Consider the following 230,686-nt stretch of genomic DNA (forward strand, 5'->3'; position numbering starts at 1 on the left):
ACCTTCTTAGCGGAAATAGATCAAGACATGAAGCAGATCTTGGCAAGAGCTGCTTAAACCTATGGGGGTGCTCTCTCCTCCCAGCACCCCCACCCTTTCCTAACAACTTTTAAGTAATGCATGATTCACGCTGCGGGTGGATTGTGCGCAAATCAAGGAAATAAACCATGGAAAAGAAATATGAACTTACTGATGAGACAGATGATTTTTTCGGAAAAACTCTTTACCGCATTCGCGCATTACGAGACTTTAGAAATATTAAAAAAGGTGACCTAGGCGGCTTTATAGCAAAAGAAGATAACTTAAGTCATGAGGGCAACTGTTGGGTTTGGCATGATGCCAAGGTTTGTGATGATGCTAGAGTTTACGGAAATGCACAAATATTTGAAAGCGCAATAATTAGAGATAATGCACAGGTTTTCGAGAATGCGAAGGTTTGTGGAGATGCTCATGTTGATCATAATGCGCAAATCTTCGGCAATGCACAAATTTATGACGATGCATATGTTTATGGTCTTGTTTATGACAATGCTCGTGTTTATGGAAAAGCCGTTATATGTGGAAATGCGCACATTTCCGGAGATATTAGAATTCAAGATAAAGTATATGTTTTCGATAATATAGATATTTCTGGTAATTTTGAAATTCGTGGAGAAACTTCAATCATCTCCAAAAGTGAATATTCAACAATCTATCCAAGCTACATAAGCCGTTTTTAACCACACAAACAACTTTTAAACACAAGCGTGATTCACGCCACGAGGGAATTACATCTAAAATGAAGGGGAATAAACATGCCACACCGCCCACCTACTATCACACAACCAGCTATTGCTCGTGCTTTAAGAGAAGCTAAAAAACAAGGATGCGAACTCATAGAAATCAAACCTACAGGGGAATTATTAATTCATATCAATAAAACCACAGCATCAACAACAAGTAATGTTTATAGCATCAACGATTTTCCACCGCTTGAAAACGAGCAAGAAGAATACAGCACCAATAAATCTTGCCCTTCTGTCGATGATATAAAGTTTTAGCCATGCCAAAGCGTCGTCCACCACATCTTGTTCGTGAACGTACACGCCATGGTAAAGTTATATGGTATGTACGTATTGGTCATGGATCACGGTTTCGGATTGAAGGAACCTATGGAACGCAAGAGTTCGTCGATAATTATACGCTTGCCATTAAACAAGCACAAAATGGCATCTCCAAGAAAATAAGACACACCAGACTTACAGAAGGGTCTTTCGATTGGTTATTGCATCAGTATTTACAAAGCATGCAATGGCATAATCAATCAGAATCCACTAAAAAAGTTAAATATCGAATTCTGAATAATATTTCTAAACATATTGGTGATCGTGCATATAAAAGCATAGAAAGACACCATATCCTTGACGCCGTAGACAGAAGGCGGGATACCCCCGCAGCAGCAAAACATTTTTTGACCTCTTTAAACGGTCTCTTTAATTGGGCGGTTGATAATGCCCTTTTAAATAGAAATCCTGCCTTTAATATAAAAGCACCAAAATCTTTGAACAGTGAGGGATTACTGCCATGGCTAGAAGAGGACATAGATAAATATTATCACCGTTGGTCACATGGTACACATGAACGCGTATGGATTGATGTTCTTCTTTATACAGGCTTGCGCCGTGGTGATGCCGTTCGTATCGGCTGGAAAGATGTCAAAGATAATATCATTTATCTCAAAACAGAAAAGAGCCAATTTAAAACAGATGTTTTTCTTCCAATTTTGCCTGAACTAGCAGAAACCCTTAAAATTGGTCCCATAGGTAATGAAACATTCATTTGTGGTAAAGGTGGAAATAAGCTTGTCAAAGAAAGCTTTGGCAACCTTTTTCGTGAAGCGTGTAATACGGCGGGTATTAAAAAATCAGCGCACGGATTGCGAAAATTAGCAGCAACACGTGCGGCCAATGCTGGTGCTACGGTTTCACAAATGAAAGCGCTTTTTGGCTGGACAGAAGATAAAATGGCATCCCTTTATACCAAAACAGCTGATAGAAAACGACTTGCAATAGAAGCAATCAAAAAGCTACAAAAAGGTTCGGGATAGACATAAAATAAGTTAAAAGAATCAACGGAATCAAAACTCCCGAACTTTTATATAACTTATTGATTTTATATAAATATAACGCTCCCACCCCCTCCGCCACAGCACTTTTGTCGTGCTATAACTTATTGATTTTATGTCTGTATGTAGCTTGTCATCGGGTTTTGTATATTTTGACACTAGGTTTTGTACCAATTTATTTTTTTTCAAAGGATTTTTAAGGGGTTCTCAAAGGGTCTTCAAAGACCTTTCAAAAGGTATTTAAAAACTCTTCCATGAATCTTTTTTTCTTCCTCTAAAAGTCGCAATTTGAGATGATGAGTTCTTGAGCCAGAGTCGGATTATTTGAGATGCGGCATTTATAAGATGCAGTGACCTCTTTCTACATAAATTGACTGATAATTTTTCTGTATCCTAAGCACATTATTAAAGAGAGAAATGTTTAAGCAATTCGGTCAACTTAACCGAATTGCTTTTCAGTATGCAATTGTGCAATGTTTGCACCATTGCTCCTTTGAGGAATTGGGTAAACATTACCCTATTGCTGTACTCATGCAGTAGGATCAACTTGATTCTATTGCTCTTTGAGAAATTGGTGCAAGTTGCACCTATTCCTCATCACGATCGATCAAATGGTTAACTTGATCCTTTGATTTTCTGTCACTCAGAAGTTTCCTTTTCTCCTGTTTTGTTTCCCTTGTTTGGTGCTTCGAGTGTAATTTCTGTGGTATAACTGCTTTATTTTTCATAGCAGTGGGTCACGGTGGCGGCTTTCCATGGTTTTTCCTGTCTATTGTCATTACTGATTATGAAGATTCAGTGAAATGATCTCTTTCTATATCTAGATATCACAGTTATCATATTTGAAGGAACATGTTGCTCTATTGGAGAATAGAGGAATTTTTTAATTAATCTCATACAACTGAATTTATTGAATAAACAACGTATTTCACATAGCAATGTGATTAGAGTTAAGGAAATTATAAAACATATGTCATTTTCGTCATCTACACTTATTAACAAAGCTTTACTGTTTTATGGTGTAAGCTACTCAAATACAAATTTTATTAATATATACGTATCGATAGGCCTTTAAAAATAAACCACTTCTAGGTCAAGTAATTGAATCTGTTTCAATCATTAATTTACCTTAATATTTTACAATATATTATTAATATTTAATAAGCTAATATTAATAATAGTATTTTAAAATATCACTAAGTAAGATTAATCAATAATTTTATTAAAGTAAAAAATTATAAAAATATAATTTTTTTCATAAAGAATCTGTTTTCTTAAATTAAAAACACTTTTCATAAAGAAAATACATCCTATATAATTTGTGAAATAGCTGCGGAGATATTTTTATGTTAAATGTACAAACTTCAATGAGACTTACTTATCCTATGAATAAAATGTTAAGACGATTTTCAATAGCTGTTTTTTTTGTATTTTTAATGCCATTTTTAAGTGGTTGTGGATTTAATACTATACCAACAAATGAAGAAAAAGCACATGCAGCATGGAGTGAAGTACTAAACCAATATCAACGCCGAACAGATCTTATTCCTAATCTTGTAGAAACTGTCAAAGCATATGCATTTCATGAGCAAGCTGTTTTTACGAATGTTATTGAAGCTCGTGCCAAAGCAACGCAAGTAAACATTAATGCCGATATGTTGAATAACCCAGAAATAATGCAACAATATATCAACAATCAAGCAAATTTATCAAGCGCGCTTTCGCGTCTTATGGCTGTTGTTGAAAACTACCCTGATCTCAAAGCAAATCAGAACTTTTTAGCTCTCCAATCACAATTAGAAGGAACTGAGAACCGTATTTCTGTTGCTCGCCGTGATTATATAGAATCAGTGCGTATATACAACACTGCCCTTAAAACAATACCAACAATGATTTGGGCAAAACTATGGTTTCGTGATGCTAAACCTATGCCAACATTTACTATTGATACCGATAACCAAAAAACACCAAAAGTTAATTTTAATTAAATGAAATTATTTAGACATTCCATACGACACAGTGTTTTTCTATATTTATGGGCTCTTATGGGGATTTTGTGTTTGTTTTTTGCACTGAAAAGTGTTGCTTGTTCACAAACAAAATTTCCTCCTTTAACTGGTTATGTTAACGATATGGCTCATTTGCTTGATCATATAACAAAAGAGAATCTAGCAAAAAAACTGGCTACACTTGAAGAAAAAACAGGAGATCAAATTGTTATTATAACTCTCCCTAGCCTTTCAGGAATTGATATAGAGACATATAGTAACTCCCTTTTTCGCATATGGAAATTAGGTCAAAAACAGATCAATAACGGTGTATTACTCGTCATTGCACCAAATGAACGCGAAATACGTATTGAAGTAGGCTATGGTTTGGAAGGAGAGTTAACAGACGCTGTTTCCTCAGTCATAATTAATACCTTCATTCTTCCAAATTTCCGTGAAGGAAATTATCAAAAAGGAATTGTCGAAGCCGTTCATGCAATTATCAAAATTATTACAGAAAATGATTCTGATTTTTCTTTTCGAATCAAAGAAAAAGTAAAAGCTGTTGAAGCACAACGTAAACAAGCTGAAAAAGAAGAAATGGTCATCAATACAATTATGTTTTTAGCACTTTTTATAATTGTTGGTTTACCAATTTTAGCAATGATTTTTGGTAAAAAAGTAGGCCCACAAAAATATCTCTGGATGGGTATCATCTTCACACCTTGGTTTTTGAATTTAAATGCTCGCGGTAGATATTCTGGTGGAATATTTGGAAACCATTCAGGAGGAGGAGGTTTCAAAGGTGGTGGTGGATCATCAGGTGGTGGCGGAGCAACAGGGAGATGGTAAAATAAACGCAAATTTAAAGCGTAATGAATAAAATATTGTATTTTCTCTCACTTTAATAAATAATTCCGCATCTTAGTTTATAATTTCTTATATTGATTACAATAAAAACTCTAACGCTAACATAAATATTGCTGATGACATTTAAATCAAAATATATTAGCCGCGATTGCCTACCGCATCATTTTAAAGCATTCCATGGGAGTCCACCGGTAGAATGGAAAATTAGTGATAATTTAGTCGAGTATCCTGAAGCTTTGCGCTATATGCAAAAACATGTAGAAAATATTTTGACGCAAACCGCACATGAACAAGTTTGGCTTTTGGAACACCCTTCTCTTTACACAGCTGGAACAAGTGCCAAAAAAAAAGACCTTTTAGCACCTTATTTGTTCCCTGTGTATGAAGCAGGTCGGGGTGGTGAATTTACATATCATGGACCAGGACAGCGTATTGCTTATATCATGCTTGATCTTAAACGCCGAAAACAAGACATCCGTGCTTTTATTGGTGCACTAGAAGAGTGGATCATACAGATGCTTGCAAAATTTAATATTAGAGGAGAACGTCGAGAAGATCGTGTTGGCGTTTGGGTTAAACGACCCAATTACCCATCAATGCCAAACGATTTCTTTCCCGAAGATAAAATCGCTGCTATTGGCATTCGTGTACGTAGATGGGTAAGCTTTCATGGCATTTCCATTAATGTTGATCCTAATTTAGCACATTATTCAGGGATTGTTCCCTGTGGAATCACAAAACACGGTGTTACCAGCTTTCTTGATCTAGGTTTTCCTGTAACAATGCACGATATTGACATTGCTCTGAAACAAGCATTTGAACAAATTTTTGGCCCAACAATTGATGTTGCCTAAGTGAATTGATTTTTAAATAAAAAACAGGCATAAAGTTTATTTTGATTAAGAATTTATTTTAATGAGGTAAATAATCAAACGCCATGAGCGATAGCAAAAAGGATCTTTTTAGTATTTTAAATAATGCGCAGTCTCGAATAAATACAAACGAAAAGAAACTACGTCCTCTAGTAAATTCAGAAGAGATGGCTTCAAAACAGAATACACAGGAAGATAATTATAATGCCCTTTCTATTCGGGTACTTGAGGGGTTAGAACCCGTACGTTTGCGTCCTGGAATGTATATCGGGGGAACAGATAGCAAAGCGCTACATCATCTATTTGCTGAGATTATTGATAATGCGATGGATGAAGCCGTTGCGGGTTATGCAGACTTGATTGATGTCTCATTAGATAAAAACGGTTATTTAACTGTCACAGATAATGGACGTGGCATTCCTATCGAAAATCATCCGCAAATGCCTAATAAATCTACTCTTGAAGTCATTATGACGCAACTCCATTCAGGTGGAAAATTTGATGGAAAAGCTTATCAAACTGCTGGTGGGTTACACGGAGTAGGAATTTCTGTCGTCAATGCTCTTTCCGACGATATGGAAGTTGAAGTAGCACGAGAACGCAAACTTTACCGCCAACGCTTTTCACGCGGTATTCCTCAGTCTGGATTAGAAGACCTCGGTGATGTTTATAATCGTCGTGGCACACGCGTTCGTTTCCATCCTGATAGTAAAATTTTTGGCGAAAAAGCAGCCTTTGATCCAGAGAAAATTTATAAAATTGCACGCTCTAAAGCCTATCTTTTTGGCGGCGTAAAAATTCGCTGGAATTGTGATCCTATCATGCTTGAAGGAAAACAAAATATTCCTGCAAAAGCTATTTTTCACTTTCCAAATGGACTAAAAGATTATTTGCTCTCATCACTGGAAAAAGAATATCGAGTAACATCAGAAATTTTTTCTGGAAAAATAAAACAACGTAATGGCCATGGTTCCGTTGAATGGGCTATTGCTTGGCATGGTGGTGATGCTTGTATACAATCCTACTGCAATACTATTCCTACCGGAGAAGGAGGAACACATGAAATAGGACTGCGTCAAGCTCTTTTGCGCGGATTAAAATCCTATGCTGAGTTAATAGGAAATAAGCGTGCTGCTATTATTACATCCGATGATGTTATGATTTCAGCAGTTGCAATCCTTTCAATCTTCATAAGAGATCCTGAATTTGTTGGACAAACTAAAGACCGATTAGCAACAATCGAAGCACAGCGTATTGTTGAAAATGCTATACGTGATCCTTTCGATCATTGGTTAACAAATTCTCCACAGGAATCAACAAAACTTCTTGATTGGGTTGTTGAACGTGCTGAAGAACGTGTTAAACGACGCCAAGATAGAGAGATAAATCGAAAAACAGCTGTCCGTAAATTACGTTTGCCTGGCAAACTTGCAGATTGTAGTCAAAACTCTGCAGCTGGCGCTGAATTATTTATTGTGGAAGGTGATTCCGCTGGTGGTTCTGCAAAACAGGCACGAAATAGAGCAAATCAAGCCATTTTACCTCTTCGTGGCAAAATCTTAAATGTAGCCAGTGCCGCACGGGAAAAAATGAGTTCAAGCCAGACAATTTGTGATCTTATACTTGCGCTTGGATGTGGAACGCGCTCCAAATATCGTGAGGAAGATCTCCGATATGAACGTATTATCATTATGACGGATGCGGATGTTGACGGTGCTCATATTGCTTCTCTTCTCATTACCTTCTTCTTTCAAGAAATGCCGGATCTCATTCGTCAAGGACATTTATACCTTGCTGTACCTCCCCTTTATAGAATATCGCAAGGAGGAAAAATTGCTTATGCACGTGATGATACTCATAAAGATGAATTACTAAAAACCGAATTTACTGGAAAAACTAAAATTGAAATTGGACGTTTCAAAGGGCTTGGCGAAATGCGTGCTGAACAGCTTAAAGAAACAACAATGCATCCTCAAAAACGTACATTGCTACGCATTTCTATTGATATGATGGAAATGCAAGAAACTAAAAATATCGTAGAAAGTCTTATGGGAACTAAACCAGAAGCAAGATTCCGATTTATACAAGAAAATTCTACTTTTTCTTCTCATCTAGACATCTAAGCTTTTCTGAACATTCCTTTCAAACCACTGCAGCAGCATCAATAACGCGTAGCTGTGGATTAATCATTCCATTCCAATAATTCAAACTAAGAGTACCAGCCATATGAATCATTTCACCAATATTTTCAGAAAGAAAAGAACCAAGTGGTGTTCCTACAGCACGGAATGCTATTCCTTGTAGCTTTTTTCCTTCAATATTAGAAATGACAAGGCGAAAATGCCCTTTTCCAATTTCACACAAATTAATTAATCGATGAGAGGGAAGAACAAAAATAGGCGTACTATTCCCTGAACCAAATGGACCTGCTTTTTCAATCATCTCAAACAGATCTTTATTAGCACCAGAAGCAGAAAGACAACCATCTATACGCAGAGATCTTTGAGTACGCAACTCAGAAACCATTAAAGAAACTTTTCCTTCTAGCCATTCTCGGAAAGTTTCAATTTTTGCTGATTGGATAGTGACTCCAGCAGCCATACTATGCCCTCCACCTTTTTCGATTAAATTTAATGCTAATGCTTCACGAACAAGTGTTCCTAAATCTATCCCACTAATTGAGCGCCCAGATCCTACGCCACTTCCATCTGCTTTCAAAGCAATTGCAAAAACAGGACAAAAAAAGCGCTCTTTTAAGCGAGATGCAAGAATACCAACAATTCCCGGATGCCATTCTTGATGAGCAATCACAAGTGACAATGGCGTTTCTTTATTTTGGTAAAGGGAATTAATATAAGCTTCTGCTTGTGCTAATTGAATACCCTCCATTTCTTGGCGTTCTTGATTAAGTTCATCTAATTGCTCTGCTATTTTATCAGCTTCAGTTTTATCATCGCAACTAAGCAAACGCGCCCCTAAAGCCTGATCTCCAATACGACCTCCTGCATTAATTCTCGGGCCTAACAAAAAACCTAAATGAAAACTATTTAACGGCTCTCCTATACGCGCAACTTTGGTTAAAGCTGCTATCCCGAGGTTATACATAGAACGAGCAACTTGAAGCCCTTTAACTACAAAAGCGCGATTAACACCTTGTAACGGAACGACATCACATATGGTCGCCAATGCAACAAGATCAAGCATACTTAAAAGGTCAGGAAGCTTTTCTGCAAAGTTTTTCTTCCGCAACAAATGATGAACCCATGCTAATGTAACAAAGACAACACCAGCAGCACATAAATGCCCCTGTCCAGAAAAATCATCAGGGCGATTAGGGTTGACAAGAGCAACAGCTTCCTGATGAACCTCTGACATTTGATGATGATCTAAAACTATAACATCAGCGCCTGCAAGCCTTGCTGCTTTTATTGCATCTGGGCTGTTTGCACCACAGTCAACGGTGATAATCAAATGGGCCCCTTCTTGTACGAGCATTCTCATTGCTTGTTCATTTGGACCATATCCTTCAACAATACGATCAGGTATATAAATTTTTATTTCCATATCAAAATAACGGAAAAAGCGCGCTACGAGTGCTGATGAACAAGCGCCATCAACATCATAATCACCAAAAACAGCAACCTTTTCTTGATTCAAAATAGCTTTAACAATGCGCTCTGCTGCGCATTGCATATCCGTAAAGCTTTTTGGATCAGGCATTAAATCACGCAACGTTGGATTGATAAAAACAACAGCTTCAGATTCATCCACATTTCTTGCAGAAAGAACGCGCGCTAACGCATCTGGAAAACCAAATTTTTGAGAAATAGCGCGCGCATTGTTTATTCCTCGAATATCAAGGGCATCTAACCAAGCCTGACCGCAAGCAGAAGATTCAACATTGAGAAAATAACGGGGGTGCTGCATCGTCGCTCATTTTACAATGAAAGCAAATAAAATACAATCAACAGTTAGAAATAAAGCACTCTTTTGAAATATCCGTTCTAGTTTAAAATATGCATAAATAATACAAAATTGTAGTATTATAATACCTCAACCATAAGGCTCTGTTTTATAAGTTTTTATTTTCTCTTGACGTACATCAAAAGACATTATATCAGAGCAAATAATATGCGTTAAATATCGCTATGGTAACAATTTTCAACGCAAAGCAACAAAAAATGCCCTTAATATGAAAGGGTTTTAATAAAGGATACTTCTATGGCAACTTTTTCACAAAAGCCAACTGAAGTGGTGAAAAAATGGGTTATTATTGACGCAGAGAACCTCATTTTAGGTCGTCTTGCCACATTCGTTGCTAACCGCTTACGGGGCAAACATAAAGCTACATTTACTCCACATGTTGATGATGGTGACAACGTTATTGTCATTAATGCAGATAAAATAGCTCTCACTGGCAAAAAATATACGGATAAAAAATATTATTGGCATACCGGATATATTGGTGGAATCAAAGAGCGCACAGCACGCCAAATTCTTGAAGGACGTTTTCCTGAACGCGTTGTTGAAAAAGCCGTTGAGCGTATGATTCCTCGTGGACCACTTGGTCGTCGCCAATTGAAGAATTTACGTGTTTATGCTGGAAGCCAACACCCGCATGCGGCACAACAGCCCGAAGCTCTTGACGTTGGTGCTTTAAACCGCAAAAACAAAAGGATTGCTTGATTATGGCTGAAATTAATTCTCTTTCTGAGCTTGGTGCAGTAACAAATATTGTAGAAGCCAATGAAAATGTCGCTCCTGTCCATGTGCAAAAGCTTGATTCACAAGGACGTGCCTATGCAACAGGGAAACGTAAAGATGCTGTTGCTCGCGTTTGGATTAAACCAGGCTCTGGCAAAATAATCATCAATAATAAAGAATTTGACAAATATTTTGCGCGTCCTGTTCTTAGAATGATTCTTCGCCAACCAATTGTTGCAACAAATAGGGATACCCAATTTGATATTGTTGCAACCGTTGCAGGTGGTGGACTTTCTGGACAAGCTGGTGCTGTACGTCATGGCATTTCTAAAGCTTTAACATATTATGAACCAGAACTTCGTAAAATTTTGAAGAAAGGTGGTTTTCTTACTCGTGATAGCCGTGTTGTCGAGCGTAAAAAATATGGTAAAGCAAAAGCGCGTCGTTCTTTCCAATTTTCAAAGCGTTAATTTTATGCAATATACAGAGCCTCGTTTTCAACGGGGCTTTTTTGGCAATATAGTCGCAAATGCTTCGTTAACGTTTTAAGTGTTTTTCTACTATTATTATGCCAAAGTCTAATCCAAAAAGCGCTTTATCATTGTCATAAAATGAGGAACGGAAATGGGCTTGGACATATATTCTTCACATCCACTTGCACGAATGCGCTCCTCATCTCCTTTCATAGCAAAGGCGGTTACAGCTACAATAGGAATGAACTTAAGATCCTCATCATCTTTTAGCTTTTTAATTACATCAATTCCTGATACCTCTGGCAATTGAATATCCACAAGGATCAGAGAGGGTGTTGATGAACGAGCCAAATCTAGTGCAAGAAGACCATTACGTGTTTCAACAGTTTCATAGCCACAGGCTTCTACAAGATCACGGAATAATTTCATATTAAGTTCATTATCTTCCACGATCATGACTTTTTTTGACATTAGTATAACTCCACCTTTTCAGATAAAATGAACAAATAGCAATGAATACGCATTACCTCTTAAATAAGATAAAATGATAAAAAAAATTGTAAACTACAAAGAAATTAAATAGCCTGCAATAAAAGTATTTTTTATAATTACAATGATTTCTAACTATTTACCTTCATCAGTTCACAAGAATGGAATCTAATATAATAATAAGATTATATTGCTGTATGTTTTTAGTGGAACGGTATACTCAGTTTATAAATATTTCAAATAAATCTTACATCTTAAGTCATAGAATAGAAATCATGAAAATTTCATCAAACATGGAATCTTTAATAAAAAATAACAAGTTCTTCTTTAAATATGACTTATCATTTCATTATCATAAGCCATCTCTAAATAATCTGCACTCATCTTTTTTTCAAAAATCTCTAGTTCTTTAATTTTTAAGTTAGATTGTAAATCCGAATTTAGTTTTGACAGAATCAAGCATCTTACAAGTAGCAAAAAGAATGGCTTGTACTAATTGAAGCTGGTATAGTTAATTATCGACTACCTTCCAATCATTTTAAAGAAATTGCACTTCACGAACAGAAAATTGATAAGTTTCCAAATGATTACTTCTTCAACCAGCCAGTCAAAGTTTTCAAAAAATGCAGCAATGCTTCCTTATAGTTAGGATACTCTCCTTTCCCTCATTAAAATTTCAAAAGAAAAACAAATTTTGGAAAACCAGATTGGACAGTGCTATACAAGAATAAAAATTTACTATATTGTCTATAATATTTATTTTTTCTTGTCTCACTATTTTTTTAAGCCAAAAATAGCTTTATTAACATACCCTGCTTTAAAAGTTTTTTATTTCTCATCTTCGCTTTAAGATTCTTTTTCAAAGAGATGTGGACTCTCAACAATAAGTTTCTCTCGTGCTTTTTGTAACAGCTTAATAGCTTCATCAATTTTTGACGGAGAATATAAAGATTCTTTCCCACTCAATAAATGTTGCTTCTCCCTACCTTTATGAAAACACTGCATCTGAGATTGAAGGATTCTCATTTCTTGAAAAAAAAGACGTCCAGTTTCTTTAAAACCATTATTAAGTGAGAAAAGTTGATCGAAAATTGATATCAAAATTTGTTTTAAAAAACGTTCATTTTCTTGACGTTTACGATATTCCAAAATAAGCGCATGACTTATCTCATCTAATTGTTTTTGAGTAGAATCAATTTGACGCAATAGGTTCGGCTCTCCCCTTACATTGTCTTTTTTTGCCTTCAAAAGCATTGCATGAATATCTAATAATTTCATTGCGAAATGAGATAAATAATCAACTAATGTAGGCGTATTGGTATAGCGTTTTTGTGCAACCATCATGAACTCACTTAATGACTGGCTTTTACATTTATCCCGCTATTCATTTTTGATTTTACAAAATCATTCTAAAGAAAGTGCTAAAAATATCATTCTTTTACTTATTTATATTTGATAAATAATCTTTACTCTTTTCGCATTTAATATCGAGTTAATGGGGACAAAAGACGTATAGGTGTATAGAGAATAAGATGTGTTGTTTTTTCCAATACACTACTACTATCAGCAAGAATTGCTTGGCTTGGTGATAATTCTGTACCCTGCATAATTGTTGAAGCTAAAGAACCTTCTCGAGAAAGAGCCATCAATGTTGGCGAAGATGCAAAGACACTATGTGTCCCACCATCAACATTGGAAAAATCAAGCACAGCTATACCATTTTTACGGAGCATTTCAATATCGGAACCATCTCCTACACGATGATGTCCCCCCGTAAGACGTCCTGAAAAAGCGAGTGCTGTATCTGAACGAGATACCAAAATAGCAGTCGGTTGAGGTAATTTTTTAATATCATTCAGTTGACGCTCAAATACATCAACATCAATATCTGGCGCAGCCATTAAAAAACTTGTAATACGATGAATTGGTTTATATTTCCCTCTTAATGCTAAAGTTCTAAATGCTTCCATTATGATAAAATTACCCATAGAATGCGCAATAACTGAAATCTGATCAGCATTAGTTTCGCTGAGAAGCGTCAAGAGTTCTATTAATCCATCACGTGCAAAATTTGCGCTATCACGATCATAAATATAAAGGGGAACTGATCCAGCAGATGGCCATGAATAATGTACAGCAACAACATTTAAAGAATAATCGTAAGTAAACTGAGCTGTACGAAATGTACTATCTGCAAAGTTATTATTATAACCATGAATAAAAAGAAAAATTTCCCTTTTTCCTTTTGGCTTTTCTGCTAAATCATTATTCAATTTCCGCTTAAACTGTTCTTTATTCTCGTATTTTTGTAATGCCACTGCTGCAAAATATTTATCGTGAGTAGGTTTATATGCATTTGTTTCCACCATCCCCTTTACATGTTGTTGAGGAATACCTACATCAACGCGATTATAATGTACTTTATTTGACCGCTCTACCCCATAAGGCTGAGAATAGTTATTTTGCATCATACGACTTGTTGCAACATATACTGGAATGATGGCTTTCGGAGGAATTGGTTCACCTGCAACCTCTCTCTGTACTGCGAGCATAGATGGTGTTGCATGTATCCCATGCCAAAGAACTGCGCGCGTTTTACTACATGCTGATAGTAAAGAAAAACAAATAAAGAGTGTCAAATATTTTAATATTGTACTTTTCACCGCAACACCACCAGATCTTATTGAAAAGATTCAAGACTTCACCTCTGCATACCCCAAAAACTCTCAAAACTATTACTAGGAATGCAATAGTAAATAGTACGCAAAAAAAAATCCTCAACAACACGTACTATATTCTCTAGAGTTCACTTTTGTTACAAAGAGCTCAAATGGTGCGGTCGAGAAGACTCGAACTTCCACGGGTTGCCCCACAGCGACCTCAACGCTGCGCGTCTACCAATTCCGCCACGACCGCACGTGGTGAAACCAAATATGTTGGTTTTTTGGCTTTAACAAATCACAAAGAAAGGTACAAGCCTATTTTCACTTTCCCGTAATTTATTTTATCCAAACACCTTATAAACTGATATAAATCGTCAAGACATGAATTTACTATGACCTATGAACCATCATCATAAAATGATCTTGCGCAACTTGATCTTTCTCATAATAACCGTGAAAACTCGTTGTTATCGTTGTTGCGCCATGCTTTTGAATTCCTCTCATAGCCATGCACATATGTTCCGCTTCAATTAGCACCGCAACACCACGAGGCTTCAAATACATTTCTAGAGTATGAGCTATTTGAGCTGTCATCGTTTCTTGTGTCTGTAAGCGACGAGAAAAAACATCTACAATACGTGCAATTTTCGAAAGACCAACAATTTTTGCATCAGGAAGATACGCAATATACGCTTTACCAATAATTGGGATCATATGATGTTCACAATGTGAATAAAAAGGGATATTTTTTACTATTACTGGCTCCTTGTAATCTGAAACCTCTTCAAAAGCTGTACCTAAGATTTCTTCAACCGATTCGCTATAACCGGCAAAAAGTTCATTATATGCTTTGGCAACACGCTTCGGAGTGTCTAAAAGCCCTTCCCGATCCGGATTTTCTCCCACCCATAAGAGCAAAGTACGAACCGCTGCTTCCACTTCTTCAAAACAAGGACGCCTTTTCTCAGATAAATCTGTAGCACCTCCTTTTTTAACGATATTATGCATTTAAAAACTCCACGCCTAATCCTCTACAAAGAATTTGCCATATATCCATTCTATTTTGTATAATCTCTATATAAGCGAATTAAAAGCTTAAACAATTACAACTCTAGAAATTTTGGGTAGGAGCGCATGATTGACAATATCTATAGTGATAAAATCTTTGAATATGCTGCGCATATAAGCAGAATTGGACGTCTCCATAATCCAGATGCAACGTCAAAAAAGCATGCGCACCTTTGCGGCTCAACCATCACGGTAGACCTGAAAGTCAAAAATTGCATTGTTACAGATTTTGCACACGAAGTGCATGCATGTCTTCTAGGGCAAGCATCTGCTTCACTTTTAGCATCCCATGTCATCGGTCAAACAACAGAAGATCTTACTGCGTTACGCGAAATTATTTATTACATGCTCACGGAAAATGGACCTCCTCCTCAAGCTCCATTTGAAGCATTTTCTTGCTTGCAGCACATAAAAGACTATAAAACACGTCATGCATCAACAATGCTCGCCTTCGATGCCACTATAGATTGTATTGAACAGATTGAAAAAAATAAATGCTTAAACTAGACTATAGACAAAGAAAAAAGCAAACCAGAAATTATACAGGCCTTTGGCGCAAAACACCTGGACGATTACTTGGTATTTTTTTGATACGTTTCTATCAAATAACACTTTCCGGTTTTATAGGAAACCAGTGTCGCCATGCACCAACCTGTTCAGAATACACTTATGAAGCAATTGCACGCCATGGATTGTGGGCTGGTGCATGGATGGGGATTTTTCGTATCATGCGTTGTGGTCCATTTGGAACCTATGGCTTTGATCCAGTACCACCTACCCTTAAAAACTCCTGCTGTTTTTATAAGCCTTGGCGCTACTGGAACATTTCTGCCAAACAAAAGAAATAATCCTTTTCTTTTTTCATGCATATTGATAAAAATGAGCATATTAACCTTTATTGATTATCATTAAATTTTTACAAAACCATCCGCAATCGTTGGCGGAACTGGATTAAAGGGGTATTTTATGTCTTGCTCTGTTTCTCTTTCTTTCCCCGATGGCTCAAAACGTAATTACCCCTCTGAAATGACTGGTTTGGAATTGGCTGAATCGCTTTCCAAATCACTCGCAAAAAAAGCTGTTGCCTATAACTTGAATGGAATCACTCGAGATCTATCGGACTCATTAGAGCAATCTGGTCAGATAGAAATTATTACTCGCGAAGATCCACGTGCCCTTGAACTTATACGCCATGATTGTGCACATGTCCTTGCTGAAGCAGTGCAAGAACTCTTTCCTGGAACACAAGTCACAATTGGCCCCGTCATTGAAAACGGTTTTTACTATGATTTTGCCCGTCAACAACCTTTTACATTAGATGATCTCGCCATCATTGAAAAGAAAATGCGTGAAATTATTCAACGTAATAAACCTTTCAGAAAAGAAATTTGGTCTCGTGAAAAAGCTAAAGAAATTTTTTCTGAAAAAAATGAATTTTATAAAGTTGAACTTATTGATAGCATCCCTGAAAATCAAGATTTGAAAATCTATTATCAAGGAGATTGGTTTGATCTTTGCCGCGGACCACACATGCAATCTACAGGTCAAATTGGTAATGCCTTTAAACTGATGAAAGTTGCGGGTGCTTATTGGCGTGGCGATGCCAACAATCCAATGCTAACAAGGATTTATGGCACAGCATTTGCTAATGAAAATGACTTAAAAGCCTATCTACACATATTAGAAGAAGCTGAAAAACGCGATCACCGTCGTTTGGGACGTGAAATGGACTTATTTCACTTTCAAGAAGAAGGACCAGGAATGGTTTTTTGGCATAAAAAAGGCTGGAAAATGTTCCAAAATTTGCTCAATTATATGCGTAGACGTCTTGATGATCACCAATATGCTGAAGTTAATGCTCCACAAGTTCTCGATAGATCACTTTGGGAAATATCTGGTCATTGGGGTTGGTATAAAGAGAATATGTTTAAGGCAATTCCTGCAACGAATGATTGGGATGATGAAACTGTTTACGCTTTAAAACCCATGAATTGTCCTGGTCACGTTCAGATTTTTAAACATGGCTTAAAATCTTATCGTGATTTACCTATGAGACTTGCAGAATTTGGCATCGTTCATCGTTACGAACCTTCAGGTTCACTACATGGTCTTATGCGTGTACGTGGCTTTACACAAGATGATGCACACATTTTTTGTACCGATGAGCAATTAGCTGATGAATGCCTTGATATAAATAATCTAATTTTATCAACTTATGCTGATTTTGGCTTCAAAGAAATTAGTCTTAAGCTTTCAACACGCCCAGAAAAACGCGTTGGATCTGACATGTTATGGGATCATGCAGAAAATATTATGACATCTGTTCTTAAAACTATTGAAACAAAATTTGCAGGGCAAATAAAAACAAGTATTCTTTCAGGAGAAGGTGCATTTTACGGACCAAAATTTGAATATACATTGAAAGATGCTATCGGTCGTGAGTGGCAGTGCGGAACAACACAAATAGACTTTAATCTCCCTGAGCGTTTTGGTGCATTCTATATCGATAAAGATTCAGAAAAACGTCAGCCTGTTATGATACACCGCGCTATTTTTGGATCAATGGAGCGTTTCCTTGCTATATTAATTGAAAATTTTGCTGGACATATGCCACTTTGGCTTGCCCCTGAACAAGTCGTTGTTGCTTCAATTACATCTGAAGCAAATGAATATACAAAAAAAATAACGGCAAAGCTTAAAGCAGTTGGTCTTTCTGCAACATCAGATCTTCGCAATGAAAAAATTAACTATAAAATACGAGAACATTCTTTACAAAAAGTTCCTGTTATTCTGGTATGTGGTAAACGAGAAGCAGAAACAGATAGCGTAAACATGCGCCGCTTAGGAAGTACGGATCAAGTCTCTTTATCAATAGAAGAAGTCATTAAACAACTTACGAATGAAGCAACCCCTCCAGATTTGCGTCGTCTCATAAATAGTTAATGTTGCAGTACAAAATAAAGAATTTATAATAAAGGCAGATGTTTATTGCCGTACTCTATCAAGAACACGTTTACATTCAATTAATTCAAACAGGGTTTCCTGTAACAGTGTTTTATCTGTCTTATCTTTGTAAGCATTAACAGCACCAACAGATTCTTCCTCTTCACTCCGCATAAAACTTAAAAGTCCAAAAGAAGACTTTTTATTAGGTTTGTCACTGGTAGTTTTAGTTGTTTGCCCCACCAGTTTCTTGTCCATTACAACATTCATAGCATTAAGATCACCATTTCCAAATGCAGTAACAAAAGCAATACCATTTTCTTTTAAAAGACGCTGTACACCTTTTATAGTATATCCCTGATCATACAATAACCGTTTAATACCGTTGAGTAAATCGACATCAACTGGACGATAATAACGTCTTCCACCCCCACGCTTCATTGGTTTTATCTGTGTAAAACGTGTTTCCCAGAACCTTAATACATGCTGCGGAAGCCCCAGCAATTCAGCTACTTCGCTAATTGTGCGAAAAGCATCGGAGCTCTTATCCATTCTGTAACACCTTATTTAAAATCCAACAATGATTCTATAATGCTTCATCAAGTTTTTAAGTTCTCAACAAGATTGGTCAAAAATATGATCATATTTAACTCCATTTAAACTAAAAAGTGTTTGCTTAAAACAGAGTTTACAATTCTCTATTATACAAGTTTCTTCAACAAAGATTAAAGATTATAATAGAATTGACTTATGTGATATTACTGTTTTGTCTGGTACGATGTGCATCTAAAATTCTTTGCTTCAATACATTAGCAGCCTTAAATGTTACAACACGTCGCGGTGGAATAGGTGCTTCAATACCAGTTTTTGGATTTCGTCCAACGCGTTCACTTTTACTACGGACTTGAAAAGTTGCAAAAGAAGATAACTTAACGGCCTCACCTCTTATCAATGAATTACAAATTTCATCTAAAACCAATTCAACCAATGCAGCTGATTCAGTATGTGACAAGCCCACTTTTCTACAAACTACGCTCGCTAAATCTGCACGCGTTACTGTCTTACTTGTCATTATAACCACCTATTCAAATATTAAAAATTACAAAATATTTTATACGTTTTATTCAAATATGGTCAAGCAACTACTAATCTACCAACGAATAAGAATTGCTCCCCATGTAAATCCACCTCCCATAGCTTCTAACATAACAAGATCCCCTTTTTTAATTCTTCCATCATGAACAGCTGTTGTCAAAGCCAATGGTACCGATGCTGCAGACGTATTACCATGTTGATCAACGGTAATCACGACTTTATCGATAGAAATTCCAAGTTTTTTAGCTGATGCTTCAATAATACGTTTATTAGCCTGATGAGGTACAAACCAATCTAACTGTGAAACATTCATACCAATTGCTGAAAAACAATTATCCACCACATCCGTTATCATGCCAACGGCATATTTAAAAACTTCTCGCCCTTCCATACGCAAATAGCCTGTCGTTTGAGTTGTTGACGGACCACCATCAACATACAGCTTATCCATATATGCACCGTTAGAGCGCACTTTTGCAGATAATATGCCACGATCAAAAGAAACACCACCCTCAATTTTCTGTGCTTCCAAAACTACAGCACCCGCACCATCACCAAACAAAACACATGTAGTGCGATCTTTCCAATCTAAAATTCGAGAAAACGTATCAGATCCAATAACCAAAATCCTTTTAGCTGCTCCACAGCGTAAATAAGCATCTCCTGTTGTTAAAGCAAAAATAAAACCAGAACAAACAGCTTGAAGATCAAAAGCAAATCCATGACTCATTCCCAAAGCGCTCTGAATCTCAACTGCAGAAGCAGGAAAAGTACGGTTTGGTGTTGAAGTTGCTAAAATAATACAATCAATATCTTTTATTGTAAGACCAGCATTTACAAGCGCAGTTTGTGCAGCTTCTACTCCTAGAGAAACCGTTGTCTCATTTTCATTGGCAATATAACGTTGACGTATGCCTGTCCGTTGAACAATCCATGAATCAGATGTCTCAACAAATTTTGCAATCTCATCATTCGATAAGCTTTTTTTGGGCAAAGCACTACCCACACCGCACACAACTGATCGAATCATTAGAGATTAACCTTTTCCTGAGATTTTTTTACTACTATTATAAATACTTATCATGTGGTCTCTCTATCAATTATAGTTTCATCTTCTTTATCCAAAAATGTTGCTTTATGTTCATGAAAACTCCGTAAATCCGTGGTTATTTTTTGCAAAAGTCCATTTTTAACCATCTCATAACCAACACGGATAGCAGAAGCAAAACCACCAGCATTTGCACTACCATGACTTTTTATGACAACACCATTCAAACCTAAAAGGACTCCACCATTAACTCTATCGGGATCCATTTTATTTTTCAGTGTACGAAAAGCACGCCGCGACAAAAAGTAACCAAGAGATGAAAAAAAAGAACTACGCATAGCAGAGTTTAAGATTTCCCCTATCTGCCGCGCAGTTCCTTCTGCTGTTTTTAGAGCAATATTACCAGAAAATCCTTCCGTTACAACAACATCTACGGTTCCTTTTCCAATGTCATTACCTTCAACAAATCCCTTATACTCTAACCCTTCTAATTGCACTTTACGCAATATCATCCCAGCTTTTTTGATTTCATAAAGACCTTTAACCTCTTCAACACCTACATTTAAAAGCCCAACACTTGGTTTTTCGGTATGATATAAGGCGCGAAACATCCCCGCCCCCATAACCGCCAAATCAACGAGCTGACTAGCAGATGCACCAATCGTTGCCCCAATATCCAGAACAATACTCTCACTTCGAAGTGTTGGCCAAATACCCGCAATCCCAGGACGCTCAGCTTCCGCCATCATTTTTAAACAAAAATAAGACATTGCCATAAGCGCACCAGTATTGCCAGAAGAAATGCAAGCATCAGCTTCACCATTTTTTACTGCCTCAATAGCATGCCACATTGATGATTTACCACGCCCATTGCGAAGTGCTTGACTTGGCTTTTCATCCATACGTGTATAACTTTCTGTAGAATAAAAGCGCGAAATAGAAGCTAAACAAGGATATTTTTCCAAAATTGGCTTAACAGCATCATCCACTCCGTAAAACAAAAAATAAATATTTGGCAAATATTGTTGTACAATAGCTGCTCCCGCAATAGTCACTTCCGGACCATAATCACCGCCCATTACATCCACAGAAATTTTAATCACGCTCGCATATCCCACATCTTTTTTATTAACGCTTTTAAAGCATTTCACAACTTTTGCTACTGAAATCCCCTTGAAGCTATAGGGCAATACAGCTTTGCAGAAAATACTGTTTTTATGACAGTATACAACAGATATTTTTTATGTCTTTATAATCACTTCCAATTTTTTAAAACAGAAAATGGCGATGATTTTTGTTCAACCTCTTCTGAATTTTCTGGCACATCCATATTTATTCCCTCTTTACGCGGATAATGGTTAATTGCCAATTCAAAAAATTCTTCCATGATTGCGCCAACATCAATTTTATCACCATAAAAGATTTCTGGTGTATCTGCTCCCTCTGCATCTAGAAACAATTCGCCTGTGTCCTCTGATGTTTTTGGTTTCATTAATTTTGAATCTTCAGGAACAAAAACAACCTCTATATTTTCACGTAGAATATTCTCTAATGGTTCTAATGTAACAACACATAATTGTACTATACGTGCTTGCAGTAATCCTTTGACACGTACCCCTTGCTTTTTCCACGGTAAAATATGGAATTTACCCTCACAACATTTCACCTCAATCAAATCATGATTCTGAGCTAAATGTGCACATTCTCGTTGATCTGCACAAATGTGCACCCTGATACCTTTAGTTGGTAATGAACGTACTGATATTGGATAAGCCAAAGCAAATGTCATTTGAGAAACATGTTCAATATTCATTGACAACCCCCAGATATAAAGAAAGTATAATACACTGCATTTTGTTGACCTAAAGTAAATTTAATTATTTTTTTCTTTTCTAAAGAAAATCTCTATGGCATACTTTAATTTTATAATAGGGAAGCTCAGTGTAAGCTATGGCAGATTAAGCTATAATTTTAAAAGCTTGGCCGCCTTCTTGCCGTGCGTCTAAATATCATACGTCTAAATTTAAAATGGAGATATCATTGTTTCAGGTGCCCCTCACAGAGGCTTCAATTAAAAAAAAATTATTGGCTGGTCTATTAATAGCAAGCATGCTAACAATTTCCGGTTGTAGTCTTGTTAATTCTTCAGGTTCAAGCCAGATATATAAAGAAGGCTATATCCTTGATAAAAGTGCCCTTGATTCTATTTCTGTAGGATCAAGTCAGGAGCAGGTTATTTTAACTTTAGGAACACCTTCGCTAAAAACAAAATATGATAATGAAGTTTTCTATTACATCTCACAAACTCGATACCGTGGCATGCAATTCATGAAAACAAAAATTATTGATCGCAAAGTTTTAGCCATTTACTTCGACAAAAACAAACAAGTAACTAAGGTTGCCCATTATGGTCTACAAGATGGTCAGATGTTTGATTTCATCACACGAACAACACCAACTCCTACCAAGGAACGACCTTTCTTGCTTAAAATTATTAAAGGCTTATAGGGGCTTTATAAACCTACATTAGAGATTCTTTTTGTCTGCATACAATCCCGATATAATCGGGATTGTATGTTGCCTTTAAGAACGGATTTTTTTTGCCATACTATCAAGCACCGCATTAACAAGTTTTGGCTCATCACCTTCAAAAAATGCTTTTGCAATATCAACATATTCATTCATAACAACCGCGACGGGAACATCTTGACGGTTGATTAATTCCCATGAACCTGCACGTAAAATAGCACGAAGTATAGAGTCTATACGCGAAAGTGACCACTCCGCAGAAAGCTGTTGATGGAGCATAGGATCAAGTTGTTTTTGATCTTTAACAACACCCGTTATAATAGCTAAAAACCACTGAAAATCAGCATCAAGATACTGCTCTCCATCAATTTCTTTTCCTAATCGATAAGCCTCATACTCGGCAGCCGTTTCCATAACACCAGAACCAACCATATCCATTTGATAAAGTGCTTGGACTGCCGCTAGTCTTGCTACTCCACGTTTATTCGCTGGACGAGGAGAAAAATTGCCTTTTCTATCAGCCATATTTAATGATTATCTCCAAATCTCTTTTTTAGAGCGATCATACATAAAGCAGCTTCAGCAGCAAAACCACCTTTATTTTTTTCATTTTGTTCGGCACGCGCCCATGCTTGTCTTTCATCTTCAACAGTTAAAATGCCATTTCCAATAGCCAAGTGCTTATGAACAGTTAAATCCATCAATGCGCGACAAGAATTATTCGCGACAATTTCAAAATGATATGTTTCACCCCGAATAACACAACCAAGTGCAACATAACCATCATAAAATACTGTACGACTTTTTTCGGCAAAAACGATTGCTGCTGGTATTTCTAATGCTCCTGGAACTGTCACAATATCATAGCTTACTTCAGCCTTTTGTAGAGCTCTCATTGCACCTGCAAGAAGTGCATCAGAAATCCCATCATAAAAACGCGCTTCAACAATCAAGAGACGCAAATTCTTATCTATCTCTTTTGTCATAATGAGATCCTATCAGAAAAATTAATAAAAAACCTAGATGTATAGGCATAAATTCTAAATACTATAGTAAAGTTTTAGCCCTATTCATTTTTCACTTTTAAAGTTGGAAAGTTTAGCAACATAACGCGCAAGCTGATCAATTTCTACATTGATCAGATCTCCAACTCTTGCTTGTCCCCAAGTTGTCATTTCAAGTGTATGGCGAATAATAAGAACATCAAAAATACGATCTTCAATACAATTAATGGTCAGAGAAGTTCCATTAAGTGCTATAGAACCTTTGTTTACGATGAAGGATGTCAATCGTGCTGGAGCTTGTAAATGAAAACGCACCGCATCACCTTCATTTTTTTTCTCAATAATCTCAGCCAAACCATCAATATGACCAAAAACTAAATGCCCACCTAATTCATCCCCCAATCTCAATGAACGTTCCAAATTAACAAAAGTTCCTTTCGTCCATTGTGCAAGATTTGTCAAACGTAATGCTTCTTCCCATGCTTCCACTGTAAACCAATTGGTCATCTCCTGCTTTAATCCTCGCTCAACAACCGTCAGACAAATCCCTGAACATGCAATTGACGCACCAATCTCTAAACTCTCTATATCATAGTGCGTAGAAATCTTTAAACGTACCCCTTTTTTTAAGGGTTGGACATCTTCAACACAACCGATATCCGTTATAATTCCTGTGAACATAATGTCTTACGCCTCCATTTATAAAAACAGTCGTTTCCAAACATTCTTCTTTCAACCTCATAAAATTGCGAGAGATAATTTCCAAAATGAGGAGCCTCAATACGGTCTTCACCTAAAATAACGGGCGCATAAAAGCATATTAAATGATCCACGCAACCTGCATTTAAGAACTTTTCCCCTGTCTTCACACCTCCCTCAAGTAAAACGCTCGTGATTCCACGTTGATAAAGTAGCTGTAAAATAGTAAAGGGCTGCATATAACCATTTCTTATTTCTACCGAATATACAGATACACCATATTGTTCCAGTGCATTTTTTTTGCTTTCCTTTGAGAGATTCATATCACAAACGATCCATGTAGGAGTTGTTTTTGCCGTTTGAACAACCTTTGCATTAAGGGGTATAGATAAATCTGTATCTAAAATAATCCGTATAGGAGAACGCATCTCTAGACCTGGCAAACGACAATTTAATTGTGGATCATCTGCCAATATCGTGCCAATACCAACAAGAATAGCATTATTTTGTGCACGTAAAATATGTGTATGAGTACGAGACATCATTCCACTAATTTTTATTCCACCCTTCCCTTTTTTTCCCACTCCATTATCAGCAGAAATTGCCATTTTTAAAGTAACAGTACAACGTTGCAATTTTCTTATACACCAATGTGTGCACAACGTTCCAAAAGCTTCTTCTGCCAAAACTCCCTCAATAACTTCAATGCCAGCCGCACGCAAAAGAGTAATACCACGCCCATTAACCCGTTTATCTAAATCAGCAAGAGCAACAACAACCCGTGAAATACCCGAATTGATGAGCGCATTGACACATGGAGATGTTTTTCCATAATGCGAACATGGCTCTAAAGTCACATATGCAGTAGAACCACGCGCCAAAGGGCCCGCCATCTGTAAAGCCTGTATCTCAGCATGAGGCCTCCCATACACAGCTGTTACACCATAGCCAACAATAGATGTTCCTATACCGTCATCGTTTCGCGCAATTAATGCACCAACAGAAGGATTATCACCTGTAAGACCGACATGACGTTCTGCTAAACGGATAGCTGCAGCCATAAACCGCTCATCTTGTGGTTTTTTATTCATCAAAACAAGATTCTGTATCCGTTATATCTTTTGATAACTCATCTATAACATCGTGAAAATCACTTGCATTACGAAAGTCTCGATAGACAGAAGCAAAGCGGATATAAGCAATATCATCAATGCTTTTCAATGCTTCCATCACAAGGTGCCCAATTTTTTCCGAAGAAATTTCTGGCTCTCCTAAACTCTCAAGCTGTCGTACAATGCCAGAAATCACGCGTTCAATATAATCAGGATCAATATTGCGTTTACGCACAGCTATATCAACTGATCTCATTAACTTATCACGATCAAACTGCTCACATCGACCACTCTTTTTAGAAACCAAAAGCTCACGCAACTGAACACGCTCAAAAGTCGTAAAACGACCACCGCAAAAAGTGCATACACGCCGACGACGAATCACAGCTCCCTCTTCAGCGGGACGTGAATCTTTAACTTGTGTATCCTCATATTGGCAGTAAGGACAGCGCATTTTTATATCCTTAACAGGTACTTAAATAAGAATAAAGAGGAAAATTATTCGTCATCTCTTCCACTTTATTCTTAACAGCCATTTCAACAGCACTATTATCCTCATCGCTTTTTGCCATCCTGAGTCCATCAAGAACTTCTGAAATCATCTGTCCAATTTGTATAAATTCATTTTTTGCAAAACCACGTGTGGTCGCAGCAGGTGATCCTAAACGAATCCCCGATGTTATAAATGGTGTTTCAGGATCAAAAGGAATGCTATTTTTGTTGCAGGTAATATTAGCACGACCCAAAGCCAATTCCGCTTGTTTTCCTGTTAAATTTTTAGAACGCAAATCAACCAATAATAAATGATTGTCTGTACCGCCAGAAACGATAGTAAAACCATTGTCTTGTAATGTCTTTGCCAAAATTTTTGCATTCGCAACAACATTGGCACTATAATCTTTGAAATCAGACTGTAAAGCCTCTTTAAAAGCAACGGCCTTAGCAGCAATCACATGCATTAAAGGACCACCTTGAAGACCAGGGAAAATTGCTGAATTAATTTTTTTTGCTAAAACTTCATCATTTGTTAAAATCAAACCTCCACGAGGACCACGCAGTGATTTATGCGTTGTCGTCGTTACAATATGCGCATATGGAACAGGAGAAGGATGAACACCACCAGCAACTAAACCTGCAATATGGGACATATCAACAATTAAATAAGCACCTATCTCATCTGCAATTTCACGAAATCGTTGCCAATCCCATAAACGAGGATAAGCAGATCCACCTGCTATGATAAGTTTTGGCTTATGTTTCTTTGCAAGACGTTCAACTTGCTCCATATCAAGAAGCTGATCTTCTTGTCTCACCCCATAAGAAACAACATCAAACCATTTTCCTGACATATTGACAGAGGAACCGTGCGTAAGATGACCACCAGAATTTAAATCCAATCCCATAAATGTATCATGAGGCTGAAGTAAAGCCAAAAATACAGCTTGATTCATTTGGCTACCAGAATTCGACTGAACATTAGCAAAAGCAGCACCAAAAAGCTGCTTTGCGCGTTCAATTGCTAATTCTTCAACAATATCAACAAAATGACATCCTCCATAGTAACGCTTTCCTGGATAACCCTCTGCATATTTATTAGTCAAAACCGATCCCTGTGCTTCAAGAACCGCTCTTGATACAATATTTTCTGACGCAATCAACTCAATTTCATGTTGTTGACGCTCAAACTCTCCTCTGATTGCATTAAAGATTGCACTATCAACAGTTTGTAAATCATCATTTAAAAAGCGTTTTTGTGTGTCGTTCATTTGTTGAGTCATAAAATACGTCCTAACATTTTAAAAACAAAGTAATGAACGATAACACAGCAAATCGTGCAAACCAAATATTTTAAACTATTTTTTTATGCAAAATACAGTAAACACTTATCTTATTCTTTTTCCTTCTAAATTATACAATTCTGACTTGGCAAAAATAATTGACGTAAAAAAGATTTTGCATTTTTTCTCACTTTACCTTTATTGTAGCATTGTATCAGAAAAAAAGTCTATAATATCAAAAAAAATCAATAATTAAGCTCATTTATAATGTGGCAACAGAAAACCGATTTAAGGCAAAGATAATGACAACAAAAGTTTTTATTGATGGTGAACATGGAACAACTGGATTACAAATACAAGAACGACTAGCAAAACGTACAGATTTAGAATTACTCTCTCTTCCTCACACAGATCGATATAACATTGATCTTCGACAAGACTGCCTTAATCAAACGGACATTGCTATCTTATGCCTTCCAGATGATGCCGCACGTGAAACTGTTAACAACCTTAGAAATAATAAAAAAATTAGAATTATTGATAGCTCGACAGCTCATCGTACTGCACCAAACTGGATCTATGGTTTTCCTGAAATGACCGCAGGCCAAAAAAAACATATTCAAGAGGCACGCTATGTAACTAATCCAGGGTGTTACCCTACCGGCGCGATCAGTTTAATCCGACCGCTCCGTGAAGTAGGTCTGCTAGACGCTTCTTATCCGATATCAATTAACGCGATCTCCGGCTATACTGGTGGTGGAAAACAATTGATTGCACAAATGGAAAACCAATCTCAACAAAATGATATTCAGGAAAATTATTTTATTTATGGTCTCAATCTTGCACACAAACATATTCCTGAAATTAAAATCCATGGGAAAATCAACCAAACACCTATTTTTTTACCAAGCGTTGGCCGTTTTCCCCAAGGAATAATTGTAAATCTTCCACTACATCGCCATTTATTTACAAAATCAGCTAATTGTTCTAACCTGCGTGAAATTCTTGAGAACCATTACGATGGGCAAAACATCATATCAGTTGCATCACAAGAAGAAACTGATGCACTCACAAAACTCAATCCAGAATACTTAGCACATAAAGATGAGATGAAATTATTCGTATTTGGCAATGAGCGTGAAGGGATTTTCAATCTATGTGCTATATTTGATAATTTAGGAAAAGGCGCATCCGCTGCTGCTGTTCAAAATCTTAATTTAATGCTTTCAAGTTGCTGATATTTTTCCTAACTGATATTCTTCCGGAAACTTTCCAACAGTATGATATGCACCTTTTGTTGCACGCCAATGTGCAACAGAAAAACACAATATTGCTAATGCAACACTTTGATGAATAAGCCCCAAACTTATTGGCACTTCATTTAACAAAGTAATAATACCCAAAAGCGCTTGGAGAACCACCATAACACATATATAAAATGCCCGACGAGTATGTGTTGAATGTGGTACACTTTTTCGTACATACAAAGCATGTATGATTGTAACAACAAACAAAAAATATGCAAAAAAACGATGAATAAATTGGACTGTCAAGGGATTTTCAAAAAAATTGATCCAAACGGGATTATGCGCCAACAATCCTTCAGGTATGATCTGACCATCCATAAGTGGCCATGTATTATAGACCTTCCCAGCATGGAGTCCCGCAACCAAAGCACCTAAATAAATCTCAATCAAAATCAGAAAAACAAGCCAACCTGCAAAATTTTGGATCTTTTTATTTGCTGGTTTTTCTGAATATTCTGCCAATCCTCGAGATAAATAAGTAACAAAAATAATAACAAAACACGCTGTTATAAGATGAAATGCTAAACGGTATTGACTTACACTTGTGAGATTACTTTGTCCAATACCTGAAGCTACCATCCACCAACCAATAGCTCCTTGAAGGGCTATAAGAATTGGTACAATAATAAGCTTGAGTAAAATATTTTTTTCAATACGTTTTGTTGCCCAAAACCAAATTAACCCCAACAAAGCCACAAGACCAACAAGACGCCCAAGAACACGATGCCACCATTCCCACCAAAAAATTACTTTAAACGCACTTAATGTCATATCACGATTAAGCACTTTATATTGTGCTATCTGTTGATACTTGGAAAACTCCTCCTGCCATTGCTCCACACCAATCGGTGGAATAACACCGTGAATTGGTTTCCATTCGGTTATTGATAATCCTGATCCTGTTAAACGTGTAGCTCCCCCCACTAAAACAATTGCCAAACAAAGCAATAAAATAGAATAAAGCCAAATTTGAATTTGTTTTCGATGCTTCTTTTGCAACGGTGTTAAAATACCATTATTCAATCTTTTCATTGCCATTTCTGTTTGCCCCACGTTTCTTTCCAACCACAACTTATTTAAAAATTTAATTATTTAATCTTGGTTATTTTAACCTATCTTGCAATTTTAGCACAAGACAAGAATTCCTGCTATAATAAGCGTTTAATCTTCCCATTAAAACATTCAGAATGTAACCACTCGGTAAACAGTCTTTGGAAACTTACTCACCATCTTTATCATCCAATCCTGTTCATTAAGAACAACACTACAAATGTAATACTCTGTGAATTCTGCAAATTGCTCAAATCCATATTTAGGTTCGCTCGCCATTTCTAAAATGACAAAATCATAATCTTTTTTAAATTCTTGTATGATATGAGAAATATCATTTGAAAATTCTTGTGCACGAACAGAACTTGTTAAGCCTTGGGGAAGAATATCAATCCCCGTGTCATAATCACGATAAATAACATCTTGCAACTGAGCATTTCCAGTTAAAATATCGCTTAATCCTCGATGTGGACCAATCACTTTTTCTATTTGTTGACCAGAAACATCCACCAATAGAATTGTTTTGCGCTCTTTTATGAGATGAAGGGATAATTTTGCAGCTGTCCGCGCAGCTTCCGATCCAATGATTGCAACAACTGTTGAAGCACGCCATTTCAAAAAGTCTGATAATCCTTCCATTGTAACAAAAGTCTCAAGATTTTTTATTTCCTCAGAGACTAAAATATTCTCCTCTTTTTTGAAGCTATTTTCCCTTGATCGACATTCTTTTTTCCCAAGGTGTTTATGAAATAACAACAATCCCCCCAAAAGAGTAACTAAGCTTGCAATTACACTCACAACAATATTTTTTCCATAAAGAGCCATAAAAGAAATTGGTGCTAATGTTGTAGGCATAACTATATGAATCTTTGTATCTTGTAAAAGAGGAATATTCTTGCTGAATTCATTGTTTTGCGCCTCTACCATTGCTGTTATTTCATTTTCTAGTTCGCTAAATATTTGATCTAAAGACTGATATTGATCTTTTGCAAAAAGGCTAATCCTTTTTTTCAGCTGTTCTTCAAAATCTCTTGCAATAACTTCATCGGAATGAATTTGATGTACAATTTGTAAAATTTTATTTTCTAATTGGCGAGAAAGTGTCTTTGATTCCGCAATCATTGCCTTAATTTGAGGATGAGACCAACCTAGTTGTGCAGCCATATGCGCTTTTTGCGTTTCCAAAAGATCACGCTTGGATTCTAACTCAGCAATTGCAGAATTACCTGCAATAAATGACAAAGATAGCAGAGACTGCCCATTTTTACGCATCATCTGAATAGTTGAATTCAGACTCGTTAAACGAATACGCTTTAGCGTTGCTTCCGTTAATTGCATATAAAGATCATTAAGTTCAGTTTGCTTGAAATCATAATGTATGAAGGAATTAACAGCAGAGCGAAATCCCTGTACTATATTGAGTACAGCAGTATTATCATATTGTTGGTTCGCTTGTTGTTTCGTGAAGAATAATTTTTGTTTCTGTTTTATGACTGCTTCTGAAAATGCAGAAAACCAAGTTTCTAGCCCATGTTTAGCTGCTTCCATCGTTTCCGCTTCAAAAATAAGATTAATGAGATTACCATTGCGGGATAAATGGATATTTTCATGTAAACCTTTCTTATGAAAATCATCTGAAATCATGGGTAACGAAAATAAAAACGCAACAACATCATTTTGTTTATCAATTGATAACGATTTCCCTACAGAATCAGACAGTGTAAATGTTAAAGTTGCTCGATAGCCCCGTGGCTGAACAGAATAATATAACCAATTCAAAAATACACATAGTACTACTGACAACAAAACGACTAAAACGCTTTGCGATACTGTATGTACCGATAATTTTTTGTAGCGCTTAAGATTCATTTTTATTTCAACCAGCAAAATACTTCATATTTTTCTATTAAGAGAAAGTAGTAACTATCCTCTTAACTTGATATGATATTATTATGAGAGAGAAAAAACTTAAAATTTCAAAAATATTTAAGCGGTATCTCAAAAAAATTTTAACGCATATTTTGTTTAAGCTGATCTAATTGTTTTCTTGCTTCTAAAGTAAGCACAGCTTTAATAGTAACAGAACCATCATCATGTCCTTCCTGCACGATCTCACCAGCATTTTCATAAAACCAATCGATAAGCGGCATTTCATGAGGACTTAATAAACATGCAATGCTTTGCATTTCTCCAAAGATTCGCTTTTCAATGACTGTTAACAATTGTGACAATCCCTCACCGGTAAGTGCTGATACCATTACGGTAGAATTTAACCGTGTTTTTGCGTTTATCTGCAAAGCGTTTAATACATGCTCATCCAATAAATCAATCTTATTCCAAACTTCTATGATATGCTCCGCATCATCAATATCAATACCAAGACTTGAGAGTACTTCTAAAACATCTTGGCCATGTGCGCGATGATCAAAATCTGACATATCTCTTACATGAAGAATAAGATCAGCTTCGATCACTTCTTCAAGGGTTGCTCTAAAAGCTGCAATCAAATTTGTTGGTAAATTAGAAATGAAACCTACAGTATCAGATAAAAGAATAGCTTTTCCATGGGGAAGAACAACTTTACGCAAAGTTGGATCAAGTGTTGCAAACAACATATCCTTTGCTAATCCATCTGCACCACTTAAACGATTAAAAAGCGTTGATTTCCCTGCGTTAGTATACCCTACTAAAGCAACAACAGGATAAGATGATTTTTTTCTTTTAGCTCTATGAAGAGCACGTGTTTTAACAACTGTTGCCAATTCGCGGCGAATCCGAACGATTTTCTCTTGCAAAAGTCGTCTGTCTGCTTCAATCTGAGTTTCACCAGGTCCCCCTAAAAAACCACGGCCACCGCGTTGTCTTTCTAAGTGTGTCCAACTGCGGACAAGTCTACTTTTTTGATAAGACAAATGCGCCAATTCAACTTGTAAAACTCCTTCTTTGGTTCGCGCACGATCCCCAAAAATTTCAAGAATTAAAGCCGTTCTATCAATAACTTTGCAATTCCATAATTTTTCTAAATTACGTTGTTGTACTGGTGTTAAAAAATGATCTACAATTGCAAGCTCGATATGATACTCATTGATATAATTGGCAAGCGCATCTACTTTACCCTTCCCAAATAAAGTGGCAGGGCGCGGCGCAGAAATATTGATCGCTTCATAATGGACAACGTTTAACCCTATAGCATGCGCCAACCCTAATGCTTCTTTTACCCGAGAAGACACTGAACATTCACGCAAAACATTTTCATTTGTATTTTTTTGGAAAATGGGCACTAAAACAACAGCGTGCACCTGTTTTTCAACCTGCGAAAAAAGCCCCTCTAATCTCTCATTTTCATTTATCATGGCAGTGTAAAACTTTTAAATGGAATAAGAGGTCTATAAAAAACTGACTCGTTTATTCAGAACTTTCACCTTCAAACATCTGTACAGGCTGTCCAGGCATAATTGTGGAAATAGCATGCTTATAAACCAATTGCGCATGTCCATCACGGCGCAAAAGGACACAGAAATTATCAAATGATGTTACAATACCTGTCAATTTAACACCATTTACAAGAAAAATTGTAAGAGAAATTTTTTGCTTGCGAACTGTATTTAAAAATACATCCTGCAGGTGTTGTGATCGTTCTGCCATTATTCTTACGCCTTCATCTCGAATTGCATAAAATATTCGTGCACGCATAACGACTGAAAAATATCCAATTGTCAACGTAGCCACTTCAAAATTTAGCAAAATACTTCCTTATATCGAAAAAAATGTCTCTTTAAGACAATGACCTCCAAAATTCGGAAGTATTTTATCAATTATAGCACTTTTTTTGCCAACTTGAGAAGCGACCATAAAAACACGAAATTCTCTAACATTTTGTTTCCACACATTCTTATTAAAATCTGACTTTTATCTCATACTGATACTGAAAATGCTGCTTGTACATTCATTTCTAATCATGTGCATTTTAAGAAAATATAAGAACCAATTTCTCTTATTAAAAATTAAAAGAAATTGACAAACAATATAATGCATTATCAATTTGTTATGAATAAGAAATTTGAAGCGATACATGCACAAATCTATCCATACATAGTAGAGATTTCTTAAAAACACTGGGCATAACTGCCATTAAATTACCTTTAATATTAATTAATAAAGCGCATAATTTTACAGATACGTTAAAGTTATGAACAGTCTTTTCATTCTTAAAAAAATCAAATATTGCATTGTTTTTATTTTATTTTTTATCATTTTTAATTACGAAACAAATGCTGCGTTAACTTTATTTTGCAAGTTTTCAAAATTTTATCCTGAGCATATTCCTTTCTAAATAATTAACAGCTAGTATATGTAAATATCTGGAGGAGGACGTATCCCTTTTCTATCTGTAGAGTACGAGGTGAGTATGGCACGCAGAACCAAGTTACAAACATTTGAAGTTGAAGTTGAAGAAGCTCTCACAAAAGCTATGAACTTTGATTTTGATAATATGGCAATTGAAACGATATCACCCGATAATTCCGAGAATGTCGTTAATGTGGATGATTTAATTCAGAAGATTGCAAAAGCAGAAGAAGAAATTTTCGCTGAAAATGGAACTTCAACTCTTACCTCGGATATTCACGAGAGCGCTGTTGTTGATGAATCCGTTGTTGAACAGCTCTTTGCCTCTAAACCTGCACATGACCTTTCGGGAGGAACTGTTCATAGTACATTGTTATCTACGCAACTTCTTCCTGCTAATGATGACACAACAATTCCTTCAAATTTTGAAGTTTTAAAACAAAACTCTATCTCTCGAATCTATTGGAGCACAACAGCACTCAGCGCTCTGTGGGCGACAGGAGGTGTTTTTATTGCACATAAGTTAGCTCCTGCTGGGTTAAGTTCTTTATCGAATATTACCGCCTTCATTACATCCCCAACAGGACTTGCTGTAGCGGCAGGAACAGCAATCCCTATCTTAATGTCTTGGGGATTTGCTCAATTAACAAAACGTTCAAATGAATTGCGCAATATTGCTGTTCTTATGACAAATGCTGCACACCGCCTCAATGAGCCACAGCAAATATCTGAAAAACAAGCTATCGCTATAGGACAAACTATTCGTGAAGAAGTAGCTGCAATGAATGAGGGAATTGAACGTACCCTTGGACGCGCGGTTGAACTCGAAGCTATCATACAAGGCGAAGTGCACAATCTAGAACAAGCCTATGCTGAAAATGAATCGCGCATTCATACATTAATCAAAGAATTGAGCAATGAACGTATTGCTATTTTGAATCATGCTGATCGCGTACAATCAACAATTAAAGGAACACAGGAACAACTTAATGATGAATTTGGCTTAGTAACATCTAAAATTGTCACAAACGTTGAAAAACTGGTGCAAACTCTTTCTCAAACCTTACAAAAACAAGGAGAAGATCTTGTTGCAAAACTTTCCTATGCAGGCGATGGCGTAACAAATCAGCTTGTTGAAAAATTTAATGAAACGACAACACAGATTCAGCAAAAAAATACGGAATTCTTTCAAGAATTAGAACAAAGTTTTGATGGTTTCTCAGAACGTTTTGACAATAATGAAAAGCAAATAGAAAAAATATTTAATGAAACAGCTGCTAAAGCTGAAATGCATATTGCTAATATTGTAACGAATATACAAACGGCAACAGACCAGACTTTATACAGTGTTGACAAGAAATTCAAAACACTGAATGAATCCATTATTGATCACAATAACCAATCTCTACAAAATTTTGATGAAAAAATCATGCTCCTCGATGAGCAAGCATACAAACTCTCTTCCAAATTTGATAACATCACTTCAGAAGCGATTGGAGCCTTTGAAAATCGTTTAGAAACGGTTAATTCTTCTCTTAAAAAACAGAGTGATTCTATTATTGAATCCTTTATTGCACGCAACCAAACCCTAGAAGATAATGCTGAAAGACTTGGTGTTTTTTTAGAGTCCCATGTTGCGCAAATCAATGCAAATCTCCAAGAAAGAACAAATGATATTACTGATGTATTCACAAATGGACATGACACTATTCTCTCTGCAATTGACAAAAGCAAAGAAAAGCTGAGGGAAGAAATTCAACATGTTGATAATGCGATTGTTGATATCATACAAGAACGTTCACAAGATTTTAAACTACAGCTTTCTGACCAAACAGCTATAATAGCAGATATGCTCGATAGCGAAAAAAATAAAATCGTTGATACATTAAAAGATCAGATTGATATCTTAGCTGAAAATACTTCAAATATTGAAAAAGTTTTAATTGATAATGTTCAAATTATTGATCAACATACTGAAAATCATCTTGCAAATATTGTTCAATGCACAGAAAAACTACAAGAAGTTATCGTAGATAGCTGCAATACAACGAAAGATGCTTTGGAAGCGCAAGCTAGAAATATTGATATACGTGCTGATGCTTTACGTGACTCTTTGGCTATTAATAGTTTTTCTCTTAATGAAGTTCTTGCAGATCAAGCACGCACTCTCGAACAACGGATGGAAATACTCCATAATCTTATCGCAGAAAGTGATATACGCGTTGATGTAGCTTTGAAACAACAGATAGACTTAGTTGAGAATGCAATTGTTGCCAATAACAAAAACATTACCGAAACCGTTCAAGGGCACATCAAAAACCTCGAAGGTCATACCGAAATTTTAAAGAATACCCTCTCTCAATCTAGCGGTACATTGTTTGAAGCTATTGAAACACGCATAGAATCGTTCGATGAAAATTTGCAGATTCGTACACATAAGATTTTTGAACGCGCGACTACATTAGAGGAAACATTGTCTGAAAAGTTTGGTCAAGTATGTGAAACTATAGAGAAGAAAACATCTACCCTTGAAGAACATTCTGATACTTTAAAAACATCTCTAATCCTCAATAATGAACAAAGTAAAGCGGTTCAAGAAGCGCTGGAAACAAGTGTTGGTAATATACGCATAACATTAGAGGATTCCGTTAACACAGTCACAGAAAACTTGCATAATAAAATTACAAAAGCCTCTGATATCCTTTCTTCTACGAGTGAACAAATACTCTCCTCTGTTGCTAATGTTACCGTAAAAGCAGAAAATATTCTCTTGGAATCTGGTAATCGTATTATATCAAACGTCAAACAAACAGTTTATGATACCAGTGAAAAAGTTCTCTCTGCTTTATCTGAGCAAACAGCACATACTATGGAAGCTTTTACAACAGCTACTCATAATGCACAAGAATTGATGACTGAGACACTTCAGACTTCAACAACAGCCATTGAGCAAGTTCTTAGCGAGCGCTGTAATGTCCTTCATCACTCCATGCAGAATCTTAAAAATAATCTAGGATATCAACTGTCTGATGTCGCTAGTCGTTTAGAGGAAGCAAAAAATCAAACAGCCACTCAAATTTCAGGACATGTTGGAAAAATCACAGAGTTAACAAATCATTTAAATCAAGCAGCGCAAAATACAACTGAGTCAATTGGTTGTTTAACGCAGCATATTAGTGAGCAACTCTCTCTTTCAACACAAGATGCTGAACAAAGAATTTATGCTCACAGTGAATCTTTAGTCAATAGCTTAGCGCAAACCAATTCTGAAACTCTTCAAACAGTGACAGCTATAAAGGAAGATCTTGTCAATAATATCTCATATGTCCTTAAAGAGTTGAATCAATCTGTTTATAATATCCAAGAAAATAGTACTGTATTATTATCAGCAGTCCAAAATATTGACGATCAGTTTAATGAAACTGCAAATAATTTCTTTCGCAATACGCATCAAGTAACAGAGCAATTATCAGCCTCAAATCAAGTATTCAATAACAATGTGGAAGTCTTGCAAGGAATTTCACAAAATACATTTGAGCAAATGAATCATATAACAAACAGTTTCAGTGCACATGCTGAAACGCTTTCTAAAACCATTCGTGTTATTGAACAATCTGAAAATTCACTTACGACAACACTTGAGGAAAAACACAACACACTCTCTACATTAAGCAATGCTCTCATTTCAAAATCTCATGAAATCAATCAATTAATTGAACATTATGAAAATGTTCTCAGTTCAGCATTTGAACGCACTGATGAAAATACACGGACTTCCACACATACACTCCAACAATCTCTTAATCAGCTTGTTAATGAAGCTTCAACACGTTTTTCAGGAGCAGCAGAAAATATACGCCGCTCTGCTGATGAAATTCGTTCAGAACTGTTAAAAATTGATAATGATATTAATGAAAGTGTTCAAAAACTGCCAGAAAAGACAAAAGAAACAACGCAAACAATCCGGGCTGCTTTGAATGAACAAATTACAGCATTAAAAGATTTAGCAAATGTTATACAAAACAGTGATCAAAGGAATAAAAAAGAGCAGTTAATACCTAAAACTTCTATGTCAACGACATTATCAGCACTTGATAAAAAAACTAATATTTTCCCTGAAGTCATTAAGAAGATAGTACCGCCTAAACCTATTTTGCAACAAGATCAAAGTAAAAAAAGGCAAGATAAATGGGTATCAAATCTTTTAGAAAGAGCTTCTCGTGAAGAGGACTTTTATGAAGAAACGGCTGACGATGCTATTTTTTCACCAATACAAACGAAAACACGTCCTGAAAATGGATCACTTCATTCGTTAGCCACTGGTATACTCCGTGCCATCAACCATAATGCTGTTGTTGAGCTATGGGATCATTATCGACGTGGACAAAAAAACATCGTAACAGAGCGCCTTTATACATCAAATGGAAAAATAATATTTGAAACAATAAAGAAAAAATACATGAATGATATTGATTTTAAACGTTCAGTTAATCAGTATATTTTGGATTTTGAAAAACTATTACGTGATGTATCTCGTAGTGCTGGTACTTCTAACTCCGTTCGGAAATATTTAATATCAGATACTGGAAAAGTCTATACCATGCTTGCTCATGCAAGTGGGCGTATTCAATAAGCAATAAAAGTGGAAAATTAATTTTTCCACTTTTTCTTTTTTAGGTGCGTTCATTGTTCATTATCATATAATCTGTTGGCTTAAACTGTAAGCATTGTGCATAAAAATTTAAACAAATAATAAGCTTTGAAAACTTTATGATATTTTAGCAAAAATTATATTTTAATATTATTATCACTTACAAAGAAATGTAGCATCCCCCTATTAGAATAAGCTCCATTACCTTCTGCTTACTCCGCTTTATTTCTTTTATACAAGATATTAAAATAGCCAACTCTCATTTACAAAAAGCTCAATCATAGATTGTCCAACATTCAAATCCTCGTTTATTAAAACATACATTAAATTTTTCTATATATGCTCACTGCTCATTTTCTTCTGCATTAAAGATTTTTTATTCATATATTTTACAAAATTGAATAAACTTCTAATTTTAAAAAAAATCATTTTTATCTCTTGCATTATACTTATAACAAAGAGGCCAAATGAGTAAAAAACTGTTCTTTTCCTATCCTGTTTCTCAAGCATTGCAAAAAAAATAACTGCTTGGTAATGTGATAGCCGGTAATTATTATGAGATTTTTTTAATCTGATTAATTTCCGCAGTTTTTACTAAAGAGAAAAAAATAATTGTGCTAATGTCAATAAACTTATTAATGAGAAAAATGAAGGTCTCTTAGTGTACAAGATCTTATCGTAGATACTCACCCCTATCAATATACACTAACCTGGAAATCGCAAAAATGTCTACAGAACAAAATAGTGATCTCAGTTCACAAAAAGCTGAACTTGATAGCGCTGCACTTTTTTATCACAAACACCCAAAACCTGGAAAATTAGAAATCCAAGCGACAACACCTCTAGACAACCAGCGTGATCTAGCTCTTGCTTATTCTCCAGGGGTTGCTGCTCCATGTCTTGCAATTCATAAAGATCCAAATCTTGCAGCTCAATATACTTCCCGCGCTAATTTAGTTGCGGTTATATCAAATGGAACTGCTGTTCTTGGATTAGGAAATATCGGTCCACTCGCTTCAAAACCGGTTATGGAAGGAAAAGCTGTTTTATTTAAGAAATTTGCGAATATTGATGTCTTTGACATTGAAATTAATGCACAAAATATTGACCAAATGGTGCAAACAATTTCTTCTTTAGAACCTACATTTGGTGGTATTAATCTCGAAGATATTAAGGCTCCTGAATGTTTTGAAATTGAGGAAAAGCTTCGTGCAAAAATGAATATTCCAGTTTTCCATGATGACCAACATGGAACTGCCATTATTGTTTCTGCTGCTGTATTAAATGCTTTAAATCTTGCTGGAAAAAAAATTGAAACTGTAAAAATTGTCACTTCAGGTGCAGGTGCTGCAGCTCTAGCTTGTATTAACCTTTTGATTTGCCTTGGAGCAAAAGTTGAAAATATTTGGCTTAGCGACTTAGAAGGAGTCGTTTATGAAGGTCGCAAAACACTTATGGATCGTTGGAAAGTCAAGTATGCACAAAAAACTGATGCTCGGACTTTATCTGAAATTATTAACGGTGCTGATATTTTTTTAGGAGTTTCAGCAGCTGGTGTTTTAAAACCTGAGTATTTAAAAAGAATGGCTCCAAATCCATTAATTTTAGCACTCGCTAATCCAACACCAGAAATTATGCCAGAAGAAGCACGTTCCGTGCGAACAGATGCAATGATATGTACAGGGCGCTCAGATTACCCCAATCAGGTTAATAATGTGCTTTGTTTTCCTTATATTTTTCGAGGAGCTTTAGACGTCAGCGCGACTGCAATCAATGAAGAAATGAAAATGGCTGCGGTCCATGCTATTGCAACCCTCGCCCGTGAAGAATCTTCCGATATTGCAGCACGGGCATACTCAAAGATTCCTCCTAGTTTTGGACCAGACTATTTAATTCCCTCTCCATTTGATCCGCGCTTAATACTGCGTATTGCTCCTGCCGTTGCTAAAGCAGCAATGGAAACAGGCGTAGCAATTCGACCAATTGAAGATATGGAAGCTTATCGTGACACCCTTAATCGCTTTGTATTCCGTTCTGGCTTAACAATGAAACCTGTTTTTGCAGAAGCAAAGGCAGCAAGACGCAAAAGGGTAATTTATGCTAATGGTGAAGATGAACGAATTCTTCGTGCTGCTCAAGTTGTTATTGAAGAACAAACTGCAATTCCTCTCCTCATCGGTCGCCCGCATGTGGTGAAAATGAGATTAGAACGTTTCGGTTTAAAAATTCGTCCCGGCGTAGATTTTGAACTTACGAATCCAGAAAATGATCCACGTTTTCGTGATTATGTTAATTTATTTTTCCATTATACAGGAAGACGTGGTGTTTCACCCGAAGCCGCGAAAACTATTGTGAGAACATCAACAACAGCTATTGCTGCTCTTGCCGTAATGCGCGGAGAAGCAGATGCAATGATTTGTGGTTTGGAAGGGCGTTTTGCGCGCCATCTTGAATTGATTGAACAAATTATAGGACTTGATCCAAATATTAGTCGTTTTTCCGCTATAAGTTTGCTTATCTCTCAAAATAGAACTCTTTTTCTAACAGATACTTATGTCAATGAAGATCCTTCTGCAGAAGAAATAGCAGAAATGACAGTACTGGCTGCTCAAGAAATTGAAGCATTCGGAATAACACCAAAAGCAGCATTATTATCACACTCAAACTTTGGCTCAAAAAATACAGAAAGTGCGCGTAAGATGCGACGTGCAACAGAAATTCTTTCTCAGTTATATCCTGATTTAGAAGCTGATGGCGAAATGCATGGTGATGCTGCGCTTTCTAAAGTTTTTCGTGATCGTGTTTTTCCTGATTCCCGTCTTAAAAGCGAAGCTAATTTGCTTGTTTTTCCAACACTTGATGCTGCTAATATAACGCTTAATACCGTTAAAAGTCTAACAAATGCTCTTCATGTCGGCCCTATTTTGATCGGCGCTGCACGTCCCGCACATATATTAACGCCCTCAGTCACTTCACGAGGCATCGTTAATATGACAGCTCTTGCGGTCCTTGAGGCAAATAGAACAAAACTTACGAACAAGATAACAAAAAAAAATGAGCTTACAGCTATATAATTGGTGCAGAGTGTTTTTTATAAGAGCAAGGTATAAGAACATATATATTAATAGAAAGAGCTTATCATGTATAAAATGAGGATAAATTTGTTTTAGCCATTTCAGTTACTTTCATTCATTTAAAAAGCAAAAAATAAAATTTCTGTCTTATTGGTTAAAAGTTTTATTGGAACATTTGTTCGGCAATGGTGATTGTGTCATTCATCCTGCATACTTGTAACTTGTATTTATTTGCCTATAGGGCAGCATTTCTTAAAATTATATGAACATATAAAGTTTCAACATAACGAAAAACTAAATCAACATAGTGATTCCCTTTAAAAAGATCCGCAGATATTGTTGAAATTTTTGTATGATAAGACCTTGGATAACAAATAATGATTACATCAATGTCAGAATAGCTAATCTAGCCATATGATTTATAAAGGAAATCACAAGTGTTTGCATCAAAAGATATCAATAATCTTCTTACAATTATTGTAGCATTACGAAATCGTGATAGCGGTTGTGCTTGGCATATAAAGCAAACATCTGAATCCATCATACCTTATATACTCGAAGAGGTTTATGAGGTTATCGATGCTCTTGAGCGAAAAAATCAAATGGATCTTTGTAATGAACTCGGTGATCTTCTTTTACAAATAGCCTACCATGCTACGATTGCTGAAGAAAAAGGCAGCTTTACTTTTGAAGATATTGTTTATGCTATTACTGATAAAATGATTCGTCGCCATCCTCACATATTTGGAAATACAAAGCAAAAAAAGCTTGGTTCTGTGGAAGAAGAATGGGAACGCATAAAAAAAACAGAACAGGATGAACAAAAAGAACTGTGCAAAGAAGTAAGATTATCCACCCCTCCTATAACAAGCATCCTTGCAAAAGTGAAACAAATCCAACCAGCAGATCAAGAGGCACTCGCTTTACAAAAAACAGCTGCTAAAGTAGGTTTTGATTGGGATGAAAGCCATAAAGTTTTAGCAAAAATAGAAGAAGAGCTCGATGAACTTAAAGACGCAATCAAAAATAACAAAACTTCAGAAATAGAAGAAGAATTCGGCGATCTTTATTTTATCCTACTTAATCTTGCTCGTCACTTGAACATCGATTCACAAAAAGCATTAAAAAAAACAAATAAAAAATTTCGAAATCGTTTTACCTATATTGAAGAAAACCTATCCACTCACTCTAAAACATTCGCTGATACTTCCCTGAACGAAATGGAAAATCTTTGGAATAAAGCTAAAAATAGAGAACAAAAAACGTAAGCTCTCATCACCAAAAATTAAAGAACTTTCGATATACTCAATATAATTTTATCATGCTTAATTAGCTTTATGTATTTCATCTAACTGATTTTGCAAAGCAGGACGAAGTTCTACTGATTCACCACATCCACAAGCTGAAACTTGATTAGGATTTTTAAATACAAAACCGGAACGAAGTGTTGTCACTTCATAATCCACCTGCGTTCCTAATAAAAATAAAACCGCATCATGTGCTATAAAAACGCGAGCACCATTTACTTCAACAACATCCGCATTCGGCATCTCCTCTTTTACTAGAGTAATTGTATATTCCATCCCTGCGCAACCACCTTTTTTGATACCAATAAGAATACCACACGCGTCTTTTGCGTTCATAATAGCTTTAACACGATCCACAGCAGCTTCTGTCAAATTTATTACCGAAAAACGGCTCATTTTTTACTCTTTTCCTACTAAACAAACACTCTGAAACAGTCTCATCCACGATGATTTCATTTATCTGATATATTAAAAATAAAACAACAAAATATAAATTGAATTTTTTTTATCTTCTCTTCCCATGATAAAATCTTATATTTAACATATCGGATTTGTGATTGTGTAATCCTAGACTTTTCTTTTTGCGGTTTTTATCCTGTACAAAGACAAAATTTCTATTTCTAAAAAATCAAAAAAGAAAACATCTCAACGCCGCTCTCCCATTCTTATACTTAGAAAACCGCCTGCTTTTTCCAGATTCCAATGGATAAAATGCTGGAAAATTATCCACAATTTAGAAATATACAGAAAGCCTTATCTTATTATCTTCACAATCTACTTAAAATAACGGAATATATATAATAATTGTACACCCGCTATTATTAAGAGGCTATTGTTTAATTTCTTTATCTCAAATTAATAAGATAGAATAATGTGAAAAGCTTCATATTATTCTCGTAAACTCTCTTTAAAATGGAAAGAAAATTTTATATTTCATTTTTTCTCTTGCCTTTAAAGAGACAGTCGTTTAGTCGTTTTGCACAGTTCGGAGCGTAGCGCAGCTTGGTAGCGCACTTGACTGGGGGTCAAGGGGTCGTGGGTTCGAATCCCGCCGCTCCGACCATTCTACCCAAATTACCCAGTGTAGCTTTTTATAGTTTTTACTTGGCATGATAATATTAATAATTGTTTTAGATGAGAGTTTTGTGTTTATCGCCAGTATTTGGCAAACTATATGATATGTCCCCTCTCTTTCTTAGCCCGCTCACAAAATTACTATATACGCTTTACACCTTAATTCTCAATATCATTTTATCACTTTTCTGCTCTTGTATTAAGACGGCTGGTTCATAAGAGAATATATTATTAAGTTATCTCTTACATCAATTCTCTATACAACATCCCTCTGTGAAACTCAGATTAATATTTTGAACATCATCATTAAAAAGAATAACAAAAAAACACAAAACGCGAGAATTTTTCTCGCGTTACTTTGTTTTTTAAGAAATTTACATCGATTCTCTTCTCTCAGAATCTAAACTTATTTTTCATAACTGTTACCATTTTTTACAGTAGGCGGTGATGCCTGCACAACAATTTTTTTCGGTTTTAATTCAGCTGGTGTTTCCCTTTTGAGTTGAATATGAAGAAGCCCATCACCTAGCTCTGCTCCAATAACCTTAACATGATCAGCCAAATGAAAACGCCGTTCAAAAGCACGCGATGCAATTCCCCGGTAAAGAAACTCTCTTTCTTCATCATCTTTTTCAATTCTTCTTTCCCCTTTAACAATCAGCTGATTACAATGGGTTTCGATATCAATTTCACTTCGAGAAAAACCAGCGACAGCCATAGAAATCCTGTAGGAATCCTCAGTTAAACGCTCAATATTGTATGGTGGATAAGAAGAAACATCATCTGGTTGTGTTCTAGAATCAAACCAATTAAAAAGATGATCAAAACCTACTGTTGAACGATAAAATGGTGAAAAATCTACTTGACGCATAATATTGCCCTCCTTTAGAGCGACTAAAATTGACTCACAAAGTTCCCAAATAGCAAACTTGTTCATAAGCCAGCAGTCCCATCATGGCGACTACACTATTCATTTGGTAATAGTTCTTTCCTATTTCAACTCTTTTTTATTTTAATTATTAAACAAATACAGAAGCAATATAACTGTTTCTTAACTCTTCAGCATCATTACATGATTATATGAATATAAAATGCAAGTTCTTTGCTTTATCTTAGCTTGCGTCAAATTGTAAAAATACACCATAAAGGCTGTAAATTGGAAACACCTCTTTATCCCACAAATCGGGATTTTCCTCCTCCTAATATTCATAATGGCTATCTTAAAATAGCTACTGATCGCAAAATTCGTTTTGCAATAACACATCCTGAAATAGAAAAAGCTGAGGGAACAATCGTTATCCTTGAAAGCTATGCAAATGCTCTAGAAGAATATTTTTCATCAATGAATGAAATTTCTAACCGCGGTTTTTCCACAGCAATATTTGACTGGTTTGATCGAAAAGACTCTCAACCCAATAAACACAAACAGAGTCGACATAATTATTTTGATATTAACAATGATCTTCATGACTTAGATAAATTTCTTAAAAATGTTGTGTATCCTAATTGTCCACCACCTTACTATATGCTCACCTATGGTATAGGTGGGATTATTGCGCTTAGTGGATTGGATATCATTAACCACAACTTTAATAGACTCCTCTGCATTTCTCCTCCTTTTGCTCCATTCGGAAATAAAACAAATGGCTTTCAACATAAATTTACACAACTCCTTTCTGATATAGGTTTTGGTTTTTTACCAGCTAAAGGTGGAAAAAAATTAAAACAACAAAAACAAAAAAATATGCAACTTTTACGTACACATAAAGCACTCCTACCTTCTGGTTTTACCATAAAAACTCCTACATCTCGATGGATGGCATCAACACTCAACGCAATCGATAACATGAAAAGAAACTTACTTAATGGACAATTGCAAATTCCAATACTGTTTATTCTGGCCAATCAAGATAATATTGCAAACAATATAGAAGTGCGGCAATTATGCCAACAAACGCACCTGACAAACAGTATTACAATCACGGGTGCTGAACTCGATACAATCATGTATGAAGAAAACTACCGAAAACAATTTTGGGCTGCATTTGATGCGTTTATTTCCAATGCTATTGTCCATAAAGTAAATATCTTATAAACGAAACCATAATTCATAAAAGACCTAACACATTCCAAAATAAAGTACACATATAATATTTATTTAATGCTAATCCCTTATATATAAAAAGTTGTTTGAAGAAACTTCATTCATAGCATTGAGAATTTCTGGGAACACTCACTTTATTTCTCAAATCAACCTATTATTTACAGCGTAAATTCAATTTAATAAATGTAGTGGAATTAGCCTCAATACAACATAACGTAACCATCTCAAGAAAATAAATAAACCATATCTATCCATGATAGATTACTTTAATTTTTAACATTATAGTACTGAAATATAATATTTTATTTAAAAAAATTCTCTAAACAAACTCATCACGCTTATAACACACATCTTATAAAACTACAAAAAAAACAGCTATAAAACTCTCCTCTTCCATATTGCTTTTCAAAAAAAGAAAATCAACATAAAAAAATTCTGATGTCCCATCATTGACAATCGAACATCTCCATAAATTATGCAACTAAGCTATAACCAAAATAAAGGAATTAAAAAAAGAATCGGAAATTAATTATGCTCAAAATAATTCACACATTTCTTCCTTATTTTAAGAACACATACATTATTTCAAATTTAACTAACTTACAACTAATATCCTGTATTCTTGACAAATGTGTAAGAATTAACCATTTTACCATTCATTCTAATTATAAGCGTTTTATCACTTTTTTATAAGTACTCTATATTGTAATAAATTAATGTGGCTAAAAAACTCTGACTAATGGGCAATTGGAACATAATCATGAAACGAATCCTGCTCGCAGAAGATGATAACGATATGCGTCGCTTTCTAGCAAAAGCTTTAGAACGTGCAGGCTATGAAGTCACCGATTTTGATAATGGTGCTAGCGCATATGAACGTTTACAAGAAGAACCATTTTCTCTTCTACTTACTGATATTGTGATGCCAGAAATGGATGGAATTGAATTAGCACGACGTGCTACTGAAATCGATCCTGATTTACGAGTAATGTTCATTACAGGCTTTGCAGCAGTTGCGCTCCATTCGAATAGCGATGCTCCTCCTGATGCAAAAGTGCTTTCCAAACCGTTTCACTTACGTGAATTAGTTAATGAAGTTGAAAAAATACTTATAGCTGCTTAGAAGGAGTATTTTTTTCAAGTTATTTATATCTTATTAAATAGAAAATTAAATTAAGCATTGACGTTTATCATTTTATATGGTGTATGCAGCGTCATTGAGTGGGCGTGTAGCTCAGCGGGAGAGCACTACGTTGACATCGTAGGGGTCACAGGTTCAATCCCTGTCACGCCCACCAGGTATTTTTTACTTATCCTATAACTTGCTGTATTTATACATATTTTTTACAATGAGGGATGCATGAATAAAGTTAAGGGAATAGGATTTTTTAACATTCCTCTACAACGGTAACATTTTTCTCTTTTTTTGCTTCGTCAATTATTTCTAATACTTGTTTGAATACTCTCAAATCCTCTTGTGAAAAAAGAGGAAAGTCTAACGAACATGTCAACAGCTTCACGACTCCATGAATTAGAAAGCTTGATTGTAAAACTCATGCGAGAAGTAGATGCTTCTCTTCTCGAAAGTCAGACTACTCGTTTATTTAAGACATATAGCTCAACAATTTTTTTCTATTCTACATGGAAGAATTTTTTTACAATCACAGAAGATAAAAATGCTATAAAGAGACTTTATTTTTAGCCATATATTATAAAAGACATTCAAAGTGATTAATACAGAATTTGTGTCGGATTATACCAAATGGTGTAAATATATAAGTAGACCTCCTGCATAATCTAAAGAATACAATTAAACTGCTAATGTAGTAAAATACTATTAAAAAACATGAGAATCCTACCATCACACAGACTATAAGCAACCCGTTCTTTATACTAACCTAGCCTAGTAAGAAAAAAATTAAAAAGTTTCAAAAGTAAGAGAGAGCTTTATTATTTTTGACAGTTTTTTCAACCGCCCCAAAGGACGTTCTCCTATTAAATCAGCATAACAGCTCGGAATCTGCAATGCTATATAATCCGTTTTTTTATGCCATGATAAATGAGGCAAAATTCCTGCAGTGGAAGCGCTAAAAAGGTTAGCAATACGCATAGTGCCACCAAGAATACGTGCTTTTTCAATTATGTCTCTGGTTGCTAACTGAAAAATGGGAGAAGTTTTCTCATCAATGAGCAAACCCTCATTGCGAAAAAAAACAGCCAGCGCAGCATAAATGCGCCCATTATGAGAAATTCCTGGATAAGATCCTAACGCTATCTGATTAGCTGCCTCATTCCCTCGATAATCTGGGTGTATACGCCAACCAATATCTGCAAGAAGACAAGCTGCTTTTCGATAACGACATTCATTTTCAGTTTCTAAAATTCCAAAAACTTCAAAAGCATTGGTGGTAAAATCAATAAGTTCTTCAGCTTGCTTTGGTGAACGTGCTCGTAAAACAGCCATTTCCATGCATGCAGCAATTAAAGGATCTGAGTTACGAACTTCTTGTGATAATAGTGAATAAAGAAAACCTTCACGGACTCCAGCACCAGAAAAAATTATTTTTTCAAACCGCAAAGACTGAATAAGTTCAATAAGAATAATCGCACCATAAGATAAAAGCTGACGACGGTTTTTTGAAATAGCTGAAATCCCTTTTATATTGTCAATACTACCACAGGCCACAAGATGTAAGAAATCCTTCATTTCAACTGCATCAACTTCATAACCATGCATAACAGGTAGCTGATAGTTTTTTGTTGCCATATGGAGTTTTGCCAGATTACGCCACGTCCCTCCCACAGCATAAAAACAACGCGCCATATCTTTACGAACAAACTCAGATTTACAAAGTTGTTCATGTACAATCTTTGCAGCAACAGAAATATTATTATTTGACATATATTGTAATCGTAAACCGCCTAAGGGCAGAGTTATCCCCTCACCGACGTCAGAATTAACAATATCAATAAGCTCAAGACTTCCACCACCAAGGTCACCAGAAATGCCCTTTGGCTGATAAAAAGTAGAAATAACTCCATATGCCGAATAAACAGCTTCTTCATTTCCCGAAAGAAGGTATATTTTATTTTGTAAGATGTTTTCAGCATCTTGAATAAATGCTAACCCGTTTTTTGCTTCTCGCGCTGCCGCTGTTGCTAAAGTATAAACCTCATCTGCTCCAATCTGTCGACAAAGCGCACAAAATCGTTTTAGCGTTTGCAGCGCCATTTTAATCGACTTTTCTTCTAAAAACCCAGTTTTTGCAACACCCTGACCAAGACCACAAAGGATTTTTTCATTAAATAAAACTGTTGGGGAACGAACAAGGCCTTCATAAATAACAAGCCTAACAGAATTTGAGCCAATATCTATAACAGCGACAGGTTTATGCCCTTTTAATCGACCCTGAGCATCAATATACGTCATTGGATTTCAGTCTTTATACATTTCAGCTTGCTGCCGATATAATGCAATTAAATGTGAAACAGAAGAATCAAAAGATTTTTCCAACCCTGAAAAACCTGCGTTATCCATAAAATACTCCTGCGCATTAAACGAACTTTCACTTCTTTGCGGCGTTATACGTTTTGATGTTCCATTATCGAGTATAATGAAGCTTTGTTGATTATCAATGATATTAGCCAACATTATTTGTAAAAGAATTTGTTGACGAACTGTTTTACTCAAAACTGGAACCAATATTTCAATACGATGATCAAGATTACGCGGCATCATATCAGCGGATCCCACATAAACAACAGCGTTTTCATTCGGCAAATTTCCACCATTACCAAAACAAAAAATGCGGCTATGTTCAAGAAAACGTCCAACTATTGATTTTGCACGAATATTATCTGAAATCCCTGGAATACCAGGACGCAAACAACATATGCCACGCACAACCAAATCGATCTGCACACCCGCTTGACTGGCGCGATATAAAGCATCAATAATTTCAGGATCAACTAATGCATTCATTTTCATCCAAATAGCAGCAAGATGCCCCTGTTGTGCATGAGCAATTTCTTCTTCAATATGTTTAAGAATACGCCTACGCAATGTTAATGGCGAAAATGCAATCTTCATTGTTTCATTTGGACGCGCATATTGAGCAATGTAATTGAACAGTAATGCAACATCATGCCCAATAGTATCATCAGCTGTAAAAAAAGAAAGATCGGTATAAACTTTAGCATTAACGGGATGATAATTTCCCGTTCCAAGATGAACATAAGAACGACAGCGTTCCCCTTCACGCCTTATAACAAGTGACATTTTAGCATGTGTTTTTAACGTAATAAAACCAAAAAAAACTTGAACACCCGCACGCTCAAGATCACGTGCCCAACGAATATTCGCCTCCTCATCAAAACGCGCTTTAAGTTCTACCAAAGCAGCCACCGACTTTCCTTGTTCAGCAGCATCAATTAAAGCGCGAACAATTGGACTATCATTTGATGTACGATAAAGAGTTTGTTTAATTTCAATAACATCAGGATCGCTAGCAGCCTGACGTAAAAATTGTACAACAACATCAAATGATTCATAAGGATGGTGAATAACAATATCATTTTCACGCATAGCCGCAAAACAATCTCCCTTATATTCACGAATACATCCAGGTAAACGTGGATGATATGGAATAAACTTTAGATCATCACGTGGAACAGAAAAGATTTCCGATACCATATTGAGCGCCAAAAAACCATCGAGAATACTTATACAATCACTAGGAACGGCAAGACGATTCGTTATGAATTGACGTAATTTTTTAGGAATTTTTGTGTCAAATTCAATACGAATAACGTGCCCACGACGACGTCTTTTAAGCGCAGTTTCAAAAAAGTGAACAAGATCTTCAGCTTCTTCTTCTACTTCAATATCACTATCACGAATGACCCTAAATGTCCCAATTTCCTCAACCTCATAACCAGGAAAAATATGATTTATAAAAAGATTAACCACATCTTCAGACGCAATAAAACGAAAACTATTTTCTTCTTGAGGAAGGAGAATAAAACGTCTCAAAGCTGAAGGAATCGGCAATAACACTGTGAGAGAGTGTTGATCAACACAACGTGACAATTGAAGGGCAAGAGAAAGTCCTAAATTAGGAATAAATGGAAAGGACTGAGTAGAATCAAAAGGTAAAGGTGTTAAAGTAGGAAAAACTGTCTCAAGAAAATATTTTTCTAACCATGATTTTTCAGCATCTGAAAGCTTATCGGAAGAAATAATTTCAATATTATTCCGTTTTAATTCGTGACATAAAACGTGCAATTCACGCAGTTGATTATTCTGCAAACGTGAAATTTCAGCTAAAACACAATCAAGTTGCTCCTGCGGTGTACGCCCATCCGCACTACGTACCGTAATACCAGAACGAATTTGAGCCGCAAGACCAGCAACACGAACCATAAAAAATTCATCAAGATTTGTTGCTGAAATGGAAAGAAATTGTAGCCGTTCCAATAAAGGATGTTTCGGATTAGCTGCTTCCATCAACACACGATTATTAAATTGTAGCCATGAAAATTCTCGGTTAATAAATCTTGCCGGATTTTTCATAGTTATATCTGATACAGAAATCTGATTTTCTACCGTCTGTTCCATATATTCTAGCTAATCTTCTTTTATATTTTCTCTCATATAGGTAAATATTGCATATAACGCTTTACGATATCTTACCAATAACTATAAATATCAATGAACAATCTTTCTCATAAGATTTACATTTGATATTTTAAAACCATTTCCATGAGCAAATTATCTTTAAAAGCACCTTGCATTATCATAAGCTTTATTACAAACTAACTCATACAAAAGAGACGATCTTAATCATGCTTTATTAGGCAATTGATTCCGGAGTTTATACGTCATGACTGATCACAATATTCCCCATTTCCAAAATGACCTTGGATATAAAACAATCGAAATTGGTGTAAAAGAATTCATGTGTGTCGGTGCCACACAACCTTTTGATCATCCTCATATTTTTATTGACATGGGAGCAGCTGATGAAAAAATTTGCCCTTATTGCTCAACACTTTATCGCTATCTTCCCTCACTATCATATAATCAAACAAATCCAGCAGGATGTCTCTATTACCCAAGCAATTCACTCTAATGCGTGCTCTGTTTTTTCCATATAGAAGTAATTCATGAACCAGTCACCAATCATTGTTGGAGGAGGTATTGCTGGCTTAAGCTGTGCTTTAGCACTTGCCCATAAAGGAATTGCAAGTACCGTTATCGAAAAGTGTGAAAAACTTGAGAGTGCGGGCGCAGGTATTCAACTTACTCCAAATGCTACATGTCTTCTTGCGCGCTGGGGAATTCTTAATAAACTCATAGAAGTCAGTATGATACCGCATTTTCTTGATTTAAGAGATGGGATATCTTTAAAAACACATCTACACACTAATCTTATCAATCTATCTAAAAAATATTGGAGATCTCCTTATATAACAATTCACCGCGCTAACTTACAAAAAATTTTATACGATGCTGTTATTCAAAATCCTTTTATCAAATATAAAGCAGGTGAAGCTGTTGTATCATCTCCTCAAATAACAACCAACAGCATAAAGATAAAGACAACGAAAACAGAACAGCAGCAATTTTATTCAACATCTCTCCTTATTGGATGCGATGGAGTTTGGTCAACATTACGGAAACGATCACCATTTTATGAAAACGCAGAATTTACTGGCTTTATTGCTTGGCGTGCAACAGCAGAATTTGAAAATCTTCCTAAAAAATTTCGTCCTTTATTACAAAACATGAAGACAATTACAGCTTGGATGGGACCCCAAAATCATCTCGTTGCCTACCCTATTCAATCATCAGCAAAAGTTTTTAACTTTGTAGCCATTACACACGGAGAAAATTCAAAAGAAGGGTGGGCTCATAAAGGCGAGCGAGAAAAGCTTAAATTCCTTTTTAAAGAATGGCATTCTCAAATTTCAGAAATTTTTGACCATATTGATGAATGGTGCTATTGGCCACTCTTTCAAATGAAACAAAATCGTTTTTTAGGTTTAGAAAGACAAGTGTTTGTTGGTGATTGTGCACACGCAGCTTTACCCTTTGCAGCACAAGGAGCTGCTATGGCAATAGAAGACGCTGCCACATTAGCAGAAGCACTCTCTTTTAAAAATCTTTCATTAACTGAATCGCTTTTACTTTACGAAAAAATACGAGCTCCCCGCATTACAGAAGTAAAAAAACGAGGAGATTTCAACAGAGTAGCATATCATGCAACAGGTCCTATAGCAATTGCACGTAATCTTATCATGAAAATCTGCACACCAGAGATAATCATGTCTCGTCTTAATTGGCTTTATATGTACGATGCAATGAAGCTGACAAAAAATGATAGAAAAGAAATTTGTAATAAAAATTTATAAAATGCAAACCCTAAAATATCTCTCGATACGCTCAGCAAAAAGAAGTCTGTTTTTTGATCTTGCTTAAAAAATATTAGCATCTATTTTGAACAAAAATAGGTGGGGCAGAATCTATAATTTCATTCAAAATCCAAACTTTAAACTCAGACAAAAACAAAAAACACCATAGGATCTGAGATTAGACCAACTCCACATCAATAACACCATGAATTGCTTTCATAGCACTTGCTATACGTGGGTTTACCTTATATCGCTTTGGAAGCACAATTTCGACCTCTCGTAATCCATCTTCTTGAATGAGAATAATTCCTACCTCTCCATTTCCGCTAGGATTTAAATTTCCCTCAATTTGTGCAAGTATATCAACTGTTTTTATAAAAAGGCGCATCGTTTTATAATGCTGTGCAGCTTCCTTTTCCAAAGATTGAACTGTCTCAAGACGCAAACTAATACCTTCAGAACGATTTTCTGCACTCACAGTAATGATAACAGATTGTCCAGGCTCTAACATATCCTCATAAAGAGAAAGTCCTTCGGAAAAGACAACAGTCTCATATTGTCCACTTGTATCAGAAAACTGAACAACTCCCATTTTCTTACCAGATTTCGTTTTGCGAATCTGTTTTGCCACAACAGTTCCAGCAAGCCGCGCAGCAGTTGCTCCTCCTTTAACGACATTGACAAAATCACTCCAAGTCTGAATGCGTTTTCTAGTAAGAACTGTCTGGTACTCATCTAAAGGATGAGCAGAAAAATAAAAACCTATTGTTTGAAATTCTCGATGAAGTTTTTCAGCAGGAGACCAAGGAGATACTTGCGATAGAATCAAAGGCTCTTTTAATCCCCCTGTCATCCCAAAGATATCAATCTGCCCACTACAATTGTTATCAAGTATACGAAATGCACGTGCATGAAGAGTTCCAAGGCTCGCCAATAAAACCTCACGTGCAATGTGAAAACAATCAAAAGCACCAGCACAAACCAAGCTTTCCATCGCACGCTTATTAACAATACGAGGATCAATACGCTCACAAAAATCTTCTAGATCTTTAAAAGGCTTATTTCCACGACAAGCTACGATATGATCAACCACCGTATCTCCCACCCCTTTAATGGCAGCAAGAGAATAATAAATGCAATTTTCACCAACCTCAAAAACACGATGAGATGTCTGCACACAAGGCGCAATAATTTTGATACCTAATCTTAATGCCTCACGCCGGAAATCATTTAACTTATCCGTATTTGTCATATCATACGTCATTGAAGCGGCTAAAAACTCAACTTTGTGATGTGCTTTCATATAAGCTGTTTGATAAGAAACAATTGCATAAGCAGCGGCATGGGATTTATTAAAACCATAATCTGCGAATTTTGCCAAAAGATCAAAGATAATATCAGCCTGATCTTTATCAACACCATTATCTACAGCACCACTCACAAAGCGTGTACGCTGTTTCTGCATTTCTTTATGGATCTTTTTACCCATAGCACGGCGCAATAAATCTGCTTCTCCAAGCGAATAACCAGAAAGCACCTGAGCAATTTGCATGACCTGTTCTTGATATACAATCACACCTTGTGTTTCTTTAACCAGATAATCTATTTTAGGATGAATTGAAGCAATTTCTTCTTCTCCATGTTTACGTGCGTTATACGTTGGAATATTCTCCATTGGACCAGGACGATAAAGCGCAACGAGTGCAATAATATCTTCAATGCGATCTGGTTTCATCCCAATTAGTGCTTTACGCATACCAGCACTTTCCACTTGAAATACACCAACTGTTTCTCCCCGTGCCATCATGGCATAAGTCGCTTCATCATTCAGAGGAATATGCGACAAATCTATTTTAATACCTTTCCGTGCAACAAAATCGACCGCCATTTTTAAAACAGTAAGCGTTTTCAAACCAAGAAAATCAAACTTAACCAATCCAGCTTGTTCAACATATTTCATGTTAAATTGCGTCACAGGCATATCAGAACGAGGATCGCGATACATCGGAACAAGTTCTAAGAGGGGGCGATCACCAATAACAATTCCAGCAGCATGGGTTGATGCATGACGATAAAGCCCCTCCAACTGAAGTGCTATATCTAATGTGTGCCCAATAACAGGATCTTTTTTCTTTTCTTCCTCAAATTTTGGTTCATCCTTGATAGCATCAGCCAATTCAACTTGGCTTCCAGGTGTTGCAGGAACTAATTTTGTAAGATAATCGACCTGACGATAAGGTACTTCTAAAACACGGCCAACATCACGTAACACCGCACGTGCCTGCAGTTTACCAAATGTAATAATTTGAGCAACTTGATCACGACCATATTTTTTTTGAACATACTGAATAACTTCTTCGCGTCGCTCCTGACAAAAATCGATATCAAAATCCGGCATAGAAACACGATCTGGATTAAGAAAACGTTCAAAGAGAAGAGAAAAACGCAATGGATCAACATCGGTGATAGTTAATGCATAAGCAACAAGTGAACCAGCACCAGAGCCACGCCCTGGCCCAACAGGGATATCATGAATCTTCGCCCATTTTATAAAATCTGAAACGATAAGAAAGTAACCAGAAAATTGCATACGCGTAATAACTGAAATTTCATAGTCAAGCCGTTTCTCATAATCCGTAATCGTATATCCTTCAGCCAATCCAATTGTTTCAATCCGCATTTTTAAACCAATTTTAGCCTGATTTAACAATTCACTATCTTCTGCTTCTAAAGCAAAATTTGAATCTATAGATTGCTCTATAAAACGCGGCAAAATCGGTTTCCGAACTGGTGTAGCAACATGACAACGTAATGCAATTTCAACACTATTTTCCAGAGCTTCTGGAAGATCAGAAAACAACGCCACCATTTCATTTTGCGACTTTAAATAATGATCTGGCGTCACACGTTTGCGATCAGGATTAGAGACAATTTGTCCTTCTGCAACAGCCATCAATGCATCATGTGCTTCATAGCCTTCCCTATTCAGAAAAAAAGCCTCATTAGTTGCAACAAGAGGAATTTTATAAGCATAAGCTAACTCAAGAAGCGCTGCCTCGACTTTACGATCATAAGAGCCATGCCGTTGTAATTCCACATAAAGACGATCACCAAAAATCTTTTTCAAATAAGTTAAGCGTTCAACAGCTCGTTCTTTCTTATCTTCTGCTAAAAGCAAATTAATAGGCCCTTTATTACCACCAGTCAAAGCGATGATTCCTTCACTGTGTGATAATAGCCATTCAGCTTTAATATGAGGAGAATCTGTATCGCGCTTATCAAGATAAGCACGACTGACGAGACGAACTAAATGAGCGTAACCACTCTCACTAGCAGCCAAAAGAACAAGAGAGCAAAAATCAGAAGCACAGCGCCCTTTTACTAAACGCGAATTATCACTTTCATCATTAAAATCAATTGCAAGCTGACAACCTATAATAGGTTGAATACCGTGAGAAAAACAAGATTGCGAGAACTCTAAAGCACCAAATAAATTATTCGTATCTGTAATAGCAACCGCAGGAGTATGATCAGAAATTGCATGTTGAATAATTTGTGGAATTTTTAAAGCCCCTTCGAGCAAAGAATAAGCAGAATGTACTCTTAAATGAATAAAACGAGGAAGCGTATTCTTATCATCTTGCATTTTATTTTTATCTTCTGACACTCTCACAATTTCCCACAAAAAATAAATGCCACCTTGTAAATATCATCCATTTCGTAACAGAAGAACATTTTAACCTATCATGTACAATTTACCAATTCAGTACCTCATATATCCAAAAGATAATTCAATTTTATTAAGGATAGCATAGTCTTTTCTATTTCTATAATATTGAACTCTATTTTATCTCCCAGTTTTAAGATGAAGAATGCTTAAATAAAGCGAATAAAATAAATTCTATCACTAAAGTAAAAATTAAAATTCCCATAAAAGAAGAATTTTTTATAGTGAAAGCAGAGAGTTATAAATCTCTTAAAAGAGGAGTATCTATAAAAAAAGAGATTAAATTTCAAAGTGTTGTTTTGCAAGGTATAAAAACACAAATCTCTCAAACAACCATACTGCAATAAAAAAACATTTAAATAATAAACTCTTATAAAGTATTAATTATTAAATATTTTTATTTAAATTATATTCTTTAATGATAAAAATATAAAATTTAAAATACACAATATAAGCAAATAAATTGCTTCTCACACGCTTAGTGATTTATCCCCAAAAAGCTTTTTAAATACACTAGAAAAAACAAAAAGAGCGCGTTACATTCTCTTATATGCTTCCAAGCCTGATTACTCCTCTTTTTAACTCTATTCGTACACTTTCTGGGATTACCCCTAAAACTTACAGCTTACTAGCCAAAGTTTTAAACATTAATCCTATACAACGTGATCCTACTCTTATTGACCTTCTTCAATTAATGCCCAATTCTGTCATAGATCGCAGAATGCGACCCGGTATCGCTTTTGCACAAGAAGGAATCACCGTTACTCTTGAAATTTTTATTGACCAACATCAGCCCCCTCCAACTGGACGTAATCGATTGCCCTATCGTATTAGAGCACATGATCAAACAGGTATCATAAATTTAGTTTTTTTTCACGCTCAAAGCTCTTGGCTTAAAAAGCAATTACCAGAAGGAAAAAAAGTCATTGTATCAGGAAAAGTTGAGCGATTTAATGGACAACTTTCAATGGTGCATCCTGACCATATCGCACCAAGTGAGAAATTAAATCAGATTCCCCTGATCGAACCTATCTATCCTTCTACCGCTGGATTGTCCACAAAGACACTAAGGCGTGCTATACAAAATGCTCTAGAGCATATTCCTCTCTTGCCAGAATGGATAGATGAAAACATTAAAAAACAACAAAACTTTTCTTCTTTTTCTATTGCTTTACGGCGAATTCATAGCCCCATAGATCCTGATGATTTAACCTTAGAAAGTGCAGCACGTAGACGTCTTGCCTATGATGAGCTTCTTGCTAGCCAATTAGCTCTTGGGCTTATACGCCTGAAAACCAAATCTCTTTCAGGAATTTCTCGATCACCAACAGGAACATATACAGAAAAATTACTGAAAGCATTACCCTTCCAACTTACAGATGGACAAAAAGCAGCGATCAAAGATATTGCAAAGGATCTCGCTTCACCAGAACCGATGTTAAGACTTCTACAAGGTGACGTAGGAGCAGGAAAAACCGCCGTTGCACTGATGGCAATGGCGCAAATTGCTGAAAATGCAGGGCAATCAGCATTAATGGCACCAACAGAAGTTCTTGCCCGACAACATTTTGCTACAATTGCACCTCTTGCCCAAAAAATCGGCTTACAAACAACTCTTTTAACAGGACGAGAAAAAGGGAAAGTACGCGTAAATATCTTGGATGATATCTTATCAGGACACGCTTCTATTATCATCGGAACCCATGCTCTCATACAAGATAACGTAACTTATAATAATCTTGCTTTAGCCATCATCGATGAACAACATCGCTTTGGCGTACATCAACGCCTTTCTCTAACATCCAAAGGTCAGACACCTGATATGTTGGTGATGACCGCCACCCCTATTCCACGCACATTAGTTTTAACAGCTTTTGGTGATATGGACGTATCACAAATTACAGAAAAACCAATGGGGCGGCAATCAATCACAACAGCAACGCTTTCATTGAAGCGCATTCATGAACTTTTAGAACGAATTGAAATTGCATTAGAAAAAGGAGAAAAACTTTATTGGATCTGTCCTTTAGTGGAAGAATCGACAAATCTTGAACTCACTTCCATTGAAAACCGCTTTACTCTTCTCTCTGAGCGATTTGGCACACGCGTTGGTATGATACATGGAAAAATGTCTACGGATGAAAAAGAAGCAGCTATGGCATCTTTTAAATGTGGAGATATCCGTATTTTAGTGGCAACAACTGTTATTGAGGTAGGAGTAGATATTCCGGATGCTTCAATCATCGTCATTGAACATGCAGAACATTTTGGTCTTTCACAACTGCATCAATTGCGTGGGCGTGTTGGACGAGGAGAAAAAAAATCCTCCTGTATTTTGCTCTATAAAGATCCGCTCACAAAAACAGCAGCAACACGCTTGAATATTATACGCAATACAGAAGATGGTTTCAAAATTGCTGAAGAAGACTGGCGCTTACGTGGAGAAGGTGAGCTTTTAGGAACACGGCAATCTGGTGCACCTGAGTTTCATATAGCCAACCTTGCCGTCCACAGTGCTCTTTTATCAATGGCAAGAAGGGATGCGCGTTTGTTTTTACAACAGGATCCTTACCTTTCTTCAGAACGAGGACAAGCCTTACGTTTACTTCTTTACCTTTTTGGGCGAGAAGATGCGACACGTCTTTTACGAGCCGGTTAACCCTCTCAAAAACAATACAAACAGAACACTTTGCATGGCTATACCTTATCTATTTTCCTGCATTTTTATAAATTTGCACCCCTCTTCTTTCCTATAGCGCCTTAAAAAACAAATTTTTACTCAACAGTGACAGATTTTGCCAAATTACGAGGCTGATCAATGTCCGTCCCCAATAAAACAGCTGTATAATAAGCAATGAGCTGAATAGGTAAAGCATAAATAATTGGTGCAATAAATTCAGGAGTATCTGGCAAAACAATAGTCGATAAAACATCTAGGTTTATTGCTTTTATACCTCTTTTATCCGTAATCAAAATAATACGACCATTGCGTGCTGCCACTTCTTGCATATTAGAAAAAGTTTTTTCAAACCACCGATCATAAGGAGCAACAACAATAATCGGCATTGTCTCATCTACCAGTGCAATCGGCCCATGTTTTAACTCGCCCGCAGCATACCCCTCAGCATGAATATAAGAAAGCTCTTTCAATTTGAGAGCTCCTTCCAAAGCAATTGGATAAGAAGTACCGCGGCCAAGATAAAGTACACCTTTCGCATTCACTAAATCACGACAAATCGTTTCAATCTTGTTCTCTAGCTTTAAAACTTCATTTAAAATCCGTGGAACTTCTGCCAACTGTTGGACCAACTGTTGTTCCATCTTGGCAGAAAGATAACCACGTTGTTTAGCAGCATCAAGAGCTACTGAAGCAAGCGTTGCCAATTGACAAGTAAAAGCTTTTGTTGAGGCAACACCAATCTCTGGACCAGCAAGTGTTGGTAAAACAAAATCAGCTTCTCGTGCCATCGTTGATTGCTCAACATTCACAATTGTTGCGGTTTTTACACCACGCTCCCGGCAATAACGGAGAGATGCCAAAGTATCCGCCGTTTCACCAGATTGAGAAACAAACATTGACAATACATCAGGTGTCATAGGTAGTTCGCGATAACGAAATTCCGAAGCAACATCATTATCAACACTTAAAGCAGCAAAATTTTCAAACCAATAGCGTGCAACTAAAGTTGAATAATAAGCCGTTCCACAGCTTGCAAAAAGTAATCGGTCAATATTTTTCCAATCAATAAAATTTTTAAAGGAACGAACCTTATAAGTTCCAAGATCAAGATAACGCGCTAAATTATGAGAGATAACTTCAGGTTGTTCAAACATTTCCTTATGCATAAAATGGCGGTGATTGCCTTTAGAAACCAATAAAGTTCCATCAAACAATGTTACAATAGAGCGTTTTACTGGTTGGTTATCTGCATCATAAATTGTTACACCCTCTCGTGTCAAAACAGCCCAATCTCCATCTTCCATATAGCTAATATGATCAACAAATGGTGCTAAAGCAATTGCGTCTGATCCAACAAAAAACTCGTCTTTTCCATAGCCAATCGCGAGTGGAGGACCAGAACGAGCAGCAATCATAAGATTGTCTTCACCTTTAAAAATAAGAACAATAGCGAAAGCACCCTGCAATCTTTTCCAACTTGTGCGTACTGCTTCCTGCGGAGAAAGACCACTTTTTAATGCTCGTGTAATTAAATGTGCAATCACTTCTGTATCCGTTTCTGTTTCAAAATTACAACCATCCTCAATCAATTCTTTTTGCAATTCTATAAAGTTTTCAATAATACCATTATGAACAATTGCAAGCTGTTCAGTCACATGAGGATGAGCATTTCTTTCCACAGCGGCTCCATGCGTAGCCCAACGCGTATGACCAATCCCTAGATTTCCTTTCAGAGGTGTTTTTTTTAATTTTTCTTCTAAATGAACGAGTTTTCCCTCAGCACGCATACAATAAATATGCCCCTGATTCACTGTTGCAACTCCAGATGAATCATAGCCTCTATACTCAAGACGCCTCAAACCATCAACCAAAGAGGATGTAACATTTCTATTTCCTAAAATTCCAATAATTCCACACATTTTAAAGCTCCAACTCACATCCCCAATTTATATAACGCCATAAAAAATTCTAACTACCCTCATCTAAAACTTTAAAAAACAAAGTAATAAAAGAAAACACGAAAATATTTTAAGAATAAGCCTACTACACAATTGCCAGACCACCATAAAACCAAGTAATAAATAGAAAATAATTACTTCTTTTGTTTATTGGCCAACAAACGCGCACGCAATTTTGTTGCATAGCCTTCTTTAGTTACTTGTCTTGCTCGCCCTAAAGCTACACTATTCATAGGAACATTTTCAGTGATAACACTACCTGAAGCAATATAAGAACTGTTCTCTATAACCAGTGGAGAAACAAGTGATGAATTAGATCCTATAAAAGCGTTATCACCGATTGTAATTTTATATTTTTGAAACCCATCATAATTACAAGTAATAGTACCAGCACCAATATTAGTATAAGCGCCAATTTCTGCATCACCAATATAACTCAAATGATTAATTTTAGAGGCTTTCCCTATCTTAGCTTCTTTGACTTCACAAAAATTTCCTATCTTTACGGATTGAGCTAATTCTGTTCCAGGACGCAAGCGTGCATAGGGTCCAATCTGCGCATCTTTACCAATCACTGAACCTTCTAGATAACTAAATGCATGAATAACTGCACCAGAGTATACTTTTACCCCCAAACCAAAATAAACATTAGGCTCAATAACTACCCCTGGTTCAATCTCTGTATCATAAGAAAAATAAACACTTTCTGGTTTCAGAATTGTCACACCAGACAACATTAAATCGTGTGCTTTACGTTTTTGCCACAAAGAATCAGCTTCAAAAAGTTCAAGACAGCTATTAATTCCAACAACATTGTCAAAAGGGACTTCAACAACGCGAACATCTAATCCTTCCTGTGCAGCAATAGAAACAACATCTGTTAAGTAATATTCCTGCTTTATATTGCGATTATTAACCTGATCTAAGAGAGAAAGTGCATACTTTCCACGCATAGCAAACATTCCACCATTACAAAAAGGAATTTTTTTTTCTTCTTCATTCGCATCTTTTTCTTCTACAATTGCGACAACTTTGCCATTTTTCTCAAGAAGACGTCCATAACCTGTTGGATCTGGAGGATAAAAACCAGCGATAACAATATCTGCTCCAGCAGTAAGTTGAGCACGAAGCTGTACCAATGAATCTTGTGTAATCAAAGGAGTATCCCCAAAAACAATAAGAATATCATCCACCCCTTTTTGCAAAGCTACACGAGCAGATAAAACAGCATGAGCCGTTCCTAAACGTTCTTTTTGTTCAAAAATCATCGCCTTTTTTACAAATGATTGAACGGCATGCGTAACATCTTTGGCTCCAGCCCCGACAACAACTGCCAATTGTGAAGTACCGGCTAATTCTATTTGTTTTATGACGTGACAGATTAGTGGCAATCCAGCAATTTTATGAAGCACTTTAGGAAGAGGGGACTTCATGCGCGTCCCCTCACCAGCTGCAAGAACAATAGAAAGACAACTTCTAACCATAAAAACACATAAGACTAACGAGAAATCCCAAAAAAAATCATAATATCATGCCAACGAATAACTTCAACATTACTTAGCAAAGGATAATGTTCCAAAAGCCAAAATGAAAGATCCTGCATAGAGCCTGTTAAAAACAAAACACCAGTAACAATCAGAAAAATACCAATAATCTTTTCAACTTTTCCTAGGTGAATACGAAAAACTTTTAAAAATCTCATAAAACTGCTTGAAAATAAAGCCGCCAAGATAAAAGGAACTGCAAGACCTAACGCATACACCCCTAAAAGAACAGCTCCCTCACCCACAGTTTCTTTTGTACCAGCAAGTGTTATGATAGGACCTAAAATTGGGCCTATACACGGTGTCCAACCAAATGCAAAAGCTAAACCAATAACATAAGCCCCTAACGGTCCAGTCGCTGTTTTGTGCGTTCGAAAACGAACTTCACGAAATAAAAAGGCTATTTTAAAAAAACCTAAAAAATTTAGACCAAAAATGATAATGATAATTCCAGCAGCAAATGCAAACCAATCACGATAATAGCCAATGAATTTGCCAATTGTACTTGCACTAGCACCTAAAGCAACAAAAACAGTCGTAAAACCAAGCACAAATGCAATAACAGAAGATAAAAGTGCCCACCGTATAAACCGTTTTCCATCATGTTTTTCTAAACAAAAATCATCAATACCAATCCCCGCCATATAGCATAAATAAGGAGGAACCAATGGCAAAACACACGGTGATAAAAATGATAATGCCCCGGCCAAAAACACACTTACTGTTGAAATTTCTAAAATCAAAACCCTTTATCCATTTTTAATAACGCTTCTGCTTATAAACAACTATCAATTCATTCCTTCATCAATTTGTAACATATTTCGTGCATTTGCCACCACACTTATATCTTCGTCATGACCAGAGATAACCGAAAAAACTTTTTGATAAATTTGATCCTTATTTTTGGCAATCGCAATATACTCACCTTCCGCTAAAATAAGCGAAACATAAGCACCAACTGTTTCATAAATAATATCACCAGAATCATTAGTAATGGACCAGCTTGTATCTGCAAGTGCTTCTCCTCCTTCTTGCCGTACCAACTTTAGAACGATTTGAGCCGCCTGATGTTCAAGAGTTACTTCAGTAATTTTCCCTGAATCTACCTGAATATTCGAGCGAACAATAGCATTAATGGAACCATAATGGGACGCAATATGATAGTGACCAGTTTTCAAACGAACAATTGACTGCGGTTTAACATTTGACAAAATCACACCAGTATCATCGTTTTCTCTCTCATCTTCATATATAGTGAAACGCAATTCCTTTTCATTGACCATACCATTCAGCAACGTACCATTTAAAATAATCCCACCAGCATCAAGATTAAAATTTTTGACAAGCCTCTGCCCACTTTCTAAATTTATATGGTGCATTGCACTTGCATGACCAAATGAGACGTGAACAATATAACCTCCTGGTTCTAAATCAAAATGCGCACTACCACCTTCATAAGTTGCAATCAATGGTAATTTATTATCAACTCCCAAGATTGGTGCATACACCCGCCATATGAGTCCTTTCACAATATCTTCATTGCTGTTTGTTAATCGAGCCCGCAATATGAGTTGGGTTCGAGAAACTAAGTTCTCTTTTTCACGATCTTGAGATTTTAGAATAAAATTTGTTGGTTGTTGTTGATGATAATTCCACTCTCCCATTTTTTGAGAAAATGCACACGTATTCCAGACTGATAAAACCAGCACCAAACATAACCACAAACATCGACGCAATATTTTTGTTAAAATGCCCATTCTCACATTGTTGACCAAAGTAATAATCTTTTCAAGAAGCAAATCACACAATCACCATCCTAAATTGAAAAACTTACACCGCAACCGCAAGATGAAACAGCATTGGGATTATAAATTTGAAAAGACTGCCCTACAAGATCATCAACAAAGTCAATCTCAGCTCCTTCCATAAAGGGATATGAGACTGTATCAATAAAAACAACTGCTCCATCTTTCTTAAAAACAAAATCATCATCTCTACTTTCAGAAACCAAATTATATTTATAAGAAAAACCAGAACATCCGCCACCTTCAACAGAAATACGTAATCCTATTTTATCTGGTTCACCCAAAAGTATCTGTGCAATCCGCTTAGCAGCAGCATCTGAAATATTCACACCCATTTTATATATCCTTGCGTTAAACTATCAAGAAAGAGTATCCCCAGCTAAAGAGAAATTTATAAATTAATATAAAAACCAATCTTAATTTAGGATGAGAATGGAGAACTTGCAATGGATATAAGCAATACTAACTACCAATCTCGAGCAATCTATAGTGCCAATCCGCAAAAAAGCCGTGGTAGATTATTCCATGAAACTATGAATACTATGCGAACACCTTTTCAACGAGACAGAGACCGTATTATCCATTCTAATGCATTTCGACGCCTTAAACACAAAACTCAAGTATTCATTGCTGATGAAAGTGATCACTATCGTACAAGACTTACGCATTCAATAGAAGTTTCTCAGATTGCACGAACATTAGCCCGTGCACTGTATCTTGATGAAGATCTTGCCGAAGCGATTGCCCTTGCTCACGACTTTGGACATACACCTTTCGGACATGCGGGAGAGGATGCTCTTAATGAAGCAATGGTAGATTATGGTGGTTTTGATCACAATGCACAGGCATTACGCATTGTCACAAAACTAGAACAACGTTATGCAAATTTTGATGGTCTTAACCTTACTTGGGAAACACTCGAAGGACTTGTGAAACATAATGGCCCTCTTTTAGGTCCATATGCAAAGAATAAAGAAATTCCTATCGATATTCTACAGTACAATGCAAAGCAGGATCTTGAACTTGATTGCTTTGCTGGACTAGAAGCACAATGTGCTGCTATTGCAGATGATATTGCCTATAATGCACATGATATTGATGATGGTTTACGTTCGCAATTTTTAACGATTGATCAATTCGAAAATGTTTCTCTCACTGAATCATTGTTAAAAGACATAAAAAAAGAACATCCACAACTTGATCAAACTCGCTGTGGTTACGAACTGGTGCGTCGTCAGATAACAATTATGGTCAAAGATGTTATCAAACAATCACGAGAAAATTTAATGCACATCAAACCGACAAGCATAAGCGATATTCACCAAGCAGAACAAACTATTGTTACCTTTTCACCCATGATGACCACTCAAGAAAAAGAATTGAAAAATTTTCTTTTTAAAAATCTTTATTATCACGAACAAGTCCTCAGTCGCCGCAATGCAGCAAAACGCATTGTACAAAAACTATTCGACTGTTATTATAACAATCCGAATGTAATGCCTGAAAACTGGCATATCAAAACAACTCACTTAACAAATCAAGAGTTAGCACGTCTCATTGCTGACTTTCTATCAGGTATGACCGATCACTATGCCCTACGTGAATATCGTCGTTTATTTGACCGTAAAGATAATTTCGTTTAATTGCTTTTGCAATACATAATGGAAGTTAAATATGAATGTCTTTAAAAATTTCGAGAAAAAAATTAAAAAATCACTCGAATCATCTGATATAAAAGGAAAAAATGTCGAGGATTTAGATTTATCAAAAATTACCGTTGATCCCCCACGCGATTCCTCACATGGACATTTATCCACCAATGCCGCTATGGTGCTTTCAAAGTCTATAGGACTTAACCCACGTGCACTTGCAGAGAAAATCGCAGAACTTTTCAAAAATGACTCTTCTATCGACTCCATTGATGTCGCCGGCCCTGGATTTATCAATATCAAACTTACAAAATCATTTTGGCAAGATACAATAAAATCCATACTTGAAGCAGGCATATCTTATGGCCGCATTCCCATGGGGCATGGGAAACGAATCAATGTTGAATATGTATCAGCAAACCCAACAGGTCCTATGCATGTTGGACATTGCCGCGGTGCTGTTGTTGGAGATGTCCTTTCCAATTTGCTGCAATTTGTTGGTTATGACATTACGAAAGAATATTACATAAATGATGCTGGTCAACAAATCGAAGTACTCGCCCATTCTGTGCTGTTGCGCTATCGTGAAGCCCTTGGGCAGAAAATTAATGAAATTCCAGAAGGGCTCTATCCTGGTGAATACCTAGTACCATTGGGGCAGTCACTTGCTGAAGAGTTTGGTGATCAATTACTCACCATGGATAAAGATGAGGCTTTATCTATCGTGAAAGAGCGTGCGATTAATGCAATGATGTCGATGATTCGCAAGGATTTAGCTGCTCTTAATATTCATCATGATATCTTTTTTTCTGAACGCATGCTTTATGCAGACAATGCACGTGCCATTCGCAATACAATTAATAATCTTACTTTAAATGGTTATATCTACAAAGGAAAGCTTCCACCTCCAAAAGGTCAAGATACTGAAGACTGGGAACCCAGCGAACAAACTTTGTTTCGTTCAACTGATGTTGGAGATGATCAAGATCGTGTTTTGGTTAAATCTAACGGTTCTTACACTTATTTTGCTGCTGATGTTGCTTATTTTCATGACAAATTCAATCGTTGTTTTGATGAAATGATTTATATTCTAGGTGCAGATCATGCTGGCTATGTCAAGCGACTAGAAGCGATGGCAAAAGCGGTTTCTGGCGATAAAGCAAAATTGAGTGTTTTTTTGTGTCAATTGGTAAAACTTTTTCGTAATGGTCAACCTGTACGTATGTCGAAAAGAGCAGGATCATTTATCACTCTCCGCGAGGTTGTAGAAGAAGTTGGTCGTGATCCAGTACGTTTTATGATGTTGTATCGTAAGTGTGAAGCTCCTCTCGATTTTGATTTTGCAAAAGTAACAGAGCAATCAAAAGATAATCCTATTTTTTACGTACAATATGCAAGTGCACGTTGTCACTCAATCTTTCGTCAAGCGCAAGATACTTTTGATATTGAAAATTTTTCCAATGATACAATGATCACACAACTTAACCGATTAACTGACGACAATGAAATATTCTTGATACGCAAACTTTCCGAATATCCACGCATCATTGAGCAAGCTGTAATTCATAAAGAACCGCATCGATTAGCCTTTTATCTTTATGATCTTGCTTCGAATTTTCATGCCCATTGGAATAAGGGCAATGATAATCCTAAGTTACGCTTTATTCAACCTGCTGATAAAGAACTATCATTTGCTAGACTTGGGTTGATACAAGCTGTCATTCATATTCTATCATCAGGGCTTAAAATAATAGGAGTAGAAGCTCCGGCAGAAATGCGTTGAAAAAGTTCTATAAATACATAAAATGAGGGCTTTATTGATAAACTTTTTCGTGTATTCTTGATAAGAGGAGAGAATTTATAATTTCAAGAATATTCAAAATATAATAAATCAAAATTAACCATTATTTATTGCATGCAAATGCAGGTCATTATATGAGAGAAACTATGAGCGATAACGATCGCAAAGATCCATGCGAAATAAAACAGGGCCATGAATACCATGATCCCTTAGAGAGACTTGAGCAAGGCTTAAATTCAAATGAAAAAAGCGATAAACAAAACACTCAATCTTCATTACAGCCTGATCAATCAATATCCCAATCGCCTCCAACTCCATTCCATGGTGATGATTTTGATCTATCCTTTCTAGAAGCAGAACTTGAGAATAATTTAACCAGTAATTTTCCTTTTGGTAAGCAAGAGAAGCAAGAGGATTTGCACAAAACAAGCAATGAATCAACTTTCGTAGATGTTGAAAAAAGCGTTCACTTTAACCATTCAGAGCAAAAAAAAATTTTATCTGAGAACATATATTCTTCGCCTATCTGTCATGACGAAGAGCAAATTTTGGATGCACTTTCTCCATTACCTATCCAAAAGAATCAATCATCTCAAAAGAAAACAACACCAATCAATGCAGATCCGTTTTTTAAAAAAGATGATTTGAGCGAACAATCACAAAATGCCTTTTCAGAGGAATCTAATAGAGGAAATAACAGTACAATTACACCAACATCCTGTGAACAAGTCAACCGCTTCTCTCAAACGACTTCCCAATACTCAAATGTACAACAAAATTATGATGACAACCAAAGTTCCTATAATACTTTCACAAGTAATCCATATGAATATCCAACGGATCAAGAATATCATACTACTATTTCAAATTCCTCTACCAATGCAAACACGTCTCCTTCATCTTCTTTGGATTCAACACAAACTAATAAACAATCTGATTTAAAAGATTTTCCGCAAAAAGGTTATACGACTAATTATCCCCAATTATACGAAGATAAATTCTCAGAGCAAGAATTTGATGCCGTAAAGATTCCAGAATATAATGATACACATGATCAATATATTAATGTTAATAATGCTGGAAATATTTCTGATCAAAACAATGAAAAAAAGGTTTTATATAACCAAAATCCATTAACTAAAGTACACCCCTCATCAGAAAACTTAAGCAGTATGCGAGCGGATAATTTTTTTGCGCAAAATTATGCGCATAGGGACACACCAGCCCCAAATGTTGACACTTATAAATTTGCAGAGGGAATCGTAGAAAAAACGGGACCAATTATGGTTCCAGAAGTTCCCTATGAAGCACCAGAATATGATGTGCCTACTGATGATCTGAAAAAAGAATTTGCTGATGTCTTCAATGTAGGAAATGTTCCAGAAGAGGATTTTTCTAGGCAACAACAAAATGAAGCCTTCAATGAAATCTTTCATAAAACGATACAAAATTTAGGAGAAGATACATATATAAAAAAGCAAAATACCAACGATTTCCCTACAGACAATACAGAATATTATTCTTCTTTTAGCAAGAATTCGGCATACAAAGATATTAATGAAGTTCCTTCTCATACATCACTAACCTCAGCCTTTAAAAGTTTGATTATTAGTAAAATCTCTACCAGAAGCATTGTCCTTCTGACTTTAATAGTGCTTGGTTATGTTGGTTATTTTCATTTTTTTGTACCATCACAAACAAATGAAAACATACCCATCATCTACGCTGATAATGTGCCTTTTAAAATTAAGCAAGAATCCACAAAAACAGAAAGCGATATTGCGCATAATTTAGATGTTTATAAACAAACAACAGGACAAAATGAAAAACCAGAAAGTACGCAGCAATTTCTTATTGATAATTCTGAAGCAGCTGAAGATTTAATATCATTAAATCAACAAGAATCCACAAGTAATTCATCTTCTTCTTTTGATGGATCTGATGTTGACGACGCCGTTACAGAAGCCATCAATCACACTATTCCAGCGCGAGAAGTACAGACTGTTATTGTAAAACCAGATGGTACAATTACACTATCTCCAGCGCATTACACAGATAAAAAACCTGCTGATAAAACTGAAGAAACAATTGACCAAGCTTCTGTAGAGCAACCTCAAGACACTTCTCAGGCTTCTTCGCACTTTTCTGACACAAAGAGCCAAGATACAGAGCACAATCTTAAATCTGATATTGATCAAATAATAGCAGAAAATACTTTTCCATCTCGTGCTAAGGAAAAAAACAAAAATACATTTATACCTATTCCTTCGCATGCGAAAATTAATTCAGCAACACAAACACATATCGCTTCTAATCTCCCCTTGCCAAACAGAGAAACCATACAAAACTCGGAAAATTATTATGTACAACTCGCATCCCAACCAACGCATGCATTGGCTAAAGATTCTCTAAAAAGAGCCAAATCTAAATTTGGATATCTTATCGGCACGCATCCTTTAAATATTCAATCTGCTCTCATTCCAGGAAAAGGAACCTATTATCGCGTTCGTGTTCAAACGCGAAACCGTAATGAAGCCATAAATCTTTGTGAAGACATAAAAAATTCCGGTGGAAATTGTTTTATTACCCGTTAAAAAGTAGTGCAATGGCTTTACAACTATTGCACTACTCGTTTTGCTAAATAACTGGTTGATTTATTGATTAACTTCAGGAATTAAAATCATATTAGATTTTTCTTGTTCATGCGCTTGAGTTGGCTGTGCTTCTTGGCTTATGCTTTTTTGCGCCTTTTCACCTGAAGGGATTTGTTCATAGAGTGATGAGGTCGTATCTTTATTGCTATTAGGCACTGGAAATGTCGTATTTAAATCGCTCTTCGGAAGAGTTATTGTCTGGCTTGATTCTGTAGCATTATAGTGGGATATGTGTTTGGAGGATTTTTCAAAAAAAGATCCGAAAAAACCAAAAATAAACCACAGAATAAGAAGCGCAAGAATAATAGCAAAGATACCTTTACCAATCAAATTACGCTGTTCACGTTCTATTTTTTTTGCGGCTCTATATTCCTCATATGTTGGGTACTTTCTATCAATCATAGTGAATTCCTTTTCTCAATTCCCTTATTTAGTTATCTAAATGATAAGCGTATATGAAATTATTTTAAGCACTTATTTCAAAAAACACTAAAGATCGATAAAAGTTCCAAAATCCCTGATAAAGCCTAGAAAAAAAATACGCAAATAATGTCAAACAGATACCTCTAGATCTCATTACTTTGAGTTTCATAATAAAACATTGACATGAAGAATTTGCTTATCATAATGCTACAATGAAAATGCTTTACTATTTCTTTAGTCAAGAATACATAGAAATAAAACATTACCCCAGAAGGTTTTACGTATGCAGTCTCCGATATCTTCAGTTCCGTTTAAAATAGAAAAACATCCGTCACCTCTATCAGATGAGGAACGTGAAAAGATTCTTAAAAATCCTGGTTTTGGTCAATTTTTTACAGATCACATGGGGATCGTTAAATGGACTAAAGATAAAGGTTGGCATAATGCTGTCATCTCTCAATATAAATCTTTAGAGATTAATCCAGCAAGTACCGTTCTGCATTATGCGCAAGAGATTTTTGAAGGTCTAAAAGCATATCGTGCAAAAGATGGGCGTATTTTGTTGTTCCGCCCCGATTCTAATGCACAGCGTTTTATGGAATCAGCACAACGACTTGCTATGCCTGAATTGCCAAAGGACATTTTTTTAGATGCTGTTCACCAATTGGTAAGAATTGATCAGAAATGGGTTTCTGATAATCCCAATGCTAGCCTTTACATACGTCCATTCATGTTTGGTAATGAAAACTTTTTGGGAGTTCGTCCTTCTAAAGAATATCTTTTCTGTATCATAGCATCTCCTGTTGAATTGTACTTCAAAGGAGAAGAAAAACCTGTCAGCGTATGGCTTGAAACAGATTATAGCCGTGCTGGTCCAGGCGGAACAGGTGCTGCAAAATGTGGCGGTAACTATGCAGCAAGCTTACTCGCACAAAAAAGTGCAACTGAAAACAATTGTACCCAAGTACTCTTCCTTGATATGGTTGAACATAAATGGATTGAAGAACTTGGTGGTATGAATGTTTGCTTTATTATGGCAGATAATACACTTGTAACACCTGCACTTAGTGGCACTATTCTTCCAGGTATTACGCGTGATTCAATTTTAAAGCTAGCAAAAAAAATGGGTTTAACGATAGAAGAACGTCCTTATTCTTTTGAGTCACTCAAAAAAGATGCACAAAGTGGTTATCTAAAAGAAGTTTTTGCTTGTGGTACCGCTGCTGTTATCACATCAATCGGACGTTTTAAATATAAAAGTGGGGAGTTCACTGTTGGGAATGAAATAATCGGCAAAGTTACAGAACAACTTCGCACACAACTAGTCGGCCTTCAAAAAGGAAATATAGAAGATAAAAACAACTGGGTGCATTCCGTCCAACTTTCATAACAATAAAGGCATATTCAAATATATCTCCTAAAAAAACCATGAAAGCTTTATGGGAGCCTTCATGGTTTTTTGCAGAATACATTCTTATTCATTAATAAATAACAGAGAAAAACTATTCGTCAAACTTTGAATAATCTCTATGCTGCGCTTTTATATTCCGAACCGTACCAGTGTGTGAACGCATCACAAGAGTTTCAGTCTGAATATAGCGTGAGGTGAATTTGACACCAGAAAGCATATTGCCATCAGTAACACCTGTTGCGGAAAACAAAACATCTCCCTTTGCCATTTCTTCCATTGTATAAATTCTATCAGGATTATCGATCCCCATTTTAGCGGCACGTACTATCTTTTCTTCCGTATCAAGCTGTAAACGCCCTTGCATCTGCCCACCAATACAACGCAATGCTGCAGAAGCTAACACACCCTCTGGAGCTCCGCCAATGCCCATATAAATATCAATACCCGTTTCATCTGGATCAGTTGTATCAATAACAGCAGCAACATCACCATCACCAATTAAGCGAATTGACGCTCCTGTTGCACGAACTTCATCAATGAGCTTTGCGTGACGAGGCCGATCCATAATACAAACAGTAATCTGATTAACTGCAACTCCCTTAGCCTTTGCAAGCGAATGTATATTGTCAGCAGGATGAGCATCTATATCAACCACCCCTTTTGGATAACCAGGACCGATAGCAATTTTTTCCATATAAACATCAGGAGCGTAAAGTAAATTACCCTTTTCTGCAATAGCAACTACTGCGAGGGAATTAGCAAGATTTTTTGCACAAATTGTAGTTCCTTCAAGGGGGTCAAGTGCAATATCAACTGCCAACCCATTTTGGAGACCAACTTTCTCTCCGATATAAAGCATAGGAGCTTCATCACGCTCACCTTCACCAATTACCACTGTACCATCAATAGGCAAACGATTAAGTTCCTTACGCATTGCATCTACAGCAGCTTGATCAGCAGCCTTTTCATCACCACGTCCGCGCCAGCCCGCAGCTGCAACAGCAGCACGTTCCGTTACACGTACCAATTCGAGCGTTAGAATACGATCAAGTCCATTTAAAATTTTTTGAGTTGTGGGCATATAAAAAATCCTACTGCATGAGTACTAGAAAAAACATTAACACTCATTATCAAGTATTACGAATAAAGCTTTTTGCAAAGACAAGAGCTTTCCACAAGAGAAAAAATATTCAGATTTCCATTTGTTGTTATAAAATAAATGATCAACTCTATGCCATAGATTCGATACGAATGAACTGAGGCTTTGCGATAAGATAACCATCTTTTTCAATTGCTGCCAGCGCTTGTCGTATATTCACTTCCGTTGTTTCATGCGTTATTAAAATGATTGTTTTTGTTTTTACAGCCTGACCTTCTACAAAAGGCCTTTGAACGATCGATTCTAATGAGATATAGTTATCAGCCATATGCCTTGCAACCGTTGCAAAAACACCAGCACGATCATGAACACTCAAACGAATAAAATAATCACCTGCATGATGAGAGATCTGCGCTTTTTTATGAGGAGTAAGCTCTAATGCTGGACGTCCTAAAACAGGTGCATATAGAAAACCAATACGCGCTTTTGCTATATCAGCTAAATCAGCAACCACCGCTGATGCAGTTGCTTCTCCTCCAGCCCCAAGACCAGAAAGCACCAATTCACCTAATAAGTCGCTTTGAATAGAAAGGGCATTTGTCACACCATGAATCTGCGCAATCATCGATGAGGTTGGCACCATTGTTGGATGAACACGTTGTGCTATTCCAGTATCGGTTTTTAATGCAACCCCTAAAAGCTTAATCCGATATCCCAATTCATCAGCTGCACGGATATCAATTTGCGAAATATTGCTAATCCCCTCAACATATACATCATCTAAAGAGATCTCAGTACCAAATGCCAAACTTGTCAATAAAGCTAATTTATGTGCAGTATCATTGCCACCAATATCAAAAGTCGGATCAGCTTCAGCATAACCAAGCCTTTGCGCATCAGCCAAACAATCTTCAAATGAAAGCCCTTCAGTAAACATCCGTGTTAAAATGTAGTTACAGGTTCCATTAAGAATGCCATAAATCCGCGACACATGATTAGCGGAAAGTGATTCTCTCATTGCTTTAACAACAGGAATTCCTCCTGCAACGGCAGCCTCAAAATTAAAAAAAATGCCTTTTTTTTCTGCATTAATAGCAAACTCCACCCCATGTCGAGCAAGAAGCGCTTTATTAGCAGTAACAACATGATGTCCCGATTCAATCGCTTTCTGAACAGCAGCACGCACAACATCAATTTCACCACCAATTAACTCAACAAAAACATTAATTTCATTAGAAGCAGCCATTTCCACAGGTGAATCGAACCATTTTACACTGCTTAAATCAATTCCACGATCACGGCCCTTATCACGTGCACTAACAGCAACAATTTCGATTGAGCGCCCGCATTGACACGCCAAACTATCAGCTTTTTCGCGTAAAATCCGAACAACTGAAGCACCAACAGTGCCAAGACCAGCAATGCCAACTTTCAAAGATTCTATCATTATCTAACTGCTTCCCCTTAACTTTACTAAAAAATATTTAAATTATGCGTAACACTACGTAAATGATGCTGATAACCAACAGCCATTCTTCTATGCATCCCAATTTCTCTCCTAGTGCAATAGCAACATCTACGCATTTAATAAAAATTTAAGAACGCAAATATGCATATTTTAAAGCATAAGAACCCCTATAAAACTATTAATTCAAATATTGAAATTGTCCCATAAATACATGATAAACTTTCAATTATAAATACGGCATCTTTTTATACATCTTGCCAGCGATAGCAACATAAAGAAGAATTATTTTTTATAGATTTGAGTAACTATAACTATATGAAAATACATTTTATAAGCTCAAAAGAATTTTATAGACATCAGAAACGATAACCTATTCCTGCAAAAAGGAAAGTCTATCCTACCATCTTAGCTACGTATACATTTCACAGCAAACAGAAAATAACACAAAGAATACCCCGCTTTCCAAAACTGCTAATTTATCATTTTCATTTATTAGACGAACTGAAAAAATATCATTCGATTATGAAGCTTCCATAAAAAAATTCCCTATCAACCGTTATTATTATATTTTTCACGAAAAACTTTAAAAAATAAAATAATCTGGTGAAAATAATGTAGGCATATTCAAAGATGATTTTAATAAGATACGTTTTTTTCAAAAAAATGACAAAGGGGGCTTGCGAAGTAAAAAGATCCTCTCTATAAGCCTCATCATTGGTATGCGCCCATCGTCTAGCGGTTAGGACGCCGCCCTTTCACGGCGGAAACAGGGGTTCGATTCCCCTTGGGCGTACCATGTTGTTTTTATCACAAATAACCTATTGATTTTCCATATGTTTTTAAGTGAGAGAATAGGATTTTTAAATAAGGCCAAAATAAAATACTGCATAGGGAGCTATTTTTCATAAAGGCAAAAGCTACTAGTTTATACTGAAAAAGCGAATTCTAAAGAGAGTATCTTAGCAAGCAACTTCAAAATTATAATTCTTTTAATCACATAGAATTTTGATCTCGATTAGCAGTCCATAATCCAAGGACCCAAATGACACTCTCTTCGCAATCTTATAAACAATGTATTTACCTCATATAACTGTAATGAAAATAATAAATTTATCAAATATTTAAGTTTTTTAATAAAAATAAATAAATTCGTATTATGGATAAGTATCTACTTGTCCTCCCGTTAAATAAATTTCTTTATATTAAAAATGATCATGCATTAACAAAACATTACGTAAAAGATATTATTTTCTTTTCAAGATATGCGTTCTTCAACAAAATTTTATATTCTATGGAATAGATATTCTAACAGAATTACGTTTGAGGGCTCCTCTACCATTCCTTGTTTTTACTTTTAATTACAAAACTGAAAGTGCTATAGAATAATATTACTTAAATGAAAAAGGATTTCTAATGGCAAAGATCAAAGTGGAAAAACCTGTTGTTGAACTCGATGGGGATGAAATGACCCGTATCATTTGGAAATATATCAAAGACAAGCTGATCTATCCCTATCTCGATATCGATCTCAAATATTACGATCTTTCCGTCGGGAATCGAGATGCAACCAACGATCAAGTAACGATCGACTCTGCTAATGCTATCAAAAAATATGGGGTCGGCATAAAATGTGCAACTATCACACCTGATGAATCACGTGTCAAAGAATTTAATCTCAAAAAAATGTGGAAATCACCCAATGGCACAATCCGCAATATCTTAGGAGGAGTTATTTTCCGTGAACCTATTATTTGCAAAAATGTACCACGCTTGGTTTCTAACTGGACAAAACCAATTATTATCGGACGCCACGCTTTTGGTGATCAGTATAAAGCAACTGATTTCAAATTCCCTAGCAAAGGCAAACTAAGTATCAAATTTATTGGCGATGACAATCAAGTTATCGAACATGAAGTTTTTGATGCCCCAAGTGCAGGGGTTGCCATGGCTATGTATAATCTCGATGAATCAATTCGTGATTTTGCTCGCGCATCTTTTAATTATGGACTACAACGGAATGTTCCAGTCTATCTTTCAACAAAAAATACCATTCTAAAGGCTTATGATGGGCGTTTTAAAGACATCTTTCAAGAAATATTTGACGCAGAATTTAAAGCTGAATTCGAAAATTGTAAATTATATTACGAGCATCGTCTGATTGATGACATGGTTGCTTCTGCACTGAAATGGTCAGGTGGCTACGTGTGGGCATGTAAAAACTATGATGGTGATGTTCAATCAGATATCGTTGCTCAGGGCTTCGGTTCCCTTGGTCTTATGACTTCTGTTCTCATGACACCAGACGGTAAAATTGTCGAAGCAGAAGCCGCACATGGTACAGTAACACGACATTATCGTCAGCATCAAAGAGGTGAAGAGACATCAACAAATTCTATTGCTTCTATCTTTGCATGGACACGGGGATTAGCACACCGCGCAAAACTTGATAACAATGAGAAATTAAAAAACTTTGCCACAACATTGGAAAAAGTTTGTATTAAAACTGTTGAAGAAGGTTTTATGACCAAAGATCTCGCACTTTTGATTGGACCTAAACAAAAATGGCTTTCTACAACAGGTTTTCTCGATAAAATTGATGAAAATTTCAAAAAAGCTATAAGCAATGAGAAAATTAGTGATAAAGAAAGTTATATTTAATTAGATTTAAAGCTCTGTGAAAGCAGAGCTTTGAATCTTTACTTGGCAAATTCAAATAACTGCCGTATAAAGTGAGAAAAGGCGATTATTATTAAATAGAAAAAACAGTGGAAAAACAAAGCTGGTCTACATTTTTATGGGGTAAAAATGGTATTTGCTTTCTGACGTTTACAGGCGGTGTTATTTTACATGCAACCAACGTTTATATTGTTATTACTATTTTACCCTCTCTGATTAATGATCTCGGCGGTGAATCGTATTATTCTTGGGTAGCGACTGTTTTTATTACAGCTTCACTGCTTGGTACTTCGCTTGCAACAAAGACACTAGGAAAAATAGGTCCTCGCAAAGCCTATGTTATCTCTGGGATTATTTTTACTGTTGGCACTTTTATATGCAGCGTGTCTTCAACTATGCCATTATTTTTGTTCGGACGCTTTATTCAAGGATTCGGAAGTGGTTCCTTGCTGTCCTTATCCTATTCCATGGTACGTATTGTTTTTAATCCATCTTTATGGTCCCATGCACTAAGTATTATCTCTGGTATGTGGGGAATATCAACCTTGTTAGGACCAGCTATTGGCGGCATTTCTATACAATATGGTGTATGGAGAGTATCCTTTTGGATAATCGGCACATTGGCAATAATCTTCTCACTCATAGCTCTTAAAGTTTTGCCAAAAGAAAATGAAAACTCTGTTCCAGCAACTCCTCTCCCCCTCCTACAACTTCTCATACTCGTCTTATTGATTTTCATCATTTCTGCTGGGGGAGCTATGGATACAACAATTATGCAAATCTGCGGATTAATGATCGGATTCAGCCTTCTCTTTGTTCTAGCAAAGATCGAATCATCTACCGTTTATCCCATGCTGCCCCAGAAATCCTTTTCTTTTTCTTCTGAACTTTTTTCTGTTTACACATTAATACTCATTATGACGACAGTTGTGTACAGTATAGAGCTTTATTTCCCCCTTTTCCTTCAAGAGCTTCACGGGCAAAATCCGCTTATTGCCGGTTATATAGCAGCACTCATGAGCTTTGGTTGGACGTGTGGTTCTCTATACAGTGTTGGTGTATCTGCGAAAAAAATTCATAGAATCATTATATATTCTCCCATATTCAGCCTTTTAGGCATAACAATTCTTTTATGGTTTGTTCCAGTAGAAGTTTCTACACCTTTATATATTTTTATTATTTGCTTAGCATTATTCGCAATTGGGATTAGTGCTGGCACAGCGTGGCCACATCTATTAACGCGAATCTTACAATGTGCAAACGATAAAGATGCTCTGCGTGCTAGCGAATCTCTAACATCTGTACAGTTATTTTCAGCTGCTTTAAGTGCAACGTTAGCAGGGATAATCACCAATCTTGCTGGAATTTTGAATCCTGGAGGAATAACAGGGATGATTTTAGCAGCAAAAGCGCTTCTTGTCGTCCTCATCAGTCTTTTATTTTGTCTTGGTATTCCATTTGCCCTCCGCGTTTCTTACAGCATATTGAAAAATCCGACAGGACAAATTAAAAAATGAGCAAATGTCTTTTCCCCCGAAAAAACATTCATAACTGTGACATATATTGATTATTGATCTCGCTTTTCCACATACCATGAAAAACAAAAAATCAATAATCCACATAAAGTTAAGATCCCCCCAAGAATAGCAGTATATTCATAACTATAACCCAACCTTAAAACCCACGCTCCAGATTCCGCTCCAAGAGCGTTAGCAATATTAAAAGCCGATTGCATAAGTGCTCCTGCTAAAATTTGTCCATGTATAGAAACATCCATAATTTTTGTTTGTATAGGGGGCATAGCTGCAAAAGAAGATCCCACAAGAAAACATCCCAACGCTGCAGTAAATGGAGTATAGGATAAAAAGAAAAAAAGAAAAAAAACGAATGCACTCCACAACAGAGCAAAGAATATCATCGGTGAAACACCAATTTTAACAGCCAATTTAGGTCCCAAAAGATTGCCTACAACCATCCCTAATCCAACTAACGGCATAATAAACGGTACCCAATTAAGAGAAACATGAGAAATATACATTAATGTCGACTTAATATAAGTGAAAACAGAAAATAAGCCTGATGCCCCAACCGAAACCATTACTAAAAGAAACCATACCTGCTTTTGCTTTAACGAACTCAGTTCGCGTAAAGGACTTGTTTTGGAAACATCACAAAAAGAAGGCAAAAATACCCCAATAAGCGCACAACATAATAAAGCAATCGCACCCACAAAAATAAAAGCAACCTGCCAACCAATAAGCTGACCAATCCAAGTAGCACTCGGTGCTCCAAAAACTGTCGCAATTGTCAAACCAAGCATAACATATCCAACAGCTTTAGAACGTTCTTTCATTTTTACCATCGAAGATGCAACCATAGTTGCAAGCCCAAAATAAATACCATGTGGAAGCCCACTGATGAACCGCAGTGCCACTAATATGCTAAAATCAGAAAAGAAAGCACTCGCAATATTTGCTAATGCATAAAAAAACATCAAACCTATCAAAACAATCTTGCGTGGCAACCGAGCTGTGGCAACAGCTAAAAGAGGTGCCCCAACTACAACGCCAAATGCATAAGCGGAAACATATTGACCAGCTGTAGGAATATCAACATATGAGCTCTGAGCCATCTCTGGCTGTAGTCCCATCGCAACAAATTCCGCAGTACCAATAGCAAAACTTCCCACTGCAAGAGCTAAAATTGCCAAACGCCGTGTTCTCGAATCAGTCTCAAAAGATGAAAAAGCATATTTTTCACGAGAATTCTTCATTATCACCATTTCTGTACAGCAACATTTTTATCTTGGACACCTATAGAGAACAAATAGACAGAAAATGTTTTTTACCGTCTATACCTCATAGACACCAATAAAGCCTTAGGAAAGTCTCTCATAACAAAGAGAACTGATCTATAATCGTTCTTGTAGCATAGACATAACAGGAATTTATTGTCTCAAACTGCCCTTGCAATAATAACACCCCATAGCCCATTAGTTACTAATATTCCTACCCAAAAAACAATTCCGACACTTTTTACTATTAACCGCTTTGTATTTTCTAAACCAAACTCTAAAGCAGAATATTTTCATATCAATTATATGACGAAACATTTTTGATCACGACATAAAATTCTGCAAAACCTTCAATGAACCGTCCATTTTTTTATACATGCATAAACTGTGTCAATACCTTTTTCTAAAATTTCATCACTAAGAAAAAAATAAAAATATCTTTAAAAATGCAATTTTCATACTTCCTTAAGGGTTCAATAACTCCTCATTAACATTGTTGATTTAAACAGTCATTAGAAACAGAAAAAACTGTTTTCCTCCGGATCAGGTAGCGCGTACCGGAGTTACTGTTTCTTGTATAGTATCATAATTGCAAGAGAAATATATACTGATAAAACTGCGCATTCACATTGAAAGTTCGTGCAGTTTTATGCCTTTTGCGAAATTTTTTATAGCAAGAATAAATAACCACACACACACAAAGAAACGTATAGCATTCCATTACCCTCAGTGTTCCACAAACACTCTTGTATATGGCTTTATTGCCAGTTATTATCGCCCTTGCATCCACAAAGCACAAGTCTCAGAACAAAAATCAGAATAGCACCCTGCTTCAATAGAATCACGAATCCCCTGCATAAGTTGTTGATAATAAAAGAGGTTATTCCAAGTCAACAACATTCCACCAAGAGATTCTCTAGATTTAATCAAATGATGCAAATAAGCACAACTATAATCACTTGCGGCTGGACAAAGCGATTGTGGATCAAGGGGATAAGGATCTTCCGCATAGCGCGCATTACGCAAATTAATCTTACCAAAACGTGTAAAAGCTAAACCATGGCGTCCTGCACGTGTTGGCATAACACAATCAAACATATCGATCCCACGTGCAACGCTTTTTAAAATATCATCAGGCGTCCCAACCCCCATAAGATATCGTGGTTTATCCTCTGGCAAAATCGGACAAGTCGCATCCAGTACGGCTGTCATAACACTCTGCGGTTCACCAACAGCAAGCCCTCCAATAGCATAACCTTTTAAATCCATTTCTTTTAATGCCTGAGCAGAACGCTCACGCAGTTTCATGTTATCACCGCCTTGAACAATACCAAACAGAGCTTTCTCTGGCTGATCACCAAAAGCTTTTTTACAACGCTCTGCCCACCGTAATGAAAGTTCCATAGCAGCTTCTGTTTCTTTTTCGCTTGCAGGTAGTGCAATGCATTGATCCAATTGCATCTGGATATCAGAATTAAGAAGTCCTTGAATTTCGATAGAACGCTCAGGACTCATGTCATAATACGCTCCATTAATATAAGAGCGGAAAATTACACCTTTTTCTGTAATTTTACGGATTCCTGCAAGTGACATAACTTGAAATCCACCAGAATCAGTTAAAATAGGTCGAGACCAACGTATAAATTCATGTAAGCCTCCTAAACGCGCAACACGCTCTGCTCCTGGACGCAACATTAAATGGTAAGTATTTCCCAAAATGATATCAGCCCCAAGATCACGTAGCTGATCCATATACATGGCCTTAACTGTTCCTGCCGTTCCAACTGGCATAAACGCGGGTGTACGAATAGACCCACGTCCCGTTATAATTTCACCCCGACGAGCATATTTATCTTGAGCAATTTTTTTATAATGAAATGTTTTTATCATCACTTTTATCTTTTTGATTACATAAACTCATAACTACCATAAAAAGAAAAGATAAACTTTTCTTCATAACGTCATCATAAGCTTTACAAATTGATTTTCGATTCGCTAAATGCTGTAAACAGCATAAAAGTGAAAAGAGATAAATGAAATTTTATTATCAAATGATCACAACAATAAAAGTAACAATCCGAGCTCCTCAAAAAACTCTTCTGAAATAAAAAAGAATTAATAAGCACAATTCTCTTAAAACACTTAATTCTGATAAACTGGTCAATCGCAATCGATCAACAAATGAGCAATTTTCGAAAGAAAAGCTGAATAAAACTAAGCTTAAGCATAATGTCTTCTTAGCATATAATATTGCAACAATGAGAAATAACGCCCATAAACTTATTACATCTAAAAACGACAAAGTTTAATGCAAAAAATGAACAGAAAAAATCAACCTCTCCCTATCAAAGTAGTGACAATGAATTTATGTTGTACTCATAACAAGATCAGACGCAAGTATTTCTATTGAACAATCTTACAATAAAAACTAAATAGAATTTATACTATTTCGTATCTGCCGCAACTGTAGCTTTGAGAATTATATCGGGATCTATAACAGGTTCACCACGCTTAATTTTATCGACATTTTCCATACCCTCAACAACTTGACCCCACACCGAATATTGGCGATCAAGCCAAGGAGCATCCGCAAAGCAGATAAAAAACTGCGAATTAGCAGAATTTGGATTCTGGCTACGTGCCATAGAAACTGTACCGCGCTTATGAGAAAGATTTGAAAACTCTGCTGTCAAATCAGGTTTATCTGAACCACCCATACCAGCACACGATAAATCAAATTTTTCACCATCCTTTTTCCCAAATTTTACATCACCAGTTTGTGCCATAAATCCTTCAATAACACGATGAAACACAACATTATCATAAGCACCTTCACGCACGAGCTCCTTAACACGTGCAACGTGACCAGGGGCTAAATCAGCAAAAAGCTCAATAACGACTCTCCCTTTCGTCGTTTCAAAAACTATGATATTTTCTAGATCTTTACTCTCATCCATACAATAAACTCCTTTTATTCATTTATCAGCTTGTAAAGTAGCGGAATTAATCACATCAGGATCAGCAACAGATCCATTATTATTTACACTGCCTTTTGTAATTTTATCAACAACATCCATTCCCTTTATAACCTCGCCAATAACCGTATATTGACCATTCAGAAAAGCCGCATCATCAAAACAAATGAAAAACTGAGAATTTGCCGAATGAGGATCTTGCGAACGTGCCATTCCAACAGTGCCGCGTTTAAATGGCTGCTTTGAAAATTCTGCTGGGATATTGGGATAATCTGAACCACCCATACCAACACGTTTAAGATCAAAATTTGCACTCCCCTTTTTTCCAAATTTTACATCACCCGTTTGCGCCATAAAACCTGGAATAACACGGTGAAATACAACATTATTGTAAGCACCTTCTTTTGTTAATTTCTTGATTTGCGCAACATGTTTTGGTGCCAGATCAGAACGTAACCGAATAACCACATCACCATTTTTGAGAGATAAAACAAGCACGTCTGAATCATTTGCTACTACACTCAAGGAAAAAAAACAAAGAACACATGCCAAAATGGCAAAAATTTTAAGATACACAACCATTCTTCCCTAAAGATTGAAACTTCAAGTGCAAAGCACGTGCAACATTTTGAGGAACGAAGGATGCCACATCACCTCCCATAGAAGCAATCTGGCGCACCAATGTAGACGTTATAGCACGTCCAGAAACGCTTGCTGGCAAAAAAATTGTTTGTAATTCAGGTGCCATGATACCATTCATTCCTGCCATTTGCATTTCGTAATCAAGGTCAGTGCCATCACGTAAGCCGCGAATAAGAAATGAAGCACCTATTTCACGCGCCTTATCAACCAAAAGAGTATCAAATGAAATAACCTGTAATCGGTCAGATCCAACGCTTAACAAATCTTTTCCCACTTGCGTAATTAACTCTATACGCTCCTCAAAGCTAAAAAGTGCCTTTTTTTGGGCCTGTATACCTATAGCCACAACGACCTTATCTGCCAAAACAAGACTACCCCGTAAAACATCGAGATGACCGTTGGTAAGAGGATCAAAGGAACCTGCGTAAAGAGCAATTTTCACCATTTTACTCCGTTCCCTTTAAAATTATTTCTCTTCACTAAAATCAATCGTACCAGAATTCTCTGCTTCATCACCTAATTGGCCAGTATCTTCTTCAGATTCAGAAATACGCTCAACCGATACAACTTTTTCCCCTTCAGCCGTATTGAAGATCGTCACCCCTTTGGTTGAACGTCCCGCTATACGAATACCATCAACAGGAACGCGAATGAGCTGCCCACCATCCGATACCAACATAATTTGATCTTGCATCTTTACCGGAAAAGCAGCCACTAATTTACCAATTTCAACTGTTTTAGAGGGATCTGTTGCACGAATTCCTTTTCCACCACGCCCGGAAATGCGAAATTCATAGGAGGAAGATCGTTTTCCATAACCAAATTCACTCACTGTTAAAAGCATTTGTTCGCGTGCATTAAGCTCTGCGTAGCGCTCATCTGTCAATTCCGCTTCGGATCCTCCATCATCTTCATCAAGAGTTAAAATATCTTCAGCATCTGCTCCAGCAGCACGACGTTCACCAACCACACGCTTGATATAAGCAGAACGTTCAACCGAAGTTGCCTCAACATGCTCTAAGATAGTCATCGAAATGACTTTATCACCGTTTGCTAAATTGATACCACGGACGCCAACCGAATTACGACCTGCAAAAACACGAACATCAACAACTGGAAAACGTATACATTGTCCATTCGCCGTTGTGAGTACCACATCATCATGTTCTGTGCACGTTTCGACAGAAAGAATCTCATCTCCTTCCTCATCCAATTTCATTGCAATTTTACCATTACGATTAACTTGAACGAAATCTGATAATTTATTACGACGTACAGTTCCGCGCGTCGTTGCGAACATCACATCCAATTCACTCCAACTTGCTTCATCTTCTGGCAAAGGCATAATTGTTGTTATACGCTCACCTTGCTGTAAGGGAAGCATATTGATCAGAGCCCGCCCGCGCGATTGCGGCGTACCAAGTGGCAAACGCCAAACTTTTTCCTTGTAAACAATCCCACGTGACGAAAAGAAAAGGACTGGTGTGTGCGTATTAACAACAAACAAACGCGTTACAAAGTCCTCATCTTTCGTAGACATACCAGAACGCCCTTTACCACCGCGGCGCTGTGCACGATATGTATTAAGGGGTACACGCTTAATATAACCGCTATGACTTACTGTAACTACCATATCTTCTGACGCAATGAGATCTTCATTATCCATCTCAGCACTGCCAAAACCAAATACAGTGCGCCGCGGAGTTGCAAATTCCTCACGAAGAGAGCTAAGCTCATCCTTAACGATATTCATAATCTGAGAACGCGATGCCAAAATATGAAGATAATCGGCGATATCCACTCCAATTTTATTCAATTCATCAGCAATTTCATCACGCCCAAGTGCTGTCAACCTTTGCAAGCGCAACTCCAGAATAGCGCGCGCCTGTTCTTCAGACAAATTATAAGTATTATCTTCATGAATAACATGACGTGGATCATCAATGAGTTTAATTAAAGGAGCTACATCAACAGCTGGCCAGCGCCGTTCCATTAATTGTGTACGCGCTGTCTGTGGATCAGGCGCTTTGCGAATAAGTGCTATAATTTCATCGATATTGGCAACAGCAATGGCGAGACCAACCAAAACATGTGCACGTTCACGTGCTTTACGCAAAAGATATTTTGTTCGCCGACTAACAACCTCTTCTCGGAAAGAAACAAATGCACGAAGCATATCAAGCAACGCCATCTGTTCAGGCTTTCCCCCATTCAACGCAACCATATTGCAACCAAAAGAAGTTTGCAGTGGCGTATAACGATACAGTTGATTTAAAACAACTTCCGCAACAACATCTTTCTTCAACTCAATAACAACGCGATATCCATCCCGATCAGATTCATCACGCAAATCAGAAATTCCTTCGATGCGTTTATCACGCACCAACTCGGCCATTTTCTCAATCATCGTTGCTTTATTCACTTGATAAGGTATTTCGCTTACAATAATTGCTTGGCGACCATTGCGAATTTCTTCAATATCAACCTTCGCACGCATAATAACTGATCCGCGTCCCGTTTCATAAGCTGAACGGATACCAGAATGACCAAGAATAATACCACCAGTAGGAAAATCAGGACCAGGAATAATTTCAATAATTTCATCAAGTGTTATGCTAGGATTATCAATCAAGGCAATACAACCATCAATGACTTCACCAAGATTATGAGGGGGAATATTGGTTGCCATCCCTACGGCAATACCACCTGATCCATTAACCAAAAGATTCGGGAAACGCGCTGGCAAGACCACCGGTTCACGCTCACGCCCATCATAATTATCCTGAAAATCAACCGTATCTTTATCGATATCGGCTAAGAGCTCTTCGGAAACTTTTTCTAAACGACATTCTGTATAGCGCATTGCAGCAGGTGGATCACCATCAACAGAACCAAAATTTCCTTGACCATCAATCAATGGATTTCGCAAAGAAAAGTCCTGCGCCATACGCACTAACGCATCATAAATTGAAGCATCTCCATGGGGGTGGAATTTTCCCATAACCTCCCCTACAACACCCGCAGATTTACGATATGATTTATTAAAAGAAAGCCCCATCTCATTCATAGCATGAAGAATACGCCGATGAACTGGCTTAAGACCATCACGTACATCAGGAAGCGCACGCGAAACGATCACGCTCATTGCATAATCGAGATAGGAGCGCTGCATTTCATCAATAATACTGATCGGTTCAATACCGATCAGTGCATCACGTTCTGGTGGTGGAATAAGATCGCTCACAGTTTTAGAACTTTCAAAAAAGAATCATTTCATTTTATTTATAGCGAAAAAAACACCAAAATGCTAATTTCTCTCTCACAACAGGGACGAAATTTAACTCTCCTTTTCAACATGTTATTTATTTTAAATTGGGCTGAAAATAAACAGGACTTACTTTCATGAACTATAAAAAACGGAAAATAAAAAACAACAGAGAATAAAAAAATGATAAGCGGACTTTATAAACGTATCAAAAAGGAACATCATCATCTAATTTGTGTGAGAAGTCTTCTCTTGATTGATTATTATTTTGACCAAAAACATCCCTCTGATTTAAGCTATTGTCACTAAAACCACCGCTACCATAACCACTGCTCGACTGGTTTATACCTTGCATTTGCTCTCCTCCACTTACTCCACGTCCATCAAGCATTTGTAATTCGCCTCGGTATTTTTGTAAAACAATCTCTGTTGTATAACGGTCATTCCCATTTTGATCTTGCCATTTTCGTGTCTGCAATTGACCTTCAATGTAGATCTTGCTACCTTTTTTCAAATATTGTTCTGCAACTTTAACAAGGTTTTCATTAAAAATAACGATATTATGCCATTCTGTACGTTCCTTACGCTCGTTCGTATTACGATCGCGCCAACTCTCTGAAGTAGCAATACGAAGATTTGCCACTTGATCACCAGAATTCAAACGGCGAACTTCAGGATCCGCACCAAGATTACCAATTAAAATAACTTTATTAAGGCTACCAGCCATCACATAAACTCCAAAATCTTAATTTGCAAAACTAACGTAAACAGGGTTATTCCCATTTTGATCTTGCCATTTGCGTGTCTACACAATTGACCATCACTGTAAATCTTGCTAACCTTAAAAAAACATAATGCGTTATTATAGCAAAAGATGATAACAACGCATAGTTTATTCCATCACTTTGAATAAAAAGCCGTTTCTTTACCTCTCTTTCCACAGAACTTGCACTTTTTTCCGCTTTAAAACAGTAAAACACGTTGTCATTCTAAAGAAACAACTTTATTTATCTTTAGAAGCTCTCATTTTTGTCACATATGCTTTTTTACATATGCCAAGGATAAAACATGGCTTATCAAAAATACATCTCTATTCGCGGCGCGCGTGAGCACAATCTCAAAAATATTGATCTAGATCTCCCTCGCGACAAACTGATCGTCATAACAGGACTTTCTGGATCAGGTAAATCATCCTTGGCTTTTGATACAATTTACGCCGAAGGTCAACGCCGCTATGTTGAAAGCCTTTCGGCTTATGCTCGACAATTTCTGGAAATGATGCAAAAACCAGACGTCGATCGAATAGACGGACTTTCTCCAGCTATCTCCATTGAACAAAAAACCACCAGTCGTAATCCGCGTTCAACAGTGGGTACCGTCACTGAAATCCATGATTACATGCGCCTTCTCTTTGCACGTATCGGAGTTCCTCATTCCCCCACTACGGGACTTCCTATTGAAAGCCAAACGGTAAGCCAAATGGTTGATCAAATTATGTCCTTACCGGAAGGTACGCGAACTTTTATTATGGCACCTCTCGTTCGAGGACGAAAAGGAGAATATAAAAAAGAACTAACAGAGCTTTTAAAAAAAGGATTCCAGCGCGCTAAAGTTGATGGAAAGTTCTATGAAATCCCCGATATTCCTCCTCTTGATAAAAAGTATAAACATGACATAGATGTCGTGGTAGATCGTATTATTGTAAGCAATGATATTTCCTCTCGCTTAGCAGACAGTATAGAAACCTGTTTACAGTTAGCAAATGGTCTTGCTGTTGCAGAAATGGCAGATCACCCCTTGTCACAAAAAGAAACCACAAAAGAATCCGCTTATAAATCGAAGAATGAAACACACAAACGATTGATCTTTTCAGAAAATTTTTCTTGCCCAGTCTCTGGATTTTCTATCCCTGAAATTGAACCACGCCTCTTTTCCTTTAATAATCCTTTTGGCGCTTGCCCACTTTGCGACGGACTTGGCACTAAAAAAGTAATTGACCCAACAAAAATCGTACCAAATGAAAACCTTACCTTAGAATCTGGAGCGATTGTCCCTTGGTCTAAATCATCTTCCCTTTATTATAGCCAAACCTTGCAAGCATTAGGAAAAATTTACGGATTTAAACTCACAGATAAATGGTGCTCACTCTCCAAGGAAGCACAACATGCCATTCTCTATGGCACAAAAAGAAAAGAAATTACTTTTGTTTGTAAAAATGATCCAGGAAAGCACAAAACAACTCAATATTTTGAAGGAATCATCCCAAATATGGAAAAGCGGTGGAAAGAAACTGACTCTGCGTGGTCACGTGAAGAGATTGAACATTATATGTCTTCTTCACCTTGTCCAGCCTGTCACGGTTATCGTTTAAAACCAGAAGCGCTGGCGGTTAAAATTCAAGGAATGCATATTGGACAAATATCCGAACTTTCTATTTTAAAAGCAAATGATTGGTTTACCGATATTCAACAATATCTGACTAAAAAACAACGTAATATTGCTGCACGAATTTTAAAAGAAATTCGTGAACGCTTGGCTTTTTTAAATCATGTAGGACTTGAATATCTGACTTTATCTCGCAGTTCAGGCACACTATCAGGTGGAGAAAGTCAACGCATTCGATTAGCATCTCAAATTGGTTCCGGTCTTACAGGTGTACTTTATATTTTAGATGAACCATCTATAGGTTTACACCAACGTGATAATGAACGCCTTCTAAAGATGTTACATCACCTGCGTAATCTTGGCAATACAGTTATAGTCGTTGAACATGATGAAGATGCCATTTTAACTGCAGACCATGTAATTGACATGGGCCCTGCCGCAGGTGTTCATGGTGGAGAAATCATAGCGCAAGGAACACCACAAGAAATTATAGAAAATCCATCCTCTCTTACAGGCCAATATCTTGCAGGAAAAATAGCTATTACAGTACCTAGCCAACGACGCAAAATATCAAAATCGAAAACACTTAAAATCATTGGTGCTAGGGGCAATAACCTAAAAAATATCAGTACGCACATCCCTCTTGGAACCTTCACATGCATAACCGGCGTTTCAGGCGGAGGAAAATCAACTTTTCTCATTGAAACTCTTTTCAAAGCTGCATCACGTCATATCATGGGAAGTCATCATAATCCCGAAAGGTACGACAAAATTGAAGGATTAGAATTTCTCGATAAGGTAATCGATATCGACCAATCTCCCATTGGGCGTACTCCGCGCTCCAATCCAGCAACCTATACAGGCGCATTTACCCCAATCCGTGAGTGGTTTTCCGAACTTCCAGAATCAAAGGCCCGCGGATATCAAGCAGGACGTTTTTCATTTAATGTTAAAGGAGGACGCTGCGAGGCGTGTCAAGGTGATGGTGTTATAAAAATTGAAATGCATTTTTTGCCCGATATTTATGTTACTTGCGATGTCTGCCAAGGAAAACGCTATAATAGAGAAACACTGGAAGTAAAATTTAAGGGAAACTCTATAGCGGATATTCTTGACATGACAATTGAAAAAGCAGAAGAATTTTTTCAAGCGATTCCTGCTATTCATAATAAAATGAAAACCCTGATGAGAGTTGGCCTTGGCTATATTAAAGTAGGACAGCAAGCTACAACGCTTTCTGGAGGTGAAGCGCAGCGTGTAAAACTTGCAAAAGAACTTTCACGTAAAACAACGGGACGTACCCTTTATATTTTGGATGAACCAACAACAGGTCTGCATTTTCATGATATTTCTAAACTTCTTGAAGTGCTGCATGAACTTGTCGAACAAGGTAATACTGTTATCGTCATTGAACATAATCTTGACGTCATAAAAACTGCTGATTGGATTATTGACTTAGGACCTGAAGGAGGAGATGGCGGCGGTGAGATCGTTGCGTCAGGACGTCCTGAAGATATTATTAAAGTTCCTACATCCTACACAGGAAAATTTCTAAAAGAAGTTTTGTTACGCACGACAAACAAAAAATAATATGCCTTTTTATACTGCAAGAAAATCTTTTCCAAAAAATATATTCTTTGCCATATTTTTTGACTTTTTGTGCAGAAAGTAATCTGTTGGCACATCTCGCTGTTGCCAATATAATGTAATGCAGTCTAAGAAGACAAAATAACGTTGGAGAAAATTTCAGCATGAAAAAAATTGAAGCCATTATAAAACCTTTCAAACTTGATGAAGTGAAAGAAGCGCTTCAAAAAATTGGATTACACGGTATTACAGTAACAGAAGCAAAGGGTTTTGGTCGTCAAAAAGGACATACAGAACTTTATCGCGGAGCTAAATATGTTGTTGATTTTCTACCCCAAGTAAAAATTGAAATTGTCGTTGCCGATGAAAAACTGCAACAAACCGTTAATGCAATACAAAAGGCAGCTCAAACAAAACATGTTGGAGATGGAAAAATATTCATTTCTTCCATCGATGATGCTATTTGTATCAGCACAAATGAAGCCGGAAACGATGCTCTTTAACAGCTACAAAATTCTTCACCTTTTTTGTCCCCCTCAGTCCCATAAGGAAAATTGAATATGACAACCGCATCAGATATTCTCAAACAGATTACAGACAATGATATACGTTTTGTTGATTTACGCTTTACTGATCCTCGAGGAAAATTGCATCACATCACAATGGACATTGCAGAAATCAGTGAGGACACATTTAGCGATGGCGTTATGTTTGACGGTTCTTCAATTTGCGGATGGAAAACAATCAATGAATCTGACATGGTTTTGATGCCCGTTCCAGAAACAGCACATATTGATCCTTTTTTTGCGCAATCTACTTTGGTCATATTTTGTGATGTACTTGATCCTGTTTCTGGAGAGTTTTATCGCAGAGATCCTCGTTCTATCGCTAAAAGAGCCGAAGTTTATATGAAATCTTTAGGAATTGGAGATACTATCAATATAGGTCCAGAAGCGGAGTTTTTTATCTTTGATGATGTGCGCTATAAAACAGATCCTTACAACACAGGTTTTAAACTCGATTCTAGTGAACTTCCATCTAACGATGACACGGAATATGAGATGGGAAATCTCGGTCATCGCCCAAGAATGAAAGGAGGCTACCTTCCAGTCCCTCCTGTAGATTCCTGCCAAGATATGCGCTCTGAAATGCTTACAGCACTAAAAGATATGGGTATCCGCGTTGAAAAGCATCATCACGAAGTCGCAGCAGGTCAACATGAATTAGGTATTCGCTTTGACACTCTCGTTCGCGAAGCTGATAAGATGCAAATTTTTAAATATGTCGTACATCAAATAGCAAACAGCTATGGGAAAACAGCAACTTTTATGCCAAAACCGGTTTTTGGAGATAATGGTTCAGGCATGCATGTTCATATGTCCATTTGGAAAGATGGAAAACCAATTTTTGCGGGAAATGAATATGCTGGATTATCAGAAACCTGCTTATTCTTCATTGGTGGCATTATTAAACATGCAAAAGCAGTCAATGCCTTCACTAATCCATCCACAAACTCTTATAAACGTTTAGTCCCTGGTTATGAAGCTCCTGTCCTTCTTGCTTATTCTGCACGCAATCGTTCTGCATCTTGCCGCATCCCAATGAGCTCTTCGCCAAATTCAAAGCGTGTAGAAGTTCGTTTCCCAGATCCAACAGCAAATCCATATTTAGCATTTGCAGCACTATTAATGGCTGGACTTGATGGCATCAAAAACAAAATCCATCCTGGACACGCTATGGATAAAGATCTTTATGATCTTCCTCAAAAAGAGCTAACAGAAATTCCTACAGTCTCAGGAAGTTTGCGTGAAGCTCTCGAATCGCTTGATAAAGATCGTAGCTTTCTTAAAGCTGGTGATGTCTTTGATGATGATCAGATCAATTCTTTCATTCAATTAAAAATGCAAGAAGTTTTGCGTTATGAAACCACGCCACATCCTGTCGAATTTGATATGTATTATTCTTCTTAGAAAATAAGAAGTCTCCCTTTTCAATTTAGAAATGGAGGTTAAAATCTCCATTTTTGTGGATATTTTTCTTATTAAAGAACACAAGGTACTTTTTGCTTTTGTGCTTTTCCTTTATAAGGTTATTTGAATCTCTTCAAATCAATTATCAAGGTTTCAAATGCCGCGAATTCGTCTTCTCTTTTTTATTCTTTCATGCATTACTTTTATTATATCAACAGTTTATGCTTATACAATTACAAGTAAAGAACTTACAACTTTTGAAAAAGCAGTATTTGCTTACAGTAAAGCGATTCAAAATTCCGATGCAGAAGCCATCTTAAATGCTATCCCTCCTCAGATTATTGATAGCCTCATTGCCAAAAAAAGTCTTAGCAAATCCCAGTTTCAACAAATCATGAAAAGCCAAATAGAACAGTTGGCGGAAAATTATAAGATTGAAAGTATTACAATCAACCAAAAGAAAAAACGAGAAGGCAAACTCGATAATGATATTCCTTATTTTGTAGTACCTATAGAGTTTGTAACCATAACGAATTCCGGAAAAAAATCCTCTATTCAAACTGAAATTATTGCTCTTCTTTGCAATGAGCAATGGTATTTTATCCGTGGTAATGACGAGGCAATCTTAAACATAACCAATCAAGCATTTCCTGGACTTGAAAAGATACAAATCAATCCCCAGAAAATCATTAAAATACTATGATTTTGAAAAATAAACGTGCGAACATAAACTGAAAAGAATTTGACTTTAAAAGCAAGTAGTAACAATTTTAGCAGCAGTATTAAACTCAACTTTTCTATGGGCTCTGCGCGCCATTGCTTCCTCATCAATGCCCCATTGTTCCATCGTCCAATTTTCATCTAAATGGGCAATATCCCAAGCATGATCTGCATTAATTCTTCTCGCAGCAACAGCAAGAGCAATAAGAGCTGATCCTGTTAAGGTTGTCATTGTATGAAGTGCAGCAAGCATATAAGGAGATTCAACTCGACGTAAATAATTACTTACTGCTTGAATGGCGCCCCGTGATTGTTCAACATGCATAAGCCCTTCTGTCAAATAAAACCGTGCACCAAGTTTTTCTTCTGCCCAATCCAATAAAGGATCCCACAATTCACACTGTCGCTGCACCAACTCTTTTGGTGTTTGCGCACGATAAAAAATCATATCGCATGCAACAAAACGCAATAAATCTTCAAAAACAACCTGCATATCATCAACTATGCCATCAATAACAGTGTTAACAAGACGCGTCATTGGCATTTTTGCTGGATCAATAACCTCTTTTTGACTTTCAAATTCCTCCGCTACCAATGCAGCAAACACTTCTGTTGGTACAAGAAAATGGCGCTTAGCTGGTGTTTTAACTGGACATTCATCCAATAATATAGAAAATCCCCCCTCCTCACAAAAAATTTTTACTTCCCTATAAAATCGTTTTGCTAACATCTGGCATGAAAGCTTTTGAGTTTTATGAACAGTATTATTTTTATCCAATGGCATATCAAAATGATCCAAAATTTCATGCATATTGGTTTTACCTTTGATATTTTCAACAAATCTACCGATTTTCCTAACTTCTACACATCTCAATAAAACTAAAATTAAAAAGTAGAGCGATAGTAATGTTCCTTTGTAAAGAACAAACATAACCAAGGGGAAAGAATCTTACATTAATAAGCAAAATTAACAAAGAGTTTTTTATTTATTGATGGAAATTTGTACGAGGAATTGAAAACCCTTCTCGTCATTTTATGGAAGCAGTTCTTTTTATTTCAAAAACAGGGATGTAATGGTAAGAGTTTTTCTTATATTATGGCAATGTTTTACGACATAATAAGATAAAAAACTATAGAAAGAAAATTTATAAATGATATCCGCAAATTCATAACTAAAAAACATAATTCCTTAATAACAGCCCCCCTTACGAAGAGCTCTATTCGTAACAACTTATACCATGTAAACACCTTATAAAATCTCTATGCAAAACTTGCATCTATCAAAAAGAACAAGCTACAAAAAAATTCTATTATTATCCTGTCTCACCATCATTCTCATTAAAAGCCAAAAGATTAAAGCTTTGTAGCATATGAGGAGGTAAAGGTGCGATAACATCCAATAACCCTCCTGAAGGATGAGGAATACGAATACGACGTGCATGAAGGTGAAGTCGGTTTTGAATTCCCCCTGGTAATTCCCAATTACTATCAGAAAAAAAATATTTTGAGTCACCAATGATAGGGTGATCTATATGGGCGGCATGTACACGGAGTTGATGTGTTCTCCCCGTATAAGGTTCCATTTCAAGCCACGAAAGAGTTCTTCCTCTAGTATCTAAAACGCGATAGTAGGAAACTGCATGGTTAGAATCTGGCTCCCCATGTTCACAAACACGCATTTTATCACCCTGCTCAGTTACTTCCTTGACCATCCATGTTGAAATTTTATCCTGTTTTTTTCTAGGAACGCCTCGTACCAATGCCCAATAAGTTTTTTTTGTTTCCCGCTCTCTAAAAGCAGCCGTCAAAGCCTGCGCAGCACTCCTAGACCGCGCAACAATGAGCACACCAGATGTTTCACGATCAAGGCGGTGAACCAAACGTGGTTTTTCACCTTTTTTATTGCGCCATGCCTCAAGCATACTATCCACGTGGCGCGTCAAACCAGAGCCACCTTGTACAGCTAACCCCGCAGGCTTATTAAAAACAAAAACCTTTGGATCTTCATAGAGGAGCATTTTTTTCAAAACAGTTCCATCATCCTGTCCACGAAGTGTTTTATCCGTTATAGGGAAGCTTTCCTTATCATCAACAGGGAAAGGTGGAACACGCACAACTTGCCCCATGAGAAGACGTGTATCAGCTTTAACACGCCCACCATCAACCCGTATCTGGCCAGAACGGAGCAACTTTTGTAAATATCCAAATCCAACTCTTGGATAATGCACTTTAAACCAGCGATCCAAGCGCATTCCGTTTTCATCTACCTCAACCTGTTTTATTTCGACGCCTACCATAACACTTCCCTTACCAGATAATTCTCTTGACCTGTTTTATGTCTTAAACACAAAAATCCATATCCTATAGAACTGGCTTTATCACACCATATTACAGTCAGTATCTAAAATTGCATTTTCTTACTGATAAAATTTTATTAACTCACAACCTAATGATTATCAGAACTATAACTTTTATACTTGTGATAACTATTGGAGATAATGCCCTGTGTCCTTATTCAAAACCTATGCACGTATTCTTACCTACCTAAACAGAGAAAAAAATACATCTCTTTTAATCTGTTCCGCTAATGTTATATTGGCTGTTATCACTATTGCAGAACCTATTTTATTTGGACGCGTCATTGATTCCATTGCTGAAAAGTCAGATATTGTTCTAACCCTCACGATTTGGGTATGTTTTGGACTCTCACATATTATTGCTTATGTCCTTGTAGCTCGCGAGGCTGATCGTTTAGCACATAGACGTCACTTAGCTGTTTTAACGGAATCCTTTGAACGTATCATTGCCATGCCTTTAATGTGGCATAAACAACGAGGAACTTCTAACGCTCTCCATACACTCTTGCGCGCCGTAGATTCTATGTCAACCATATGGCTTGATTTTATGCGTCAGCATCTCTCAACGCTTGTCGCCTTATTTGTTCTCATCCCCATAGCTTTTCACATGAAATTGGCGTCTTTCAACAGTCTTGGTTGTACTCGCCATCATTTTGTACTGATTGCACGTTTAGTGATGCGAAAAACAAAAGACGGACAAGCCGCTGTAGAATGCTATCATCATAATGTGTGTAAACATGTCAGTGATTCAATCTCTAACGTTTCCATTGTATAAAGCTATAACCGAATAAAGGAAGAAGCTTTAGCACTGAAAAAACATACAAACGATCTTCTTCAAGCACAAAACCCTGTTCTTAACTGGTGGGCGCTGGCAAGTGGCTTAACCCGAATGGCTTCAACCGTTTCAATAGTATGTGTCTTTTTGCTTGGAGCGTTTTTTGTGGCAAAAGGTCAATTACGTGTGGGTGAAGTTGTTGCTTTTGTCGGATTTGCACAATTAATGATTAGTCGTTTGGATCAAATGAGCAATTTTATTAATTTAGCAGCGTCTTCACAAGCAAAACTACAAGAATTCTTTAAAATGGAAGACTTAACCTTTCATATTAACGAACCTGAAAGCTTACCTTCCCTCCAAAATGTTAAGGGTGCAATACAATTTCATCACGTTACCTATAAATTCCCAAATTCTTCTCAAGGTATTTTTGATATTTCATTTAAAATTAAAGCAGGGCAAACCGTTGCAATTGTAGGACCAACAGGTGCAGGCAAAACTAACATTAATCAACTTGTTGCAGCGCGTGTACGACCCCACATTTGGACATATCTCCATTGATGGAATAAATATACGCTCTGTTAATCGCGAATCTTTACGCAAATCTTTAGCAACAGTGTTTCAAGACGCCGACCTTTTCAATCGAACTATTCACAACAACATTTCGATAGGAAGAGCAACTGTAACCGATGAGGAACTTTATGAAGCAGCAAAAATAGCAGCAGCCCATGATTTTATTCTGAAAAAAAACAATCGTTATGACACAATAGTCGGCGAGCGAGGTTCTCAATTGTCAGGTGGAGAAAAACAACGCTTAGCAATTGCGCGCGCTGTTTAAAAAAATGCACCCATCCTTATTCTAGATGAAGCAACCAGTGCTCTTGATGCCGAAACAGAGGCACGCGTTAAAGATGCCCTTGAAAGTATCAGTCATAACCGCACTACTTTTATTATAGCACATCATCTTTCAACAGTACGCAATGCTGATCTTGTGCTCTTTCTAGAACATGGTCACTTAATTGAAAAAGGAAGCTTTCAAGAACTGATCAACAAAGGCGGACGCTTCTACAAACTCTTAAAAGCTAGCGGTTTAACAATCGAGCAACCAGCAATAGGAGAAGATGAAAACGTGTTTCCATTACATGAAGCCATGGCATCATAAAATAACCTCCAACTTTGAAGAAAAAGCTGTAAATCCCCCCTCTTTAAAAAATCTCGAAGCTAAGAAACTAAGTAATAAATCAGAAATTATCCTTCAAGAAAAGCTTTTAACGCCGCAAGTGCTTCATCAGCCTTATTCCCTTCAGGTCCACCAGCCTGCGCCATATCAGGACGCCCACCACCACCTTGACCACCAAGAACACCTGAAACAATACGCACCAAATCAACAGCATTCAACTTATCCGTCAAATCATCAGTAACACCAACAGCAGCACTCCCCTTGCCATCCTCTGAAATACAGATGAAAACGACTACCCCAGATCCAATCTGCTTCTTTCCAGAATCCACGAATGCTTTCAAATCCCTTGGTGAAATATTTCTCACAACACGCCCCATAAAAGAAGTACCGTTGATGACGGTAATATCTTCTTGACCATTTTTCATATCCCCACCATTCAAGGCAATTTTCTTGCGTGCATCATTCAATTCTTTGTCAAGTTTACGACGATCATCAAGCAGAATCCGAACACGTTCTTCTACATCAGCAGAAGAAATTTTTAAAAGGTCAGCAATTTCGTGGATTCGCTCATCTTGGCGACTTAGATGGAGGCGTGCAGTTGTCCCTGTTAAAGCTTCGATACGACGAACTCCAGCCGACACAGAACTTTCAGAAACAATATGAATTAAACCAATATCCCCTGTTCTCTTCACATGTGTACCGCCACAAAGCTCAATTGACCAATTCTTCTTTAATTCCCCTGGTTCAAGCTCATTTCCCATAGAAACAACGCGGACTTCATCACCATATTTTTCACCGAATAACGCCATTGCCCCTTTAGAAATGGCATCATCCACGAGCATAAGTTGTGTTGTTACCGCGCTATTTTGCAAAACAATATCATTTGCTAAATCTTCTATTTTTTTCAATTCTTCTGGTGAAACGGATTTTGGATGAGAAAAATCGAAACGTAACCGATCTGGCGATACCAAAGAACCTTTTTGTGTAACATGAGATCCCAAAACTTGACGCAAAGCTTCATGTAATAAATGGGTAGCAGAATGATTCGCACAGATTTTCTTACGACGAACAGCATCAACTGTTAATTCTACACAATCAGACCTCGATGCCTGACCAGATTTCACCTCCCCAATGTGGATAAAAACACCATCACCCTTTCTTTGGGTATCACGCACCTCAAAAATAAAATTTTTACCAGAAATGATACCGCTATCACCAATTTGCCCACCAGATTCACCATAAAAAGGTGTCTGATTGACAACAAGCATAGCTTTCTGACCTGAAGAAATATGATCAACGAGTTTACCATCACACACAAGAGCTGTAAGAATGCCTTTAGCCGTTTCTGTTCCATAACCCAAAAATTCTGTGGCCCCCACTTTATCACGAACAGAAAACCAGATCTTTTCTGTTACAGCTTCCCCAGAACCAGACCAATTGGCACGCGCTTCCTCTTTTTGACGCTCCATCGCTTTATCAAAGGTATCAACATCAACAGATATTCCACGACGCCGCAAAACATCCTGCGTTAAATCAAGCGGAAAACCATAGGTATCATAAAGCTTAAAGGCAACTTCACCATTAAAATGATCCCCTTCTTGAAGATTGCTACTTGCTTCATTCAACAAACCGAGTCCTCGTTCAAGAGTTTTACGAAACCGTGTTTCTTCTAACCTTAAAGTTTCTGAAATCAAAGATTCAGCACGCACCAATTCAGGATAAGCTTGTCCCATTTCGCGAATTAAAGCAGGCAAAAGTCGCCACATCAATGGCTCTTTAGCACCAAGAAGATGCGCATGACGCATAGCACGACGCATAATACGACGTAAAACATATCCTCGACCTTCATTAGAAGGAAGAACACCATCAGCAATCAAAAATGCACATGAGCGGAGATGATCAGCAATCACGCGATGGCTCGCAACAAAATCACCCGTTGCTTCAACCCCTGTTATCTCTTGTGATGCACTGATTAATGCACGAAAAAGATCAATATCATAATTATCATGAACACCCTGTAAAACAGCAGCAATACGCTCTAATCCCATACCTGTATCAATAGAAGGATGAGGCAATTCAACACGCTCTGCCTTACTCACCTGCTCATATTGCATGAAGACCAGATTCCAAATTTCAACAAAGCGATCACCATCCTCATTAGCACTTCCAGGTGGTCCTCCCCAGATTTTATCTCCATGATCATAAAAAATCTCCGAACAAGGACCGCAAGGACCAACATCCCCCATCGCCCAAAAATTATCATTCGTCGCAATACGGACAATTTTTTCATCAGGAAGACCTGAAATTCTATGCCAAAGTTCAGCAGCGACATCATCACTATGATAAACTGTCACCAACAATTTCTCTTTTGGAAGACAAAATTCTTTTGTTAAAAGATTCCACGCAAGAAAAATTGCTTCTTCTTTGAAATAATCACCAAAAGAAAAATTACCTAACATTTCAAAAAATGTATGATGGCGCGCCGTATAGCCAACATTATCAAGATCATTATGCTTTCCACCGGCACGGACACATTTTTGTGCCGTTGCGGCCTGCTTATAAGGAGGCTGTTCAAGTCCAGTAAAAACATTTTTAAACTGCACCATTCCAGCATTTGTAAACATGAGTGTAGGATCATTACGTGGAACAAGAGGGCTAGAAGAAAGAACTTTATGTCCGTTAAGATGAAAAAAATCCAGAAAAGTTGACCGTATACTATTAACACTATCCATATCGTCACCTGTAAAGTACAGCGCAAAACTATAAAAGCAAAATCCGCCTCATTAAATATCCTCTTTGCTACACTCGTAGAGTCAATTTAATCAAAAAGTGGAATGCTTTTTCAATAAAATCGAAAAGTAAATGGTCTCAATACTTTAAATTTTTAAATAAAAATAGAAAGATTTCAAATAAATGAATGGCCGTTAAACAAGCAATTCATCACATCGTTTCATCGCTTTCTGTATTTTCTGACCCTGCATTTTCTAGCAGTTCAATTGCAATCAAACCAGCATTTTGGCGCAAAGCTGCTTCAATCTCAGCGGCTATTTCCGCATGTTCACGCAAAAACTGCTTTGCATTCTCACGCCCCTGTCCTAAACGCTGAGAATTATAAGAAAACCATGCACCAGATTTTTCCACAATGCCAACTTTGACACCCAAATCAATCAATTCGCCTACTTTGGAAATACCTTCACCATAAATAATATCAAACTCAACCTGTTTGAATGGAGGTGCCAATTTATTCTTCACTACTTTAACGCGCGTCTGATTACCAACGATTGCATCCCTATCTTTAATGGATCCAATGCGGCGAATATCTAAACGAACAGAAGCATAAAACTTTAAAGCGTTTCCGCCTGTTGTCGTTTCAGGAGAACCAAACATCACACCGATTTTCATGCGAATTTGATTAATAAAGATAACCATACAGTTAGAGCGAAAAATCGCTGCTGTTAATTTTCGTAACGCTTTACTCATTAATCGGGCCTGCAATCCGGGTAAAGCATCCCCCATTTCTCCATCAATTTCCGCCCGTGGCGTCAAAGCTGCTACGGAATCAACAACCAGCACATCAACTGCACCAGAGCGCACAAGTGTTTCAGTAATTTCCAACGCTTGTTCACCAGTATCGGGCTGAGAAATGAACAAATTTTCTAAATCAACACCAAGTTTACGTGCATAAATAGGATCAAGAGCATGCTCTGCATCAATAAAAGCACAAATTCCACCAATTTTCTGTGCCTCAGCAATGGCATGAAGAGCTAGTGTTGTCTTTCCAGAACTTTCTGGTCCATAAATCTCAACAATACGCCCTTTCGGTAATCCACCAACACCTAAAGCAATATCCAAGGACAACGAACCTGTTGGAATTGTTTCAATTTCAACAACCTGCTCTTTTTGCCCAAGACGCATAATTGAGCCTTTACCGAAAGAACGTTCAATTTGTGAGAGAGCAGCATCGAGTGCTTTTGTTTTATCCACGATTATATCCCTGACCGATTCATAACAACCTAATATCCAGTGTACACTGTTCTTTTAACTTAACCAAAGCCCTGAGTTGAGATTCTCACAGACTATTTCCATTTCTATCATGATATGATGTCCACAAGATCTCATAAATATGCGTAAAAATTTCCTTTTTATCTTACAATACAAATACACTTCAATAAAATACCTTCCTATAAAGGAGAAAAGCTTAGTATATTTATATCTCTCCTGCAGAAAAGAAACAATTTAAATTTCAATACAATGCTTTATACACAAAACCTTCTGATCCTTCTCTAAGCATCTAAGAGATTATAGCTCTTAGTGAATCCTCTGCTCTTAGAACCAAAAACTTGCTATCAATCAAAATGACAGGACATCCTACAATTAAAACCATAATTACAAAGCAGCCTATGAAGCATAATTAAACCAACATTTCTTAAAATTGAATTTTAAGCATATTTGGAATCTTTGCTTAGATAAAAAAGAAAAAATTTTACTCTAAAAATAATAAGATTTTAAAGCGTTGCGTCCAAATTATTTATAAAATTATAACCCTATAACTGATGTAAAAGCAGTTCAAGAATAATAAAAAATCTCATTTCAATTAAAATTTTATGTTTGATTGCCTCGTTTTTTGCGCAATTGCTTCCACCACTCAAGACGCTTCGCAATTTCCCGCTCAAAACCACGTTCTCGTGGTTGATAATAGCTCTGACGCCCAAGTTTTTCAGGAAAATATTCCTGTCCAGAAAAAGCATCTGGTTCATCATGATCATAACGATAACCATATCCATATCCTTCTTCTTTCATAAATTTTGTAGGTGCATTCAAAATATGCCGAGGAGGAGGTAAAGAACCATTTTTGCGTGCACAACGCAGTGCTGCCTTATATGCAAGATATGTTGCATTAGATTTTGGCGCCGTTGCAACATAAAGACATGCTTGAGCCAAAGCCAACTCTCCTTCAGGTGACCCTAAATAATCATAAGCATCTTTTGCCGCATTACAAATGACAAGAGCTTGCGGATCTGCCAAGCCGATATCTTCAACAGCCATACGGACCAATCTTCGCCCAATATAGAGAGGATCTTCCCCCGCATCTAACATACGTGCCAAATAATAAAGCGCAGCATCAGGATCAGATCCACGAACTGATTTATGTAACGCTGAAATGAGATTATAGTGGCCCTCTCGTCCTTTATCATAAATTGGAGCACGACGCTGAATAATCTTTTGCAAAGCAACAGCATCAAATATCTCTCCCTGTCGTGCAGCACACCAAACTTCCTCTGCCAACGTTAATGCTGCCCGCGCATCACCATCAGACATTCTAATCAAAATATCTCTAGCATCACCATCTAGAGGAAGAAGCTTTCCTTCCACTTCTTCTGCACATTTCAAAAGCTTGCTCAAACTTTCATTGTCATGAGGAAGAAACGTCAAAACACGTGCACGAGAAAGAAGAGCAGCATTAAGTTCAAATGAAGGATTTTCTGTTGTTGCACCTATAAGAATGACCGTACCATCTTCCATGACAGGAAGAAAACTATCCTGCTGAGCACGATTAAATCTATGAATTTCATCAACAAATAAAACTGTTCGTCCCCCAGACATAAAGCGAATCCGCGCACTTTCAAAAATCTTTTTAAGTTCAGCAACTCCAGTAAAAATAGCAGACACTTGTTCAAAAATAAAATTTGTTTCAACTGCTAACAAACGCGCCACCGTTGTTTTTCCTGTTCCCGGAGCTCCCCAAAAAATCATTGAACCAATTGAGCCAGACGCAAGCATACGAGAAAGCAAACCATCTTCTCCAAGAAGGTGATCTTGTCCTATTACATCCTTGAGAGAACGAGGACGCATTCTCTCTGCAAGCGGTTTATTTTTATTAACATGAAGATCAAAAGGTGAAGTAAAAAAATCTTTATTCAAAAAAAACCTCAACGAATAAATTGGCGAATGTATATCCCATTACGTTCATATTCTAATTGCCAAACACTCGGACGATCTTGCATAAGAATCTTTTTTAACTGACTGACTGTTTGGATTTTATAGCCATTCAGAACACGTAAAATATCTCCGGGACGAAAAATCCCAGCAGCATTACTCATTTCATCAAGATTGCTAATAACAACACCTTTTGCAGATGCAGGAAGATGAAAACGTCGACTGTTTTGCGGTGTTAAATCCAATATTTCTGCACCAGAAAGAGGACCTTCACCACTAATTTTTTCAGACTTTAAAAATGCAGCCTCAGGAACTGATGTAATAGTTATTTCTGTCTTAAACATTTTGCCATTCCGTAAATATTCTAAAGCAATACTATGTCCAATATCAGCTGTCATCAAACGATACCCAAGGCTATCCGGGCTATCAACACGCATCCCTTCTACACGTAAAATAACATCGCCTACTTGCAAGCCAGATTTGGCAGCAGGCCCCTCTTTATTAACCTCAATGACAAGAGCACCATAAGGACGCTCTAAACCCAGACCACCAGCAATATCAGGAGTGACTCTTTGGAAAGATGCGCCAATATAAGGTGGTACAAAATATTTTCCACCACGCTTTACAGTATCAAGCATCACTTTCACAAGATTTGCTGGAATAGCAAAACCAATCCCAACAGAACCACCTGAACGTGAATAAATAGCCGTATTAATCCCTATTAATTGTCCTTTCATATCAATTAAAGCCCCACCAGAATTCCCTGGATTAATCGCAGCATCTGTTTGAATAAAAAAATCAAAATCAGAAATACCAACACGTGTACGCGCTTGCGCAGAAACAATACCACTTGTAACCGTTTGGCCAACACCAAAAGGATTACCAATTGCTAAGACAAGATCACCAACTTCAACAGCATCAGAATTTCCCAAAGAAAGAATAGGAAACTGAGCACCATTTGAATTAATTTCAAGAATAGCGATATCCGTTGCTTCATCTCTTAACAGCACTTTGCTTTCAAACTCCCGACCATCAGAAAGAGCAACTTTAATTTCATCTGCATCCTTAATGACATGATAATTGGTAACGATCAAACCACGCACATCAACGATAACCCCTGATCCTAAAGATGATTGTGTACGTAAAGGACGGCTATTTTGAAAACGACCAAAAAATTGCTCAAAAAATGGATCACCTTCAAAAGGCGAACGCGCTCTAATTTGTCGAGCTGCATAAATATTTACAACAGACGGAATAGTTTTTTTAACTAAAGGAGCAAATGAAAGAGTAAGTTCTTGCCGTGTTTGTGGAATTTGAGCATATGCACAATGAAACGACATCTGTGTCATCATCACCCAAAAAAAACATAGCAAAAAAGAATGCCTCATAACACGCTCCTTAATAAAATAAACAACTCTTAATACAAGAAGAAGCTCCTCTCATACTCCATAAGCTCATCATTTCTCATTCATATTTATTATTGAAAATAAAAACAACCTATCTGGAAACAAAAATATTATAAAAATCAAATAATTCAATATTTTGTAATCTTTTTTCTGTATTTATCCTGAAAACAAAAAAACTCTGAAATATTCATAAAAAAAACCGCTCTAAAAAGCGGTTTTTAAAATCCTACAGGAAAAGACACTTTATCAGAAAACTTCTTTCTCATTTGCAGCACTCCCCGTGCGCACACGATCTACAGCACCCTTTGCATCAACATCACGATCAACAAATTCTATAACAGCCATGGGTGCATTATCACCGGTACGAAATCCGGCCTTCATAATACGCAAATATCCACCATTGCGCATTGCATAACGCGGAGCAAGTGTATCAAATAACTTGGCAACTTTCCCTGCATCACGAAGTGCTGCAATTGCTTGTCGACGCGCATGCAAACCTCCACGTTTACCAAGCGTAACCAACTTTTCCACAATAGGACGAATTTCCTTAGCTTTTGGAAGTGTAGTCATAATCTGCTCATGCTCGATCAGCGAAACCGCCATATTTGCAAACATAGCTTTACGATGACTAGCAGTCCGGTTCAATTTGCGACCTGAATTACTATGGCGCATGAGCCTTCTCCTTACATTTTAATTTTAATACTGATCTTCATAACGCTTGGCAAGATCATCAATATTTTCAGGTGGCCAAGCAGGAATTTCCATACCAAGATGCAATCCCATACATGCCAAAACTTCCTTAATTTCATTTAATGACTTCCGTCCAAAATTCGGTGTTCTAAGCATTTCAGCTTCTGTTTTCTGAATAAGATCACCAATATAGACAATATTATCATTTTTAAGACAATTTGCAGAACGAACTGAAAGCTCTAATTCATCCACTTTTTTGAGAAGCGCAGGATTAAAAGCAAGCTCTGAAGCGGATTCTTCAACAATCTCCTTCTGTGGTTCTTCAAAATTAACAAATAAAGATAACTGATCTTGAAGAATACGTGCAGCAAAAGCAACAGCATCTTCACCATTCACAGCACCATTCGTTTCAATCGTTAACGTCAATTTATCATAGTCCAGAACCTGCCCTTCACGCGTATTCTCTACCTTGTAAGATACTTTACGAATTGGTGAATAAAGACTATCAACTGGAATAAGACCAATTGGCGCATCATCAATAAAATTACGATCAGAAGGAACATAACCCTTTCCTGTATTGACAATAAACTCCATACGGATTTCAGCATCTTCATCGAGAGTGCAAATAACATGCTCTGGATTCAGAATTTCCATATCCCCAACAGTACTAATATCTCCCGCCTTTACGATACCGGGACCTTCTTTACAAACAACAATACGTTTAGGTCCCTCCTCTTCCATACGAATTGCGATTTCTTTAATATTCAGAATAATATCTGTAACATCCTCACGAACACCCGGAATTGATGAAAATTCATGTAAAACACCATCAATCTGCACAGCAGTAACCGCAGCACCACGAAGCGATGATAATAATACACGACGAAGCGCATTTCCTAATGTTAATCCAAATCCCCGCTCTAAAGGCTCTGCAATTACGCTCAGAACGTTTGGATTATCATGCGCAGAAAATTCAACCTTATTTGGTTTAATCAATTCTTGCCAGTTTTTCTGGATCATATTTTTATTCCCGTTCTTTAGTTCTGCCACCATTCAACCGTAACAGACAATGTGAACATCAGAGAAATCTCCGATAATGAAAAACAACACCCGATTAAACACGCCGCCTTTTCCGCGGACGACATCCATTATGAGGAATTGGTGTTACATCACGAATGGAAGTAATTATAAAACCAACAGATTGCAATGCACGCAGAGCAGATTCACGGCCAGATCCCGGACCACAAACTTCAACTTCCAATGAACGCATACCGTGTTCTTGTGCTTTTCTAGCACAATCTTCCGCGGCAACCTGAGCAGCAAAAGGTGTAGATTTACGAGAACCTTTAAAACCCTGAGCTCCAGCAGACGACCAAGCAACTGCATTTCCTTGAGCATCTGTAATAGTAATCATTGTATTGTTAAATGTTGAATTAATATGCACAACACCTGATGAAATATTCTTTCGCTCGCGACGACGAACACGTTTGGCTTCCTTGGCCATAGTTTTCCTTTCAACGATCTCCTCACTGCCGTAACACCAGCAGCTCCACCTTCTTCGTTCCTGTTAAAAAACTTTAACAAGTAACAAAATACATAAAAAATAAGGTTATTTTTCTAAAAAAAATACTCTTATTTTTTCTTACCAGCAATTGCCTTAGCTGGCCCCTTACGCGTGCGTGCATTTGTATGCGTACGCTGTCCACGAACAGGTAAAGAACGACGATGACGCAATCCACGATAGCAACCAAGATCCATCAAACGCTTAATATTCATCGCGACTTCACGACGAAGATCTCCTTCAACTTGATATCCCTGATCTATTGCTTCACGAATCTGCAACACCTCTGCATCCGAAAGCTCATGAACTCGACGCTCTGCAGGAATGCCAACTTTTTCAGTAATTTCTTGAGCAAATTTTGGTCCAATCCCGTGAATATATTGAAGCGCAATAATCACACGCTTATTTGTCGGGATATTGACGCCAGCAATACGAGCCACGTCTACTCTCCTTGATTATGTTTACAACTACTATAAAACACCTGATGTATTTTACAGACAAAACCGATCCGGTATAAATAATGATCCGAATCCCTTTAGTTTACTGAAATAAATTAAAGCTGCTTTTATAGATTTTACCTAAAAAGTCAATACTTTTCATTTATTTCTAAAAAATTCATTATTTAAGAAACTCTTTAATCACGCATGATACCTCAGTAACATCAATCATTCCATTAACCATCTTCAACAATCCCCGCTCTGAATAAAATTTTGATAATGGGGCTGTTTTCTCATGATATTCAATCAAGCGCTTTTCAAAAGCAACAACATTATCATCTGAACGAACCTGCCCACCAGCAGCTATTGTGTCTTGAACACGTTTTTTCATTCGCTCAATCAACACCTCTCCATCAACAACCAACTCAATAACAGCATCAAGCTGCATCCCTTTTGATTGCAAAATCTGCTCTAAAACTTCTGCCTGTCCTACAGTACGCGGATACCCATCTAATACAAAACCGTTTACACAATCACTTTTATCAATACGATCCGACACAATTTGATTAACGATGCTATCAGGCACCAAAGCACCAGAATCTATAAGAGCTTTAGCTTTTTTACCAATTTCTGTTTCTCTTGCAACAACTTCACGTAGCATATCACCCGTTGACAACTGAGGGATATCATACTCCTTAGTCAACATCTTAGCCTGCGTACCCTTTCCAGCACCAGGAGGACCTAAAAGAATAATTCTCATCTATTCCTTCTACCTCCACGAAGTTTTGACTTTTTAATCAACCCTTCATATTGGTGCGCAACGAGATGTCCCTGAACTTGAGCAACAGTATCAATCGTAACAGTAACAACAATCAACAAAGATGTTCCTCCAAGATAAAAAGGAACCTGCAATGCAGATATCATAAATTCAGGCAACAAACAAACCAAGACGATATAAATTGCACCCACAACAGTGATACGTGTCAAAACATAATCAATATACTCAGCCGTACGCTCACCAGGACGAATTCCTGGAATAAAACCAGAATGCTTTTTCAATTGATCCGCTGTATCACTTGGATTAAAGACAATGGCCGTATAAAAAAAACAAAAAAACGCCATCAAAATCGCATAGACAATCATATAAAGTGGCTGTCCATGCCCCAGAGAATAAGAAATACTCTGCAGCCATTGCGGCATTTTATCAGAAAAATTGTTAATAGTTGCAGGCAACAACAACAAAGATGAAGCAAAAATCGGCGGAATAACACCAGCAGTATTCAACTTCAAAGGAAGATGAGACATATCTCCCTGAAACATCTGATTACCAACCTGACGTTTCGGGTACTGAATAAGGATTCTTCGCTGTGCACGTTCTACAAAAACAATAATTCCAATCACTGAAATAGCAATAAGAAAGATCCCTATTAACAAAAAAGTTGATAAATCAGCTTGACTATGCGCAGTCAAAAGTTGAGCAAAAGTAGAAGGAAGATTAGCCACAATACCAGTAAAAATAATAAGAGAAACCCCATTACCAACACCGCGTGACGTAATTTGTTCACCAAGCCACATCAAAAACATTGTCCCACCAACAAGTGTAACAACAGAAGAAATACGGAACATAACACCGGGCTCTATAACAATTTGAAGCCCTGTTCCTATACCACTTTCAAGAGCAACTGCAATACCAAATGCTTGTAAAATGGCTAGAACGACTGTCACATAACGAGTGTACTGGTTAATGATCTTACGACCTAATTCACCCTCCTTCTTTAGTGTTTCTAACGAAGGAATAATTGAAGTAAGCAATTGTACAATAATTGATGCGGATATGTAAGGCATAATCCCTAATGCAAAAATTGCCATACGTCCAACAGCTCCTCCAGCAAACATGTTAAATAGCCCTAAAACACCAGATGAATGGTGCTCAAATGTTTGTCGTAAAGCATCTATATTAATACCTGGAAGAGAAATATAAGTACCAAAACGATACACAACAAGCGCAGCTAAAGTAAACCAAATACGTTTTTTTAATTCGGTTGCACGCGAAAAGGTACCAAAATTTATATTGGAAGCAAACTGCTCTGCTGCTGATGCCATAAAACGTCTCCAGTCATACTTCAATTTTAAAATTACAAAAGTATAACTCTAAAATTTATATCGTCATACATAAATAAACACAAAATTTAAATATTTCTCCATAAAAAAGCCCATGAATGAAGCATATATGAATTGCCTTCAGACTACCATTCATACCAAAATAAACTTATCCAATAATTTCAGGAAAAATAACCTGACCACCGGCCTTTTCAACTTTAAGACGAGCTAACTTAGAAGCACCGGAAACATTGAATGTAATCTTTGCTTTCAATTCACCATCAGAAAGAAGACGCACACCATTCTTTATACGGCGAATAATACCAGCTTCTTTCAGTGCGATAATATCAACAGGCTTTTCAATATCCAATTTCCCCGTATCAACCGCCAACTGAATACGACCTAACGAAACTTCGTTATAATCCTTGGAAAAGAAATTTTTAAATCCACGTTTTGGCAAACGACGATAGATAGGCATTTGCCCACCCTCAAAACCATTAAGTGAAACACCAGAACGTGATTTTTGCCCTTTTACACCACGGCCTCCAGTTTTACCAATCCCCGAACCAATACCACGCCCAACACGCTTACGGTTTTTTGTTGCACCTTCGCGATTACTCAGCTCATTGAGTTTCATATTCTATACTCCCGCAACCATCAACCTTCATCTATAACGCGAACAAGATGCCGAACTTTAGCAATCATACCCCGCACACAAAGCGTATCTTCTAAAACACGCCGCCGCCGCATCTTATTTAACCCAAGTCCCTTCAAAGTCGCACGCTGAATCTGTGAATTTCGAATTGGACTTCCAATCTGCTCTATCGTCACAGTTTTTCCATTCTGAGATTTTTTCTGAACCATTTTCTAAATTCCTTTTCTGATAATCTCAGAAACTACCCTTCCGCATCAATTAAATTCTGACGACGCGCCTGTAAAGTAGAATATTTTATACCACGTTGTGCTGCAATATCTCTAGGATGCATTTGATGCTTCAATGCATCAAATGTTGCACGCACCATGTTATAAGGATTTGATGATCCTAAAGACTTCGCTACAACATCCTGCATACCAAGAGTTTCAAAAATTGCACGCATTGGCCCTCCAGCAATAATACCGGTACCCGCAGAAGCTGAACGTAACAAAACACGACCAGCACCATGACGACCTTCCAAATCATGATGCAATGTACGCCCAGAACGAAGCGGAACATAAATCATCCCACGCTTTGCAGCTTCTGTAGCTTTACGAACTGCTTCTGGTACTTCACGGGCCTTACCATGACCAAAACCAACACGTCCCTTTTGATCTCCAACAACAACAAGAGCAGCGAAACCAAAACGCCGGCCACCCTTCACAACTTTAGCAACACGATTGATATGAACAAGTCTATCGACAAATTCATTATCACGTTCATCTCTATCATTACGTTCTTTTTGTGCCATTCCTCATTCCTTCTTCTTTTCCGGAAGCACGTCAACAAAGTTCCAAACACAAAACGAAAGGAACCTACGCGAAACATCTAAAACCCTCGAAAAAACATTTTAAAAGTGCAAACCACCTTCACGCGCAGCCTCAGCCAAAGCTTTTACCCTACCATGGTAAACATACGCTCCACGATCAAAAACAACTTCACGAACACCAGCTTCTTTTGCTCGTTCAGCAATTAGCTTACCAACAGCAAAGGCAGCCTCTTTATCAGAACCACTTTTTAAAGATTTCTTTAAATCACCTTCAAGGGTAGACGCAGAAACAAGTGTACATCCCCGCAAATCATCGATGATTTGTGCATAAATATTTTGATTCGAACGATAGACACTAAGCCGTGGCCGACCATTAGAAACCATTTTAATTCTACGACGAATTCGCTGCGCACGACGCTGAATAATATCCTTAGATGCAACCATGATGCAAAATCCTTACTTTTTCTTACCTTCTTTACGAAAGATACGCTCATCTGCATGCTTCACACCCTTGCCTTTATAAGGCTCAGGCCTACGATACTCGCGAATTTCTGCTGCGACTTGCCCAACTTGCTGTTTATCAATTCCAGAAATAATAATTTCTGTCGGCTTAGGAACTGTTACAGTAACCCCAGACGGAACCTTGTAAATGACATCATGTGAAAAACCTAAAGACAGCTGAATATCTTTTCCCTGCAAAGCAGCACGATAACCAACACCATTGATTTCTAGCTTCTTTTCAAAACCATCCTTCACTCCACAAAAAATATTCTCAATCATTGAACGAGACATACCCCATTTAGAGCGCGCATCTTTTGATTTATCACGTGGAGAAACTAATATAACGCTCTCCTCAAATTTAACTAGAACTTCATCATTAACGACATAGCTTAGTTCACCTTTCGGACCTTTTGCTTTAACCAACTGACCTTCAACAGTTGCGGTAACTCCAGAAGGAACTACAATGGGTTTTTTTCCAATACGAGACATTGTTCTAACCTATTCTTCTTCTGTTTTCTTGATATAACTTAGAAAACACGACAAAGGAGTTCTCCACCAACATTCTGTTCACGCGCCTCATGATCCGCCATAACACCTTTAGGAGTCGATAAGATTGAAATACCAAGACCATTTGCCACTTGCGGAAGTGACTTAGCAGAAACATAGACACGACGACCAGGCTTTGAAACACGTGAAACTTCACGAATAGCAGCTAATCCTTCAAAATATTTCAACTCGATTTCAATTTCAGACTTTCCATCGCCTAAATCAATATGGTTATATCCACGAATATAACCTTCTGATTGAAGAACATCAAGAACACGTGCACGAAGCTTCGAAGAAGGCGTAACAACTTTGCCTTTTTTACGAGCAAGCGCATTACGAATACGCGTTAACATATCACCAAGAGGATCTGTCATAGACATTACGTAATCTCCTCTTACCAACTAGATTTAACAATGCCGGGAATATGGCCCACAGAGCCAAGTTCACGCAATGCAATTCGCGACATTTTTAATTTACGATAATAAGCACGTGGACGTCCGGAAACTTCACAGCGATTACGAACACGAACTTTAGCAGAATTACGCGGCAACTCTGCTAGTTGAACAGAAGCCCTAAAACGCTCTTCAAGAGAAACTTTTTGATCCATAACAATCGCTTTCAAACGCGCACGACGTACAGCATAACGCTTCACCATCATTTCACGATGCTTATTTTTCTCAACGGCACTTACTTTGGCCATAACTTTACCTCGCTACATTTGCCGTTACGAACGAAACGGAAAATTAAAAGCACGCAAAAGCTCACGCGCCTCATCATCCGTCTTTGCTGTCGTACAAACGATAATATCCATACCCCAAATTTGATCAACTTTATCATAGTTAATTTCTGGAAACACAATATGCTCTTTAATACCCATAGCAAAATTGCCACGACCATCAAAGCTTTTTGGATTCAGACCACGAAAGTCTCGAACCCGCGGAAGCGCAATCGTAATAAGACGATCTAAAAATTCGAACATACGATCTTTGCGCAATGTAACCTTAGCCCCAAGCGGCATTCCTTCACGAACTTTAAAAGTTGCAATCGAATTACGCGCACGAGTCACAACGGCCTTTTGCCCCGTTATCAATGCCAAATCTTCTGCTGCAAAAGAGGGTTTTTTAGAATCAGCCGTAGCCTCACCAATCCCCATATTAATTACAATCTTATCAACCCGTGGAATTTGCATCTCATTTTTATAATGAAACTTCTCTTGAAGCGTTTTACGAACCACCTCAAAATAATGCATCTTCATACGTGGTGTTAGTTTTTCCTCAGCCATTAATCAACTCTCCCGAACGCTTGGCAAAACGAACTTTATTACCATCTGCATTCACACGAAACCCAACACGCGTAGGTTTACCATCTTTAGGATCAGCAATCGCCAAATTAGATAAATGAATTGAAGCTTCCTTAGAAACAATCCCAGCTTCCTGCTTCTGCGTCTGACGTTGATGACGTTTAATCATATTAACACCACGCACAAAAGCACGATTTTCCTTCGGATTCACTTTTATTACTTCACCACTACATCCTTTATCTTTACCAGATAAAACAACTACTTTATCACCTTTTCGAATCTTTTTCATAATACGTACTCCTTATAACACTTCAGGAGCAAGCGAGATGATCTTCATATGATTCCTACCACGAAGTTCGCGCGGAACTGGCCCAAAGATACGCGTACCGATCGGCTCTTTTTTATTATCCACTAAAACAGCAGCATTGCTATCAAAACGAATAACACTACCATCCGCGCGACGAATATCTTTAGCAGTACGAACCACCACAGCTTTCATCACATCACCTTTTTTTACACGTCCACGAGGAATAGCATCCTTGACGGAAACAACAATAATGTCACCGACCGAAGCATACTTCCGCTTTGACCCCCCCAACACCTTGATGCACATAACACGACGCGCACCAGAATTATCAGCAACGTCGAGGTTCGTTTGCATCTGAATCATAACTGGCTACCTTCTCTTAACACTGATATCCGATTATGCTTTTAACACATCCGGATTTTACTGCCAAATAATGATGAAGCTATTGTTTTCAAATTCATTAATGGAAAACCATTATTAAATTTTAAAAACAATAAACCTAGCTAACTACGCTACACTGTCTTTAACAACAATCCAACGTTTATCTCTCGAAATTGGCTTAGATTCCTGAATAGAAACCTGATCCCCAATCTTGAATTGATTATTCTCATCATGCGCCTTATATTTTTTAGACTGCCTGACGGTCTTTTTGAGAAGTGGATGAGAATAACGACGCTCCACTTTGACAACAACAGTCTTATCACTCTTGTCGCTGACGACAACACCCTGCAAAACGCGTTTAGGCATCTCTTATTTCCTTAAACCTTACTTTCATTTATCTTCTGACGAAGAAAAGTTTTAACACGCGCAATATCACGACGAATCTGCCTAACACGTGCAGTCTTTTCCAATTGGCCTGTTGCTTTTTGAAAGCGCAAATTAAACTGCTCTTTCTTTAACTTAACCAACTCATCTTTTATTTGGTCGAGCGTTTGCGCCCGTAATTTTGTGGCTGTCATCGCTTAACCTCTTTATTCAGCAATACGCTGGATGAAACGTGTCTTAATAGGTAACTTTGCCGCACCTAACCGCAAAGCTTCACGCGCAACATCTTCAGAAACACCATCAAGCTCAAACATAACACGCCCAGGTGCAACACGAGCTGCCCAATAATCCACACTTCCCTTACCTTTACCCATACGAACTTCGGTCGGTTTAGATGTAACCGGAAGATCCGGAAAAATACGAATCCACACACGACCAGAACGCTTCATATAACGCGTAATCGCACGACGTGCCGCTTCAATTTGGCGTGCAGTAATTCGTTCCGGCTCAACAGCCTTCAAACCATATGCACCGAAATTCAAATCAGTACCACCTTTCGAAACACCGTGAATACGGCCTTTGAACTGTTTACGGAACCTTGTCCGCTTTGGCTGCAACATTGCTCTCTACTCCAAATTTTAGCTCAATCATAAAAACTAAGCATTTTCTCGGCGACGACTCGGTGAAGAACCAGAATGATCAACTTCCGTAGCGCGACGCTCTGATGCCATTGGATCGTGTTCAAGAATCTCACCCTTAAAAACCCAAACTTTCACGCCACAAATGCCATAAGCAGTTTTTGCTTCTGCTGTACCGTAATCTACATCAGCACGCAAGGTATGAAGCGGAACACGACCTTCACGATACCACTCCATACGAGCAATTTCAGCACCACCAAGACGACCAGAACAGTTGATACGAATACCTTCCGCCCCAAGACGCATAGCCGACTGAACTGCACGTTTCATTGCTCGCCGAAAAGCAACACGGCGCTCTAACTGTTGAGCAATTGACTGTGCAATAATCGTAGCGTCAATTTCCGGCTTACGAATTTCCACAATATTCAAAGAAGTCTCAGCACTTGTCATTTCCGAAAGCTTACGACGAAGCTTTTCAATATCAGCGCCCTTTTTACCAATAATCAAACCGGGACGTGCCGAATAAATCGTCACACGACACTTCTTATGGGGCCGTTCAATAACAACCTTAGAAATAGCAGCTTGCTTCAATTCCTCAAGCACATATAAACGAATCTTCAAATCCTCATGAAGAAGACGTCCATATTCACCACTATTAGCATACCAACGAGAATCCCAGGTTCGATTAACTCCAAGACGAAGCCCTATTGGATTGATCTTCTGACCCATTACGCGGCCTCCACTTTTTCGGTAACTTCACGAACAATAATAGTAAGATGTGAAAATGGACGCTCAATCCGACTAGCACGTCCACGACCACGAACATGAAAACGTTTCATTACTATTGACTTGCCAACATAAGCCTCTGCAACAACAAGCGAATCAATATCAAGATCGTGGTTATTCTCTGCATTTGCGATTGCAGATTCAAGTGTTTTTTTCACCGTTCCAGCAATACGTTTACGTGAAAATGTTAAATCAGCCAATGCCACATTCACTCTCTTACCACGAATCATTGCAGCAACTAAATTAAGCTTCTGCGGACTAACACGAATCGTCCTAGCAACAGCCTTCGCTTCATTATCTTTAAGCTGGCGCGGAAACTTAGCTTTTCCCATTACTACTTCCTCTTCGCTTTCTTGTCTGCACCATGCCCATAATAAGTCCGAGTTGGAGCAAACTCACCAAACTTATGTCCAACCATCTCTTCGGAAACAGAAACAGGAATATGCTTATTACCGTTGTAAACACCAAAAGTTAAACCAACAAATTGTGGTAAAATAGTAGAGCGACGACTCCATATTTTAATAACTTCATTACGTCCACTTGCACGTACCTTCTCTGCTTTTCCAAGAAGATAGCCGTCAACAAACGGACCTTTCCAAACTGAACGAACCACTTCAGACTACCTTTCTTATTTCTTGCGCTGATGACGCGTACGCATAATAAACTTATCAGTGGCTTTATTTGAGCGCGTACGCTTACCTTTCGTAGGCTTACCCCAAGGAGACACTGGATGACGCCCCCCAGATGTACGACCTTCACCACCGCCATGTGGATGATCAACCGGGTTCATAGCAACACCACGAACATGTGGACGCTTACCACGCCAACGCGATCTTCCCGCCTTACCATCATTAATATTCCCATGATCAGGATTAGAAACAGCACCAACAGTTGCAAAACAACCACTAGATACTAAACGCTGTTCACCAGAGCTAAGACGAAGAATAGCCATACCCTGATCGCGCCCAACTAACTGTGCATAAGCACCAGCTGAACGCGCAATCTGACCTCCCTTTCCAGGTTTTAATTCAACATTATGAATAATTGTACCCACCGGCATACTACCAAGCGGCATCGCATTCCCTGGCTTAACATCAACATTTGAACCAGCAACAACAGAATCACCAACATCAAGACGCTGTGGAGCAAGGATATAAGCCAACTGCCCGTCTTCATAGCGAATTAATGCAATAAAAGCAGTACGATTTGGATCATACTCCAAACGCTCAACTTTCGCAAGCATACCACGTTTAAGGCGTTTAAAATCAACAAAACGATAACTGCGTTTATGCCCACCACCCTGAAAACGAGCAGTAACACGACCACGATTATTACGTCCACCTTTCGATGACAACCCCTCTGTCAGAGTTTTTACAGACTTACCCTTATAAAGACCAGAACGATCTACAATAACAAGCTGACGTTGCCCTGGTGTAGTCGGATTAAAATGCTTAAGTGCCATTATTTTTATCTCCGAACCTCTTAAAGACCTGTCGAAACATCAATAGACTGACCTTTAGTCAGCGTCACGATCGCTTTTTTGACATCACTCTGCCGAGCAACAATACCTTTGAAACGTTTTACCTTGCCCTTACGGACTATAGTATTAACTGCTTTAACCTTAACGCTAAAAAGCGCTTCAACAGCAGCCTTAATCTCAGGTTTTGTCGCTTTCGGCGCAACATTAAAAGCAACTTGATTATACTCAGAAATCATAGTCGATTTTTCAGTAATAACCGGACTAATAATTATATCATAATGGCGAAGGTCTGTCATTTAAAACGCTCCTCAAGAGCCTCAACAGCTGCTTTTGATAAAACAAGTTTACTGCGACGCAAAATATCATAAACATTAATTCCTTGAATCGGCAAAATATCAACATTAGGAATATTAGATGCTGCACGAAAAAAATTAACATCAATTTCTTTGCCATCAATAAAAAGAGCATTATTGAATCCAAGTTTAGAAAAACTAGAAACAAGAGTTTTAGTTTTAGCATCCTTAACACTCAGCTCATCAATAACAATTAAATCATTTGCTTTTAATTTTACTGATAAAGCAAGACATAATCCCAGTGCACGAACTTTTTTAGGAAGATCATGAGCATGACTACGTACCACTGGGCCATGAGCCTTACCACCACCTCGAAACTGCGGCGCACGAGCAGATGAGTGTCGAGCACGTCCTGTCCCTTTTTGTTTAAACATCTTAGCCCCGGTTCGCGATACATCAGATCGACCTTGAGATTGATGTGTCCCTTGTTGACGACGCGCAAGCTGCCAGAGAACAACACGCTGCAAAATATCCTCACGCGGAACAAGACCAAAAATCCCCCTAGAAACTGTTAACTTACCAGCCTCATTGCCATCAAGGGTTTTAATTATAAGATCCATTATTCGGCTCCCTCAGTTTCAGAGGTTTTTGTTACCGGAGCAACCACTTCTGTTTCTTCTTTTGCAAGACGAACACCAGCAGGCTTAGGAACATTATCAGGAAGACGCTTCTTTACAGCATCCTTCACTAAAATCCAAGCACCTTTAGCACCAGAAACCGCACCACGCACTAAAATTAAGCCACGTTCAACATCCGTAGAAACAACTTCAATATTTTGTGTCGTCACGCGCACTTGTCCCATATGGCCAGCCATCTTCTTGCCTTTAAACACTTTACCAGGATCTTGACATTGCCCTGTCGAACCATGAGCACGATGCGTAATTGAATTACCATGTGAAGCACGATGTCCACCAAAATTATGCCGTTTCATAACACCAGCAAAACCTTTACCTATACTCGTACCCGTCACATCAACCCTTTGCCCCGGAACAAAATGCTCCGCTGTAATTTCTGTACCAACATCAAGAAGATTATCGGGGCTCACACGAAATTCCGCTATCTTAGCTTTTGGCTCAACAGAAGCTTTAGCAAAATGCCCACGAAGAGCTTGAGAGGTATTTTTAACCTTAGCAAAGCCTACACCTAACTGAACAGCAGTATAACCATTCTTTTCAACTGTACGCTGAGCAATGACTTGACAATTCTCCAAACGAAGTACTGTCACTGGCACATGTTCACCAGCATCATTATAAATACGGGTCATGCCCAACTTCTGTGCTATTACACCTGAACGCATCGGGTCTGTTCCTTCTATCCTCAAACCTCAGAGCTTAATTTCAACATCCACGCCAGCAGAAAGATCAAGCTTCATCAGCGCATCTACTGTTTGTGGCGTTGGGTCAACGATATCAAGAAGACGTTTATGTGTACGCATTTCAAACTGCTCACGGCTCTTCTTATCGATGTGTGGTCCACGATTGACTGTAAACTTCTCAATCCGCGTTGGAAGCGGAATAGGACCACGGACATTGGCACCCGTACGCTTAGCAGTTGACACAATCTCACGCGTCGACGCATCAAGAATCCTGTGATCAAACGCTTTCAACCGAATGCGGATATTTTGACTGTTCATGCTCTTTATTCCCTGTCACGCAAAACACCTTTACAACAAAGACGTTTTTCAACAATTACTCTGGCTACTCAATAATCTTAGAAACGATACCTGCCCCAACAGTACGACCACCTTCACGAATAGCAAAACGAAGTTTTTCTTCCATTGCAATTGGAACAATCAAAGAAACATCCATAGCAACATTGTCACCTGGCATAACCATCTCTGTTCCTTCAGGAAGAGTAACAATCCCTGTCACATCTGTCGTACGGAAATAAAATTGAGGTCGATAATTCGTAAAAAATGGAGTATGGCGACCTCCTTCATCTTTCGTGAGTATGTAAGCCTCTGCTCTAAATTTTGTATGAGGTGTAACAGAACCAGGCTTTGCCAAAACTTGACCACGCTCAATCCCTTCTCTATCAACTCCACGAAGCAGTGCTCCAATATTATCCCCAGCCTGACCTTGATCTAAAAGCTTACGGAACATTTCAACGCCTGTAACTGTTGTCTTAGAAGTAGGACGAATACCTATAATCTCTATTTCTTCACCAACTTTAATCACACCACGCTCAACACGACCGGTAACAACTGTACCACGACCCGAAATCGAAAAAACATCTTCTATCGGCATCAAAAAAGGTTGATCAATTGGACGATCAGGAGTTGGTATATAATTATCAACTTCACTCATTAAAAGACGAACAGCATCTTCACCAATACTTTTATCTTTATCTTCAAGCGCAGCTAACGCTGAACCCTTAACAATCGGAATTTCAGAACCTGGGAAATCATATTGCAACAAAAGATCACGAACCTCTTCTTCAACAAGTTCCAAAATGTCAGAATCATCAACCTGATCAACTTTATTAAGAAAAACAACTATCGCCGGAACACCAACTTGGCGCGCAAGGAGAATATGCTCACGCGTCTGAGGCATTGGACCGTCAGCCGCGGAAACTACCAAAATCGCACCATCCATCTGCGCTGCCCCTGTGATCATGTTCTTAACATAATCTGCGTGACCAGGACAATCAACATGCGCATAGTGACGCTTCTCTGTCTCATACTCAACATGCGCTGTAGAAATAGTAATTCCGCGTGCACGCTCCTCTGGGGCTGCATCAATTTGGTCATACGCTTTAAATTCACCAAAATATTTCGTAATAGCTGCCGTCAATGAGGTCTTCCCATGGTCAACGTGACCAATCGTACCGATATTAACATGCGGCTTCGTACGTTCAAATTTGCTCTTTGCCATTTGAGCTCTCCATTTTCTGTCCAAACAAAGGACCAAGTTAAAAATTAATCACGTAACCTTAAATCACGCATATTTCTTCTGAATCTCCAAAGCAACAGCCGAAGGAACAGGTTCGTAATGATCAAACTGCATTGTATACTGAGCACGCCCTTGGCTCATCGAGCGAAGAGTATTCACATAACCAAACATATTCGCCAAAGGAACCATCGCATTTACAACCGTAGCGATACCACGCGCTTCAGTTCCTGAAATTTGACCTCGACGAGAATTTAAATCGCCAATAACATCACCAACATAATCTTCTGGCGTCACAACTTCCACCTTCATAATAGGCTCAAGAAGCTGCGCACCTGCTTTTTTTGCACCATCTCGAAAAGCTGCACGAGCAGCAATTTCAAAAGCCAAAACGGAAGAATCAACATCGTGATAACCACCGTCAATCAAAGTCGCTTTTACACCAAGCATAGGGAAACCTGCAAGAGGGCCTGAACCCATAACGCTCTCAATACCCTTTTGAACTCCAGGAATATATTCTTTTGGAACAGCTCCACCAACGACCTTTGATTCAAAGATAAAGTCATCTCCATCATGAGGTTCAAAAATAATTTTCACACGAGCAAACTGTCCCGCACCACCAGATTGCTTTTTATGCGTGTAATCAATTTCCGCAGCTTTTGTAATAGACTCACGATAAGCAACCTGAGGCTGTCCGATATTAGCCTCAACCTTAAACTCACGACGCATACGATCAACAATAATATCAAGATGAAGCTCTCCCATCCCCGCTATAATGGTCTGACCAGACTCTTCATCCGATTTAACACGAAAGGAAGGATCTTCTGCTGCCAAACGACTAAGAGCAACACCCATTTTTTCTTGATCAGCTTTCGTTTTCGGCTCAATAGCAATCTCAATAACAGGCTCAGGAAACTCCATTCGCTCCAAAATAACAGGCTTCAAGGGATCACAAAGTGTATCACCTGTTGTCGTCTCCTTAAGCCCTGCAAGAGCAACAATATCACCAGCGAAAGCTTCCTCGATATCTTCACGAGAATTCGAATGCATTTGAAGCATACGCCCTAAACGCTCCCTTTTCCCCTTCACAGTATTTTCAAGAGAAATACCTTTCTGCACCTTACCAGAGTAAATACGACAAAAAGTCAAAGATCCAACAAATGGATCATTCATAATCTTAAAAGCAAGCATAGAAAGCGGAGCATCATCTGAAGACTCACGCACCGTTTCCCGCTCCGTCTTTACATCAATACCGCTAATTGCAGGAACATCAACCGGCGAAGGAAGGTAAGAAACAATAGCATCCAAAAGCGGCTGAATTCCCTTATTTTTAAAGGCTGTACCACAAAAAACTGGATGGAACTGAACCTCTACGGTTCCTTTACGGATAAGAGCCACAAGCTGCTCATTTGTCGGCATAACACCTTCTAAATAAGCCTCCATTGCAACTTCATCAACTTCAACAGCCAATTCAACCAACTTTTCGCGATATTTCTCTGCCTTTTCCTGCAATTCAGAGGGAATTTCACCTACAGTCGCCACAGCACCAATAGAACCATCCCACCTTAACGCCTTCATTTCAACAAGATCAACAACACCTTCAAACTCATTTTCAGCACCAATTGGCAACTGCAAAACAAGTGCCTTAGCCCCCAATCGCGAACCAACCATTTCTACACTACGATAGAAATCAGCACCTATTTTATCCATTTTATTCACAAAAACCATGCGCGGCACATGATATTTTTCAGCCTGCCGCCAAACAGTTTCTGTCTGAGGCTCAACACCAGCATTTGCATCCAGCAACGCTATAGCTCCATCAAGAACACGCAAAGAACGCTCAACTTCAATCGTAAAATCAACGTGACCTGGCGTATCAATGATATTAAAACGCCGTTTCCGACCATCACGACCTTCCCAAAAAGTTGTCGTCGCAGCAGACGTAATTGTAATACCACGCTCTTGCTCTTGCTCCATCCAGTCCATCGTAGAAGCGCCATCATGGGTTTCACCGATTTTATGATTTTTACCAGTATAGAACAAAATACGCTCAGTCATAGTGGTCTTACCAGCATCAATATGCGCCATAATCCCAAAATTACGATAATCTTCAATTTTATATTCGCGAGCCATTGTACTTGCCTTAAGTTTTAAACAGAGCTACCAGCGATAGTGAGAAAACGCACGGTTTGCCTCAGCCATACGATGCACATCTTCACGCTTTTTAACTGCAGAACCACGATTATGCGCGGCATCCACCAATTCACCAGAAAGACGATCAATCATTGTCGTTTCGCTACGCCCACGTGCAGCAGCAATCAACCAACGAATAGCAAGAGCCTGGCGACGATCAGGACGAACATCGATTGGAACCTGATAGGTAGCACCACCAACACGACGCGAACGCACCTCGATATGAGGAGCAACATTCTCCAACGCCTGATGAAACAAAGCTACAGGATCAGACTTTACCTTGCTCTTTACGACATCAAGCGCACCATAAACAATACGCTCAGCAACGGATTTTTTACCATCAAACATAATGGCATTCATAAATTTCGTAATCACCAAATCATTAAATTTTGGATCTGGGTTAATTTCACGCTTTTCTGCTCTACGGCGACGGGACATTGGCTCTGTCTCTCAATATTGTTTCAGAATTACTTTGGACGCTTCGCGCCATACTTTGAACGACGCTGCTTACGATTCTTGACACCCTGCGTATCAAGCAATCCACGGATAATGTGATAACGAACCCCTGGCAAATCTTTCACACGACCACCACGAATCATCACAACTGAGTGCTCCTGCAAATTATGTCCCTCCCCGGGAATATAACCAATTACCTCAAATCCATTTGTCAAACGAACCTTAGCAACTTTACGAAGAGCAGAATTAGGTTTCTTTGGCGTTGTTGTATAAACACGTGTACAAACACCACGCTTCTGCGGGTTTGCCTGAAGAGCAGGAACCTTATTACGTTTAACCGGCACTACACGCGGCTTACGAATCAACTGATTTACGGTAGGCATGCAACCTTCCTCTTTTTGATCTACGTTTGTCTCACCCACTTGGGTGTTTTCTGTTTTATCTCTTCCGATATCACTCGAAATAACATTAAGCTAACACACAAAATCGGGCACGACTGTCACAAACAGCTTACCCGATAACAAGCAGAGAAGGCAACAGCCTCTTGCACTGGCACTTGCTTTTAATCTTTAAAACAACCCCTGTTTGGATGAATTTTGGAAAATACCCAAAACACACATCTCTTTTCATCGGTTGTGATAGCATCTAATAACGAGAACACATACATTCGTCAAGAACTAAACAACAGAAATTTTGTAAAAATGAAAAGAAATTTACTTTGAAAATTTTTATATTTAGCATTCATAGAACTTCTTGATAAATCAAACTACCGTAGTAATATCCCCTAATATAGTGAAAAGAACTGCAATACCGGGAGTATTTCCATTTATAAAACACCTCAACACTGTAATTTAAAGATTGAACGAATTGCATACGTAATACTTTAAGTAAGATAGACCTCATGAAAATAGTAACGTGGAATATTGCCGGAATAAAAGCACGGCATGAAACATTACACAAATGGCTACAACAAAATCAGCCTGATGTAGTTTGTCTACAAGAAATTAAAAGCACTGATGAGAATTTTCCCCGCGATATAATCGAAGGACTAGGTTATCATGTAGAAACACACGGACAAAAAAGTTTTAATGGCGTTGCGATTCTCTCTAAAAAAACACCCGATGAAGTTATACGTCGATTACCAGGAAATAACAATGATGAACAAGCTCGTTACATAGAAGCTGTTTATTCAACAAACAAAGGCGTTATTCGTATTGTATCCCTCTATCTCCCGAATGGAAATCCTGCCAATAGTGAAAAATATCTCTATAAAATGGAATGGATGAATCGGTTGTACATCCATGCAAAATCATTACTTGCGTATGAAGAACCCCTTGTCTTAGCAGGTGATTATAACGTCATCCCTACTCTATTAGATGCAAAAAATCCTCAAGAATGGCGGAATGATGCTTTATTCCTTCCACAAACAAGAGAAGCATTCCAGCGTATTATGCATTTAGGTTTTTACGATGCGATCCGAAACGTAATAGATCCACCCCCATATAGCTTTTGGAATTTTCAAGCTGGTGCATGGCCAAAAAATAATGGGATTCGCATTGATCACTTACTGCTATCACCAGAAGCTGTTGATCAGCTTATCTGTGCTTATAGCCAAACAGAAGTAAGAGGATATCAAAAACCTTCAGATCATACACCAGTTTGGATCAACCTTAATTGTTGCCTAAAAGACACGGAATCCGTTTCGCTGGGATAACAAAAAAAATATCTCCCCTAAAATAATAAAGTTATGTTACACAGCACACAACAATATAAAGTAAACAACAAACCTAAAAGTGAGAAATCATAATAAAATACAATGGAGGAAATGATGAAAAAATTACTGTTAATGCTTATTACAGCAACCACTATTGGGCTAACAAGTGTTGCCTATGCTGGAAGTGATACACTTGAAAAAATTAAAAAAACAGGAGAGATCACTCTAGGCGTTCGTGAATCATCGGGTCTAGCCTATGCCCTTGGAGATGGCAAATATGCAGGATTTCACACAGAAATGGCAGAGCATATCATTGCCGACATTGCAAAAAAAATTGGTAAACCAATTAAAATCCATTATCTCCCCATCACATCACAAAACAGAATCCCTCTACTGAAAAACAAAACTTACGACTTTGAATGTGGCTCAACAACAAATGATGTTTCCCGCAGTAAAGAAGCAGCGTTTGCTTATACTACCTACGTTGAGGAAGTACGTATTGCTGTAAAGAAAAATTCTAACATTAAATCTCTTGACGATCTAAACGGAAAAACAGTCGCAACAACCACCGGTACAACTTCTGTTCAGCTTATTCGTAAAAATAAACGTGCAAAAAATATTGCCTTTAAGGTCTTGAAGGGAAAGGATCATGGAGACAGCTTCTTATTACTAGAATCTGGCCGTGCAGACGCATTTGTTATGGATGCCTCAATTCTTGCTGGCCATATTGCTAAATCAAAAAATCCATCGGATTATATTATTCTTGATACTGTACTTTCAGTTGAACCCATCGCCTGTATGCTCCGATTAAATGACAAAAACCTCGAACAAGCAATCAACGAAAGCATTGTGCGTCAAATTAAGGACGAATCACTTGAAAAACTTTATGATAAGTGGTTTATGAAACCAACCCCACCTGCAAATACTATTGTCAATCTTCCTTTGTCCAAATCCACGAAATATGCTTGGGAGCACCCAAATAATAGACCTCGGGAAAAATACACAGACAGTAATTTGTAGAATCAAAAAAATAACCACATTCTTTGAAAATTGAGTGTGGTTAATTTTAGTTCATTAAATTCACCCTATGTAAATAGGGCTGGATTTATTGCCTTGTTCGAAATGACTAAATTTAGGAAATAGCAATTAATGGACTTTTCTTTCCTCTGTACAGATGACCTTACCCAAACACTAGTAGCAGGATGTCTTGGAACCCCTGGCATAAGCCATACCTACTTAGATACACTGCTTGATGGCTTAAAAAACACAATTTTCCTATCCATCACCTCACTGATTTTAGCCATATTTTTTGGTGTTATAATAGGAACAATGCGCACTTTACCGAATACTTCCATAATAAATCGTATATTGCGTGCTATCGGCGCTATCTGGGTGGAGATTATGCGTAATATCCCTCTCCTTGTGCAGGTATTTTTATGGTATTTTGTTGTACCTAAAATTTATCCACCAGCGATAAAATTTTCACCTATTCTTTTAATAACATGTGCCTTGGGATTTTTTACGTCTGCGCGCATCGCAGAACAAGTACGCTCAGGTATTGAATCTATCCCTTCTGGACAACGTTATGCGGGAATGGCAATGGGGTTTAGCACCTATCAAATTTATCGCTATATCATATTACCGCGTGCTATACGTACAATCATGCCTCCACTTACTTCAGAAGCAATGGGTATTGTAAAAAACTCTTCTATAGCATTCGCTGTTTCAATAAATGAACTGATGCAATTTCAATATCAAACGATCGAAGAAGTAAGCCATGTTTATGAAAACTATCTCATTGTCACAATTCTTTATATTTTGATCTCCTTATTCATATTCATCATTATGACAATCATTGAGCAAATGCTCAAAATTCCTAATTTTCAAACCGCAGAGCAATAAATATGATAGATTTCATAACCTCCCAGTTTGGATTTTCTTTTCCTTTCAATTTTTCAAACTTCGATTTTTCATTTTTTACTTTTGAAGTGTTCTGTTCTTATATTCTTTCAGGATTGCTTTTTAGTATTTTTCTTACTCTTTTTGCAACAGTATTTGGCCTTATCTTCGGCACACTCTTGGCAATGATGCGGCTTTCCTCCATTAAACTGCTCTCTTGGCTTGCAATAATTTATATAACAGCCATGCGTTCGATACCTCTTGTTATGGTTATCTTATGGTTTTTTGTGCTTTTGCCTTTCCTGACTGGAACATCAATTGGCGCAAATAAATCAGCACTTATTACCTTTACTGCATTTGAAACTGCTTATTTTGCCGAAATTATGCGTGCAGGCATAATTTCAGTCTCGCAAGGACAAAAACACGCAGGACAAGCTCTTGGAATGACATATTGGCAAAACATGTATATTGTCGTTCTTCCTCAAGCCATTAGAGATATGCTGCCAGTCTTTTTGACGCAGGTCATTATTCTTTTTCAAGATACAACTCTTGTTTACGCAATTAGTGGCAATAGCCTTTTGAATGGTTTTGATATTGTTGCTAATAATTTTGGTGTGAAGCAAGAAGCTTATGTCTTGGCAGCTATTTCTTATTTTGTTATCTGTTTTACACTATCGCAGATAGTTTTGTATCTACAGAAAAAGATATCCATTATTCGCTAACAGGAAAAAAAATGTCTACTCATATGATCGAAATAAAAAATGTTTCCAACTGGTATGGCGAAATTAATATTCTTAAAAACTGTACAACCAGCATCAACAAAGGAGAAGTTGTTGTCGTTTGCGGACCGTCAGGCTCTGGTAAATCAACACTAATTAAAACTATTAATGCTTTAGTTCCTTTCCAAAAAGGTGAAATTTGGATTGATGGAGTCCCTGTTCATTCAAAAAAGACAAATCTGTCTAAGTTGCGTAGCCATGTAGGAATGGTATTTCAACACTTCGAACTTTTTCCACATTTATCTGTTGCAGAAAATTTAACAATTGCACAAATCAAAGTTCTAAAACGCAGCAAAAAAGAAGCGCTTGAACGCGGTTTATTATATCTTGAACGTGTTGGACTCATTGAGCATAGACATAAATACCCCGGTCAACTTTCTGGAGGGCAACAACAACGGGTTGCTATTGCGCGTGCCTTAACCATGGATCCACTGGTTATGCTTTTTGATGAACCTACATCCGCTCTAGATCCTGAAATGGTAGGAGAAGTGTTAGATGTCATGATTGGCTTAGCGGAAGAAGGCATGACGATGATGTGTGTAACCCATGAAATGGGATTTGCCCAAAAAGTATCGGAACGTGTTATTTTTATGGATCAAGGAAAAATTCTTGAAGATTGTTCATCAAAAGAGTTTTTTTCTTCCCCACAAGCAAGAACACCGCGTGCACAAGAATTTTTGTCTAAAATTCTCAACCATTGATCATTGCACGATAATCAAAAGAGCTATTTTTGTTACGGAATTACACATAAAAACCCAAACTTTAATATTAGGAGACGAAGAGGCATTGTAATTAAAATATTTAAAAACTATTGTTTTTTAGAATATCTATAACCAGTGACATTGCACTGCGTCTTTCAGATTCGTCACAAATAGCAAAAGCGCGCTCTTGTAGAAGACGAATCCAATCTCGATCTTTTTCATTAGCTTTTTCATAGGCAGCAGTTAACATCGCTACACCACGAACTGTTTTTCCTGCTTGAAACAGCATATTTCCAAGCATTGCTTGAGCAGAAGGATTACCTTTCTTCGCTGAAAGCTGAAACCATCGCGCAGCCTGTACAAGATTCTTTTTTCTTCCTTCTCCTTTTAAAAACATTTCTCCCAAGTAGTACTGAGCTTTAGGATTGCCGTAATTCATAGCAGCTTGCATATAGAGACGAGCAGCATAAGAAGGATTAGATTTTATAGGGGTGTGAGGAATACCCTTTTTTATATAACCCGCAAGTTCAACCAATGCATCAGAAATATAGCTTTCATTTTCTGAACCAATAACAGCGCCTTTTTCAACGATATATGCGAAGAAATGATATGCCTTATAATTATCTTCAGGAACACCATCACCCTCTGCATAAATATGGCCAAGTTTCCAATTGGCACCAATATGCCCCATATTGGCTGCACAACGTAACGCTGAAATAGCTTGATTTATTTGTCCATTTTTATAGGCTAACATACCACGCTTCAAAAAATAAAATGAATTATCGAGAGTTTTATGCGCACTATTGACACCTCTTCCATAAACGATAGAAAGAGCTCCCCCAAAAGCAATAATCATTATGGCTTTTTTCCACACTTTCAATTTATTTATCATTTAGAGTTTCTCCCCCCATCACATTTTTAATTGTTAGATCTACCAAAAATTTTTATACACATACAAAATTTCTTCTTTAAGATAAACACGACATTTTACATAGCATTATTCTAACAAAAAAGGCTAATAAATAAAAACTATCTAAAATGTCAAACTAAAGTAATATTTCTCTTTTCTGTACAATACTTTTTAAGATAAATAATCATTTTGCAATTAAATCTCTTATTACTGTAGTAATGTGATTATTTAATTACTCTGATTTATAAAGCAATAAAATGCACCAATGACAGATAAAAAGAAAAATTTATGTATAGCTTGAAGATATTCTTAACGTGGATAAAAGATATAGTGAAGAAACTGTTAAATATAAAAATAACAAAAATATGAAAAGTACATAAATATGATGACGATATCTTGACTTCATAACCGTAAAAACAACGACAATATCAATTGATATCTCATTATACCGTTTGTGGATGAAAATAAAGAAAGCAAGCAGAAAAACGCCCTTTTAAAGCAAATTTCCAATAGTGTGAGGTTATTTATAAGAAACGCGAGAAAAAATCATAACTATATCAACCGCTCTAAAGCAACGGCTATTTTTTCCTTTGCAGTACGCAACTCTACAAGCCTACTACGTTCAACTTCGACAATTTCTGATTTTGCATTTTCTATAAATTTGGGATTACTTAATTTAACCAATATTTTTTCAATATCTTGCTCAACTTTACTAATGTCTTTCATCAAACGAGCACGCTCAGCTTTCAAATCAATCAGCTGTCCTAAAGGCAAACAAAAAATATCCTCTCCTAAAATCATTTGTGCCGATATAGCTGGAACCTTATCAGAGAAATCAATTGTTTCAATACGTGCTAACTTTTTAAGAAGAACATCATAACGTTGCACACGCTCTCGCGTTACTTTCCCTCCCTCAACAATAACAAGAGGTGCCAGAGTTCCCGCTGGAATATTCATTTCAAAACGCACAGACCTAATTTCACTAACAATATCAATAAGCCAATTAATATCAGAAGCAGCTTCTTCATCTGCAAATGTTACCTCTGGCCATTGTATCAGTGCCAACATATCTGCACGCTTCATAACTGGAGATTCTGTAAGAGACCATAACTCCTCTGTTATATGAGGCATAAAAGGATGGAGAAGTTTATAAACTTCATCTAAAACCCAAGCTGTACATGCTTGTGCTTCACTTTTAGCATCTTCATTTGAACCTTGAAATACAGGTTTGAGAAGTTCCAGATACCAATCACAGAGTGTATTCCAAATAAAACGATAAAGCACAGCTGCAGACTCATTAAACTTATAGTTCTCAATACCAATTGTTACTGCTGTAACAGTCTTAGATAACTCTGTTAAAATCCAACGATTAAGCGCAATCTTTGCTTTTTCTGGTTTAAAATCTGGATCATGTCTAACACCATTCATCTGCGCAAAACGGGTAGCATTCCACAATTTTGTAGCAAAGTTACGATAGCCTGCAATACGAGAGGGATCAAGTTTTACATCCCGTCCCTGTGCCGCCATAATGGCCAAAGTAAAACGGAGCGAATCTGCACTATACTGATCAACAAGTTCCAAAGGATCAATAATATTCCCCTTCGACTTTGACATCTTCGCACCCTTCTGATCTCGGACGAGAGCGTGCACATAAACCGTCGGGAAAGGAACCTCACCCATAAAGTGAAGCCCCATCATCATCATACGTGCAACCCAGAAGAAAATAATATCAAATCCTGTAACCGATAGCGATGTCGGATAAAAAGTAGCTAATTCTGTTGTTTTATTGGGCCAACCTAGCGTTGAAAAAGGCCAAAGAGCTGAAGAAAACCAAGTATCTAAAACATCCTGATCACGAATTAATTGAACCATTTCACCATAATGAGAAAAAGCTGCTGCAAAAGCCTCTTCCTCATTTCTTTCAACAAAAACCGTACCGTCAGGTCCATACCAAGCTGGTATCTGGTGCCCCCACCATAATTGGCGTGAAATACACCAAGGTTGAATATTTTGCATCCAATTAAAATAGGTTTTTTTCCAATTCTCTGGAATAAATTGCGTTTTTCCTTGCTGAACAGCCTCTATCGCTGGCTTTGCTAATTCTACAGCACGAACATACCATTGATCTGTTAAGAATGGTTCAATAGCTACTCCACTGCGATCCCCATGAGGAACAATGTGTGGATGATCATCCACAGCTGCTAAATATCCCCCCTCTTCCATCAAAGAAACAATCCGATCACGTGCAACAAAACGATCAGCTTTATCTAAATGATCTACCAATATTTGTAATTCATCCGACAAGACCAGACCATCAAAAAATGCATCATTTCCATGCAGAAAAATCTCAGCTTTTTGCGTAAAAATATTAATCAAATGTAGATTATTGCGCTGCCCCACTTCAAAATCATTAAAGTCATGTGCTGGTGTAATTTTTACAGCACCACTTCCCTCCTCAGGATCAGCATAAGCATCACCAACAATCAATAATTTACGGCCAATAAGAGGTAAAAGAGCATTTTGACCTATAAGACTTTTATAACGATCATCTTCGGGATTAACCGCAATTCCGGTATCACCAAGCATTGTTTCTGGCCGTGTTGTTGCGACTGTTATAAAAGTCGTAGCATCAAAGGGATCAAACACTTTACCTTCAAGTGGATACCTAAAATGCCACAAATGCCCTTTAACTTCTTTTTGTTCAACTTCAAGATCTGAAATAGCGGTTAACAATTTAGGATCCCAATTAACCAGACGCTTATCCCTATATATCAACCCTTGCTTATAAAGCGTAACAAAAACTTCACGAACAGCCTGAGACAAACCTTCATCCATTGTAAACCGCTCACGCGACCAATCACACGAAACGCCAAGGCGGCGTAACTGATTCGCAATAACGCCTCCAGCTTCATGACGCCATTCCCAAATACGCTCAACAAACTTTTCTCTACCCATTTCTTGACGCGTTGGCTCTTTGCGCTCTGCAAGTTGTCGCTCTACAACCATTTGGGTAGCAATCCCTGCATGATCCATACCAGGTTGCCACAATACATTCTTACCACGCATCCGCTGAAATCGAACTACAATATCCTGAATTGTTGTATTAAGTGCATGCCCCATATGCAATGAGCCTGTAACATTTGGTGGTGGAAGCATAACACAAAAAGATTCTGCACCACTTTCGGAACCCATTCCTGCTTTAAAAGCCTCACGTTCCTCCCACCTTTTTGCAACCCGTCGCTCTATGGAAGCAGCATCATAGTTCTTCTCTAACATTTTCTACTCACCCATAACACCACTGAAAAACGCAACCTATAATCTTAAAAACTGGCCATAGACACCGCAATCCCATTTTCCACAATGGGCTTGCAAAATGTAAATGAAATTCTCATAAAAAACGATAAAACAATCTGTTAGAACTATTTTTTAATTGCTTTAACGATCTCTTCACGCAGAATATCTTCAAGCAAAATAGGCAATTTACTTTGCAACCACTCTGCTATAGCCGGACGTAAAACATCTTTTGCAATCTTTTCTGCAGAAGAAATACAATGAGCAGACAGCTCCACACGACCTGCAGCTATACTTTCTGGACGTGATACAAACATCTCATCATTACGTTCTTTTGTTTTATGAACAAAATGCTGTTCTTCAGAAGAATGTTTCATCTTTTGCATATCGGTACTAACCGCATTTTCTGCTTCTGTATTTTCTTTTTCTTGTGTTAAAGAAAAATCATGATTTTCAGAAGAAAGACCAATACGATCAGCCAAAGCTTTCATTGCATCATCAACTGATAAGGCCGTATCATAAACACCTTCCGATGGTACTGCCGAACGGTCTACTGAAGCATTCACAACAGCGTCTTCATTTGAAAAATGCTCAGACTGAACCGCATTTTCCTCAATTATTTCACGAATAGATGTCAAAATTTCATCCATACTTGGCTCACGTAACACGCTTGAACTCTGTACCATACTTTAAAACCTCTCAAAGACGCAACAACAAACAGAATCACACTCTTTAGTGTAAGAAAAAGAATCACAAGATCAACATACCTACCTGACATTTTCAAATATGATTGTTATAAAGAATGAGCTACGCACAACTTTCTTCATTAAAGAAACAAATAAAATCTCATTGTTCTATTTTTCAACATACCCATCGCTTGATTTTACGATCTTTTAAAGCACAATTCTTGAACAGATTCATGAGTTATTATCATGCTTGTACCTGTTTTAATGGATCGGTTTCACACCCAAATAACTTGCAGTTAATTTACCAATGGAAGATTGAACACCATAACTTGCAATAATAGCATTACGCTCTGCCGTCGCAAGAGCAATTTGCGCATTAATCAACTGAGTTCGAGAATTTAAAACATCCAACGTAGTCGCTTCCCCTACACGGTTTTCTTGGAGGCGACCTTTAAGGGCTATTTCAGCAGCACGTACACTTTCACGATAAGCAACAACAGACGCGCGCGCACCTTCCAACTGAAACCAAGCAGAAGTAAGAGCTTGTCTTATATTACTATATGCCAAATCAAGCTGAAGACGCGCTTGCCCAAGCTGCTCTTTAGACTGACGAATCTGCGCAGATGTACGCCCACCTTCAAAAATTGGAACACTAACAGACAGTCCTACGGATTTAGAAACTCCATCTGCATCATGATCGCTATAAATCTTATTGTAGGAAGCTGTTGCAGAAAAATCAATTTTAGGCAACAAAGCCCCTTCCTTTGCTTTTACATTATAAGAGCTGGCATCAACTAAATATTTTGCATAAAGAATTACTGGATGCGTAGCAACACTAATTTGATAAGCCACATCAAGATTGACTGGTAAATTTTTTGCCGTCATTGGAGGTCTTAATTTTTCAGGATCAGAACCAATAACTTGTCGATAAATTGCCTCTGCTGACTTTACCTCAGCACGCGCTAAACTAAGTTCTGAAACAGCCACAGAACGTGCAGCTTGAGCCTGAGCAAGATCAACACGTGCTCCCTCTCCTACATCGATTCTTGCTTTATTTGAACGAACTTGCTCTTCAAGAGCAGCCAAATTTTCTCTACGCAGATCGGCAATACGACGCGCTTGATAGACATTAGCATACGCTGTAACAGTATCCAGAAACATATTTTGTTCAGCATTACGAAGATATTCACGCTGCGCTTGTAACTTAATCTGAGCAGATAAAAACATATTTTGCGTGATAAAACCGTCAAATAACCTTTGACTCAATCTTACTCCTATAGATCCAGCAGTACTCTGAGAGCCTGCCATAGGCTTACTCCAACCATAACTTCCAATCCCTTCAATTTGCGGCAAGAATCCCGAACGGACAATAACTACATCATCACTTGAAATACGTACAGCTGCACGTTCACTATTCAACTTATAATTGTGTGTATAAGCTTTAGCAAAAGCATCCATCAATGTCTCAGCATACACTGACTTCAATACAAAAATATTCAACGCCAGCAACAAACATACCTGAAGTTTTTTGTTTTTGAATACAATACACACAACCTATAACCCCCAAATTCACTGCACAACTATATTCTATTCATAAGAAAAATAAATGCTAAAATACAAAGTCTGGTGCTTTTAAAAAATTAGGAAGGCTTTTTACAGCAAGATTAAAAGCACGACGAGCTGAAATAATCCCATCTTCTTTTACATAAATCCGTGCAATACCAGCATTACCGTGTCCTTCAACTACAACAAGACGTCCTCCGTCTTTCATTTGATCAAAGAGAGCCTCTGGAATAAAGTCAACAGCACCCTCTATGAAAATCACATCATAAAGCCCCTTGATTGCATATCCTTGCTCCAATGCCCCATGGATTACAACTACATTATCACATTGATGATGCTCTAAAATCTTAGCTGCTCGTTCCGAAAGAGCTTTATTACCTTCCAATGCAACCACAGATCCTGCAAGTTTTGAAAGCAATGCAGCACAATAACCACTATTCGCTCCCACATCTAAAACAAAATCCGACGATTTCACAGCCGCAAGCTGTAGTAATTTTGCTAAAGATGCAGGCCTCATCAAATAGCACGCAGGCATCCCATTTTGGGCTGGAAATACAATAACATCGGTATCAAGATAACTCAAAGCTTTCATATCTTCTGGTACAAAATCTTCACGCGATACCTTTAAAAATGCTTCAAGAACCGATAAATCCGTTACATCTACTGTACGAATTTGATTGTCAACCATTTTGCGGCGAAGATCTGCAAAATCTGCAACCATAATAAACCTTTTCTCCTACGCATAAAGAACCATAAAAAAACGACAATAATGAGGATTTAAAATCTTTCACTGAGGTGTTACAAAAAAGTAAGCTACAGTCAACAATTAGATTCTAACCGTACTCTTTTTTATGGTAAAGCCTTTTCACTAAGGAAGAAAAACTCGCACGTATCATCCCCTCAAAATCACTTTGACTTAAATAAACTGGAGGCCTCGCCCGGGATCGAACCGGGATACAAGGATTTGCAGTCCTCTGCGTAACCATTCCGCCACGAGGCCTCATCAACAAACGTAGAAGTGTCAAATAAGGGAAGGCAACGCATCCGTCAAGGTGTAGAAATATTCTCTACTCTTTTTTCTTCTTTTTATATAATTTCTAATATTTTTTAAAAAAAAGCAATTTTACTCTTTGCAAATCAGTATTGCTTTGCTATAGCCCTTGCAGTTGCAATAATTGGGCACTGTTCCCCGGTAGCTCAGCGGTAGAGCAACCGGCTGTTAACCGGTTGGTCGCTGGTTCGAATCCGGCCCGGGGAGCCATTTTAATTTTCATTGCACGTAATTCGTTGTTTTTACTCAAATTTTTAAGATGAGGGATGCGTCTAAATCTTCTTGTGAACAAGTATCTAAAACTCTAACAAACATGCGTCAATAGCTTCGCGATTCAACAGGTAAGAAGGCTTGATCGTAAAACTGTTGCGGCAAGCATCTGATTCTCTTCTTAGGAGAGAAGCAGTATCCTCATCTGAATCGTATAATCCTATGATTTTTTCTTACATGCCAACTGATACATCTAATTTCCTAGCCATATCTGAAAAGTACTCTGAATGATCAGAGCGAAGTTTGCGTAAAAGTTTTAGCAAATGATATTAACATCTAAAAAAATCTTTAGAAAGAATAATTATTTCATTCTGTTTCTAATAAAAATCCTCAGATTTTTTCGCGCCACATCACAATCACTTCAGACTCAAGACAAATTTGCCTTTGATATCCTTGAGAGGAGGCGAGCCATTTTTACAAAACCCTTTTCCTCAAAACTCCCAGAGCTATAACACTTTTTCTTTACAAGACAGAATGGCTCTAAGTAGAATAAGCTGTCTTGAGCATCAAAGAAATCAACAACTTGCTCTCAAGAAAAGTCTAATACAGTTGTATCAATATGGTATAGTATTTTTAGCGAAAATATTGTTCTCTTGCTTGAATTCAAACTAAGAAGCAACCAAAAAGAAAAATATTCCTAAGGCATAGTTTATTCACGCTGCTCTCTTCACTGACTTGCGAAAACGAAAAGATTTTGCACGCTTTGCTGCTATTTTTGCCTTCACATGCCTTTTGTTTTCCAATGAAGAATTCTTACCCTGTGTTTGTTCAGCACTCTCTTTGCGATTCACCAAGCGCTTCTGTTCTTTAGTTTTTTTTAAACGAATTTCCTTGCCTTTTTCCTTTTCTCTACCTTCTCGCATAAATGGCTTTTCCGGAAATTTTGCAAATTGTTCTGGAACTTCTTCACGCGTTAATCGCATACAAATCAAGCGCTCCACAGTATGCAAACGCGCCTGTTCCACACCTCCATCAAAAAGCGTTATTGCATCGCCAGATGCACCATTGCGCCCTGTACGACCAATACGATGCACATAACTTTCAGCTTCATCTGGTAAATCGTAGTTAATAACATGACTTACACCTGGTATATCAATACCACGCGCAGCAATATCTGTTGCAACAAGAATCTGCACTGATCTTTCACGAAAAGCTTTTAATGCATACTGCCTAGCATTTTGTGATTTATTTCCATGAATTGTCGCAACAGAATATCCTATCCTTGCTAAATGACGTGTAACAGCATCAGCACCATGCTTAGTCCTTGTAAATACAATAACAGAAGAAAAATCTGGATTTGTCAAAAGTTTAGCTAAAATATTCTTTTTTTCACGCGTAGGCACACAATATAATTTTTGAGTAATTCCCGCAACTGTCGTTCCTTGAGGAACAACCTCTATTCTCACAGGATCACTGAGCAAGCACTTTGCAAGCTCAGAAATTTCCTTTGGCATTGTTGCAGAAAAAAGTGCTGTCTGACGCTCCTTATGCAAAAGCTTTGTAATTTGCCGCACATCATGAATAAAGCCCATATCTAACATGCGATCTGCCTCATCTAAAACTAAAAAACGAGTCTGAGAAAGATCAACATACTTTTCGCGAACAAGATCCATTAAACGCCCTGGAGTTGCTACCAAAATATCCACACCTGCTTCCATACGTTTAATTTGTTTTAAACGTGATACCCCACCAAAAATAAGACATGTTGAAAGATGCGTTCCTTTGGCAAAAAAACGCATTGTTTCTTCAATCTGAACAGCAAGTTCACGCGTAGGAGCTAAGATTAAAGCTCGCGCAGTTTTAGGACGGCGCTTATCTCCTAAAGCCAAAATCTGGCTCAAAACAGGTAAACCAAATGCCAAAGTTTTTCCAGAACCTGTTTGCGCAATTCCTAAAATATCACGCCCTTTCAACATCATTGGAATAGCTTGTTCTTGAATAAGTTTAGGCTTACTCATACCAGCCATGAGCAAATTTTTAATCAAAAGAGCAGGTAAACCTAATTCTGTGAAAACATTTTCTCTATTTAAAGTCAAAATAAAATCTTTCCTCAGTCCAACAACCATAAACAGAAAGCAGACTAAATTCTATCACTCAGAAATCCGCGCAAAAGGAACAAGAGAGATCTTGATATTTTAATTTGTGAAGCAACGCTTGAAACAGCGATTTGCGCACTCCATGAGTATACCTTGAACAAGATAAAGGCGCATAAACCCCGTTTTACAAAGAGTTAAATAACCAAGCCTAAACAGCCTTTTTCATATTATCGTTGGATTATGATAAAAAAGCAAGCACTTTGCTAAATATATTTATCATAAACAAGAATAACACTGCTCTCATCATTTATTTCTTTATAATCATCTCCTTCGGTAAATGCACCTCATTAAATTCAGGATAAATCTCAAGGAAGACGGGATTCTGTACAGTTTTTTGACCACCATAAATTAAATACCATCGCATTTTATCAAAAATTGCCAAAGTTTTATATTGAATAATACGATCTTTTGTCTCCAATTTTGTCGGAATTAAAGCATAGAAAGTACCACTATTAGTCTGTAAATAGTCTATTTTTGTTTCATCTAAATGGTAAGCATCCGCAGGCAAATTCTCAAATTGAATACGCAGCTTTTCAAGTAAATTTTTCCGTAAATCATCCTCTGTTGTATTTAATCGATGCGCCATTTCTTTGTAAAGCCGATCAGGCATATAAGCAGAAATATGCGCAAAATCTCCATTTTTGACAGAATTATTCACATCAACAACTAATCTCGAAAGCTCAGTTTTTTGTACCCTCGTTGGCTCAGATGCGGAACTTTGTTGAACAACACTTAAAAGTAAACCAAGAACAAAATAAATAACAAGCTTCATTCATATATCTCTCATTACGACAAAAATTTTAGTTTTTTAGATAACAAAATCAAATAATGTTTGATCGTCAGTAATATCACGATAACGCCAACCTAATGTTTGAAACTTTTTCTCTAATAGACAAAAATTATCATATTTGTTTGTTTCAATTGCAATCAACACAGAACCAAAACTCCTCGCTGATTTCTTGAGATATTCAAAACGCACAATATCATCCTCTGGAGACAATTGAGCAAGAAAACTACGCAAAGCACCAGGATGTTGCGGAAAACTAAAAATAAAATATTTTCTTAATCCCTGAAACCGCAGAGATCGTTCTTTAATATCTGGTAAACGCTCAAAATCAAAATTACCACCGGAAATAACGAGAAGAATTTTTTTTCCTTTTAATTCCTGAGAAGAAAGGCTGTTAAGTGCATCAATTGATAAAGCACCTGCTGGTTCAAGAACTACACCCTCAACATTGAGCATTTCAACCATTGTAGAACAAACACGATTTTCAGGAACAGTAATAACAGAATCTGGCGCAAAATGTTTCAGCATTGTATAATTTAAAGCACCAATTTCAGCCACAGCAGCACCATCTACAAATGTATCAATCTTTTCAAGTTTAACACGTTTTCCTTCTTTCAAACAAGCAAGCAAACTTGCAGCACCTCGCGGTTCAACAAAATGAATCTTCGTTTTCCAACCACATTCATGTACAAACTTGCTCACACCACTCGCTAAACCACCTCCACCGACAGGTACAATGATCAAGTCTGGCTCACTCTCTCCATTGAGTTTTTTCCATTGCAAAACAGACTCACAAAGGACTGTTGCTTGCCCTGTAATAATGCGGATATCGTCAAAAGGTGGTGCCATTACCCCCCCACTCTCAGTAGCAAAAGTCTGTGCAGCCGCATAACATTGATCGAACGTCTCACCAACTAAACGGATATCAATAAATTCTTTACCAAAAATGCGTGTCTTTTCGATCTTTTGTTGTGGAGTCGTTACAGGCATAAAAATCACACCCTTACGCTTAAAATAGCGACAAACAAAAGAAACCCCTTGCGCGTGATTCCCTGCTGATGCACAAATAAATGCAGCATCTTGAGATATCTGATCAAGCATTTCTGAAACAAAATTGAAAGCACCGCGAATTTTATAAGACCGTACCGGTGTTAAATCTTCGCGTTTTAAATAAATTTCCGCATCGTATTTTTGACTCAGAAAGTCATTTCTTTGAAGTGGTGTTTCAGCAAATACACTATGTAAAGCTGTCATAGCTTTGGTTACATCTTGAATAAATTTACTCATTACACCAATCATTTCATACTTTTTGAATATTATGATGTCTTCTAACGACAAAGTCAGCTATTGTCAGTCAAAAATTTATCAAAAATGAAAAGTTTTCTTTTTATCATTAATTCTTGATTCAATAAAAGATATAGCTTATGAGAGAGCTCTCATCGCGGACGTGATGAAATTGGTAAACATAGCAGACTTAAAATCTGCCGGTCGAAGACCTTGCGGGTTCAAGTCCCGCCGTCCGCACCATTATATGATCAGTTGTGTATATATCTTCCCTTATCTTACAATAGTTTTCCAAATTGTGAAAGACTAAGCGCTTTAAAGCGCATCCCCATAAAGTTTTTATAGTGCTATTAGATAGTACCCTACTAACAGCTACTCCAATTGCGAATCATAGATTCTTTGTGAATAATTTTTTGATTATCGCAATAAAAAGTCTTCACAACTCTTCCTTAACTCATAATAATCATTCAAATTAATAACCGTTTCTCTCCATAAAACAATCATTTATAGAGCAATAATAAAAAAACAAAGATCACACCAAAACAAAACTTTCTAATATTTTATCTTACAAAAGTCATAATTTATAAGCTACACCAAAGCGAAAATCATTTGTCTTATAATCAATTTTAATCTCATCTTTAAATTTCTTTTCACCAAAATTTGAATAGCGATATTCTACACGCATGATAACATTATCTGTCACAGCAAAATCAATACCACTACCAAGAGTATAACCAATCATTGTCTTTGTATCATCCGATATAGCAAAAAACTTCTCTAATCCTGTAACTGTTGTAGAAAAAATATCTTGAAACTGCCCATAAACAATCCCTGCAGAGATATAAGGCATAATTTTCCCCTCAGGAAAACTAAAACGCACTCGTGTAGCGCCGGTCCATTTCTGTTTTAACGTATGAATAACAATTAAACGATTTTCTTCTATCTCTTCTTGATTGCTTATAACCGGGTAAAAAACTCTCTCACCTGTTACTACCTCTTCCTCAACGTGTGTGTTTTCTACAAATTCACTGTCATTGAGTTCATCAAAAATAATACTCGTTTTAGTATTGTTTCGTTCAGAAAAAAATATATCCGCTTCAATCCCAAAGATAAAGCCATCGCCAAGATGAATATTACTACCACCGTAAAAACTCCCTATGGAACCAGAAAGTTTAGGCAAATACTTTTTATCAAGCGAAAACCATTTATTCTTACTATCCTCATTAGGATAGAGAGGAATATCAACATTATGGGTCATTGTAGAAATTTCACTCGAAAAACCACCAATTTGACCTCCAAAATAAAAACCTTCCCAAGAGAAAATAGAAGGAGAAAAAGTAAGGGGAAAATCAACATTCTCTGAGTGTTTCAAAAGCATTACATTTGCTGCTTGAGTCATAGACACTGAAACGAGAGAAAAAACAAACACTGTTATAAAACGTTTTGTATCCATAAACTTATACTCCATCAATATTGTTCAAATATAATAAAAATTATATTTAAAAAATAAAATGCTGTAAAACTTTACGCTGCAAATTATGTATAATATAATAAATATCAATCTTAGAAAATAATAACATTATTATTTGTTTTTATATAAACTTTATCATTAACTTTTATAAAAAATAATATTTGAAAATATCTATTTGTAGAAAAGAATATCTGAACAGTACAGAGCATTATTGATGAAATATAATGATGAATTATTCTAAAAGATATAAGCCACTCAACGAGTATCAACATATATATACATACTTTTCATAAAACATGTATGACACTCATATGTTTCTTACACAGTTAACTTAAATCTTAATAAATAACATTTAAAAAATTAAATAGCTGACTGAAAATAATAATTTATTATTTTTAATGATAGAAAGAATCTAAAATTAAAAACAAAACCTGATTTTATTCTAGACAGTTACTTTCAATATAAAAATACGCAAGATCTTATAGAGACAATAAATGTTTCAAATCCTGCTTATTCTTTTCTCCCAATACCCAATCTCATAGCGATAGCATATCTTTTTACCAACCATTTTCAAATTATGATAAAAACAACGAAGGTAAAAATGAGTTTCTTGCTCTTCTCAATCTATCCGAGAACAAAAATCTTAAACTATTTTATTTAAAAAATGCTCTACCATCACTGATTTCTATATTATCTTCTGGCTTCACTGCAAAACGATCTTTATTGGGAAAAGTAATAAAACAACCCTTTACACAAACTGTAATTGTTTGATTTGCCTTCAACGAAATATTTAAAGGCACACTCCCTTCCACAATGATCAGTGGTTGTAACTTCAAATCAGTATTCCTCACAGTCGCTGCAAAAACTGTCATGGTGAAAATATCCAACAGCATAATCGCAATAAAAATGTGAATACATCTTAGCATTCTAGGATTCCTTCCTCAACAAAACGTTTGTATAATAAAAAACGAAGAGCATTCGTCACCTTAGAAGGTGAAGTGATGTTGGGCACATAAATAGCTAAAGTAAATGAAAGTTTTTTACTATCAAATGCAGTAAAACTTACCTGCGGCGCAGGATTTTTTAAAATTTCCTCTGTTGTAGAAGCAATCTCTAGCAAAATTTCAGCAACATGCTCTGGAACAGCATGAGATGAAACTACGACAGGAATATCAATCCGTCCTACTTTGCTCCGCCTTGTCCAATTACTGACACTGTTATTAATAAGACTTGAATTAGGAATAATAATCGTTTTCCGCTGAGGTGTTTCAAGTTCCGTTGCACGTACACTGATACGTTTGACAATACCACCTACGGATCCAGATTCTACATAATCCCCTATTTTAAAGGGTCTCCCAACTAAAATAATAAGTCCAGATACAAAATTTTGAACAATATTTTGCAATCCAAAACCTATACCAAGTGAAAGCCCTCCCGCAATAAGCGCAAAATTCTTAAGATCCAAGCCTGCCATTGATAATCCTATCAAGGCAGACACAACAATACCACCATAACTTATAATCGTTTTGATAGAATTCCGCACACCAGAATCAAATCCTCCATGCATTAGCACCGTACCATCCAACCAATCTATAAATCGGCGAATGAAGAACCTACAGGCTAAGAAAGCGACAATTCCAGTTATGATAGAGATTAAAGAAATAAATACGTTTCCAATTTGAAAACCAGTAACCAATCGCCATAGTATTGTGCTCAAATCAGCATAGGAAAAACCAAATTGCACAGCAATTGGCATTGTGCAAAATACGATAACAACCAAATTAAGGAAAATACTAATAAAGCCCCCCAACTGATCCATCGTTTTATCTTCTAAATGCAACCCTTTCTGTAAAGCATGCCCAATACTTGTTTTCATAAATTGGCTTTGAGTTCCAAGTGCTTGAGCACTTTGTATCCCTAAATACATTAAAACCAAAAATGCTCCATCAATCACAATTTGCTGCATAATAAAACGTGCTAAACCAACATAGCCTAAACAATCCATCACTATGAGCAATAATCCCAATAAAATAAGAGGAATACGGATATAAAGTGGCAAAAAGGTTAGATTCCCTTCTCCACTATAAGAAGATCTATGCCTAAATTGTAAAGGTACAAATGCGATAATAAATAGCAGAATTGCAACAAGAAAAACAGCAATAAAACTTTTTGCAATTGTTAAGGAAAGAGAAGCAAAAACAACTTGATAAATGCTATCAAGAACCGCATCAAATGCCAAGACTCCACCTAAAAAAGTGATCAAAATTACCAATTGATATGTCGCTGGTGGTGTAATCTTGAGAAGACGCGTACCTCCCATATTCAATGATAAAAGAACAACTGCTAAACGATTTATCAAAAATACCAAAATAATTTGATGCCCAATTGTATAAAATACCGTTGTGAGTTTCCCTAGATCAAAACCAAAACTGTTAAATAAAAAAAACACCAAATAAATGCAAATACCGCACATAAACGAAGGTAGGACAACAGAAATAAAAGCGACTAACAAGCGCTGTAAATAAGATGTTTCCTCATTACTCCTGGCGATCCTGCAAGAGACATGCGTAAGAGCTTTACGAGAAAAATAGAAAAATCCCAAAGCAACCAAAAATGGAATAAAAAAGGAAAAAAATAATTGTAAAGGCTTGAAATAATATACAAATCCCCACCAAGAACTGAACAATAAAACAAAATCAGATGAAGTCTCTTTAGTTTTTTCAACAAGGTGTTTAACCATTGGTACCGAAAACTCAATCCTATGCATGAGCGTTCGTTTAAAAAGTTCTCGAGACTTTAAAATAGCAAGTTCGGCTATTTTATTTGTAACCAAAAAAATTTCTTCAAATCGAAGTACTATATCATTAATTTTTGCTCTTTGTTCTATCAGATGAGAACGCTCATCACTTTGATTTTTCAAACTTTTTTGGTCATCATGAAGTTCTGCCAATTGATCAAGAAGTACAAGAATATCATTGAGAGGAGCACGTAAAATAAATGCTGATTCTAGTGTACGTTTACTAATACCTCTTGCTCGAAACCGGAGCTCAGCTAAAACACGTTCATCTTCTGATTCGTTTTCAAAATCTTTTTCTAAAGTTTTCACATCTTGTTCAAGAGTCATAACAATTGACTGTTGTTGTTGAATAATTTCATCAATTGAGTGAGCTGTTATTGCATTTTGTGATTCTAAATGCCCCCATGCATAAGAACTAAAGACAAAGACAGTCCCCAAAATGAAAAAAAGAATGTGTAATTTTTTTTTAAAAAATGAATACATATCTACCTTATGTATAAAGATCAGGAGCACCCCTCTTTAAAATATGGCATAAGAAAAATATTTTCAACTTTTACAGAATAATCCTATTAAAGCTTCCCCTTATCTTATAATACTGATAAGAAAGGACAGAGTGAGCTGAGATTAACTAAGACAAAGAAGGCACTTCAGTATGTTTTTTTTGCGCCTCTATTGTAAAAAAGAAAAATTTCTCCCTTTAACGACCTGGCTTCTTTTGTCCAGCTTTGGCATGTTACTGGTAAGCAACCTAGGGACCTCTATCCATCTAACGGCGCAATCACATGGCAATAATGTGAATACACCACATACACTTGATTCAGAAAATAAATATACTCAATTGAATATTACAACGACTATAAACAAGGAATTTACAATACTCCGTATAGATCCTCTTGTATTTTTTGATTTTTTTCAAAGCATCTTAATATTGAACATATTATTAATGATCGCCATTGTTATAAACACACGGCTTCATAATCCTCAAACGCAATATTTTGCAAACAAACGTGCCCCCCCTATATTGCTTGAACTATGAAACCATCATCCTATTTTACTCTTGCGTTTCACTTTTAATAACCATTTAATAATCATTAGATTGCCTCTTAGCGGAATATATCATGCGCACACCTAGTTGGTTAACTACTCTTTATTGCTTTATCCTTTTAAGTAGCATTTACGTTGCTTTACCCAATTTATTTTCGCAAGAACAAGTTAAAAACTCAAAGTTTTTAACTGATACTCGTGTAACACTGGGGCTTGACCTTCAAGGAGGTTCTTCCCTCTTACTTGAAGTCGACACCAAAACATTAAAGCGTGATCAGTTACACATGGTTTTAGGTAGTGTACGCAATACACTCCGCGAAAAACAAATCCGTACCTCAAGTGTTCGTATTCTTGAGGATGGCATAGTCGTATCTATTTCCGATCCAACACAAAATGAAAAAACTCTCTCCGCTTTAAAAACATTAATTACACCAATACATAATAGCTTCGGCACGGTAACCAATGACATCGCAATCAGTGCACAAGATGGAACTATTCGTGTGATGTTAACAGAAGCTGGTATAAAGGATCGTATTAACAACGCTATTGAGCAAAGCTTAGAAATTATCCGTCGCCGTATAGATCAAATTGGAGTTACTGAACCAGCTATTCAAAAGGTAGGAAATGATCGTATTATGGTTCAATTGCCTGGTTTACAAAATCCAAAGCAACTGCGTGATCTTTTAGGGACAACCGCTAAAATGACCTTTCATCTTGTCCCTTCAAATGTGGATATAAATAATCCTCCTATAGGTGTTGCAATCCTTCCTGGTTATACTGATGAAACACAACGCTATGCAATTTATGAGCAAATTGCTTTAGATGGAAACGTTCTTAAAGACGCCCGTGCAGGTTTTGATCCACAAATACCAGGACGTTCTATTATTTCATTCACCATGAATGCCGCTGGCGCAAAAATATTTGCAGACATAACACGACAAAATATTAATCGTCCCTTTGCAATCGTTCTTGATAATAAAGTTTTGACGGCTCCAACTATCAATGGCGTCATTCCTAACGGACAAGGTCAAATTACAGGAAATTTTGATCCAAAAGAAGCATCCACTCTGGCGGCCCTCCTCCGTGCGGGTTCCTTGCCTGCACCATTAACCGTAATTGAAGAGAGAACCGTCGGTCCAAATCTTGGTGCTGATGCCATTCAAATGGGACTTTACACTGGCATTATCGGATTTGTTCTTGTTACGATTTTTATTTTTCTACTTTACAGAATCTGGGGGCTCATTGCGAATGTCGCGCTAGCACTACACACTATTTTAACATTTGCCGCACTAAGTCTTCTTGGTGCGACACTTACACTACCTGGTATAGCTGGTATTATTTTGGGGATTGGTATCGCTGTCGATGCCAATATTCTCATCAATGAGCGTATCCGTGAAGAAAGCCGAAAAGGTATCAGTGCCTTTGCTGCCTTGGATCGCGGATTTAAACATGCTTTTGCCACCATTGTTGATGCCAATGTTACAGCAATTATAGCAACTATTTTACTATTTTGGTTCGGAACCGGTCCCGTTCGTGGTTTTGCTGTAACAATGTTACTTGGAATTATCATTTCCATGTTCACCAATGTCACCATAGTGCGCATCATCATGATTTGGGTTGTCCGTAAATGGAAAATTAAAACTCTGCATCTCCACTCTGTTTTCAACGTAATCCCACAAAACACAAGTTTCCATTTTATGAAAGCGCGTTTCATTGGTATTGGCGTTTCAATTGTTTTATCGCTTGTTTCAGTTTTTCTATTTTTTAAACCTGGCTTGAACTTCGGAATTGATTTCATTGGCGGCAGCCAAATGAGTATTACCACAAAAGATCCAACAAACTTGGCAAATTTGCGTTCGAAGCTTTCTACCCTTAATATCGGCGAAGTTACTCTACAAAATATAGATAATGCAAACACCGTGCTGATCCGCATTCAGAAACAAAGTGGCGGCGAAATACAACAAACCTCTGCCCTTGATAAGGTCAAAAAAGCAGTACAAAACATTTATCCGGACGCCAATTTTGATCAAATAGAAGTTGTTGGGCCCAAAATTTCAGGTGAACTTGCTACAGCTGCTTTCACTGCTGTTATTCTCGCCGCAATTGCCATGTCTCTCTATATATGGTTGCGTTTCGAATGGTTTTTTGCAGTTGGAGCAATTGTAACACTCATATTAGATACTACAAAAATGATTGGTTTTTTTGCTTTGTTTCAATTCGATTTCAATTTGACAGCCATTGCTGCTCTTTTAACGATCGTTGGTTATTCTATAAATGATAAAGTAGTCGTTTATGACCGAATGCGCGAAAATATGCGCCTTTATAAAAAAATGCCATTGCGTGAACTTATTGATCTCTCAATTAATCAAGTTCTTATACGCTGTATCTTTACATCGGCCACTACAGTTCTCGCTATGCTCCCTATGGCAATATGGGGCGGAAGTGCTGTCCATAATTTCGCATTCCCTATGGTCTTTGGAATTATTATTGCAACATCATCCTCTATCTTTATTGCTGCTCCTATTTTACTCCTATTAGGAGAATGGTGGAATAAACGAAATAATCGTATCAACACAGAACTAAAATAAAAATGCCAAATTAATTCATATAATATCCCCCTTCATCATTTTCTTATAAAAAACTTATAATCATTTCAATTCATTCATTTTTTGAAAAAGTCGTAAATAATTATGCTTCATGATACACCACTTATTACAACTATTGTTGCGGGGTTATGTTTAGCTTTTCTTTTGGGAATGATCGCTAGTCGTTTACGTATTTCACCACTCGTAGGATACTTGTTAGCTGGTGTTATTGTGGGACCAAATACAGGAGGATTTAGAATAGACTCAGGGATTATCAATCAACTTGCTGAAATCGGCGTTATTTTGTTAATGTTTGGTGTTGGATTGCATTTTTCATTAAAAGATCTTCTATCTGTCAGAGCCATTGCTATCCCTGGTGCCATTGCACAAATGGTGTTTTCTACTTTTCTGGGCTGGTGCCTTGGGCTCATCATGGGATGGGGAATAAGTAGTAGTCTAGTTTTCGGTTTGGCCTTATCAACAGCAAGTACTGTTATTCTGCTACGTGCTCTGCAAGAACGTCATCTTATTGAAACAGAAAAAGGGCGTATTGCTGTTGGCTGGCTTATTATTGAAGACTTAGCCATGGTTCTTATTCTTGTTCTCATACCATCACTGGCAAACATCCTTGGTGATACGAAAAAAGAAGCGCTTGATCCTATTGTTCAATGGTTAGACTTAAGCATTTGGGGAATTTTTGGTCTCACAATCCTAAAAGTTCTTGTATTTATCGCTCTCATGCTCATTATTGGGCGACGCGTAATTCCTTGGTTACTAAAAATGAGTGCACAATCAGGATCTCGTGAATTATTTCGTCTGAGTGTCTTTGCGATCGCACTAGGAGTAGCTTTTGGAGCAGCACATTTATTTGGTGCTTCCCTTTCCCTTGGTGCCTTTTTTGCAGGGATGGTCATGAGTGAATCAGAATTGAGCCATCGTGCGGCTGAAGAATCTTTACCACTGCGTGATGCATTTTCCGTTCTCTTTTTTGTTTCCGTAGGCATGTTATTTGATCCTGGGAAAATATTGACTAACTTTTTCCCTCTCCTCACAACATTATTAATTATCATTTTAGGAAAATCTGCCATTGCTTTTTTTATTGTGAAAGCCTTTCGCTATTCTAATGCGACAGCTTGTACCATTTCTGCTAGCCTTGCCCAAATTGGAGAATTTTCTTTTATCCTTGCGGGCTTAGGTTTAAGCCTTGGAATCTTAAACAACGACGCACATGACTTTATCATTGGAGGTGCGATTCTTTCTATTTTGCTCAACCCCCTTGTTTTTACTGCTTTTAACAAAATTAAAAAATATCTAGAGAACTTGCCTGCAAACACACAAAATACAGAAACAATTATTGATATTGATCTAGAGGATCCTGACAAAGAATTTTTGCCAATAACCGCAAAAACAAACCACATTATTGTGGTTGGCTACAGCCGTATTGGAAAATGTATTGCATTCTCTTTAATAAACAAAGATAAACCTATTGTGATCGTAGAAGAATCAAGACGCCTTGCTGATAAAGCAACGGAAGATGGCTTCGAAGTAATTTGTGGCAATATCATTAAACAAGAAATAATGAACGCAGCGAATATGAGCAATGCATATAAAGTTGTTATTACCATGCGCAGTACTATTGAGGTAGGAGAGTGTATAGTAAAGATACGAGATATGAAGAAAGATATCCAGATAATCACGCATGCACTATCCGATACAGAAACAGCTTACCTTATTGATTTAGGTGCTAATGTTGTAGTAACGGATGATGAAGAAATTGCCTACGGTATTATAGAACATATAATCGGACAAAGGTCTGTAAAAAATATGCATAATTGCGAATCAAGTTTACCCAAAACCTAAATGCAAACAAGAATGGATAAAGAAGCGTGAAACTAAAGCAATTTATGTGGCCATTTATCGGTATCTTAGCAATGCTGATATCTATCCGCATTCTTTATATAAAACTCTCGGCGATTTCTTTTGGTGATGTCTTGGAGCGATTGAGCAATTTAAGTGCACATCATTGGCTATTAGCCGGTTTGTGTTCTCTCTTAGCCTATGCAGCTCTTGCTGGATATGATCGTATTGCCTTGCAGCATCTTGGTCACAAGATTTCTTGGTTTTTCATCGCTATATGTTCATTTACCACCTACGCACTTTCACACAACATTGGTGCTTCGGTTTTTTCTGGTGCCGTTGTGCGTTATCGTGCTTATAAAATGAAAGGATTAAATGGAACAGAAATTGCCATATTGGTAGGCTTTTGTTCTTTTACTTTTGTGATAGGTACAATCTTACTTTTTGGCATTGTTTTGATTTTGCAACCTAATATTATTACTCTCATTCATGGCGATCTTCCTGAATGGCTTGGTACAATGGTTGGTGTCATATTACTCAGCTGTATAGCACTCTACACTTTTGGCAGTTGGCTTCAGTTAAAACCTTTACGTTTGGGAAAAAAAATTCAGCTTTCCTATCCACGGCTAAAAATTGTCATTCAACAACTTCTTATTAGCCCCCTAGAACTTTTAGGAGCTGCAGGAATTATATACGCTGTACTCCCACAGCACACAGATATTCATTTTATTTCTGTGCTTGGTGTTTTCCTAGCATCTTTCACAATAACTCTTCTCTCTAACGCCCCAGCTGGAGGAGTTGGCGTTCTTGAAGCACTATTCATAACAGGCATGCCTAATGTCAATCCAACTGATGTAATTGCAGCACTTATTGTATTTAGAATGCTTTATTTAATTATACCACTTATCATCTCATTATTCGTTGTAGCAATTTTTGAATCTCAGCAATATTGGAAACGAGCAAAAAAAACACCCCCTAGGTAAAAAAGGAAATCGTTTCTTTTCTTTATGCGTACGCATAAAGAACGATAATCATAATGAATTTAAATACCATGCATGACTCAGGCCCCTCTAGCCTCACTTTATCGTTTAAGCATGCATATTTATTGACATAATTTAACTTTGCGTACTTATCATACCTATACTGACAAGTCTGCTAAAAAATAATAGCAGACAATCTCCAAATCTTTTCACAAACCTACATAATGATAAGGAATTTTCTCATAATTTTTTTGACAAAATAATGAGTTTTTACTGCAAAATCAGTGGAGAAATCAGGATTTTAGAGATATTTCTGCGATCCATTTCAACCACTTTAAAATGCAAACCATCAGCTTCAAAGCTTTCCCCCTCATTCGGCAAATGACCAAATCTCCAAAGCATAAATCCTGCCAAAGTAGTATAGCGATCTGCTTCATCAACAAGATTACGCTCAAGATAACCACTTAAACGGCGAATATCAGCATATCCTTCAACAAGAAGGCTACCATCTTCAAGCTTTTCTACTATCACAGGTTCTTCATCATCATCAGGAAAATCCCCTGCAATAGCTTCAAGAATATCTGTTGGCGTTGCAATTCCTTCAAAAGATCCATGCTCATCAACAACAATTGCAAGCTGAATCGAAGAATGCCGTAATTGCTCCATCAATCGTAAAACACTTGTATTTTCATGGACTACTAGAGGTTCTCGCATAGCTTTTTTCCAATTAATCTTTTTGCCCTCAGCTAAATTCAAAAGAAGATCTTTTGTCAAAGCAACACCAACAAATTCGTCTACTTTTTCACGCGCAAGAATTAAACGGCTATGCTTAACTTGTTGCAATTCTTCACGCATTTCATTCTCATTACTATTTAAATCCAACCACTCAATCTCATTACGCGGCGACATAATGGAACGAACAGGACGGTCAGCCAAATCGAGAACACCACGAATCATCTCTTTTTCTTCTGGTCGAAATAGTTCAGAAGCAGCTGCCTGTTCAGCAATAACATCAACAGTCTCGCTAAGATTACCATCTTTGTTTCCCCCTCCTAAGAGCCTTAAAACAGCATCCGCTGTTCGCCCACGTAGATCATTTGTTGTAATCATCTTTTCACGATTACGACGTCCAATTTGATTAAAAGCTTCAATAAGAACAGAAAAACCAATAGCAGCATATAAATACCCTTTTGGAATATGAAAACCAAATCCCTCAACAATGAGAGTAAAACCAATCATCATCAAAAAGCCAAGGCAAAGAATAACAATAGTGGGATGACGATTAATAAAACGCATAAGAGCACCTGATCCACACATCATCACTCCCATAGCAATAATCACTGCTATATACATAACCATGGCCTGCTCTTTAGCAATCATACCTGTTGCAGTAATAATACTGTCTAAGGAAAATACGGCATCAAGCACCACAATTTGAACAATGACCTGCCAAAAAACGACATAAGCAATCCCTGTTTTTCTTTCATGCGTGTCCCCTTCTAGTCTCTCATGTAATTCAAGCGTTCCCTTGGCCAACAAAAACGCTCCTCCTCCAATCAAGATGAGATTATGCCAACTAAATACAAAGGATGAGAATGAAAAAATCATGGTATCGAGATTCATAACCCATCCAATAACCGTAAGAAGAAAAAGGCGCATAACTAATGCTAAAGTAAGCCCTATCAAACGTGCACGATCACGTAAATGCGGTGGTAATTTTTCCGCTAAAATTGCAATAAAGATCAGATTATCTATTCCCAAAACAATTTCGAGAAAAATTAACGTGATCAAGCCAAACCACGCATGGGGATCAGTGACCCATTCCATCATAGTCCATCCTTTAAAAACCTCTTTAACAGCTTAAAAGCGCGCAGCTGACAAAACAAATTCATGAGCTTTCATTCGCACAACTGATTCGAAACATCAAACGCAAAAAAACTGCATCCTAAAACAAGCAATGGCAAAACATTGCTCAAACACACATAACTATTATTGAAAAAATTGACAAAATAGGATGGTGACCTACACCATTTACAACCCCAAGAAGGTCCTTCTGAATTTTTCTCGGGCATTACGCTCGATAATCCTCCAACACCAGTTCCACACACTAATAGAACATTCACCTATAGATTTCTTTATAATGGTTCTCTTTTTATAGAAGATCAAGAGGGTAGAGTATCACATTTTTAAATCTTATAGCAAATTTACTATAGACTCTTCTGTTTTCATATAAAAAAACAATATAATCATCTAGACATCTTCCCTTATGAGCGTTATAGAACCGCTCATTCTCATCTTTTGATGATACTATGGGTGATTAGCTCAGTCGGTAGAGCAGCTGACTCTTAATCAGCGGGTCGTGGGTTCGATCCCCTCATCACCCACCATTCAACTATATCTTACTGAGAATTTATTGATTTTCACATGCTTTTTAAGGTGCGGGATACATAAATAAAAGATTGGAAATAAGATTTTCTAACAAACCTCTACAAAACCCATACAACTTGTCAGAAAGTTTTATATTTTGTCACAAATTTTTGTACCAATTTACTTTTTCAAAGGGTTTTAAGGAGCTCTCAAAGGAGCTTCAAAGACTTTATTAAAGCTTTCTGCCTTTTTTGGCACCAAATTTTGATTCCCACAAATTTTTATACTTTTTGTTGTCAACAATATAATTTGATAAACAGCGCATTTAATGATAAAAAATACATAGAAACAATAAATCATAACCTATTCCTACCTCATCCCATTTGTTCCCCCTTATTACAAACCGAGTATCAAACTACACCTATGTGTACTAGCTTAAAAAGAAAAATGCAGTATGCCATGTCACATATACATTACAAACAACCTGTGCATAAAAAAGCTATTGTTTGATATAGGCTTGTTTTGCTCTCAAAAATGACACTTACAAAAAATTAACATATAACATATGTTATATGTTAAAAGTTAGAATCAAAATTAGTTAATATCGCAAAGGGGGATTGTGTGTTTGCAAACATAGATAAGGTTGTTGAGGAATTAAGACAAAATAAATTTGCCCATATTTCTCCTGAAAAAATCAATATCAGAGCTCATGAAATAACTGACTTAGCCCAACTGAAGAGAAGCTGGGACTATTTACCAATTGATCCTTACATGAAAAAAGGTGACTCCTACAGGAGAAGATGCTTTGGAAAATTTATCGTCGATATAGCCAATAAAACAATAGATTTTGTAGAAGATAATTGTTTTTTTCAGAGCTCTGAAATAAACAATTATGCAGGTGGGATTGAAAGAAAACTACCAAAAATATCAGACGCAATATCATCAAATATTATATTGCACAAAATCATTAAAAACACGCTCAATACTTTTTTGATATATAAAAATAAAGAAAGCAAAGTGTGGGATGTTTTTGTACATCAATTCCGCATTGAATCAAAAAAAGGAATACAAGGAAATCCCACCTGAAGGCATTCATAAAGATGGTCATACATTCATCAGTATGCACATGATTGGCAGACACAATATCAGAGGTGGCACATCCTATATCTATGATGAAAACAGAAAAAAATAAAAGAGATCGTTTTGAAAGGAAACTTAGAGAGCATACTGCTGGATGATATGGAAATGTACCATTCAGCCTCTGCAATTTCGTCAATAAATGATGAAAAAGGTTTCAGGGATTTAATGGTTATCGATTATAGAGAAAGAATCCAATGAAAATTGCGATAACCGATAGAATAACTGAAATAAGTGAATTTGAAAAACCACTGACTGACTTGGGTGCTGAGTTTTATTTTTTCAATACTTTAAATGAAGAAGACTTTCCTACTGAAATTCTGGAAGATATTGATGCTCTCTTGATCTGGCATGCAAAAATAACAGAGAAAACAGCCAAGAAATTGCGTAAATGTAAAATAGCCGTACGCTTTGGTATCGGTTATGACCAAGTAGATTATAAAGCACTTAGAAAGCATGGCGTTGAATTTGCTAATAACCCTTCTTATTGTATAGATGAAGTGGCTGACACTGCCTTAACCATGATTTTGGAGGGTTGCAGGCAAGTCTCTAGACATAATGATTTAGCAAAAAAATATGATAAAACATGGCAAGAAAATAATTTTAAAACATTCCGTTTAAAGCATAAAACCATTGGATTGATTGGGCTAGGTAAAATAGGAAAAGCAACACTAGAACGGTTAAGGCCTTTTGGATGCAAGGTAATTGTCTATGATCCATACATTGATGAAGGTCTTGCTAAATCACTCAACTTCAAACTTCTCGAAGATATTGATTATCTTCTGGAAGAATCTGATGTGGTATCATTACACTGCCCTCTTACAAAAAAAACAACGGGAATGATTAATTCAGCATTCCTCAAAAAGATGAAGAAAAACGGTATCTTAGTGAACACAGCAAGGGGTAAAATCCTGAGTGATTTTGATTGTTTAGAAAAGCATCTAAGGGAGAATCCTGAGTTTCACGTCCTCCTTGATGTTCTCCCTATGGAGCCACCAAGGAGTCACCCTCTTATTAAAGCTTGGCGAGACAATGCTAACTGGTTGTCGTCAAGGTTGGTTATTAACCCACACAATGCATATTTTTCAGAAAGCTCACATATCGATATGAGAAAAGATATTGTTTCCACAGTGATATCTTGCCTATACAAAAAGAAAATGAAAAATTTGGTGGTTTCCTATGATAAATGACATTTACTGTGTTGGACGCAATTATGTTGAACATGTTCATGAACTAGGCAATGTTGTTGAAGATGAACCCGTTATCTTTAGCAAACCGAACAGTTCACTCGTTTTAGGAAATGAAATTTATCTCCCTGATTTTTCCAAAGAAATCCATTTTGAGACTGAAATTGTGCTCAAAATCTCAAAGGACGCTTTCATGGTCACGGAGGAAGAAGCAGAAAAATGCTATGATACCGTAGCAATAGGTCTTGATCTCACAGCGCGGGATTTGCAAACAAAACTGAAAGAAAAAAAGCTTCCTTGGCTTTTATCGAAAGGATTTAAAGGCGCTGCATACGTCTCTAACTTCATAAACAAAGAAAAAATAAACAACCCAATAACCTTTGCAATGAAGTTGAATGGCAAAACGAGGCAACTTGGTAATACGAAAAATATGATCTTTAGCTTTGAGAAAATAATATCATTCTTAAGTCACTACATTCAGCTAAGACGTGATGATATTATATATACAGGCACTCCACAGGGAGTAGGGAAACTTTCTCAGTTTGACAGAATAGAATTATATCTTGAAGATCAATTAATTTCAGAATTAGAAGTAAAATGAATCACCAAATACTCACTTTTTTTATCGTTTCATTTTTTTTAGTCATCTCACCGGGGCCGAATATGGCCCTTATCATCGATAATGCAACGAGATTGGGAAAAAAGAACGCATTTGTAAACGTTTTAGGATTGTGTACAGCAACATATGTGCATGGGGCATTTTCCATACTAGGTGTATCAGTGCTCATTCTCAACAACAAAACGCTGTTTTTTTTAGTAAAACTCATGGGTGGCAGCTATTTATTATACATGGGCTTTAAATCGATTAAATCTGGAATACACAGCTTAAATTCAAAAGAAAGAACATCAACGAATGAAAAGCATGCTACGAATGAAACAAAGCTTTTAACAAGCTACAGAGACGGTTTTCTGACACAAATACTAAACCCCAAAGTATCAATATTTTATATAGCAGCCTTCCCAAAATTTTTGTCTTCTGGCGGTGGCATTAAAAAAGGCTTTGAACTTGTAACCATACATTCCTTCAACATCTTTGCATGGTTTACTGTGATGACCATTTTTATATCATTCGCCAGCTCCGCTTTAAAAAAGCAGAGGATAAAAGGCGCGATTAATATCGCGACAGGATCAGTTTTATCTCTGTTTTCTTTTTTCATTTTCTTTGGATAACTTTATCTTATTTGACAAACTAACAAACAAATCTTTCTATGAATTTATTTGCCTATCGCTAATAATATCGGCATTCTGGGCTCGACAAAAGCTCATACTAGGATTAATTCTTCTTCATTTTTTCTGTATAATTGCACTATGAGAACCTAACGTACTTTTCGAGTTTCAATAAATTAAAATAAACATAGCAGGTTTTCAGTTCATAGCTATCTCTCATACTAATACAGATAATCCAAGTAATCCAAAACAAGATCAAAGCAATGCGATTAATTTGACCAATACCCCTCTCCGTTGAAAATGATCCTGGAATTCTTATTAAAAATCTCACTGATAGCGACATTAAAGATATGATAGATTTATCAATTGGCACAGCTAATCTTAATAATTTAAAGATCCATACGGATGTTTTTTTGAAAGAAAAAGGGAAATTTCTAGAATTCCCGTTTGCAACCTGAAGTTCTTGATTCCAATCCTAACCCTAACGCAACAATACACACTGTTGTGCCACAAATGTCCAGCTACTTGATCTACTAAACGCTCTATTCACTACGGAATCAGCCGATATTGCTAAATAAAACGTGCCTTTAGCTGACATTCGTCCGGAAATCAAAGTCTCTCTTCATTATGACATCGAAAATAACTATAGCACGTATGCACGGATAGGCTTTTCTGGAACCCTTGAGATTCCTTATAACTGTTTAAGACAGCTTAAAAATACTGCCATAATAATATTAAGTCTTCTTACTTAGCCATTTATTTCACCATCTCAGCAACAACTTACAACTTTATACTCAAATATCTGTTGTGTTGTTGTGGAGTGGAATAGATATCCTTATCAGTTCCATATTCTTTTGTTTATCCACATGAAATCATAAAAAATGTTTTTCCCCTTTACTCCTCATTTATATCATGCTTCGATACACCAGTTACTTTTTCAATGTAATTTGAATCTTAAATAATTAAAGGGAACCTCCAAAAAATGAACTATAAACAAAATTTAGAAGATGATCCTCGAAAGAAATTGCAACGGGGATTAGATAACCGTCACGTACAACTTATAGCTCTCGGTGGAGCTATTGGAACAGGCCTCTTCATGGGGTCAGGAAAAACAATTAGCGTAGCAGGGCCCTCTATTATACTCGTTTACGCTATTATCGGTTGCGCCTTATACTTCGTAATGCGTGCTATGGGAGAATTATTGCTTTCTAATTCACAATATCGGTCTCTCGTTGATTTTTCAACTGATATGCTAGGACCAGGAATTGCTTTTTTTGTTGGTTGGAGCTATTGGTTGAGCTGGGTTGTAACTGGAGCAGCAGATATTATTGCCATCATCACTTATATGCATTTTTGGTGGCCAACACTTAATCCATGGGTTGTTGTTTTTTCTTGTATTGGTTTCTTTTTAGTCTTCAATCTCTTTGCTGTAAAAATGTTCGGTGAACTTGAATTCTGGTTTGGTCTTATCAAAATTGTAGCGATTTTAGTATTAATTGTTGTAGGATTTTATATGATCATTACTGGCTTTACCTCTCCCAATGGTACTGTTGCCTCTCTGAATCATGTATGGAATGATGGAAATATATTCCCTCGGGGAATCACAGGTTTTTTTGCTGGTTTTCAAATTGCCATCTTTTCTTTTGTTGGTATAGAAATTGCCGGAACAACTGCAGCTGAAGTTAAAGACCCTAAAACAGTTCTACCAAAAGCAATTAATGCAATACCGGTTCGTATTGTATTTTTTTATATCTTTTCTCTTATTGTGATTATGTCCGTCACACCTTGGGATCAAGTTATTCCAGATAGAAGTCCCTTTGTTGAAATGTTTTGGCTTGCTGGCATTCCGATAGCTGCTGGTTTAGTGAATTTTGTTGTTCTAACATCTGCTGCCTCTTCCGCAAATAGTGGTATTTTTTCTACCAGTCGCATGATATATGGGCTTGCAACGCAAAAAGGAGCACCTCGTGTTTTGGGAAAACTTTCCAAATACCATGTCCCAGCCAACGCCCTGTTCTTTTCTTGCTTGTGTATTTTATTAGGATACACAATTACATCACTCTCCCCAAGTATCATAAGTGCTTTTACAATTGTGACCAGTATTTCAGCTATCGCATTTTTATTCGTATGGTCTGTAATTCTAGTGAGCTATATTGTGTATCGTCGCAATCGCCCCCAACTACATGCTGAATCTGTCTATAAAATGCCAGGAGGTGTTATCGCATGCTGGGCTATTTTAGCTTTTTTTGCTTTTATGCTCTATTTGTTGACATTAGAACATGATACTTTTATAGCCTTTAAATATAGTCTAGTATGGTTTGCTTTCTTAGGCATAACGTATTTTATCTTTCTAAGAAAAAAAAACAGCTAAAGATAAAGAATAAAACCTGTACATAAAAAGCATATCAAAAAAAGGGTAACTAAAGTTACCCTTTTTTATATAGAGCATTGGTTTTTTTAATAGAATCCTCTAGGGGCTTCAATAAAGTTTTTGATTAACAAAAGCACTAGCATTTATACAAAGCAGCATAAAACGGAATTTTCCCCAACTTCCTCTTGAAGCTGAAAAGCACATTAAGTAATCAAAAAATTTTCATAAGTTTTACCCAATGTGCAAATAGCTGAACAGAATTCTTGTTCACAATTTCAGAATAAAAAATTCTACTGTATTTCTCATTTCTTTTGTGCAAAAGAAAAGAAATCTCACCCGTTTATGCTACTAAATAAAAATAAATAACCGTGAACCAACCCTCCAATCCAATCAACGACATCGATATATTGAAATCAAAAATATCCTTCTGAAAATTAATAGCAGAATTTTTCTCTTTATTTCTATCCCCTACCGTAATTAGAATAGTTCATAAAGAAATTATTTCAAAATTGCTTACCGTGAATTTTTTTTAAGAAGATAACAATCCTACACTCTATCTGAAAAAATCAAAAATCCCCCCACCCACCATAACAACTAAAACGATTTGTACTTAATTATAGAGGATAAGTATAATATAAACACATTATTTCACTTCAAATTTTTTCATCCACCTATCGATAATCCTAGCGGTTTCTCACGAAGATTTAGCAGCTCAAGAGCAATTGTCTAATCAATCATAGTATGTCTTCTCATAGCCATCAAAGCTATACTTAAAACTCCGCACTCAAATTCCTGTTACGTTATTTTTCAGTAAAAGAGCACACTCCCGTTAAGTTTACATTCCTTTTCTTTGTCCACATAGAGTCATAAAAAAGCTTTCTTTCCTTTACTCTTCAGCCATATCGTGATTGGATAAGGGGGATTACCTTTTTTCAGGGTAATTTTTATCTTAAATAATTAAAGGGAACCTCTTTAAAATGAACTATAAAAAAAAATTAGAAAAAAAACCTAAAAAAAAATTGCAACGTGGACTAGATAATCGCCACATCCAACTTATAGCCCTTGGTGGAGCTATTGGAACAGGTCTTTTTATGGGATCAGGAAAAACAATTAGCGTCGCTGGTCCTTCAATCTTATTAGTTTACGCTATTATTGGTTGCGCTATATACTTCGTAATGCGTGCCATGGGAGAATTACTGCTTTCTAATACGCAGTATCGATCTTTTATTGATTTTTCAACCGATCTTCTTGGTCCAAGTGTTGGATTTTTTATCGGCTGGACGTATTGGTTATGCTGGATTGTAACCGGGACTGCTGAAATTATTGCTATTGTCAGTTATACACACTTTTGGTGGCCTGAACTCAATTCGTGGATTCCTGTTCTCATAGGTCTTCTGTCCTTTTTAATATTTAACCTCGTAGCCGTAAAATTATTTGGAGAACTCGAATTTTGGTTTGGTCTTATCAAAATCCTAGCAATTTTAGTATTAATTATTGTAGGATTTTACATGATCTTTACTGGCTTTATCTCCCCGAACGGCACCGTTGCCTCCCTTGGCAACATATGGAACGGTGGAAATATCTTTCCTCGAGGCATTACAGGATTTTTTGCCGGATTTCAAATTGTTATTTTTGCTTTTGTTGGCATAGAACTCGCTGGAACAACTGCAGCTGAAGTCAAAGAACCACAAGAAGTTTTGCCGAAAGCTGTCAATTCGATACCAATCCGCATTATTTTCTTTTATATTTTCTCTCTCATTGTAATTATGTCCGTTACCCCTTGGAATCAAATCATTCCAGAAAAAAGCCCTTTTGTAACGATGTATGCACTTATTGGTATTCCAACCGCTGCTGGTTTGATGAACTTTGTTGTTCTAACAGCTGCCGCATCTTCAGCCAATAGTGGTATTTTTTCTACCAGCCGCATGATATACGGTCTCGCAATGCAAAAGGGAGCACCTAAATTTTTAGGAAAACTTTCTAGCAACCGCGTTCCAGCCAACGCACTATCCTTCTCCTGTTTATGCATCTTATTAGGCTATGCAGTTTTATCGCTATCACCAACAGTCATAGGTGCTTTTACAATTGTGACCACAATCGCAGCAATTTTGTTTATATTTGTATGGTCTATAATTTTGATCAGCTATATTGTCTATCGTCGCAGCCGTCCTCTCCAACATGCCGTATCTCCTTATAAAATGCCTGGAGGTATTTTTATGTGTTGGATTCTTCTAATCTTTTTTGCATTCATTATTTATTTATTATCATTAGAAGAAGATACTGCAATAGCTCTCAAATATACTCCAGTGTGGTTTATCTTTTTAGGAATTGTATACTTTATTTTTGGAAAAAAGAGTTTGCAAACGCAAAAACCTGAGAAATAAAGCCTATGTATGAAAAGCATATCAAAAAAAGGGTAACTAAAGTTACCCTTTTCGTAGATAAAGCATAAGAGCTTTTTACATGGAAATTTCTATGGCTTTAATTACGCTCTTTATCAACTAAAGCGTTAGATTTTATCCAAGGCATCATAGAGCGGAGTTTTTTGCCAACTTCTTCGATAGGATGATGATCATTTAAACGCCGCATGCCTTTAAAATGAGCTGCACCAGCTTTATACTCTTGAATCCAATTTGACGTAAATTTACCCGTCTGAATATCCTTCAAAATACGCTTCATTTCTGCTTTTGTTTCATCAGTAATCACGCGTGGACCAGACATATATTCGCCCCATTCAGCCGTATTGGAAATCGAATAATTCATATTCGCAATGCCACCTTCATAGATGAGATCAACAATCAATTTAACCTCATGTAAACATTCAAAATAAGCCATTTCCGGTGCATAACCTGCTTCCGTTAGTGTTTCATAACCTGCGCGAATAAGCTCAACAAGACCACCACAAAGAACAGCTTGTTCGCCAAATAGATCAGTTTCACACTCTTCTTTAAATGTTGTTTCAATCACCCCAGCACGTCCACCACCAAGACCACATGCATAGGACAAAGCTATATCATGAGCATGTCCTGAAGCATCTTGTGCAATCGCAATCAAGCAAGGAACACCGCAACCACGTTGATATTCATTGCGCACTGTATGCCCTGGACCTTTAGGAGCAATCATCACAACATCAACTGTTTTTTTAGGCTCAATTAAACCGAAATGAATACTTAAACCATGGGCGAAAGCAATCACCGCGCCATCACGTAAATGATCATGAATATGCTCTTTATAAATATCAGCTTGCAATTCATCTGGTGTTGCCATCATAATAAGATCTCCCCACTTTGCTGCCTCAGTAACACCAACGACCTCAAAACCATCTGCAACGGCCTTTTTAACTGTTTCCGATCCAAAACGCAGAGCAATTTTTATATTTTGAACACCAGAATCTTTTAAATTTAAAGCATGTGCACGTCCCTGCGAACCATAACCAACAACAACTACTTTTTTTTCTTTTATTAAATTAACATTTGCATCACGATCATAATAAACACGCATAGAAATACTTCCTTATCTTTACATTTAAACTGAATTTCAAATTATTTTAATGCTATGAATAATCCAGCCGTTAATCATAACAATTTGACAGATAATAACCTTTAAATTTTACATAGTGCCTACAAAAACTATGTCCCCCCAAATCTTCCAAAATACCCCTGGATCCCCAAGTAGGCTCCAGCCGTAGCTCTAAAAAACAAAACAATATACAAAACAAGACTTTGAAGAGGAATAAAATTCTACTCTCCGGCACAACGCACCACTGCATCCTTAAAACTAAGATACACTACACAACCATTAAACATGAACCAAAACAGAGTAGATAGCAAGAAAAATTATAAATGACAAAATAAACATATTTGTTTTCTACATTTTAGCGTAAAAAAACATTTTATCCTTCCTCATTATAAAACAGATCATTTGTACAATACCGAATTTCTTATGCTTTATTCTATGTAAACTTTAGAAATTTTTAGATACACTTATTGAACATATCTCTTTCTGAAAACTTTCTAGAAAATCTGTATGAATTTTATCACTTCTTATTAAATCTACCGATTAATACCTACTTCTTTAAAAATACACTTCAGAAATTAACTAGAGTTTTCCCCTCCACAAGCTTAAAACAATAAAATTTACCACTAATCCTTTTAAATTGAATAAAGAGTTATACTAATAGCCGCGTAAAACGTTGAACAGTTTCACGCATTCCATATTCTAATGCATCAGCAATAAGTCCATGACCAATAGAAACTTCATCAAGCCAAGGAATGTAATTAAGAAGAGCAGGCAGATTAGAAATTGTCAAATCATGCCCTGCATTGACACCTAATTGCAGCTCTTTGGCCCTTTTGGCTGCTAAAACAAGCTTATTGAGCTCTTTATCTTGCTTTTCCTTATCATTAAACGCACCACCATATGGCCCAGTATAAAATTCCACACGATCAGCACCAATCGCTTTAGCAATATCAAGACTAGAGACAATAGGATCAGCAAATAATGATACACGAATTTTCTTTTCTTTCAACCGCTTAACAATAGGTGCTAAAAATTGCATATCATGCACAAAATCCCAACCATGATCAGATGTTGACTGAGCTGGATCGTCAGGTACAAGAGTAATCTGATCAGCATATTTTTCTGCTACATCTAAAAACTGTTCACTTGGATAACCTTCAATATTAAACTCAGCAGAAGGAAATGTGCTATTAATTAAACGATGTATATCTGGCAAATCAGAAAAACGAATATGTCGTTCATCAGGGCGTGGATGAACAGTTAAACCTGCTGCTCCAGCAGCAAGTGCTATATGCCCAATATTCGTGATACTTGGCCACGGAAGATTACGTCGATTACGCAAAACAGCAACAGCATTAAGATTAACCGAAAGTTTTACCGCCATGCACACTCCTATTTTTGTCTATAACTCTTAAAGCAAGAAAAAAGATACATTCACCAACATAATCCTAAAAAATAAAATTTTTTATCGAACAATCATTAAACGTTCTGCTGCACGCGTAATTCCCGTATAAAGCCAGCGCGCATACATATCACGAAATGCAAAACTTTCATCAAACAAAACGACATTATTCCATTGAGAACCTTGCGCCTTATGAACCGTTAATGCATACCCATAATCAAAATCATCATATCGCTTTTTTAATTGCCATGAAATTTCCTGATCAGGATTTTCAAATGCTGCTTTTAACAGTTTAATCTTTGCTACCCCACGCTCACTTTCTTCTGGTTTTACAAGAAGATTAATACTTGGTTTAACAGTCTCCTTCTGTGAAGTCATAACCTTCCATAAAGAGCCATTCAACAAACCTTTAGTAGGATCATTTCGCAAACACACCAGCTTATCTCCTGCTTGCGGATAATCTGCTGTAAATCCTTTTAACACACGCAAACGCTGATTATAGAGGTAGCGCGTACGATTAATCCCTACCAATACCTGATCAGCATCCAAAACCAATTGTTGATTAACCTCTTTACGTGTAACAACGCGAGCTTCTCCATAGTCACCATAAGCAATATCGCGTCCTTCACGCACATCCATAGCAAGACGTATAATCGGATTATCCCGCGCTTGCCGATGAATTTCTGAAAGAAGAAAATCTGGTTCTCCGTTAGAAAAAAATCCTCCACCCGATATAGGAGGCAATTGACCTGGATCACCCAGAACAAGAATTGGCGTCCGAAAGCTCATTAAATCACGTGCCAATTTTTCATCTACCATCGAACATTCATCAACAATAATGAGTTTAGCTTGTGCAGCCGCACTCCTCCGATTTAATGTAAATGTTGGAGCAATAGACTTCTTTCCCGTAATTTCATCGGAAACTTCTTCTTCCCCACGCGGACAATAAATCAACGAATGAATAGTACAAGCATTACTGGCGCCTTTAGAGCGCAAAACCTGTGCCGCTTTACCTGTAAAAGCAGCAAACTGAACAGAACCATCAACTGTTTCAGCAAAATAGCGTGCCAGCGTTGTCTTACCCGTCCCCGCATAGCCAAAGAGGCGAAAAAGTGGAGAACGGCCCTCTTTCAACCACGCAGCAACAGCCTTCAATGCATTATCCTGTTCCGGTGAAAATTGCATGGCTTACCAACATAAGATTTGCATAAAAAGAGCAGTATTTTGAAAAAAACCAACTATCAAGAAAAACTTTTTTATTAAGAATTGCTGATACACGCCCATCTAACAACTTTCGTAGCACAATTATCAATTATTTACCCATTACTTTTTCAAGATATTGTAAAAATCTAAATTTTATCTATACATCGATCTTCTTGGTAACACCTTATACTCATCAAATAAAATATCATTTTTTACAACAGTAACACCAACAATGGAATATGCATATCTTAAATTTAAAATAATACCTATATACGCTTTTTCTAACCAAAATTTAGAATGAGAAAAAAAGCATTGCAATTGCAAAACCTTCGCTAGAAAAAATGTCCTTAACAGGATAAGAATAATGTAATTTTATGAATACTATTTTACACAATCACTCAGCTTTCTTGCACATAAAAATAAAGTACATCCACTATTACGAAATAATCATTAAATATATCAAAAACCTTTTGGCAGAAATAGAAATAGCTCTCAACAAAACTACTTAATCCTATGATGATACACCTATAAATTTCCTATCTCCCTCTTATCATGATTTTAATAAATTTACTCTTCATGCTACAAATAAGTTATATCTCAACGAACAAAGAGAGACATCACGCTTATACGAAGCACGCTTTATCTCGCACAAATATGTAGCTTTTTCTGTTCCGACAATAAAATCTGGTTCGTAAATATGGCCTTCTTGGTAGTTTATTATAAGAAAATTGGGACATGCTTTCAGTCCAGCGTAGCACTTCAGGTCCGTCCTCTAGAATATGAGAAAAGTGCAATTCTCCATCTACTGTATCAAACTTTTTCTTTTTGTCGCAATGTTTTAAAGTTTATAAAAACTAACGGATTAATGCTATTCTTATTCTAGAAATAACAATGACATCAAGGGGTATAATTTGTTAATAGACTTGGCGTTATGTCAAAATATCAGCAATGAGATTGCTTTTTGGTTGTTTTAAAAATGAAATAATGAGCTCAAATATTGATGAATGAAACGGGAGATTTAAATTGAAAATATTAATTCCAGATGACTATCAAAAAGCCACCCTAACATTACAGTCTATTACAAAATTAATGAAATCGCATGAAGTGCTTGTTATAAATAATTTAGCTAAAGAATGTGATTTAGAAGATAAGCTCAAAGAGATAGATATTCTTATCTTAATCAGAGAGCGGACTATAGTTGATAGAAATCTTCTCCTGAAACTGCCAAATTTAAAATTAATCTGCCAAACAGGACCTATAGGTTCACATATTGATATAGAAGCTTGTAGAGACTTAGGAATTGAAATATTAGAGGGTGGTGGAGATCCAACTTCTGCTGCTGAATTTGCCTGGCTCTTAATTATGTCTGCGCGTAGAAAACTCTGTAAATCTGTGTCTGATATGAAAAAAGGACGATGGCAAACAACATTTGGCAACCAAATGAAAGGGGCTACTCTTGGAATATTCGGGTTTGGACGTATTGGTAAAATGGTTGCTCAATATGCTCAAGCTTTTGGCATGTCCATTTTGGTTTATGGGAGCGAGCGTTCAACGCAAGAAGCAAAAAATTTAGGTTATCATTTTACGCATTCAAAAGATGAATTTTTTACACGTCCTGACATTATATCCGTACATTTACGTTTAAGCGATAAAACCAGAGAAATCATTCAATTAGATGATCTATTGAGCATGAAACCTCATGCTATTTTTGTCAACACAGCGCGTTCAGCTTTGGTTGAAAAAGGGGCGATAGAAAAAATACTAAGTTTGGAAAATTCAACTTACTTTGCACTGGATGTTTATGACAGCGAGCCAGTATATGAGAGCAAATTATTGCAATCAGATAGAGTTCTTTGCACACCGCATCTGGGCTATGTGACTGAAGAAAGCTTTGAGAATTATATTGAAAAAGCTTGCCAAAATATAGCTTCTTTTATGAAGAACGCTTAATGCCGGCTGAACCAATGTTTGTAAAATTTATCTTATATCGCTAGCGTATCAAATTTGCACTACACATAATAGCTTATTTCCTTAAATTAAGCATATTCCTTAGCTTTCATATTAATACCAATCGTATTGACAGATTTTTATGTAATCAGCATAAAATACCTAATTTATTGTTGCAAGCATTATTAAAAAAAGACCACTTTATTGGAATACACTTTAATTGGAGGGGCATAGTGAGCAATAATAAATTTATAGAAAAAAATTATTATAAATGGATTGTATTGCTTGTTGCCACTATCGCTCAAGCATCAGCCTGCTTCTTTGTTCAAGGGATTGGTCCTTTAGCTGAATTTTTAAGAAGGATTTCTCGCTTAGTGACTCTCAGATAGGTTTGCTGTCTTCAGCAGCGCAGTTCCTACCTATTATTGGGTTACTTGTAGCTGGCGAATTACTAGACAAGTTTAACGAGCGCTATATTGTTGGAGTTGGCGCGGTCGGCGTTTCTGTCGCTCTTTTGTTGGGAGCAATTGCAGAAAATTATATTGCTCTTTTGGTCTGTTTGCTAATTGTAGGGGGATTTTATAGTTCTGCTCAACCCGGTGGCGCTAAATCTGTTTCTTCATGGTTTCCACAATCGCAACGCGGATTTGCAATGGGAATAAGGCAAGCGGGACTACCATTAGGTGGGGCATTAGCTGGGATAGTTCTTCCTGCTAGTGCGCTTGTCTATGGCATACAAGGTGCGTTTTTGGTCGGTACCATAATTTCTTTTTTAGGTGGATGTATATTTATTATTTTTTATCACTCCCCAGCAAAAGTTGTAGCTATCGTTCCAAAAAGCAAGGCAAGAATTTCGTTCTATGCAAATGTAAGATCTCGTTTTGCGATGTTGGCTGAGCCGCATATGAAGAATATTATTTTTCAGGCGTTTCACTTGTGATCGTTCAATATGTTTTAACCATTTTTATAAGTATTTATTTTTATAGAATCTATCACCTGTCTTTAGATAAAAATGCTTATTTGTTTTTTGTTTCACAGGCTTCTGGTGCCTTAGGAAGAATTATTTTAGCAGCGTGGAGTGATCATTGTAGAAAAGGACGATTTTTTCCTGTCTTGTTTTGCATGATTGCAGTCGTTTTTGGATTTTTAATATTAATTTTGGGCATGAGTGGATCCATAATTTATTTAACTATTTTATCTGCTTGGTTAGGTTTTTTTGGAATGGGATGGTATGGCCCTTGGGTTGCTTATATTGTAGACTCTTCGCCGAAAGAAAGCGTTGGCTTTTCTCTGGGGTTAGCAATGTCTGTCAATCAAATCGCAATTGTTACTGCTCCACCATTATTTGGATTAATACAAGATTTTACAGACACTTATTTACTAACATGGCTGATTTTAATTTTAATTATTGTTTTTTCACTTTTCTTAATAAAAAAGTAGGGAAATATAATTGGGGAGGAAATTATAATGATAAATGAAAATACTTTTGAGTTGAGCAATGTCGAAAGAGACAAACTTTGGGAGGCTTTAGATCATGTTATTTATGATCCATACGGTGGTATTGAATATTCGGTTGAGCTAAAAAAATAGCATTTTCGCTGCTACCATATAGAATATCGACAATTCTTATGAATCAAAAGGTGTCTATTACCCCTAGACCATTTTTAATCTTTGAAAACCTTCCAATTGATAGACAAATTAATACGTCACCTAATCATTATAATTTAGATGCGTCTTGTAAAAGTGGCCATATTAGCGAAAATTTAATTATGATGTTTTCTTTATTGATCGGAGAGCCTTATTCAATTAAATTTGAAGGCGAACATATAGTAAATAACCTAGTTCCTTTAGAGGATAATAAAAAAGATTATACAGGATTAGGATCTGAAGTTGAGTTAGATTTTCATATAGAAAATGCTGCACTAAAATTTATAACTGGTTTAAATTTATCTCCTAAAGGGATACTTTTATCTGGTGTTTGCAATGATGTTGATGGCCCGTTAATGAGAATATCTGATGCATGTCTAGCTTGAAAACTTTTAAGTGAAGAGGATTTGAGTAGCTTAAGGGATAATTTATATATAATTAATGTTCCCTATAGATGGAGAAAAAATGGGGTAACCTCTACAAGTAAAGTGCCCCTCGTTCAAGGGGACGGTGAATTCCCAGATATCAGCGCTGTTTTTTATCCGGGCATGTTAGAACCACAGTCAAAAAAAGCCAAGGACGCTTTAGATCATTTTTATGAAGCTATAAAGGCTGTATCTTTTGGAATTGATGTACAACCAGGAAGATTATTATACATTGATAACAGAATGGCTCTACACTGTAGAGATAAATTTTCTGGATCATTTGATCTTTATGAAAACCCAATGCGGTGGATTCAAAGAGTGTTTGTGTCTGCAGATTTATGGAATCATAGATATGTAGAACAAATAAAAGAAAGAGTATTTGATTTTCAATGTTAATGTACTGATAATGATATGATTTAAGTATTATTCTGGTTTATATATTGACTACACATCTCATATGTATAGATTTCTCCCGCATAATCAGGTGAGGTTACTACCTGATTATAAGCTATGGTGGCCTATTGATTTTCTACGGCTGCATTTGATCTTTGTTATTTTTTCCCTTCCTTTCAAGCCGCTAGGGAGATTCTCTTATCGAGCCCTTGAAAGAGCGATTTGGAGCAATTTCATAATGCAAAACCAGAACATAATAACAAACTTTTCTATTGTTTTATAGGCATGACGGTTTGCATGGTTGCACCCTTCAAGCACGGTGGCTTTTTTTCTTGCACGATGGAATCTTTCATATATGAGACAACATAATTAATTTACAACAGATAATTCAATGTATTATCTAAAGAATGCAACGAAATAGCTATTAATGTGAACATATGAATTTAAAAAACAAACATCGCATACAAATAAATTCAAACATAATTGGGCACACGACTTATAACATTTTTTTAGATGAACAAATAATAATATACCCCATGTCTTTAAACAAAGAATGAAAATCATAAAATGAGCTCTAAGGATAATAGGAACTCTCCACAAAGAAGAGAAAGAGATGAAGCCTCCAAAGACTTCATCATCACCATTCTTCAACTATTTTGTTAATATATTCATTTTATACAAGAATCTTTCCCTCGGAAGAAACAGCATTTGCAACAGCTTCCTCGCTTGCCTCATCGGGTAATAACATCTCATTATGGGCACATCCCGATGGGATCATAGGAAAACAGTTTTCTAAATGATAAACACGACAATCGAAAAGAACAGGCTTATCACTGTTAATCATCTGCTGAATTTTATCATCAAGTTCATCTGGTTTTGAACAATGAATCCCTACGGCTCCATAAGCTTGTGCCAATTTCACAAAATCAGGCATAGATTCGGTATAAGAATGAGAAAGACGATTACCATGCAGCAATTGCTGCCACTGACGGACCATCCCCATATACTGATTATTTAAAATAAAAATTTTCACTGGTGTATCATGCTGAATTGCTGTTGCAAGTTCTTGAATATTCATCTGAATGGAGGCATCACCAGAAATACACACAACAAGCGCATCAGGATGAGCTATTTGAACACCTATAGCCGCCGGAAGACCATACCCCATCGTTCCAAGACCACCAGAAGTCATCCAATGTTTTGGTTCATCAAAATGATAATACTGTGCTGCCCACATCTGATGCTGTCCCACATCCGTTGTGATATAAGCATTCGCATCTTTGGTCAGTGCATAAAGCCGTTCAAGAGCATATTGTGGCATGATAACATCTTTTTTTTCCATATATGCCAATGAATTACGAGCTCTCCAGCGGTTAATCTGCGTCCACCACGCCTCACGGACTTCACTGTTGAACGCTGGTTGCTGTATCTTTAAGAGTTGCGTCATATCTCCTAAAATACAAGCTACATCACCAATAAGTGGCACTTTCACTTTTACGATCTTATTAATAGAAGAAGGGTCAATATCAATATGTATAATACGCGCATGAGGCGCAAATGCATCCAGTCGCCCAGTGATACGATCATCAAAGCGCGCACCAACAGCCAACATAACATCACAATCATGCATGGCCATATTAGCTTCATAGGTTCCATGCATCCCAAGCATTCCAAGCCAATTTTTGCCAGAAGCGGGATAAGCACCAAGCCCCATGAGTGTTGACGTAATTGGAAAATCACCCAGTTGAACTAAATCGCGCAAAAGCTTTACAGCTTCAGGGCCTGATGAAATAACACCACCACCAGAATAAATAACAGGACGCTTTGCTTCTACTAAAAGAGAAACAGCACATTCGATAGCCTTAGTATTCCCCTTCGATTGCGGATAAGAACGCAGAGATGCCAAAACTTGAGGAGCTCTATAAACACCTGAAGCAAATTGCACATCTTTAGGAATATCAATCAAAACCGGCCCTGGACGTCCTGATTGAGCAATAAAAAAAGCTTCATGAATGATTTCCGCAAGATCATCCACATTTTCAACCAAACAATTATATTTAGTACAGGGCTTTGTAATACCAACTGTATCAGCTTCTTGAAAGCCATTTGTTCCAATGATCGTTGTCGCTACCTGACCAGAAAAACAAACAAGAGGTATAGAATCCATAAGTGCATCTTGCAAAGGTGTAACAGCATTCGTTGCGCCTGGACCAGAAGTCACAAGCATAACACCTACCTTTCCAGTACTGCGTGCATAACCTTCAGCAGCATGCCCTGCAGCTTGTTCATGGCGCACCAAAATATGCTGGAGTGTATCTTGGTGATAGAGAATATCAAAAATAGGAAGAACAGCCCCACCAGGATAACCGAAAAGATGTTTAACTCCTTGATCAATAAGAGCTTGGACCACTATTTCAGCCCCCGACATTATTTTTCCGTCTGCACTCTCTTTTGTCCTTGGATGGTCTGTCATTTTTCCCACTCGCCTATTTTTCAGTCAATAAAAAAAGCCCCCGAAGGAGCCCATTACACACAAAAACATATATCGTATGTTCACCCCCCTATTTTGATATAAGTTTATAATAGAAGAAAACTTCCTGAAAGATTGATTTTAATTCTATCAGTGCTATTCGTCAATCAAAAATTATCTTATATTCCTAAAGACTTCTCATTTACAACAATCTTGTTTTTTCTAAATTGTTTTTCAGATTCTACAGTTCTTTTATAAAGAAACGTGCATCCATTTTTCATCAAACTGATGACGAAACCATGTCATCTGCCTTTTCGCATATCTCCTTGTTTGTATTTTCACTGTTTCAAGAGCAGTATCAAAACTTATAGCTCCATCCAAATACGCCACAAACTCAGGCATACCAATAGCCTTCATCGCTGGTAATAAAGGAGAAAGCATCAACTTCTTCATGGCAACAACCTCTTCTAAAGCTCCCATTTCAAGCATAAAGTCTAACCGCTTATGAATACGTTCGTAAAGCTGTTGCCGTGGTGGCATAAGAAGGATTTTTTCTACACAATCTGGTGAAATAAGAGGAAAAGTTTTTTTCTTCTGCCACCAACTGAGCATCTTACCAGTTGCATCATAAACTTCCAAAGCACGTACAATACGCTGACCATCTTGTGAAGAAATTTTTTCAGCAAGAACAGCATCGATTTGTAATAACTGAAGATAAAGGCTTTCAGCACCTTCTTTATCAAGTCTAAATCGCCATTTTTGCCGCACAACATCTGGAATATGAGGAATTTCTGCAATTCCTTCTAAAAGAGCTCGAAAATAAAGTCCTGTTCCACCAACAAAAATAAGTGATTTTGTTGAAAAGCTATTTAAAAGCCTCTTAACATCACACAACCATTGCCCTACTGAATAATGCAAACTAGGATTCACATAACCGTAGAGATAATGTGGAACAACGGCAATATCAGCATCTGTTGGTCGCGCCGTTAAGATATGCAAAACATTATAAATCTGCATAGAATCAGTATTAATGATGATAGCATTTTTTTCTTGAGCCATTTGTAATGCAAGTGTGGATTTTCCACTCGCAGTAGGTCCAGCTATCAATGTAATCGTCCTCTGTGTCACAAATAAAAAACCTTTAATCCACCAATCAACAATTTATTGTAACAAACATGAATAACTTCAAAGAAAAAATACACGCAGAACCTCTATACTGAAAGAAGAAAAATGAACACAATAACAATGCAAAAAGCTCTAAAAACATTCATTTCTTGCTATCATCCTTCAAGAAAAGGCAGAAACTTTTTCATTATTTTGTGAGAATATAAAAAATCTCTCAATGAAACCATTATTAACAAATACACTCTGTACAATCGTAAAAAATAATGCTTAACTTAGCCTACAAAATCAAACATTTTTATCTTTTATATCAATATAGATGGCTATTTTTCTTTATAGTATACATCTTTCTTCCCATGATGCATTCCATATTCCTTGCAACGGTTTTTTCTATCAACTACAAAACAAAATGCAAAAAATACCAATAAATGACTGGTTTTCCTCATAAAAATTTTTCTCTCATTATCATCTTGAAAGATCCCAAAAGTAAATGATTATTTTTCGCATACTTTAAGAATGATCATAAAGGCATAAATGATGAAATACATATTCAAAAATATTAATCTATCATGATAAAAACTCATACAAGGTAATTTAGTTGACGTGTTTGATCTTTTTTTCCTTTTATTAAATATGAAATTGTTAAAGCATCTGCTTCATTATCGTCCTTAAGTGTATATCCTTTAATGCACACTGTCTTCATCAATCTACTTTCAAAGCATTCAAAATCACTGCGTATTTTCTTACTTCTTAAAGAACCTGATAAATTATTAAATTTGCCCAAGAATAAACATTACGGAGCTTTACCTTCTAAGATGTAAAGTTGCTATATTAAAATCATGCCTCTTATTTTATAAAAAAATCATGCGCCACAGTAAAATTATATGGGGGATGTGCGGTGGGTGTGCGTATTGGCTGGAAAGACGCAAAAGATAATATCATTCATCTCAAGACAAAAAAATAAATTCCAAACGGATGTCTTTCTTCTTATTTTACCAAAATGAGCAGAAATTCTTAAAAATACTCCTACTGACGATGAAATATTCATTTGTGGTAAAATTTGAACACATATTTTAAAAGCATAGAACCAAACTGGCATTTAAAAATCAGCCACATGGATTAAAAAAATTAGCAGCAACACATATAGAAAATTCAAGAGCAACAGTATCACAATCGAAAACACTTTTTGGTTAGAGAAATGACAATATGACATCTCTTTGACATAAGAAGTGTTGATCGTAAAAACTTGCCCTTACATTAATAAGAAACTCCCAAAAATTAGGAGTAATAATCAGAAAAATATTGCAGAATCAATAATCAGAAAATCTCTTACAAATACGACAAACTATTAGTTCAATTAGCATTAACTACCATCCATTGGAATCGTAACAACTCGCAACTTTCCATCTGGATGCGCAACAATGAATAAAGCATTTTTGCGTCCAGCTTCACGTAATTTATGAAAACGTTTTTTCACCTCATCAATTGTCGTAACAGCACTTTGATTGATATCAACAATCACGTCACCAATGCGAATACGCTTTTTATCCGCCATGCTATTCTGTGCAACAGATGTCACAACCAATCCCCGAAGCTTGTCAGTAATGGAATATCGCTGACGCAAATCATCTGTAAGTTCAGATAACGTCATACCCATAAATTGCATTGTTGCATTTTTTGATACAGCACCACTTTCCTTATCATCAGATTCTTCTTCTGTATTTTCATTTACATCTGTTTCAACCAAACGCCCTAGTTTAACTTTTACTGCTTTTTCTTTTCCATTGCGCAAGACTGTAATATCCACTACTTTTCCTGCTGGACTTTCTGCTACTAAACGCGGCAAATCACGAGCATTCTTAATTTGGAATTTACCAAAATAAAGAATGATATCTCCAACCTGTAGCTGACTATTATCTACCTCAGCATGTTCTATTTTTCCCGCAACTAATGCTCCCATCGCATTGTCTAATTTTAAACTTTTTGCAATATCCTCTGTCACTGGTTGAATATGAATAGCCAACCAACCACGCCTAATTTCTCCAAAATCACGTAATTGATTGATAACAGAAAGAGCCATATCCGATGGTATAGCAAAACCAATACCAATCGACCCCCCAGAAGGTGAAATAATCGCTGTATTAATCCCGATCACCTCACCCTTTCTATCAAATAACGGACCTCCAGAATTGCCTCGGTTAATCGCAGCATCTGTCTGAATAAAATTATCATAAGGACCAGCATTGAGATCACGATTACGTGCAGAAACAATACCAACTGTTACACTTCCACCAAAACCATAAGGATTACCGATAGCCATAACCCAATCACCAATGCGTACCCTTTCTGAATCACCAAAACGCACGGCTTTTAATTTTTTATATCCTGCATCCACTTGCAGCAGTGCCAAATCAGTTTTGCTATCCTTTCCAAGCAATTTTGCTTTCAGTTTTGTCCCATCGGTGAAATTAACCTCAATATCATCAGCATCAACGATAACATGGTAATTTGTAACGATAAGCCCCTTTTGTGCATCAATGACAAAACCGGAACCTAAAGAACGCACCTTTTGAAATTGGCTCCCTTTTTGACCATCTTTTGGTGTAAAAAAATCACTAAAATATTCTTGTAGCAATGAATCCTCTGAAATAACAGGGACAGAAGTGTTTTCATCCTGTTCGTTCCCATCAACTGTCTGTGTTGTGGAAATATTTACAACTGTCTCCAAAAGCTTAGAAGCTAGATCTGGAATGGAAAGGAGTGTATTTTCTGAAGCCCCCCCCCAAGACCAACTGCTTGGTCCTAGCAGACACAAAACCATACACACAGCAATTTTCACGGTAAAGCGCTTCATAAAAGTATTTTTACCCATAATATTCTTACCCATGTGTCTTTGACAATGTTGCAAAGAACAGCAAAATTTATCTATGAGAATCGGTATAGTGGAATATTATACCACCTTCATCAGGAAGAAAACGGCTACAGCTTACACCTCCTCATGAGTTCATAACCACACTCTATGATTTCACTTACTCTGCCATAAATTTTGGACCAGTCTTATTGATACTATTATTCATCGCAGGTGGAAATTTTTTATTTACTTGCAACGGATGACGGAAATAGAAAAAGAAGTCCTCATTTGGTGAAATCACCATAGGAATGCGTTCCAAATTTTTGTATTGTTCCATTGCCAACCAAAAATCGTAAAAGGAGGGATTAATTTCTCTTGCATTCAGTAAAATACGAATACTTTCAGCTTGACCTTCACCACGAGTAATTTCAGCATCACGCTTTGCAGCTGCTACGATTTCTTCATATTCACGATTAGCTTCTGCTATAATACGATCGCGTTCCTGCTGACCACGAGCACGAATATTTTCTGCAGCAGCCTCACGTTCAGCTGCCATTTGCCTATAAACATCTTCTGAAACAGCATCGGTCAAATCGGTTTTGCGAATACGTACATCAATAATAGTAATACCTAATGAACCAGCATCCACTGAAAACTGTCGCTGAACTTCAGCCATCATCGCTCCCCGTTCATCCGATAAAGCTGCTTTAAATTCTCGCTTACCATAAACGGCACGCAAAGCATCAATAAAACGCGGTGCGAGATTTTCACGCGCAGCAATTTGCGGCCGCCCTGAGGCAATGCGCTGTAAAAACAACTTAGGATCTGTAATACGATAAATAAAGAACGCATCTACTTCATAATAAGCACCACCACGAACTTGCACAGATTGTGTAGGAACATCATAACGTAACAACCGGTTATCTATAACAACCATCTTATCCAAAAAAGGAACCTTAAAATAAATACCAGGATTAGGTTCTACTTTCACAATTTGCCCAAAGCGCTTAATTGCTACTTGCTGACGAGGATAGACAATAAAAATAGCCATCCAAAAGGTCATCAGTATAACAATGATAACACTAAAAATAAACCAGAACCGAGATTGCTGCATAACTAGCGTCCTCCAGAAATGTTAGTATCTAATAATGGTGCAGAACGCTTTGATGTCGTCTTCATTTTTTCTGATGTATGACTACGCAACAACTCGTTCAAGGGTAAATAAGGCACCACTGGAGAATTTGCTTGATCAAAAACCAACTTATTTGGCGAAGAAAGAATACGCCCCATTGTCTCCATATAGAGACGATAACGGGACGCTTCTGGTGATATTGCAGCCTCGCGTGCTATAGCCTGAAAACGCTCAGCACGCCCTGTTGCTTCTTCAACTGTTTGTGCCTTTTCACCCTTTGCAATTTCCCGTGTACGGGAAGCCTCACCATTTGCTAAACCAATTTTAGTAAAACGTACACGATTTCCCTCTTCAATCATTCGCCCACGTTCCTGCTCTGCCTGCTGAACAGAATTAAATGCAGCGGCAACTTTCGTAGGGGGAGCAGCCTCACTAATCGATACACGACTTATTTCAACACCAAGCTGATATTTATCTACAGTCAACTGGATAATCTTTCTGACATCATCAGCAACTTCTTCTTTCTTATCGCGTAAGACATCATCAACTGGACGAGAGCCAATAACTTCACGCATTGCACTCTCAGCAACCTGACGTACTGTGCCTTCCTGATCATTTACATTAAATAAAAATTGCCCTGGACGCGCAATCCGATAGTAAACAGAAAAATTAACATTAACAATATTCTGATCACTTGAAAGCATCAAGCCTTCGCTTTGTTGTTTTTGACCAGACTGCCCACCAATTGCGATTGTTTTTTCTGTTAAAGGCAATTTCATATAGGTTTCTATTGGCCAAAAATGAAAATGCAAACCATCGCCAATAATCCCCGCTTTAGGGATACCAAAACGCAACTCCACTGCTTGTTCATTCTGCTGCACGATATAAAAAGACTGATACAATAAAAAAAACACTGCAAGCAGAAGTGACAGAATAACAAGACCACCCCCACCAAATTGTTTAAACTGATCCTGCCCTTTTCGCAAAATATCATCAATGTTGTGGTGATTACTACCACCGTTATTGCCACCAGAACTGAAAATATTCTTAGTCGGAGTTTTCTTGTCACCACCAATTTTATTTCTATCACCACCCCATGGGCTATTGCCATTTTGATTTGTCCAGGGCATCGTCACCTCTTTTCTAACTGAATACTATTCACTTGATTTTCTAAGAAGTCTTTTCTCTGATTATGATATATTTAACAAACTCCTTTCACTAATAATAAACGATTATTCTCGTTCATAAACTACAAAGCGTGTAGGATGACTGTCTTTATCTCCTTCTGGGATATATTGTGTTTGCACAATAGTCCACTTTTCTTTATCAAAAACAGGAAAAAAACTATCGCCTTCAATGGAAGCTAAGACTTCTGTAAGAAATATTTTGTCAGCAATGCTCAATCCTTGTTGAAAAATTTCACCACCGCCAATAATGAAAACTGCATCCGCACCATTTTGAAAGGCCACCTTTTTTGCAATAGAGCAAGCCTGAGATAAAGAATGAGCGACAACAGCACCTTCAGCTGTAAAAGCATGATTACGGGTAATAACAATATTTGTACGCCCTGGTAAAGGACGACCAAGAGATTCCCAAGTTTTTCGTCCCATAATAACAGGTTTAGCGAAAGTTAAAGCCTTAAAGCGCTGCAAATCTGTCGCGAGGTGCCAAGGCATTGCCCCCTCACGACCAATAACACCATTTTCTGCAACAGCAGCAATCAAATAAATTGGAAAACTCATATTGCTACCGGTGCCTTGATATGTGACTGTGCTTCATAATTAAGTAATTCAAAATCCTCAAATTTAAAAGAAAAAAGATCTTTTACCGCAGAATTTATAAGCATCAACGGTAAAGTATTTGGTGTACGAGACAACTGACATTTCGCCTGCTCAAAATGATTGGAATAAAGGTGAGCATCACCAAGAGTATGAATAAATTCGCCTATTTTCAGCCCACTCACCTGCGCAATCATCATTGTTAACAATGCATAAGAAGCAATATTGAATGGAACACCCAAGAAAATATCTGCTGAACGCTGATAAAGCTGACAAGATAACGTACCATCAGCAACGTAAAATTGAAAAAAACAATGACAAGGAGGTAAAGCCATTTCCTTTATCAATGCAGGATTCCACGCGGACACAATCAAACGACGAGAGTCAGGCGTTTCTTTAATCATAGTCAAAAGATCACTTATTTGATCAATAGGATGCCCTCCAGGATTTGGCCAAGAACGCCATTGATAGCCATAAATAGGACCAAGGTTCCCTTTCTCATCAGCCCACTCATCCCAAATTGATACACCACGTTCCTTCAACCATCCCACATTTGTATCACCTCTAAGAAACCATAACAGCTCATAAATAATCGAACGTAAATGCAATTTCTTCGTTGTCAACAATGGAAATCCGGCTTGCAAATCAAATCGCATCTGATATCCAAAAACTGATCGCGTCCCAACACCGGTACGATCCATACGATCAATGCCGTTATTTAAAACATGCGATAAAAGATCAAGATAGATTTTCATATAAATATTATGGTTGATTCTTAACGTTACAGGAAATAAAAACTTCAAAATTTATAAAAATACAATTCAAAAAATCCTCCTCCTAAACATCTTTTATAGGAAATCATTATTATACGATTGCATTTTGATGAATCAAATCGTAAATAAATTTTAAAAGAAACAAGTTAGGTATAATCATAAAAGGGATAAATTTATGGAGAATGAACCAACTTTAGCACCACATGATACAAGAAAACGTATCTGGGCTATCGTGTCCAGTGCATCAGGTAATCTAGTAGAATGGTATGACTTTTATGTTTATTCCTTTACATCCATTTACTTTGCATCACAATTTTTTCCCTCAGAAGGCAATGTCGTTACGCAACTTTTAATGGCTGCTGGTGTCTTTGCTATTGGTTTTCTTATGCGCCCAATCGGCGGATGGCTTTTTGGCTTCATTGCCGATCGTTACGGACGCAAACGCTCAATGCTTATCTCTGTTTTTATGATGTGTGGTGGTTCGTTCTTAATCGCCCTACTCCCTACCTATGAAACCATTGGAGTAGCAGCGGGAATTCTTTTACTTTTGCTCAGAATGCTTCAGGGGCTTTCTGTCGGTGGTGAATATGGTACAACAGCAACTTATATGAGCGAAATCGCCCTCAAAAATCGCCGAGGATTTTTTAGCTCTTTCCAATACACCACACTGATTGGTGGTCAACTTCTAGCTAGTCTTGTTATATTCATTTTAGCACTTTATCTCACTGAAGATCAGCTAAAAGCATGGGGCTGGCGTATTCCATTTGCCATTGGTGGACTAGGAGCAATTGTTGCGGTTTATCTACGCCGCACGCTCCATGAGACAACGACCAAAGAAAGTCGTTCTAGTGCACAAGCTGGTAGTATTAGAGGACTTCTAAGCAACCACCGAAAAGCTTTTTTTCTAGTTATCGGCTTTACCGCTGGAGGATCACTCACATTCTACACCTATACGACTTACATGCAGAAATATCTGATTACAACCACCGGCTTTGATAAACATACAGCCACAACTGTTATGACTGCTGCGCTCTTTGTTTTCATGTTACTTCAACCTGCATTTGGTTTTATGGCTGATAAAATTGGAACAAGAACTTCACTCCTTATTTGGAGTGTCCTATCTATTATCTTTACCATTCCTGGACTTAATGTGATTGGTAGTACTGATAGTACATGGATTGCTTTATCAGTCATTATTGGAATGCTCTGCATTATGAGCTTTTATACATCCATCTCTGGCATTGTAAAATCAGAAATGTTTCCCGCTTCAGTGCGGGCAATGGGAGTTGGACTCTCTTATGCTATTGCCAACGCACTGTTTGGCGGTTCTGCTGAATATGTCGCGCTTGGATTAAAAGATCTTGGATATGAATCTGTCTTCTATTTTTATATAACCGGCATGATGATTATTGCATTCATTTCTGTTCTCTTAATGCCCGATGCCCGGAAAGAGGGTTATCTTCAAGGTGATAGTATCCATTAAATTTTCTAAACTAAATCAAGAATCCCGATTTTTCGGGCTTCTTGATTATGATAATACTGTAAAATAAATATTTACAATCTATTATAGACACGCCTTTCATATCATAAACATCTCTCGTATCATAAAGGAGCGATATCCTCTTCTTTGATATGAACCATGATGAATAAATTATCCCATGTTATGACCGTATATTTTTCATGATAGTAATAAATCCATTATACTTAGCTTGAAAAACATCAGATCTGTTTTAATTAAGGTCCTCTTTTCTTTATCAAAAATAAGCAAAACATCGTTTCCTTATTTGTCTAATAATGGAAATTAAACCGCATCTATTATCACCAATCAATCCTCTCTCAACACCCCTTTCTAATCTGAATGATCAATGACACCGTTAAAGATACAATAAAAATCAAAACATACCTTCCTATAAATATGAGCACCGTTTTTGTTCTATGACAAAAATAAAAACTGCAAACATCATGGAAATAAGCCGCTTCACCCCTCCCTTTTTTAAAGAAACATCGCAATATGATTGAATTTTTATGGCTTAAACTATAAACAACTTTAAAGAGAAGAAAAGTTATAAATCTAAAAGGGGAATACTTCATGAATAATCAAACAACTTTAGATCCACATGATACAAGGAAACGTATTTTTGCTATCATATCCAGTGCATCAGGAAATCTGGTAGAATGGTACGATTTTTATGCTTACTCCTTTGCATCGGTTTATTTTGCATCACAATTTTTTCCTGAAGATGAAGATATCGTTACACAACTGTTAAAAACTGCAGGAATCTTTTTTATTGGCTTTCTTATGCGTCCAATTGGAGCATGGCTCTTTGGATTCATTGCGGATCGTTATGGACGTAAACGCTCAATGCTTATTTCTGTTTTTATGATGTGTGGTGGCTCTTTTCTCATTGCCATACTTCCTACTTATAAAACCTTGGGAATAACAGCAGCATTTCTCCTCCTTTTAGTCCGCATGTTTCAAGGACTTTCCGTTGGCGGTGAATATGGTACAGCAGCAACTTATATGAGCGAAGTTGCACCCAAAAATCGCCGTGGGCTCTTTGCTTCTTTTCAATATGCAACAACGATCACAGGTCAACTTCTCGCAAGTTTTATAATATTTATTTTATCCCTTTACCTTACTGAAGATCAGTTAAAAGCGTGGGGCTGGCGTATTCCTTTTGTCATTGGTGGTTTTGGAGCAATTGTTGCAATTTATCTGCGTAGTTTTCTCCATGAAACAACAACCCGCAAAAGCCGCTCTGAACAACATTCTGGTAGTCTTAGAGAACTTTTTCGCAATCATAAAAAAGCTTTCTTTTTGATTGTTGGCTTTACAGCTGGTGGATCACTCACATTTTATACATACACCACTTATATGCAAAAATATCTGATCACAACCACGGGCTTTGATAAACAAACCGCAACAACGATAATGACTGCCGCCCTCTTTATTTTTGTGCTACTCCAACCCGTTTTTGGTTCCATAGCCGATAAAATTGGAGCAAGAGCTTCACTCATTAGTTGGAGTACCTTATCCATTATCTGCACCATTCCTGTACTTAAAATGATTGGGAATTCCCATAATGCATGGGCAGCATTCTTAATCATCATTGGAATACTCTGTATTATGAGTTTTTATACGTCCATTGCTGGTATCATAAAAGCAGAATTGTTCCCAGCCTCAATCCGCGCAATTGGTGTTGGATTTGCTTTTGCCATTGGGAATGCACTATTTGGCGGTTCTGCTGAATATGTAGCGCTCGGATTAAAAAATATGGGATACGAATCTGTTTTCTTTTTTTACATAGTTGGTATGATGGTCATTGCTTTTATCGCGATTCTCCTTATGCCAGATATAAATAAAGGAGGATATCTCGATAAAGAAAACCAGAATTATTAAACTTTCTACAGATAAAAAAGCCCAAAAATTGGGCTTTTTTATAATGGATGCATAAACATTTAGCTTTCAACAAAAGTATAAAATCATACAATTTGTACACAAACTATAAATATCATCTCTGAATTTTTGAAACGGTTATTTTAAAACTCTCCTCATTAAAATCCAAGACATCTTAGGCCTATTTTTCAATGCATTCTGTAAGTCTTTGAAAGCCGATGTGATCAGTACAACTCTTTCCCCAATTATAAAAATAATACCTTTAACGTACAGAAATATAAAGTAAAGAAAGGTGTTCTAAGAAGCTTTTATGAAGAATTACCATGATACAATTGGATTTTGGTAATAAAAACCTAAATTGTAATTATAGGGAGCGTAAAAAATTTAAAATAAAAAATAAATTACAAAAACAAAAAGGGGATAACTCAATGAAAAATGCAACAGCTTTAACCCCAGATGATACTAAAAAACGTATTTTTGCTATCATATCCAGTGCATCAGGAAATCTCGTAGAATGGTATGATTTTTATGTTTATTCATTTACATCTATTTACTTTGCATCACAATTCTTCCCTTCAAATGGCGATATCGTTACACAACTGTTAAAAACTGCAGGAATCTTTTTTATTGGCTTTCTTATGCGTCCAATTGGTGGTTGGCTTTTTGGATTTATTGCTGATCGCTATGGACGTAAACGCTCAATGCTCATTTCTATTTTTATGATGTGTGGCGGCTCTTTTATCATTGCCATACTTCCCACCTACGAAACTATTGGAGTAACAGCAGCAGTTCTTCTTCTTTTAGTCAGAATGATGCAAGGCCTTTCAGCGGGTGGTGAATATGGTACAGCAGCAACTTATATGAGTGAAGTTGCCCTTAAAAATCATCGCGGTCTTTTTGCCTCTTTCCAATCTGCTACACTTATTACGGGTCAACTTCTTGCCAGTTTTATTATATTTATTTTGGCACTATACCTCACTGAAGATCAGTTAAAAACGTGGGGTTGGCGTATTCCTTTCGCGATTGGTGGACTAGGAGCAATAATTGCAATTTATCTCTGTCGCTCACTCCATGAAACAACAACAAAAGAAAGCCGCTCTAAAAAACATACTGGTAGTCTTAAGGAACTCCTCACAAAACACAGAAAAGCCTTTTTGGCAATTGCTTGCTTTGCATCTGGAGGATCTCTTACATTTTATACTTGTACAACTTATATGCAAAAATATCTGATCACAACCACCGGATTTGACAAACACACAGCTACAACAATAATGACTGTTGCGCTCTTTGTGTTCATACTATTTCAACCCCTTTTTGGTTTCCTAGCCGATAAAATTGGAACAAAAACTCTGCTCATCATTTAGAGTATCCTCTCAGCTCTCTTTACATTTCCTGGACTGATATTGATCGGGAACACACATAATACATGGGTTGCTCTATCGGTCATTATTGGACTGCTTTGTATTATGAGTATGTATACATCCATCTCTGGTGTCGTAAAATCAGCCATGTTCCCCGCTTCAGTACGAGCGCTAGGTGTTAGTTTTTCCCACGCTATTGGCAATGCAATATTTGGTGGTTCTGCTGAATATGTAGCACTTGGATTAAAAAATATAGGACACGAATCTCTCTTTTACTTTTACATAACTGCTGTAATAATTATGGCATTCATAGCGCTTCTCTTTGTACCGGATATGAGCAAAGGAGGATATCTTCAAAATGAGATTCATTAAACTGTCTATATAAAAATAAAAAAGCCCAAAAATGGGCTTTTTTATAATGGATGCATAAACATGCAGCTTTAATAATATTTAAATTTTATGAAGCGCATTTAATTGTCTAGCAACCAAATAATAAAAAGTCATACGACTTTTTCTCCGATCTTCAGACATCATATCTGCAACTTTTGCAACAGCTATTTTAGCACTTTTTTCATCAGCATCTAATACATCCTGAACCCATTTTTCAACACGTTCTAATTCTTTTGGATCTGACGTAGCAACTAATGATGCATCTCGCTGTTTCATCACCAAAGCTAAACGGTGACTGAGCCGTTCTATTGCTGCTTCATCAGGATTTGGATCATATAATTTAATATCTGCTAGATCATTTGTCATTTTGCGACATCTCCTCTCCAAAAATTGGCAGCTGTATTCTACAACTGCACCATATAGCCTCTAAATAATTAGAGGATTTAAAATATTAACAACCCCCCCCTTTTCGAAAGACTGTTCTTCATCTATATTTAAAGAGCTGGTTTATCAGCTATGGTAATAAATGGACGGTGAAATAAACCTATTGGACCCGGGGGCGGTACCCGGCGCCTCCACCAAAGTATGATTTCTTTTGATCATATTTTGGTGGGGGCGAAATAGGATCGACAAGGGTGTAAAGATCGCTCTTTTACTCGGCATTGTACCACCGTTATCGGGCTAAATGAGTAGTTGCAAATGACAACTATGCGGAAGCACGTCTCGCCGCTTAAGGTGGTGTGAATGCTTCAAATTAAGTCTTAAGCCGTCGCAGGTTTAAGCGGGGTTTGGAGGCACCTGGCAACAGAAGCCTTCACTTTTATAAATATTATTTAATTGATTTTCAGACATAATTTATCATAAAATTTCATACTTTTTTGATTAATTTAAGTGCATTGTAACTAAAATATTGCTAGCTTAAAAAAGCATTTCATTGCACAATATTATGCATATTCATCTGCTACGTGAAACAAGAGGAAAAAACTTCGATGGTTCAAGATCAAATCCGCTACGATATCCTCGTTCAGGAGGCGCTCCGTGGAGTTATCCGTAAAGTTTTATCAGAGGTTGCCAAAGCAGGTCTTCCAGGAAATCACCATTTTTTTATTACTTTTTTGACAAATGCACCAGGAATTAAAATCTCTACTCGGCTTAAAAGTCGTTATCCAGAGCAAATGACAATAGTTTTGCAACATCAATTTAGAGATTTAAGCGTATCAGAAACAGCTTTTGAAGTAACTCTCTCATTTAAAGAAGTTACCGAAAAGTTGGTAATTCCTTTCACGTCAATCCAGGTATTCTATGATCCTGTAGCTGCATTTGAAGCTGCATTTGACCTTCCCTCAAATCTCACCTCTAGAGAAAGTGAAAATTCAGAGAATACTTCATCAAGCACACCTCTTATCCTGTCAGAAAAACATAAAAAAGAAAAAACGCTCACAAAAGAACAAGATCTTAGTAGCAAGAAGGAGTCCTCAAACAATGATAGTAAACAAAGTGCCGATGTTGTTTCTTTAGATTCTTTCCGAAAAAAATAAATAATTTTCTCATGACTGAACTAATTAACCTCCGCCAATTTCGCAAACGAAAAAAGCGTACAGACCAAGCTATTCATGCAGAAGAGAATCGTTATCGCTTTGGAAGAACAAAAACTGAAAAACGCTTTGAACAAAAAGAAGCTTTAAAAGCTCATAAATTTCTTGATCAAAATCGCTTATTGAACAATGAACAAGAGTAGAAAAAATGCATATTATTGATTCTATTGATTGGTCAGAAGCAATTGTGCGTAAGATATCTGTTCGAATTGATGGACATGCAACAAGCGTATCTTTAGAACAACCGTTTCTGGATATTCTTAAAGCTGTTGCACACAAAAAAGGTCAATCTTTAGCCTTTCTTATCACTGATATTGATAGTAAAAGACCACAACAAATAAATCTTTCGGCTTCATTACGCGTTTATGCACTCCATAGTATTCTCAAGTAATCTTTAGTATTTTCTTTTTTTACAATCTCTATTCCCTTATTTAACTGAAGAGATTTTGGCTTTCTTGAAAAAAGTTTTTTTGACCTAGCGCTCAAATAAAAAAAATATTACACAAGGAATGTAATGAATAATTTTTCCGATCATATACCATTTTTTGACGACGAATCTTTTTCCCACAAGCATGAAGATAACTCTGGGGGAATACCCCATACTATAACAGAAAGAGAAAAAACACGTTGTGACTTCGACTATTTAAAAAAACTCAATCCAGAGCAACGACAAGCTGTGATAAACACTGAGGGACCTCTCTTAGTGCTCGCGGGTGCTGGAACTGGAAAAACGCGCGTTTTGACTACTCGTATTTCTCACATTTTGTGCTTAGGACTTGCCTCTTCTAAGCAGATATTAGCTGTTACTTTCACCAACAAAGCGGCGCACGAAATGAAAATACGGATAGGTGAGCTTATTGGTGAAACTGTTGAAGGCATGCCTTGGCTTGGCACCTTTCATTCCATCGGTGCAAAGATTTTGCGTCGGCACGCAGAACTGGTCAACTTAACAAGCAACTTTACAATTCTTGATAATGATGATGTCATTCGGCTTTTAAAGCAACTTATTCAAGCCGAAGGATTAGATGATAAACGCTGGCCAGCACGAAGTCTGGCAGTGATGATTGATTCTTGGAAAAATCAAGGGTTTTCACCTGAACGTATTTCAGAAAGTGAGGCCTATTCCTTTGGCAATGGCATGGGACGCAAATTTTACCGTGATTATCAAAACCGACTAAAAGATCTTAATGCGTGTGATTTTGGTGATCTCTTACTTCATTCTATCTTCATCTTTCAACACAATCCAGACATCCTTCGCAAATATCAATCTAAATTCCGCTATATTCTTGTAGACGAATACCAAGATACAAATACAGCACAACATCTTTGGCTTCGCCTTTTAGCACAAAATTCTGAAGAACAATCGGTCAATCTTTGTTGTGTTGGCGATGATGACCAATCCATTTATGGATGGCGTGGGGCAAAAGTTGATAACATCTTACGCTTTGAAAAAGATTTTCCTTCTGCAAAAATTATTCGTTTAGAGCGTAACTATCGCTCAACGACACATATTCTCAAAACCGCTGCTCATCTAATTTCTCATAATAAAGGAAGACTTGGCAAAACGCTTTTTTCTAATCAAACAAATATTCAGGAAGAAAAAGTAAAGATTCACAGAGCATGGGATTCTCAAGAGGAAGCGCGCGCAATCGGAGAAGAAATTGAACAAGCACAACAAGCTGGTTGTTCATTAAATCACATGGCAATATTGGTGCGCGCTTCATTCCAGACGCGTGAATTTGAAGATCGCTTTGTTGCCCTTGGTCTTAACTACCGCGTCATTGGCGGTCCACGTTTTTATGAACGAATGGAAATACGTGATGCCATGGCTTATTTGCGTGTTGTTGTTCAACCAGCTGATGATTTGGCCTTTGAACGCATTATCAACACCCCTAAGCGCGGACTAGGAGATGCAACACTACGGACCCTTTATGAAAGTGCACGGACACGTGCTATTCCTCTCTTTTCTGCTGCAGCTGAAATCATTGAAACGGATGAACTCAAACCCAAAGCACGCAGCGCTTTGCGCAACATTATTGAAGATTTTCGTCGCTGGCAAAATATGCTACAAAACACACCGCATAGAGAACTTGCTGAAACAATCCTTGATGATTCAGGCTATACAGCCATGTGGAAACAAGATCGTTCACCAGAAGCCCCAACACGGTTAGAAAATCTCAAAGAAATGATCCGCTCCATGGAACAATTTGAAAGTCTTCATAGCTTTTTAGAACATGTTGCATTGGTTATGGATACTGAAAATAATGAAAATATGGATGCGGTTAACATTATGACTCTTCATTCCGCCAAGGGGCTTGAGTTTGAAACAGTATTTCTTCCTGGTTGGGAAGAAGGTCTCTTCCCTCATCAGCGTTCCTTAGATGAAGGTGGAAATTCAGGATTAGAAGAAGAAAGACGATTAGCATACGTAGGACTGACAAGGGCAAAGAAACATCTACATATATGGTTTGTATCTAATAGAAGAGTTCATGGATTTTGGCAATCTGCGCCTCCATCCCGTTTTCTCAATGAATTACCAGGAGAACATATCGAAATAGTAGAAATGGAAACATCTTATGGTGCTTATGGTCAACCGCACTTTAAACAGTACCATCCCTTTGACAATGGTTACACTACACCGAGATGGAAGCATGCACAAAAAAATATTCAGGGAAAAGTTATTGCTCAATCAACTTCTGATACCTCATCAAATTTTTCAATCAATGATCGCGTTTTTCACATAAAATTTGGTTATGGTCGCATTTCAACAATAGACGATCATAAATTAACTATTATGTTTGAGAAAGCTGGAGAAAAGCGTGTACTCGATAATTTTGTAAGAAAAGTTTAACGCACATAAAACGAAATCACCGTTCACCTAAAAACCACTTTTCATGTTATTCTGAACTCTTTTTCCATTTGTGAATAAAGGATTTGATTAATAAATTTTGCATGTCCGGTAATGCATCATGAATTTTATCAAGAAGCCAATCCCACCAAACTATAAAAAAGAAGCTGAATTCCATTATCAGAAAACGCATCCGCAACCGCTTTGCAGAAACAACAGCATAAGACATAATATCTTGCGTTATAGCAACATTTGTACCAATAATTGCATCATACCCAATCAATATACAATGACAACACGTTTTACACAATGTCTTTCACAAAAGTGAGCTATCCAATGCCATATAACTAACAAGAATATTCGTTAGGACGATATGTATTTTATACGTTGAAAAGCATGCCATGGGATGCTCTCTAGCGCATTCACACATACATTGAGATGCAATAGAACAAAAATGTCCGATATCGCTATAAATAACCTCACTGTTACACTCAAAATAAGGAAAATTCCAAACGGTTATATCACGCAAAATCACTCGCTTATCGATTTCCACATAGCGTCCCATTTACAACCAGACAATCGCTCTGTTGTATGAATGCGGGATTCAACGCACGAAATCGGAAATCTTTCTGAATATTCATTCCTCTTCTACCAATTATTTTTCCATGAGTAATAAATGAGAAACATACCACCCAAGTGAATAAAACCAACCATGAAACAGAGATTGCAAAATATACCCATCAATGCTACAATTTCTGGATATTTTAAGAGAGTCAAATTATGAAAAATGTAATACGCATTTTGGGGCTAACAATCGTATTTCTTGCAGGTGTTTTTATTTATGATACATTGAAAAATAAGCCTTTAGGTGATAATTTCACGTTGATTGATTCTAATGGAAATACAATCACTGAAGTTGATATTCGGAGCAGACCTTCAATAATTTTCTTTGGCTTCACCATGTGCCCTGAGAGTTGCCCTACGACGCTGATCAATCTTGATCGATGGCTGACAGCCCTTGGTGCAAAGGCTGATAAATTAGGAGTGTGGTTTGTTACTGTTGACCCTGAACGTGACACGCCAGAAGTACTTCATGATTATCTCGGTAATTTTAGCAATAACATTATTGGTATTAGTGGAGATCCTGAAAAAGTTCATAAAATGGTAGATTCTTTTAACATCGTTGCTGAAAAAGTACCAGGAACAGATGGAAACTACACTTATGACCATACAGCCGCAATATTTTTACTCAAAAAGGGTGGAAAACTCGCCGGTGTTATTCCTTACGAAATCGAAAGAGATAACGATGAATTAAGAGATGAAATTGCCATTGAACGACTGAAAAAGCTGGTTTCAAACTAAATTTAAAAACTGATTTAAGAGAAAAACAGTATGTCACAGCAAATTCGTCTGTATTGTACTGCTTTAAAAAGCGAAGCAGAACAGTTATATGCTCTTGTAGAAACAGCCTTTGATGAAGAAGGATATCCTCTTGCTCTTACAGAAATAGATGAAAAAAGTGCCCTCTATGAGCTTTCGCTTTATGTAGATAAAGAAAACCAAGAGAATGCTTCCAAACGTTTTGCAAACATTCTCACCGTAGATCCTAATAAAATTAAGAGTGAAATTTTACCTGATATTGACTGGGTAAAAAAAAGCCTTGAAGGACTAATACCTATTCATTCAGGACCTTTTTTTCTTTATGGCAACCATAATAGAGAAAACATTCCACCTAATGTATTGCCCATTGAAATTGAAGCTAATCAAGCATTTGGTACAGGGCATCATGGAACAACAACCGGTTGCCTAGAAATGATTGCCAAAGTCGTGCAAAATGAAAATCCACAAAATGCCCTTGATCTTGGTACTGGCAGTGGGGTACTAGCCATTGGCATAGCAAAACTCAAACCTATTGCTATACTTGCATCCGATATTGACCCAATTGCTATTCAAGTCGCACAACACAATATCGAACTCAATGGCGTAAAAGAATATATTACAGCTGTTACCGCAACAGGTTTTGCCCATGATAAAATTGCATCGCGTGCACCCTTTGATCTCATTGTTGCCAATATCCTTGCTAATCCTCTCATTGAGCTTGCACAAGAAATGGCCCAGGCACTTCAAAAAGGTGGATCACTTATACTTTCTGGAATTCTTGAAGAACAACATACCTCTATATTGGAAGCTTATGTCAAACAAGGCCTACAACATATTGAAACATACCACCGTCAAGAATGGGTTACGATACATCTAAAATAAAAGAAAAGGACGTTGTTATGTATCAATCTTTTGAAGCGACAACAAATCCCGCTCATGCTCTTGAGCGTATTAGCTCTCTTCGTAAAGAACTCGATCGCCTCGGACTAGATGGCTTTCTTGTCCCGCGTGCAGATGAACATCAAGGAGAATATGTCCCCCCACATGCTCAACGCCTTAGCTGGCTTACAGGCTTTACTGGATCATCAGGTATCGCACTCATTTTAAAAAACAAAGCCATCATATTCACAGATGGGCGCTATAAACTCCAAGTTCGTCAACAAACTGATCCTGATATTTTTGAGTATGAAGATCTCGTAACTTACCCACCTTCACAGTGGCTTGAAAAAAATGGGCAAAAGCTTTCTATTGGCTTTGATCCATGGCTCCTCACCATTGCCACTATAGATACATTGAAAAATGCATTAGAAATGAAAGCAGGTGGGAAACTTATAACAGTTCAACAAAATCCTATTGATCTTATCTGGCATGATCAACCACCATTACCGCAATCTACCTTATCAGTTCATCCTCTCAAATATGCAGGATGTAATACCGATGAAAAGCTGTCTTTGATTCACCAAAATATCGAAAAAGCCAATGCAGATGCTTTTATTTTCACAGACCCCTCTTCTATTGCATGGACATTCAATATACGTGGCAATGATGTTTCCAACACACCTTTTGCCCTTTGTTTTGCTCTTATTCCCATCAAAGAAGCACCGGCCTTATTCATTAACAGCACAAAACTGGGTACAAAACAGAAACAATATCTGGAACGTTATGCAAAATTATATGAACCAGAACAGCTTATTCCAAAGATCAAAGAGTATGTTCAAAAGGGAACAATTTTTGCCTTAGATCCACGGCTAACGTGCGAAAAATTACGCACCACTATTGAAGAACAAGAAGGCTCTTTTATTACGCTTACTGATCCCGCTGCTTTACCACGTGCCATTAAAAATAGCACAGAACTAGACGGTGCGCGCAAAGCACACCTGCGCGATGGTGTAGCACTTACCCGCTTTTTTTCTTGGTTAGATAAACAAACACCATGCACAATAAGTGAAATTTCTGCTGCTCAAAAATTAGAAGAATTTCGCATAACAACAGCAAAAGAAATGGGAGAAAAACTTGAAGATCTGTCTTTTGATACAATCTCAGCAGCAGGTGCAAATGGTGCCATTGTTCATTATCGCGTGACGACTAAAACAAATAAATTATTGAAAGCTGGTGAACTTTATCTTGTTGATTCAGGTGGACAATATCGTGATGGCACCACAGATGTCACACGTACAATAGCAATTGGAAATATTGGAGAGGAAGAAAAGCGCTGCTTTACTCTTGTTCTCAAAGGCATGATTTCTCTTTCAACCGCGCGATTTCCAAAAGGTACACGCGGACAAGACATAGATGCTCTAGCACGCATTGCCTTATGGAAAACTGGTTTTGATTATGCTCATGGCACGGGCCATGGAGTTGGATCTTATCTCTCTGTTCATGAAGGTCCACAAAATCTTTCGCGCAATGGGTGCCAAGAACTCATTCCAGGAATGATTATTTCTAATGAACCTGGATATTATCGCAAAGGCGCTTTTGGTATTCGTATTGAAAATTTGATGATTGTGAAGCCAGCACAAAAAATTAACGGTGGGGATAGAGAAATGCTCTCTTTTGAAACGCTCACACATTGCCCTATTGATCGTCGATTAGTCCTTCCAGAGCTTTTGACACTGGAAGAGCAGCAATGGCTCAACGATTATCATGCACATGTTTATCAGGTTACTGCACCTTATTTAAATGAAGAAGATAAAAAATGGGCAAAAGAAGCAACAAAGCCTCTTTAAGTGAAGCAGCGTACAATTTTTACTCTTTCTATAATAAAACTCCCCCTTCTCTTTTTTAGAAAAATACAAAATTTTCATCAAAGAATATAAAAACAACTCCTTATACGAATAGTCGTATTTGGAATATTCACAAATCAAAACTCTTCGCAAAATAAGAGAAACCATAACAATCTCAAGAGAAGAAAGGGAATACAGTATTCCTCGTTCTAGCACATAAGCACAAACTATGCTTTACATAAGATAAATGATAATACTGGTGTATTCATCGTTCTTGAATGAAAAACCTTAAACGTAATGTCACGCAATCAGCTGCAACCAAGTTTCTTCATCTATAACCTCAACACCTAATTCTTGTGCTTTAACTAACTTCGAACCTGCCCCAACTCCAGCAACAAGAAGATCCGTTTTTTTAGAAAGAGAACCGGAAGTCTTTGCACCTAATCGTTCTGCCAATGCCTTTGCTTCATCGCGTGACATATGTGCCAAAGTTCCTGTAAAAACAATTATCTTTCCTGCTATTGGTGAAGAATCTATCATCACAAGTTCTTCATCAATAGGTATAACTTCCTTAAGCAAAACAGACAAAACCTCACGGTTATGCGCTTCCTGATAAAAATCAATAATTGCGCTCCCTACCTGTAATCCAATTCCCTCGATACTAGTAAGCTCTATCCAAGCCTCATTGCCTTGTTTATTTTCCTTATCACATGGCACAATCGCTGCCATCACAGCAGTCTCAAAAGCAACATAATTTTGATAGGTGCGCGCGAGACGGCGTGCATTAACCTCACCAACATGGCGAATACCTAATGCAAACAAAAAACGGCTTAAAGGAATTTTTCGGCGTGCATCAATGGCATCATAAAGTTTACGAACTGAAACAGTACCAAAACCATCCATATTTTCTAAACGCGTCAAAGATTTTTCTTGGCGCCGTTGTAAAGTAAAAATATCAGCTGGTGTATGAATACAAAGCGTTTCATCTTGAACATGGAAAAAAAACTCTACCTGTTTTTTCCCAAGTCCTTCAATATCAAAGGCATTGCGTGAAACAAAATGACGAATACGCTCAATTGCTTGTGCAGGACAAATAAGCCCACCAGTGCATCGACGCACAGCTTCACCTACTTCACGAACGGCATGACTCCCACACGCAGGGCATAAGTGAGGAAACACAAAAGCAGAAGCATCTTTTGGGCGCTTTGCAGAAACAATATCAACAATTTGAGGGATCACATCACCAGCACGTTGTACAATCACTGTATCGCCTACACGGATATCACGCCCTTCACGAATTGGCTCTCCTTTATGACCAATTCCCTTAATATAATCCTCATTATGCAAACTTGCATTAGTAATCACCACACCACCAACAGTAATAGGCGCAAGACGCGCAACAGGGGTTAATGCTCCAGTTCTTCCGACTTGAATATCAATGCCTTCCAAAAGAGCCATCGCTTTTTCTGCTGGAAATTTATGCGCGATTGCCCAACGTGGTGAACGAGAAACAAATCCCAAACGCGTCTGGAGCATCAAATCATTAACCTTATAAACAATCCCATCAATATCATAACTTAAAGAATGGCGGCATTCTTCGATATGATGATAATAGGAAATAATCTCTTCTAACGTCTTAAAAACTTTTGTTAATGGATTGATAATAAAACCATATTCTTTTAGCTTTTTTATCATCCTTATTTGGCTTTCTGCTGGCATTTCACTCACTTCACCCCAAGCATAAGCAAAAAATTTAAGCTTTCTACTTGCTGTTACCCGTGAATCAAGCTGTCGTAGCGAACCTGCAGCTGCATTCCTAGGATTAGCAAAAGCTAATTTTCCCTCCCCTTGTTGATTCATATTAAGCTCTTGGAAATCTTCGCGTCCCATATAAACTTCACCACGAACCTCAAGAATATTAGGAAAATTACCTTGCAATACTTTTGGAATATCAGAAATTGTCCGTGCATTCGCAGTGACATTTTCACCTACATATCCATCACCACGCGTTGCAGCCTGTACAAGCCTTCCTTTCTCATAACGCAAAGATAAAGATAAACCATCAATCTTCGGCTCAGCTGTTATTTCCAAAACTTGTGTTTCTGGAAGTCGTAAAAAACGACGAACGCGCTCAATAAATTCACTGACATCGTCAAAACTAAATGCATTATCAAGAGAAAGCATCGCCTGTGCATGAACAGATTTTTCAAACTTTTCAGAAATCGGTGCACCAACTCTATGTGAAGGAGAATCTTCACGAATAAGCTCTGGAAAGAGAGCTTCAATTTCTGCATTACGCCAACGAAGAGCATCATATTCTGCATCAGAAATTTCAGGCTGATCGTTAGTATTGTAAAGCAGATCGTGACGCGCAATCTCTTTTGCCAACCACTCCAATTCACTTTCGGCTTCAAGAACAGTGAGATTTTTTATTTCGTCCTTGTTCATAAAATCTATTCCACATGATGGGCTATGATCATAATAATCTCAACTATTTCTCACGAATAAAATCCAAATGAACACGTGCTCTCAGTATTTATATCGCTTATCAATTATTATTATGAAAGAAGTTTTTGAGCAGCTGCACGTGCTTCTTTCGTAATCTGTTCTCCTGCCAACATGCGGGCAATTTCTTCGGCACGCTCATGTTTTTCCATTTTATGAATCCCTGTAACAAAGCGACCTTTATCATTACTTTCAACCTTTGAAATAAGAAAATGGCTATGCGCTTTCGATGCGACCTGTGGTGCATGTGTAATCGCAAAAACCTGAACATTTTCTGATAAACGCTGCAATCGTTGCCCAATAGCAGCAGCAACAGCTCCACCCACTCCTGTATCAATTTCATCAAAGATCAATGTGGGAGCTGATCCACGATCAGACAAAACAACCTTTAATGCCAATAAAAAACGAGATAGTTCACCACCAGAAGCAACACTCAGCATTGGTCCAGCCCGTGTTCCAGGATTTGTCCGAACCCAATATTCAATACGATCTATTCCCTCAGCAGTTCGCTTTTCAGCATCACTCTGCATTTCAACGATAAATTCTGCCTTTTCCAATTTTAATGCTGGTAATTCAGCCATAACACTTTCCGACAAGTGGTGTGCTACTTCGCGACGTTTGTTTGACAATGTTTGTGCCAACATATCATATTTTTTCTGTGCTTCCCGTGCTTCTTCTTCAAAACGCATCAATATAGTCTGGGCGTTCTCAAAATCAGCAAGCTCAGCATCCATTTTATCACGCAATTGAAATAATTCATCCGCAGAAACCTGATATTTACGAACAAAACCACGAAGAGCAAACAAACGCTCTTCTATTCGTTCTAATTCACCGGTATCAAAATCCAACGCCTGCATTGCCGTTTCAATACCCTCTTGTGCTATTGCAAGTGCATGCAATGCATCATCAATAGATTTCACCACTGGCGTAACGAGCGCTTGCGCTTCAGGAATTTTCCGCTCCAAACGTCTCACCAAATTGGAAAGAACAGGAATTGGCGATTTTGGTCCACTTAAGAGATCATCAGCCTCCTTAATATCCATTGCTACTTTTTCTAATTTAAGCATATCAGCGCGACGCAAAGACAAAGTATCCTCTTCACCAACTTGAAAATCAAGCTTATTAAGTTCTTCTACACACGCACGAAGATAATCAGCTTCACGAATAGCGTTCTCTACTTTAAGACGCTGTTTTTGCAAACGCTCATCATATTCACGCCATGTCCGATAACAATGACGCAAATTTTCCACTTCATCTTCAAGTCCACCAAAGGCATCTAATAACTGGCGATGCGTAGCAACATCAACAAGCGCACGATCATCATGCTGTCCATGAATTTCAACCAACATACGACCAATATGACGCATTAAAGAAACACTAGCCACCTGATCATTGATAAAAACACGACTACGACCATCGCTTGATTGCACACGTCGTAAAATAATATCACCTTCATCATCCAGACCATTTTCACGGATAAGTTGGCGCGCAGAATGTGAAACAGGAACATCAAAAACAGCCACCACCTGCCCTTGCACGGCCCCATGACGCACAAGTGAAGCATCGCCACGCCCACCAAGAGCTAAAGATAAAGCATCAAGCAAAATAGACTTCCCAGCCCCGGTTTCTCCTGTTAAAATCGACAAGCCCGCTGTAAAATGAATATCGAGCGTTTCGATCAAAACAATATCGTGAATCGAAAGCTGTATCAGCATAGAAAATCAACGCGCCTTATTTTTATCACCACTCAAAGCATGTGATATCCAAGAAGATTTATGTTCATGCGGCGATATACTATTTTTCTGTAAGAGATTGTAAGAAAATTTATACCACTCACTTTTTGGATAATTACGTCCTAAAATAGCTGCTGCCGTCTGTGCTTCTTCGTTTAAGCCAAGAGCAAGATTAACCTCTGTTAAACGGAAAAGTGCTTCTTCGATTTGGTTTGTATCGGCATACTCTTCAACCACTGTACGAAATCTTCTACTTGCAGCGAGATAGCGACGACCTTCTTCATAATAACGACCAACCTGCATCTCTTTACCAGCTAGCTGCTCACGTCCAAGACGTATTTTATCTTTAGCATCCTTAACATATTCAGAATTCGGATAACGCTCCACAAGAAGTTGCATAGCAGCAATGGCGCGCTTAGTATCACGCTGATCCCGTGTAACATCAGAAATCCGACGAAAAGAAGAAAGACCAATAATATAATAGGCATAAGCGGAGTCATCTGCTCCCGGATAAAGGGTAATGTAACGCTGAGCCATACTTATGGCATCATCATACTTAGCCCGTTTATAATTTGTAAAAGCCCCCATTACCAAAGATTTACGCCCCCACTCAGTATAAGCATACTGTTTTTCAATCAAAGCAAACTTTTTTGATGCTTCGCTAAGTCGCCCACTTTCAAGATTCGCAAATGCTTGATTATACAAAACATCTGGTGGATCCATTTTCAAAACATATGCGGAAGGATCAAGGGTATTCTTCTCTTTAAATAAACAACCTGCTAATATACAAGTACCACCCAAAAGCATCACACCCAGTACTTTGCTTATAACGTTAGATTTTCTATACGCCATATTTCCGATACATACATGAGATTTTGTCATAATTTTTCTGGTCTCCAAAAAATATTACTTTATAGCAAAAGTTATTTATCAAAGGCCTTTATACCATATCACTTTCAAACCAGCCAACCAATTTAGCAATTAAGATCAACCATCCCCTTAAAAATCAAACAAATTGCAAAAAAATCTTCTCCACTTTAGCTATAAGTAGCTTTTTCATAACATGATTTATTTACCAAAATAGCTTTAACCAATTGCGAATTAATTCTATGTCCACTGCAATACGAACGAAATAGTCCAATAAAAGGTGCACCAAGCAAAGCAGTGTCACCAATTGCATCAAGCAACTTATGTCGAACACATTCATTCTCCCAATAAGGTCCATCTGGATTCATGATCTCATCATCAAAACCGATGATAAGAGAATTTTTCAACGAAGCACCTAACCCTTTTCCAGAACCCCATAATTGTTCCACGTCTTTGATAAAACCAAAAGTACGCGCACGTGACACATTATCTCGAAACCCTTGTGCAGTAAGGTCAAAATTAAAATGTTGCTTACCAATAGCAAAAGAAGGAAAAGAAATCGTTATATCAAAACGGCATCCATCAAACGGCAAAAACTCTGCAACGCCACTAGAATCTTCAACTCGCAACGGCTTTTTTATAATAAAATAAGAACGCAAAGCATTTTGCTGCACAATACCAACTTCTTCAAAACCTTGACAGTATTGCCACGACGATCCATCCAAAATAGGTATCTCATTACTTGAAACTTCAATAACAAGATTATCCAAGTTATAAGCAGCGATTGCAGCCATCAAATGCTCAATCGTTTCAACTCTTATGTCCCCGCATCCAAGCGCTGTTGATAATTTAGTCGCTCCTGTCTGCGATGCATGTGCTGGGAATATATGCTCTGTTCCATCCATACCCAAACGTTTAAAAACAATACCACATCCAACATCAGCTGGACAAACCTTCACAACAGACGGACAACCACTATGAACCCCATAGCCCTTAAATGTCACAGCCTTTTTAAGAGTAGACTGATATTTTTGTATCGGCTTCATCATATGATTCCATCAGAACCCTTTTTAATCTTATAAAACCATAAAAATCATATCTATAGCAAATAATAAACCCGCTATCATAAGCGGGTTTATAAAAAACAAAGAAGTTTTAAAAACGTAGGACATTTTACTGTAGAAAGCTTTTAAGCATCATGGGAAAAATGCTCAAAGCTCCTTCTAACTGATTTTTCTAATTTAATGTGCCTGACGACGCAAAAACGCTGGTATCTCCAACTGATCTTCTTCAGTAATAAAACTACGCTGATCTTGCGGCACATGAGGATGCAACTCACCAGAACGGCGTGGAACATAAACAGAAGCATCTGAAGAAAGCGTCTGAGAATCTTTATTATAAACATAATCTTCTTGCTGTTGAGAAGATCTTACAGCAGGTTCCAAACGGGCCTCAGGTTCAGCTTCCTCACGATATGTCAAACTTTGTTTTAAACGCTGCCAAAGATTGCGAGGACCTTGATCAGCAGAAGATGACCTCTCACTTTGTCCATAAGCAACAGGAGGAAAATCTTTTAACTCTGGCATACGCATCGGTGCTAAACGAGGCTGAACCTGTTGTACTTGCTTTTGCTGTACTTGCTTCTGTTCCACAACCCCTGTCATCTCATCAAGAACATGCGCTGTCGCCTCCATACTCACTGGCGCAGACATAGCTTGCGAAGAACTACGACTAACTTGCATACGCGGCGCATTGGACATCTGTCCATGTACGACACCCGCTCCATAAGAAGCAGTATTTACACTTCGTTGAGCAACAGCATCTGCAGGTTGTGCAAAAATTTGACTTTTGGGACGAAACTGTTCTTCTGTCGAGTTCCCCATTTCTATTTCAAGAGCTTCCATCACTTCTACCATTGACTCAGAACGCAATGGAGATGATTGAGGATGAAAAGAGGTTGGAGGTGTTCCAGGATCACTTTTACGAATTGAAGCGGCAGGTCTTTGAAATTTAGAATGAGAAGTTTGCCCCACATCACTAACTTCACGATCGATACCCGTTGCAACCACGGATACACGAATAACTCCCTCTAGTGACTCATCATCAATGGCACCAAAGATAACGTTTGCATCCGCATCCACTTCTTCACGAATACGATTAGCCGCTTCATCCACTTCAAAGAGAGTCATATCACGACCACCGGTAATAGAAATCAGAAGACCGCGAGCACCACGCATAGAAGTATCATCCAATAGCGGATTTGCAATAGCAGCTTCAGCAGCATTTAAAGCACGCCCTTCACCAGACGCTTCACCCGTTCCCATCATTGCACGGCCCATTTCATGCATCACAGAACGAACATCAGCAAAATCAAGGTTAATGAGCCCTTCTTTAATCATGAGATCCGTAATAGAAGCAACACCAGAATAAAGCACTTGGTCAGCCATAGCAAAAGCATCAGCGAATGTTGTTTTTTCATCCGCAATACGGAAAAGATTCTGATTTGGAATCACAATTAATGTATCAACAGACTTTTGTAATTCTTCAATACCAGCCTCTGCCGTTTTCATACGACGGGCACCCTCAAACTGAAATGGTTTTGTCACAACACCAACAGTCAAAATACCTTTTTCACGAGCCGCGCGAGCAACAACAGGTGCAGCCCCCGTTCCGGTACCTCCACCCATACCAGCAGTAATAAAAACCATATGGGAATCTGCTAGATGATCAATAATTTCATCAATACATTCCTCAGCAGCCGCTTGCCCAACTTCCGGTAGAGCCCCCGCGCCTAAACCTTCTGTAACTGCAGCTCCAAGCTGAATGATACGCTCAGCTTTTGACATAGCCAAAGCCTGTGCATCTGTATTTGCAACAACAAAATCAACTCCCTGAAGACCAGCATTAATCATATTATTCACGGCATTCCCACCACCACCGCCAACACCAAAAACGGTAATGCGTGGCTTCAATTCCGCGATATCTGGCCGATGCAGATTAATCGTCATTTTCTTTTCCTTCTCATAAGACATCGCAAGCCAAAGCGATGAAATTTAACTTCCTGTACAGACCTACTTAAAAACTCTCACGCAACCACTGACCAACACGCTGAAGATATCCACGCGTACCAGTCGATAAATGTTTCACTGCAGATTGCATGGTTTTTTCTTCAAACCCCACTAATTGCGGATAAATTAACAATCCAACAGCAGATGTAAACGCCGCCCCTTTTGCAAGAGAAGGAAGCCTAGAAATACCTAAAGGCCGCCCTATACGAACATTTCTTCCCAAAATAGTACGTGCCATTTCTGGCAACCCTGTTAACTGGCTTGCCCCCCCAGTCACAATAACACGCTTACCAATAATGTGACCAAAACCAGAACGATTCAAACAATCCCGCACCATCTCTAATATTTCTTCAACACGTGCACGAATGATACGACTGAGAACAGCACGCGGATATTGAATTTCACGACGCTCATTTCCAATTTCTGCCACATTAATCATATGTCTATCATCAGAACTTGTCAGAAGCGCAGAACCATAGAGAACCTTTAAACGTTCTGCCTCTGTAAGCGACATAGAGAATCCCCGTGCAACATCAAGAGTCACATGATGCCCACCAACCGCAAGTGCATCCGCATGGATAAATTTCCCATCAGAAAATACGGAAAATGTTGTTGTTCCGCCACCAAAATCGATACATGCAGCTCCTAAATGTGCCTCATCATTCATTAAAACAGCAAGACCGCTAGCAAAAGGAGTTGCAACCATCGCTTCAACGCTCAAATGCGCACGATTAATACAAGTTTCTAAATTACGTAACGATGCTGTTTCTGCTGTTAAAACATGTACATCTACACCAAATAACTCTCCAACCATTCCAATAGGATCAGAAATTCCCTTATCTCCATCCAATACATAAGAGATAGGAATGGAATGTACAACATGACGCTCCGCATCAAAAGCTTTGCGCGAAACATCTGCAAATGCCATACGTACATCACGCGTTGTAACTTCACGGCCATCCAAATGTACTGCACCATTAATAAGAGCACTTTGTAATCGGCTTGAGGAAAAATTCACAATCACCGAATCCACAACCAAACCAGCCATTTTTTCTGCCGCGTCAACAGCTAACCTTATGGATTGTTCTGCTGCAAACATATCCATCACAACACCGGATTTAATACCGCGTGAACATTGCACTCCAAAACCTAAAATTTCCATAGAGTGCGTACGACCATGTAAATAGTGCGCACGCTTCAAAGGACGTAGACATGCAATAAGACAAACAATCTTGCTTGACCCAACATCAAGAACCGTCAAAAAACGCGTCTTACGCGCCCCCATATGATGCGATCCAAGCAACATCATAGGCCTCCTACCTTTTGCGCTTTTAAAATACGCTCTTCTTCAGCCACAGCAGCACGACGTTGTTTCAACGCTTCATCCGACAACAATACCGTAATTCGATCAGAAAGACGCAAATCAATCCGCAAAACATCACGTGAAAAAAGTTCTTGTGCAGTTCCTGATTTAACAAGAGATGCAAGCCTTTCGAGCGCACCATTTTCAGGCAACATAACACGCACACCATTATCCAAGATAAGATCCCAACGCCGATCACCTACACGCATAAAAGCATGAACACGACTATACAATTTGGGATAAGCTGAAAGCGCTTGAATAAACACTTTGGCAGAATTTTGCACACCCCGACCAACCACAAGAGGCAGATTTCGAACGACTCCTCCTTGAAAAGGCACAATGACACGCCCTGTATGATCAATAATATCCACTATACCATCATGTTGCCAAACAGCATATGGTTCACGCTCTACAATAGAGACATGCACTTGGTTTGGATAAATTTTTTGAACAGTAGCAGACTGAACCCAAGCTTGCTGTTCTAGAATAGAACGCGCTCTATCAACATTAAAAGTAAATATGGAAGGAGTAGTATTAAGCCCCAAAAGATTCAAAACATCTTGTTTTACCAAGTGTTTATTGCCACGCACATTGACATTGGTGATTACAAAACCAATATCTGATATCACAGTTTTTATCATACTCTCCAAACGACCACTCGATGAAATCCCATAAAGCAGTGTGACAAAGAAAAGAAACAAAACCGCGAAAGAACCAAAATGACGAGGAATATGAATACGTATAAAGAAAAACGCAAACATAAACCGAAGAAAGCGACGATAAAAACGTGGCAAAGCTGGCACTGATAGTACCATCGGAACATTTGTATTATTAATATTTAACGCATACACGACGCGTCCTCCACCAACCACTGAACAATATCGCCATAAGTACGACCACTCACTTTCGCAATATCAGGGAAAAGAGACGTCGATGTCATACCAGGTTGAGTATTAATCTCAAGCCAAACTAACTCTCCCGCTTCCTCATCAAAACGAAAATCAGAACGACTAACACCTCGACAACCTATCGCTTGATGTGCCGCTAAAGACATTCTTTGCACCTTTTGGTAAATATTTGATGAAAGTTGCGCAGGACAAATGTGAAGAGAGCCACCAGATTTATATTTTGAGTCATAATCATAAAATTGAAAGCACGAATCAGGAAGAATTTCACAAACATCCAACGCCTCATTTCCCAAAACCGCACAAGTAAGTTCACGACCAGGAATATATTTTTCAACAATCACATCATCTGCATAAACCCACTCTGCTCCTACAACAGTAAGAGGTGGTGCAGGATCATGCTCATCCACAATCACAACACCAAAACTCGATCCTTCACACACCGGTTTAATCACATAAGGAGGCTCCATAGGATGAGAGCGTCCAACAGCAAAGCGGCTCATGACAAGAGAAGGAGCAACAGAAACACCAACACTTGCAACAACAATTTTTGCACGCCCTTTATCCATTGCCAGTGCTGATGCCATTACTCCAGAATGCGTATAAGGAATTTTCAAATATTCAAGCAGCCCCTGAATACGACCATCCTCACCAAATGGCCCATGCAATGCGTTAAAAGCAATATCAGGCTGCAATTGTTCAAGAACAGAAGCAATATGACCATCAACATCCACACGACTAACACGATATCCCTGCGCTTCAAGAACATCAGCACAAGCAGTACCTGAAGATAAACTTACAGACCGTTCAGAAGAGAATCCTCCCATCAATACAGCTATATGCTCATCTTTCATAACAGCTTACCCTCCTTTGTACGCTATATATAGACTACAAAAAACCACCAACACCATATACAGAAAAAACTAAGATTTATTCTTGCGAATCAATAGCCTAGCATTTACTCTAATGAATCAGACTCAGCCCTCTGACGCAAGAGTTTCTTTGTTAATTTATTGATTCTTAATAGATTTTTTCATTATCTCTTTGAAATGACTCAATTTTTTATTGTCATTTTTTTGTGGCATTCAATAAATTAATTAAATGGGTCGAAAAAGAAAACACTACGGCCTTGTTCAAATTGACCTATACGCTGTATTTCCCACTGTAACAGATGCGCCGAATGAGCAAAAACACGAGCACGCACTGCTTCACCCAATGCCTCAAGATCATAACCCGTTGCTTGTCCTGTATTAATCATAAAATTACAGTGCATTTCACTCATTTGTGCACCACCAATTCGTAAACCACGACATCCAGCTTCATCAATAACACGCCATGCAGAAATACTTTCAGGATTACGAAAAGTTGACCCACCTGTCTTCTCACGAATAGGTTGCACACTTTCCCGATGAAAAGCAACTTCATCCATAGCTGCTTGAATATCATCTTTATCTCTTGGCTGTCCTTCCAACAAAGCAGCAGTAAAAATGAAATTTTCAGGAACATCACAATGACGATAAGAATAATGCATATCCTCTACATTCAAAACATGACGTTGTCCTTTACGATCAAGGGCATAAACCTCAATAACACACGCCGCCGTTTCAATACCATTAGCTCCCGCATTCATTTTAAGTGCTCCTCCAAGACCACCAGGAATACCATGATAAAAATGAAATCCTGCAATCCCAGCCTTTAAAGCAGCCGCAGCTAAATGTTTATCCGCTGTAGCAGCACCAACTAAAAAGCGCTTTGGAGAAACTTGCTGTATTTGCCCAAAACCTTTTGCCGAAAGACGAATAACAACGCCAGGAATTCCCCCATCACGAACCAAAAGATTAGAACCGATCCCCACAATTGTTACTGGTACAAATTCAGGTAAATTCTGAAGAAAAAAAGCTAAATCAGCTTCATCAGCAGGCTGATAAAAAAGCTCTGCTCGTCCACCAGTACGAAACCACGTCACCTTAGACATATCAACATTAGGTGTAAGTTTGCCTTTTACCCCACTTAATACCGGTTGCAATTGCGCCAATAGCGCCTCACCATCAATGAACTGAAAATTTACCATTGTTATCAAATTCCGCCAATTGGTGAGGCAACGCACAAGCCCATTGTGTGATATTGCCAGCACCAAGAAAAACAACATAATCACCAGACTTAGCAAATGCAGAAACCAGCGAAACAACATCTTCTAAACAATGAATCAAACGTACATCACGATGACCTGCCATTTGAATATGCTCCACCAATTCTTTCGCACCAAAACCAGAAATTGGCTCTTCACCAGCTGCATAAACTGGTGCAATCAACACTGTATCGGCATCATTAAAACAAGCAGCAAAATCATCAAATAAATGACACAGACGCGAATAACGATGAGGTTGCGCAACAGCAATCACGCGCCCTTTTGCACTCTCACGCGCTGCGCGTAAAACAGCTTTTATTTCAACAGGATGATGACCATAATCATCAAATATTTCAACACCGTGCCAACTTCCTATTTGCGTAAAACGCCGTTTTACTCCACCAAAATTCGCTAAGCCCTTTTTGATAGATTCATTTGAAATTCCAAGCTCATGAGCAATAGCAATTGCCGCAGTTGCGTTCGAAACGTTATGCTGTCCTGACATTGGTAAAATTAAATTTTTCAATTCAGTTTCTCGTCCTGTCTTACGCGAACGAATAAGAACATCAAAATGTGTTTTTTGACCATCCATCAAAAGATTTAAAAAACGAACATCAGCTTGTGGATTTTTACCATAAGTAATCACCCAACGATCATCAATACGACTTGCCAACGACTGCACTTCTGGATGATCAAGACATAAAACAGCAAAACCATAAAAAGGAACATTTTCCACAAATTGTCGAAAGGCCTCACGCACAGCACCAAAACTACCGTAATGATCCAAATGCTCCGCATCAATGTTGGTAACAACAGCGATATCCGCAGGCAACTTTAAAAATGTTCCATCACTTTCATCCGCTTCAACAATCATCCAGTCACCATCTCCCATACGCGCATTCGTACCATAAGCATTGATGATACCACCATTAATTACTGTTGGATCCAAACGACCAGCATCAAGAAGCGCTGCGACCATTGATGTAGTTGTTGTTTTGCCATGCGTACCACCGACAGCAATTGCTCGACGAAATCGCATAAGCTCAGCAAGCATTTCTGCTCGTCTCACAATCGGTAAATGCCTTTCTTTTGCAGCTATATATTCAGGGTTTGTTTTTTTTATAGCAGTGGAAATCACAACAACCTCTGCCTTCCCTAAATTTTCACCATCATGACCTATATAAACGTGAATCCCTTTACTTCGTAAGCGTTCAACATTTGCATTATTAGCCTGATCTGACCCTTGAACTTTATAACCAAGATTATAAAAAACCTCAGCAATTCCGCTCATACCAATCCCACCGATTCCAACAAAATGGATAAGGCCTATATTAAGCGGCATTTTCATCAAAAAACTCCTCTTGAATGTCTAATGGATACCGTCCCGCAATTAATGCTTCAGTCATATCAGCAAGACGAATGGTTGCATGAGGTTGCCCAACCTTTTTTGCAGCCAACGCTTGTGTTTCCAATACATGCGGTTCAGTACAAGCTTTTGTTATGAGAGAAGCAAGTCTTTGCGCATTTAAATCTTTTTCTTGTACAATTTGCGCACCTCCCACACTAGCAAGCCGTGCAGCATTCGCAGCTTGATCATGATCTAAAGCGTAAGGATAAGGGATAAGCAAAGCGGGCCGACCAATTATAGCTATTTCACAAACAGATGAGGCTCCAGCACGTGACAAAATAAAATGAGCATGCGCCATACGTTCAGCCATATCATCAAAAAAAGAGGCAACTTCCGCTTGTACGCCCATATCACGATAGATTTTCATCAACCCTACAGCATCATCACGAACCTGCTGAACAATTCGCAAACGTTGACGGTTTTTATTATCAAGCAAAGCAATTGCTTTAGGTACAATTCGTGAAAAAGAAGAAGCCCCTTGACTCCCACCAAAAACTAAAAAATGAAACGGTTCTTCAGAAAATGAGGGAGAATAAGAAACTTCTGCTGCTTTGAGAACAGCCTCACGTACAGGATTACCCGTCAAAACTATTTTATGAGCATAATAACCTGTAGGCGACAACAAACCACCTGCTATTGCACGTACAAAAATTGCCAATGCCCGATTGGCTCGCCCCATAACAGCATTTTGCTCATGAATAAATGTAACACGCCTTGTTAAAGAGGCAACAAAAAGAGGAGGAAAAGTAGGATAACCACCAAATCCACCAACAAGAACAGGACGCAGTTTATAAAAAAGTGTCAACGACTGCCCCATTCCTTTCAACAATGCCCAAAACGTTTTAACCATTGCTAAAGGGTGACGTTGTGCAAATGTTGCCGAAGAAAGAACATGCGTATGCTCTTCATCAAAGCAACGCACAAAACAATGAGCCCTTTTATCTGTTACTAAATGAACATCATATCCACGCCGCCTTAATTCAATAGCAAGTGCTTCCGCAGGAAAAAGATGTCCTCCTGTCCCACCAGCAACCAGAACGATAACTTTTTTATGAGTCATAAATTGGTATCCAAAACAGAAGATGAAGAAAAAGCTGAAAGACGTGCTTCTGGCCAACGACGTGTTAAACTAAGCAAAATACCCATTGAAAGTGCAATTGCCACCATAGAGGAACCACCATAAGAAATAAATGGCAACGTCATACCTTTTGGAGGAATTAAATGGAGATTAACCGCCATATTAATTGCGGATTGAAAGCCAATCATCATCGCGATGCCAGTAATACCAAGACGTGTAAATGAATCACGCGTATTCAACGCTATATACAATGAGCGCATGACAATAAAGCCAAAAAGCATCATGATCAATAAACAGAGTATAATGCCATATTCTTCAGCAGCAACAGAAAACACAAAATCTGTATGACTATCAGGAATAATACGTTTCACCGTTCCCTCGCCTGGACCTCGTCCAAACCAACCACCATTCAAAATAGCTTCACGCCCTACATCTACTTGAAAGGTATTGCCTTCACCTGTCAAAAAGCCATCGATCCGTTCACGCACATGATGAAGGAAAAGGTATGCTAAAACACTTCCTAGAACGCCTAAGATAAGAAATAACAAAATAATAGAAAGAGGCATACCAGCAACAAAAAACAAACCACCCCATGTTGCACTCATTAAAAGCGTTTGACCAATATCAGGCTGTAGAACGAGAAGCACACTACAAAAAACATAAAGTATAGTCGCTAACGTATGACCGGGAATCCCTTTACGCCCCACTTGTTCTGAAAATAGCCAAGCCGATATCACCACGAAAGCAGGCTTCATAAACTCCGAAGCCTGTACAGAAATACCAAACAAAGGAATCCACCGACGTGCTCCTTTTAATTCTGGACCCCAAAATAAGGTTGCAACCATAAGGACAAGCGTCACGATAAGCAAAAGAGCACATAAACGGCGAATATTACGAAGCGAGAAAAAAGAAATCGTAACCATCACAAAAAATGCTGGAATACTAAAAATGATATGCCACCGAACAAAATAAAAGCTATCCGCAATTCCGATTTTTTTTGCAATAGTAGGGCTCGCAGCAAAAGACAACATGATGCCAATACCCATGAGAATCAAACAAGCAGCAAAGATAGAACGATCAATTGTCCACCACCAATTCGCAATAGGATCTCTATCTGCACGCGTAATCATTATATTTACTTCACCTTTTTCATAATTCTGCTCAAAGTGATATGGTTCCCTTTTTTTTAATAAGCACTTCAAAAACTGAATTACACAAAAAAAGATTCCGGAATATTAACGGAAAAGTATTTTTTTAATTCATGCTCATTTTAACTGCTTAACAAGAGAAATAAATTCTTCTCCACGCATTTCATAATTTTTAAACTGATCATAGCTTGCACAAGCGGGTGAAAAGAGGACCACAACCTCTTTTGCCTTACAATACATTGCATCAGCAGCAGCTTCATGCACTGCATTTTCCAAAGTTAAGCTCATAGAAAAAGGAAAAGCAGATTCAATAACGCCAGCAAATTCTTCCGCCGCAGTCCCAATCAAATAAGCCTTGTGAATTTTATGGAAAAAGCTTCTAAGAGAATTAATTCCACCTTTTTTTGCCTGCCCTCCAACAATCCAAAAAATATCATTAAAAGCAGAAAGTGCAGGAGCTGATGCATCTGCATTTGTAGCCTTGCTATCATTGATAAACAAAACCGCCCCTATTTTACGCACCTGCTGCATACGATGCGCTAACCCTTTATAACTTGCTAAATGCTTTCCTATATATGGATCAGTCATTTTTAAAGCATGCAATGTTGCTAATGCCATAAGAACATTTTGCGCATTATGACTACCACGCAATGCCGGTGCATAAGCGAGATCTGCAAGCATCTGACGCTGCCCGTAGCGAACAGAAAAAAGCTTAGTTCCATCCGCATAAAAACCATTTTCAACAAAATGTTCTTTGGAAATTGCTTCAACTGGACGCCCTTCACGAACCAATTGTTGATATAAATCCTGACAAGGCGCATCATCAACAGAAATAAAGGTATGAGCAGCTCCTGCAACTAAACGCCTTTTAGCTTGCATATAATAAGCAAAGCTACCATGGCGATCAATATGATCAGGCGTCAAATTCAATAAAAGACCAACTGTTGGCTGAAGTGATGGTGTAAGATCAATCTGAAACGATGAACATTCAATCACATAAATACGTTTCTTAACAAATGGCTTAAGCGCCAATATTGCAGTACCAATATTTCCTCCCATTTGTACATCATAGCCCATCTGTTCCAAAAGATGGGAAAGTAAAGCAGTCGTTGTCGACTTTCCATTTGTACCCGTAACAGCAACAAACGGTATATCCTGATCGCAAAAACCATGATGCTGTAAAAAATGATTACGTGAACGAACAAATAATTCAATATCACCGATAATTTCTATATCTTTTTGACGTGCCTTCTCAACAACCCAATGGGGTTGAGGATAAGTCAAAGGAATTCCAGGCGCTAAAATCAATGCAGCAAATTCTGACCAATCCTCATACCGAAGATCTTTGGTTGGAATATTTTGCCGAAAAGCTACTTGCACACTAGAAGCATTATCATCCCATGCAACCACTTTTGCACCACCACTAATCAATGCTTGCGCAGCCGCTAATCCTGATCGCCCTAATCCAAACAGAGCAACTTTTTGCCCCTTATAACACGTAACAGAAATCACACTTTCACCGCAATTTAAGTGTTGAAAGCCCAATCAGAGCAAGAACAATAGAAATAATCCAAAAGCGTATCACGATTTGGCTTTCAGTCCAGCCTTTTTTCTCAAAATGATGGTGAATTGGCGCCATAAGGAACACGCGCTTTCTTGTTAATTTGAAATAACCAACTTGAATAACAACCGAGAATCCCTCCAAAACAAAAAGTCCACCAATAAGAGCTAAAACAATTTCATGCTTGGTTGCTACAGCGACAATCCCCAGGAGACCACCAAGCGCCAAAGAACCAGTATCTCCCATAAAAATAGCCGCTGGAGGTGCATTAAACCATAAAAAACCAAGACCAGCACCAACAACAGTTCCCAATAGAACAGCCAACTCTCCCGTTCCTGAGACATAATGGATTTGTAAATAATCAGCAAAATTTATATTACCAGAAAGATAAGCAATCAGAGCAAAAGAAAGAGCAACAACCATCACGGGAACGATAGCAAGCCCATCAAGACCATCAGTCAAATTAACTGCATTACCAGTTCCCACCACCACAAAAGCGGAAAAAGGAATGAAAAACCAACTCAAATTGATGAAATAATCTTTCATGAAAGGCAAAGCTAAACCAGGTGAGCCAACTTGTAAGAGAATAAAAGCAGCAATACCGGCAATAAAAAATTCTAAGCTTAACCGTGCTTTAGCGGAAAAACCCTTTTCCGTTTGTTTTGTGACCTTCAGATAATCATCATAAAAACCAATTGCTCCAAAAGAAAGCATAACAAACAACGAGACCCAGAAATAAATATTCGATAAATTACACCATAAAAGCGCCGATACCACTATCCCGGTTAAAATCATCAATCCGCCCATAGTAGGCGTGCCAGCCTTTTTAAAATGCGTTTGAGGACCATCAGCACGAATTGGCTGCCCTTTTCCTTGCCGTAATTTAAGAGAAGCAATGATACTAGGACCAAACAAAAATACAATGAGCCCCGATGTGAGCATAGCTGCTATAGTACGAAAAGTAATGTAACGAAAAACATTGACGCCTGGAAGCCAATCACTAAGCAAAGAAAAAAACAGCATCATAGCAATAAAAAACCTATTAAAATTAGAGAGGAACTACTTTATAGCGCTCAAGCAGTGCAGCCACAATATCTGATGAATAAAGGCTACGGGATGATTTAATCATAAGCAAATCCCCATTCGAAATTTCTGCAAAAAGAAGCGGTAAAATTTTTTCAGTATTTTCAGCATAATGAACCTTAACGTATGCAGACAGATCAGTAGCTAAAGACTTCATTGCCTCACCAAATAAAAAAACTAAATGAGCACCAGAAAGACAGATTGGTTTTACTAAATCACGATGGAGTTTTTCACTATAAGCTCCTAATTCAAGCATATCACCCAAAAGAGCAATCCTCCTACCACCAATACCAACTGGCCCTGTAGCAAGCAAATCAAGAGCAGCACACATAGATGCGGGATTAGCATTATAACTTTCATCAATTAAATGGAATTTTCCCCCACTTGGTAAAGATAGGCAATAACGAGCACCACGGCCTTTTTGAAGAGAAAAATGACTCAATGAATGTGAGACATAAGCTAAATCAACACCAATAACATCACAAGCAGCAAGAACAGCTAAACTATTTTGTACAATATGTCGTCCAGGAGCGCCAATTTTAATGACCTTATCTTTTCCCCTAATACGTACAATCGTAGAGGAGCAATCCATGGAAAGATGTATTTCCCGTGCTTGATAATCAGAATTTTTAGCCTCCCCAAAACTGAAAATCTGCTTCACACCACATTGTTTTGCCCTTTGGACTAAATAAGAGAAAAAATCACTATCTGCATTTAAAAGAACTACCCCCTCATCATCTAATCCTTCAAAAATTTCAGCTTTTGCATCTGCTATTTCCTGAAGATTTTTGAAAAAACCCATATGTCCCGCAGCAATATGGGTAATCAAAGCCACATGCGGGCGCACCAACTTCACTAAAGGGCGAATTTCATCTTTATGATTCATTCCAAGTTCAAAAATTCCATAATCACTCTCTATGGGCATACGTGCTAAAGTCAGCGGAACTCCCCAGCAATTGTTTAAAGAAGCAAGATTCGCATGAACCTTTCCAACAGATGCAAGCGCATGTTTTAGAGCTTCTTTTGTTGTTGTTTTACCCACAGAACCTGTTATCGCTATAATTTTAGCTTTTGAACGCTTTCGTGCTGCTTGTGCAAGTTTTTCTAAAGCTTGCAAAACATCAGGAACAACAATCATTGGAGCAGATATTTTCTCCATTTCTGCCAAACGATTTTCTGCAACAATAAGAACACCCGCTCCTCGTGCATAGGCTTGCGCAACAAAATCATGACCGTCCAGATGATGCCCTTTAATACAAAAAAAAATATCACCTTCTGCAAGAGTGCGACTATCAATAGAAATACCAGAAAAAAATTCTGGTATACAACCAATTGCACAACCATTAATTGCTGTTATAAGTGCTTGTTTATCCCATAAAGCTGTCATTTTTTCCGTTCCTGTAAAGCATCAATCGCTTTTAAACGATCGGAAAAAGGATATGTTTTTTGCCCTATAATCTGACCACTCTCATGCCCTTTTCCAGCAATAATCAATGTATCTCCAGCTTTAAGCAGCCCCACTGCATAAGTAATAGCTTCACCACGATCTGCTATTTCTATTGCTTTTGGTACAGCTTGTAAAATATCTTTACGAATTTTTTCTGGTTTTTCAGAGCGAGGATTATCATCAGTTACAATAACAACATCAGCCTTATTTTCTGCAATTTTTCCCATCAAAGGCCTTTTTCCTTGATCACGATCACCTCCACAACCAAAAACAAGGATTAAACGTCCTTGCGTAAAGGGACGAACAGAAAGCAATACCTGCTCTAAAGCTTCTGGTTTATGCGCATAGTCTATATAAACAGGAGCATTATTTTCTGTCTTTCCAACCAACTCTAAGCGTCCAGGTGCTCCTTGCAGAATTTCAAGCGAAGCAAAAACCTTATCGGTAGAAACACCTGTTGCAATTGCTAGTCCTGCCGCCATAAGCGCATTGGTCACCTGAAAATCTCCCGCTAAAGGCAGATCGAATGTATAAATATTGTTTTCCACACGACATTCAACACACTGTTTTGAACGTTGATGTTCAACACGATTAATGGTAATAAATTTTCCTTTACGGCCTATTGTTAAGACACGACGACGCGCTTGTGTAACCATCTCAATAACCTGCTGCGAATACACATCATCTGCAAAAATCAGAGCGGGAGCGTTTTGGGGTAAAAGTGTGTCAAATAACCGCATTTTAGCATGCAAATAATCTTCAATACATGTGTGATAATCCATATGGTCACGCCCTAAATTAGTAAAAGCAGCTGCTGCTAAACGCACCCCATCCAACCGGCATTGATCAAGCCCATGCGAAGATGCTTCAAGAGCTGCATGCGTAACACCTTCATTGGCAATTTCATAAAGTAAACGCTGTAAAACCACCGGATCAGGTGTTGTCAAAGAAGCATAATCGTTCCGATGCGGAGAAACCAAACCTACCGTTCCTATACTAGCAGCACATAATCCAACATGAGCCCAAATCTGTCGAACAAACGAGACAACTGATGTTTTACCGCTTGTACCTGTCACAGCCACAACCATCTTGGGTTGAGAACCATAAAAACGCGCAGCCGCCATTGCTAAACTATGACGAACATCACAAACACGTAAAAAGGGAACAGATAAATTTTCAAGAACGACATTATAATCTGTAACGATTGCAGATGCACCACGTCTTATAGCATCATTGATGTAATGCCTTCCATCACCTTTGTTTCCTTGAAGAGCCACAAAAACATAACCCGGAAAAACTTGTCGAGAATCCGCACTTATTCCCGTTATTGCCATTGAAGCAAGACGATCATTTTCGATACATTCTGTAAAAACTTTTCCAAATAACATAACACCACTTTATCTTAATTTTACCATTGTTTAACTAAATTTGAACTGTTCTTTGTGCTTAAAATAGGTTCATATTCTTTTTTGAAATCTGGTTTTATTCCAAGAAAACTAGCGGAACGTCGGACAATATTGGAAAGCATTGGTCCAGCATTAAATCCTGCAGTTGCTGAACGCTGTCCATCCTCAGGTTTAGGCTCATCGATGATTGTTAAAACAATATAAGAGGGATTCTCAATAGGAAAAGCAGCAAGAAAACTATTAAAATTTTTTGTTTTAGAATATTTTCCATTTTCAACTTTTTCAGCTGTTCCTGTCTTACCACCAATACGATACCCTTCTACTTTTGCGTGACGCCCAGACCCAATATCACTATTTAATTTATAAAGATAACGCATATTTTGACTCGTTTTGGCATGCAAAACCTGTTTTGCCTGTTTTAAAGCTTGTTCTTTTGTACGTTTTAAAAATGTGGGAGCAATCAACCAACCACCATTCATTAAAGCAGCAGCACCTACTGCCGTTTGCAAAGGCGTTGTTGCCATACCGTGTCCAAAAGAAATTGTCATAGAATGAATATCCTTCCAATGACGTGGCACAATAGGATGAGCAACTTCCGGCAATTCTGTTGTTAGTCGATCAAGTAAACCAAGTCGTTGCAAAAAACCACGATGTTCATCAACCCCTACTGCCAATGCCTCCTTAGCAGAACCAATGTTAGAGGAATAAATAAAAACCTCCGATAGCGTTAGAGGACGATTTTTCCCATGAAAATCATGAATAATGTACCCACTACTTGCTTGGATTGGTTTTGAAGCATCGATCATACTGTCTAAATGAAAAATATCTGAATCAAGTGCCATCGCGGTCGTAAAACTTTTAATGATAGATCCCATTTCGAAAGTTCCAGCAGTCATCCTATTTAAACGATCACTTTTCAAAGCATCAGCAGGATTTCCGGGATCAAAACTAGGAACAGAGGCCATAGCAAGAACTTCACTCGTATGAATATTTAAAATAACAGCTCCTGCTGCAATTGCTTTATAACGCTTCATCGCTTTAATAAGTTCATCATGCACAATTGTTTGAATACGCACATCAATGGAAAGCTGAACTGGTTTCAATAAAGATTCAGTTGCAAGTCCAGCAGCACGCAGAACACTCAAACCAGCATCATCAATATATTTCTCCATACCTGCTATACCTTGGTTATCAACATTAACCATGCCGAGAATATGCGATGCCACAGATCCACTTGGATAAAAACGACGGATTTCAGTACGAAAACCAATTCCAGGAATACCAAGAGCCATAATTTGCGTCTTTTGCATTGGTGTTAACCCACGTTGAATCCAAGAAAAACTAGACTTTCTTTTTAGGCGTTTATAAGTTTCCTGCCAATTGAGATCGGGCAAAACTGTTGAAAGCAATTCAATTGTTTCATCAACATCAATAATGCGCCGTGGTTCAGCAAAAAGAGAATAAGTTTTTATATCTGTTGCCAATAAACGGCCATTACGGTCAATAATATCAGGCCGTGCAGTCAATTGAAAAATTCCTGGACCTTTTGCTTCTTCAATCTGCCCACCTTCAAATCCATAAGAAATAAGACACGCCCCCATGATGCCATACAAAATAAGAAAACAGAACAAAGAAAAAAGCAAGCGTGGACGACTAGAATATAAACGGCGAACGGAAAGATTAGAAACTTTTAACGGATTATTTAAACGCTTTTTCTTCTTTGAAAAGGAAAGTAAGGACTTCATCACCGCACACCTTGTGGAACAATACCATTCATCTGAAATGTACGATTATTTGCCAAAATATCCTTATTCTCCTCCAAAAGATTTTGTTTAATAACTTCTTCAATTGAATCGTATACCCGTACTGGAATATCTTCTAATTCCACAATTTGGCGAGGCTGAATAATTTCTAAACCAAGCTCTTTTTGATAACGATTTACGAGTTTTTGCATACGTGAAGGCTCTATCATAACAGCCCATTCAGCATAAAGCAAACTCACCATATTTTTTTTTGCAGCAATTTCACGTTCAAGACGTCGAACTTCGCTCATTTGTTTTTGAACATCATATTTCACCTTATAAGTAAGACCTGCCATACAAATCATAATCATCACTAAAATCATATCAAATGTACGAAAAACTGTCATTTTTTGCAGCCCTCAAAACTGGCAATCTCTGCTAAACCAAATAATTTCATATCTGCAGCGTGACTCTCTACCTCCGTACGAATCCCAATACGCAATCTCGCAGAACGCGAGCGAGGATTTTGCTGTAATTCCTCTTTAGTTGCCGTTACCCCTCCTTTAAACAAAGGAAAAAATGTTGCTGGAGTTGTCTCTATTTCAGGAAGATAACGCGATCTCATATGCTCTCCTGAACGGACAGAAAAAAATCTTTTGACCATACGATCTTCAAGAGAATGAAAACTCACAACTCCCAAACGTCCTCCTGCTTTTAAAACGCGTTCAGCAGCAAATAAGCCGCGTGCAAGTTCGCCAATTTCATCATTCACATACATACGCAGAGCTTGAAATACACGTGTTGCAGGATGAATACGATCTCCCGGTTTACGCCCTACCAATGCCTCAATGGCATTGGCAAGATCACCTGTACGCAAAAAAGGCTGAACACAGCGACGTTTCTCAATCATCCGTGCAATGCGCCCTGCGTATCGTTCTTCTCCTAATATCTTAAAAATTCGTGCTAACACATCACTTTTTAAATGATTTACAACATCACTAGCAGTAAAACCAGTTTGCGCCATGCGCATATCTAATGGACCATCTTTTTGAAAAGAAAATCCTCTTTCAGCTTCATCAAGCTGCATCGAAGAGACACCAATATCTAAAATAACAGCATCCACCTTCTCTTCAACAACGCGGTCCAACTGTGAAAACTCCATTTGTATCAAACGAAGCCGTGGAAAAAATTCATCAACAAGCGCTTGCCCTACACAAATTGCATGAGGATCACGATCAAGAGCAAGAACCTCTGCACCCGCATTTAATAGAGCGCGCGTATACCCTCCAGCACCGAAGGTGCCATCAATTACTTTTGCTCCTTCCAATGGTACAAGGCCAGCTAAAACTGACTGTAATAACACTGGAATATGGCGCTCAGCTCTATTACTCTGTTCTATCAAAATAGTCCGTCTTGATTTATGCTTTTCCAAATCAATAAATAACCATTAATGGCAAATGATATTGTGAAATATCCAAACTTCAACTCTTACCTCTATACAATGATGAAGCGCAAGCTAACCCAATACGCATCGTAATGCATTATAATTAAAGAAATATTATGATTTCATTACAAACATGCTTTTATTTGAATACACACCTCAAAAAGGTGCTCTCTCAACAAAACGCACAAACAATGCTTGGTTAATTATAAAAAATATCGCATTAATTATGAAATATCAGTCGGCCTGTAAGCCGGGTTCTGTATGGTAAAGCTTACACTCTACGTGGCAACCATTCATCTGGGACGGATGTTGCCATCCGCCTCATGCAACCTACCCAAATGACTCGCCCGGAAACCGGCTGCAAGCTAAGCCTTGCGCGTCATTTCTATTCGGTCTTGCTCCCGGTGGGGTTTACCTTGCCACATTCATTACTGAATGCGCGGTGGGCTCTTACCCCACCCTTTCACCCTTACCTATAAAAATAGGCGGTTTGCTTTCTGTGGCACTTTCCCTAGGGTCGCCCCCGCCGGGTGTTACCCGGCACCGTCTTTCCATGGAGCCCGGACTTTCCTCACCTGCCGCCTTTAGGCATTGGACAAGCGCGGCTGCCCAGCCGACTGACACACCATTTATAAAACATTTTTCATCAAGTGAAAATAGCACTCTCAAGATATTTTATAGAAAACACATCACTTTCAAGATCATTTTTATTTTAATGAAGCCAGATAAGTTTTCACTTTTAAGCAATATTTTGCCGAAATAGAATTCATTTTTTTTGCAGCATGACCTGCATTATATTTAAGGATCGTGCCACACGTATTCCCACCACTTAGTTTATATGCCCGCGCCAAATAACGCATACCATATTCAAGATTTATCGCAGGATCATAAAGATCTTGCACAGAACCATTAAAACCCAACCCTCGCGCTGTAGAAGGTTTAATTTGCATCAAACCTATTTCGCCAGCAGCTCCTTTTGTACGTGCTTTATAATTACTTTCAACACTTACAACAGCATGAGCCAAATTAACAGGAACTTTATATTTATTCGCAAATTTCTGAATAAGCGCCTCATAAGGGCGAGCATGCATTTTAATTTTAGAAGCAATAATCACAGGCTCCTCACTTGAACCTGCAACATTTAACACGGTGTGCGCCAAACTTATATTAAACAAAAAAAATACAGCACATGCTGCACTTAAAAGAATTTTAAAAAATTGCATTTTTCTTCTCTTCATTAAGTCATTCTCAAACCCTAGCCTCTCTGGCTTTGCAAAGATATTGTACAGAAGAAAAAAGCCAAAGAAGGGCTTGAAAATGGAAATATTAAGACAATTTTAAGATAACTTCTTGCATTATAAACAATTGCTCAACTTACACATTATAAATTTCTAGTTTTTACAAAATAAAGAAACTATAATACATGTTTTACATACTAAAAAAGATGTATCATATTCATAATATGATATACTATACTAGCAATAAATATGTCTTATAGACAACTAAATTCAGAAAATAAAAACAACACTGAAAAGTATTTTATTATTTTTATATAAATTGCTAAACTCTTCTCAAAAGCAATTTCCTAATACAAACAGCAGCATAAACTGAATTTTACCAGATATCTGCCAACATCACAGAAATCTCACAAAAATAGGAATGCCCTCAATTCTCCCAATAGAGGATAAACAAAAACTATAAAATTCGCGCAAAATACCAAAGTGATTTATCTAAATTAATCATTTTACGAACAGCACATGAATATGCACCAACATATTTGTTTTGACTGTATAATACTGCTTAATAATTATCACTTCTCTCTGTTTTAGAGCTTCTATAAAGAAAAATTATAAACGCCCTCAAATACAGATTAACAAAAATTTATATCACTCATCGTAATTCAAATATTTTCTCACACACGATATGATGTAACCATTTCTCATTGTCTGACGCGATTTCACCTTCAGGTATCATATATAATGAACAAAAATCTCAAAATCCGAAAATAAGGAATACTTCACATACTCACCCATCTCCCATCCTCGTATAATATCAAATCAAAAATGGGAACATAATTTACTTGTGCATCTTTCAAAATTCCACAAACAGCACCAAAATATTCTCCTCTAAAACCGTAAATGTCTTCCTTAAGAGATAAAAAAATGATTAAAAATAAGTGTTACCAATGGAAGGATTAGAAATTGCTTTTAACATAGCCATAACAACGGCTTCCCCCAATTTGCGCGCATCTTCACCGCTCCGCCCCTCCGCAAAAGCAGCAGAAACTATATTTCGACGTATTTGTTCAATAAACTTCTTTTGCTGTTGCGAACTCATCTTAGAAAGACTTTCCACAAGATCTGGCCAAGATATTACCAGCCTCTCTATAAGTACTCCCTCTGTTACATTACCTCTATAAGAAATAGACCCATGAGAAGAAAAAGATTTATTAAACAAAAAGTTATAACCCGCAATATTCCGAGAAACAAAAAGACTGGCCCAAAAAATCAAGAATACAAATAAAATAAGCATGATACGACGCCAGAAAAATGCCATTCTATCTCCCCTAAATACTACAACACATAAAATACGCCGCTCATTTTGTGTTTTCTTCAAAGCTGAATAAAGAAAAAATTTTTCTTATATTAAAACATTAGGATAGTAGTAACTGTCAAAAAAACTTTTACGCACTATATACCACAAAATATCAGTGTCTTAAGCACTTTAAAAGTTCCTTTAAGATACTTCACCGAACTTTAATAAAAACCCTGAAAAGCCTGGCTGAGGAAATCCTCAGCCAGGCCAGACAATCTAAGGGATCCACGCGGGGGGGGGGGAGGAGGTTCCCTGATTGTCCTCTCACACCAACCAATACAGCCGATGTAATACCCTGCTATGGAATAAAATGTTCTAAACAACAAGAAATCTTATCATTCTTCACGAAAAAAATGTATAAAAAAAATCATAAATCGCTCAAAAGTGGAAAAAATTAGGCAAAAAATATTTAAAATGATCCAATTTGAAGCAACTTTATTCCGCCATGCACAAATTAAGAATCTATACACATCATAATTTTTATAATTATTTTTTATAAAAATCAGCTATTGTAAAAGTATTCAAAATACAAATGATATATACGAATTATCTCCCATAAAAGAAAAATATATAAACGTAATCGTTCCTTGTTCAACAGTTTCCACTACAAAAATCAAACTGTATATTTTTGAACCGTTTAATTATTGCATAAAAAAATAGAAAATATATGTGCTTATGCACAAACATAAATTACTCTGCTTAAAAAGATAAACAAGCATAACCACAATGGGAATACAAAACCTTGACTGTTACCATGACAATTTTTGAAAACCATCATTCAAATTTCTTAAACTGCCTTTATTATCAATTCTATCCTCGACTAAATGACTATCATGAACATACTAGAGCTTTCAGCCCATTTGTTCCAAATCATAGAGTCTCGTATTCCACAATGACAGCATACTGTTTTGTAAATGAGCAATAAACTTCAGCATTATCATAGCAAACAACAATCAGTGCGAATATTATTCTTCCGCTTTTTCTTACCTAGAATCCCATGAAAACAATAAAATACGAATTCCTATATTCTCTTAAATGTATACGTTAAATGACTGCCGTATAATTTGTTTTTTAAAATAGTATTCATTATACCATCTATACGGCCCATATAGTGAGGCACCAAACAGTACTATATAAAACTATAATGCCTGCATAAAAATAACAGCGCTTTACGAAAAGCATATTTTTGTAGCTTTAACTGAGAAAAGTTATAATAATAGAAAAAATTGTGTAGAATTTATTATACAAATTCTACTACTTTATTTTTTATATCATCCACCAATAAACGTGGATCACGAGCAAGCCAAATCTTAACTTTCAACCCTTTGTTGTTTTCATTTTGCATCGGAAAAAGACAAACCGTTTGTTCTAGAATCAATCCAGAATTTGTAAGCCACTGTTCTATTTGTAAATCTGAAAATCCAAAATGCATATGGTAATGATGAAAATATGAAGACTTAATTTCATGACAAACAAAATCCACAATCAACAAACGTCCTTGAGGACGCAAAACAGCAACAATGTCATTAAGCGCTTTCTGAGGGTTCTCAAGAAAATTCAAAACCCAATGAAAAATTACCAAATCAAAAATTGTATCTCCAACAGATAAATGCAAAACATTGCTATCAAGTGTGATTTCAACAGCATGCCTATAAAGATCCGAGAACAATTTTAAGGAAGAACCTGTGCCTATACCAATATCCAGCATCGTCTCAAATGGTTTATCACCAATGATCTGGCATAAAGCACTTTCCACAATGTGATCTGCAATAGAGGATAACCGCAACGCATCCCACTGCGCTATATTTTTGGAAAAATATTTTTCTTCCTTTTTTCGGTACTGTTTCTTAACCTCCAGCAACCGTTCTAAATCATGCGCTAAAACCAAATCATGCTCTGGTAAAGCTGAAATAACAGCCATCACAATACCATTATCCAAATGACCACGAGAAAGCTTAAAATAAACCTGTTTTTCCTCTTGACAACGCTCAATTAATTGAGCCTCGCATAATAAATGCAAATGCCGCGATACACACGATTGTGACTGGTCAAGAATAAAAGCAAAATCTGATACTGTAAAATCCCCATGATACAAAAGCGCAAGAATACGTAAACAGCTTGTCTCTGCCATCGCTTTCAGCTGCACAATTACCGCATTCAAACTTGCTTTTTTTTCCATAAATATTCCTTAAGATACAAATATACACATTTGTTTATACTTACAGAAAGTCAAGCGGAAGAGACATATATTTTATTTACTGCTTTTCTATAATAAGGTAAAAAATAGGCAATTAAGAAAGAATGAATGACAAACTTCTTTCTATTATAATTTAACAAAAAATAACAAATCCGGTACACCCTAGCATAGTGAAGTATGTTATTTACACTATGCTAGGTATGATGAGGATTATGTATTTTTTTATCTAAAATATAGTGGATGCAAACTTTACAATACAGGACGCCTCCGCCTTTAAAAGGTGGAAACAATACGGCTATCCTTTCATATTTTTTCAGTCAAGCTCAAAATAAACAATTTAACGTGTCAGTGGTTTATAATTTACACGCTTAAGATGAGCAGATTCAGTACCAAAACGACGAATTTTATCAGCCTCGTATTCAGCAAAATTACCTTCAAACCACTCCACATGTCCATTCCCCTCAAAAGCCAAAATATGTGTTGCCAATCGATCAAGAAACATACGATCATGTGATATAATCACTGCACAACCTGCAAAATTTTCCAAGGCATCTTCCAATGCACCCAATGTTTCAGTATCAAGATCATTTGTAGGTTCGTCAAGTAGAAGAACATTGCCCCCCTCTTTCAGAAGCTTAGCTAAATGCACACGATTGCGCTGTCCTCCTGATAAGGAAGCCACCTTTTGTTGTTGATCTGCACCCTTAAAATTAAACGCTCCACAATAAGCACGACTATTTATCTCATACTTACCTAATTTAATAATGTCGTTACCGCCAGAAATTTCCTCCCAAACAGTTTTATCACCCACCAAAGAATCGCGACTCTGATCGACATAACTCATGTGGACCGTTTCTCCGATACGTATCTGACCTGAATCCGGCTTTTCTTGCCCCGTTAACATTTTAAATAGGGTTGATTTTCCCATACCATTCGCCCCAATAACTCCAACAATTCCACCAGCAGGCAACTTAAAAGAAAGACCATCGATTAACACACGTTCACCATATGCTTTGGAAAGATTATCAACATCAATAACAACCTGCCCTAATCTTTCACCAATGGGAATAATGATTTGTGCTTCTCCAGGACGGCGCTCATTTGCCGCCTTAAGCAATTCATCATAAGCTTTAATCCGGGCTTTTGACTTCGCTTGACGTCCTTTTGGGCTAGATGCAATCCACTCTTGCTCACGGGACAAGGCGCGCTGACGAGCAGCCTCTTCACGACCTTCTTGTACCAAACGTTTGGCTTTAGCAGCTAAATAAGCAGAGTAATTCCCCTCATAAGGGATACCTTTACCGCGATCTAATTCTAAAATCCAACCAGTTACATTGTCGAGAAAATAACGATCATGTGTAACCAATAGCACCGCACCGGGATATTCACGCAAATACCTTTCAAGCCATGCCGTCGTTTCGGCATCCAAATGGTTTGTTGGTTCATCTAAAAGCAATAAATCAGGTTGCGACAAAAGTAATTTACAAAGCGCAACACGCCGCTTTTCACCCCCTGAAAGTTTGTTCACATCTTCATTCCCTGGTGGACAACCAAGAGCAGACATAGCCATTTCTACTTGACTTTCTAAATCCCAAAGGTTCTGGCTGTCGATAATATCCTGAAGTTTTGCACTTTCATCCGCTGTTTCCTCACTGTAATTCATCATCAATGCATTATAACGCTCCAAAATTGCCTGCTTATCCGCCACACCTTCCATAACATTACCGCGCACATCTTTACTTGTATTAAGGAGAGGTTCTTGCGGCAAATAACCACAACGCGCTCCCTCAGAAAGCCATGCCTCCCCTGTATATTCCTTATCTAATCCTGCCATAATGCGTAAAATGGTTGATTTACCTGCACCATTGGGCCCCAAAATACCAATCTTCGCATCTGGATAAAAAGACAAATGAATATTCTCTAAAATTTTTTTATTACCGTGAGCCTTGTGGAGCCCAGCCATATGATAGACAAATTGACGTGCCATAAGTTTCTCTTTATGTATTGTGTGGTATTAAAAATTAGGACTTTGAAAAAAGTACTTTTTTAAACTGTGCAACAAACAGCATGCGCATTGCATCACAAGCTTTTCACTTTATACTGATACATTTTTCTTGATCTCACAAGTCCCACTACGGTTCTGAATGCAAAAAAACGTCACATCGAAGAGCAAAAAGCACATTTTTTTAGCTGTACCTGAAACCTGCTATCGAACATCGCCTCTTTTTTCTATACCTAATACAACAGTGTGTTTTTATCGTATTAAGCCAACTTACCAATGCAATATAGTTCCACAAAAAAAAACCATTCTCTATGCCCCTTCTTTTTTTTCTTTGTGGGCTTTACAATACGCAATAGAAAATCCCTCCCTTTTCTCATCACTTCTGTGTCATGGAAAACAATGGACTTCATCCCTTGCTTTGATATGGCTCAAATTGCGTTTACAAAATGACCAACGCCTTATGGGCTCTGATGTCCCAAGTCCGATAATTATGAAAGCGTTGAACAAATATGTAGCGATTGGTAGCCATAATGCGCTACCTATTGGAACTTGGTTACAATACGCGAAAAACTATAAAACAAATTATAAAAACTTATCTATTCCCCTTTTTTGGCTTGATAATTATAAAAGTAATACCAATATCCATGCGATCCTCTCAAAACTTCAAGAGGAAACATAATATTTTAAAGGATAATACCAAAAGTAAATCTCCTACAGGAATATATTTATGGAAAAAAAAGCCTTAATTGTCATTGATGTTCAAAATGACTTCTTACCAAACGGGGCACTAGCAGTACCACAAAGTGATATCATTTTACCGGCTGTCAACAATCTCATAGACCATTTTGATCATGTCATTTTGACTCAAGATTGGCACCCTAAAAAACATTGCAGCTTTGCTTCTTCTTACCCTGAAAAAAAACCTTATGATACGATCAATCTTGACTATGGTCCTCAGATTCTTTGGCCCGATCACTGTGTACAAGGAACAAAAGGAGCAGAGTTTCATCCATCTCTCAAAGTTGAAAAGGCGCAACTAATTCTTCGAAAAGGTTATAATCAAAAAATTGATAGTTATTCCGCATTTTTTGAGAATGATCAAAAAACACCAACAGGCTTAGAAGTTTATCTCAGAGAACATGCTTTTACAAAGCTAGCAATGTGTGGTTTAGCAACCGATTTTTGTGTTGGATTTTCTGCACTTCATGCTGTACGATGTGGCTTTAAAGTTAGCGTTTCGTTAAATGCCTGTGCTGGTATTGATCTAAATGGATCTCTTAATGCAATGCTTAAAACTATGAATGAAGCTGGTATAGAACTTTTAATGATCTCCTAACAACTCTCTTTATTCCTATCATACAACACATAAAGAACGTTTAATTCACAAAGAAACAGCCCATTATTATGTTACTAATTCACGTACTCATTAAAACAACATCTTTCGTTACTCCCAAGCCCATTTCACGACGGAAACCATAAATGCGATAATGTAAAGTCCATTAAGCACCACTGCCTCTACGCTTAAGAAGAAACACGCTCATAAATTTATTGACTCCTAATGTTGCGATACCGCTTGAATTGAGACGGTTTATGCAAAGCATTTTATTCCTATCTTCAATGGTTTTATCTATACACATGCCACTCTTATAATATGCAAATGAATGATTTTTATGATTTCACCATAAAAGGATTTGAAATGAGAGAATCATACAATACTCAAAGTATCTTACTCAATCTATAAATAGAATTATACTGATAAATAATGTGTTGCATCTACCTAGATACAACAGATTTATTTAAATGTTTGCGTTTGAAGCGAAGAGAAGCATAAAATGCCATTCCAATAATACAAACACCCACGAGTCCTGTGAATACTTCGGGAACCGATATAACCGTTTGCAGATACATAATTACTGCAAGTGCTAAAATAGCATAAAAAGCACCATGTTCCAGATAACGATAATGCAACAATGTTTGTGATTCGACCAACATAATCGTCATAGAACGAACGTAAAATGCCCCTATACCAAGACCAATTGCGATAATAAAAAGATTGTGTGAAAAAGCAAAAGCACCAACAACGCCATCAAAAGAAAAAGTAGCATCTAAAACTTCTAGATAAAGAAATGCACCAACACCTCCTTTGCTCATCGTAGTTAAAGTTGTTTTGGGAGCATCTAAAAGCGAACTAACTACTTCAACACCTATAAATGTCAAAAGTCCATAAAGAGCAGAAAGTAAGAATGTTATTTTATCTTCTGTTATAACTTTCTCTGAAAAAAATAAAATAAAAATCAAAATGATAGCAATATCAATCCCAACAAGTGCTCCAAGCTTTTGAGCTGGTTTCTCTATAAAAGCAAGCCAATGCACTTCCTTTTCAGAATCAAAGAAATATTTCAAACTGACCATCATGAGGAAAGTTCCTCCAAAAGCAGCAATCCCCACATGAGCATCTGTTAAAATTGCTGCATAATGATCTGGTTCCCATATTGCTAATTTTACTGCCGCAATTGGATTAATCCAAACAGCAACAGCAACTACCAAAACTGGAAAAATAATCCGCATTCCAAATACTGCTATCAAAATGCCCCATACCAGAAAACGACGGCGCCATAACTGATCCATCCTTCCAAGAATACGCGCATTGATAATAGAATTATCGAAAGATAAAGAAATTTCTAAAATTCCTAAAACACAGCAAATAAAAAAATATTTAAGAAATCCAGCAACACTTCCTGTTTCAAACCAGCCAATAGCCCCTCCTAAAAAGAGGCCAATAATTGTGAAAAAAAAAGCCCATCCAAAATAACGTAATAGGGCCATGATCATTCCTCAAAATTTATTTTTTTAAATTCATCTGCTGTACAAATCAAAAAATTGTGTCTATTAATACAGATAACACATATGGCGAGTTTATATAGAGTTTACCTAAAAAAAAACAAGAGCGAAATCAGTTATATGCGTCTTTCATTTGAAATGAAGAGCATTCTTGAATAGATAGTATACAATACAATGAGTTTAAAAGCACTTTCTATACACGAATAAAGAAAAATAAAGGCTATAAATATTGACATTGTATCATGAGGTATTAATACATAGTGTTCCTTTATCGATCAAAGCATATACCATGATGATTTACTGAGGGAGATAATTCGTGGCACGTCCTGAAACTGAATCAAAAACTATATTTGGAAAACGTTTGCGTTATGTACGCCTCGCTTTAGGGGATCCATCACGAGAAGCGTTGGCTAAAAGCTTTAGCATGACAAAAAACTCTATCGCTTTTTATGAGCGTGGAGAAAGAGAACCAAATCTAAGTGTTTTACAAACATATCGCACAATGTACGGTGTCAATATTAATTGGCTTTTAACCGGACAAGGAAAAATGTTTGACACCGAATATACGAAAGGTGATTTCGACTGGAATTATTTTATTAAAAAAATTGAAGGGCTTGAAGAAATCCTTGCAAACAGTGAT

Annotated in this window: 192 protein-coding genes, 8 tRNA genes, 2 other RNA genes and 4 pseudogenes (1 of these 206 cut by a window edge); 78 read left to right on the forward strand and 128 right to left on the reverse strand. The window is 37.4% G+C overall.

Features of this window, described 5'->3' with window-relative positions; all coding sequences use genetic code 11:
* The first annotated feature begins 167 nt into the window (after window positions 1–167).
* The 7 genes from MCS_RS02950 to parE all read left to right on the forward strand — a co-directional run bounded on the left by MCS_RS02950 (window position 168) and on the right by parE (window position 7,957).
* On the forward strand, window positions 168–719 hold the full coding sequence (locus MCS_RS02950; RefSeq protein ID WP_004855542.1) for an LbetaH domain-containing protein: 552 nt from the start codon (window positions 168–170) through the stop codon (window positions 717–719).
* A gap of 75 nt (window positions 720–794) precedes the next feature.
* Window positions 795–1,040, forward strand: coding sequence for a hypothetical protein (locus MCS_RS02955; protein ID WP_004855545.1), 246 nt, complete (start codon window positions 795–797; stop codon window positions 1,038–1,040).
* Window positions 1,041–1,042: 2 nt separating this feature from the next.
* Window positions 1,043–2,086, forward strand: coding sequence for a tyrosine-type recombinase/integrase (locus MCS_RS02960; RefSeq protein WP_004855547.1), 1,044 nt, complete (start codon window positions 1,043–1,045; stop codon window positions 2,084–2,086).
* A gap of 1,364 nt (window positions 2,087–3,450) precedes the next feature.
* Window positions 3,451–4,092: a LemA family protein gene (locus MCS_RS02965; protein ID WP_004855549.1), complete on the forward strand. Its 642-nt coding sequence runs from the start codon at window positions 3,451–3,453 to the stop codon at window positions 4,090–4,092.
* A complete protein-coding gene (locus tag MCS_RS02970) occupies window positions 4,093–4,944 on the forward strand; it encodes a TPM domain-containing protein (protein ID WP_004855551.1) in 852 nt (283 codons plus the stop codon).
* Between the two features lie 134 nt (window positions 4,945–5,078).
* Window positions 5,079–5,816 (forward strand): lipoyl(octanoyl) transferase LipB, encoded by a 738-nt coding sequence (gene lipB / locus MCS_RS02975; protein ID WP_004855553.1) that lies wholly within the window; start codon window positions 5,079–5,081, stop codon window positions 5,814–5,816.
* 83 nt (window positions 5,817–5,899) lie between these two features.
* Window positions 5,900–7,957: a DNA topoisomerase IV subunit B gene (gene parE / locus MCS_RS02980; RefSeq protein ID WP_004855554.1), complete on the forward strand. Its 2,058-nt coding sequence runs from the start codon at window positions 5,900–5,902 to the stop codon at window positions 7,955–7,957.
* A gap of 19 nt (window positions 7,958–7,976) precedes the next feature.
* Here parE and recJ read toward each other — a convergent pair whose 3' ends face one another.
* Window positions 7,977–9,761 carry a single-stranded-DNA-specific exonuclease RecJ gene (gene recJ / locus MCS_RS02985; protein ID WP_004855556.1) on the reverse strand — a complete coding sequence of 595 codons (1,785 nt, stop codon included), beginning with the start codon at window positions 9,759–9,761 and terminating at the stop codon, window positions 7,977–7,979.
* Between the two features lie 294 nt (window positions 9,762–10,055).
* On the opposite strand from recJ, the gene rplM reads away from it, so the two are divergent.
* Both rplM and rpsI read left to right on the forward strand, forming a co-directional pair.
* On the forward strand, window positions 10,056–10,520 hold the full coding sequence (gene rplM, locus MCS_RS02990) for a 50S ribosomal protein L13 (protein WP_004855558.1): 465 nt from the start codon (window positions 10,056–10,058) through the stop codon (window positions 10,518–10,520).
* A gap of 2 nt (window positions 10,521–10,522) precedes the next feature.
* Window positions 10,523–11,008, forward strand: coding sequence for a 30S ribosomal protein S9 (rpsI, locus tag MCS_RS02995; RefSeq protein WP_004855560.1), 486 nt, complete (start codon window positions 10,523–10,525; stop codon window positions 11,006–11,008).
* Window positions 11,009–11,116: 108 nt separating this feature from the next.
* Here rpsI and MCS_RS03000 read toward each other — a convergent pair whose 3' ends face one another.
* From MCS_RS03000 to folE, 5 genes are all read right to left on the reverse strand, one after another.
* On the reverse strand, window positions 11,117–11,482 hold the full coding sequence (locus MCS_RS03000) for a response regulator (protein WP_004855562.1): 366 nt from the start codon (window positions 11,480–11,482) through the stop codon (window positions 11,117–11,119).
* A gap of 864 nt (window positions 11,483–12,346) precedes the next feature.
* On the reverse strand, window positions 12,347–12,841 hold the full coding sequence (locus MCS_RS03005; RefSeq protein ID WP_004855565.1) for a hypothetical protein: 495 nt from the start codon (window positions 12,839–12,841) through the stop codon (window positions 12,347–12,349).
* A 140-nt stretch (window positions 12,842–12,981) separates the two neighbouring features.
* Entirely contained in the window at window positions 12,982–14,163 is a 1,182-nt protein-coding gene (locus MCS_RS03010; RefSeq protein WP_004855567.1) for an alpha/beta hydrolase, read from the reverse strand.
* 168 nt (window positions 14,164–14,331) lie between these two features.
* A tRNA-Leu gene (locus tag MCS_RS03015) sits at window positions 14,332–14,416 on the reverse strand.
* A 137-nt stretch (window positions 14,417–14,553) separates the two neighbouring features.
* On the reverse strand, window positions 14,554–15,171 hold the full coding sequence (folE, locus tag MCS_RS03020) for a GTP cyclohydrolase I FolE (RefSeq protein ID WP_004855569.1): 618 nt from the start codon (window positions 15,169–15,171) through the stop codon (window positions 14,554–14,556).
* A gap of 126 nt (window positions 15,172–15,297) precedes the next feature.
* Between folE and MCS_RS03025 the strand changes: the two genes are divergently transcribed.
* The 3 genes from MCS_RS03025 to thrS all read left to right on the forward strand — a co-directional run bounded on the left by MCS_RS03025 (window position 15,298) and on the right by thrS (window position 18,174).
* The gene (locus MCS_RS03025) at window positions 15,298–15,738 is read left to right on the forward strand and encodes an iron-sulfur cluster assembly scaffold protein (RefSeq protein WP_004855571.1); all 441 of its coding nucleotides are present in this window, start codon (window positions 15,298–15,300) and stop codon (window positions 15,736–15,738) included.
* Entirely contained in the window at window positions 15,726–16,079 is a 354-nt protein-coding gene (gene yidD / locus MCS_RS03030) for a membrane protein insertion efficiency factor YidD (RefSeq protein WP_004855573.1), read from the forward strand. Before MCS_RS03025 ends, yidD begins: the two co-directional genes overlap by 13 nt.
* Before the next feature lie 118 nt (window positions 16,080–16,197).
* On the forward strand, window positions 16,198–18,174 hold the full coding sequence (gene thrS / locus MCS_RS03035) for a threonine--tRNA ligase (protein ID WP_004855574.1): 1,977 nt from the start codon (window positions 16,198–16,200) through the stop codon (window positions 18,172–18,174).
* Window positions 18,175–18,216: 42 nt separating this feature from the next.
* Here thrS and MCS_RS03040 read toward each other — a convergent pair whose 3' ends face one another.
* The 5 genes from MCS_RS03040 to MCS_RS03060 all read right to left on the reverse strand — a co-directional run bounded on the left by MCS_RS03040 (window position 18,217) and on the right by MCS_RS03060 (window position 22,130).
* Window positions 18,217–18,726, reverse strand: coding sequence for a MerR family transcriptional regulator (locus tag MCS_RS03040; RefSeq protein ID WP_004855575.1), 510 nt, complete (start codon window positions 18,724–18,726; stop codon window positions 18,217–18,219).
* Between the two features lie 196 nt (window positions 18,727–18,922).
* Complete coding sequence (locus tag MCS_RS03045; protein ID WP_004855577.1) at window positions 18,923–19,246, reverse strand: integration host factor subunit alpha; 324 nt, start codon at window positions 19,244–19,246, stop codon at window positions 18,923–18,925.
* 78 nt (window positions 19,247–19,324) lie between these two features.
* Entirely contained in the window at window positions 19,325–20,299 is a 975-nt protein-coding gene (locus tag MCS_RS03050) for a beta-ketoacyl-ACP synthase III (RefSeq protein WP_004855579.1), read from the reverse strand.
* A gap of 50 nt (window positions 20,300–20,349) precedes the next feature.
* Window positions 20,350–21,420 (reverse strand): phosphate acyltransferase PlsX, encoded by a 1,071-nt coding sequence (gene plsX / locus MCS_RS03055; RefSeq protein ID WP_004855581.1) that lies wholly within the window; start codon window positions 21,418–21,420, stop codon window positions 20,350–20,352.
* Window positions 21,421–21,572: 152 nt separating this feature from the next.
* Entirely contained in the window at window positions 21,573–22,130 is a 558-nt protein-coding gene (locus MCS_RS03060) for a YceD family protein (RefSeq protein ID WP_004855583.1), read from the reverse strand.
* A gap of 215 nt (window positions 22,131–22,345) precedes the next feature.
* Here MCS_RS03060 and MCS_RS03065 point away from each other — a divergent pair, with 215 nt between their 5' ends.
* On the forward strand, window positions 22,346–22,825 hold the full coding sequence (locus MCS_RS03065) for an outer membrane protein assembly factor BamE (protein ID WP_004855585.1): 480 nt from the start codon (window positions 22,346–22,348) through the stop codon (window positions 22,823–22,825).
* Window positions 22,826–22,900: 75 nt separating this feature from the next.
* On the opposite strand, the gene nusB is transcribed toward MCS_RS03065, so the two are convergent.
* The 6 genes from nusB to glyA form a co-directional block, all read right to left on the reverse strand.
* Window positions 22,901–23,371 (reverse strand): transcription antitermination factor NusB, encoded by a 471-nt coding sequence (gene nusB, locus MCS_RS03070; protein WP_004855587.1) that lies wholly within the window; start codon window positions 23,369–23,371, stop codon window positions 22,901–22,903.
* A 2-nt stretch (window positions 23,372–23,373) separates the two neighbouring features.
* Complete coding sequence (locus tag MCS_RS03075) at window positions 23,374–23,832, reverse strand: 6,7-dimethyl-8-ribityllumazine synthase (RefSeq protein ID WP_004855589.1); 459 nt, start codon at window positions 23,830–23,832, stop codon at window positions 23,374–23,376.
* An 84-nt stretch (window positions 23,833–23,916) separates the two neighbouring features.
* Entirely contained in the window at window positions 23,917–24,531 is a 615-nt protein-coding gene (locus MCS_RS03080; protein ID WP_004855590.1) for a riboflavin synthase, read from the reverse strand.
* Window positions 24,513–25,640: a bifunctional diaminohydroxyphosphoribosylaminopyrimidine deaminase/5-amino-6-(5-phosphoribosylamino)uracil reductase RibD gene (gene ribD, locus MCS_RS03085; protein WP_024864213.1), complete on the reverse strand. Its 1,128-nt coding sequence runs from the start codon at window positions 25,638–25,640 to the stop codon at window positions 24,513–24,515. Before ribD ends, MCS_RS03080 begins: the two co-directional genes overlap by 19 nt.
* Window positions 25,633–26,115 carry a transcriptional regulator NrdR gene (gene nrdR / locus MCS_RS03090; protein WP_004855594.1) on the reverse strand — a complete coding sequence of 161 codons (483 nt, stop codon included), beginning with the start codon at window positions 26,113–26,115 and terminating at the stop codon, window positions 25,633–25,635. Before nrdR ends, ribD begins: the two co-directional genes overlap by 8 nt.
* A gap of 10 nt (window positions 26,116–26,125) precedes the next feature.
* On the reverse strand, window positions 26,126–27,439 hold the full coding sequence (glyA, locus tag MCS_RS03095; protein WP_004855596.1) for a serine hydroxymethyltransferase: 1,314 nt from the start codon (window positions 27,437–27,439) through the stop codon (window positions 26,126–26,128).
* A 302-nt stretch (window positions 27,440–27,741) separates the two neighbouring features.
* Between glyA and argC the strand changes: the two genes are divergently transcribed.
* Window positions 27,742–28,677, forward strand: a complete 936-nt coding sequence (gene argC / locus MCS_RS03100; protein WP_004855597.1) for an N-acetyl-gamma-glutamyl-phosphate reductase — start codon at window positions 27,742–27,744, stop codon at window positions 28,675–28,677.
* Here argC and MCS_RS03105 read toward each other — a convergent pair.
* The 4 genes from MCS_RS03105 to hfq all read right to left on the reverse strand — a co-directional run bounded on the left by MCS_RS03105 (window position 28,666) and on the right by hfq (window position 33,441).
* Entirely contained in the window at window positions 28,666–29,799 is a 1,134-nt protein-coding gene (locus MCS_RS03105) for a COX15/CtaA family protein (protein WP_004855599.1), read from the reverse strand. The genes argC and MCS_RS03105 overlap by 12 nt on opposite strands.
* A gap of 129 nt (window positions 29,800–29,928) precedes the next feature.
* The gene (locus tag MCS_RS03110; protein ID WP_004855600.1) at window positions 29,929–31,665 is read right to left on the reverse strand and encodes a hypothetical protein; all 1,737 of its coding nucleotides are present in this window, start codon (window positions 31,663–31,665) and stop codon (window positions 29,929–29,931) included.
* 140 nt (window positions 31,666–31,805) lie between these two features.
* Window positions 31,806–33,149, reverse strand: a complete 1,344-nt coding sequence (hflX, locus tag MCS_RS03115) for a GTPase HflX (protein ID WP_004855602.1) — start codon at window positions 33,147–33,149, stop codon at window positions 31,806–31,808.
* 52 nt (window positions 33,150–33,201) lie between these two features.
* Entirely contained in the window at window positions 33,202–33,441 is a 240-nt protein-coding gene (gene hfq, locus MCS_RS03120; RefSeq protein ID WP_011179303.1) for an RNA chaperone Hfq, read from the reverse strand.
* Window positions 33,442–34,204: 763 nt separating this feature from the next.
* Between hfq and MCS_RS03125 the strand changes: the two genes are divergently transcribed.
* From MCS_RS03125 to mazG, 3 genes are all read left to right on the forward strand, one after another.
* Entirely contained in the window at window positions 34,205–38,776 is a 4,572-nt protein-coding gene (locus MCS_RS03125) for a coiled-coil domain-containing protein (RefSeq protein WP_004855605.1), read from the forward strand.
* A 743-nt stretch (window positions 38,777–39,519) separates the two neighbouring features.
* Window positions 39,520–41,868: an NADP-dependent malic enzyme gene (locus tag MCS_RS03130; RefSeq protein WP_004855606.1), complete on the forward strand. Its 2,349-nt coding sequence runs from the start codon at window positions 39,520–39,522 to the stop codon at window positions 41,866–41,868.
* Between the two features lie 437 nt (window positions 41,869–42,305).
* On the forward strand, window positions 42,306–43,136 hold the full coding sequence (gene mazG / locus MCS_RS03135; RefSeq protein ID WP_004855609.1) for a nucleoside triphosphate pyrophosphohydrolase: 831 nt from the start codon (window positions 42,306–42,308) through the stop codon (window positions 43,134–43,136).
* Window positions 43,137–43,193: 57 nt separating this feature from the next.
* Here the strand turns inward: mazG and MCS_RS03140 are convergent, their stop codons facing one another.
* A complete protein-coding gene (locus MCS_RS03140; protein WP_004855611.1) occupies window positions 43,194–43,571 on the reverse strand; it encodes an iron-sulfur cluster assembly accessory protein in 378 nt (125 codons plus the stop codon).
* A 590-nt stretch (window positions 43,572–44,161) separates the two neighbouring features.
* Here MCS_RS03140 and MCS_RS03145 point away from each other — a divergent pair.
* Window positions 44,162–44,238: transfer RNA gene (locus MCS_RS03145), tRNA-Pro, on the forward strand.
* 417 nt (window positions 44,239–44,655) lie between these two features.
* On the opposite strand, the gene MCS_RS03150 is transcribed toward MCS_RS03145, so the two are convergent.
* Window positions 44,656–45,120, reverse strand: coding sequence for an Hsp20 family protein (locus MCS_RS03150; protein ID WP_035452065.1), 465 nt, complete (start codon window positions 45,118–45,120; stop codon window positions 44,656–44,658).
* 285 nt (window positions 45,121–45,405) lie between these two features.
* Here MCS_RS03150 and MCS_RS03155 point away from each other — a divergent pair, with 285 nt between their 5' ends.
* The 4 genes from MCS_RS03155 to MCS_RS03170 all read left to right on the forward strand — a co-directional run bounded on the left by MCS_RS03155 (window position 45,406) and on the right by MCS_RS03170 (window position 48,055).
* Window positions 45,406–46,344 (forward strand): serine aminopeptidase domain-containing protein, encoded by a 939-nt coding sequence (locus MCS_RS03155; RefSeq protein ID WP_004855615.1) that lies wholly within the window; start codon window positions 45,406–45,408, stop codon window positions 46,342–46,344.
* Window positions 46,345–47,113: 769 nt separating this feature from the next.
* Window positions 47,114–47,476: a cell cycle two-component system response regulator CpdR gene (gene cpdR, locus MCS_RS03160; protein WP_004855616.1), complete on the forward strand. Its 363-nt coding sequence runs from the start codon at window positions 47,114–47,116 to the stop codon at window positions 47,474–47,476.
* Window positions 47,477–47,576: 100 nt separating this feature from the next.
* Window positions 47,577–47,651, forward strand: a tRNA-Val gene (locus MCS_RS03165).
* A gap of 206 nt (window positions 47,652–47,857) precedes the next feature.
* Window positions 47,858–48,055 carry a hypothetical protein gene (locus tag MCS_RS03170; protein ID WP_004855617.1) on the forward strand — a complete coding sequence of 66 codons (198 nt, stop codon included), beginning with the start codon at window positions 47,858–47,860 and terminating at the stop codon, window positions 48,053–48,055.
* Between the two features lie 216 nt (window positions 48,056–48,271).
* Here the strand turns inward: MCS_RS03170 and ppx are convergent, their stop codons facing one another.
* Window positions 48,272–49,783, reverse strand: coding sequence for an exopolyphosphatase (ppx, locus tag MCS_RS03175; protein ID WP_004855620.1), 1,512 nt, complete (start codon window positions 49,781–49,783; stop codon window positions 48,272–48,274).
* Window positions 49,784–49,789: 6 nt separating this feature from the next.
* Window positions 49,790–51,970: an RNA degradosome polyphosphate kinase gene (locus MCS_RS03180; RefSeq protein WP_004855622.1), complete on the reverse strand. Its 2,181-nt coding sequence runs from the start codon at window positions 51,968–51,970 to the stop codon at window positions 49,790–49,792.
* A gap of 265 nt (window positions 51,971–52,235) precedes the next feature.
* Here MCS_RS03180 and MCS_RS03185 point away from each other — a divergent pair, with 265 nt between their 5' ends.
* Both MCS_RS03185 and MCS_RS03190 read left to right on the forward strand, forming a co-directional pair.
* Entirely contained in the window at window positions 52,236–52,484 is a 249-nt protein-coding gene (locus MCS_RS03185) for a zinc-finger domain-containing protein (protein WP_004855623.1), read from the forward strand.
* Window positions 52,485–52,518: 34 nt separating this feature from the next.
* Window positions 52,519–53,766, forward strand: a complete 1,248-nt coding sequence (locus MCS_RS03190) for an FAD-binding protein (protein ID WP_004855625.1) — start codon at window positions 52,519–52,521, stop codon at window positions 53,764–53,766.
* Window positions 53,767–53,944: 178 nt separating this feature from the next.
* Here the strand turns inward: MCS_RS03190 and dnaE are convergent, their stop codons facing one another.
* Window positions 53,945–57,433: a DNA polymerase III subunit alpha gene (gene dnaE / locus MCS_RS03195; RefSeq protein WP_024864214.1), complete on the reverse strand. Its 3,489-nt coding sequence runs from the start codon at window positions 57,431–57,433 to the stop codon at window positions 53,945–53,947.
* A gap of 610 nt (window positions 57,434–58,043) precedes the next feature.
* On the opposite strand from dnaE, the gene recG reads away from it, so the two are divergent.
* Window positions 58,044–60,152, forward strand: coding sequence for an ATP-dependent DNA helicase RecG (gene recG / locus MCS_RS03200; RefSeq protein WP_004855627.1), 2,109 nt, complete (start codon window positions 58,044–58,046; stop codon window positions 60,150–60,152).
* 116 nt (window positions 60,153–60,268) lie between these two features.
* Here recG and glmS read toward each other — a convergent pair whose 3' ends face one another.
* The 5 genes from glmS to MCS_RS03225 all read right to left on the reverse strand — a co-directional run bounded on the left by glmS (window position 60,269) and on the right by MCS_RS03225 (window position 65,815).
* Window positions 60,269–62,092: a glutamine--fructose-6-phosphate transaminase (isomerizing) gene (glmS, locus tag MCS_RS03205; protein WP_004855629.1), complete on the reverse strand. Its 1,824-nt coding sequence runs from the start codon at window positions 62,090–62,092 to the stop codon at window positions 60,269–60,271.
* A 173-nt stretch (window positions 62,093–62,265) separates the two neighbouring features.
* Window positions 62,266–63,615 (reverse strand): bifunctional UDP-N-acetylglucosamine diphosphorylase/glucosamine-1-phosphate N-acetyltransferase GlmU, encoded by a 1,350-nt coding sequence (gene glmU, locus MCS_RS03210; RefSeq protein WP_004855630.1) that lies wholly within the window; start codon window positions 63,613–63,615, stop codon window positions 62,266–62,268.
* 14 nt (window positions 63,616–63,629) lie between these two features.
* The gene (locus MCS_RS03215) at window positions 63,630–64,418 is read right to left on the reverse strand and encodes a cytochrome c biogenesis CcdA family protein (protein ID WP_004855631.1); all 789 of its coding nucleotides are present in this window, start codon (window positions 64,416–64,418) and stop codon (window positions 63,630–63,632) included.
* A 45-nt stretch (window positions 64,419–64,463) separates the two neighbouring features.
* Window positions 64,464–65,432 carry a carboxypeptidase regulatory-like domain-containing protein gene (locus tag MCS_RS03220; protein WP_172462899.1) on the reverse strand — a complete coding sequence of 323 codons (969 nt, stop codon included), beginning with the start codon at window positions 65,430–65,432 and terminating at the stop codon, window positions 64,464–64,466.
* A gap of 59 nt (window positions 65,433–65,491) precedes the next feature.
* Window positions 65,492–65,815 carry a HesB/IscA family protein gene (locus MCS_RS03225; protein ID WP_004855634.1) on the reverse strand — a complete coding sequence of 108 codons (324 nt, stop codon included), beginning with the start codon at window positions 65,813–65,815 and terminating at the stop codon, window positions 65,492–65,494.
* Between the two features lie 111 nt (window positions 65,816–65,926).
* Here MCS_RS03225 and MCS_RS03230 point away from each other — a divergent pair, with 111 nt between their 5' ends.
* The 3 genes from MCS_RS03230 (at window position 65,927) to MCS_RS03240 (ending at window position 71,524) form a co-directional block, all read left to right on the forward strand.
* A complete protein-coding gene (locus MCS_RS03230; RefSeq protein WP_004855636.1) occupies window positions 65,927–67,123 on the forward strand; it encodes a deoxyguanosinetriphosphate triphosphohydrolase in 1,197 nt (398 codons plus the stop codon).
* 31 nt (window positions 67,124–67,154) lie between these two features.
* Window positions 67,155–68,912, forward strand: a complete 1,758-nt coding sequence (gene argS / locus MCS_RS03235; RefSeq protein ID WP_004855637.1) for an arginine--tRNA ligase — start codon at window positions 67,155–67,157, stop codon at window positions 68,910–68,912.
* A 164-nt stretch (window positions 68,913–69,076) separates the two neighbouring features.
* Window positions 69,077–71,524 carry an SPOR domain-containing protein gene (locus MCS_RS03240; protein WP_024864216.1) on the forward strand — a complete coding sequence of 816 codons (2,448 nt, stop codon included), beginning with the start codon at window positions 69,077–69,079 and terminating at the stop codon, window positions 71,522–71,524.
* Window positions 71,525–71,584: 60 nt separating this feature from the next.
* Here the strand turns inward: MCS_RS03240 and MCS_RS03245 are convergent, their stop codons facing one another.
* The gene (locus tag MCS_RS03245; RefSeq protein ID WP_004855640.1) at window positions 71,585–71,986 is read right to left on the reverse strand and encodes a hypothetical protein; all 402 of its coding nucleotides are present in this window, start codon (window positions 71,984–71,986) and stop codon (window positions 71,585–71,587) included.
* Window positions 71,987–72,290: 304 nt separating this feature from the next.
* Between MCS_RS03245 and MCS_RS03250 the strand changes: the two genes are divergently transcribed.
* Entirely contained in the window at window positions 72,291–73,397 is a 1,107-nt protein-coding gene (locus tag MCS_RS03250; protein WP_004855641.1) for a branched-chain amino acid aminotransferase, read from the forward strand.
* A 112-nt stretch (window positions 73,398–73,509) separates the two neighbouring features.
* On the opposite strand, the gene glpX is transcribed toward MCS_RS03250, so the two are convergent.
* Complete coding sequence (glpX, locus tag MCS_RS03255; RefSeq protein WP_004855643.1) at window positions 73,510–74,499, reverse strand: class II fructose-bisphosphatase; 990 nt, start codon at window positions 74,497–74,499, stop codon at window positions 73,510–73,512.
* A gap of 148 nt (window positions 74,500–74,647) precedes the next feature.
* Entirely contained in the window at window positions 74,648–75,964 is a 1,317-nt protein-coding gene (locus MCS_RS03260; protein ID WP_004855644.1) for a homoserine dehydrogenase, read from the reverse strand.
* Window positions 75,965–76,706: 742 nt separating this feature from the next.
* Between MCS_RS03260 and MCS_RS03270 the strand changes: the two genes are divergently transcribed.
* From MCS_RS03270 to MCS_RS03280, 3 genes are all read left to right on the forward strand, one after another.
* A tRNA-Glu gene (locus tag MCS_RS03270) sits at window positions 76,707–76,781 on the forward strand.
* 617 nt (window positions 76,782–77,398) lie between these two features.
* Window positions 77,399–78,643, forward strand: coding sequence for an NADP-dependent isocitrate dehydrogenase (locus tag MCS_RS03275; protein ID WP_004855645.1), 1,245 nt, complete (start codon window positions 77,399–77,401; stop codon window positions 78,641–78,643).
* Window positions 78,644–78,750: 107 nt separating this feature from the next.
* Window positions 78,751–80,178, forward strand: a complete 1,428-nt coding sequence (locus tag MCS_RS03280) for an MFS transporter (RefSeq protein WP_004855647.1) — start codon at window positions 78,751–78,753, stop codon at window positions 80,176–80,178.
* 50 nt (window positions 80,179–80,228) lie between these two features.
* Here MCS_RS03280 and MCS_RS03285 read toward each other — a convergent pair whose 3' ends face one another.
* The 7 genes from MCS_RS03285 to ssb form a co-directional block, all read right to left on the reverse strand.
* A complete protein-coding gene (locus tag MCS_RS03285; protein WP_004855649.1) occupies window positions 80,229–81,443 on the reverse strand; it encodes an MFS transporter in 1,215 nt (404 codons plus the stop codon).
* 783 nt (window positions 81,444–82,226) lie between these two features.
* On the reverse strand, window positions 82,227–83,345 hold the full coding sequence (gene tgt, locus MCS_RS03290) for a tRNA guanosine(34) transglycosylase Tgt (RefSeq protein ID WP_004855650.1): 1,119 nt from the start codon (window positions 83,343–83,345) through the stop codon (window positions 82,227–82,229).
* A gap of 554 nt (window positions 83,346–83,899) precedes the next feature.
* The gene (locus MCS_RS03295; protein ID WP_004855653.1) at window positions 83,900–84,412 is read right to left on the reverse strand and encodes a peptidylprolyl isomerase; all 513 of its coding nucleotides are present in this window, start codon (window positions 84,410–84,412) and stop codon (window positions 83,900–83,902) included.
* Window positions 84,413–84,430: 18 nt separating this feature from the next.
* Entirely contained in the window at window positions 84,431–85,012 is a 582-nt protein-coding gene (locus MCS_RS03300; RefSeq protein ID WP_004855655.1) for a peptidylprolyl isomerase, read from the reverse strand.
* Window positions 84,996–85,514, reverse strand: a complete 519-nt coding sequence (gene coaD, locus MCS_RS03305; RefSeq protein WP_024864218.1) for a pantetheine-phosphate adenylyltransferase — start codon at window positions 85,512–85,514, stop codon at window positions 84,996–84,998. Before coaD ends, MCS_RS03300 begins: the two co-directional genes overlap by 17 nt.
* 24 nt (window positions 85,515–85,538) lie before the next feature.
* Complete coding sequence (gene gyrA / locus MCS_RS03310) at window positions 85,539–88,316, reverse strand: DNA gyrase subunit A (protein ID WP_004855658.1); 2,778 nt, start codon at window positions 88,314–88,316, stop codon at window positions 85,539–85,541.
* 229 nt (window positions 88,317–88,545) lie between these two features.
* Complete coding sequence (ssb, locus tag MCS_RS03315; protein ID WP_004855660.1) at window positions 88,546–89,064, reverse strand: single-stranded DNA-binding protein; 519 nt, start codon at window positions 89,062–89,064, stop codon at window positions 88,546–88,548.
* 341 nt (window positions 89,065–89,405) lie between these two features.
* Between ssb and uvrA the strand changes: the two genes are divergently transcribed.
* The 4 genes from uvrA (at window position 89,406) to MCS_RS03335 (ending at window position 94,982) form a co-directional block, all read left to right on the forward strand.
* Window positions 89,406–92,312 (forward strand): excinuclease ABC subunit UvrA, encoded by a 2,907-nt coding sequence (uvrA, locus tag MCS_RS03320; RefSeq protein ID WP_004855661.1) that lies wholly within the window; start codon window positions 89,406–89,408, stop codon window positions 92,310–92,312.
* A 161-nt stretch (window positions 92,313–92,473) separates the two neighbouring features.
* Complete coding sequence (locus tag MCS_RS03325; protein ID WP_004855663.1) at window positions 92,474–92,812, forward strand: P-II family nitrogen regulator; 339 nt, start codon at window positions 92,474–92,476, stop codon at window positions 92,810–92,812.
* Window positions 92,813–92,869: 57 nt separating this feature from the next.
* A complete protein-coding gene (gene glnA, locus MCS_RS03330) occupies window positions 92,870–94,279 on the forward strand; it encodes a type I glutamate--ammonia ligase (protein ID WP_004855664.1) in 1,410 nt (469 codons plus the stop codon).
* Window positions 94,280–94,436: 157 nt separating this feature from the next.
* A complete protein-coding gene (locus MCS_RS03335) occupies window positions 94,437–94,982 on the forward strand; it encodes a hypothetical protein (protein ID WP_004855666.1) in 546 nt (181 codons plus the stop codon).
* 45 nt (window positions 94,983–95,027) lie between these two features.
* Here the strand turns inward: MCS_RS03335 and MCS_RS03340 are convergent, their stop codons facing one another.
* Both MCS_RS03340 and MCS_RS03345 read right to left on the reverse strand, forming a co-directional pair.
* Window positions 95,028–95,810 carry an ATP12 family chaperone protein gene (locus tag MCS_RS03340; protein ID WP_024864219.1) on the reverse strand — a complete coding sequence of 261 codons (783 nt, stop codon included), beginning with the start codon at window positions 95,808–95,810 and terminating at the stop codon, window positions 95,028–95,030.
* 502 nt (window positions 95,811–96,312) lie between these two features.
* Complete coding sequence (locus MCS_RS03345; protein ID WP_004855668.1) at window positions 96,313–97,296, reverse strand: RluA family pseudouridine synthase; 984 nt, start codon at window positions 97,294–97,296, stop codon at window positions 96,313–96,315.
* Between the two features lie 208 nt (window positions 97,297–97,504).
* On the opposite strand from MCS_RS03345, the pseudogene MCS_RS08810 reads away from it, so the two are divergent.
* From MCS_RS08810 to MCS_RS08630, 4 genes and pseudogenes are all read left to right on the forward strand, one after another.
* Window positions 97,505–98,305 (forward strand): annotated as a pseudogene (locus tag MCS_RS08810) (ABC transporter transmembrane domain-containing protein); the annotation flags it as partial.
* A 132-nt stretch (window positions 98,306–98,437) separates the two neighbouring features.
* A complete protein-coding gene (locus tag MCS_RS08815; protein ID WP_280176726.1) occupies window positions 98,438–98,689 on the forward strand; it encodes an ATP-binding cassette domain-containing protein in 252 nt (83 codons plus the stop codon).
* Entirely contained in the window at window positions 98,655–98,966 is a 312-nt protein-coding gene (locus tag MCS_RS08820; protein WP_004855674.1) for an ATP-binding cassette domain-containing protein, read from the forward strand. The genes MCS_RS08815 and MCS_RS08820 overlap by 35 nt, the downstream gene beginning before the upstream one ends.
* Before the next feature lie 153 nt (window positions 98,967–99,119).
* Window positions 99,120–99,290 (forward strand): hypothetical protein, encoded by a 171-nt coding sequence (locus tag MCS_RS08630; RefSeq protein WP_244596003.1) that lies wholly within the window; start codon window positions 99,120–99,122, stop codon window positions 99,288–99,290.
* 86 nt (window positions 99,291–99,376) lie between these two features.
* Here the strand turns inward: MCS_RS08630 and alaS are convergent, their stop codons facing one another.
* From alaS to rpsL, 35 genes are all read right to left on the reverse strand, one after another.
* The gene (gene alaS, locus MCS_RS03355) at window positions 99,377–102,040 is read right to left on the reverse strand and encodes an alanine--tRNA ligase (RefSeq protein WP_004855676.1); all 2,664 of its coding nucleotides are present in this window, start codon (window positions 102,038–102,040) and stop codon (window positions 99,377–99,379) included.
* Between the two features lie 208 nt (window positions 102,041–102,248).
* Window positions 102,249–103,292, reverse strand: coding sequence for a recombinase RecA (gene recA, locus MCS_RS03360; RefSeq protein ID WP_004855677.1), 1,044 nt, complete (start codon window positions 103,290–103,292; stop codon window positions 102,249–102,251).
* Between the two features lie 618 nt (window positions 103,293–103,910).
* Complete coding sequence (locus MCS_RS03365; protein WP_004855679.1) at window positions 103,911–105,230, reverse strand: replication-associated recombination protein A; 1,320 nt, start codon at window positions 105,228–105,230, stop codon at window positions 103,911–103,913.
* Between the two features lie 8 nt (window positions 105,231–105,238).
* On the reverse strand, window positions 105,239–106,633 hold the full coding sequence (locus MCS_RS03370) for a DegQ family serine endoprotease (RefSeq protein ID WP_004855680.1): 1,395 nt from the start codon (window positions 106,631–106,633) through the stop codon (window positions 105,239–105,241).
* Window positions 106,634–106,897: 264 nt separating this feature from the next.
* Window positions 106,898–107,323: a 50S ribosomal protein L17 gene (gene rplQ / locus MCS_RS03375; RefSeq protein WP_004855682.1), complete on the reverse strand. Its 426-nt coding sequence runs from the start codon at window positions 107,321–107,323 to the stop codon at window positions 106,898–106,900.
* A gap of 24 nt (window positions 107,324–107,347) precedes the next feature.
* Window positions 107,348–108,361: a DNA-directed RNA polymerase subunit alpha gene (locus MCS_RS03380; protein WP_004855683.1), complete on the reverse strand. Its 1,014-nt coding sequence runs from the start codon at window positions 108,359–108,361 to the stop codon at window positions 107,348–107,350.
* Between the two features lie 94 nt (window positions 108,362–108,455).
* On the reverse strand, window positions 108,456–108,845 hold the full coding sequence (gene rpsK / locus MCS_RS03385; protein ID WP_004855685.1) for a 30S ribosomal protein S11: 390 nt from the start codon (window positions 108,843–108,845) through the stop codon (window positions 108,456–108,458).
* A gap of 128 nt (window positions 108,846–108,973) precedes the next feature.
* Window positions 108,974–109,342 carry a 30S ribosomal protein S13 gene (rpsM, locus tag MCS_RS03390; protein ID WP_004855686.1) on the reverse strand — a complete coding sequence of 123 codons (369 nt, stop codon included), beginning with the start codon at window positions 109,340–109,342 and terminating at the stop codon, window positions 108,974–108,976.
* 178 nt (window positions 109,343–109,520) lie between these two features.
* Window positions 109,521–110,099 carry an adenylate kinase gene (locus MCS_RS03395; RefSeq protein ID WP_004855687.1) on the reverse strand — a complete coding sequence of 193 codons (579 nt, stop codon included), beginning with the start codon at window positions 110,097–110,099 and terminating at the stop codon, window positions 109,521–109,523.
* Window positions 110,096–111,442 carry a preprotein translocase subunit SecY gene (gene secY / locus MCS_RS03400; RefSeq protein WP_004855689.1) on the reverse strand — a complete coding sequence of 449 codons (1,347 nt, stop codon included), beginning with the start codon at window positions 111,440–111,442 and terminating at the stop codon, window positions 110,096–110,098. The genes MCS_RS03395 and secY overlap by 4 nt, the downstream gene beginning before the upstream one ends.
* Window positions 111,443–111,608: 166 nt before the next feature.
* Complete coding sequence (gene rplO / locus MCS_RS03405; RefSeq protein ID WP_004855691.1) at window positions 111,609–112,076, reverse strand: 50S ribosomal protein L15; 468 nt, start codon at window positions 112,074–112,076, stop codon at window positions 111,609–111,611.
* A 20-nt stretch (window positions 112,077–112,096) separates the two neighbouring features.
* On the reverse strand, window positions 112,097–112,303 hold the full coding sequence (gene rpmD / locus MCS_RS03410) for a 50S ribosomal protein L30 (RefSeq protein WP_004855692.1): 207 nt from the start codon (window positions 112,301–112,303) through the stop codon (window positions 112,097–112,099).
* A gap of 32 nt (window positions 112,304–112,335) precedes the next feature.
* Window positions 112,336–112,884 (reverse strand): 30S ribosomal protein S5, encoded by a 549-nt coding sequence (gene rpsE / locus MCS_RS03415; RefSeq protein ID WP_004855694.1) that lies wholly within the window; start codon window positions 112,882–112,884, stop codon window positions 112,336–112,338.
* A 99-nt stretch (window positions 112,885–112,983) separates the two neighbouring features.
* Window positions 112,984–113,346 (reverse strand): 50S ribosomal protein L18, encoded by a 363-nt coding sequence (gene rplR, locus MCS_RS03420; protein WP_004855695.1) that lies wholly within the window; start codon window positions 113,344–113,346, stop codon window positions 112,984–112,986.
* A gap of 12 nt (window positions 113,347–113,358) precedes the next feature.
* A complete protein-coding gene (rplF, locus tag MCS_RS03425; RefSeq protein WP_004855696.1) occupies window positions 113,359–113,892 on the reverse strand; it encodes a 50S ribosomal protein L6 in 534 nt (177 codons plus the stop codon).
* 38 nt (window positions 113,893–113,930) lie between these two features.
* Window positions 113,931–114,329: a 30S ribosomal protein S8 gene (gene rpsH / locus MCS_RS03430; protein ID WP_004855698.1), complete on the reverse strand. Its 399-nt coding sequence runs from the start codon at window positions 114,327–114,329 to the stop codon at window positions 113,931–113,933.
* 14 nt (window positions 114,330–114,343) lie between these two features.
* Window positions 114,344–114,649, reverse strand: coding sequence for a 30S ribosomal protein S14 (rpsN, locus tag MCS_RS03435; RefSeq protein ID WP_004855700.1), 306 nt, complete (start codon window positions 114,647–114,649; stop codon window positions 114,344–114,346).
* A gap of 24 nt (window positions 114,650–114,673) precedes the next feature.
* The gene (rplE, locus tag MCS_RS03440; RefSeq protein ID WP_004855702.1) at window positions 114,674–115,231 is read right to left on the reverse strand and encodes a 50S ribosomal protein L5; all 558 of its coding nucleotides are present in this window, start codon (window positions 115,229–115,231) and stop codon (window positions 114,674–114,676) included.
* Window positions 115,224–115,538 carry a 50S ribosomal protein L24 gene (rplX, locus tag MCS_RS03445; RefSeq protein WP_004855704.1) on the reverse strand — a complete coding sequence of 105 codons (315 nt, stop codon included), beginning with the start codon at window positions 115,536–115,538 and terminating at the stop codon, window positions 115,224–115,226. The genes rplE and rplX overlap by 8 nt, the downstream gene beginning before the upstream one ends.
* Window positions 115,539–115,550: 12 nt before the next feature.
* Window positions 115,551–115,919, reverse strand: coding sequence for a 50S ribosomal protein L14 (gene rplN / locus MCS_RS03450; protein WP_004855715.1), 369 nt, complete (start codon window positions 115,917–115,919; stop codon window positions 115,551–115,553).
* A gap of 144 nt (window positions 115,920–116,063) precedes the next feature.
* Complete coding sequence (gene rpsQ / locus MCS_RS03455) at window positions 116,064–116,303, reverse strand: 30S ribosomal protein S17 (protein ID WP_004855717.1); 240 nt, start codon at window positions 116,301–116,303, stop codon at window positions 116,064–116,066.
* A gap of 11 nt (window positions 116,304–116,314) precedes the next feature.
* Entirely contained in the window at window positions 116,315–116,515 is a 201-nt protein-coding gene (gene rpmC, locus MCS_RS03460; protein ID WP_004855719.1) for a 50S ribosomal protein L29, read from the reverse strand.
* A gap of 12 nt (window positions 116,516–116,527) precedes the next feature.
* Complete coding sequence (rplP, locus tag MCS_RS03465) at window positions 116,528–116,941, reverse strand: 50S ribosomal protein L16 (protein ID WP_004855720.1); 414 nt, start codon at window positions 116,939–116,941, stop codon at window positions 116,528–116,530.
* A gap of 36 nt (window positions 116,942–116,977) precedes the next feature.
* Window positions 116,978–117,688: a 30S ribosomal protein S3 gene (gene rpsC / locus MCS_RS03470; RefSeq protein WP_004855721.1), complete on the reverse strand. Its 711-nt coding sequence runs from the start codon at window positions 117,686–117,688 to the stop codon at window positions 116,978–116,980.
* Window positions 117,688–118,077, reverse strand: a complete 390-nt coding sequence (gene rplV, locus MCS_RS03475) for a 50S ribosomal protein L22 (RefSeq protein WP_004855723.1) — start codon at window positions 118,075–118,077, stop codon at window positions 117,688–117,690. The genes rpsC and rplV overlap by 1 nt, the downstream gene beginning before the upstream one ends.
* A gap of 2 nt (window positions 118,078–118,079) precedes the next feature.
* Window positions 118,080–118,358 (reverse strand): 30S ribosomal protein S19, encoded by a 279-nt coding sequence (rpsS, locus tag MCS_RS03480; protein WP_004855734.1) that lies wholly within the window; start codon window positions 118,356–118,358, stop codon window positions 118,080–118,082.
* A gap of 15 nt (window positions 118,359–118,373) precedes the next feature.
* Complete coding sequence (rplB, locus tag MCS_RS03485) at window positions 118,374–119,207, reverse strand: 50S ribosomal protein L2 (protein WP_004855737.1); 834 nt, start codon at window positions 119,205–119,207, stop codon at window positions 118,374–118,376.
* A 20-nt stretch (window positions 119,208–119,227) separates the two neighbouring features.
* Window positions 119,228–119,521 carry a 50S ribosomal protein L23 gene (locus MCS_RS03490; RefSeq protein ID WP_004855739.1) on the reverse strand — a complete coding sequence of 98 codons (294 nt, stop codon included), beginning with the start codon at window positions 119,519–119,521 and terminating at the stop codon, window positions 119,228–119,230.
* The gene (gene rplD / locus MCS_RS03495) at window positions 119,518–120,138 is read right to left on the reverse strand and encodes a 50S ribosomal protein L4 (protein ID WP_004855740.1); all 621 of its coding nucleotides are present in this window, start codon (window positions 120,136–120,138) and stop codon (window positions 119,518–119,520) included. Before rplD ends, MCS_RS03490 begins: the two co-directional genes overlap by 4 nt.
* Window positions 120,138–120,875, reverse strand: coding sequence for a 50S ribosomal protein L3 (gene rplC, locus MCS_RS03500; RefSeq protein WP_004855742.1), 738 nt, complete (start codon window positions 120,873–120,875; stop codon window positions 120,138–120,140). Before rplC ends, rplD begins: the two co-directional genes overlap by 1 nt.
* Window positions 120,876–120,902: 27 nt before the next feature.
* On the reverse strand, window positions 120,903–121,211 hold the full coding sequence (gene rpsJ / locus MCS_RS03505) for a 30S ribosomal protein S10 (RefSeq protein ID WP_004855744.1): 309 nt from the start codon (window positions 121,209–121,211) through the stop codon (window positions 120,903–120,905).
* Between the two features lie 64 nt (window positions 121,212–121,275).
* A complete protein-coding gene (gene tuf, locus MCS_RS03510; RefSeq protein ID WP_004854641.1) occupies window positions 121,276–122,451 on the reverse strand; it encodes an elongation factor Tu in 1,176 nt (391 codons plus the stop codon).
* Window positions 122,452–122,514: 63 nt separating this feature from the next.
* A complete protein-coding gene (fusA, locus tag MCS_RS03515) occupies window positions 122,515–124,599 on the reverse strand; it encodes an elongation factor G (RefSeq protein WP_004855745.1) in 2,085 nt (694 codons plus the stop codon).
* A 27-nt stretch (window positions 124,600–124,626) separates the two neighbouring features.
* The gene (gene rpsG / locus MCS_RS03520) at window positions 124,627–125,097 is read right to left on the reverse strand and encodes a 30S ribosomal protein S7 (RefSeq protein ID WP_004855747.1); all 471 of its coding nucleotides are present in this window, start codon (window positions 125,095–125,097) and stop codon (window positions 124,627–124,629) included.
* A 29-nt stretch (window positions 125,098–125,126) separates the two neighbouring features.
* Window positions 125,127–125,498 carry a 30S ribosomal protein S12 gene (gene rpsL / locus MCS_RS03525; RefSeq protein WP_004855749.1) on the reverse strand — a complete coding sequence of 124 codons (372 nt, stop codon included), beginning with the start codon at window positions 125,496–125,498 and terminating at the stop codon, window positions 125,127–125,129.
* A 518-nt stretch (window positions 125,499–126,016) separates the two neighbouring features.
* On the opposite strand from rpsL, the gene xth reads away from it, so the two are divergent.
* The 5 genes from xth (at window position 126,017) to MCS_RS03550 (ending at window position 130,208) form a co-directional block, all read left to right on the forward strand.
* Window positions 126,017–126,829: an exodeoxyribonuclease III gene (gene xth, locus MCS_RS03530; RefSeq protein WP_004855750.1), complete on the forward strand. Its 813-nt coding sequence runs from the start codon at window positions 126,017–126,019 to the stop codon at window positions 126,827–126,829.
* 114 nt (window positions 126,830–126,943) lie between these two features.
* On the forward strand, window positions 126,944–127,849 hold the full coding sequence (locus MCS_RS03535; protein ID WP_004855751.1) for a transporter substrate-binding domain-containing protein: 906 nt from the start codon (window positions 126,944–126,946) through the stop codon (window positions 127,847–127,849).
* A 129-nt stretch (window positions 127,850–127,978) separates the two neighbouring features.
* The gene (locus MCS_RS03540; RefSeq protein WP_004855752.1) at window positions 127,979–128,731 is read left to right on the forward strand and encodes an amino acid ABC transporter permease; all 753 of its coding nucleotides are present in this window, start codon (window positions 127,979–127,981) and stop codon (window positions 128,729–128,731) included.
* Window positions 128,732–128,733: 2 nt separating this feature from the next.
* The gene (locus tag MCS_RS03545; protein ID WP_004855755.1) at window positions 128,734–129,450 is read left to right on the forward strand and encodes an amino acid ABC transporter permease; all 717 of its coding nucleotides are present in this window, start codon (window positions 128,734–128,736) and stop codon (window positions 129,448–129,450) included.
* 11 nt (window positions 129,451–129,461) lie between these two features.
* Window positions 129,462–130,208: an amino acid ABC transporter ATP-binding protein gene (locus tag MCS_RS03550; protein ID WP_004855757.1), complete on the forward strand. Its 747-nt coding sequence runs from the start codon at window positions 129,462–129,464 to the stop codon at window positions 130,206–130,208.
* 100 nt (window positions 130,209–130,308) lie between these two features.
* Here MCS_RS03550 and MCS_RS03555 read toward each other — a convergent pair whose 3' ends face one another.
* The 6 genes from MCS_RS03555 to MCS_RS03580 all read right to left on the reverse strand — a co-directional run bounded on the left by MCS_RS03555 (window position 130,309) and on the right by MCS_RS03580 (window position 137,658).
* Window positions 130,309–131,100 carry a tetratricopeptide repeat protein gene (locus MCS_RS03555; protein WP_004855758.1) on the reverse strand — a complete coding sequence of 264 codons (792 nt, stop codon included), beginning with the start codon at window positions 131,098–131,100 and terminating at the stop codon, window positions 130,309–130,311.
* A 570-nt stretch (window positions 131,101–131,670) separates the two neighbouring features.
* Entirely contained in the window at window positions 131,671–134,394 is a 2,724-nt protein-coding gene (locus MCS_RS03560) for a valine--tRNA ligase (RefSeq protein WP_004855759.1), read from the reverse strand.
* Between the two features lie 143 nt (window positions 134,395–134,537).
* Window positions 134,538–135,095: a DUF2497 domain-containing protein gene (locus MCS_RS03565; RefSeq protein ID WP_004855760.1), complete on the reverse strand. Its 558-nt coding sequence runs from the start codon at window positions 135,093–135,095 to the stop codon at window positions 134,538–134,540.
* Between the two features lie 261 nt (window positions 135,096–135,356).
* Window positions 135,357–136,646 carry a TolC family outer membrane protein gene (locus MCS_RS03570; RefSeq protein WP_035451997.1) on the reverse strand — a complete coding sequence of 430 codons (1,290 nt, stop codon included), beginning with the start codon at window positions 136,644–136,646 and terminating at the stop codon, window positions 135,357–135,359.
* 58 nt (window positions 136,647–136,704) lie between these two features.
* Window positions 136,705–137,379, reverse strand: a complete 675-nt coding sequence (locus tag MCS_RS03575; protein ID WP_004855762.1) for a protein-L-isoaspartate O-methyltransferase family protein — start codon at window positions 137,377–137,379, stop codon at window positions 136,705–136,707.
* Between the two features lie 205 nt (window positions 137,380–137,584).
* Window positions 137,585–137,658: transfer RNA gene (locus tag MCS_RS03580), tRNA-Cys, on the reverse strand.
* Window positions 137,659–137,844: 186 nt separating this feature from the next.
* Here MCS_RS03580 and MCS_RS03585 point away from each other — a divergent pair.
* Window positions 137,845–137,919 (forward strand) — tRNA-Asn (locus MCS_RS03585).
* Window positions 137,920–138,632: 713 nt separating this feature from the next.
* Here the strand turns inward: MCS_RS03585 and MCS_RS03590 are convergent.
* From MCS_RS03590 to ilvA, 3 genes are all read right to left on the reverse strand, one after another.
* Complete coding sequence (locus MCS_RS03590; protein WP_004855763.1) at window positions 138,633–140,045, reverse strand: DEAD/DEAH box helicase; 1,413 nt, start codon at window positions 140,043–140,045, stop codon at window positions 138,633–138,635.
* A gap of 277 nt (window positions 140,046–140,322) precedes the next feature.
* Window positions 140,323–140,847: a hypothetical protein gene (locus tag MCS_RS03595; RefSeq protein WP_004855765.1), complete on the reverse strand. Its 525-nt coding sequence runs from the start codon at window positions 140,845–140,847 to the stop codon at window positions 140,323–140,325.
* 36 nt (window positions 140,848–140,883) lie between these two features.
* Window positions 140,884–142,161: a threonine ammonia-lyase IlvA gene (ilvA, locus tag MCS_RS03600; protein WP_004855766.1), complete on the reverse strand. Its 1,278-nt coding sequence runs from the start codon at window positions 142,159–142,161 to the stop codon at window positions 140,884–140,886.
* 142 nt (window positions 142,162–142,303) lie between these two features.
* On the opposite strand from ilvA, the gene MCS_RS03605 reads away from it, so the two are divergent.
* A tRNA-Leu gene (locus tag MCS_RS03605) sits at window positions 142,304–142,389 on the forward strand.
* Between the two features lie 331 nt (window positions 142,390–142,720).
* Here the strand turns inward: MCS_RS03605 and MCS_RS03610 are convergent.
* The 3 genes from MCS_RS03610 to MCS_RS03620 form a co-directional block, all read right to left on the reverse strand.
* Window positions 142,721–143,599, reverse strand: a complete 879-nt coding sequence (locus tag MCS_RS03610) for an outer membrane protein (protein ID WP_004855767.1) — start codon at window positions 143,597–143,599, stop codon at window positions 142,721–142,723.
* A gap of 671 nt (window positions 143,600–144,270) precedes the next feature.
* Window positions 144,271–144,543, reverse strand: coding sequence for a hypothetical protein (locus MCS_RS03615; protein ID WP_004855769.1), 273 nt, complete (start codon window positions 144,541–144,543; stop codon window positions 144,271–144,273).
* Complete coding sequence (locus MCS_RS03620; RefSeq protein WP_004855771.1) at window positions 144,537–146,897, reverse strand: mechanosensitive ion channel family protein; 2,361 nt, start codon at window positions 146,895–146,897, stop codon at window positions 144,537–144,539. Before MCS_RS03620 ends, MCS_RS03615 begins: the two co-directional genes overlap by 7 nt.
* Window positions 146,898–147,532: 635 nt before the next feature.
* On the opposite strand from MCS_RS03620, the gene secD reads away from it, so the two are divergent.
* The 3 genes from secD to MCS_RS03640 all read left to right on the forward strand — a co-directional run bounded on the left by secD (window position 147,533) and on the right by MCS_RS03640 (window position 152,883).
* Window positions 147,533–150,046, forward strand: coding sequence for a protein translocase subunit SecD (gene secD / locus MCS_RS03630; protein WP_004855774.1), 2,514 nt, complete (start codon window positions 147,533–147,535; stop codon window positions 150,044–150,046).
* Between the two features lie 102 nt (window positions 150,047–150,148).
* Complete coding sequence (locus tag MCS_RS03635; protein ID WP_004855775.1) at window positions 150,149–151,903, forward strand: cation:proton antiporter domain-containing protein; 1,755 nt, start codon at window positions 150,149–150,151, stop codon at window positions 151,901–151,903.
* A 26-nt stretch (window positions 151,904–151,929) separates the two neighbouring features.
* Window positions 151,930–152,883 carry a lysylphosphatidylglycerol synthase transmembrane domain-containing protein gene (locus tag MCS_RS03640; RefSeq protein WP_004855777.1) on the forward strand — a complete coding sequence of 318 codons (954 nt, stop codon included), beginning with the start codon at window positions 151,930–151,932 and terminating at the stop codon, window positions 152,881–152,883.
* Window positions 152,884–153,150: 267 nt separating this feature from the next.
* Here the strand turns inward: MCS_RS03640 and MCS_RS03645 are convergent, their stop codons facing one another.
* Entirely contained in the window at window positions 153,151–154,710 is a 1,560-nt protein-coding gene (locus tag MCS_RS03645) for a TerC family protein (protein WP_004855778.1), read from the reverse strand.
* 481 nt (window positions 154,711–155,191) lie between these two features.
* On the opposite strand from MCS_RS03645, the gene MCS_RS03650 reads away from it, so the two are divergent.
* The 7 genes and pseudogenes from MCS_RS03650 (at window position 155,192) to MCS_RS03680 (ending at window position 163,553) form a co-directional block, all read left to right on the forward strand.
* A tRNA-Lys gene (locus MCS_RS03650) sits at window positions 155,192–155,267 on the forward strand.
* 601 nt (window positions 155,268–155,868) lie between these two features.
* Window positions 155,869–156,585, forward strand: a pseudogene (locus tag MCS_RS08910) (2OG-Fe dioxygenase family protein).
* Window positions 156,582–157,574, forward strand: coding sequence for a C-terminal binding protein (locus MCS_RS03660; RefSeq protein WP_004855783.1), 993 nt, complete (start codon window positions 156,582–156,584; stop codon window positions 157,572–157,574). Before MCS_RS08910 ends, MCS_RS03660 begins: the two are co-directional and overlap by 4 nt.
* Window positions 157,564–158,172 carry a fumarylacetoacetate hydrolase family protein gene (locus MCS_RS03665; protein WP_004855784.1) on the forward strand — a complete coding sequence of 203 codons (609 nt, stop codon included), beginning with the start codon at window positions 157,564–157,566 and terminating at the stop codon, window positions 158,170–158,172. Before MCS_RS03660 ends, MCS_RS03665 begins: the two co-directional genes overlap by 11 nt.
* Window positions 158,169–158,801 (forward strand): LysE family translocator, encoded by a 633-nt coding sequence (locus MCS_RS03670; RefSeq protein ID WP_004855786.1) that lies wholly within the window; start codon window positions 158,169–158,171, stop codon window positions 158,799–158,801. Before MCS_RS03665 ends, MCS_RS03670 begins: the two co-directional genes overlap by 4 nt.
* Before the next feature lie 979 nt (window positions 158,802–159,780).
* Complete coding sequence (locus MCS_RS03675; RefSeq protein ID WP_004855787.1) at window positions 159,781–161,169, forward strand: amino acid permease; 1,389 nt, start codon at window positions 159,781–159,783, stop codon at window positions 161,167–161,169.
* 977 nt (window positions 161,170–162,146) lie between these two features.
* A complete protein-coding gene (locus MCS_RS03680) occupies window positions 162,147–163,553 on the forward strand; it encodes an amino acid permease (protein WP_004855790.1) in 1,407 nt (468 codons plus the stop codon).
* A 97-nt stretch (window positions 163,554–163,650) separates the two neighbouring features.
* On the opposite strand, the gene ilvC is transcribed toward MCS_RS03680, so the two are convergent.
* From ilvC to MCS_RS03695, 3 genes are all read right to left on the reverse strand, one after another.
* Entirely contained in the window at window positions 163,651–164,670 is a 1,020-nt protein-coding gene (ilvC, locus tag MCS_RS03685; protein WP_004855793.1) for a ketol-acid reductoisomerase, read from the reverse strand.
* A gap of 667 nt (window positions 164,671–165,337) precedes the next feature.
* Window positions 165,338–166,072 (reverse strand): pyridoxine 5'-phosphate synthase, encoded by a 735-nt coding sequence (locus tag MCS_RS03690; protein WP_004855795.1) that lies wholly within the window; start codon window positions 166,070–166,072, stop codon window positions 165,338–165,340.
* A gap of 81 nt (window positions 166,073–166,153) precedes the next feature.
* Window positions 166,154–167,275: an ATP-dependent DNA helicase gene (locus MCS_RS03695; protein WP_004855798.1), complete on the reverse strand. Its 1,122-nt coding sequence runs from the start codon at window positions 167,273–167,275 to the stop codon at window positions 166,154–166,156.
* Window positions 167,276–168,316: 1,041 nt separating this feature from the next.
* On the opposite strand from MCS_RS03695, the gene MCS_RS03700 reads away from it, so the two are divergent.
* From MCS_RS03700 to MCS_RS08650, 6 genes are all read left to right on the forward strand, one after another.
* Window positions 168,317–169,243 carry a D-2-hydroxyacid dehydrogenase family protein gene (locus tag MCS_RS03700; RefSeq protein WP_004855799.1) on the forward strand — a complete coding sequence of 309 codons (927 nt, stop codon included), beginning with the start codon at window positions 168,317–168,319 and terminating at the stop codon, window positions 169,241–169,243.
* 388 nt (window positions 169,244–169,631) lie between these two features.
* A complete protein-coding gene (locus MCS_RS08825; protein WP_004855801.1) occupies window positions 169,632–170,180 on the forward strand; it encodes an MFS transporter in 549 nt (182 codons plus the stop codon).
* Window positions 170,177–170,680 carry an MFS transporter gene (locus tag MCS_RS08830; protein WP_004855802.1) on the forward strand — a complete coding sequence of 168 codons (504 nt, stop codon included), beginning with the start codon at window positions 170,177–170,179 and terminating at the stop codon, window positions 170,678–170,680. The genes MCS_RS08825 and MCS_RS08830 overlap by 4 nt, the downstream gene beginning before the upstream one ends.
* A 27-nt stretch (window positions 170,681–170,707) precedes the next feature.
* Complete coding sequence (locus MCS_RS08835) at window positions 170,708–170,830, forward strand: hypothetical protein (protein ID WP_004855804.1); 123 nt, start codon at window positions 170,708–170,710, stop codon at window positions 170,828–170,830.
* A gap of 50 nt (window positions 170,831–170,880) precedes the next feature.
* On the forward strand, window positions 170,881–171,273 hold the full coding sequence (locus tag MCS_RS08645) for a hypothetical protein (protein WP_244596009.1): 393 nt from the start codon (window positions 170,881–170,883) through the stop codon (window positions 171,271–171,273).
* A 21-nt stretch (window positions 171,274–171,294) separates the two neighbouring features.
* Window positions 171,295–171,708: a TauD/TfdA family dioxygenase gene (locus tag MCS_RS08650; RefSeq protein ID WP_244596011.1), complete on the forward strand. Its 414-nt coding sequence runs from the start codon at window positions 171,295–171,297 to the stop codon at window positions 171,706–171,708.
* A gap of 670 nt (window positions 171,709–172,378) precedes the next feature.
* On the opposite strand, the gene MCS_RS03715 is transcribed toward MCS_RS08650, so the two are convergent.
* Window positions 172,379–174,178: an acetolactate synthase 3 large subunit gene (locus MCS_RS03715; protein WP_004855808.1), complete on the reverse strand. Its 1,800-nt coding sequence runs from the start codon at window positions 174,176–174,178 to the stop codon at window positions 172,379–172,381.
* Window positions 174,179–174,427: 249 nt separating this feature from the next.
* On the reverse strand, window positions 174,428–175,303 hold the full coding sequence (gene miaA, locus MCS_RS03720) for a tRNA (adenosine(37)-N6)-dimethylallyltransferase MiaA (protein ID WP_004855811.1): 876 nt from the start codon (window positions 175,301–175,303) through the stop codon (window positions 174,428–174,430).
* Between the two features lie 868 nt (window positions 175,304–176,171).
* Here miaA and MCS_RS08655 point away from each other — a divergent pair.
* Window positions 176,172–176,488: pseudogene (locus tag MCS_RS08655) on the forward strand (tyrosine-type recombinase/integrase); the annotation flags it as partial.
* 172 nt (window positions 176,489–176,660) lie between these two features.
* On the opposite strand, the gene MCS_RS03725 reads toward MCS_RS08655, so the two are convergent.
* From MCS_RS03725 to MCS_RS03745, 5 genes are all read right to left on the reverse strand, one after another.
* On the reverse strand, window positions 176,661–178,184 hold the full coding sequence (locus MCS_RS03725) for a Do family serine endopeptidase (RefSeq protein WP_004855814.1): 1,524 nt from the start codon (window positions 178,182–178,184) through the stop codon (window positions 176,661–176,663).
* A gap of 142 nt (window positions 178,185–178,326) precedes the next feature.
* Window positions 178,327–179,262 carry a protease modulator HflC gene (hflC, locus tag MCS_RS03730; RefSeq protein WP_004855815.1) on the reverse strand — a complete coding sequence of 312 codons (936 nt, stop codon included), beginning with the start codon at window positions 179,260–179,262 and terminating at the stop codon, window positions 178,327–178,329.
* A gap of 2 nt (window positions 179,263–179,264) precedes the next feature.
* Window positions 179,265–180,410, reverse strand: coding sequence for an FtsH protease activity modulator HflK (gene hflK, locus MCS_RS03735; protein WP_004855818.1), 1,146 nt, complete (start codon window positions 180,408–180,410; stop codon window positions 179,265–179,267).
* 102 nt (window positions 180,411–180,512) lie between these two features.
* Complete coding sequence (locus tag MCS_RS03740; protein WP_004855820.1) at window positions 180,513–181,022, reverse strand: dihydrofolate reductase; 510 nt, start codon at window positions 181,020–181,022, stop codon at window positions 180,513–180,515.
* Window positions 181,019–181,813, reverse strand: a complete 795-nt coding sequence (locus tag MCS_RS03745; protein ID WP_004855821.1) for a thymidylate synthase — start codon at window positions 181,811–181,813, stop codon at window positions 181,019–181,021. Before MCS_RS03745 ends, MCS_RS03740 begins: the two co-directional genes overlap by 4 nt.
* Window positions 181,814–182,006: 193 nt before the next feature.
* Between MCS_RS03745 and MCS_RS03750 the strand changes: the two genes are divergently transcribed.
* From MCS_RS03750 to MCS_RS03760, 3 genes and pseudogenes are all read left to right on the forward strand, one after another.
* Window positions 182,007–183,314, forward strand: a complete 1,308-nt coding sequence (locus tag MCS_RS03750; protein ID WP_004855822.1) for an MFS family transporter — start codon at window positions 182,007–182,009, stop codon at window positions 183,312–183,314.
* Between the two features lie 606 nt (window positions 183,315–183,920).
* A complete protein-coding gene (locus MCS_RS03755) occupies window positions 183,921–185,231 on the forward strand; it encodes an MFS family transporter (protein WP_004855824.1) in 1,311 nt (436 codons plus the stop codon).
* Between the two features lie 425 nt (window positions 185,232–185,656).
* Window positions 185,657–186,961 (forward strand): annotated as a pseudogene (locus MCS_RS03760) (MFS family transporter).
* Between the two features lie 78 nt (window positions 186,962–187,039).
* Here MCS_RS03760 and MCS_RS03765 read toward each other — a convergent pair.
* On the reverse strand, window positions 187,040–187,345 hold the full coding sequence (locus MCS_RS03765) for a DUF2853 family protein (protein ID WP_004855830.1): 306 nt from the start codon (window positions 187,343–187,345) through the stop codon (window positions 187,040–187,042).
* A 96-nt stretch (window positions 187,346–187,441) separates the two neighbouring features.
* Between MCS_RS03765 and ssrA the strand changes: the two genes are divergently transcribed.
* The 5 genes from ssrA (at window position 187,442) to MCS_RS03785 (ending at window position 191,425) form a co-directional block, all read left to right on the forward strand.
* Window positions 187,442–187,798: a transfer-messenger RNA gene (gene ssrA, locus MCS_RS08085) on the forward strand.
* A 170-nt stretch (window positions 187,799–187,968) separates the two neighbouring features.
* Complete coding sequence (locus MCS_RS03770) at window positions 187,969–188,517, forward strand: SspB family protein (RefSeq protein ID WP_004855831.1); 549 nt, start codon at window positions 187,969–187,971, stop codon at window positions 188,515–188,517.
* Between the two features lie 11 nt (window positions 188,518–188,528).
* Window positions 188,529–188,717 (forward strand): DUF4169 family protein, encoded by a 189-nt coding sequence (locus MCS_RS03775; protein ID WP_004855832.1) that lies wholly within the window; start codon window positions 188,529–188,531, stop codon window positions 188,715–188,717.
* Between the two features lie 5 nt (window positions 188,718–188,722).
* Entirely contained in the window at window positions 188,723–188,965 is a 243-nt protein-coding gene (locus MCS_RS03780) for a ribbon-helix-helix domain-containing protein (RefSeq protein WP_004855833.1), read from the forward strand.
* A 123-nt stretch (window positions 188,966–189,088) separates the two neighbouring features.
* The gene (locus MCS_RS03785; protein ID WP_004855834.1) at window positions 189,089–191,425 is read left to right on the forward strand and encodes an ATP-dependent helicase; all 2,337 of its coding nucleotides are present in this window, start codon (window positions 189,089–189,091) and stop codon (window positions 191,423–191,425) included.
* Between the two features lie 46 nt (window positions 191,426–191,471).
* Here the strand turns inward: MCS_RS03785 and MCS_RS08875 are convergent, their stop codons facing one another.
* Window positions 191,472–191,732, reverse strand: a complete 261-nt coding sequence (locus MCS_RS08875) for an LbetaH domain-containing protein (protein ID WP_342210404.1) — start codon at window positions 191,730–191,732, stop codon at window positions 191,472–191,474.
* Window positions 191,733–192,202: 470 nt separating this feature from the next.
* On the opposite strand from MCS_RS08875, the gene MCS_RS03795 reads away from it, so the two are divergent.
* From MCS_RS03795 to MCS_RS03805, 3 genes are read left to right on the forward strand one after another with little or no spacing between them, the layout of a single operon-like run.
* Window positions 192,203–192,784, forward strand: a complete 582-nt coding sequence (locus MCS_RS03795; protein ID WP_004855835.1) for an SCO family protein — start codon at window positions 192,203–192,205, stop codon at window positions 192,782–192,784.
* 30 nt (window positions 192,785–192,814) lie between these two features.
* On the forward strand, window positions 192,815–193,684 hold the full coding sequence (locus tag MCS_RS03800; protein WP_004855836.1) for a 50S ribosomal protein L11 methyltransferase: 870 nt from the start codon (window positions 192,815–192,817) through the stop codon (window positions 193,682–193,684).
* Between the two features lie 17 nt (window positions 193,685–193,701).
* On the forward strand, window positions 193,702–195,528 hold the full coding sequence (locus tag MCS_RS03805) for an aminopeptidase P family protein (protein WP_004855838.1): 1,827 nt from the start codon (window positions 193,702–193,704) through the stop codon (window positions 195,526–195,528).
* Between the two features lie 297 nt (window positions 195,529–195,825).
* Here MCS_RS03805 and ligA read toward each other — a convergent pair whose 3' ends face one another.
* The 24 genes from ligA to ettA all read right to left on the reverse strand — a co-directional run bounded on the left by ligA (window position 195,826) and on the right by ettA (window position 227,190).
* Window positions 195,826–197,973: an NAD-dependent DNA ligase LigA gene (ligA, locus tag MCS_RS03810; protein ID WP_004855839.1), complete on the reverse strand. Its 2,148-nt coding sequence runs from the start codon at window positions 197,971–197,973 to the stop codon at window positions 195,826–195,828.
* Window positions 197,974–198,083: 110 nt separating this feature from the next.
* Window positions 198,084–199,745, reverse strand: coding sequence for a DNA repair protein RecN (gene recN, locus MCS_RS03815; protein WP_004855842.1), 1,662 nt, complete (start codon window positions 199,743–199,745; stop codon window positions 198,084–198,086).
* A gap of 6 nt (window positions 199,746–199,751) precedes the next feature.
* Window positions 199,752–200,645 (reverse strand): outer membrane protein assembly factor BamD, encoded by an 894-nt coding sequence (locus MCS_RS03820; protein WP_004855843.1) that lies wholly within the window; start codon window positions 200,643–200,645, stop codon window positions 199,752–199,754.
* Between the two features lie 155 nt (window positions 200,646–200,800).
* Window positions 200,801–201,679: a UDP-3-O-acyl-N-acetylglucosamine deacetylase gene (gene lpxC / locus MCS_RS03825; protein WP_004855846.1), complete on the reverse strand. Its 879-nt coding sequence runs from the start codon at window positions 201,677–201,679 to the stop codon at window positions 200,801–200,803.
* Between the two features lie 192 nt (window positions 201,680–201,871).
* A complete protein-coding gene (ftsZ, locus tag MCS_RS03830; protein WP_004855848.1) occupies window positions 201,872–203,638 on the reverse strand; it encodes a cell division protein FtsZ in 1,767 nt (588 codons plus the stop codon).
* A 67-nt stretch (window positions 203,639–203,705) separates the two neighbouring features.
* Complete coding sequence (ftsA, locus tag MCS_RS03835) at window positions 203,706–205,007, reverse strand: cell division protein FtsA (protein ID WP_024864189.1); 1,302 nt, start codon at window positions 205,005–205,007, stop codon at window positions 203,706–203,708.
* On the reverse strand, window positions 205,004–205,912 hold the full coding sequence (locus tag MCS_RS03840; protein WP_004855850.1) for a cell division protein FtsQ/DivIB: 909 nt from the start codon (window positions 205,910–205,912) through the stop codon (window positions 205,004–205,006). Before MCS_RS03840 ends, ftsA begins: the two co-directional genes overlap by 4 nt.
* Window positions 205,900–206,820, reverse strand: a complete 921-nt coding sequence (locus tag MCS_RS03845) for a D-alanine--D-alanine ligase (RefSeq protein ID WP_004855853.1) — start codon at window positions 206,818–206,820, stop codon at window positions 205,900–205,902. The genes MCS_RS03840 and MCS_RS03845 overlap by 13 nt, the downstream gene beginning before the upstream one ends.
* A 239-nt stretch (window positions 206,821–207,059) precedes the next feature.
* On the reverse strand, window positions 207,060–208,037 hold the full coding sequence (murB, locus tag MCS_RS03850) for a UDP-N-acetylmuramate dehydrogenase (protein ID WP_004855854.1): 978 nt from the start codon (window positions 208,035–208,037) through the stop codon (window positions 207,060–207,062).
* Complete coding sequence (gene murC, locus MCS_RS03855; protein WP_004855855.1) at window positions 208,015–209,442, reverse strand: UDP-N-acetylmuramate--L-alanine ligase; 1,428 nt, start codon at window positions 209,440–209,442, stop codon at window positions 208,015–208,017. The genes murB and murC overlap by 23 nt, the downstream gene beginning before the upstream one ends.
* Window positions 209,426–210,562 (reverse strand): undecaprenyldiphospho-muramoylpentapeptide beta-N-acetylglucosaminyltransferase, encoded by a 1,137-nt coding sequence (gene murG, locus MCS_RS03860; protein ID WP_004855857.1) that lies wholly within the window; start codon window positions 210,560–210,562, stop codon window positions 209,426–209,428. Before murG ends, murC begins: the two co-directional genes overlap by 17 nt.
* Window positions 210,559–211,710 carry an FtsW/RodA/SpoVE family cell cycle protein gene (locus MCS_RS03865; RefSeq protein WP_004855859.1) on the reverse strand — a complete coding sequence of 384 codons (1,152 nt, stop codon included), beginning with the start codon at window positions 211,708–211,710 and terminating at the stop codon, window positions 210,559–210,561. The genes murG and MCS_RS03865 overlap by 4 nt, the downstream gene beginning before the upstream one ends.
* A gap of 135 nt (window positions 211,711–211,845) precedes the next feature.
* Complete coding sequence (gene murD / locus MCS_RS03870; protein WP_004855860.1) at window positions 211,846–213,240, reverse strand: UDP-N-acetylmuramoyl-L-alanine--D-glutamate ligase; 1,395 nt, start codon at window positions 213,238–213,240, stop codon at window positions 211,846–211,848.
* Window positions 213,241–213,244: 4 nt separating this feature from the next.
* Window positions 213,245–214,315: a phospho-N-acetylmuramoyl-pentapeptide-transferase gene (gene mraY / locus MCS_RS03875; protein WP_004855861.1), complete on the reverse strand. Its 1,071-nt coding sequence runs from the start codon at window positions 214,313–214,315 to the stop codon at window positions 213,245–213,247.
* A 22-nt stretch (window positions 214,316–214,337) separates the two neighbouring features.
* Window positions 214,338–215,759: a UDP-N-acetylmuramoylalanyl-D-glutamyl-2,6-diaminopimelate--D-alanyl-D-alanine ligase gene (locus tag MCS_RS03880; RefSeq protein WP_004855863.1), complete on the reverse strand. Its 1,422-nt coding sequence runs from the start codon at window positions 215,757–215,759 to the stop codon at window positions 214,338–214,340.
* A complete protein-coding gene (locus MCS_RS03885; protein ID WP_004855865.1) occupies window positions 215,756–217,207 on the reverse strand; it encodes a UDP-N-acetylmuramoyl-L-alanyl-D-glutamate--2,6-diaminopimelate ligase in 1,452 nt (483 codons plus the stop codon). Before MCS_RS03885 ends, MCS_RS03880 begins: the two co-directional genes overlap by 4 nt.
* A gap of 20 nt (window positions 217,208–217,227) precedes the next feature.
* Window positions 217,228–218,970, reverse strand: a complete 1,743-nt coding sequence (locus MCS_RS03890; protein WP_004855866.1) for a peptidoglycan D,D-transpeptidase FtsI family protein — start codon at window positions 218,968–218,970, stop codon at window positions 217,228–217,230.
* Entirely contained in the window at window positions 218,970–219,374 is a 405-nt protein-coding gene (gene ftsL / locus MCS_RS03895; protein WP_004855868.1) for a cell division protein FtsL, read from the reverse strand. The genes MCS_RS03890 and ftsL overlap by 1 nt, the downstream gene beginning before the upstream one ends.
* Window positions 219,371–220,369 (reverse strand): 16S rRNA (cytosine(1402)-N(4))-methyltransferase RsmH, encoded by a 999-nt coding sequence (rsmH, locus tag MCS_RS03900; RefSeq protein WP_004855870.1) that lies wholly within the window; start codon window positions 220,367–220,369, stop codon window positions 219,371–219,373. The genes ftsL and rsmH overlap by 4 nt, the downstream gene beginning before the upstream one ends.
* Window positions 220,370–220,641: 272 nt before the next feature.
* Window positions 220,642–221,032: RNase P RNA component class A (rnpB, locus tag MCS_RS07965), an RNA gene on the reverse strand.
* 86 nt (window positions 221,033–221,118) lie between these two features.
* Window positions 221,119–221,634: a lytic transglycosylase domain-containing protein gene (locus tag MCS_RS03910; RefSeq protein ID WP_004855872.1), complete on the reverse strand. Its 516-nt coding sequence runs from the start codon at window positions 221,632–221,634 to the stop codon at window positions 221,119–221,121.
* Window positions 221,635–222,577: 943 nt separating this feature from the next.
* Window positions 222,578–222,967 carry a hypothetical protein gene (locus MCS_RS03915; protein ID WP_004855873.1) on the reverse strand — a complete coding sequence of 130 codons (390 nt, stop codon included), beginning with the start codon at window positions 222,965–222,967 and terminating at the stop codon, window positions 222,578–222,580.
* 1,279 nt (window positions 222,968–224,246) lie between these two features.
* On the reverse strand, window positions 224,247–225,185 hold the full coding sequence (locus MCS_RS03920; RefSeq protein ID WP_004855874.1) for an ArsR/SmtB family transcription factor: 939 nt from the start codon (window positions 225,183–225,185) through the stop codon (window positions 224,247–224,249).
* A 355-nt stretch (window positions 225,186–225,540) separates the two neighbouring features.
* Window positions 225,541–227,190, reverse strand: coding sequence for an energy-dependent translational throttle protein EttA (gene ettA, locus MCS_RS03925; protein ID WP_004855876.1), 1,650 nt, complete (start codon window positions 227,188–227,190; stop codon window positions 225,541–225,543).
* Window positions 227,191–227,347: 157 nt separating this feature from the next.
* On the opposite strand from ettA, the gene MCS_RS03930 reads away from it, so the two are divergent.
* Together MCS_RS03930 and pncA are read left to right on the forward strand one after the other, a co-directional pair.
* On the forward strand, window positions 227,348–227,884 hold the full coding sequence (locus MCS_RS03930; protein WP_004855877.1) for a hypothetical protein: 537 nt from the start codon (window positions 227,348–227,350) through the stop codon (window positions 227,882–227,884).
* Window positions 227,885–227,932: 48 nt separating this feature from the next.
* Complete coding sequence (pncA, locus tag MCS_RS03935; RefSeq protein ID WP_004855879.1) at window positions 227,933–228,541, forward strand: bifunctional nicotinamidase/pyrazinamidase; 609 nt, start codon at window positions 227,933–227,935, stop codon at window positions 228,539–228,541.
* A 437-nt stretch (window positions 228,542–228,978) separates the two neighbouring features.
* Here the strand turns inward: pncA and MCS_RS03940 are convergent, their stop codons facing one another.
* The gene (locus tag MCS_RS03940; protein WP_004855881.1) at window positions 228,979–230,031 is read right to left on the reverse strand and encodes a DUF475 domain-containing protein; all 1,053 of its coding nucleotides are present in this window, start codon (window positions 230,029–230,031) and stop codon (window positions 228,979–228,981) included.
* A gap of 331 nt (window positions 230,032–230,362) precedes the next feature.
* Here MCS_RS03940 and MCS_RS03945 point away from each other — a divergent pair, with 331 nt between their 5' ends.
* Window positions 230,363–230,686 carry the 5' portion of a helix-turn-helix domain-containing protein gene (locus MCS_RS03945; protein WP_004855883.1) on the forward strand. Its footprint extends 216 nt past the window's final position, so the window shows 324 of its 540 coding nt (coding positions 1–324); its start codon is at window positions 230,363–230,365; its stop codon lies beyond the right edge, outside the window.

The sequence above is a fragment of the Bartonella doshiae NCTC 12862 = ATCC 700133 genome (assembly GCF_000278155.1).
Lineage (GTDB): Bacteria > Pseudomonadota > Alphaproteobacteria > Rhizobiales > Rhizobiaceae > Bartonella > Bartonella doshiae.

Excerpts from the sequence above, each read along its gene's own strand:
- MCS_RS02950 (WP_004855542.1), top strand. The coding sequence starts at position 168 with ATGGAAAAGAAATATGAACTTACTGATGAGACAGATGATTTTTTCGGA.
- MCS_RS02955 (WP_004855545.1), top strand. The coding sequence starts at position 795 with ATGCCACACCGCCCACCTACTATCACACAACCAGCTATTGCTCGTGCT.
- MCS_RS02960 (WP_004855547.1), top strand. The coding sequence starts at position 1,043 with ATGCCAAAGCGTCGTCCACCACATCTTGTTCGTGAACGTACACGCCAT.
- MCS_RS02965 (WP_004855549.1), top strand. The coding sequence starts at position 3,451 with ATGTTAAATGTACAAACTTCAATGAGACTTACTTATCCTATGAATAAA.
- MCS_RS02970 (WP_004855551.1), top strand. The coding sequence starts at position 4,093 with ATGAAATTATTTAGACATTCCATACGACACAGTGTTTTTCTATATTTA.
- lipB (WP_004855553.1), top strand. The coding sequence starts at position 5,079 with ATGACATTTAAATCAAAATATATTAGCCGCGATTGCCTACCGCATCAT.
- parE (WP_004855554.1), top strand. The coding sequence starts at position 5,900 with ATGAGCGATAGCAAAAAGGATCTTTTTAGTATTTTAAATAATGCGCAG.
- recJ (WP_004855556.1), bottom strand. The coding sequence starts at position 9,761 with ATGCAGCACCCCCGTTATTTTCTCAATGTTGAATCTTCTGCTTGCGGT.
- rplM (WP_004855558.1), top strand. The coding sequence starts at position 10,056 with ATGGCAACTTTTTCACAAAAGCCAACTGAAGTGGTGAAAAAATGGGTT.
- rpsI (WP_004855560.1), top strand. The coding sequence starts at position 10,523 with ATGGCTGAAATTAATTCTCTTTCTGAGCTTGGTGCAGTAACAAATATT.
- MCS_RS03000 (WP_004855562.1), bottom strand. The coding sequence starts at position 11,482 with ATGTCAAAAAAAGTCATGATCGTGGAAGATAATGAACTTAATATGAAA.
- MCS_RS03005 (WP_004855565.1), bottom strand. The coding sequence starts at position 12,841 with ATGGTTGCACAAAAACGCTATACCAATACGCCTACATTAGTTGATTAT.
- folE (WP_004855569.1), bottom strand. The coding sequence starts at position 15,171 with ATGCATAATATCGTTAAAAAAGGAGGTGCTACAGATTTATCTGAGAAA.
- MCS_RS03025 (WP_004855571.1), top strand. The coding sequence starts at position 15,298 with ATGATTGACAATATCTATAGTGATAAAATCTTTGAATATGCTGCGCAT.
- yidD (WP_004855573.1), top strand. The coding sequence starts at position 15,726 with ATGCTTAAACTAGACTATAGACAAAGAAAAAAGCAAACCAGAAATTAT.
- thrS (WP_004855574.1), top strand. The coding sequence starts at position 16,198 with ATGTCTTGCTCTGTTTCTCTTTCTTTCCCCGATGGCTCAAAACGTAAT.
- MCS_RS03040 (WP_004855575.1), bottom strand. The coding sequence starts at position 18,726 with ATGGATAAGAGCTCCGATGCTTTTCGCACAATTAGCGAAGTAGCTGAA.
- MCS_RS03045 (WP_004855577.1), bottom strand. The coding sequence starts at position 19,246 with ATGACAAGTAAGACAGTAACGCGTGCAGATTTAGCGAGCGTAGTTTGT.
- MCS_RS03050 (WP_004855579.1), bottom strand. The coding sequence starts at position 20,299 with ATGATTCGATCAGTTGTGTGCGGTGTGGGTAGTGCTTTGCCCAAAAAA.
- MCS_RS03060 (WP_004855583.1), bottom strand. The coding sequence starts at position 22,130 with ATGAATATTGAACATGTTTCTCAAATGACATTTGCTTTGGCTTATCCA.
- MCS_RS03065 (WP_004855585.1), top strand. The coding sequence starts at position 22,346 with ATGGAGATATCATTGTTTCAGGTGCCCCTCACAGAGGCTTCAATTAAA.
- nusB (WP_004855587.1), bottom strand. The coding sequence starts at position 23,371 with ATGGCTGATAGAAAAGGCAATTTTTCTCCTCGTCCAGCGAATAAACGT.
- MCS_RS03075 (WP_004855589.1), bottom strand. The coding sequence starts at position 23,832 with ATGACAAAAGAGATAGATAAGAATTTGCGTCTCTTGATTGTTGAAGCG.
- MCS_RS03080 (WP_004855590.1), bottom strand. The coding sequence starts at position 24,531 with ATGTTCACAGGAATTATAACGGATATCGGTTGTGTTGAAGATGTCCAA.
- ribD (WP_024864213.1), bottom strand. The coding sequence starts at position 25,640 with ATGAATAAAAAACCACAAGATGAGCGGTTTATGGCTGCAGCTATCCGT.
- nrdR (WP_004855594.1), bottom strand. The coding sequence starts at position 26,115 with ATGCGCTGTCCTTACTGCCAATATGAGGATACACAAGTTAAAGATTCA.
- glyA (WP_004855596.1), bottom strand. The coding sequence starts at position 27,439 with ATGACTCAACAAATGAACGACACACAAAAACGCTTTTTAAATGATGAT.
- argC (WP_004855597.1), top strand. The coding sequence starts at position 27,742 with ATGACAACAAAAGTTTTTATTGATGGTGAACATGGAACAACTGGATTA.
- MCS_RS03110 (WP_004855600.1), bottom strand. The coding sequence starts at position 31,665 with ATGAATCTTAAGCGCTACAAAAAATTATCGGTACATACAGTATCGCAA.
- hflX (WP_004855602.1), bottom strand. The coding sequence starts at position 33,149 with ATGATAAATGAAAATGAGAGATTAGAGGGGCTTTTTTCGCAGGTTGAA.
- hfq (WP_011179303.1), bottom strand. The coding sequence starts at position 33,441 with ATGGCAGAACGATCACAACACCTGCAGGATGTATTTTTAAATACAGTT.
- MCS_RS03125 (WP_004855605.1), top strand. The coding sequence starts at position 34,205 with ATGGCACGCAGAACCAAGTTACAAACATTTGAAGTTGAAGTTGAAGAA.
- MCS_RS03130 (WP_004855606.1), top strand. The coding sequence starts at position 39,520 with ATGTCTACAGAACAAAATAGTGATCTCAGTTCACAAAAAGCTGAACTT.
- MCS_RS03140 (WP_004855611.1), bottom strand. The coding sequence starts at position 43,571 with ATGAGCCGTTTTTCGGTAATAAATTTGACAGAAGCTGCTGTGGATCGT.
- MCS_RS03150 (WP_035452065.1), bottom strand. The coding sequence starts at position 45,120 with ATGCGTCAAGTAGATTTTTCACCATTTTATCGTTCAACAGTAGGTTTT.
- cpdR (WP_004855616.1), top strand. The coding sequence starts at position 47,114 with ATGAAACGAATCCTGCTCGCAGAAGATGATAACGATATGCGTCGCTTT.
- MCS_RS03170 (WP_004855617.1), top strand. The coding sequence starts at position 47,858 with ATGTCAACAGCTTCACGACTCCATGAATTAGAAAGCTTGATTGTAAAA.
- ppx (WP_004855620.1), bottom strand. The coding sequence starts at position 49,783 with ATGACGTATATTGATGCTCAGGGTCGATTAAAAGGGCATAAACCTGTC.
- MCS_RS03180 (WP_004855622.1), bottom strand. The coding sequence starts at position 51,970 with ATGGAACAGACGGTAGAAAATCAGATTTCTGTATCAGATATAACTATG.
- MCS_RS03185 (WP_004855623.1), top strand. The coding sequence starts at position 52,236 with ATGACTGATCACAATATTCCCCATTTCCAAAATGACCTTGGATATAAA.
- MCS_RS03190 (WP_004855625.1), top strand. The coding sequence starts at position 52,519 with ATGAACCAGTCACCAATCATTGTTGGAGGAGGTATTGCTGGCTTAAGC.
- recG (WP_004855627.1), top strand. The coding sequence starts at position 58,044 with ATGCTTCCAAGCCTGATTACTCCTCTTTTTAACTCTATTCGTACACTT.
- glmS (WP_004855629.1), bottom strand. The coding sequence starts at position 62,092 with ATGTGTGGAATTATTGGAATTTTAGGAAATAGAAATGTTACATCCTCT.
- glmU (WP_004855630.1), bottom strand. The coding sequence starts at position 63,615 with ATGGTTAGAAGTTGTCTTTCTATTGTTCTTGCAGCTGGTGAGGGGACG.
- MCS_RS03220 (WP_172462899.1), bottom strand. The coding sequence starts at position 65,432 with ATGGGCATTTTAACAAAAATATTGCGTCGATGTTTGTGGTTATGTTTG.
- MCS_RS03225 (WP_004855634.1), bottom strand. The coding sequence starts at position 65,815 with ATGGGTGTGAATATTTCAGATGCTGCTGCTAAGCGGATTGCACAGATA.
- MCS_RS03230 (WP_004855636.1), top strand. The coding sequence starts at position 65,927 with ATGGATATAAGCAATACTAACTACCAATCTCGAGCAATCTATAGTGCC.
- argS (WP_004855637.1), top strand. The coding sequence starts at position 67,155 with ATGAATGTCTTTAAAAATTTCGAGAAAAAAATTAAAAAATCACTCGAA.
- MCS_RS03240 (WP_024864216.1), top strand. The coding sequence starts at position 69,077 with ATGAGCGATAACGATCGCAAAGATCCATGCGAAATAAAACAGGGCCAT.
- MCS_RS03245 (WP_004855640.1), bottom strand. The coding sequence starts at position 71,986 with ATGATTGATAGAAAGTACCCAACATATGAGGAATATAGAGCCGCAAAA.
- MCS_RS03250 (WP_004855641.1), top strand. The coding sequence starts at position 72,291 with ATGCAGTCTCCGATATCTTCAGTTCCGTTTAAAATAGAAAAACATCCG.
- glpX (WP_004855643.1), bottom strand. The coding sequence starts at position 74,499 with ATGCCCACAACTCAAAAAATTTTAAATGGACTTGATCGTATTCTAACG.
- MCS_RS03260 (WP_004855644.1), bottom strand. The coding sequence starts at position 75,964 with ATGATAGAATCTTTGAAAGTTGGCATTGCTGGTCTTGGCACTGTTGGT.
- MCS_RS03275 (WP_004855645.1), top strand. The coding sequence starts at position 77,399 with ATGGCAAAGATCAAAGTGGAAAAACCTGTTGTTGAACTCGATGGGGAT.
- MCS_RS03285 (WP_004855649.1), bottom strand. The coding sequence starts at position 81,443 with ATGGTGATAATGAAGAATTCTCGTGAAAAATATGCTTTTTCATCTTTT.
- tgt (WP_004855650.1), bottom strand. The coding sequence starts at position 83,345 with ATGATAAAAACATTTCATTATAAAAAAATTGCTCAAGATAAATATGCT.
- MCS_RS03295 (WP_004855653.1), bottom strand. The coding sequence starts at position 84,412 with ATGGATGAGAGTAAAGATCTAGAAAATATCATAGTTTTTGAAACGACG.
- MCS_RS03300 (WP_004855655.1), bottom strand. The coding sequence starts at position 85,012 with ATGGTTGTGTATCTTAAAATTTTTGCCATTTTGGCATGTGTTCTTTGT.
- ssb (WP_004855660.1), bottom strand. The coding sequence starts at position 89,064 with ATGGCTGGTAGCCTTAATAAAGTTATTTTAATTGGTAATCTTGGTGCG.
- uvrA (WP_004855661.1), top strand. The coding sequence starts at position 89,406 with ATGGCTTATCAAAAATACATCTCTATTCGCGGCGCGCGTGAGCACAAT.
- MCS_RS03325 (WP_004855663.1), top strand. The coding sequence starts at position 92,474 with ATGAAAAAAATTGAAGCCATTATAAAACCTTTCAAACTTGATGAAGTG.
- glnA (WP_004855664.1), top strand. The coding sequence starts at position 92,870 with ATGACAACCGCATCAGATATTCTCAAACAGATTACAGACAATGATATA.
- MCS_RS03335 (WP_004855666.1), top strand. The coding sequence starts at position 94,437 with ATGCCGCGAATTCGTCTTCTCTTTTTTATTCTTTCATGCATTACTTTT.
- MCS_RS03340 (WP_024864219.1), bottom strand. The coding sequence starts at position 95,810 with ATGCATGAAATTTTGGATCATTTTGATATGCCATTGGATAAAAATAAT.
- MCS_RS03345 (WP_004855668.1), bottom strand. The coding sequence starts at position 97,296 with ATGGTAGGCGTCGAAATAAAACAGGTTGAGGTAGATGAAAACGGAATG.
- MCS_RS08815 (WP_280176726.1), top strand. The coding sequence starts at position 98,438 with ATGGAAGACTTAACCTTTCATATTAACGAACCTGAAAGCTTACCTTCC.
- alaS (WP_004855676.1), bottom strand. The coding sequence starts at position 102,040 with ATGGATAGTGTTAATAGTATACGGTCAACTTTTCTGGATTTTTTTCAT.
- MCS_RS03370 (WP_004855680.1), bottom strand. The coding sequence starts at position 106,633 with ATGAGGCATTCTTTTTTGCTATGTTTTTTTTGGGTGATGATGACACAG.
- rplQ (WP_004855682.1), bottom strand. The coding sequence starts at position 107,323 with ATGCGCCATAGTAATTCAGGTCGCAAATTGAACCGGACTGCTAGTCAT.
- MCS_RS03380 (WP_004855683.1), bottom strand. The coding sequence starts at position 108,361 with ATGATCCAGAAAAACTGGCAAGAATTGATTAAACCAAATAAGGTTGAA.
- rpsK (WP_004855685.1), bottom strand. The coding sequence starts at position 108,845 with ATGGCCAAGGAAGCCAAACGTGTTCGTCGTCGCGAGCGAAAGAATATT.
- MCS_RS03395 (WP_004855687.1), bottom strand. The coding sequence starts at position 110,099 with ATGAGAATTATTCTTTTAGGTCCTCCTGGTGCTGGAAAGGGTACGCAG.
- secY (WP_004855689.1), bottom strand. The coding sequence starts at position 111,442 with ATGGCATCAGCAGCAGAGCAGTTTGCTTCCAATATAAATTTTGGTACC.
- rplO (WP_004855691.1), bottom strand. The coding sequence starts at position 112,076 with ATGAAACTCAATGAGCTGAGTAATCGCGAAGGTGCAACAAAAAACCGT.
- rpmD (WP_004855692.1), bottom strand. The coding sequence starts at position 112,303 with ATGGTTCAGAAAAAATCTCAGAATGGAAAAACTGTGACGATAGAGCAG.
- rpsE (WP_004855694.1), bottom strand. The coding sequence starts at position 112,884 with ATGGCACAAAAAGAACGTAATGATAGAGATGAACGTGATAATGAATTT.
- rplR (WP_004855695.1), bottom strand. The coding sequence starts at position 113,346 with ATGGTTGCATCTAAGGATATTATTCAGCGTCGTGCGCAGCGAATTCGT.
- rplF (WP_004855696.1), bottom strand. The coding sequence starts at position 113,892 with ATGTCTCGTATTGGAAAAAAACCCATTGTAGTTCCTTCTGGAGTTACC.
- rpsH (WP_004855698.1), bottom strand. The coding sequence starts at position 114,329 with ATGTCTATGACAGATCCTCTTGGTGATATGTTAACGCGTATTCGTAAT.
- rpsN (WP_004855700.1), bottom strand. The coding sequence starts at position 114,649 with ATGGCCAAAGTAAGTGCCGTTGAGAAAAATAAGCATCGTGAAATGATG.
- rplE (WP_004855702.1), bottom strand. The coding sequence starts at position 115,231 with ATGGCTGAGGAAAAACTAACACCACGTATGAAGATGCATTATTTTGAG.
- rplX (WP_004855704.1), bottom strand. The coding sequence starts at position 115,538 with ATGAAAAAGATTCGAAAAGGTGATAAAGTAGTTGTTTTATCTGGTAAA.
- rplN (WP_004855715.1), bottom strand. The coding sequence starts at position 115,919 with ATGATTCAGATGCAAACGAACCTCGACGTTGCTGATAATTCTGGTGCG.
- rpsQ (WP_004855717.1), bottom strand. The coding sequence starts at position 116,303 with ATGCCTAAACGCGTTTTGCAGGGTGTTGTCGTCAGCGACAAGAGTGAT.
- rpmC (WP_004855719.1), bottom strand. The coding sequence starts at position 116,515 with ATGACAGCCACAAAATTACGGGCGCAAACGCTCGACCAAATAAAAGAT.
- rplP (WP_004855720.1), bottom strand. The coding sequence starts at position 116,941 with ATGTTGCAGCCAAAGCGGACAAGGTTCCGTAAACAGTTCAAAGGCCGT.
- rpsC (WP_004855721.1), bottom strand. The coding sequence starts at position 117,688 with ATGGGTCAGAAGATCAATCCAATAGGGCTTCGTCTTGGAGTTAATCGA.
- rplV (WP_004855723.1), bottom strand. The coding sequence starts at position 118,077 with ATGGGAAAAGCTAAGTTTCCGCGCCAGCTTAAAGATAATGAAGCGAAG.
- rplB (WP_004855737.1), bottom strand. The coding sequence starts at position 119,207 with ATGGCACTTAAGCATTTTAATCCGACTACACCAGGGCAACGTCAGCTT.
- MCS_RS03490 (WP_004855739.1), bottom strand. The coding sequence starts at position 119,521 with ATGACAGACCTTCGCCATTATGATATAATTATTAGTCCGGTTATTACT.
- rplD (WP_004855740.1), bottom strand. The coding sequence starts at position 120,138 with ATGGATCTTATAATTAAAACCCTTGATGGCAATGAGGCTGGTAAGTTA.
- rplC (WP_004855742.1), bottom strand. The coding sequence starts at position 120,875 with ATGCGTTCAGGTGTAATAGCACAGAAGTTGGGCATGACCCGTATTTAT.
- rpsJ (WP_004855744.1), bottom strand. The coding sequence starts at position 121,211 with ATGAACAGTCAAAATATCCGCATTCGGTTGAAAGCGTTTGATCACAGG.
- tuf (WP_004854641.1), bottom strand. The coding sequence starts at position 122,451 with ATGGCAAAGAGCAAATTTGAACGTACGAAGCCGCATGTTAATATCGGT.
- fusA (WP_004855745.1), bottom strand. The coding sequence starts at position 124,599 with ATGGCTCGCGAATATAAAATTGAAGATTATCGTAATTTTGGGATTATG.
- rpsG (WP_004855747.1), bottom strand. The coding sequence starts at position 125,097 with ATGTCCCGTCGCCGTAGAGCAGAAAAGCGTGAAATTAACCCAGATCCA.
- rpsL (WP_004855749.1), bottom strand. The coding sequence starts at position 125,498 with ATGCCTACCGTAAATCAGTTGATTCGTAAGCCGCGTGTAGTGCCGGTT.
- xth (WP_004855750.1), top strand. The coding sequence starts at position 126,017 with ATGAAAATAGTAACGTGGAATATTGCCGGAATAAAAGCACGGCATGAA.
- MCS_RS03535 (WP_004855751.1), top strand. The coding sequence starts at position 126,944 with ATGAAAAAATTACTGTTAATGCTTATTACAGCAACCACTATTGGGCTA.
- MCS_RS03540 (WP_004855752.1), top strand. The coding sequence starts at position 127,979 with ATGGACTTTTCTTTCCTCTGTACAGATGACCTTACCCAAACACTAGTA.
- MCS_RS03545 (WP_004855755.1), top strand. The coding sequence starts at position 128,734 with ATGATAGATTTCATAACCTCCCAGTTTGGATTTTCTTTTCCTTTCAAT.
- MCS_RS03550 (WP_004855757.1), top strand. The coding sequence starts at position 129,462 with ATGTCTACTCATATGATCGAAATAAAAAATGTTTCCAACTGGTATGGC.
- MCS_RS03555 (WP_004855758.1), bottom strand. The coding sequence starts at position 131,100 with ATGATAAATAAATTGAAAGTGTGGAAAAAAGCCATAATGATTATTGCT.
- MCS_RS03560 (WP_004855759.1), bottom strand. The coding sequence starts at position 134,394 with ATGTTAGAGAAGAACTATGATGCTGCTTCCATAGAGCGACGGGTTGCA.
- MCS_RS03565 (WP_004855760.1), bottom strand. The coding sequence starts at position 135,095 with ATGGTACAGAGTTCAAGCGTGTTACGTGAGCCAAGTATGGATGAAATT.
- MCS_RS03575 (WP_004855762.1), bottom strand. The coding sequence starts at position 137,379 with ATGGTTGCAGATTTTGCAGATCTTCGCCGCAAAATGGTTGACAATCAA.
- MCS_RS03590 (WP_004855763.1), bottom strand. The coding sequence starts at position 140,045 with ATGGTTGTTGGACTGAGGAAAGATTTTATTTTGACTTTAAATAGAGAA.
- MCS_RS03595 (WP_004855765.1), bottom strand. The coding sequence starts at position 140,847 with ATGAAGCTTGTTATTTATTTTGTTCTTGGTTTACTTTTAAGTGTTGTT.
- ilvA (WP_004855766.1), bottom strand. The coding sequence starts at position 142,161 with ATGATTGGTGTAATGAGTAAATTTATTCAAGATGTAACCAAAGCTATG.
- MCS_RS03610 (WP_004855767.1), bottom strand. The coding sequence starts at position 143,599 with ATGGATACAAAACGTTTTATAACAGTGTTTGTTTTTTCTCTCGTTTCA.
- MCS_RS03615 (WP_004855769.1), bottom strand. The coding sequence starts at position 144,543 with ATGCTAAGATGTATTCACATTTTTATTGCGATTATGCTGTTGGATATT.
- MCS_RS03620 (WP_004855771.1), bottom strand. The coding sequence starts at position 146,897 with ATGTATTCATTTTTTAAAAAAAAATTACACATTCTTTTTTTCATTTTG.
- secD (WP_004855774.1), top strand. The coding sequence starts at position 147,533 with ATGCGCACACCTAGTTGGTTAACTACTCTTTATTGCTTTATCCTTTTA.
- MCS_RS03635 (WP_004855775.1), top strand. The coding sequence starts at position 150,149 with ATGCTTCATGATACACCACTTATTACAACTATTGTTGCGGGGTTATGT.
- MCS_RS03645 (WP_004855778.1), bottom strand. The coding sequence starts at position 154,710 with ATGATGGAATGGGTCACTGATCCCCATGCGTGGTTTGGCTTGATCACG.
- MCS_RS03660 (WP_004855783.1), top strand. The coding sequence starts at position 156,582 with ATGAAAATTGCGATAACCGATAGAATAACTGAAATAAGTGAATTTGAA.
- MCS_RS03665 (WP_004855784.1), top strand. The coding sequence starts at position 157,564 with ATGATAAATGACATTTACTGTGTTGGACGCAATTATGTTGAACATGTT.
- MCS_RS03670 (WP_004855786.1), top strand. The coding sequence starts at position 158,169 with ATGAATCACCAAATACTCACTTTTTTTATCGTTTCATTTTTTTTAGTC.
- MCS_RS03675 (WP_004855787.1), top strand. The coding sequence starts at position 159,781 with ATGAACTATAAACAAAATTTAGAAGATGATCCTCGAAAGAAATTGCAA.
- MCS_RS03680 (WP_004855790.1), top strand. The coding sequence starts at position 162,147 with ATGAACTATAAAAAAAAATTAGAAAAAAAACCTAAAAAAAAATTGCAA.
- ilvC (WP_004855793.1), bottom strand. The coding sequence starts at position 164,670 with ATGCGTGTTTATTATGATCGTGATGCAAATGTTAATTTAATAAAAGAA.
- MCS_RS03690 (WP_004855795.1), bottom strand. The coding sequence starts at position 166,072 with ATGGCGGTAAAACTTTCGGTTAATCTTAATGCTGTTGCTGTTTTGCGT.
- MCS_RS03695 (WP_004855798.1), bottom strand. The coding sequence starts at position 167,275 with ATGCAATTTTCACCGGAACAGGATAATGCATTGAAGGCTGTTGCTGCG.
- MCS_RS08835 (WP_004855804.1), top strand. The coding sequence starts at position 170,708 with ATGATAAATGAAAATACTTTTGAGTTGAGCAATGTCGAAAGAGACAAA.
- MCS_RS03715 (WP_004855808.1), bottom strand. The coding sequence starts at position 174,178 with ATGACAGACCATCCAAGGACAAAAGAGAGTGCAGACGGAAAAATAATG.
- MCS_RS03725 (WP_004855814.1), bottom strand. The coding sequence starts at position 178,184 with ATGGGTAAGAATATTATGGGTAAAAATACTTTTATGAAGCGCTTTACC.
- hflC (WP_004855815.1), bottom strand. The coding sequence starts at position 179,262 with ATGCAGCAATCTCGGTTCTGGTTTATTTTTAGTGTTATCATTGTTATA.
- hflK (WP_004855818.1), bottom strand. The coding sequence starts at position 180,410 with ATGCCCTGGACAAATCAAAATGGCAATAGCCCATGGGGTGGTGATAGA.
- MCS_RS03740 (WP_004855820.1), bottom strand. The coding sequence starts at position 181,022 with ATGAGTTTTCCAATTTATTTGATTGCTGCTGTTGCAGAAAATGGTGTT.
- MCS_RS03745 (WP_004855821.1), bottom strand. The coding sequence starts at position 181,813 with ATGAAAATCTATCTTGATCTTTTATCGCATGTTTTAAATAACGGCATT.
- MCS_RS03750 (WP_004855822.1), top strand. The coding sequence starts at position 182,007 with ATGGAGAATGAACCAACTTTAGCACCACATGATACAAGAAAACGTATC.
- MCS_RS03755 (WP_004855824.1), top strand. The coding sequence starts at position 183,921 with ATGAATAATCAAACAACTTTAGATCCACATGATACAAGGAAACGTATT.
- MCS_RS03765 (WP_004855830.1), bottom strand. The coding sequence starts at position 187,345 with ATGACAAATGATCTAGCAGATATTAAATTATATGATCCAAATCCTGAT.
- MCS_RS03770 (WP_004855831.1), top strand. The coding sequence starts at position 187,969 with ATGGTTCAAGATCAAATCCGCTACGATATCCTCGTTCAGGAGGCGCTC.
- MCS_RS03775 (WP_004855832.1), top strand. The coding sequence starts at position 188,529 with ATGACTGAACTAATTAACCTCCGCCAATTTCGCAAACGAAAAAAGCGT.
- MCS_RS03780 (WP_004855833.1), top strand. The coding sequence starts at position 188,723 with ATGCATATTATTGATTCTATTGATTGGTCAGAAGCAATTGTGCGTAAG.
- MCS_RS03785 (WP_004855834.1), top strand. The coding sequence starts at position 189,089 with ATGAATAATTTTTCCGATCATATACCATTTTTTGACGACGAATCTTTT.
- MCS_RS03795 (WP_004855835.1), top strand. The coding sequence starts at position 192,203 with ATGAAAAATGTAATACGCATTTTGGGGCTAACAATCGTATTTCTTGCA.
- MCS_RS03800 (WP_004855836.1), top strand. The coding sequence starts at position 192,815 with ATGTCACAGCAAATTCGTCTGTATTGTACTGCTTTAAAAAGCGAAGCA.
- MCS_RS03805 (WP_004855838.1), top strand. The coding sequence starts at position 193,702 with ATGTATCAATCTTTTGAAGCGACAACAAATCCCGCTCATGCTCTTGAG.
- ligA (WP_004855839.1), bottom strand. The coding sequence starts at position 197,973 with ATGAACAAGGACGAAATAAAAAATCTCACTGTTCTTGAAGCCGAAAGT.
- recN (WP_004855842.1), bottom strand. The coding sequence starts at position 199,745 with ATGCTGATACAGCTTTCGATTCACGATATTGTTTTGATCGAAACGCTC.
- MCS_RS03820 (WP_004855843.1), bottom strand. The coding sequence starts at position 200,645 with ATGACAAAATCTCATGTATGTATCGGAAATATGGCGTATAGAAAATCT.
- lpxC (WP_004855846.1), bottom strand. The coding sequence starts at position 201,679 with ATGATGAAGCCGATACAAAAATATCAGTCTACTCTTAAAAAGGCTGTG.
- ftsZ (WP_004855848.1), bottom strand. The coding sequence starts at position 203,638 with ATGACGATTAATCTGCATCGGCCAGATATCGCGGAATTGAAGCCACGC.
- ftsA (WP_024864189.1), bottom strand. The coding sequence starts at position 205,007 with ATGATGTTGCTTGGATCGCATCATATGGGGGCGCGTAAGACGCGTTTT.
- MCS_RS03845 (WP_004855853.1), bottom strand. The coding sequence starts at position 206,820 with ATGAAAGATGAGCATATAGCTGTATTGATGGGAGGATTCTCTTCTGAA.
- murB (WP_004855854.1), bottom strand. The coding sequence starts at position 208,037 with ATGGTAAATTTTCAGTTCATTGATGGTGAGGCGCTATTGGCGCAATTG.
- murC (WP_004855855.1), bottom strand. The coding sequence starts at position 209,442 with ATGAAAATGCCGCTTAATATAGGCCTTATCCATTTTGTTGGAATCGGT.
- murG (WP_004855857.1), bottom strand. The coding sequence starts at position 210,562 with ATGACTCATAAAAAAGTTATCGTTCTGGTTGCTGGTGGGACAGGAGGA.
- MCS_RS03865 (WP_004855859.1), bottom strand. The coding sequence starts at position 211,710 with ATGATTACGCGTGCAGATAGAGATCCTATTGCGAATTGGTGGTGGACA.
- mraY (WP_004855861.1), bottom strand. The coding sequence starts at position 214,315 with ATGATGCTGTTTTTTTCTTTGCTTAGTGATTGGCTTCCAGGCGTCAAT.
- MCS_RS03880 (WP_004855863.1), bottom strand. The coding sequence starts at position 215,759 with ATGACAGCTTTATGGGATAAACAAGCACTTATAACAGCAATTAATGGT.
- MCS_RS03885 (WP_004855865.1), bottom strand. The coding sequence starts at position 217,207 with ATGTTATTTGGAAAAGTTTTTACAGAATGTATCGAAAATGATCGTCTT.
- MCS_RS03890 (WP_004855866.1), bottom strand. The coding sequence starts at position 218,970 with ATGAAGTCCTTACTTTCCTTTTCAAAGAAGAAAAAGCGTTTAAATAAT.
- ftsL (WP_004855868.1), bottom strand. The coding sequence starts at position 219,374 with ATGACAGTTTTTCGTACATTTGATATGATTTTAGTGATGATTATGATT.
- MCS_RS03910 (WP_004855872.1), bottom strand. The coding sequence starts at position 221,634 with ATGCAATTTTTTAAAATTCTTTTAAGTGCAGCATGTGCTGTATTTTTT.
- MCS_RS03915 (WP_004855873.1), bottom strand. The coding sequence starts at position 222,967 with ATGGCATTTTTCTGGCGTCGTATCATGCTTATTTTATTTGTATTCTTG.
- MCS_RS03920 (WP_004855874.1), bottom strand. The coding sequence starts at position 225,185 with ATGGAAAAAAAAGCAAGTTTGAATGCGGTAATTGTGCAGCTGAAAGCG.
- ettA (WP_004855876.1), bottom strand. The coding sequence starts at position 227,190 with ATGGCACGTCAATTTGTCTATCATATGGCTGGGCTCCACAAGGCTCAC.
- MCS_RS03930 (WP_004855877.1), top strand. The coding sequence starts at position 227,348 with ATGCAAAAAAACGTCACATCGAAGAGCAAAAAGCACATTTTTTTAGCT.
- pncA (WP_004855879.1), top strand. The coding sequence starts at position 227,933 with ATGGAAAAAAAAGCCTTAATTGTCATTGATGTTCAAAATGACTTCTTA.
- MCS_RS03940 (WP_004855881.1), bottom strand. The coding sequence starts at position 230,031 with ATGGCCCTATTACGTTATTTTGGATGGGCTTTTTTTTTCACAATTATT.